This is a genomic window from Streptomyces uncialis (assembly GCF_001905345.1).
In the GTDB taxonomy this organism is placed as follows: Bacteria; Actinomycetota; Actinomycetes; order Streptomycetales; family Streptomycetaceae; genus Streptomyces; species Streptomyces uncialis.
On sequence record NZ_LFBV01000010.1, the window covers coordinates 405,895 to 636,580 of the forward strand.

The window sequence follows — 230,686 nt, forward strand, 5'->3', positions numbered from 1 at the left end:
AGGTCCACAGCCAGGACACGGGGACGACGACCAGCACCCGGAGCACCCACAGCAGTCCGACCCCGGCACCGTCCGCCGCGCGGGCGAGGCCGCGCCCGAGCGGGGTGAGCACGGCCGCGTACAGCCACTTCGCCGGAACGGCGACCAGGACGCGCAGCAGCCAGGCGCATCCCGCCCACAGCCCCTTCAGCGTCCACAGCGTGCCCCGGCCCAGCGGTACGAGGATCCACCGCACGCACCAGTTCAGCGGGGTCACGACCAGGACCCGCCCCAGCACGGCGAGACCCCGGCCGACCGGCCGCAGCACGGCCCGGTTCAGCAGCGCGCCCCCCGCGACCAGCACGTCCCACAGCAGCCGTACCGGCACGACGAGCACCAGGACCACGATGCGCACAGGCAGCCGGACCGCGACGGCGAGCCGCCCCTCGGCCTCCCGCGCGGGCCCCTGCCGCGCCCGCTCGCTCATTTGTTTGTTCAGGTCCATGCCCCCAGGAGACACGGACCGGCCCCGGATCGTTTCCCCGGGGTCGGCTCTGTGCCCAAGGTGTTACGCGATGTACCGTCACTCCCCCTTTGCCCGGGGGCACCCGGCGAGTGCCAGGGACCCGCCGGCTGTCAGATACGGGGCTGTCGGGAGGGGCAGGGCAGGTCGGGAGAGGCGCGGTTCGGGGAGCAGGTGACCAGGGCCACCGAGTGGAAGACCGCGCCCTTCAGATAGTGGCCGAGGGAGACGTCCCCTCCCCATGTCAGCCGCTCGACGGCAGTCTTCACCAGGAGGACGAGCCTGATCGCCTCCCGGTCCTGCCCAGAGGCGAACCGAGGAGCGAACTCGGCGAGTTGGAGGCCCAGCCATACGCCGGCTTCCTTGGGTTCGGCCCATGTCCCCCGGATCATGGAGGGCGGTTTCATAAGCCAGTGCGCGGTCTGGACCGGCGGCACGTCAGAGGTCGGGAACACGCTCACGGCTTCGCGGTACCGGTCGCGCACCTCCGTCTCACTGGTCGCCGTCGGGGCCTGACCAGGGGGTCTGCGGATGCTCTCCTTGTCGAACGTCTTCTTCTCCCCGAGCCATGCGTAGCCGTGGTGGTGCACTGCCGCTCCGTTCCAAGGGACGGCGACGGCCCCGCCCGCCGGTGCGGGACGGGGCCCTCGGTTCAGGTGTGGCCGCGTTCAGGCGGGGCCGCGCTTCGGACCGGGCCGCGCTTCAGGCCGGGCCCGCGCTTCAGGCGGGGAGGCCGAACCACACGGGGTCGATACCCGCCGCGGCCAGCTCCTCCGTGGTGAAGCGCAGCGGTTCGGCGTCCGGCCGTTTGCTGTCACCCACGGCCCAGGCACCCGGCGCGATCCTCGCGAGCGTCACGCACGACTCACCGTCCGGGTGCGTGTTGCCACCGCATGCCTTCGAGAACGCGACTCCGTGGAGGGGGAGCCCGTACAGATCGGTCGCCATCGCGTCGCCTTTCGCCTTCATCCGAATGCGTCGGGACCAATCATGTCCGGGCAGCGGGCCGGTTCCTAGACGGTTTCCTGTTCACGAAAAAGCTCGTCCCGAATGGCCGCGATCAGGGTGCGCATATCGTCGCCGGAAACAGCGACACCACTGAACCGTTCGAATTTGGCAACATACAGCGCGATGTCCCTAGGATCTGTCATCACTGTTTCCGCATGGATCATCTCGACGGTCACCGTACGCTCGTCCTTGATGGAGAACGAGTGGCCCGGAAATTCCGTCTGCGCGGCCGACAGCCCGACGATCCCGATGTCCACGCCGGGCAGCCGGGACACGGAGATCAGCCGGTCGAGCTGTCCCGCCATGACCAGTGGTGGAACGATGCGCCACCGGAGGACGGATTCCGTGATGATGAAACGGAACGCCTTCTCTTCCGAGTACAGGATGCTTTGCCGAGCCAGCCTCACACCGACGGTTCGCTCCAGCTGCGCTTCGGTGAGACCTTTCCCGGCGAAGACCGCTCTCACGTATTCGGGGGTCTGGAGCAGACCAGGGACGAGCGAGTGCTGGAACAGGCGGAGCAGGGTTGTCTGTGATTCAAGTGCCTTTACCTGCTCCTGCTTCCGGCTGTACCCCAGCCGCCGCACGAGGCGCCACGCCGTGACCTCCGTGGTGGCCTCTCCGACCGCCGCCATGTACTCGCCCTTGACTTCGTCCGAGACACCGATGGCGGTGAGAATACAGTCGACGTCCGTGACGCTCGGAGCTGTCTTCCCGTTCTCGATCTTGGACAGCTTGGAACGGGACATGACAGCGCTACGGGCGACCGCTTTGGCCTCCAGTCCGGAGGACTCCCGCAGTTCCCGCAGCGCTGGCCCGAGGCCGGACTTCTTCACCCGCCGTACTCTGTCCACCATTCGGAGAACGGCACAGCCCGGTCCATGGCCGTGTCCCGGTAGGCCAAGAACCTGGAGAGCTGTTCCTCCCCATGGAAATCAGTACCCAGGTACCGGCCGTCCCCGTCGTACTTCATGGCTCCGACGGTCCGCTCGTCGAACAGCCAGAAGTCCGGCGCCTGAGGAATCGGGTTCTCCTGGTGCGTCGTGTCCAGGATGAAGAACTCTTCCCCGGCCGCCATGTTCCGACGGTATCCCCAGGAGAGCTCGAACCGGAGATAGTCCGTCAGCGGACGGGCCAGGACATGGACACGGTAGATCCGCTTTCCCGACCGGACCGCATCCCCGACCGTCTTCACCCACGCGGCCGTCTTGTACTCTTCCGGCTGCGGCTCACCTGCGAGAAACGCCCGGTACGCGTCGGCACCGCCCGACTTGCTGTAGTCGTCCAGGGTCTCCAGCCGGAACGCCTCCCGGTCGAATTCCTTGAAGCAATCCCCCAGCGTCCTAGATGAGATCGTCACGAACGGCCTTTCGGATGAGCTCCACGGGGATCTCCACCAGGGTTTCGTGGGCGGGGATCTCCAGTCCGTGTTCGGTGATCCTGGCCCCTTGGACAGCGAGCGTGCCCCGGTTCGTGAGGTAGAGGGCAGGACACTCGCCCTCTTCGCACTCGCCCACCAGCCGCGTCAGCTTCACATGTTCCCCCTGCTCTTCGGGTGTCCCGACAGATGCTCGCGGTCCCGGCCGGGGAGAGACAAGGGGTTCGGGTTTCCACTACTGGAAACCGGCCGGGCTCCCGCAACGGGGACAGAAATGAGGCGGCAGGACATCGCTGTCCTGCCGCCTCTCACCTTGGCGGGTGTCCCGGTCGGCCCGGCGCGCGCTGCTACTTCACGACCGTCAGCGGCAGCAGCTTCTTGCCCGTGGGGCCGATCTGGATGGCGGGTCCGTCCCGAAGGCCGTGTGTCTCCGCCAGGCGCTCAGACGTCGCCGTCCCGGGCCAGCGTGACCAATCCGGCGAACGCGCCAGAGGTGAATATGAGGACCGGCCCATCAGACAGCTTGCTGTCCCGAACGGGAACCGTACCGGTAGCGGACGCGTACGCAGGAGCCCACTCGACGCACTCGCCGCCGTTGCTCTGGCTGTAGCTCGAACTCGTCCAGTCCTGCTCAGGAATGTCGGTACGGGTCATGAGTAACAGTCCTTCGAAATGGAGTCGATCAACTGTGCCGACTCATCCAACGGCGCACCGTGGACATCGGTGTACACCAACTCATCCTGGACACGCCCTTGTACTTCGCGCTCTGCGAAGCTCACAACGGGGGACGGTACAAGCATCACACCCCGCTGATCGAGCGTCGCCGTGACGGAGTCGTGGCGCGCACTGCCGAACTCATCCGCGGCAACGGCTTCGCCGTCGATGACGAGCTGTGGGAGGTCGACGCGTCCGACTGCTCGCCGTGTGACAACAAGGTGCCCGACAGTCACTGACGCGGCGCTACAGTTCCAGCCCCTGCCCTGCCTCCAAGGGGTCTCCAAGGGCGGGGGCACCGAAACTGCCCGTACCCATCCGACGAAGGACGCTCCGTTGCCGGCACGCCACGACATCGACGCCGAACGCGAACTCTGGAACGCCTACGCGACGAGCACACGGAAGGACGTGTACGAGTCGGAGCCGGTCTTTCGCTGGACGCAGTACGCCGGGCATGGTCCGGGCCCCGAACTTCTCGGGTCCCCGGAATCCGTCCTTGAGATCGGATGCGGGACGGGGCGCGCGCTCGCCTATCTGGCACAGCGAGGAGTGAAGGCCACGGGCGTGGACCTGTCCCCCGTGATGGTGGAGCACACGACGGAGCGATGGGGTCCCATGGGGGCACGGTTCGTCTGTGCGGAAGTCCTCGGCCACCTCGCCGACACGGGCGAGAAGTACGACGCGGTCTATTCGATGTTCGGCGCGGTCTGGTTCACCGATCCGACCAGGCTCTTCCCGCTGATCCCACCCCGGCTGAACCCAGGTGGGGTCCTGGTCTTCTCCCAGCCCCCCGCGATTCCGGGAGCCTACGGGCCGCAGGGAATGTACAAGGGCGGGTTCGCCGGTCCGGCCATGTTCACCTACCGGTACAGCTATACGCCCCGCAAGTGGGAGAGCCTGCTGCTCAAAGCGGGGTTCCTTGAGGCTGAGGCGCGGGTGATCGAAGCCCCGACGCCCGGCCACATCGGAACCCTGATCGTCCGGGCCCGCATGGCTGAGACGTTCTGAGAACAAAAGAGGCGGCAGGACATCGCTGTCCTGCCGCCTCTTACTTCGGCGGGTGTCCCGGTCAGGCCGGTGCGCCGCTACTTCACGACCGTCAGCGGCAGCAGCTTCTTGCCCGTGGGGCCGATCTGGATGGACGTGTCCAACTGCGGGCACACCCCGCAGTCGAAGCACGGGGTCCAGCGGCAGTCGTCGACCTCGGTCTCGTCGAGGGCGTCCTGCCAGTCCTCCCAGAGCCAGTCCTTGTCGAGGCCGGAGTCGAGGTGGTCCCAGGGCAGGACCTCCTCGTAGGTGCGCTCGCGGGTGGTGTACCAGTCGACGTCGAGACCGACCGCGGGCAGTTCCTTCGCCGCGCAGGCCATCCAGCGGTCGTACGAGAAGTACTCACGCCAGCCGTCGAACCGGCCGCCGTCCTCGTAGACGGCGCGGATGACCGGGCCGAGGCGGCGGTCGCCGCGGGACAGCAGGCCCTCGACGATGCCGGGCTTGCCGTCGTGGTAGCGGAAGCCGATGGAGCGGCCGTACTTCTTGTCGCCGCGGATACGGTCCCGCAGCTTGCCGAGCCGGGCGTCCGTCTCCTCGGCGGAGAGCTGGGGCGCCCACTGGAAGGGGGTGTGCGGCTTGGGCACGAACCCGCCGATGGACACCGTGCAGCGGATGTCGTTGGCGCCGGAGACCTCACGGCCCTTCTGGATGACGTTCATCGCCATGTCGGCGATCTGGAGGACGTCCTCGTCGGTCTCGGTGGGCAGACCGCACATGAAGTACAGCTTCACCTGGCGCCAGCCGTTGCCGTAGGCGGTGGCGACCGTGCGGATCAGGTCCTCCTCGGAGACCATCTTGTTGATGACCTTGCGCAGCCGCTCCGAGCCGCCCTCGGGGGCGAAGGTCAGCCCGGACCTGCGGCCGTTGCGGGTCAGCTCGTTCGCCAGGTCGACGTTGAAGGCGTCCACCCGGGTCGACGGGAGGGACAGTCCGATCTTGTCCTTCTCGTACCGGTCCGCGAGGCCCTTCGCCACGTCCGCGATCTCGGTGTGGTCGGCGCTGGACAGCGACAGCAGACCGACCTCCTCGAAGCCGGTCGCCTTGAGGCCCTTCTCGACCATCTCACCGATACCGGTGATGCTGCGCTCACGGACCGGACGGGTGATCATGCCCGCCTGGCAGAAGCGGCAGCCCCGGGTGCAGCCGCGGAAGATCTCCACGGACATCCGCTCGTGGACGGTCTCCGCGAGGGGGACGAGGGGCTGCTTGGGGTAGGGCCACTCGTCGAGGTCCATGACGGTGTGCTTGGACACCCGCCACGGCACGCCCGAGCGGTTGGGCACGACCCGGCCGATCCGGCCGTCCGGCAGGTACTCGACGTCGTAGAACCGGGGGACGTACACCCCGCCGGTGCGCGCGAGCCGGAACAGCACTTCCTCGCGCCCGCCGGGACGGCCCTCTGCCTTCCAGGCGCGGACGATGTCGGTGATCTCCAGGACGGCCTGCTCGCCGTCGCCGATGACCGCGCAGTCGATGAAGTCCGCGACCGGCTCCGGGTTGAACGCCGCGTGACCGCCCGCGAGGACGATCGGGTCGTCGATGTCCCGGTCCTTGGACTCCAGCGGGATACCCGCGAGGTCCAGGGCGGTGAGCATGTTGGTGTAGCCCAGCTCCGTGGAGAAGCTCAGCCCGAACACGTCGAACGCCTTGACCGGGCGGTGCCCGTCGACCGTGAACTGGGGCACGTCGTGCTCGCGCATCAGCGCTTCGAGGTCCGGCCACACGCTGTAGGTGCGCTCGGCGAGGACGCCCTCGCGTTCGTTCAGTACCTCGTAGAGGATCATGACGCCCTGGTTGGGCAGCCCCACCTCGTAGGCGTCCGGGTACATGAGCGCCCAGCGGACATCACAGGCGTCCCACGGCTTCACCGTGGAGTTGAGTTCCCCACCGACGTACTGGATGGGCTTCTGGACGTGCGGGAGAAGCGCTTCCAGGCGTGGGAAGACCGACTCGACAGGCATCGTGGTGTCTCTCGTGAGCTGAACGGGGGACATCCCGCGAAAGAGGCGGGTGACCCTCAAGCCTAGCGCGTTCCGCGGATCTCCCGGGTCCGCCGCTGGGCCTCCTCCCACGCCTCGGGCAGCGCGTCCTCGTACCCGGCCGCCAGGTGCTCCTCGCGGCCGTACACCAGACCGTAGGTGAAGGAGCTCTCGCGGGCGCCCTGGGCCTGGGCGGCGATGTCCCGCAGGGCGCCCCGGGTCATCACGCTGTCCTGGTGCTCGCCGAGCAGCCCTTGCAGGGCCTTCGCCCCGCGTACGGCGTCCTTGGCGGGCACGCCGAGGGTGTCCAGGGCGGCCTCGGCGGCGTAGCGCAGCCGCTTGGCCTTCTTGCGGGCGTCGTGCATGGCGAGGTCGCGTTCGGGGCCGCGCGGCCGGGCGAGGGCGTCCTCGACCAAGGCGGAGAGCTTGCCGAAGTCCTTGGCGGCGGCCTTGTGGATCACCTTGGCGGGGTCCCGGTGCGCGGCGGGCAGCAGCGGCGGGGCGGCGAGCAGGGCGTCGATCCGGTTCAGCAGGGTGAGGTACCGCTTGCCGTCCAGTACGGCGATCAGCCGCCGGCGGGAGCCGCCGCGCCGGGCGTGCGCCCAGGTGCGCAGCCGGGTGCGGACGGGTCCGGCGGTGAGGGTGCGGGGCAGTCCGGTGAGATGGCCGGTGAGCCGCTCGGTCAGCACCTCGGCGTCCCGGTCGACACCGAGCTCCCCGGCGAGCCACTTCAGCTCGTCGGCGATGGGGTCGGTGACGGTGCGGTCGAGGACCTTGCCGTAGGAGCGGAAGGTGCTGCGCATCCGGCGGGTGGCGACCCGCATCCGGTGCACCGAGTCGTGCTCGTCGCGGCGGACGGCGGGGTCGAGGGTGACGAGGGCGTCCCGCTGCACGGTGAGATAGGCGAGGACGGGGGCGGCGGCGGTGTGGGGCGGCACGACGGGATCAGGTCCGGCCCCGGGCGCGGAGACGGGCGCGGGCGCGGAGACGGCCCCGGGCGCGGAGACGGGCACGGCCCCGGGTGCGGCCACGGCGTCGGGCGCGGGTCCGGCTTCCGTCCCGGTCCCGGGCCCGGACACCGCTTCGGACACGGGTCCGGCTTCGGCTTCGGCTTCGGCTTCGGCTTCGGCGGACACGGCACCGGACCCCGGTACGGCCTCGGCGGCGGGCTCAGGCGCGGCTACGGGCACGGGTGCGGGTGCGGTCTCCGCGAGGGCGCGGGCCAGTTTGGAGGCGGACTTCGAACGGCGCAGTCCGCCCTTCTTCAGCTTCTTCTCGACCTTGTCGAGGAACGCGGGCTCCTGGTCGTCCGCCAGCTCGACCTCGATCTCGGTCCAGCCGGTGCTGCCGTCGCCGCCGGAGAGCCGGTCGGCGGTGACCACGTCGACGCTGAGTTCGGCGAGCAGCGCCCCGTCGGAGTCGACGAGGTGGTGGATGTCGCGCAGGGAGCGCAGCCGGACCACGGGCAGCAGCGGGGCGTCCCGGATACGGGAGCGCACGAGTCCGACGAGGACCCGGGGCACCCCGGCGGACAGGGGGGCGCGGATCTCGTCGCGCACGCCGTCGGCGACCGGGAGCTTCAGATGCCATCCGGCGTCGTCGCCGCCGGTGCGGCGGCGCAGGGTGATCGACGCGGCGGCGAGCCGCTGGTCGGCGGTGTCGTAGTAGACGGCGTCCAGCTCGGTGACCCCGCGGTGGACGAGGGCCGAGACACCGCCGACCGCGGTCAGATCCGGCAGCGACGTCGCGTCGGTGTCCCGGCCCCTGGCTTCGTACTTACGCTCGATCTCACGCTTTGTGTCCGCCATGCACCGAATGTAGACGGATTTATCCGTCCGGGGCAGCCCTCGCGTCGGGTGCGCGGCCGGTCGTCGTGCGGAATTGGCCGGTGGACCACCCTCGCGGAGCCCGGTGGCCGGGCTGCCGCACGCGTGAACTCCCCCTGGCGCATGCGTGGGCCTGCTGCCGCACGGGGGGCCGTCCCCGCCGCGCGCCCGCGCACGCCGTTACCGGCCAGGCACCCTGTACCGGCCAGGCGGCCCGTACCGGCCAGGCGGCCCGTACCGGTCAGGCGGACAGGGGCCGTTGCACCCGGATCGACTGGAGGAGTCCGACGGCGACCCAGACCGCGAACATCGCGGACCCTCCGTAGGAGACGAACGGCAGGGGCAGGCCCGCGACGGGCATGATGCCGAGGGTCATCCCGATGTTCTCGAACGACTGGAAGGCGAACCAGGCGATGATCCCGGCGGCGACGATCGTGCCGTACAGCTCGGTGGTCTCGCGGGCGATCCGGCAGGCGCGCCACAGCAGGACGCCGAGCAGGACGAGGATCAGTCCGGCGCCGACGAAGCCCAGTTCCTCACCGGCGACGGTGAAGACGAAGTCGGTCTGCTGCTCGGGGACGAACTGGCCCGTGGTCTGGGAACCCTTGAACAGGCCCATCCCGCTGAGTCCGCCGGAGCCGATGGCGATCCGGGCCTGGTTGGTGTTGTAGCCGACGCCCGCCGGGTCGAGCTCCGGGTTGGCGAAGGCGGCGAAGCGGTTGATCTGGTACTCGTCGAGGACGTTGAGCTGCCAGACCGCGATGGCGCCGAGCGCGCCGGTGCCGAGCAGCCCGAAGACCCAGCGGTTGGAGGCGCCGGAGGCGAGCAGCACCCCGAGCACGATCATCGCCATCACCATGACCGACCCGAGGTCGGGCATCAGCAGGACGATCACTATCGGGATGACGGCGAGACCGAGGGCCTGGACGACGGTCCGGTGGCCGGGGTGGGCCCGGTCACCGGCGTCGACCCGGGCGGCGAGCAGCATCGCCATCCCCAGGATGATCGTGACCTTCACGAACTCGGAGGGCTGGAGGGTGAAGCCGCCGCCGATGACGATCCAGGCGTGGGCGCCGTTGATGGTGGCGCCGAGCGGGGTGAGCACCAGCAGGACGAGGAAGACGGAGACGCCGTAGAGGATCGGCACGGCGGTGCGCAGATTGCGGTGGCCGAGCCAGATGGTGCCGATCATCAGGACGATGCCGATACCGGTGTTGAGCAGATGGCGGAAGAGGAAGTTGTAGGGGTCGCCGCCGGTGAGCTCGGTGCGGTTGCGGGTCGCGGAGTAGACGAGGACGGCGCCGATCAGCGAGAGCGCGAGGGCCGACAGCAGTATCGGCCAGTCGAGGCGGCGCAGCAGGCCGTCCCGGGCGGTGACCCGGGACAGCCAGGAGCGTTCGGGGCCGTAGCCGGAGACGGAGAAGCCGTGGGAGCCGCTCATCAGTCGCGCCTGCCGGTCGTCGCGGGCGGTCCGGCGAGCGCCTGGGTGCTCGGGGACGGCTCGGGCTGGGGGTCGTAGGGCCTGATCCTCGGGGAGTCGATGGCGCCGTCGCGGCCGATCCTCGGCAGGCTCTTCTGCGGCTGGGGCAGCAGGGCCTTCCTGGGGTCGATCTTGCCTTCGGGGCTGACTCCGTAGAGCGCGTTGAAGACGTTGCGGACGGCGGGCGCGGAGGCGCCGGAGCCGGTGCCGCCCTGGGCGATGGTCATGACGATGGCGTACTCGTCGGTGTAGGTCGCGAACCAGGAGGTGGTCTGCTTGCCGTGGACCTCGGCGGTGCCGGTCTTGGCGTGCATCGGGATCTTGTCCTGGGGCCAGCCGCCGAAGCGCCAGGCGGCGGTGCCGCGGGTGGCGACCCCTTCGAGGGCACCGTCTATCTCGTCGCGGGTCTTGCGGGTCATGGGGAGCTTGGCGCCCGCGCGGGGCGCGATCTCGCGGACCTGCTTGCCGTCGGGGCTGATGACCGCCTTGCCGACGCTGGGGTGGTAGAGGGTGCCGCCGTTGGAGATGGCGCCGTAGATGGCGGCCATCTGGATCGGGGTCACCAGGGTGTCGCCCTGGCCGATGCTGTAGTTGACGGAGTCACCGGCGCGCATCAGGTTGCCTTCGAGGCAGTTCTCGTAGGAGAGCTGCTGGATGAAGTCGCCGCCCTTCTTGCCCGCCTTGCACCAGGCGTCCTTGTTGGCCTTCCAGAAGTCCTTCTTCCACTGCCGGTCGGGGATTCGGCCGGTGACCTCGTTGGGGAGGTCGATGCCGGTCTCCTTGCCGAGGCCGAACTGGTGGGCGGTCTTGTAGAACCAGTCGTTGGTCTTGTTCTTGGGCTTGATGCCCCCGTCGCGCTTCCACTCCTCGTGGGAGAGGCGGTAGAAGACGGTGTCGCAGGAGACCTCCAGGGCCTGCCCGAGGTCGATCGAGCCGTATCCCTTGGACTCGAAGTTGTTGAAGACCTGGCCGCCGATGGCGTACGAGCTGGAGCACTCGTAGTTGTCGTCGAAGCCGTATCCGGCGTTGACGGCGGCGGCGACGGGGACGACCTTGAAGATGGAGCCGGGGGCGGCCTGGCCCTGGATGGCCCGGTTGAGCAGCGGGTAGTTGGAGTTCTTGCCGGTGAGGCGGGCGTAGTCCTTGCCGGAGATACCGCCGACCCAGGCGTTGGGGTCGTAGGTGGGGTTGGACGCCATGGCGACGACCCGGCCGGTCTTGGCCTCCATCACGACGATGGCGCCGGAGTCGGCCTTGTAGTTCATGCTGGTGTTGTCGTCGTAGACCTTGCGGGCCTCTTTGAGCGCCGCTTGCAGCTCGTACTCGGCGACCCGCTGGACGCGGGCGTCGATGCTGGTGACGACGTTGGCGCCGGGTTCCGCCTTGTCGCTCTTGGCCTCGCCGATGACCCGGCCGAGGTTGTCGACCTCGTAGCGGGTGATGCCGGCCTTGCCGCGCAGTTCCTTGTCGTACTGCCGTTCCAGTCCGCTGCGGCCGACCTGGTCGGAGCGCAGGTACGGCGAGTCGCTGTCCTTGGCCTTCTCGATCTCCGCGTCGGTGACGGGGGAGAGATAGCCGAGCACCTGGGCGGTGTTGGCGTCGCCGGGCGCGGCGTAGCGGCGGACGGCGGTGGGTTCGGCGGTGATGCCGGGGAAGTCCTCGGAGCGTTCCCGGATCTGGAGCGCCTGCTTCGGGGTGGCCTCGTCGGTGATCGGGATCGGCTGGTAGGGGGAGCCGTTCCAGCAGGGCTGCTTGGTCTCGGCGTCGCAGAGGCGGACCTTGTCGGTGACCTCCTTGGGCTTCATCCCGAGGACCTCGGCGAGCCGGGTGAGGGCCGCCTTGCCGTCGTCCGGCATCTTCATCAGGTCGGTGCGGGACGCGGAGACCACGAGCCGGGTCTCGTTGTCGGCGAGGGGCACTCCGCGCGCGTCGAGGACGGAGCCGCGCACGGCGGGCTGCACGACCTGCTGGACGTGGTTGCCGGAGGCTTCCTCGGCGTACTCCTCGCCGTTGCGGATCTGGAGGTACCAGAGGCGTCCGCCGAGGGTGAGCAGCAGCGACACCACCAGTACCTGGATGACGACGAGCCGGACCTGGACCCGGGGTGTGCGTCCGGTCTCCGGAATGTTCGTCACAGTCGCTTGGCCCCCTTGACCTTGATACGTCCCGCGCGTGCCACCCGGGCCCGCGCCGCCTTCACCCGCAGTCCGCCGCGCTGGTTGCCGATCCGCAGGCCCGTGCCGGAGGACAGCCAGCCCGCCGAGACATCGCTCTTGGCGGCGGCGTTGGTCTCCGCGAGCGGGTCGTTGTCGGCACGTCTGGCGAGGGCCATGATGAACGGCACCGTGAACGGCGCGAGCAGCAGATCGTAGAGCGCGGCGGTGAACAGCAGGCTGGTGAGTCCCACATGGCGGGCGGCGGTGTCACCGACGAGGGCGCCGACGCCCGCGTACAGCAGGGTGGAGCCGATGGCGGAGCCGACGACGACGAACATGGGTCCGACGGCGGACATCAGCCGGCCGTTCTCCGGCTTGGCGAGTCCCGCGAGGTAGCCGATCACGCACAGGACCAGCGCGTACCGCCCAACCGCGTGGTCGGCGGGCGGGGCGAGGTCGGCGAGGAGTCCCGCGCCGAAGCCGATCAGGGCGCCGCTGACATGGCCGTAGACCAGGGCGAGGCCGAGGACGGTGAGCAGCAGCAGGTCGGGGACGGCGCCGGGCAGTTGCAGCCGGGCGAGGACGCTCACCTGGAGGACCAGGGCGACCACCACCAGGGTGGCGGAGAGCAGCATCCGGTTGAAGCGCATGGTCCAGCTCCTACTGCTCTTGCGGCTGACCGGACTGCGCGAGCTCGCCGGGTGCCTGCGGGGACGGGGTGACGGTGACGGTCACGGTGGGCGTGGGGGTCGGCTTGGCGGCGGGCGGCAGCACGGTGTCACGCGGGTCCTCGCGCGGTGCCTCGACGACGACGCCGACGATGTCCAGCTTGGTGAAGCCGGTGTAGGGCTTCACGTAGACGGTGCGGGTGAGGTCGCCGCCGGAGGGGTCGACGCGGGTGACCACGCCGACGGGGACCCCGGGGACGAACGGCTTGTCGGCCTCCGAGCCGAAGGTGACGAGCCGGTCGCCCTTCTTGACCTTGGACTTGCCGTTGAGGAGCTGGACGCGCAGCGGGCCGTCACCGCCGCCGGAGGCGAAGCCGAGTTCGTCGGTCTTCTCCATCCGGGTGCCGACGGTGAAGTCGGGGTCGTTGGCGAGCAGGACCGTGGCGGTGGAGGGGCCGACGGTGGTGACCCGGCCGACGAGGCCGTCGCCGTTGAGGACGGTCATGTCGCGCCGGAGGCCGTCCTTGGCGCCCGCGTCGATGGTGACGGTCCAGGAGAAGCCCTGCGCTGCTCCTATCCCGATGACCTCGGCCGCCTTGATGCCGTACTGTCCGGCGCCCGCCGTCTTCAGCATCGCGTCGAGCTGGCGGACCCGGCTGCGGTTGCGGTCGTCGCTGCCGAGCCGGGCCTTGAGCCCGGCGTTCTCCCGTTCCAGTACGGCGATCCGGTCGTGGCGTTCCCCGGAGTCGCGGACGGCGCCGATGGCGTTGCCGATGGGGTCCACCGCCGAGGAGACGCCGTTCTCCACCGGTCCGAGTACCGCTGCGGCGGCTCTGCGGGCGCCGTCGACCGGTGAGTCCTCGCCGCCCCTGATGTCGACCGTGATCAACGCGAACGCGATGACGATCAGCAGCACCAGGAGCAGTCGGCTCTCTCGTGTGTCCCTCACGTGCGGCGGCCGTGCCTTCCTCGTCGGAATGTCTGTGGGGAATGTCTGTGGAGCTATGGAGCCATGTGGCTATGTGGCTATGTGTGTCTGCGGGCTGCGGGCTGTGGGTGTGGGCCGGGCCGGGGATCGGGGCCGGGGCTGTGGGGGATGTCGGTGGGTGTCGTTGCGCCTGCGCCTGCGTTCCGGTGCCTGTACCGGTGCCGGTGCCGGTGCCGGTGCCGGTACTGATCCTGGCCCCGATTCCGAATACCGGTCCCGTTTCCGTTGCCGGTCCCGTTTCCGTTGCCGGTCCCGTTTCCGTTGCCGGTCCCGTTTCCGTTGCCGGTCCGCTGACGTTCCCGGTCCCGCCGGACGGGCCGTACGGTCGGCACCCGCCCGGTGCCGATACCCGATATCCGCTGCCCGGCGGCCGGCCGGGTGCCACGGTGGCCGGGAGCCGCCGCGTGGACGCCGGGCCGGGGGCCGGGGCCCCCGGGGGTGGTCACGGGCGGGGCGTCCGCCGGGGTATCGGGGCCGGGGCCCGGGGTCCACGGCGGAACCCGGGCGTCATCGGCGCGGCTGGGCGTCCAGCACCTGCTGGAGCGCCTCGAACTCCTCGACGCACTTCCCGGAGCCGAGGGCGACGGAGTCGAGCGGGTTCTCGGCGATATGGATCGGCATGCCCGTCTCGCGGCGCAGCCGCTCGTCGAGGCCGCGCAGCAGGGCGCCGCCGCCGGTCAGCACGATGCCCCGGTCCATGACGTCGCCGGACAGCTCCGGCGGGCACTTGTCGAGGGTCGTCTTGACGGCGTCGACGATCGCGTTGACGGGTTCCTCGATGGCCTTGCGGACCTCGGTGGCCGAGATGACCACGGTCTTCGGCAGGCCGGAGACCAGGTCGCGGCCGCGGATCTCGGTGTGCTCGTCGTTGTCGAGGTCGTACGCGGAGCCGATCGTGATCTTGATCTGTTCGGCGGTGCGCTCGCCCAGCAGAAGGCTGTACTCCTTCTTGATGTGCTGGATGATCGCGTTGTCCAGCTCGTCGCCCGCGACCCGGATCGACTGCGCCGTGACGATTCCGCCCAGCGAGATGACCGCGACCTCGGTCGTGCCGCCGCCGATGTCCACGACCATGTTGCCGGTGGCCTCGTGGACGGGGAGCCCGGAGCCGATGGCGGCCGCCATGGGCTCCTCGATGATGTGCACCTGGCGGGCACCGGCCTGCGACGACGCCTCGATGACGGCGCGGCGCTCCACTCCTGTGATGCCCGAGGGGACGCAGACGACGACCCGGGGGCGCGCGAGATAGCGCCGCTTGTGGATCTTGAGGATGAAGTAGCGGAGCATCCGCTCGGTGATCTCGAAGTCGGCGATCACGCCGTCCTTCAGGGGACGCACGGCCACGATGTTGCCGGGGGTGCGTCCGATCATCTTCTTCGCTTCGGAACCGACCGCGAGGATGCCACCGGTGTTGGTGTTGATCGCGACGACGGACGGCTCGTTGAGCACGATCCCCTTGCCTCTGACGTACACCAGCGTGTTGGCGGTCCCGAGGTCGACAGCCATGTCACGGCCGATGAACGACATGTGGTTCCCCATGAGGATGCGTCTGGCCTTCCCAAGTGGAGCGTGTTGAGTGCTTTTCAGGTCGGCATGTGGGTGCTGTGTGGCGTGAAGGCTTCCATCGTAGTCTCGCCCGCACGGACACGGCGCTAAGGTCCTCGCCATTGTCAGCAGATGAAGCACTGCCCCGCTATTGGGGACGTGCGGATGGAGCCATGCGTTCCCCCGATCGGCGCGCATATGTCCATGGTCCAGCTGATTTTTTCGCGGGGAATCCTGTTCGGAATGCGGACCCCGATGACGTCCCGTCAGGAAATTCTCTACGTGAACATGTCGTCGGCGGGTCCTGCGCGACCGGGTGGACACCACCGGACGGGACCCGCCGGGCGTGTCCCGGACGGCGCACCCCGCACCCGGGAGCTGGACACGGGGACGGGGTGGCGGCGGACGCGCGGCGCGGGGGGCCGGTCAGGCCAGGTTCGGGAAGAAGATCTTCAGCTCGCGGTTCGCGGACTCCTCGGAGTCGGACGCGTGGATCAGGTTCTCGCGGGTGATGGTGCCGAGGTCGCCGCGGATGGAACCGGGGGCCGCCGTGATCGGGTCGGTGGGACCGGCCAGCACCCGGATGCCCTCGATGACCCGCTCGCCCTCGACGACCAGCGCCACGACCGGGCCGGAGGACATGAACGTGACGAGCGGCTCGTAGAAGACCTTGCCGACATGCTCGGCGTAGTGCTGCTCCAGGGTCTCCCGGTCCAGCGTCCGCAATTCCAGCGCGGTGATCCGCCAGTCGGCCTTGCGTTCGATACGGCCGACGATCTCGCCCACCAGACCCCGCCGCACGGCATCGGGCTTGAGGAGGACGAGGCTGCGCTGGGTCATGGTGTGCGGCTCCTTCGGTCACCTGGTGTACGGGTCCTCAGAGGTTACAGGCACCGCACACCCCTCCGTCACGCAGCGTCAGGCCCTGGCCCGGCCGTCGCCGTCCCCTCCTGCGCGGCGGCCCAGCGGGCCTTCACCTCGTCCACCTTGCGGCCGTAGTGCAGGGACGCCCACCACAGCGCGCCGAAGCACAGCCCGAGCACGAACATCATCGGCACGACGAAGCCGCTGAGGACCAGCAGCCCCTGGAGCGCCCAGCCCAGCTGGACGCCCAGCGGCCGGGTGACGAAGCCGCAGAGCAGCAGGCTCAGCGCCATCAGGGCCCCGCACACCCCCCATACCGCGCCCAGCGAGAGATCGGGGTCCTTCATGGCGACGAGACCGGCGAAACCGATCACGAAGAACTCACCGAGCAGTGTGGACGAACAGAGAACCCGCACAGTCAGCCCCTCCCGAGGAGCAGTCGGGCATCCCCGACGGTGAAGACGGAACCGGTGACGAGCACTCCCCCGCCGGAGAACTGGCCGTCCTCCTCGGCGAGCGTGATCGCCGCCTCGATGGCGTCGTCGATCCGGGGCTCGACCTGGACGCGCTCCTCCCCGAACACCTCCACGGCGATCGCGGCGAGCGTGTCCACGTCCATCGCGCGATGGGTGGTGTGCTGGGTGACGACGACCTCGGTGAAGACCGGCTCAAACGCTTCGAGCAGCCCCCGGACGTCCTTCTCCGCGCTGGCCCCGACGACACCGATCAGTCTGCTGAAGCCGAACGCCTCGTCCAGCGAACCGGCGACGGCACGCGCGCCCGCCGGATTGTGCGCCGCGTCCAGCACGACGGTCGGCGAACGGCGCACGACCTCCAGCCGGCCGGGGGAGGTGACGGACGCGAACGCCTTGCGGACGGTGTCCATGGCGAGCGGCTCCGAGCGCTGGGCGCCCACCCCGAAGAACGCCTCGACGGCGGCGAGCGCGACGGCCGCGTTGTGCGCCTGGTGGACGCCGTGCAGCGGGAGGAAGACCTCCTCGTACTCGCCGCCGAGACCGCGCAGGGTCAGCAGCTGACCGCCGACGGCCACCTGCCGGGCCACCACGCCGAACTCCAGGCCCTCCCGGGCCACCGTGGCGTCGACCTCGACGGCCTTCTTCAGCAGCACCTGCGCCGCGTCCACGGGCTGCTGGGCGAGGATGACCGTGGCGTCCTGCTTGATGATCCCGGCCTTCTCCCCCGCGATCTCGCCGGGTGTCGAGCCGAGCCGGTCGGTGTGGTCCAGGTCGATCGGGGTGACCACGGCGACCGAGGCGTCGATGACGTTGGTGGCGTCCCAGGTGCCGCCCATGCCGACCTCGACCACGGCGACATCGACCGGGGCGTCGGCGAACGCCGCGTACGCCATCGCGGTCAGCACCTCGAAGAACGACAGCCGGTACTCCTGCTGGGCGTCGACCATCTCGATGTACGGCTTGATGTCGCGGTACGTCTCCACGAACCGCTCGGGGTCGATCGGGGCGCCGTCCAGACTGATCCGCTCGGTGATCGACTGGACGTGCGGCGAGCTGTACCGGCCGGGGCGCAGATCGAAGGCGGCGAGCAGGGCCTCGATCATGCGGGCCGTGGACGTCTTGCCGTTGGTGCCGGTGATGTGGATCGACGGATAGGTGCGCTGGGGGTCGCCGAGGATGTCCAGCAGGGAGGCGATCCGGGTGACGGACGGCTCCAGCTTGGTCTCGCCCCAGCGGCTCGACAGCTCCGTCTCGACCTCGCGCAGCGCGCGGTCCACCTCGGGGTCCTCGGGGCGGCCGGGCAGATCCGGCGAGGGGGCACCGCCCTGGGTGCGCAGGGTGCGGCTCCCTGCCTCGATCGCGGCGAGATCGGGGTCGCGACCGGTCTCGGCCTCGACGATCTCGTCGAACTGGTCCAGAGGGTCACGGTCCGGGTCACGCGGGGGGTACTGGCTCACGCGCCCAGTCTACGGAGGCCCACCGACAGCGGCTCACCCGCCGCCGCCGTCCCACCGGCCGGACGGGCCGGGAACCCGTCCGGGGCGGCGGGTCCGGGGCGGTTACGCGCCCCGCCCTCCCCGGGACGGGCCGGGGAGGGCGGGGTGCGGTGGCCCCTCGCGGGGCCGGGTGGATCAGGCGGCGGGCAGGGCGTCGAGCTGCGCCTGGATACGGGCGATGTCCTCGTCCGCCTTGGTGAGCCGGCCCCGGATCTTGTCCACGACCTGGTCGGGCGCCTTCGCCAGGAACGCCTCGTTGCCGAGCTTGGCGGTGGCCTGGGCCTTCTCCTTCTCCGCCGCGCCGAGGTCCTTGGCCAGCCGCTTGCGTTCGGCGGCGATGTCGATCGTCCCGGACAGGTCCAGGGCGACCTCGACCCCGGAGACCGGCAGTGTCGCCGTGGCGGCGAAGCTCCCGCCCTCCGGCTGGAGCCGCAGCAGCTGCCGGATGGCCGCCTCGTGCGGGGCGAGCGGCGAACCGTCGAGACCGAGCCGGGCGGGCACCCGCTGACCGGGCTGGAGGCCCTGGTCGGCACGGAAGCGGCGGACCTCGGTGATCAGCTGCTGGACGGTGCCGATCTCCCGCTCGGCGGCGGTGTCCCGGAAGCCGCTGTCCTTCGGCCAGTCCGCGATCACCAGGGACTCGCCCCCGGTGAGGGTGGTCCACAGGGTCTCGGTGACGAACGGCACGATCGGGTGCAGCATCCGCAGGGTGACGTCGAGCACCTCGCCGAGGACCCGGCCGGAGACCTTCGCCGCCTCGCCGCCGCCCATGAACGTGGTCTTGGACAGCTCGACGTACCAGTCGAAGACCTCGTCCCACGCGAAGTGGAACAGCGCGTCGGAGAGCTTCGCGAACTGGTAGTCGTCGTAGAGGGCGTCGACCTCCGCGACGGTCGCGTTCAGCCGGGACAGGATCCACCGGTCGGTCGCCGACATCTCCTCGGCGGACGGCAGCTCGCCCTCGACGGTCGCCCCGTTCATCAGGGCGAACCGGGTGGCGTTCCAGATCTTGTTGGCGAAGTTGCGCGAGCCCTGGACCCAGTCCTCGCCGATCGGCACGTCGACGCCCGGGTTGGCGCCGCGCGCCAGGGTGAAACGCAGGGCGTCGGAGCCGTACTTGTCCATCCAGTCGAGCGGGTTGACCGCGTTGCCGAAGGACTTCGACATCTTCTTGCCGAACTGGTCACGGACCATGCCGTGCAGGACGATCGTGCGGAACGGGGGCGTGCCGTCCATCGCGTACAGACCGAACATCATCATCCGGGCGACCCAGAAGAACAGGATGTCGTAGCCGGTGACGAGGACGGAGTTCGGATAGAACTTCGCGAGGCTGTCGGTCCGCTCCGGCCAGCCGAGCGTGGAGAACGGCCACAGGCCCGACGAGAACCAGGTGTCGAGGACGTCGGTGTCCTGGTGCCAGCCCGCACCGGACGGCGGCTGCTCGTCGGGGCCGACGCAGACGACCTCGCCGTTCGGGCCGTACCAGACGGGGATGCGGTGGCCCCACCACAGCTGGCGGGAGATCGTCCAGTCGTGCAGGTTGTCGACCCAGTCGAAGTACCGCTTCTCCATCTCCCGCGGGTGGATGTCGACCCGGCCGTCGCGGACCGCGTCACCGGCGGCCTTGGCGAGGGTCCCGACCTTGACCCACCACTGGAGGGACAGCCGCGGCTCGATGGTGGTGCGGCAGCGCGAGCAGTGGCCGACGGAGTGCGTGTACGGGCGCTTCTCGGCCACGATCCGGCCCTCCGCGCGCAGCGCGGCGACGATCGCGGAACGGGCCTCCATCCGGTCCAGGTCCTGGAAGGGCCCGGGGACGGTGATGATCGCGCGCTCGTCGAGGACCTTGATGGACGGCAGACCGTGCCGCCGGCCGATCTCGAAGTCGTTCGGGTCGTGGGCGGGCGTCACCTTGACCGCGCCGGTGCCGAACTCGGGGTCGACGTGCTCGTCGGCGACGACGGGGATCCGCCGGTCGGTGAGCGGCAGGGCGATCGTCCGGCCGACGAGGTGGCGGTAGCGCTCGTCGTCGGGGTGCACGGCGACGGCGGTGTCACCGAGCATGGTCTCCGCGCGGGTCGTCGCGACGACCAGGGAGTCCTCGCCCTCGCCGTAGCGGATGGAGACCAGCTCACCGTCGTCGTCCTGGTACTCGACCTCGATGTCGGAGATCGCGGTGAGACAGCGCGGACACCAGTTGATGATGCGCTCGGCGCGGTAGATCAGCTCGTCGTCGAAGAGCCGCTTGAAGATCGTCTGGACGGACCGGGAAAGGCCCTCGTCCATGGTGAAGCGCTCACGGTCCCAGTCGACACCGTCACCGAGACGGCGCATCTGCCCGGAGATCTGCCCGCCGGACTCGTCCTTCCACTGCCACACCCGCTCGACGAACGCCTCCCGGCCGAGGTCGTGCCGGGACTTGCCCTCCTTGCCCAGCTCACGCTCGACGACGTTCTGGGTGGCGATGCCCGCGTGGTCCATACCGGGCTGCCACAGCGTCTCGAAGCCCTGCATACGCTTGCGGCGGGTCAGCGCGTCGATCAGCGTGTGCTCGAAGGCGTGCCCGAGATGCAGGCTGCCGGTGACGTTGGGCGGCGGGATGACGACGGTGAACGGCGGCTTGTCGCTCGCCGCGTCGGCGGCGAAGTAACCACGCTCCACCCAGCGCTCGTACAGCTCCCCCTCTACCTCGGCCGGCGCGTACTGGGTCGGCAGTTCGGAGGTGGGCGCTGGATTCTGCTGCTGAGAGTTCTCGGTCACGGGGTCAGTTTAGAGGCGTCACGGTCCCGCACTGAAACCCGTTGTTTTGGTAACGGTGCGGCCCCCGCCGGTCACTTCGCCGGTCCGTTGCGTCAGGATGTCGGGAACACGTAAACATCGGGGAGGGAACGTCCGCATGAGTTACAACCAGCCGGGCCCGTACGACGGGCAGCAGCAGCCGCAGCAGCCCGGGCCGTACGGTCAGCCGGGGCCTTACGGCCAGCAGCCGCAGGCTCCGCAGCCCGGCTACGGCTATCCGCAGCAGCCGCCTCCTCAGCCGGGGTACGGCTACCCGCAAGCGCAGCCCCCGCAGCCGGGCTACGGCTACCCGCAGGCGGGCCAGCCCGGTCAGCCGCAGGCACCGGGCCAGGACCCCGGCTACGGCTACGCGCAGCCCCCGGCACCGGGCGGCGGCAAGAAGAAGACGGGCCTGATCATCGGTGCCGTCGCGGTCGTCGCGGCGATCGGCGTCGGTGTGTACCTCGTCGTCGGCGGCTCGGGCGGGAGCTCCGCCCTGTCGGACGACGGGCCGCACAAGCTGACCACGCCGGCCGACATCCTGGACGGCGAGTACAAGCGGATGACGCCGGACAACCCGCCGGAGGACGCCTCGACGTCCGACAGCGCCAAGGAGCTCGCGAAGAGCGGGGTCACCGACGCCAAGGCCGTCACCGGCATCTACTCGACGTTCGACATGAGCGGCGGCACCCAGCCGACCCCGGAGGAGATCGCCGGCTCCAAGGCCGTCACCTTCGTCGGCCTGTACGGCAAGGTGAAGGACCCGGAGGCCGCCCTGGACTCCGCGTTCACCGGGATGGCCAAGGAGAAGGGCGAGGCCCTCAAGGTCCTCGGTGCCCCCGAGAAGGTGACCCCGGACGGACTCGACGGCGCCGTCATGAAGTGCCAGAAGGCCCAGGCCAAGGACGAGACGGGCAAGCTCGACACCCAGTACCTGTGCATGTGGGCCGACTACAGCACCCTGGCCCTGGTGATCCCGGCCGAGAGCGGCACCGGCGTCTCGCTGAACGTCTCCGCCCAGGTCACCGCGGATGTCCGCAAGGACGTACGCGTGAAGAACTGACCCATGACCCGCGCCGAGCAGGTGCGGGATCGCGGGAGGGGCCCCGGACGACATGTCGTCCGGGGCCCCTCCTGTACGTATCCGTCCGGCCGGTGGCCGTGCGCCGCCTCACACGGTCACGGTCACGGTCACGCCGTCTTCTGCTCGCCCGGCCCGCGGCCCCGGGCGTCCCGGGGGATCAGGGTCGGGTTGACGTTCGACTTGACGACCTCGGCGGTGATGACGACCCGGGCGACGTCCTTGCGGGACGGCACCTCGTACATCACCGACATCAGGACCTCCTCCATGATGGCGCGCAGACCGCGCGCGCCGGTCTGGCGGAGGATCGCCTGGTCCGCGATGGCTTCCAGGGCGCCGCGCTCGAAGTCCAGCTCCACACCGTCGATCTCGAAGAGGCGCTGGTACTGCTTCATGAGCGCGTTGCGCGGCTCGACCAGGATCTGGAGCAGGGCCTCGCGGTCCAGGTTGTGGACCGAGGTGATCACCGGGAGACGGCCGATGAACTCGGGGATCATCCCGAACTTCACCAGGTCCTCCGGCATGACCTCCTCGAACTGGTCCTTCGACTCCAGCTCCCGCTTGGAGCGGATGGTCGCCCCGAAACCGATGCCCTTGGCGCCCGCCCGGGACTCGATGATCTTCTCCAGCCCCGCGAAGGCGCCACCCACGATGAACAGCACGTTCGTGGTGTCGATCTGGATGAACTCCTGGTGCGGGTGCTTGCGTCCGCCCTGCGGCGGTACGGAGGCGGTGGTGCCCTCCAGGATCTTCAGCAGGGCCTGCTGGACGCCCTCGCCCGACACATCGCGGGTGATCGACGGGTTCTCGCTCTTGCGGGCGACCTTGTCGATCTCGTCGATGTAGATGATGCCGGTCTCGGCCTTCTTGACGTCGTAGTCAGCGGCCTGGATCAGCTTCAGCAGGATGTTCTCGACGTCCTCGCCGACATAACCCGCCTCCGTCAGCGCCGTCGCGTCCGCGATGGCGAACGGGACGTTCAGCATCCGGGCGAGCGTCTGCGCGAGCAGCGTCTTGCCGGAACCGGTGGGTCCGAGCAGCAGGATGTTGGACTTGCCCAACTCGATGATGTCGTCGCGTCCTTGGGACCCGCCGCTCTCACCTGCCTGGACCCTCTTGTAGTGGTTGTAGACCGCGACCGAGAGGGACTTCTTCGCGGCCTCCTGGCCGACGACATATCCCTCAAGGAACTCGTAGATCTCGCGGGGCTTGGGCAGTTCCTCCCAGCGCACCTCGCTCGTCTCCGCGAGTTCCTCCTCGATGATCTCGTTGCAGAGGTCGATGCACTCGTCGCAGATGTACACACCGGGGCCTGCGATGAGCTTCTTGACCTGCTTCTGGCTCTTGCCACAGAACGAGCACTTGAGCAGATCGCCGCCGTCACCGATGCGTGCCACGAGGTGCTTCCCCTTCGCCTGGGAGACGCCGCGTAAGCGACTCCTGGTGCCTCATATCCGACGGTACCTTGCCGGGCCCCCCGTTCGGGCCCCTCTTGGCGCGGTTCACTTCGACGTGGACCACGCCAAGAGGCAGCAAATCATGCCGTGATGGGTCAGACGACCGAGGTGTTGTTCATCTTCCGGGTGGAGATGACCTGGTCGATCAGCCCGTAGGCCAGCGCGTCCTCGGCCGTGAGGATCTTGTCGCGCTCGATGTCCTCGCGGATCTTCTCGATCGGCGTGGTGGAGTGCTTGGCCAGCATGTCCTCCAGCTGGGCGCGCATCCGCAGGATCTCGTTCGCGGCGATCTCCAGGTCGGAGACCTGTCCGCGGCCGGTCTCGCTGTACGGCTGGTGGATCAGCACCCGCGCGTTGGGCAGGGCCATGCGCTTGCCGGGCGTGCCGGCGGCGAGCAGGATCGCGGCGGCGGAGGCTGCCTGGCCCATGCAGACCGTCTGCACCTCCGGCTTCACGAACTGCATCGTGTCGTAGATCGCCGTGAGCGCGGTGAACGAGCCACCGGGGCTGTTGATGTACAGCGAGATGTCACGGTCGGGGTCCATCGACTCCAGGCACAGCAGCTGCGCCATGACGTCGTTGGCGGAGGCGTCGTCGACCTGGACACCCAGGAAGATGATCCGCTCCTCGAAGAGCTTCGCGTACGGGTCGTACTCGCGCACACCCTGCGAGGTGCGCTCGACGAAGCGGGGGATGATGTAGCGGGACTCGGCTCGGGGGCCGGCGTACTCAGCCTGCGTACGGGCGTAGAGGCCGCTGCCGGGGAAATCGTTCACTGTCTCTCCTGATAGGCGCTGTGGCGGTCGGCTGGGGGCGCTGAGGGGGTCGTGCGGCCCGGGCGGGGGCGGGGCACCGGGCTTCCTCGCCCCGGCCCCTTGCCCGCACCGGCCGTCCGGACTCAGGCCGCCCCGGTGCCTCCGCCGCCCGGCATACCGGCCGCGGTGGGCATGATGTCGTCGATCAGGCCGTACTGCTTGGCCTCGATCGGGTCGAACCAGCGGTCACGGTCCGAGTCACGGGTGATCTGCTCGACGGTCTGACCGGTGTGGAACGAGGTCAGCTCCGCCATCCGCTTCTTGGTGTGCAGCAGCCGCTCGGCGTGGATCTTGATGTCCGAGGCCGAGCCCGCGAGACCCGCGGACGGCTGGTGGATCAGGATCTCGGCGTTCGGCAGGGCGAACCGCTTGCCCGGGGTACCCGCGGACAGCAGGAACTGGCCCATGGAGGCCGCCATGCCCATGGCGATCGTCACCACATCGTTCTTGATGTACTGCATGGTGTCGTAGATCGCCATACCCGCGGTGATCGAGCCGCCGGGGCTGTTGATGTAGAGGAAGATGTCCTTGTCCGGGTCGGAGGCAAGGAGCAGCAGCTGTGCGGTGATCTTGTTGGCGATGTCGTCGTCGACCGGCTGGCCGAGGAAGATGATCCGCTCGTTGAGCAGCCGGTTGTAGACCTGGTCGCCGAGGCCACCACCGATGGAAGGCTCACCGGCGGCGGAGGGCATCAGATTCGTCACGTATCCACCTGCTCGTCTTACGACGGCGCCGGGCCGTCTCACGTCTTCTGCTGGGGCATGGGGCCCTCGCTGCGCCGCGTCGCGGCGGTCCGGGGGCTCCCCTGCCCTCGTATTCATGGACCCTAACGCGATGGGGGCCGGGGGCCATCCCGCATAAGGAACTGTTCGCTGTCAGCGCAGGTCGTCGGCACCGGGCCCGGCGAGCGGCCGGGTGGGACCCGTCCCCCTTGTCCCCCTTGGGCACGGGTGTACGAGGACGGGGGCGCGGGGCGGCGCCGGCCGGTACCGGGGAGGGGGTCCGGCGGGGGCCGGGGGACGGGTCCGGCGGGGACCCGCGGGTGGCCTGTACGGGGTGCGGGAACGGCCGAGGGGCCCGGGAAGCGTGACGCTTTCCGGGCCCCTCGGGGTGCCGCTGTGTACCGCGTGGATCAGGACTGGTCGGACGCGTCCGACTTCGCCTCGGCGGACTCGGACGGCTCGGCGGCGGCCTCGGTGACCGTCTCCTCCTCGTCCTCGTCGTCCAGGTCGACGACCTCGCCGTTGGTGTCCTTGACGGTGGCCGACTCGACGACGACGGCGAGCGCCTTGCCGCGGGCGACCTCGCCCACCAGCATCGGCACCTGGCCGCCCTCGACCACGGCCTGGGCGAACTGGTCGGGGGACATACCGGAGGACGCCGCACGCCGCATGAGGTGCTCGGTGAGCTCCTCCTGGTTGACGTTCAGCTTCTCCTTGCTGACCAGCTCGTCGAGGACGAACTGGGTCTTGATGCCCTTGAGCGCGGCGTCCTTGGTCTCGCTGTCGAACTCCTCGGCGGTCTTGCCCTGGATCTCCAGGTACTTGTCGAGGGTCAGACCCATCTGGCCGAGCTGGTGGTGCTCAAGGTTGTGCTTGCGGGTGTTGATCTCGTCCTCGAGCAGCTTGTCCGGGACGGGCACCTCGACCAGTTCGAGCAGCTTCTCCAGGACCCGCTCCTGGGCCTGGGTGGCCTGGTCGTACTGCTTCATGTTCGCCAGCCGCTTGCGGCTGTCGTCCTTGAGCTCGTCGAGGGTGTCGAACTCCGACGCGAGCTGCGCGAAGTCGTCGTCCAGCTCCGGCAGCTCACGGGAGGCGACCTGGCTGACCTTGACGGTCACCTCGGCCTCCTTGCCCGCGGCGGAGCCGCCCTTGAGCTCGGAGGTGAAGGTGGCCTCAGCCCCGGCCTCCAGGCCCTTCACGGCCTCGTCGATGCCTTCCAGCAGCTCACCCGAGCCGATGGTGTAGGACACGGCGCTGGCGACGCCGTCCTCCAGCACCTCGCCGTCGACCTTGGCTTCCAGGTCGAGGGTGAGGACGTCACCGTCCTGGGCGGCGCGCTCGACCGGCGAGGTGGACGCGAAGCGCTCGCGCAGCTCCTCGACGGCCTTGGCGATGTCCTCGTCGGTGACCTCGATGGCGTCGACCTCGACCTCGATACCCGAGTAGTCGGGAATCTCGATCGCCGGACGGATGTCGACCTCGGCGGTGAAGTTCAGCGTCTCGCCGTCCTTCAGCTCCGTGATGTCGACCTCGGGCTGTCCGAGGACATTCAGCTCGGCCTCGTTCACGGCCTCGGTGTAGAACTTCGGAAGCGCGTCGTTGACGGCCTCCTCCAGCACGGCACCACGGCCGAAGCGCTGGTCGATGACCCGGGCCGGGATCTTGCCCTTCCGGAAACCCTTCACCGTGACCTGCTGGTTGATCTTCTTGTACGCCGCGTCGAGGCTGGGCTTGAGCTCCTCGAAGGGCACCTCAACAGTGAGCCGAACCCGAGTCGGGTTCAGGGTCTCCACGGCGCTCTTCACGGTTCGGTCTCCTTGTGGCTGACTGCTTGGGTTGCTACCTGGCCGCACCCGGGAACGGGGAGCCTCGGCGGAGTCGCGGCCCCGAGAGACGTACGTGTGCGTGTCACAGACCCGCCGAACCTGATTCTCGGTGTGGCGGTGCTGTGTACTGAACGTGCGGACACACGGGCGCGCAACCTGCATAGTAACCGCAGGCGATACGCGCCCCAAAGGTGATCTTCATGTGGTCGGGGTGGCGGGATTTGAACCCACGGCCTTCCGCTCCCAAAGCGGACGCGCTACCAAGCTGCGCCACACCCCGTCGGTGCGACACAGAGGGTACATGGCCGCAGGCTGCGGGGCTCCCGCATTTCGCGGGCGGCGTGGCTCCTGGACACGGGTGTGCGACGAGGGGCCGCGACCCGCTAGGATGCTGCCCGTGCCGCGGTCCTTGACCTGCGGCGCGACCGTGCGGGCGTAGCTCAATGGTAGAGCCCTAGTCTTCCAAACTAGCTACGCGGGTTCGATTCCCGTCGCCCGCTCCAGGCCGTACCGGGGCCGGGTCGGAGGATGTCCCTGAGGGGGCGCCCGCCGACCCGGCCCCGCGGCGTTCCCGGCCCTGCGGCTCCGCCCGGCGACCTTGCCCGGCGCCGCGGTTCTTCCGGCCCCCGGCTTTTCCGGCCCTGCCGCGCGCACGCCTCGCTCGGGGACGTGGCACGCCTCGGCCATTCCCGCTCCGCCGCAGGGGACAGCTTCATCCTTAGACTTCGCGCACGGGCGCGGACCGTGGGCGCGCGCGAAGAGGCCCGTGGCCCGGCGTGCGGCCACGGGTCGGTGACGGGACCGTCGGTCCGGGCCGGTCAGGGGTCGATCGAGCCGATCGAGTTGCCCACGGCGTCCAGGAAGTTCTCGATGTCGTCGGCCATCCCCGTGGAAGCCAGGAAGAAGCCGAAGAGTATGGCGACGACGGCGGGTCCCGCCTTGAGCGATCCTCCCCTGATCAGCACCACGAGGATGATCGCCAACAGCAGTACCACTGACAGCGAAATGGCCACTCTCATCACACACCCTCGGTCGGTTCAGGCTCCCCGGCCGGGGGTGCGACCCCGCACGCCCCGCCAGAACCATCGTGCCACCAACCGGCCCGGACCATGCGGCCGGTGACAGATCGTCGGGATACGGGTTGACGGCGGACCTCGCGCGAAGGGCCGCGCGGGAGGGGCGGGAGCCCTGGCCGGAGCCCCGGGCACGCGGAGGGCGGGGCGGACCCCGGACGGGGAAGCCGGGAATTCCCGTATGTCCCGCCGGTTGAATTCAAGCCGATCGTTTCGAGGTTCACACAGTTTGTTCGCAGGTATTTCGAATGCGCCGTGCCGCTATCCCGGAAGACATGACCGCCGGCATCGCGGCCGGATCGTCCGTTCGGCCGGGGGTGTCCCCCGAATGGGCGATGGGCGAACATTCCGCCGGTGACACCCGTGCACGTTATGCACCGTTTAAGCCGGAAGAAAGCGTACGTAACGGTCAACTCTGTTGCTGCACAAGCCACCTTCAGGGCTCTGACCAGGGACGCGCAACCCGCAGGTGCACTTCTCCGAATACGGGGTAGGCGCATCGCATGGGTCGATTTCCGCGAGATACGGAGCGAGAAACCTCGGGGCGCGTTTCACCAAATGCCGCCCCCGACGCTAGGGTTCCTCAAATGTTTCCCACTGCCCTGCCCCACGCACGCGCGGTGAGGTCACGGATCGTTTCCCCCAGCTCCTGGTGGGAGGGCCTGTGATCAACTCGCTACGACCGTCCGGCCGTCATTCCGCACCAACCCCGTCGGCCACCGGACCGGACCGCACCACCACGCCGACCGACCACAGCGAACCCGCCGACGGCGTGCCGACCCCCCGCACCCGCCGCGGCGGTCCCCCGGCGACGTCGACCCCCTCCGGGGACGCGGGCAAGCCCGCCGCGCAGCGCGACCCGTTCTTCGACAACGCCAAGTACCTGGCCATCGTGCTGGTCGCCATGGGACACGCGTGGGAGCCGCTGACCGATCAGAGCCGCACCGCGAACGCGCTCTATCTGACCGTGTACGCCTTCCATATGCCGGCCTTCATCCTGATCTCGGGCTACTTCTCGCGGAACTTCGACATGAGTCCCGCCCGGGTCCGCAAGCTGCTGACCACGGTCGTCGCGCCGTACATCGCCTTCGAGATCGCGTACACCGTCTTCAAGCGCTGGGCCGACGACGATCCCGGGCACCAGCTCAGCCTGCTCGATCCGTGGTACCTGACCTGGTTCCTGATCGCCCTCTTCGTCTGGCGGGTGTCCACCCCGCTGTGGAGGGTGGTGCGCTGGCCGGTGCCCGTCTCCCTGGGGATCGCCGCGCTCGCCTCCGTCTCGCCGAACATCGGCGACGACTTCGACCTCCAGCGGGTCCTCCAGTTCCTCCCCTTCTTCGTCATCGGTCTGCGCGCGCGGCCCGAGCACTTCCAGCTGATGCGGCGCCGTGAGGTGCGGCTGCTGTCGCTGCCGGTGTTCGCCGCCGCGCTGGTCGTCGCCTGGTGGGCGGTGCCCCGGATGGAGACGGGCTGGCTCTACCACAGCAGCAGCGCGCAGGAGTTGGGCGCGCCCTGGTGGACCGGGCCGGTGATGACGTTCGCGCTGTTCGGGTGCTCGATGGCGCTCACCGTGGGGTTCCTGTCCTGGGTGCCGCGGCGCCGGACCTGGTTCACGGTGCTGGGCGCGGGCACGTTGTGCGGGTACCTGCTGCACGGGTTCCTCGCGAAGGGGTCCCGCTTCTGGGGCTGGTACGACGCGCCCTGGGTGCATGAGCCCTACGGGCAGGTGGTCGTGACGCTGGTCGCGGGGGGCGCGGTGACTCTTATGTGTACGCCGCCTGTGCGGCGGGCGTTGGGGTTCGCGTTGGAGCCGAGGCTGGCGTGGGCCATGCGGAAGGATGCGGCGGAGGTCGCGCGCGAACGGGTTCACTCTCCCGGGTGACCCCGTGACCCTGTCGCCCCGCGCCCCGTCGCTCGCGCCCCTGGGTCTGTCCGGCTGGGCGTACTTCGTTGCTGTGCCGTCGCTCGGTGGTTTTGCGCAGTTCCCCGCGCCCCTTTGGGGCGCCCCCGGTCTGTTCTTCGGGTCGGTGCCGGTCGGGATTCTCCGTCCTCGCTCCAACGCGCTCGGTCGGACATCCCCCTTACCCGACTGAAGAGCATCGGAGTCTGCGGGCAGAAATTCCCGCCCACCCCCTCCCGTGAGTCCTGCGACTGCACGAGGAGGATGGCGAAAAGCAACAGCAAGGGGCTGAGGCGCCCCCAAAGGGGCGCGGGGAACTGCGCAAAAGACGAGGGCCGACCCGCACCCGAACAGCGACCGCAACGGGGCAGCATCCAGGGGCGCGGGGAACTGCGCACCCACGAACGACCCGCACAGGGAACAAGTACGCCCAGCACAGGGAACCTCGGGGGCGCGAGCGAAGGCGACCTGCGGGGAACTGCGCACCCACGTCCGACCCGCACAGGGACAAGTACGTTCAGCACAGGGAACCCCGGAGGGCTACGTGCGGGGGGTGCGGAGGATGGCTCGGGCCGGGAGGGCTGTGGTGGCGAGGCCCAGGATTATCGCGGCGGCGACGAACGCCCCGTACAGGAGGGGCGGGACGTACGGTGCCCCGCCGGTGAGGCCCCGCACCATGGGGACCAGCGTCGCCAGCGCTATCGCGCTGCCGATGACCACTCCCGCGACAGCCACCAGCAGCGCCTCCCAGCGGATCATCCGCAGCACCTGACGCCGCGTGGAACCGATCAGCCGCAGCATGCCCAGCTCCCGGCGCCGGTCGAGGACCGTCATGACCAAGGTGTTGCCCGCCGCGACCGCGGCGAAGCCGCCGAGGACGGCCGCCATCAGTGTGTTGGCCCAGGCGTTCAGCTCACGTTCCACCGAGGCCGCCGTGTGGTAGCCGTCCCGGTCCAGCACCGTGCCGTACGCGGCCAGGTCCCCGGCGGAGCCGCCCTTGGCCCACAGCTCGCTGTCGAAGGCGTCGGTGACATGACGGGCGAGGTCACCCCGGGCCATGGTGACCTGGGAGAGGCCCAGTCCGTGCTCATAGGTGGCGACGACCTTCGGGGAGGACTTCGTACCGTCGGGCAGCCGCAGGGTGATCCGGTCGCCGACCCGGACATCGGCGCCCGCCGCGACGCGGGTGTCGAGGGCCACCCGGCCGGGTGCGAGGTCGAGCGCGCCCGTACGGACGTCGAGGTCCTGGACGGCGCCCAGGTGCTGGGTGGAGCCGCTGACGCCCTGGGTCGAGGCCGCTTGCAGCATGGCGCTCGCGCCCGAGCCCGACTCGAAGAGCACCGTGGTCCTCAGCAGCCCCACCGCCGCGGTGACACCGGGACGCCCGGCCGCCTCGGCGACCGCACCGGGGTCCAGCCCGCCCGACGGGGGCCGCACGATGTGGTCCGCGGTGATCCCGGCGCTCTGCTGACGGGCCGTGGCCCGGTCCTGGCTGGTGTGCATGAACACGAGGGTCGAGGCGAACGCGACGGCGAGCACGATCGGGGTGATGGCGGAGGCCAGCCGCCGGGCGTTGCTGCGGGAGTTGGCCGCCGCGAGCGAGCCGGAGGGCCCGGCGCCGCGCAGTGGCAGTCCCACGAGGGCGGCGCAGGCGCGTGCCACGAGCGGTCCGAGCAGGGCGACCGCGATCATGAAGAGCATGACGACACCGAGTGCGGCGTTCGCCGCGTCGTCCCCGGACATGTTCTGCGCGAGTCCGGCGAAGGTGAGACCGCCGGCCGTCGCGGCGACGCCCAGGCCGATCCGTATCCAGCCGGGCCGGGTCCGCTCGACGGCCGCCTCGGCCAGTGCCTGGCCCGGCCGGACGCGGGAGGGCCGGCGCGCCGCCGCCCAGCCCGCGGCGAGTCCGGTGAGGACCACGGCACCGACCGCGACCAGCGGGGGCAGCGGGGACACCGCCAGGTCCACCGCGCGGGGGACCGCGCCCTTGTCCTGGAGCTGACCGAACCACCAGGAGGCCAGCGCGATCCCGGGCAGACAGCCGAGCGCTCCCGCGATGGGGGCGACCAGCAGGGATTCCGTGGCGATGGTGCGCCGGATCTGGCGGGGTGTGGTGCCGATCGCGCGCAGCAGCGCGTACTCACGGGCGCGCTGACCCACCGAGAGGGCGACCGTACCGGCGGCGGTGAAGACGGCGACCATGGTGGCGACGCCGCCGAAGGAGGCGCCGATCCCGACCAGGAGTTCCTCGGCGTCGTCGACGCGGGTCTCCTCGACGCTGCCCCGGCTGTCACCGGTGTGGACCATGGCGTGCTTGCCGAGCGCGGCGCCGACCTGGGCCTTCAGCTCGGACGCGGAGACCCCGTCCTTCGGCAGGACGGCGATGGCGTCGACCCGGCCGGGGTGGCCGGAGAGCCGGACGGCCTCCCGGTCGTCGAACCAGACGGTGGGTGTGGTGGCCGCGACGAGCGCGGAGACCCGGAGGTCGCGCGGGCCGTCGGCCGTGGTGAGGGTGACCCGGTCCCCGACCGCGGGGACTCCGCCGTCGGCGGTGCGTACCGGGGTGTCCTGGGTGAGGGCGACCTCACCGCTGCCCGGGGCCCGCCCCTTCGACGGCTGTTCCCCGGTGAAGGCGGTCGCGCCCCAGCCGTGCGCGGTGAGCGTATGGCCACCCGCGCGGACGGGGTAGGTGACGTCCGGGACGGCGGCACGGGCCCCGTCGACAGCGGCGGCCCGGGCCACGAGGGCGTGGTCGAGCCTGGCGCGGTCGGGGACGGGCGCGCCGTTGTCCGTGCGTTCCTCGCCGGTGCCGGTGATGAAGTGGGCGCGCTGGGCGGCCGCGGCGACGACCGGCGCGGACGCGTAGCGGGTGGGCGGGACGGAGGCGCGCAGGCCCGTCTCCAGCAGGACACCGCAGGCGGTGACGACCATCGCGGCCATGAAGAGGGCGACGAAGGTGCCCATGAAGGCGGCGGGTTTGAAGCGGACCGCCGCGCGGGCGAGGCCGTTGGTCCGGGGCATCAGGCGACCGCTCCGGCGGTGCGGCGGTGGCGCGTGGTGAGGTCGGTCATCCGGGCGGCGATCGTCTGCGCGGACGCGTGGTCGAGCTGGTCGGCGAGCGAGCCGTCGGCCAGGAACAGGACCCGGTCGGCCCAGGCCGCGGCGGCCGGGTCATGGGTCACCATCACGACGGTGGCGCCGAGTCCGTCGACCGCGGTGCGCATCAGGCCCAGTATCTCGGTGGCCGTGGTGGTGTCCAGGGCGCCGGTCGGTTCGTCCGCGAAGATCACGTCGGGGCGGGTGACCAGGGCGCGGGCGACGGCCACGCGCTGCTGCTGGCCGCCGGAGAGCTCGGACGGCCGGCGGTGGCCCTTGTCGCCCAGGCCGACCTGGCCGAGGACCTCCGCCGCGCGGTGGCGGTCGGGGCGGCGGCCCGCGAGGCGCATCGGGAGGAGGACGTTCTGCTCGACCGTCAGGGACGGGAGCAGGTTGAACGCCTGGAAGACGAAGCCGAGACGGGCCCGGCGCAGCTCCGTGAGCTTGTTCTCGTTCATGGTGGTGATGTCCGTGCCGCCGAGGCGGACCGTCCCGTCGCTCGGGCGGTCGAGACCGGCGGCGCACTGGAGGAAGGTCGACTTGCCGGACCCGGAGGGACCCATCACGGCGGTGAAGCTGCCGTGCGGGAGGGCGAGGTCGATGCCGCGGAGCGCGTGGACGGTGGCCCTGCCCTTGCCGTAGCGCCGCTGGACGGCACGCAGTTCCACCGCCCAGGAGGTGTGGGGTGCGGATGCCTGCACGGGGCGCTTCGGGTCACGGGTCCTGCGCAAGCGCATGGCCTCCGCCTCTCTTGATTCATCTTCGTCGTGTGGTGCCGCCTTCGAAGTTACGGAGCCGGGGACCGGCGCACCATGAGGTGCGCCGCCGAAGGGGGGTGGGGTTCTCCCCACCCCCCGACCTGGGGTTTCTTTCCCCCGGGGGGTGGAGGGGACGGCCGCCGGGGGAGATTGCGGCCCCTTGTCCGGGGAAGGGAGGGAGGCCGGGCCCGGTACGGCGGACGGCGGTGCGGATGCGGTGCGACGGGCAACCCGGTGCGACGGCGGGTGCGATGGCCGGTGCGGGCCGGGGTGATCGCCGGTGCGGGCCGGGGTGATGGCGGGTGCGAACGGTGTGCGGCCGGTGTGGCTGTGGGGCGGGTCCGGGGGGCGGGGTGCCGGGGTCCGTATGGGGGTCAGCACTCATCTCCGGTCGCGGCGATACTTTCTATATCAATCGTTCGGTAAGCTAAGTATTGACGTTCTCTTGACGCCCCCTTTGCCCAATCGCACGGAGGAGGAAGCCCATCGGACACGCGGACACACTGATCGCCATGGGCGGCGCGTTTCTCGCCGCCGCGGTCCTGGCACGGCTCGGCGGCCGTATCGGACTGCCCACCATCCCGCTCTTCATCCTGGCCGGGATACTCCTCGGCCCCCACACACCCGGCTTCGTGCTGGTCGCCGACCCGCACGACCTGGAGATGCTCTCCGCGCTCGGCCTGGTGCTGCTGCTCTTCTACCTCGGTCTCGAATTCCATCTGGACGACCTCAAGGCGGGCGGCCGCCGGATGGCGCTCGCCGGGACGGTCTATCTCGTGCTGAACGTCGGCGCGGGCCTCGGCTTCGGGTTCGCCCTCGGCTGGGGGACCTCGGAGGCGCTGGTCCTGGCCGGTGTGCTGGGGATCTCGTCGTCCGCGATCGTCACCAAGGTGCTCGTCGACACCAGGCGTCTCGGGAACCCGGAGACCAAGCCGATCCTCGGGATCATCGTGGTCGAGGACATCTTCCTCGCCCTGTATCTCGCGGCGCTCCAGCCCATCCTGTCCGGCGCCGACAGTTTTTCCGCCGCCGCCGCCGACGGCGGGAAGGCCTTCGGGTTCCTGCTGCTGCTCGCGCTGGCCGCCCGGTTCGGCACGAACGTGGTGGGACGGCTCTTCGCCACCAAAGATGACGAGCTGCTCGTCATCTCCTTCCTGGGGGCCGCCGTACTGGTCGCCGGGGTGTCCGAGTGGTTCGGGGTCGCCGACGCCATCGGCGCGTTCATGGTCGGTCTGATGCTCGGCAGCACCACGTCCGGCGAGCGCATCCGGCAGCTGGTGCATCCGCTGCGGGACGCCTTCGGCGCGATCTTCTTCTTCGCGTTCGGACTGTCCATCGCCCCCGGTGACCTGCCGGTGGTGCTGTGGCCCGTCCTCGCGGCCGTCGTGCTGACGCTCCTCATGAACGTCCTCGCCGGAGTGGGCGCCGCCCGGCTCTACGGGTTCGGTCCCGGACCCGCCGCGAACATCTCCACGACGCTCCTCGCGCGCGGGGAGTTCGCGCTGATCCTGGCGACCATGGCCGCGGGCGCCGGACTGGACGACCGGCTGTCGCCGTTCATCGCGGGATACGTGCTGCTGCTCGCCGTCCTCGGGCCGATGGCCGCCGGACGCTCCCACTGGCTCGCGCGGGTACTGCCCGGCGGACGCTCCGGACCGGACGGACCCGGCGGACCGGACACCGCCCAGGACACGAGGGAGGGAAGCCCGGCCGGTGCCGCCGTGTAGCGGCCCGGCCGTCCCACCCCCTAGCGCGGCGGATACACCGTGGTGGGGACGGAGTTCTGCGCCGGTACGCGCTCACCGGCCCCCATCCGCAGCAGCAGATCCACGGCGATGTCCGCGATCCGCTCGGTGTCCTGGACGATCGTCGCCCGGAAGGGGGTACCGGACTTGATGGCCGCGAGCGCGTCCGGTGTCCCGTCCACCCCCACCACCATCAGGCCGTCGTGGTGGTTGCCGCGCGCCTCGTGCTCCCGGAGCGCGTCGAGCGCGCCCAGCGCCATCTCGTCGTTGGTGCAGTAGATCGCGTCCAGCCCCTGTGCGCGTCTGAGCAGATGGCGCAGATGCTGGTCGACGATGTCCCGGCCGCTCTCCCGGGTGAACCGCCCCTCCTCGCTGACGTCCAGCCGCACGGGCGACACGAGCTCACGTATCCGCTCCGTGAAGCGTTCCTGCCGGCCCGTCTGGGCGTCACCGCCGACCACCAGCAGGGACGGCCGTTCCTTGCCCGCTTCGAGCAGTTCACGGCCCAGCCAGCTCGCCGCGCGCTCCCCTATCTCGTCGGGGTCGCACCCCACGAACGCGGTCCGCTCGGGCTGGTCCTCGGCCCGGGGGAAGGGCCGGACGTCCACGAACACCACGGGCAGCCCGAGCCCGGCGCAGAACTCCAGCAGCTCACGCCGCATCCGCTCGGGCTGACGGGGCACCACCAGGCCCCCGATGAACCGGTCCTTCCTGGCCCGCAGGGCGTCCATCTGGAGGATCTGGCTGCGCCCGTTGAAGTCGTACGGGGGCAGCTTGACCAGGAGGTCGACGCCGTGCCGGTCGAGCGAGCGCACGGTGTGGTCGAGCAGCAGGGAGAGATAGCGGGTCCGGGTGAAGGACGACACCAGGAGGAACGCCTGGGTCGCGTCACGGGGCAGCAGCCGCGCGCACAGGAACCCGGCCAGCATGGACACCGAGGCGATCGCGGCGAACACCCACAAGGGGACCCTGCTGTCCGACAGCACGCCCGTGAGTGCCGCCAGCGCGTTCCCGGCCAGGGCCAGCACGGCCCCGCTCACCACGGAGATCAGGATCTCGGGGACCAGCACACCGCGCAGCCGCCGCACTCGGTCCAAGGCCACTCCCCCACCAGCGCGCCGGATTCCGCGCCGAGCGTAGCAAGGGGGGCACGCTCCGCGAGGGCGAAGTACGGGTCAGGTGTCGCGGCAGATGAGGAGCAGCGCGCGGTCGTCGTTGACGTCCTTGGCGACGGCTTCGATGAGGTGCCAGGCCGCGCCGCGGAAACCGCCGGCCACATAGCGGTCGGCCTCGCCGGTCAGCCGTCCGATGCCCTCTTCGAGGTCGCGTTCGGAGGTCTCCACGAGGCCGTCCGTGAACAGCATCAGGACGTCCCCGGGGCGCAGCGAGCCCTTGAGGGGGTCGAACTGCGCGCCGTCGTAGACCCCCAGCAGCGGGCCTTCGGCGGCCTTCTCCTCCCAGCGGCCGGAACCGGCGCTGAGCTGGATGCCCGGTGGGTGGCCCGCCGAGTAGAGCTCGTAGTCGCCGGACTCCAGGTCGAGCACCAGATGGATGGAGGTCGCGAAGCCCTCGTCCCAGTCCTGGCGCAGCAGATAGCCGTTGGCGGCGGGCAGGAAGTCGTGCGGGGGGAGCGAGCCGAGCAGTCCGCCGAATGCGCCGGAGAGCAGCAGGGCGCGGGACGCGGCGTCCATGCCCTTGCCGGACACATCGGTGAGGACGACCTCCAGGCTGCGTCCGCCGCCGGTGCGGGCGGCGACGACGAAGTCGCCGGAGAAGGACTGGCCGCCGGCGGGTCTCAGGGCCATCTCGCGGTGCCAGCCGCGTGGCAGGGAGGGCAGTTTGCTCTGGACGCGGATGCGTTCGCGCAGGTCGAACAGCATCGTGCCGCCGCGTCGCCAGGGCACGCCGACCCGGCTGCGGAACTGGGCTATGAGCAGGCCGAAGAAGCCGCACGCGGCGACGACGAGGACCACTCCGGGGGTGACCCTGGCCGGGCCCTCGGCATAGGGGCCGAGCCGGACGGACTCCACGATGAGGGCGGTCGCGGCGGCCGCGTACAGCGCGAGGAGGCTCGCGGGGCGCAGCAGCAGGCCGCCCGCGACGATGGGCAGGACCAAGGCGGCCGGGGAGAACCACACCGAGTTGACGAGGGTGCCCGCGGCGATCAGCGGGACGGTGAGCATCAGACCGGCCAGCGCGATCCAGTCGGAACCGTCGCCCCGGAAGTAGTCGACCCCTGATTTGCGCACGCCGACGCGGACCCGGTGGAGCTGCTTCCTCATCCGGGCCGGGAACGTCTCTGCTTCCGCTCGTCGTCGTGCCATCGCACCCGGACCCTATCCAGCGGGTGGGCTCGGGCGCACGGGAGGTCCCTCCCGGCGGCACGACGGGACCAGGAAAAGCACAGGTGAACCCCCCTTTCGCACAGGCCGTCGGCAGACCTGTGGAGCGTCGGCGCAGGCCCGGTCCCGGCGGACCGGAATCCGTTCGCTCATCCTGCTTCGCCCTGATAGGCATGTCTACATGACGACAGAGCTGCGGGTATTGCACCCGGACGACTGGGATGTGTGGTTCGCCACACTGGAACGGGCTTTCGGTGGCGCGGCCGAAGCGCCTGAGGAGCGTGCGCTGTGGAAGGCGCTCACCGAGGCGGAACGTTCCCTCGGGGTATGGGACGGCGACACGTGTGTGGGGACGACGGGGGCGTTCAGTTTCCGGCTGACCGTGCCCGGTGGCGCGCTGGTGCCGGCCGCGGGCGTGACCATGGTGACGGTGGCGGCGACGCACCGGCGCCGGGGGGTGCTGTCGTCGATGATGCGGCGGCAGTTGGACGACGTCCGGGCGCTGGGTGAGCCGCTGGCCGTGCTGACGGCGTCGGAGCCGGCGATCTACGGCCGGTTCGGGTACGGGATCGGCAGTCATCAGCTGACCGCGAGCATCGACACCGCGCGCGTGACGCTGTCCGTGCCGCCGGAGGCCGACGGGGTGCGGCTGCGGTTCGCGGTACCCGCGGACGTCCAGGAGGAGTGCGAGGCGGTGTACGCGCGGCAGGTCGCCGGGCGGCCGGGGATGCTGGCGCGCGGCGCGGGCTGGGAGCGGCTGCCGCTGCTGGACCCGGAGTCGGGGCGCGGTGGCGGTTCGCCACTGAACTGCGTGGTCGCGGAGCGGGACGGCCGGATCGTCGGGTACGCGCGCTTCCACACCAAGCCGGAGTGGGCGGACGCCGGGCCCGAGGGGGTCGTCACCCTGCGGGACCTGGAGGCGCTGGACCCGGGGTCGTACGCGGCGCTGTGGCGGTTCCTGTTCAACATCGACCTGATGTCGACCCTGGTGGTGCGCAACCGTCCGGTGGACGACGCCTGGCAGCATCTGGTGTCGGACATCCGGCGCTGCCGGCTCGGGGTGCGGGACGTGCTGCATGTGCGGCTGGTCGACGTGGGCGCGGCGCTGGAGGCGCGGACGTACCGGACGCCGGTGGACGTGGTGTTCGAGGTGACGGACGACTTCTGCCCCTGGAACGCGGGGCGTTGGCGGCTGACCGGCGACCACAAGGGCGCGACCTGCGAGCGGACCGGGGACGCCGCCGATCTGGAGCTGTCGGTGGCCGAGTTGGGCGCCGCCTATCTGGGCGGTACCGGTCTCACGGCGCTCGGCGCGGCGGGCCGGGTGCGGGAACTGCGTGAGGGTGCCCTGGCCGAGGCGGACACGGCCTTCGGTTCGTCCGTGGCGCCCTGGCTGCCGCACGGCTTCTAGCGGACGCCCTCACGGCCCCAGGGGCCGGAGGGCCGCCGGAAAGGCCCCGGAAAGCCCCTCAGCGGTCTTCTGGGGCCTTTCCGGCCGTCGGCTGACAGGTGGGACACCAGAAGAGATTACGGGCGGCGAGACCGGCGGTGCGGATCTCGCCGCCACAGATGTGGCAGGGCTGGTTCGCCCTGCGGTAGACGTACACCTCGCCGCCGTGGTCGTCGACGCGCGGCGGACGGCCCATGGCCTCCGGGAGGTGTTCGGGGCGCACGGTGTCGATGCGGTTGTTGCGGACGCCCTCACGCATCAGGTCCACCAGGTCGGCCCAGACGGCGTCCCATTCGGCGCGGTCCAGGTCCCGGCCGGTGCGGTAGGGGTCGATGCCGTGCCGGAAGAGGACCTCGGCGCGGTAGACGTTCCCGACGCCCGCGACGATCTTCTGGTCCATCAGCAGCGCGGCGACGGTCACCCGGCTGCGGGAGATCCGCGTCCAGGCCGGACCGGGGTCGTCGTCGCGCAGCGGGTCGGGGCCCAGCCGGTCGTGTATCGCGCGCTTCTCGCCGTCGGTGATCAGGGCGCAGGTGGTGGGCCCGCGCAGATCGGCGTAGGCGTCGGCGGTGGCGAGCCGGAGCCGGACGGTGGCGGTGGGCGGCGGGACGGGGGCCGTGCCGAAGTCGAGCCTGCCGAAGAGCCCGAGGTGGATGTGGACCCAGCGGCTCTCACCCGCCCCGGGGAAGCCGAGGAACAGATGCTTGCCGTGCGCCTCGGCTCCGCTCAGGGGGCTGCCGTCCAGCAGGGCGGCGCCGTCGGCGAACCTGCCCTGGGGGCTGCTGACCCGGAGCGCCCGGTCCAGGAAGCGTTCCCGGTGGTCGCGGGCGAGTCGGTGGATCGTGTGCCCTTCCGGCACGAGCACGGCTCCTCGGGTCCTCGGGGACGTGGGACAGGACGGGCGGGGCGGCGGGGCGTGGGATCTCCGCCCGGCACCCGACGGGTACCGGTGCGCGCCCGTGAAGGGGCGCCCGCCGCGCGAGGGGGCGGGCGCCGCCGGGTGTTACGGCTGCGGGTGGTGGGCGGGGACCGGCGGGAGGTCGCCGGTGGTCTCGTACGCCGAGAGCATGTCGATACGGCGCTGGTGGCGGGCCTCGGCGGAGAACGGGGTGCCCAGGAAGATCTCCACGAACTTCGTGGCCTCCTCCGTGCTGTGCATCCGGGCGCCGACGGCGACGACGTTCGCGTCGTTGTGCTCGCGGCCGAGGGCGGCGGTCTGCTCGCTCCAGGCCAGCGCGGCGCGTACACCGGCGACCTTGTTCGCGGCGATCTGCTCGCCGTTGCCGGAGCCGCCGATGACGATGCCCAGGGAGCCCTCGTCGGCCGCGGTCCGCTGGGCGGCCCGCAGACAGAACGGCGGGTAGTCGTCCAGGGCGTCGTAGACGTGGGGCCCGCAGTCGACGGGCTCGTGGCCATGGGCCGTGAGCCACTCGACGAGGTGGTTCTTCAGTTCGTAGCCGGCATGATCCGAGCCGAGGTACACGCGCATGGCCCCGAGTGTGGCATGCCGCCGGGTGGGCAGACGCGCATGGGTCGGGATGCAGGTCCCGCGCTCCCCGGCGCGGCTCCTGTCCCGTGCTCGTCCCGCGCCCGGCGCGCGGGTCCGTGAACCGAGACAAGGATCGTCCATGGCATCGCAGCACCACCTCGCGAAGGCAGACGAGAACGACGAGAACAGCAGAGCCCGCGGCGACGGCGGTCACGGCGGCGCGGCGGCCGGCACCGGAGCCGGAAGCGGAACGGGAGCCGGGGCGGGGACGGCCGCGCCGGACGCGGCGCGCGGCGGGCCCGGCGCGCCAGGGAACGCGCCCCCGGGCTCCGGCACACCCCGAAGCGCCCCCTCCCCCGGCGGCCCCGGAGGTCCCGGCGGCGGACCGGCGGCGGGCGGGGAGCTGAAGGCCGGGCTCAAGAACCGGCATCTGTCGATGATCGCCATCGGCGGGGTCATCGGCGCGGGGCTGTTCGTCGGCTCCAGCGCCGGGATCGCCGCCGCCGGGCCCGCGATCCTGGTGTCGTACGCCCTGGTCGGCACGATGGTCGTGCTGGTGATGCGGATGCTCGGCGAAATGGCCGCCGCGCGCCCCGCGTCCGGGTCGTTCTCCGAGTACGCGGACCAGGCGCTCGGCCGCTGGGCGGGGTTCTCCATCGGCTGGCTGTACTGGTTCTTCTGGGTCGTGGTGCTGGCCGTGGAGGCCACCGCCGGGGCCGTGATCCTGAACGGCTGGATGCCCGCGGTACCGCAATGGGCCTGGGCGCTCGCGGTGATGGTGGTGCTCACCGCGACCAATCTGGTGTCCGTCGGCTCCTACGGCGAGTTCGAGTTCTGGTTCGCCGGGATCAAGGTCGTCGCGATCGGCGGGTTCATCGTCGTCGGACTGCTGGCCGTGTTCGGGCTGCTGCCCGGCTCCGACAACCCGGGCGCCGGATTCGCCCATCTCACCGACACCGGGGGCTTCCTGCCGAACGGCTGGGGGTCGATCCTGACGGGCATCCTGATGGTGGTGTTCTCGTTCATGGGCAGCGAGATCGTGACGCTCGCGGCCGGTGAGTCCCAGGACCCGCAGCGGGCCGTCTCCAAGGCCACCAACAGCGTGATCTGGCGGATCGGGTTCTTCTACCTGGGCTCCGTCCTCGTGGTGCTGACGCTGCTGCCGTGGAACGACCCGTCGATCACCGACGAGGGCTCCTACGTGGCCGCGCTGAACTCGATCGGCATCCCGCACGCCGGTGAGGTCATGAACGTGATCGTGCTGACCGCCGTGCTGTCGTGCCTGAACTCCGGCCTCTACACGGCGTCCAGGATGGCGTTCTCGCTGGGCCGCCGCGGGGACGCCCCGGCCTCGTTCGCCACCACCACCACGAGCGGGGTGCCGCGTCCGGCGATCCTCGGCTCGGTCGTGTTCGGGTTCGTCGCGGTGTTCTTCAACTACCTGTGGCCGGACACCGTGTTCGCGTTCCTGCTGAACTCCTCCGGCGCGGTGGCGCTGTTCGTCTGGCTGGTCATCTGCTGCACCCAGCTGCGGATGCGCCGGGTGATCGAACAGGAGACCCCGGAGAAGCTCGTCGTCCGTATGTGGCTGTTCCCGTATCTGACCTGGGCGACGATCGGCATGATCGTCTTCGTGCTCGTCTACATGCTGTTCGACGACGTCGGGCGCGAGCAGGTGCTGCTGTCGCTGCTGGTGGCCGCCGTGGTCGTGGCGATCGCCGTCGTCCGGGAGCTGCGCGGCCGGCGCACCGCCGGACACGCGGACCGCGAATCCCACGACCTGTCCGGGAAAACCTGACGGGATCTGTCAGGTTGGGACGGGAGCGTCTCCTCGTCAGCGCGGGGCACCACACAGCCGGTGCCCCGCCGGTAACCACGGAGGGCCTTGTCGTGACCTTGCGGAACGTCGGCACGAACGGTGTCGTGCTCGGAGCGCGGGACAGCGCGTACGCGCGGGAGACCAGCGGATTCCAGACCGGATTCACCCAGCGGCCGGAACAGGTGCGCCCGGTGGCGTCCGTGGCGGAGGTGGTCGGCGCCATCACCCACGCGCGCGAGGCGGGCCTGCCCGTGCGGGTACGGGCCACCGGGCACGGCACACCCGGGAACAGCGAGGGCGGGATGCTGATCAGCACCCGGCGGCTGGACGAGGTACGGATCGACCCGCACGCGCGCGTGGCGCGGATCGGGGCGGGCGCGCGGTGGAGCCAGGTCATCGAGGCCGCCGCCCCGCACGGCCTGGCCCCGCTGAGCGGGTCGTCACCCGGGGTGGGCGCCGTCTCGTACACCCTCGGCGGCGGACTCGGGCTCCTCGGGCGCTCCTGGGGCTACGCCGCCGACCATGTCCGGTCCGTCGACCTCGTCACCGCCGGGGGCGAGCGGCTGCGGGTCACCGCGGACAGCGAACCGGAGCTGTTCTGGGGGCTGCGCGGCGCCGGGCACGGCTTCGGCGTCGTCACGGCCCTGGAGACGGGCCTGGTGCCCGTCACCCATGTGTACGGGGGCGGGCTGTCCTTCGACGGACGGGAGACCGACCCGGGCGCGCTGCTGCGGGCCTGGACGGGATGGACGGCCGGTCTGCCGGACGCCATGTCGTCGACGTTCGCCGCGCTGCCCTTTCCCGACGCGCCGATGCTCCCGCCCGCGCTGCGGGGCCGCTACACGATCACGGTGCGCGTCGCGTACACGGGTGACCCGGAGGAGGGCGCCCGGCTGATGGCGCCGCTGCGCGCGGTGGGCCCGGTCACCGAGGACACCCTGCGCACGATCCCCTACACCGGGAGCGGCCACATCCACGACGAGCCCGACACCCCGCACGCGTACTACGGCGACAACGCCGTGGTGCGGGACCTCGACCCGGCGGCCGGCGCGGAACTGCTGGCGCTCACCGGACCCGACGCGCCCGGGATGACGATCACGCAGATCACCCATCTGGGCGGCGCCCTCGGCCGGGAGCCCGCCGTGCCCAACGCGGTGCCCTACCGGGAGGGCCGGTTCCTGGTGCGGCTGCTGTCGATGCTCCAGGGCACCGACCCGGCGGCCGTCCGCGCGCACTACGCGCGCGTGCTGCCGCTGCTCGCCCCGTCGGCCCTGGGCCGCTCGCTGAACTTCGCGTTCGGGGACGCGGACGGCGACGGCCACGAGGAACGCGCGCGGGCCCTGTACGGGGCGCACGCGCGCGGGAGGCTCGCCGGGCTGAAGAAGACGTACGACCCGACGGGCCTCTTCGTGGGAAGCCGTCACCTGGACGGCTGAACGGGAGTGGTCCGACGGTCCGGGGCTGCGGTCCAGGTCGGCGGTCCGGCCCCGCGTCCCGGGGTGGCGGTCCCGGTCAGCGATGTCCCGGGAAGCACCGACCCCGGGGCACTGCTCGGGATCGGTGCTCGCTCGGGATCGGTGCTCGGGTCAGCGCTTGGCGAGGCGCCAGGCGGTGGGCAGCGCGCCCATCGCCAGGGCCGCCTTGAGGGCGTCACCGATCAGGAAGGGTGTCAGGCCCGCGGCGACCGCGCCGGTCAGCGACAGCGGAGTGCTCGCGGCCAGGTACGGGACTCCGACGGCGTAGATGATGGCCGAGCCGATCACCATCGTGCCCGCCGTGCGCAGCACCGAGCGGTCGCCGCCGCGGCGGGCGAGGGCGCCCACGACGGTCGCGGCGAGCAGCATGCCCAGCACATAGCCGAACGTCGCGCCGCCCGCGCCGGAGGTGCCGTTCGCGAACCAGGGCATGCCCGCCATGCCGACGAGCGCGTACAGGGCCAGCGCGAGGAAGCCGCGGCCCGCGCCGAGCGAGGTGCCGACGAGGAGCGCCGCGAAGGTCTGGCCCGTCACGGCCACCGGCGAGCCGGGGACCGGGACGACGAGCTGGGCGGCGATCCCGGTGAGCGCGGCGCCGCCGACCACGAGGACGGCGTCCCGGACCCGGGCCCGGGCCACCGAGGAGGCGGGGAGGAGGTCGGCGAGGACCTCGCCGGGGCGGACGGAGATGGGTGCGGTGCTCAACGGGGCTCCCCGGTGCTGGCGACGGTTCGGAACACGGCGACGCTATCCCAGGGGTCGCGCGGCGATCACCGTCAGCGGCCGACAAGGGCGTCACCGGGCGTTGGTGCGGTCTCCACAAAGCCCCTGCGGGAATCCCGGGGTCAAGGTGACACTGGTCACTGCGGTGCTGTGGAGTCCCACCAAAGCGCCCCCGGAGGACGGCCGTCCGGGACGCGCCCCGGCCGCGGGCCCGGCCCCCGTCGGCCCCCGGGCCGGGTCCGCGCGACCGGGCCCGGTCCGGCTCCCGTTCGGCTCCCGTCCTCCTACCCACCGTCCCCGTCCGCGCTCCCATCGGCCCGCGGGCGGAGGCCGGTTCCCGCCGCCGCCGGGACTCCACCGGCTCCCGTCCGCCCCCCGGTCGGCCATCGGGCCGCACCCGCCCCACGCGCGCTTCGCGGGGATCTCCGCACGCCCCCCGCACGCGTGTGCGGGCCCTCCACACCCTTCACGCTCCCCCCTCACCCCGGTTCCGCCGACGCCTTGGGCGCGCCACGCTTGTACGTCACACTGATGGCTCCCCCACCACCCCCACCTCACGGAAGTCCCTCACACCATGGCTCGAACAGGCGCCGACGCGCGCGTGGAATCAGGTCCGGATCCGGCCGAGGGCGCCGGTGCGGCGGGCCCCGGGAAGGCGCCGGACGGGGCGCTGGGGCACGGCCTCAAGCAGCGCCATCTGTCGATGATCGCCCTCGGCGGGGTGATCGGCGCGGGTCTCTTCGTGGGCTCCGGGGCCGGGATCGCCGCGGCGGGTCCGTCGATCGTGGTGGCGTACGCGAGCTCCGGGCTGCTGGTGATGCTCGTGATGCGGATGCTGGGCGAGATGTCGGCGGCGTATCCGTCGTCCGGGTCGTTCTCGGCGCACGCGGAGCGCGCCATCGGCCCCTGGGCGGGCTTCACCGCCGGATGGGCCTACTGGGTGCTGCTGTGCACGGCCGTCGGCCTGGAGGCCATCGGGGCCGCCTCGATCGTCACCGGGTGGCTGCCCGGCACCCCGCAGTGGGCGTGGGTCGCGCTGTTCATGGCGGTGTTCTGTCTGTCGAACCTGGCGGCGGTGCGCAACTTCGGTGAGTTCGAGTTCTGGTTCGCCGCGCTCAAGGTCGGCGCGATCGCCCTCTTCCTGATCCTGGGCGCCCTGGCCATCGCCGGACTGCTGCCCGGGACGGACGCCCCCGGCACCTCCCATCTGACCGGCGACGGCGGATTCCTGCCGAACGGCACCGAGGGACTGGTGATCGGACTGCTGGCGTCGGTGTTCGCGTACGGCGGGCTGGAGACGGTGACCATCGCGGCGGCCGAGTCCGAGGACCCGGTGCGGGGTGTCGCGACGGCGGTGCGGACCGCGATGTGGCGTATCGCGCTGTTCTACATCGGGTCGATGGCCGTGATCGTCACCCTGGTGCCGTGGGACGACAAGAACATCGTCGACAAGGGCCCCTATGTGGCCACCCTCGACACCCTGGGCATCAGCGGCGCCGGACAGATCATGAACGTCGTCGTCCTGGTGGCCCTGCTGTCCGCGATGAACGCCAACATCTACGGCGCCTCCCGGATCGCGTACTCGCTCGTCGCGCGCGGGCAGGGGCCGAAGGTGCTGGGCCGGGTGACGGGGCAGGTGCCCCGGGTCGCGGTGCTGGCGTCGTCGGTGTTCGGGTTCCTGTGCGTGCTGCTGAGCTACTGGCGGCCCGACGACATCTTCAGCTGGCTGCTCAACATGATCGGGGCGGTGATCCTGGTCGTCTGGATCTTCATCGCCGTCTCGCAGCTGATGCTGCGGCGGCGGATCGAGCGGGAGGAGCCGGAGCGGCTGACCGTGCGCATGTGGGCGTACCCGGGGCTGACCTGGGTCTCGCTGGCGGCGATGGCGGGCATCTTCGTCCTGATGGCCCGCCAGCCGGGCACCCGGGTACAGCTGTACTCCACCGGGGCGATGGTGCTGGCGCTCGCGCTGGGCGGGTACCTGTGGCAGCGGCTGCGCTCCCGCGCGGGGCGCGAGGAGTGATCCGGCAGGCCGGTCGTTCCTGAAGTGAAGGGGGTCCCCATGGGGCCCCCTTCGGCTTTGCCGTGCGGTCCGCGCGATGCGCCTACGGCGCCGTCGCACAGAGTCCCGCCGTGCTCCGTTCGCCGGACGGGGGTGGCCCTGCGTCCGCGTTTTACTGCTGGTAGCGTGCAGATGCAAGTACATTGCAATAAGAGGTCAGAGGGGACCGCGATGGCCGTCTACACACTTCCCGAACTGCCGTACGACTACTCCGCGCTCGCGCCGGTGATCAGCCCCGAGATCATCGAGTTGCACCACGACAAGCACCACGCCGCGTACGTGAAGGGCGCCAACGACACCCTGGAGCAGCTGGAGGAGGCCCGGGACAAGGACCAGTGGGGCTCCATCAACGGCCTCCAGAAGAACCTGGCCTTCCATCTGTCGGGCCACATCCTGCACTCCATCTACTGGCACAACATGACCGGTGACGGCGGTGGCGAGCCCCTGTCCGCCGACGGCGTGGGCGACCTCGCCGACGCGATCGCCGACTCGTTCGGCTCGTACGCCAACTTCAAGGCGCAGCTGACCAAGGCGTCGGCGACGACGCAGGGCTCCGGCTGGGGCGTCCTCGCCTACGAGCCGGTGAGCGGGAAGCTGATCGTGGAGCAGGTGTACGACCACCAGGGCAACGTCGGCCAGGGCTCGACGCCGATCCTCGTGTTCGACGCCTGGGAGCACGCGTTCTACCTCCAGTACCGCAACCAGAAGGTCGACTTCATCGACGCCATGTGGGCGGTCGTCAACTGGCAGGACGTGGCCAAGCGCTACGCCTCGGCCAAGCAGCGCGTGGACAACCTCATCCTGGCGCCCTGACGGCACGTCCGCAGCGCGGCGCGCGCCGCACCCCGGGTCAGGGCCGCTTCCGGGGCAGGCGCACCCAAGATCCTGCTCGTGATCGTCTTCTCACCGATCCACCGGGCAGGTGAAGTAACGGAAGGTCCCGCGAGGACATGACTCGCGGGGCCTTCCGCGTTTCCGGTGAGCGATGCCGGGGCGTTCCCTGGTGAGCGGGACCGGTCGGTGATCCGGTCGGCGATCCGGTCGGTGATCCCGGTGAGCGTTCCCGGGGCGCGTTCCCGGGGCGCGTTCCCGGGACGCGTTCCCGGGGTGCGGGGAAGCGGCAGGTCAGGGCCGGTTGTCAGACCCCGGTGGCACGCTTGGGGGCATGGACAAGACGGAGTTCTGGGACCTGGTGGGGCGGGCCCGCGCCGATGTGGCCGCGCGGGCGGTACCGGCAACGGGTGGCGGGTCGGCGCCGGGCAGCGGGTCGCGGCCGGGTGACGGGTCAGGGGCCGGCAGCGGGTCGGGGGCTCGGGCGGACGGGGAGGGTGGTGGAGCCGGGCGGCCGGACACCCGTGCGGTGGCCGACCGCGTCGCCGAACTGCTGGCCGAGCGGCCCGCCGAGCACATCAGCGCCGCCCAGCAGGTCCTGTGGGACCTGATGGCCGAGTCGTACCGGGCCCCGCTGTGGGCCGCCGCGTACACGGTCAACGGCGGCTGCTCGGACGACGGCTTCGACTACTTCCGGGCCTGGCTGATAGGCCAGGGCCGTGAGGTGTTCGAGCGGGTGGTGGCCGACCCGGACGCGCTGGCCGGGCTGGACGCGGTACGCGAGGTGGCCGGCAGCTGGGCCGACCTGGAGTGCGAGCGTGTGCTCGGCGTCGCGTGGGACGCGCACCACGCGGCCACCGGCGAGCAGCTGCCCGCGACATGGAGCGTCAGCTACGCGCCCCTCGACCCCGACTGGTCCTTCGACTTCGACGACGAGCGGGAGATCGCCCGCCGACTCCCGGCGCTCGCCGCGCTGTTCTTCAAGGACGGGACCGATGAGGCCGATGGAACCGCCGAGGGCGACGCGACCGGGAGGACCGACGACCGTGACGGCACCGGCGCGGCGCCGGAGGAGGACGGAGGCGCGCGGTGACGGGAGCGGGGCGGTGACCGGCGGGGGGCGTCGGTACGGAGTGCGGTGCCGCCGCGTGAGCCACGGGGTGCGGCGCCGGTTCGAGGTACGGCGCCGAGGGGAGGCGGCGGGCCCCGGACCGGGGTGCGGGGCCCGCCGCCTCAGAGGTGTCAGTCGAAGACCGGGCCCTGGGTGCGGGTCCGCTTGATCTCGTAGAAGCCGGGAATGGACGCGACCAGCAAGGTCCCGTCCCACAGCTTCGCGGCGTCCTCGCCCTTGGGCGACGGGGTGACCACGGGACCGAAGAAGGCGACCTGCTCACCGTCCGCGCCGGGGACGGCGATGACAGGGGTGCCCACCTCCTGGCCGACCAGGTCGATGCCCTCCTTGTGGGAGGCGCGCAGCTCCGCGTCGAACTCGTCGGACTCCGCGTAGTCGGCGAGCGACTCCGGCAGCCCGGCGTCGGCCAGCGCGCCGAGGACCGCCTCACGGTTCGGGCCCTCGCCCCGGTTGTGGAAACGGGTGCCCAGCGCGGTGTACAGCCGGCCGACGACCTCGTCGCCGTGCTTCTGCTGGGCGGCGATCACGACACGCACCGGGCCCCACGCCTGCCGGATTCCCTCGCGGTACTGCTCGGGGAGCTCGTCGAGCTTGTCCTCGTTGAGCACGGAGAGGCTCATCACATGCCAGCGCACCTCGACATCCCGCACCTTCTCGACCTCCAGCATCCAGCGGGAGGTCATCCAGGCCCAGGGGCATATGGGATCGAACCAGAAGTCGACGGGAGTCTTCTGCGACGTCTCAGCCATGTCTCTCCTCAGCGCCCGAAGGCGCGCACACGTGGGTAGGGACTGCACTCATCTGTGAAGAACACCACAGGTCACCCAGGGCATTCCCGGTCGGCGGACCCTGGTGGGGCGCCCCCTCCGGGCACGGGCGCCCATGGCAGGATCGACCACCGGGTGCCGGGACCAGCGCGTACCGGGACCAGCGAGTGACCAGCACGTACTCAGACCAAGCGAGCCACAAGGGAGTGCCGCCCGTGCCCGGTGAGAATCTGTCCCGTGACGAGGCCCAGGAGCGGGCCGCGCTGCTGTCCGTCGACGGTTACGAGGTCGCCCTCGACCTGCGCTCCGCGATCGGGGACGCGGAGGACGGGCCGCGCACGTTCCGGTCCGTGACCACGATCCGGTTCCGCTGCGCCGAGCCCGGCGCCACGAGCTTCGCGGACCTCGTCGCGCCCCAGGTCACGTCGGTGTCCCTCAACGGCAAGGACCTCGACCCGGGCGCCGTCTTCGACGGTTCGCGGATCGCGCTGGAGGATCTCGCCGAGGAGAACGAACTGGTGGTTGACGCGCGTTGCGCGTACAGCCGCACCGGTGAGGGCATGCACCGCTTCGTCGACCCGGAGGACGGCGAGGTCTATCTGTACACGCAGTACGAGCCCGCCGACGCGCGCCGGGTGTTCACCACCTTCGAGCAGCCCGACCTGAAGGCCCCGTTCCGCTTCGAGGTACGGGCCCCGGAGGGCTGGACGGTGTGGGGCAACGGCGCCGGGGAGCAGGTGGACGGGGTCTGGCGGTTCGCGGAGACCAAGCCGATCTCCACGTACATCACGGCCGTCGTGGCCGGGCCTTACCACTACGTGACGGACAGCTACAGCCGGACGTTCGCGGACGGGACGACGCTGGAGATCCCGCTGGGCGCGCTGTGCCGCAAGGGCCTCGCCAGGCACTTCGACGCGGACGACGTGTTCCTGGTGGCGAAGCAGGGCCTGGACTTCTTCCACGACCACTTCGACTACCCGTACCCGTTCGGCAAGTACGACCAGGCGTTCGTCCCCGAGTACAACCTCGGCGCGATGGAGAACCCGGGCTGTGTGACCTTCCGGGAGGAGTACATCTTCCGGGGCAAGGTGACCCGGGCGGCGTACGAGGCGCGGGCGAACGTCATCCTGCACGAGATGGCGCACATGTGGTTCGGCGACCTGGTGACCATGCGGTGGTGGGACGACCTGTGGCTGAAGGAGTCGTTCGCCGACTTCATGGGCGCGTTCTCGATGGTCGGGGCCACCCGGTTCACCGACGGCTGGATCACCTTCGCCAACAACCGCAAGGCCTGGGCGTACCGCGCGGACCAGCTGCCGTCCACCCATCCGATCACGGCCGACATCCGTGATCTGGAGGCCGCCAAGCTGAACTTCGACGGGATCACGTACGCCAAGGGCGCCTCCGTCCTCAAGCAGCTCGTGGCGTACGTCGGTCAGGACGCGTTCCTGGAGGGCGCCCGCCGCTACTTCAAGCGGCACGCGTACGGCAACACCGAGCTGAGCGATCTGCTGACCGTGCTGGAGGAGACCTCCGGCCGGGACATGACCGCTTGGTCGCGCGCCTGGCTCCAGACCGCCGGGCTGAACGCGCTGACCCCGCAGGTGCTGCTGACCGCCGAGGGGCGGATCAGTGAGCTGGCGGTGCTCCAGGAGGCCCCGGAGGCGTATCCGCAGCTGCGTCCGCACCGGATCGCGGTGGGGCTGTACGCGCGCGAGGACGTGAGCGGGGAGCTGGTGCGCTACGCGCGCGCCGAGGTCGATGTCGACGGGCCCCGGACCCTGGTTCCGGAGCTGGTCGGCGAGCGCGCCCCCGAGCTGGTGCTGGTCAACGACGACGACCTCACGTACTGCAAGATCCGTTTCGACGAGAACTCCCTGGAGACCCTGCGGGAGCGGCTCGGTGACCTGACCGACCCGCTGGCGCGGGCGCTCGTGTGGTCCGCCCTGTGGAACCTCACCCGGGACGCGCTGATGCCCACCCGCGACTTCGTCGACCTGGTGCTGCGGTTCGCCGGGCGGGAGACCGACATCGGGGTGCTCCAGATGCTGCACACCTGGGTGCGCTCGGCGGTCACCCACTACGCGGCGCCCGAGTGGCGTGCGGAGGGCGGCGCCGCGCTGGCGCAGGGGGCCGTGCGGGAGCTGCGTATCGCCGAGCCGGGCAGTCAGCACCAGCTCGTCTGGGCGCGTTTCCTCGCCGCGACGGCCTGCGCCGACACCGAACTCGGGCTGCTGGCGGGACTCCTGGACGGCACCGCGCGCATCGACGGCCTCGACGTCGACCAGGAACTGCGCTGGGCGTTCCTGGAGCCGCTGGCCACGTACGGGGCGGTCGGTGAGGACGCGATCGCGGCGGAACTGGCCCGGGACGACACGGCGTCCGGGCGGCGCCACCAGGTGCGGTGTCTGGCCGCGCGACCCCTCGCGGAGGTCAAGGCACGTGCCTGGGCCGACGTGGTGGAGTCCGACACGCTGTCCAACGCGCTGGTCGAGGCGACCATCGCCGGGTTCGCCCGCCCGTCGCAGCGGGAGCTGATCGCGCCGTACACGCCGAAGTACTTCGCCGCGATCGAGCGGGTGTGGGCCGAGCGGTCCATCCAGATCGGTATGGACGTGGTGCGGGGCCTGTTCCCGGGTGTGCAGGGGGACAAGGCGACGCTGGACGCGGCCGACGCGTGGCTCTCCGAGCGGGCCGACGCGGCTCCCGCGCTGCGGCGGCTGGTGCTGGAGGCGCGGGACGACCTCGCGCGGGCACTGCGGGCGCAGGTGTGCGACGCGGGGGGTGTGGGCGCGGGTCTGTGACCTTGTGACCTCGGGGGTGCGGGCGCAGCTCTGTGACGGGGGTCGCCCGTTCACCGGGTGCCGGTCTTCCCCGTCCCCGGGTCGGTCACGGGTGGCCCCCGGGTGGTCGCGGGCGGCGGGTGGTTGTTCGGGGGGCCGTCCCGCGCCCGGGGCGGGTGCCCCCGTGCGCCCGCCTTTCGGGTGCGGGTCGCCCGGGGGATCGCACGGCGGCCGGGGACTCCGCGCCGGGACCCTGTCCACCGCCGCCCACCGGCCCGCCGCCGGGCGTGCGCGGGGGTGTTCGCGCCGGGACCCGGCGGTCCGGGTGTCAGGCTTTCGGGGGGCGGGGGTTTCGGCGGGGATCGGACGGGCCCGAGGGTGGTCTTGTCCTGAAATGCCGACAGATACGTAACAGGGGTTCAAGGGGTGGTCGATGGTGGGGAGATTGCGGCCATGAACCACAACGCCCCGCTCTCGCCCCGCGCCCCTCAGCTCCCCCACCTCCGCGGTGCCGGTGATGTCCGGCTCCGCGTCCTGAGCGCCGCGCAGTTGCGGGTGCGCGGGGTGAGCGCCGCGGAGACCAACGCGCGGTGCCGTCCGGGCGGGGTCTGGCAGCAGTACCTCCCCGGTGTGTACCTGCTGCACCAGGGCCCGCCCACCAGCGAGGAGCGGCTGCACGCGGCCCTGCTGTACGCGGGCCGTCCGGTGGCCCGGAGCGGGGTGCCCGTGCCGGTGGCCCGGGGCGGGGTCCCCGTCCAGCCCGCCGCGCAGGAGCCGCCGGAGCAGTCCGAGCGCGGGGAGCGCGGCGGGGACGCGCCGCCGTACGGGGAACCGGCGCCGTACCGGGACGCGTTGGTGACCGGCGCGGCGGCTCTCGCGCTGTACGGGTTCCGTGGCGTGGCCGCGCTGCCGGCGCTCGACCGGTTCGACGTGCTGGTGCCCCGGACCCGCAGGCTGCGGTCGACGCCGTCGGTGCGGCTGGTGCGGACGGCGGCGCTCCCGACGGCACGGACGGTGGACGGGGTTCCCTTGGCCCCCGTGGCCCGGGCGGTCGCCGACGCCGTCGCGCAGCTCACCGACGGGGGCACGGTCCGGACCCTGCTCACCGAGGCGGTCCGGGACGGGCACTGCGAACCGGCCTCCCTGGTGCGGGAGCTGACCCAGGCGCGGTTGCTGTCGCGTCCGTACGTGGTGGACGCGGTGGACGCGCTCCTCGCGGAGGGGCGGTCGGTGGCGGAGGACCGGCTGTACCGGATGGTGGCGGAGTACGGGCTGCCCGAGCCGGTGTGGAACGTGGATCTGCGGATTCCGGACGGTCCGTATCTGGGCGCGGTCGACGCGTTCTGGCCGGAGCACGCGGTCGCCGTGGAGCTGGACACCCGGGCGCCGCGGCCCGGGGGGCGTCAGGACGGGGCGGCGGAGCAGGCGGAGTGGGCCGAGTACGCGCGGCGGCGGGACCACCTGGAGCGGCTCGGGATCACGGTGGTGCATGTGACGCCCCGCAAGTTGCGGGACGGGTTGGAGCAGCAGGCCACGGTGGTGCGGGCCGCTCTGGCCGCGGCGGGGGACCGGGAACCTGCGGCTTACGTCGCGGTTCTCCCCCGTTGAGTGCCTTGGCCGGCGCCCCTGGGTTTCTTGTGCGGGGCGGACTTCGTTCCTGTGCCGTCGCTCGGCTTCGTAGGTCTGTCCGGCGGGGCGTACTTCGTTCCTGTGCCGTCGTTCGTGGGGTGCGCAGTTCCCCGCGCCCCTTTGGGGCGCCTTCTGCCGGTTGTTCGGGTCGGTGCCGGTCGGGATTCTCCGTCCTCGATCCGACACGCTCGGTACGACGTCCAGCGGAGCTACTGAAGAGCATCGGAGTCTGCGGGCAGAGATTCCCGCCCACCCCCTCCCGCAGCCATGCGACTGCGCGAAGAGGATGGTCCAACCCCGCCCCCGCAGACGGAGAACAGCCCCAGGAGGGCGCCCCCAAAGGGGCGCGGGGAACTGCGCGAAAACGAGGACCGACCCGCACCCGAAGCGCGACCGCAATGGGGCAGCACCTCAGGGGCGCGGGGAACTGCGCACCCCACGAACGACGGTACGGGGACGAGTGCGCCCACCCGGACAGACCTCGGGGGCGCGAGCGAAGGCGACCTGCGCACCCACGAACGACCTGTGCGGGACAAGTACGACCAGCACAAGGAACCTCGGCGGCTCAGGAACCGCTTTCGCAGAACTCCGCTTCCTCGATCGTTCCGGCGGCCTCCGTCCAGTCGCCGTTGAGGTTGTACGCCAGGACCCTGCGGCCGTCGCGTGTGCTCACGGCCTGGGAGAGGGAGCCGGGCATCCCGCCCCCGTGGCCCCAGAGCTGGACCCCGCAGCTCGTCGTGCGGCTGACGATGCCGAGCCCGTACCCCGCCCCCGGGTGCCGCGGGGACTCCACCGTGGTCGTCATCGCGGCGAGCTGCTCCGGCGGAAGCAGCCGGCCGCCCAGCAGCGCCGAGTAGAAGCGGGTGAGGTCGGCCGAGGTGGAGATGATCTCGCCGGCCGCGTGGGCGAGGGTCGGGCTGAAGTGTGTGACGTCGTGGACCCGGGTGGCGGACGGGTCCGCGGAGAGCTTGGAGTAGGCGCGGCCGCCGGGGCGCGGCATCCGGGGGTCGGTGCCCGGGACGGTGGTGGAGCTCAGTCCGAGCGGGCGGATGACACGGTCCCGGACGGTCTCGCCGTAGGGGCGGCCGGTGATCCGCTCGATGATCATCCCGGCGAGGACGTAGTTGGTGTTCGAGTAGTTCCAGGAGGTGCCGGGCGGGAAGTCCGCGGGATGCCGCAGGGCGATGCGTACCAGGTCCCCCGGAGCGACGGTGTGGTAGGGGTGCTCGTAGAACCCGGGGGCGCGGAAGTACTCGCGGTCGAAGTCCTCGTCGGCGGTGTAGTTGCGGATACCGCTGGTGTGGTTGAGGAGCTGGCGGACGGTGATCCGGCGGCCGTCGTGGCCGTGGCCCCGGACGAGTCCGGGCAGCCAGCGGTCGACGGTGTCGTCCAGGTCGAGTTGTCCGTCGGCCTCCAGTCGGAGCAGGGCGGCGGCGACGAAGGTCTTGGTGATGCTGCCGACGCGGTAGTGGTCGCCGGTGCCGCGCGGGGTACCGGCGCGCAGGTCACCCGTTCCGGCGGCGGAGCGCCAGACGCCCGCGCGGTCCCGGACCTGGGCGGTCACCCCGGGGACCCCCGCCCGGACCAGGTCCTCCAGGGCGCGCGCGGTCGGTCCGTGGTCGTCGCGCAGTGGCCGGACGGGGGCGACAGGGCGGAGGGGGCCGAACAGTGCGCGCGGTACGGCGGCGCGGGGCCCCGGGTCCCGTACGGCGTCCGGTACGAGGGGCAGCGGGGTCGCGGCGACATCGCTGAGGATGCCGTACGGGACCGCGGGGACCGGGCCGGGCGGCGGGGCCACGGCGGACGGGATACGTACGGTCCCCCCGGGACCCGCCGCGTGGGCCGGGACGGTGAACGCGGTGACGGCGACCGCCGCCGCCATCCCCACGAGCGCGGTGCGCGCGCGTCCTGCTGCCATGTCTGCCCCTGCTCCTTCGGTCGTCACGGTCGGGCCGTCACGGACCGCCGGTCCGGTGGTGCGGACCGCGGCGCGCGAGAGCTCCTCCAGCAGGACACCCCGGATGGCGGGAGCGGTTGCCTCTTTCCCCGTGATCGGCCGTGAATCAGCCCCGATCAGGTGAACCGTCGTACCGGTTCGCGGTCTGTTCGTCCTGCGGGCGCGGTGGCACGCCGAACCGTCCGGCCGGTGGGCGTTCGCGCCACAGCCGCAGCCCGTGGTCCACGAGATCGACCCGGACGAGTCCGGGGACCTCGGCGAGCGGATGCCAGGCCGCCCGGTCGGTCGAGCCGTCCTTCTCGTCGCGCAGCGAACCGCCGGTCACCCGGGCCTCGTAGACGAGCCGCAGCGCGTGGACCTCGGCGGAGCGGCGCAGCGGGCGGGGTTCGCGGGGGCGCATCAGGGTGTCGGCGCCGAGCAGGGTGTGGGGTTCGACGCGGTAGCCGGTCTCCTCGGCGACCTCGCGGACACAGGTGTCGTACGGGTCCTCGCCGTGGTCCATGCCGCCGCCGGGCAGGGTCCAGCGGCGGGCGCCGTCGCGGGCGACCCATCGGGCGAGGAGGATCTGTCCGTCGTCCACGCAGACGGCGTAGGCAGCGACTCTCAGTACGTTCCGCATGCGCGCACGTTACGACGCGGCCCTCCGGACGGCGGGGACAAATGCGGCTTTCGCCCGCCATGCGGCCCATGGCGTATGGCGGAAGTGCGCCATGGGCACGACATGCCCCGGCCAACTCTCCCCAAACATCGACCTCGTACGTAAAGCTGAGCGGTCATCCGGCCCCGAAATCCGGAACAACGACGGACACGGTCGGTCACCACGACGACCGTCCCGGGCTCGGGCCCGGCGCGCGGCCGGACGGTCCGTCCGGCGGCGCGGCACCGGAAACGGTGTGGTGGACGCGCGTTGACCCGGGGCCGGGGAGACCCGAACCGTCCGCTCCTACACGTACAGGGATGCAGATGACCCCCAACCCCCAGCGGGCACCCCGCTCCGGTGCGAGACGCGCGGCACGCATAGCCGTGGCCGCGGGCCTGGTCGCCGCGCTCTCCGCCGCCGGCCCCCTGCCCTCGGCCTTCTCCGCGGACAGCGAGCCTGTCCCGGCCGACGCCGCCGTCAAGTCGGCCGACGAGAAGCTCGGTTCCGCCGACGCGGACCTCCTCGTCGCCGCCAAGGCCAGTGGCGCGAAGAACGTCACGATGATGATCGCCACCGCGCCCGGCGCGACCGAGCAGGTCAAGGACCAGCTCGACGCCGTCCAGGGCGGCTCGGTGGCCCGCACGCACGACAAGCTCGGCTATGTCCGCGCGACCGTCCCGACGGCGAAGGCCGAAGCGGCCATCGCGGCGGCCGGGAAGCTGCGGTCGGTGCACGGCATCGACCTGCGCCACGAGATCGAGCTGGACGACCCCTCCCCCTCCGGCGGCGCCAAGGGCACGTCCGGCAAGCGCTCCCCGGCCCCCGGCTCGTACCCGGCGCCGGGCCGTGACACCCCCGCGAAGAACCCGTACAACCCGTCCTTCGAGACGGGCGCGGTCGACTTCGTGCAGCAGAACCCGAAGGCCGACGGCCGCGGTGTCACCATCGGGGTCATCGACTCCGGTGTCGACCTCGGGCACCCGTCGCTCCAGAAGACGACGACCGGCGAGCGCAAGATCGTGGACTGGGTCACCGCGACCGACCCGATCCTCGACTCGGACGGCACCTGGCGGCGGATGACCAACCCGGTCACCGGACCCGACTTCACCTGGTCGAACACCACCTGGACCGCCCCTGCGGGCAGCTACCAGATCAGCACCTTCCGCGAGAGCGTCACCGCCAACGGCGACGCCAAGGGCGACCTGAACCGCGACGGCGACACCACCGACGTATGGGCGCTGCTGTACGACCCGGCCGCCGGGACCGTACGCGTCGACCTGAACAACAACCAGAACTTCACCGACGACTCGGCCCTGAAGCCCTACAAGGACGGCTTCCAGGTCGGGTACTTCGGTACGGACGACCCGGCGACGGCGATCGCCGAGCGGGTGCCGTTCGTGATCGAGATCCGCAAGGACGTGCCGACCGACCCGTACGGCGGTGACTGGGTCGGCAAGAAGGCCGACTTCGTCAACATCGGCATCATCGAGGGCGACCACGGCACCCATGTCGCCGGTATCGCCGCGGCCAACAGCCTGTTCGGCGGGAAGATGAACGGTGCCGCGCCCGGCGCCAAGGTCGTCTCCTCGCGCGCCTGTTCCTGGAGCGGCGGCTGCACCAACATCGCGCTGACCGAGGGCATGATCGACCTCGTCGTCAACCGCGGTGTGGACATCGTCAACATGTCCATCGGCGGGCTCCCCGCGCTGAACGACGGCAACAACGCGCGTGCCGAGCTCTACACGCGTCTCATCGACACCTACGGTGTGCAGCTGGTCATCGCGGCCGGCAACGACGGTCCCGGTGTGAACACCATCGGTGACCCGGGCCTCGCGAGCAAGGTCGTCTCGGTCGGCGCGACGATCTCCAAGGAGACCTGGGCCGCCAACTACGGCTCCGGCGTCCGCAAGTCGTACGCGATGATCCCGTTCTCGTCGCGCGGACCGCGTGAGGACGGCGGCTTCGCCCCGGTCATCTCCGCGCCCGGCGCGGCCATCAACACCACGCAGACCTGGACCGCGGGCGGTCCGGTCGCCGAGGCCGGCTACCAGCTGCCGCCCGGCTACTCGATGCTCCAGGGCACCTCGATGGCGTCCCCGCAGGCGGCGGGCGCCTCGGCGCTGCTGCTGTCGGCGGCGAAGCAGCGGGGCATCGACCTCACCCCGGCGAAGCTGCGCACCGCGCTGACCTCCACCACCAAGGAGGTCCGGGGCGAGCAGGCGCACGCGCAGGGCACCGGTCTGCTCGACGTGGTCGGCGCCTGGAAGTCGATCCGGCGCGGCGCGACCGCCCATGAGTACTCGGTCAAGGCCCCCGTCGACACCAACATCGACTGGGCGCTGAAGGACCCGGGCTTCGGCACCGGTCTCTACGACCGTGAGGGCGGCCTGAAGAAGGGCGAGCGCAAGACGTACGACGTGGTCGTCACGCGTACCTCCGGCCCCGACCGCCCGGTCCGCCATGAGCTGGACCTGGAGAAAAACCACGAGAACACGTTCCGCATCGTCGGTGACGACGAGGTGCTGCTGCCGCTGAACAAGCCGGTGACCGTCAAGGTCCAGGCGCGTCCGGTCTCGGGCGGCGTGCACAGCGCGATCCTGGAGGTGGACGACGAGCGCACCGAGGGCGTCGACCACCAGATCATGTCGACGGTCGTGGTCTCCACGCCGATCGCCAAGCCGTCGTCGGTGTTCTCGGCGTCCGGTGTCTCGACGCGCAACAGCCACCAGTCGTACTTCGTGACGGTCCCCGAGGGCGCGAAGAGCCTTGAGGTCAAGATGAGCGGCCTGGCCGCCAAGAGCCAGACCCGGTTCATCACGCTGCACCCGTACGGCGTGCAGATGGAGGACTCCAGCACCATCTTCTGCTACCCGAACTACGAGCACCCGCTGAACCAGTGCCGCCCCGACGTGCGCTCGTACCTCAACCCGACGCCGGGCGTCTGGGAGATCGAGGTCGAGTCGCGCCGTACGTCGCCGCTGCTGGACAACCCGTTCAAGCTGGACGCGACGGTGCTGGGCGCCTCCTTCGACCCGGCGACCCAGTCGCTCCCCGAGGCGAAGGTCGGCGTCCCGGCCCCCGTCTCCTGGAAGGTCACGAACAACTTCGCGAAGCTGGAGGGCGCGCTGAAGGGCGGTCCGCTCGGCTCCACGAAGGCGGCGCGGCCCACGATCGCGCACCACGACTCGCAGGAGTACCGGATCGTCGTGCCCGCGGGCGCCGCACGGCTCGACGCCTCGGTCGGCAATGTCTCGGACGCGGCGGCCGACCTGGACCTCGCCCTGTACAACCAGGCCGGGACGCTGGTGGCGAGTGCCGCCGACGGCGACTCGGAGGAGGCCGTGTCGGTGCGCAACCCCGCTCCCGGTGAGTACCGGGTGGTGATCGACGGTTACTCGGTTCCCGCAGGGAGCACCGCGTACGACTACCTCGACCTGTTCGTCGCGCCCTCGCTGGGCTCGATCACGGTCGACGAGACGAAGCGGTTCCCGCTGGGCCTCGGCAGCTCGGTGCAGGTCCCGGCCGAGGTCGTCGCGAACTCCTCGGTCGCCGCCGACCGTCAGCTCCAGGGCGATGTGCAGCTCGTCAACGAGCGCGGTTCGGTCACGGGTGTCGGCAGCGTGAGGGTCGACAAGGTCGTTCCGTAGTACCGCGTACCGGGTCCGGGGCCACACGGCCCCGGTGATCCGCCGGTACGCGCCAGGGGCGGGCTCCTTCGGGAGTCCGCCCCTTTCCCGTGTCCCGAGCCTCGCGGGTGGCGGTCAGCCGCGTGGTCCGGCGCCGTCGCACTCGATCGCCTTCGCGCCGGGCAGCGCCCCTACGACCAGCTCACGCAGTTCCGCCATGTCCTCGCCGGTGGCCCAGTTGTCGGGGTGGTCCTCGCCCTTCGGGACGCTGATGAGGGTGCGCTGACCGGGCGTCAGCCGGGGGTCGACGTCGTGGTCCATGGTGACGGTGATGCGCCCTGGTCCCTTGTCCGGCTTGTAGTGCCGTTCGACGTCCAGGGTGATCCGGTCGCGCGGGGCGCCCGGGACGGGTTCCACCCGGGTGACCGTCCCCTCGAAGATGAGCCGCGAGCAGGCGACGTAGCCCTCCGGGCCGAGCGAGGCGTTGTCGCCCTTGCGGTCCGCGTCCGACGGGAGCGGTCGCGTGGCCGGCTCCCCGGCGGCCTTGGCGCTCTCGGAGCTCGCGCCGAGACCGCCCGTCGCGTTCAGCCAGCTCACCCCGGCCGCCAGCGCGGCGACACAGGTCAGCGCCGAGACGCCGACCGCGAACCGCCGGGCGATCCGGCGACCGTCCCGCCGGCCGGGCGGGCGACGCGACGCGGGGCGGGGGGCTCTGGACGCGGCGGGGGCGGGAGTGGGGACGGGGGGCGCCTCCGGGTCCGGGGTCGGGGCCGTGCCGGAGGACGGGTCGGGGGGCGGGCCGGAGGGACCGGCGGCACCGGAAGGGTCCGAGGCCGGGTCGGGGGACGGGTCGCGGGCGAGGGTGTCGCCCAGGAGCCGCAGTCCGGCGCGGAGTTCGGCGAGGTCGGCGACGGCCGCGCGATGGGCGGCGGCGGTCGCCGGATCGGCGGACCGTCCGGGGGGCAGGGGCTCGTCCAGGATCGCCGACATCAGTACGTCGTCGTGGGGCAGCTCCTCGGTCATCTCACACCACCTCGTCCTCGTGCAGCCGCGCGCGCAGGGCCCGTACCGCCGTGTACAGCCTGCTCTTGACCGTGCCCTCCGGGACGCCGAGCCGGTCCGCGATCTCCCGTACCGGCAGGTCGGCGTAGAAGCGCAGCACGATCACCTGGCGCTGGCTGTCCGGGAGGCCGTCCAGCCCCTGGGCGAGGGCGACCGACAGGACCCGGGTGTCCTCGCCGCCGCCCGGCTGCTCGGCGGGCAGCGAGGCGAGACGTTCACCGACGCGTTCCTGACGGCGTCTGGAGCGGTGCCAGTCCATCGCGAGGTTGGAGGCGACCACGGCGGCCCACGCCGCCACGTCACGGGGTGCCTCCTGCCCCTTCGCCGCGCGCTCCAGCAGCCGCAGCCGGACCTGCTGCACCCCGTCCGGCAGGTCCGACCGCGGCACTCCCCCGAGCGCCAGGACCGCGCGTACCCGGTCCTCCTGTGCCTCGTCCAGCGGGTCCGCGTCCCGGACGGTCTCCCGGGACGGCTCCCGGACCGTGTCCCGGACTCGTCGCCACAGCAATGGCCGCTCCTCCCCTCGCCCCGCGCTCCGGGGTCCCCCGGGCCCTGTGTCGCTCCTATGACGCCGGAGGACACGGAAACGTTCGAACGGGTTCTCCGCCCGGTCCGCGCGCACGGAAGGTGGGACCCGGGCGCTGCGGAGTGACCGGGCGTCCCACTTCCCGGGAAGAGGGACGCTGGATTGGACACACGGGACGTGGACAGACGCATCATGGAACCGTTCGGCCGTCCTCGTACGTCAGCAGAGGTGTACGTACGGGGACGAAACACCTCAGAATCCCCGTACAGCGCGGTACGGACGCCGTAGTACACCCGGGCGGGCAGCCGACGCCCCGGGGCACAGCACCCAGAAGGAGTCACCGTGAGGATCGGAATCGTCGGAGCCACCGGTCAGGTGGGCACGGTCATGCGCAAGGTGCTCGCCGAGCGGGACTTCCCGGTCGGCGTGCTGCGCCTGTTCGCCTCGGCCCGGTCCGCCGGTTCCACGATCGACTGGAAGGGCACCGCGGTCACCGTCGAGGACGCCGCCACCGCCGACTACAGCGATCTGGACATCGTGCTGTTCTCCGCGGGCGGCGCGACCTCCCGCGCGCTCGCGGAGAAGGTCGCCGCGCAGGGCGCCGTCGTGATCGACAACTCCTCCGCGTGGCGGCGGGACCCCGAGGTGCCCCTGGTGGTGTCCGAGGTGAACCCGCACGCGATCGCCGACCGGCCCAAGGGGATCATCGCCAACCCGAACTGCACCACGATGGCGGCGATGCCCGTACTGCGTCCGCTGCACGAGGAGGCCGGGCTCGAAGCGGTGGTCGTGGCGACGTACCAGGCGGTGTCCGGGTCCGGGGTCGCCGGGGTCGCCGAGCTGCACGGACAGGTGCAGAAGGTCGTGGCCGACGCGGACAAGCTCACGCACGACGGGGACGCCGTGGACTTCCCCGAGCCCGCGGTCTACCAGCGGCCCATCGCGTTCAACGTCGTGCCCCTCGCCGGGAGCGTCGTGGACGACGGTTCCTTCGAGACCGACGAGGAGCAGAAGCTGCGGCACGAGTCCCGCAAGATCCTGGAGATCCCGGAGCTGAAGGTGTCCGGGACCTGTGTGCGGGTGCCGGTCTTCTCGGGGCACTCGCTCCAGATCAACGCGAGGTTCGCGCGGCCGATCAGTGTGGAGCGCGCGTACGAGCTGCTGGGCGGGGCGCCCGGGGTGGTGCTGTCCGAGATCCCCACGCCGCTTCAGGCCGCGGGGCGGGACGCGTCGTACGTGGGGCGTATCCGGGACGACGAGACCGTCGCGCACGGGCTGGCGCTGTTCGTCTCCAACGACAACCTCCGCAAGGGCGCTGCGCTGAACGCTGTGCAGATCGCGGAGCTGGTTGCCGCCAGCCTTTCGTCGTAGCGGGGCCCGTGCGGGGGCCCGTAGCTGTTCCGGGTCCCCGTGGTCGGTCCGGTGCCCGTGTCTGTGGGTTCCACCCGTGGGTGGTTCCGTCGCTGCGCGGGTTCCGGTCGGCTTCGCGCGGTTCCCCGCGCGCCTGGGGTTCCCCGGCTGATCGTGCTTGTTCCTGTGCGGTACTCGGTGGTCTGCGCAGTTCCCCGCGCCCCTTTGGGGCCACCCGTGGATGGTTCCGTCGCTGCGCGGGTACCGGTCCGTTTTGCGCAGTTCCCCGCGCCCCTGGGGTTCCCCGGCTCGTCGTGCTTGTTCCTGTGCGGTACTCGGTGGTTTCGCGCAGTTCCCCGCGCCCCTTTGGGGCCACCCGTGGGTGCTTCCGTCGCTGTGCGGGTCCCGGTCGGCTTCGCGCGGTTCCCCGCGCGCCTGGGGTTCCCCGGCTGATCGTGCTTGTTCCTGTGCGGTACTCGGTGGTCTGCGCAGTTCCCCGCGCCCCTTTGGGGCCACCCGTGGGTGGTTCCGTCGCTGCGCGGGTCCCGGTCCGTTTTGCGCGGTTCCCCGCGCCCCTGGGGTTCCCCGGCTGATCGTGCTTGTTCCTGTGCGGTACTCGGTGGTCTGCGCAGTTCCCCGCGCCCCTTTGGGGCCACCCGTGGATGGTTCCGTCGCTGTGCGGGTTCCGGTCGGCTTCGCGCGGTTCCCCGCGCGCCTGGGGTTGACCGGGCGCGGGGAAGTGGGCGGGGGCGGGTCAGGGGTGGGGGCGGTGGATGGTGAAGAGCAGGCAGCCGTGTTCCGCTGCTCTCAGCTGGACCAGGGCCACCGCCGGGTCCGCGAACGCCTCGTCCAGTGCCTCGTCGAGAGCGGGGGTCGGCTCCTGGGGGATCTCCATGAACCGCCCTCCGGCGATCCGCCCGTCCGCGTCGTAGCGCCGCAGCACCCGCAGCGCCCCGGGCCGGGCGAACGGATACCCGGCCGCACCGGCCACGGGCCCCCCGCAGTCCTCCGCGTGGATGAAGACGGGCCCCTGCTCGTCGTACGCCCCGGGACGGGCCCAGCGCTCGGCGGCCCAGCGCCGCAGCGGCGCGTACGACACGAGCGCGACGGACTCACCGGGGCGGCTGCGCCGCAGACAGCACCGCAGCGGCGCCCCGCCCTCCTCGTCGGTGTACGCCTCGCACGCGTGCCCGGCGTCATCAGCGGCCCTCAGCTGCGCCAGGGTGGCCGGGTCGATGGGGTGGGCGGGGTGGCGCGGGCGCGAAGTGGTCGTGGTCATGCCCTCAGCGTGCCGTCCCCACCAGCGGGTTTCCGGCGGAATCCGGACCTCGTGCCCGACGCGCGCGGACGGCCCGATATCCCAGGGCGATCGCCCGGCGGCGCATGGAAGGATGACGGGAAACGTCACGAATACGTCATGCGACCTAGGAGATGACCGCGTGCCTGGCACGAACCTGACCCGCGAAGAGGCGCAGCGCCGCGCCGCGCTGCTCACCGTGGACTCGTACGGGATCGATCTCGATCTCGGCGGCGCCCAGGAGGGCGGGACGTACCGGTCGGTGACGACGGTCCGTTTCGACTCCGCCGAGGCGGACGCGGAGACCTTCATCGACCTGGTCGCCCCCGAGGTCCACGAGGTGGTGCTGAACGGCACCGCGCTCGACCCGGCGGCCGTCTTCGCCGACTCGCGGATCACCCTGCCGGGGCTGCTGGCGGGGCGCAACGAGCTGCGTGTGGTCGCGGACTGCGCGTACACGAACACCGGTGAGGGTCTGCACCGCTTCGTGGACCCGGTGGACCAGCAGGCGTATCTGTACACGCAGTTCGAGGTGCCGGACGCGCGGCGGGTGTTCGCGTCGTTCGAGCAGCCGGACCTGAAGGCCGCGTTCCAGTTCACCGTGAAGGCGCCCGCCGGGTGGACGGTGATCTCCAACTCGCCGACTCCGGAGCCCAAGGACGACGTGTGGGTCTTCGAGCCGACCCCGCGTATCTCGACGTACATCACGGCGCTGATCGTGGGCCCGTACCACGCGGTGCACAGTGTGTACGAGAAGGACGGGCAGTCCGTGCCGCTCGGCATCTACTGCCGTCCGTCGCTCGCGGAGTTCCTGGACGCGGACGCGATCTTCGACGTGACCCGTCAGGGCTTCGAGTGGTTCCAGGAGAAGTTCGACTACGCGTACCCGTTCGCGAAGTACGACCAGCTCTTCGTGCCGGAGTTCAACGCGGGCGCGATGGAGAACGCGGGCGCGGTGACCATCCGCGACCAGTACGTGTTCCGCTCGAAGGTGACGGACGCGGCGTACGAGGTCCGCGCGGAGACGATCCTCCACGAGCTGGCGCACATGTGGTTCGGTGACCTGGTCACCATGGAGTGGTGGAACGACCTGTGGCTGAACGAGTCGTTCGCCACCTACACGTCGATCGCCTGCCAGGCGTACGCGCCGGGTTCGCGCTGGCCGCACTCGTGGACGACGTTCGCGAACTCGATGAAGACATGGGCGTACCGGCAGGACCAGCTGCCGTCGACGCATCCGATCATGGCGGAGATCAGCGATCTGGACGATGTCATCGTCAACTTCGACGGCATCACGTACGCGAAGGGCGCCTCCGTCCTCAAGCAGCTCGTCGCCTATGTCGGCATGGACGAGTTCTTCAAGGGCGTGCAGAAGTACTTCAAGGCGCACGCGTACGGCAACACCCGGCTGTCGGATCTGCTGGGCGCGCTGGAGGAGACCTCCGGCCGTGATCTGAAGAATTGGTCCAAGCTGTGGCTGGAGACCGCCGGGATCAACATCCTGCGGCCCGAGATCGAGACCGGCGCGGACGGGGTGATCACCTCCTTCGCGGTCCGTCAGGAGGCGCCCGCGCTGCCCGCCGGGGCTAAGGGCGAGCCGACGCTGCGCCCGCACCGGATCGCGGTCGGTTTCTACGACCTGGACGGCGCGGGCAAGCTGGTGCGCGGCGAGCGGGTCGAGCTGGACGTGGACGGCGAGCTGACCGACGTACCGCAGCTGGTCGGCAAGGCGCGGCCGGCGGTCGTGCTGCTCAACGACGACGACCTGTCGTACGCGAAGGTCCGGCTCGACGAGGCGTCGCTGGCGTTCGTCACCGAGCACCTGGGCGACTTCGCCGAGTCGCTGCCCCGGGCGCTGTCCTGGGCGTCGGCGTGGGACATGACGCGGGACGCGGAGCTGCCGGCGCGCGAGTATCTGGAGCTGGTGCTCTCGGGGATCGCGAAGGAGTCCGACATCGGGGTCGTCCAGTCGCTCCAGCGGCAGGTCAAGCTCGCGCTGGACCTGTACGCGGCGCCGTCCTGGCGGGAGGCGGGGCTGACCCGCTGGACCGACGCGACGCTGGCGCATCTGCGGGCCGCCGAGGCGGGCGGCGACCATCAGCTGGCGTGGGCGCGGGCCTTCGCGGCGACCGCCCGTACGCCCGAGCAGCTCGATCTGCTGGAGGCGCTGCTGGACGGTACGCGGACCATCGAGGGGCTGGCCGTCGACACCGAGCTGCGGTGGGCGCTGGTGCAGCGGCTCGCGGCGGTGGGCCGGTTCGACGAGGCGGAGATCTCCGCGGAGTACGAGCGGGACCGGACGGCCGCGGGTGAGCGGCACGCGGCTGCCGCGCGGGCCGCGCGGCCCACGGCGGAGGCGAAGGCCGAGGCGTGGGCGTCCGTCGTGGAGTCGGACCAGCTGCCCAACGCGGTGCAGGAAGCGGTGATCGCGGGCTTCGTGCAGACGGATCAGCGTGAGCTGCTGGCTCCCTACACGGAGAAGTACTTCGCCGCGGTGAAGGGCGTCTGGGAGTCCCGTTCGCACGAGATGGCCCAGCAGGTGGTGGTGGGGCTGTACCCCGTGCTCCAGGTGTCTTCGGGGACCGTTGAGGCCACCGACGCGTGGGTCGCTGCCGCTGGGCCCGGGGCGTCGTTGCTCCGCCTCGTTTCCGAGGCGAAGTCGGGGGTCGAGCGGGCCCTGCGGGCGCAGTCCGCCGACGCATCGGCGTAACCCCGCCCTCCCCGCGGGCCGGTCACCCCTCCGGTGCCCGGCCCCGGGGTTCCGCGTCCGGGGGTTCCGCGTCCCCCGTCCCCCGGGTTTCCTGTGCGGGTCGCCTTCGCTCGCGCTTGTGAGGTCCGTCCGGGTGGGCCCACTTGTCCCTGTTCGGGTCGTACGTGGGTGCGCAGTTCCCCGCGCCCCAGGATGCTGCCCCATTACGGTCGCTCTTCGGGCGCGGGCCGGTCCTCGTTTTCGCGCAGTTCCCCGCGCCCCTGGATGCTGCCCCATTACGGTCGCTCTTCGGGTGCGGGTCCGCCCTCGTCCTTTGCGCAGTTCCCCGCGCCCCTTAGGTTGCGCCCCTTACGGTTTCCGTTCGGGTGCGGATGGTCCTTGGTTGCTCGCGCAGTTCCCCGCGCCCCTGGGGTTCCATACCTGGGCGCACCTGTTCCCGTGCGGGTCGGACGGGGGTGCGCAGTTCCCCGCGCCCCTGGATGCTGCCCCGTTGCGGTCGCTGTTCGGGTGCGGGTCCGCCCTCGTTCTTTGCGCAGTTCCCCGCGCCCCTGAGGTTGCGCCCCTTACGGTTCCCGTTCGGGTGCGGGTGGTCCCTGGTTGCTCGCGCAGTTCCCCGCGCCCCTGGGGTTCCCCACCTGGGCTTACTTGTTCCCGTGCGGGTACTCCGTGGGTGCGCAGTTCCCCGCGCCCCTGAAGGGGCCCTCAGCCCCTTGCTGTTGCTTGTCACCCCCCTCCTCGCGCAGTCGCATGGCTGCGGGAGGGGGTGGGCGGGAATCTCTGCCCGCAGACTCCGATGCTCTTCAGTCGGGTACGGGGGATGTCCGACCGAGCGCGTTGGAGCGAGGACGGAGAATCCCGACCGGCACCGACCCGAAGAACCGACCGGGGGCGCCCCAAAGGGGCGCGGGGAACTGCGCAAACCCACCGAGCGACGGCACAGGAACGAAGTACGCCCAGCCGGACAGACCTGAGAAGCGCAAGCGAAGGCGACCCGCACAGGTACCTAGGGCGCGACCCGCAGGTCAGACCGCTCCGGGACGGCCGGAACCTCGGCGCCCGGGGCAGCGACCGACGGGGTACGGGTCGAACGAGGGCGGACGGTCACTTGACCGGCAACCGTCGCGGCGAACGCGACCCCCATCCCCACCACCTGAAGCGGCGTCAGCGCCTCCCCCAGCGCGACCCACCCGATCACCGCCGCGGTGAGCGGCGACAGCGGTCCGAGGAACGTCACCTGCGTGGCGGACAGCGTCCCGATCCCCCGGAACCACAGCCAGTACGCGATCGCCGTGTTCGCGACCGCCAGATACAGGTATCCGGCGACGGCCCGCCCGTCGAGCGCGGGCGGCGCCCCCTCGACCGCGAGGGCGAGCGGAGCCATCAGCAGCCCGCCCCAGGCCAGCTGCCATCCGGTGAGCGCCAGCGGCCCCACCCCCGCGGGCCGCCCCCACCGCTTCGTGAGCACGACCCCCGCCGACATCGAAAGGCTGGAGCCGACAGCCGCGGCGACCCCGATCGTGTCGAAGGACCCGGTCGCCCTGAGCACCACGAGACTCACCCCGAGCGCCGCCGCGATCCCGGTGAGCAGCGTCCGGGTGGTGGGCCGCTCGGAGAGCAACAGCGCGGCGAACCCGGCGACGAACAGCGGTCCGAGCGACCCGACGACCGCGGCCATCCCCCCGGGCAGCCGGTACGCGGAGAGGAACAGCAGGGGGAAGAAGACCCCGATGTTGAGCGCGCCGAGCACCGCGGACTTCCACCACCAAGCCCCGGTGGGCAGCAGCCGGGTGATCGCGAGGAGGGCGAGTCCGGCGGGCAGGGCCCGCATCAGCCCGGTGAACAGGGGGCGGTCGGGTGGGAGGAACTCCGTGGTCACCGCGTAGGTGGAGCCCCAGGAGACGGGGGCGAGCGCTGTGAGGGCGATGGTGGCGGTGCGGTTCATGGCGTCCCCCCGGGGAGCGTGGCCGGTCGGCCCGTACGAGCGACGGTCGCTCGCACATAAGTAGATTAGCCGTAAGCTACTTCCAGTCAAGCCTCTCGCCGCTAATTCACTTTTCGGGAAGCAGCTCGTTTACAAGCAAGCGACCGCTCGTCGATAATTCCCCCATGAACCAGCTCCCCCCGGCGCCCCCGCCGGACCCCGTCGACGCGATCATCGGCCAGTGGGCCAGGACGCGGCCCGAACTCGACACCCGGGCCATGGAGGTGTTCGGCCGGGTCTTCCGGCTGTCCCGTGCCGTGACCGACAAGATGGAGAAGGCGTACGAGCGCTACGGCATCAGCCGCGGCGAGTTCGACGTCCTGGGCACCCTGCGCAGATCAGGGGAGCCGTACACGCTCTCCCCCCGGCAGCTCTCCGCGACGCTGATGCTGACGACCGGGGGCATGACGGGGCGGCTGGACAAGCTGGAGCGGGCCGGACTGCTGCGCCGCGCACCCGATCCGCACGACCGGCGGGGGCTGCGGGTGAGCCTGACGGAGGAAGGGCTCGCGCTGGTGGACCGGGCGGTCGTCGCCGGGCTCGACATCCAGCGCGCGCATCTGTCCGTCCTCGACGACAGCCAGGCGGAGGAACTGGCCGCGCTGCTGCGTCCACTGCTCGCGCGGGCCGAGGAGCCGGGCGGCGCGGACTCGGACAAGGACACGGGGGCGGGGGCGGGGGCGGACACAGGCCGGGAGAAGGGCTGAGCCGGGCCTCACGCCCAGCCGTCCCATGCCCGGCCCCACGCTGGGACTCGCACCCGGGCCCGCGCCAGTCCCGCACCTGGGCCCCGTACCCGGGCCCACGCAGCACGAGGGCGGCGACCGCGCCGGAACGCGGTCGCCGCCCTCGTGGCGGAGTCGGCGGAGGTCAGCCCTGCTTCGGCTGCTTGGCGGGCCGGTCGGCCACCATCACCAGACCGGCGATCACCAGGAACAGCACGATCGGGGTGACCACGAAGAGCCCCAGCGTCTCCACGACGCTCAGGCGGGGAGCCGGGTCGTCACCGTCGTCGCGGGTCAGCGCGAGCGCGGGGGACGACATGAGCAGCATCATCAGCGTCGTGCCGGAGGCCAGGGCGCCGGCGCGCAGGGCGTTCTTCTTCACGGTGCCAACGTAGCGAACGCCCGGACGCCACGCGCGCCCGGGGTCCCGTACACGCCGGAGCGGCCTCGTCAGTCACCCGTCACCGGGGGTCCCGCGCAGCACATCGGCCAGCGCGCGCAGCCGGGGCGAGGCCGCCAGGTCCTCCAGGGTGACCGGGCGTCCGTCCGCGCCTGCCAGCGGCAACCGCCAGTTCGGGTACTCGGCCCAGGTACCGGGGAGGTTCTGCGGACGGCGGTCCCCGACCGTGTCCGGCAGCCAGACACCCACGAGCCGGGCCGGGGTCCGCAGCAGGAACCGGTGCACCGCGCGGACCCGCTCCTGTTCGTCCCCGTCCCCGTACGAGTCGCCGCCCCCGTCCCCGCCGGGATCGGCGCCACCCCCGTCCGGTGCCAGCAGACCGAGCCGGGCGAAGAGCTCCAGCCATTCGGCCAGCTCCCCCTCGGCCGCGGCGCGTTCCTCGGCGAGCGGGCGGGCCAGCAGCCCCAGCGAGTGCCGCAGTCCGGTGTCGGCACCGGTGAGCCGGGCGGCGGTGGACGGCAGGTCGTGGGTGGTGGCGGTGGCCAGGCAGTCGGCGCGCCACGCGTCCGGCGGCAGCGGCCGGCCGGTGCCCGCCCAGTCGCGTTCGAACCACAGCACCGACGTGCCCAGCACCCCGCGTTCCCGCAGCGTCTCGCGGACGCCCGGCTCCACCGTGCCGAGGTCCTCCCCGATGACGAGGGCCCCGGCCCGGTCGGCCTCCAGGGCCAGCACGGCGAGCATCGCGTGGGCGTCGTAGCGGACGTACGTACCGTCGGCCGGGGGGCTGCCCTCGGGGACCCACCACAGCCGGAACAGGCCCATCACATGGTCGATGCGCAGGGCGCCCGCGTGCCGGAACAGCGCGCGCAGCAGCATCCGGTAGGACGCGTAGCCCTCGGCGGCGAGCCGGTCGGGGCGCCAGGGCGGCAGGCCCCAGTCCTGGCCCCGTTCGTTGAACGCGTCGGGGGGCGCGCCGACGGACATCCCGGCGGCGAAGCCGTCCGGCCGGGCCCAGGTGTCGGAGCCGTCGGGGTGGACGCCGACGGCGAGGTCGTGGACCAGGCCCACCGGCATGCCCGCGTCCCGCGCGGCCCGCTGCGCGGCGGCGAGCTGGCAGTCGGTCAGCCAGGCCGCCCGGCGGTGGAAGTCGTAGCGGTCCCGCAGTTCGCCACGGGCCCGCGCGGTCCCTGGTGAGCGGGGGTCGTCCAGCCCGGCGGGCCAGCCGGTCCGGTCGGGTCCGTACCGCTCCACCAGGGCGCACCACGTGGCGTGGTCCTCCAGCGCCCGCCCCTCACGTGCCAGGAACTCCCGGTACGCGGCGAGCCGTCCGGGGCCGAGCGGTACGTCCAGGACCAGTTCGAGCGCCGCGCGCTTGAGCTCCCATACGGCGTCCCGGTCGATCCGGGCGCCCCCGTCGAGCACCCCGGCGCGCAGCTTCGCGGCACGGGCGGCGAGTTCATCGGCGCGGCGGCGGGCGGCGGGGTCCAGGTACGCGTACTCGGGGACGTCCTCGATCCGCAGATGGACGGGGTCGGGGAACCGCCGGGACGCGGGCCGGTAGGGGGACGGGTCGGTGGGGGTACCGGGCACGGCCGCGTGCAGCGGGTTCACCTGGACGAATCCGGCGCCGAGCGAGCGGCCCGCCCAGGCGGCGAGTTCCCCGAGGTCGCCCAGGTCGCCCATGCCCCAGGAGCGCCGCGACAGCAGCGAGTAGAGCTGGACGAGGAACCCGTACGCGCGGGGGCCGGGGGCGGGGGCCCGCGCGGGGGCGAGGACGAGGTGCGCCCGCGCGGTGCGGCCGTCGGGGGTGGTCGCGGTCAGCGGGTGCACCCCGTACGGCAGTCCGGGGAGCGGCTCCGGGGCGGGGGCGCCCGCGGGAATCGTCCAGCTGATCGGGGCGTGGCCGCCGGGCGGCGGGGCGGGCGTGTGCGGTCCGCGTGGGGCGGCGTCCGCGTCCGGTTCCGGGACGACGTCCACCCGGGTGCCGGGCGGGAGGGCGGCCAGCGCCTCGGGGACACGGCCCGGCCACCAGACGAGCGTGGGCGGCAGCAGCCGCTCCCGCAGTTCCGTCTCGCGCCGGGCGAGGGCGTGCGCGACGGCGCCGGGGCCGTCGGCGTCCACCCCGAGCGCGGCGAGGGCCGCGCGGACCGCGCTCTCCGCCACGGTGACCGTACGGCCGGGGGACGGGGAGTACGAGGTGTCGACCGAGTACAGGGCGGCGAGCCGGGCAAGGGTCATCCGGTGCCTTTCGTTCGGATCGGGATGGATCTGGCGAGATCTCACCGAATGCGAACGAAATTACCTTGATCATGTCCGATCAGCGCGGAACGGACCCGAGCGCGCCGGGGGACCCGGTACCAGAACGCCTGATACCGGAACAGCCGGTCGGCCCCGCGGGTGCGGGGAACACAAGTGGATCAGGTCGTAGCCACCGCGCGCAGCCGGACCACCCCCGCACCTGCGGGGAACACCCGACTGAGGAGGACGGCGTGAACGCCGACGAGGGACCACCCCCGCGCCTGCGGGGAACACCCGCACGCGGTACCGGTTCAGTTGGGCATTCACGGACCACCCCCGCGCCTGCGGGGACCACCACCGCGCTCGGGATATCTGCGCCGCCCAGTGAGGACCACCCCCGCGCCTGCGGGGAACACCCACCGTCCGGTGACGTCCTGGCGCACGGCGGTGGGACCACCCCCGCGCCTGCGGGGACCACCTTCCCGACCTGGGGGTCTTTCAGGAAGTCGGGCCGTTTTCCTTCGGTCGCATCACACTCCCACACCGCTTGCGGCAACGGAACCTGGCCGAGCGACGGGGGGGGTACGGACGGGCGGGCGGCCCCGCTACGCCACCGAGGGGTCCTGGCCGTAGGCCGTCGTGGGGGTCGAGGGCTCGCTGGTGAGCGGGAGGGTTCCGGTGTAGGGGGACTCGCTGGTCAGGGGGACCGTGTCGGCGAGCGGGGGTTCGCTGGTCAGGGGCGCGGGCGCCGGGTACGGGGACAGGCCCTCGGGGGCCGCCGCACGGGCGGGACGGCGGCCGTCCCGCGTCACCCGCGCCCCGGTATCCCGGCTGTCGTCGTCGGGCGCGGGAGTCTGCCCCGGCAGCGCCGGGACGACCCGCAGCACCGGCTTGGAGCGGGCCTCGGTGGCCACGGCCGTGGGATCCGGCGTGCGCGGCCCGGACGGGCCCCCGCGGCCCGCGCGGGCTTCGGGGCGGGGGGCCAGGGCGGAAAGCAGAAGATGGGCCGATGCTGCCATGACGGTCTCCTTCGCGTACGTCGTGGGCCCGCCCGGTCCGCGCCGGTCGCCGCAGCACGAGGAGCCGTGATCCCGGCACACCTACCCAGAGCGAGCCGGTACAGACGTGGCCGATGAGGACCGTGTTCCCGGTCACATCGGGACACCGTCCGGGCGGCCGTCGAACAAACACGCTCCCGCCGACGTATGAGACCCCGGGCCGATGTGCCGTCAGCGCGCGCCGGACACCTCACAGTCCGGGCAATCGGGGCACAACGGCCAAGGACGTTGACACCTCCCCCGCCGAGTGGTGTGGTCGGTGACGCTTCGGGCGGCCGGGTCCCCTCGTCGCGACCGGCGCCGCCGACCGGCGGGCACGCCGTCGCGCCGACAGGGTGTGCGGCCCGGTGGCCTCGGGAAAGGGCGGACGCGGTGAGACTCAGGACAAAGGCGGGGGCCCTGGCCGTGGCCGTCATGGCGGGCGCCCTCGGCGGCGGCCCCAGCGCCTTCGGCCCGGTGGCGTCGAACGGTCCGACCGCCGCCGGACCCGCCGAGCAGTCCGGCGCGCCCGTCGGCGCCACGCCCGGCGGCGTCCCGCAGCAGACCGGCAACGCCCCCGGTGCGAGCGGCGCGACGGCCCCCGCGCCCGTACCCGGGGTCTCCGGCGCCTCCGCGCTGACGCCCGGCGAACGGGTGAAGGCCGGGCCGGTGCCCGACGTATGGCCGCGCCCGCAGTATCTGCGCCCCGGCAAGGCGTCCGCCCGGATCGGGGACGACGTGGTCCTCGTGACCGGTGACGGCACCGACGAGCGGGCCGTGGACACGCTGACCGGGATGCTCACCGACGCGGGCGCCCGGCGGGTGACCCGGACCGCCGCGGACGACCCACTGCCCGCCGCGCCCGCCTTGGTGGTGCGCCTCGGGCAGGACACCGGGGTCGGTCCGCTGGGCGGCGGCAGCTTCGAGGCGCGGCTGGACGCCACGCTGCGCGCTCTCGGCACGCCCGCGCGCGGCGACATGCCGTCCGGCGGCTACCGGCTCGCGGTCGGCCGGGACGGCGGCCGGGACACCGTGGTGCTCGCGGGGACCGGCGAGGACGGCCTGTTCCACGCCGCGCAGACACTGCGTCAGCTCGTCGAGGGACGCCGTATCGCCTCCGTCGCGGTCCGGGACTGGCCCGGTTCGGCCGTGCGCGGGATGACCGAGGGCTTCTACGGCACCCCGTGGACCCGGGAACAGCGTCTCGACCAGGTCGACTTCCTCAGCCGCACCAAGCAGAACCGCTATCTGTACGCGTCCGGGGACGACCTCTACCGTCAGGCGCGCTGGCGGGAGCCGTACCCGGCGGAGCAGCGCGCCATGTTCCGCGAGCTGGCCGACCGGGCGGAGCGCGGGCATGTCACCCTCGGCTGGGCGGTGGCTCCCGGGCAGGGCATGTGTCTGTCGTCCGACGCCGACGTCAAGGCGCTCACCCGCAAGATGGACGCCATGTGGGCGCTGGGCTTCCGCGCCTTCCAGCTCCAGTTCCAGGACGTCAGCTACAGCGAGTGGCACTGCGCCCGGGACGCCCGCGCGTTCGGCTCCGGGCCCGAGGCGGCGGCGCAGGCCCATGCCCGGGTCGCCAACACGGTCGCCGGGTACCTCGCCGACCGCTACCCCGGCTCGGCGCCGCTGTCGCTGATGCCGACGGAGTACTACCAGGACGGCGCGACCCCCTACCGCCGCGCGCTCGCCGCCGAACTGGACCGCTCCGCGCGGCCCGGCGGCAAGGTGGAGATCGTATGGACCGGGGTCGGGGTGGTGCCCCGCACCATCACGGGCCGGGAACTCTCCGGGGCGCGGGCCGCGTTCGGGCACCCGCTGGTCACCATGGACAACTACCCGGTGAACGACTTCGCCCGGGACCGGGTCTTCCTCGGCCCCTATCTGGGCCGGGAGCCGGCCGTCGCGGGCGGTTCGGCGGCGCTGCTCGGCAACGCGATGCAGCAGCCGGTGGCGTCCCGCATCCCGCTGTTCACGGCCGCCGACTTCGCGTGGAACCCCCGCGCGTATCGGCCGGGCGAGTCCTGGCGGGCGGCGATCGCGGCGGTCGCCGAGGGCGGTACGGAACGGACCCGGGCGGCCGTCACCGCGCTCGCCGCGCACGACGCGTCATCGGTGCTGGGGGCGGAGGAGTCCGCGTATCTGCGTCCGGTCATCGACGCGTACTGGCGGAGCCGGCCGGCCCCCGGCAAGGAACGCGACAAGGCCGAACGCGCCCTGCGTGACGCGTTCACGGAGCTGGCCCGGGTGCCCCGTGACCTCGCGGGCACCGAGCTGTACGGGGAGGTGCGGCCGTGGGCCGACCAGCTCGCCCGGTACGGCACCGCCGGGCTCACCGCGCTGGATCTGCTGGCCGCGCAGGACCGGGGCGACGGTCCGGCGGCCTGGGCGCTGGCCCGGGACCTCGACCGCGCGGCGGCGACCCGGAAGGCCGCGACGGTGACCGTCGGGGCGGGTGTCCTGGAGCCCTTCCTGAAGCGGGCCCGTACCTCCTTCGACCACTGGTCGGGGGTGGCCCGTGAGCCGGACCCGACGGGCTCCGGCGACGGCCGGACGGTGCCCTTCGACCGTCCGCGCGAGCTGCTGGCCGTGACCGTGCTCACCGAACCGGGCGTCTCCGGGACCGTCGAGGCGCTGGTGCCCGGGGCGGGCTGGCGGCGGCTGGGCGAGCTCGGTGGCGGTGGCTGGACGGAGCTGCGTGCGGATGCCCTCCGGGCCGAGGCGCTGCGGGTCTCCGGGCCGCAGCCGTCCCGGGTGCGGCATCTGGTCCCCTGGTACGCCGACACCCGCGCCACCGCGTTCGCGCTGGCCCGCGAGGAGGCCGATGTGGCGATCGGCGGTGATCCGGCGCGGGTCGCCGTGCGGCTCACCTCGCAGCGGCCCGCCGCGGTGCGCGGCAAAATCACCGTGCGGGCGCCCGAGGGCATCGAGGTCCGGGTGCCCAAGGAGACGACCGTTCCCCGCGGTACCCGGCTGGACGTGCCGCTGAGCGTGTCCGCGGCGAAGGACACCCCCTCCGGCACGTACGACGTGGCCGTGTCCTTCGGCGGCGAGACCCGGGTGCTGACCGTCCGGGCCTTCCCCCGTACGGCCGGTCCGGATCTCGCGGCCGGGGCGCGGGCCGGTTCCTCCGGGGACGAGACCCCGGACTTCCCGGCCGCCGCGGTGGTGGACGGGGACCCCGCGACGCGGTGGTCCTCGCCCGTGGAGGACGACGCGTGGTGGCAGATGGAGCTGGCCGAGCCGGTGCGGCTCGGGATGGTCTCGCTGCGGTGGGAGGTGCACGCGTCCCGGTACCGGGTGCAGGTGTCGTCCGACGGTCGTACGTGGCGTACCGCCGCGACCGTCGCGGACGGGCGGGGCGGGACGGAGTCCGTCCGGATGGACGCGCGGGATGTCCGGCACATCCGTGTCCAGATGGACCGCCGCGGGACGCGCTTCGGGTACTCCCTCTGGTCGGTCACGGCCCACGCGGTTCGTCCTTGAGGGTCACGGCGTCTGTCCGGCTGGGCGCACTTGTTCCCTGTGCGGGTCGCCTTCGCTTGCGCTTGTGAGGTCTGTCCGGCTGGGCGCGGTTGTTCCTGTGCCGTCGCTCGGTGGTTTTGCGCAGTTCCCCGCGCCCCTTTGGGGCGCGTTCTGTCGGTTCTTCGAGTCGGTGCCGGTCGGGATTCTCCGTCCTCGCTCCAACGCGCTCGGTACGGGCGTTCAGTGGCTGTAGTGGGGGCGTCGGAGTCTGCGGGCAGAGATTCCCGCCCACCCCCTCCCGCAGCCGAGCGACTGCACGAGGAGAGGAGTGCCCCCAAAGGGGCGCGGGGAACTGCGCGAGCAACCACGGGCCATCCGCAGCCGGAGGGGAACCGGAAGGGGCGCGGGGAACTGCGCAGCCACGAACGGCCTGGGCGGGAACAAGTACTCCCGGCACGGGAAACCTGGAAAGCGCAAGCGAAGGCGTCACGCCGAGACGCCGTCGATGCGGGCCATCACCGCGTCCGCGCCGTACGGCTGGAGGTAAGGGAGCCACCGCGGATCACGATGCCCCGTACCGATGATCCGCCACGCGAGCCCGCTCGGCGGCGCCGGCTGATGCCGCAGCCGCCACCCGATCTCCACCAGATGCCGGTCCGCCTTGACGTGATTGCAGCGACGGCACGACGCGACGACGTTGTCCCACGCATGCTGCCCCCCACGGCTGCGGGGGATCACATGGTCGACGCTGGTCGCGACCCCACCGCAGTACATGCACCGGCCGCCGTCCCGCGCGAAGAGGGCCCGCCGGGTCAAAGGAACGGGCCCCCGATAGGGGACCCGGACGAACCGCTTGAGGCGGACCACACTGGGCGCTGGCACCGTCACCGTCGCACTGTGCATGAAGGCGCCGGATTCCTCCAGGCAGACCGCCTTGTTCTCCAGGACGAGGACGAGCGCGCGGCGCAGCGGTACGACGCCCAGCGGCTCGTACGACGCGTTGAGGACCAGGACATGCGGCACGGATGCCTCCTTGTACGCCGGCGGCGCGTGGCTCGCGCCGGGACGATCTGATTCAGTCTCCCCTCTTGCCTGGTCGAAGCGCCACCACCTCCCGGTAACGGGGTGAGGGAGTTTTGCCCCGTACCCCCGCACCCGTCGCCCGAGCCGTCCGTTCCCGTGTGGCCGCACCCCTCGCCACCTGCCCGGGGTCCGGTCCCCGCGCGGCCCCGTGGCGGGCGCGCCGCCCGGTGTGGGGTCGGCCACAGCGGGGCCGGGGCCAGGGCTCGCTCCCGCCCAGGTGAAGCCTGCGGGCCACCCCCACCAAAGGCGCGATACGTGACGAAGCGGACATAGATCGGCCCGCACTGCCCCGTTAGTGTGGTGGGTCTGCCCGTTCCGTGCGCCTCGCGCTCGGCCCCGAGACGGGCGGGCCGCTACGCCTGGAGGTACCTGCCGTGTTCTTGTCCGTCCTGTCGGCCGCCGACACCGACCCGGGTCCCGTCACCCTGGAGGACGCGTCGGAGACGGCGACCAACGCGGCGAGCTGGGTCGAGCAGAACTGGTCCACCTGGCTGAGCATCGGCCTGCGGGTACTGCTGATCATCCTGATCGCGGTCGTCCTGCGGGTGGTCATCCGGCGCACGATCACCAAGCTGATAGACCGTATGAACCGCACCGTGCAGGCCGTGGACGGCACCGCGCTGGGCGGACTCCTCGTCAATGTGGAACGCCGCCGCCAGCGCTCGCAGGCGATCGGTTCGGTGCTCCGCTCGGTGGCGTCGTTCGTGATACTCGGCACCGGCGCGCTGATGATCCTCTCCACGTTCCAGATCAATCTGGCCCCGCTGCTGGCGTCGGCCGGTGTCGCGGGTGTCGCGATCGGCTTCGGCGCGCGCAACCTCGTCACGGACTTCCTGTCCGGTGTCTTCATGATCCTGGAAGACCAGTACGGGGTGGGGGACAGCATCGACGCGGGGGTGGCCTCCGGCGAGGTCATCGAGGTCGGGCTGCGGGTGACGAAGCTGCGCGGCGACAACGGCGAGATCTGGTACGTCCGCAACGGCGAGGTCAAGCGGGTGGGCAACCTCTCGCAGGGCTGGTCCACGGCCGGTGTCGACGTGACCGTACGGCCCAGCGAGGACCTGGACCGGGTCCGCGAGAAGCTCGCCGAGGTCGGTGCGCGGATGGCCAAGGACGAGCCGTGGAACGAGCAGTTGTGGGGCCCCATCGAGATCCTCGGCCTGGACAGCGTGCTGCTGGACCAAATGGTGATCCGTGTCACCGCGAAGGCGATGCCGGGCAAGTCGCTCGGGGTGGAGCGGGAGCTGCGCTGGCGGATCAAGCGGGCATTCGACGAGGCGGGCATCCGTATCGTCGGCGGGCTGCCCGTACCGCAGGAAGGCGAGGCCCCCGCCGACCCGACCGCGGGGGTCGCCGCCCCGTCCGCCTACGCGAACGCCGCCTCGCCGCAGTCGATGGCCGCCTCCCCGATACCGCCGCAGAACCTCACCAAGTGACCCGGGCGCTCAGCCGAGCGCGCCGATCACCCGCCCCAGGGCCTCCTGTTCGTCCTGGGGCAGCCACCGGCCCGCGTGCACCAGACCCAGCGCGGTGACCAGCCGGGCCCGGTCGTCCCGCGACCCGAGGTCCCCGAGGTGGGCGGGCAGGATCATCCCCAGCGCCTTGAGGTCCGCCCGCGCGCACAGCCGCGCCAGCAGTTCCCCGAGCCCGCTGTCCGTGTCCCGCGGCAAAGCCCCGCCGGTGGCCCGCAGCCCCTCCGCGACCGCGAACCGCATCCCCGTCGCGTACTCCCCCGGCGGCAGACCGTCCAGCCGCGCGGCGGCGCGTACGAACTGCTCACGCGCGAGGTCCGTCCGCCCCAGCTCCCGGTGGGCGCTGCCCAGGTTCAGATGCAGCGACGGATAGAAGCCCGTGACCCGTTCGTCGCCCACCCGGTCGGCCCGGTCGAGGCACTCCTGGTTCCAGCGGAGTACCCCTTCGGGGCTCGTCTGATGGCGGGCCAGGTAATGCGCGGCGACACATGCCTCGTAGTCGTCGGCCGCGAGGTCCCACGCCCGTTCGAACAGTTCCCTGGCGTCGTCGGCGCGCCCCTCGGTCTCGGCGCGCATCCCGTCGGCGCACAGCCGCACAGCCGCACCACCGCGTTCCCCGGGTTCATGACCCGTCCCCTTCCGAGGTCTCACGGACGGGCATCACCAGGGTCGTGAAACTGCCCTGGTCGGCGGAGCGGACCGCCACAGGGCCGGTCGCGGAGCGGATCTCCAGCAGGACGTCCGGCCCGACCCCCGCGTCGACCGCCGCCAGCAGCACCTCCGGATCGAACGAGATCCGCAGCGGCGGCCCGTCGCACAGCGCACGCGGTACGGGCCCGCCCGGCCCCGCGAGTCCCCCGTCACCGGCCGACAGGGTGACGACCGGCCCCGACGCCCCGGCGAGGGCGCTGCGCAGTTCCGTCCGGTCCACGACGACCCGGTTCCGCACCGCCCCCAGCCCGTCCAGCACCACCCGCCAGTCCGGGTACTCCCCCGGGTGAACGGTCACGGTCCGGACCCCGTCCGGGCCCCGCAACAGCACCCCGTCCGGCCCCGCCTCGACCCGTACCTCCGGCCACCGCACCGCCCACCGCGCCAGTTCCCCTGCGTGCTCCGCCCCGACCAGGAACCCGCGCGGGCCGCCCGTATCCGCGTCCGCCCGCAGCGTCCTGACCGCCAGCCGGTACCGGTCCGTCGCCACCAGCCGCACCTCCGGCCCGTCCACCTCCACAAGGACGCACCCCAGTACGGGGAACTCCTCCCGCACGGCCCCGCTCGCCGTGGCGGACACCACCTGCCGTACGGCGCTCGCGAACTCCGCCCCGCCGACACGCGCGGTGGCGACGCCCTCCGGCAGCTCCCGCAGCAACTCTCCCACGGCCTCACGAGCCGCCTCGGCCGTCTCCCGCATCCGCCGGGCATGCGCCTCCAGCAGCGCGCGGGCACCCGCCGGGTCCCCGTCGAGCACGGCCGTCACCTCGGCCAACGGCACCCCGGCCGCCCGCAACCGACGCACCCGTACGGCACGCTCCACCTGTCCCTCCGCGTAGAAGCGGTACCCCGTGTCCCCGTCCACCCGCGCGGGCCGCAGCACCCCGCAGTCGTCGTAGAACCGCAAGGCTCCCGCACTGAGCCCCACACGCCGCCCGAACACCCCGATACTCATCAGCTCATCCACACCCCCACAGTCCCCCTTCCACCAACCCGAAGGTCAACCCACACCAACGAAAGAAGGACCCACCCCGGCGGGCGAGCCCTTCTCCGATCACAGAACAAGACGCGGCGACGCCTCAGACATCAGCCCGCCGCGCAAGCCCGACCAACCCGGCCCACCCCTCGACGCCCACCATGAGCACGGGCCCGGCGGCCACCTTGCTGTCCCGAACAGGCACGACCCCGTGCACGGCCGCGTGGCCGGGGGCCCATTCCACGCACTGGCCACCTTCACCACTGCTGTAGCTGGACCTGACCCAACGTATGGCTGGAACCTGATGACTCATCTTGCGTACTCCTTAGCCCTGTCCCGTAGCAAGCTACGGGTCTTTTCCGGCGACAGTGCGTCTGCGCGAAGCCGCTCGAACCAAGCCGCCCCGCAAGCCACGACGGACGGGGAGTCGACCACGCGGCCCAGCCCCATCGCCTCCGTGTAGACAACGGGGCTCGACCCGTCCTGATCGAACACGAGCAACGTGAACGCGTCTGCGGCAGGTGGCGCACCAGAATCGAACGGCAGGACCTGAAGCGTCACATTGGCGTCTTCCGAATCCTTGACGAGGTGTTCAAGCTGCTGGTGCATCACTTCGCGTCCCCCGACCTCCCGCCACAAGCAAGCCTCGTCCAACACGACCCACAGTAGAGGCGGATCAGGCCGCTCCAACACCGCTCTGCGGGCCAACCGAGCGCCTACCTTCTCCCGGATCTGCGCATCCCCCGCACGGGGATGCGCAGCGCGAAACAGAGCCTCCGCGTACTCCGGTGTCTGAAGGGGACCCATCACCAGGATCGGCGAGAAGTCCTGCACTTGAGTGGCCTTCTCCTCAAGACGCACGTACGGGATGAACCACTCCGGATGCCCCTGTTCACCCACCCGGACGAGAAGGCGGGTGAACCATCCCGACGTGTTGAAGTAGGCATCGCACCGCTCCGCGAACAGCGGGGACGGGAGCTGTCTGCCGTTCTTCACCTTGGACACATACGGCTCCTTGTATCCGACGAACGACGCCAGCTGCCGCTGCGTGGCCCCCTTGTGCCGCAATGCTTCCGCTACCTCGCGCCCGAACCACTCAAGGCCGTTCGCAGGAGCTTCCATCCCTTCGCTCATGCGTTCAACTCCCTTGTTTTCCACATGGTTTGGAAACCGTTTTCCCCTTCCTAAGGGTACGCCGATCCGGTCACTCTGGGTGTCGATCCGAACACCGAAGAAGTCCCGCAAAGGCCATCACCATGCATCCGTTCACCCACGGCCATGAAGACTCAGCCACGACCGACAACGCGAATCCCCAGGTACGGAGCACCGCCTTCGAGGGTGCCGACCCGCCGGCGAGTCACGCGCTCACATGGCCGCCCTGCCGGTGCGGGCACACCAAGTGCCCCGACCGGCAGCCAGAAGAGTCCACCGACAGTCCCGCCCTTCACGAACTCCGCGCGCGGGTACGCGAGATCAACGGCCGGCGTCATGGGGCCGAACCCGGGCGGCCATGGTGAACACACGCCCCGAACCGGACCCGTTCGCCAGGACCCCGTACGAGAACAGCCCGACAGGGTGGTGGACGGAGTACGGGGGCGCGCAGGACCCCGAAACCGGGGTGGTGTACCTCCCACGCGGCGCGGACCCCCCGAAGTGCCCCTTCCTCTGCGACCTCTGCGACCGGCGAGAGGGCGACGGATGAAGGGCGCCCGCCGACTCCGTGGAAGGCACCCCCGTTGCCTTGAGCCTCTGGTCATCACCGAGGACATCCGGTGCCACGCGGAACACCTCGACCGCTATCACTCCCGGCTGGAGGAGGAAGTAACGAGCTGCGAACTGGCCGCACACCCACGCGGCGTCCCGTGTGCGGCGTACCTCCTGCACCAGGAGGACTCGCATGTCCAGGTATGGGCCCGATGGAACCCTGCGGGTGGCGCCGTCAGGGTGGAGAGGGCAGGCGCCTGCCCGTCCGAGCACGACGACGAACCATGCCTCCTGTTCGGTGCGCACCCGGGACCGTGCTCCTGGGCCGTCGAGAGCCCGTTCGATCTCAAGTTCTAGCCCACAGCCGCGCGGCAGCAGAGAGTGCCACGCTATCCGCCCGCAGCACCCCACGCGATCAGCACGTTCGCGCCTCACACAAAGATGAAGGGCACCGCGATGAGCACCCGTACGGGCCTGGACCTACGAGGCAACGACCTCTCCCAGCTCCGCGGCCTCAGCTCACTCCGCCAAGTGATCATCGACCGGGCCCAGACCCTCCAACTGGCCGAGGCCCTTACCGCAGAGCTGGACATCACCTACGGCGAAGAGCACGAAAGCACATGACCGTCCCCCGTCCCAGGCAGACAGCAAAGGGGCCCACCCCGGGGAGTGAGCCCCTTCTCCGATCACCGAACGGGACGCGGCAACGACTCAGACCCGCCGCGCAAGACAGACCAACCCGGCCCACCCCTCAATACTCACCATGAGCACGGGCCCGGCGGCCACCTTGCTGTCCCGAACAGGCACGACCCCGTGCACGGCCGCGTGGCCGGGGGCCCACTGGACGCAGTTGCCCCCGTTGGTGCTGTAGCTGGAGGCCATCCAGCCCGTAGGAGACGAGCTCGCAGCAGTCATCGCTTCAGTCCCTTCCTTTCCAAAGCTGTTTTCCTGATGGAGCGGGTCGTCAAGATCGCCGTCTGCCATCCAATGACAACGCCGCGCCGAAGATTTGCACCAAGCGGTGCACAGCGACCGGACGTTCCCTTGCGCAAGCGAGGGAACCGACCACCCTTCGCCGGTGAACTCGGCCTCCCAACGCCTCCACCGGCGCTCGGTGCCGTGGACGCGCACGGACCACACACTCAGCGCGACCGACACGATGCCCGGGGACAAACGCTCCCGTTCAAGGACACGGACGGCGGCATTCGCCGCTCCCGACAGACCTGGGACATCGCGATACCGCACCCAGGGTCCTCCCCAGCCACGCTCCCGTGCCCGAAGTGAAGCTGGTGCTCTACGAGGCACAGCCCCTTCGCATGCGAATCACGCGCGGCATCCTCCCACAGCCCAATGACCGCCCGACAGACCCTGACCCGCCACACCAGCCTCCCTCTTCGGGCACTCGCCCGGCTACGGGAGGGGGTGGGCGGGAATCTCTGCCCGCAGACTCCGACGCCACCAGTACAGCCACTGAACGTCCGTACCGAGCGCGTTGGAGCGAGGACGGAGAATCCCGACCGGCCCCGACCCGAAGAACAAGCAGATGGCGCCCCAAAGGGGCGCGGGGAACTGCGCAAAAGACGAGAACAGCCCCGCACCCGAAGAGCGACCGTAAGAGGGCAGCACCTCAGGGGCGCGAGGAACTGCGCACCCACCGAGCGACGGCACAGGCAACAAGTACGTCCAGCCGGACAGACCTACGAAGCGCAAGCGAAGGCGCACCGTAATGGCCAACGCGGGCCGAACCCTTGACGGCCCGGGGGCGCACGCCCTACTTTCCTGCATCAGACAGGAAAGTTTCCTAACAGTGGCCGCCCCCGACAGGGAAAGGCAGGTGAGAGTCCGCCATGACGACGGGTCCGACCGGCACCCCGGGCACCCCCCGCGTCCTCCGCGCGATGAACGACCGCGCGGCCCTGGACCTCCTCCTGGCCGAAGGCCCCCTGTCCCGTACCAGGATCGGGAAGCTCACCGGCCTCTCCAAGCCGACCGCGTCCCAGCTGCTGGCCCGCCTGGAGACGGCGGGACTGGTCCGCGCCACCGGCACCACGGAAGGCCGGCCGGGCCCCAACGCCCAGCTCTACGCGGTCGACCCGACCGCGGCCCACGCGGCGGGCCTGGACGTCAGGCCCGAGGGCATCCGCGCCGCCGTCGCGGACATCACCGGCCGCGTGGTCGGTGAGTCCACCCTGCGCACCCCGGGCCGCCACGCCACCCGACCCGTGGTGGACCTGGTCACGGAGGCGCTGGACGGCGCGCTGACGGCCGCCGGACTCGTCCGCGCGGACCTCCACCGCCTGGTGATCGGCACCCCGGGCGCGTTCGACCCGAACACCGGCCGGCTGCGCTACGCCTCGCATCTGCCGGGCTGGCACTCCCCCACCCTGCTCGACGACCTCGCCGCGGCCCTGCCGCTGCCGGTCGGGTACGAGAACGACGTGAACCTCGCGGCCGTCGCCGAACAGCGGCTCGGCGCGGCCCGCGGCCACGACGACTTCGTCCTGCTGTGGAACGAGGACGGGCTCGGCGCCGCCCTGGTCCTCGGCGGACGGCTGCACCGGGGCTGGACCGGCGGCGCGGGCGAGGTCGGGTTCCTGCCCGTGCCCGGCACCCCGCTGATGCGCCAGGTCACCCGGGTCAACAGCGGCGGCTACCAGGAACTCGCGGGCGCCCAGGTCGTCGGCAGACTTGCCCGGTCCCTCGGGATCACCCCGGTGCCCCAGGGCCCCCACCCCGAGGTCGCCGCGGCCCTGATCCGGCGCGCCGCCGAACACCTCGCGGACCCCGAGGTCTCCCGGCACACCGGCGGGCAGGGCGGTCCGTACCAGGAGCTGCTGCGTACGTACGCCACCGGGCTCGCGACCGGGCTGGCCTCGCTCGTCTCGGTGCTCGACCCCGAACTCATCGTGCTCAGCGGCACGGTGCTCGCGGCGGGCGGTGAGCCCCTGCGCGCACTGGTCCAGGCCGAGCTCGACGATCTGGCCGCGTCCCGGCCGAAGCTGGTCCTCGGCGAGGTCACCGGACACCCCGTACTGCGCGGCGCCCTGGAGAGCGCGCTCGCGGCCACCCGCGACGAGGTCTTCGACACCTCCCGCGCCCCCTAGACCAACCCGCACCACAAAGCAGTACTCGCACCGCCGTCCCACCGCACGACCACCCCCAGCACAACCCGCACAAGCCGCACAACCCGTACAACCCGCAAGGCCCAGCAAGGTTCAGCTCGACCCAGCTCAGCCCAGCAAGGCCGACCCCGCCCGGCCGGCAACCGCACCACAACACCCCCGCAAGGTCGGCCGGGCACCGGCACCGCCGTACGGAACGCGCACGCACCGCACCGCCCCGCACCGCCCGCACCACCCGTCCCGTACGGCGCACGCACCTCGTCCCGTTCGTCCCGACCCGCGCAAGGGAGACACCGTCATGCCCGGACTCCGCCGGAAGACAGCGACCGCGCTCGCCGTGACCACCTCGATAGCCCTGTTCGCCACGGCCTGTACGGGCCAGTCCGACACGGGCGCCGACGACGACGCGTCCCAGGACACCAGCATCACCTTCTGGCACGGCTGGACCGCGCCGTCCGAGGTGAAGGCGATCAAGGAGAACATCGGCCGCTTCGAGGACGCCCACCCGAACATCAAGGTGAAGGTCGTCGGCGGGATCAACGACGACAAGCTGAACCAGGCTTTGCGCGCGGGCGGTTCCAAGGGGCCCGATGTGGTGTCCTCGTTCACCACCGCGAACATCGGCAAGTTCTGCTCGTCGGGGGCCTTCACGGATCTCGCGCCGTTCATCGAGAAGGACAAGGTCGACCTGGAGAAGACCTTCTCGAAGGTGCTCCTGGAGTACACGCAGTTCGAGGGCAAGCGCTGCGCGCTGCCGCTGCTCTCGGACGCGTACGGCCTCTACTACAACAAGGACGAGTTCAAGAAGGCCGGGATCAAGGCGCCGCCCAGGACCTGGAGCGAGTTCCTCGCTGTCGCCAAGAAGCTGACGAAGACCAAGGGCGACAGTTACGAGACCCTGGGATTCATGCCGAACTACCACGGCTACGAGACGGTCGTCTCGCACTACATGTCGCAGTGGGACCACGCGTACTTCGACGCGAACGGCAAGTCCAACATCGCCAAGGACCCGTCTTTCGCCGAGATGTACACGTTCCAGAAGAAGATGGTCGACGAACTCGGCGGCTTCAAGAAGCTGGAGAAGTACCGCACCACCTTCGGCGACGAATGGGCGGCGGAGCACCCGTTCCATCTGGGCCAGGTCTCCATGCAGCTCGACGGTGAGTGGCGGCTCGGGATGGCCGAGGCGACCGATCCCGGCTTCGAGATCGGGGTGGCGCCGCTGCCCGTCGCGGACGACGAGGCGGCCGACTACGGCAAGGGCTATCTGTCGGGCACGATCATGGGCATCGCGCCGCAGAGCAAGAAGAAGAACGCGGCCTGGAAGCTGATGAAGTACATGACGACCGACACGGACGCGGTCGTGCAGTTCGCGAACGGGATCAAGAACGTCCCGTCCACCCTGGCCGCCCTGGACTCCCCGGATCTGAAGCTGGACCCGCGGTTCAAGACGTTCCTGGACATCGCCAAGCACCCCAAGTCGAACACCTCGCCCGGCGCGGTCGACGGGATCGGCTATCAGAACACGCTCCAGGACTTCGGCTACCAGTTCGAGGCCGGCAAGGTGAAGGACCTGAAGGCCGGTCTGGAGAAGACCGCGCGGCAGATCGACACGGACCTCGCGAAGGTCACCCGGTAACCGTGGCCACCCAGTACACGCTGCGTGCGAAGCGCCGGAAATCGGCGCTTCGTACGCTGGCCTTCCTCTCGCCCTGGCTGATCGGGTTCGCGGTCTTCTTCGCGTACCCGCTCGTGTCGACCGTCTATTTCTCGTTCATGCAGTACGACGGCTTCACGCCGCCGACCTGGAACGGGTTCGACAACTGGTCGTACCTCTTCAACGACTTCCCGAAGTTCTGGCCCGCGATGCAGAACACCTTGTGGCTGGTCCTGGTGATGGTCACCTGCCGGGTCACCTTCGGGCTGGCCATCGGCATGCTGATCACCAAGATCAAGTCGGGTACGGGGGTCTTCCGGACCCTGTTCTACCTGCCCTACCTCGCCCCGCCGGTCGCGGCGACGCTGGCGTTCGTGTTCCTGCTCAACCCGGGGACCGGCCCCGTCAACTCCGTCCTGGAGTCGGTGGGGATCTCCGCGCCCAGCTGGTTCAACGACGCGGACTGGTCCAAGCCCGCGCTGACCGTGCTGGCCGTGTGGGGCATCGGCGACCTCATGGTCATCTTCATGGCCGCCCTGCTCGACGTGCCGAAGGAGCAGTACGAGGCGGCCGAACTGGACGGCGCCTCCCGCTTCCAGCGGTTCCGGTTCGTCACACTGCCGAACATCTCCCCGATCATCCTGTTCGCGGTGGTGACCGGTGTGATCGCGGCGATGCAGTACTACACCCAGCCGATCGTCGCCGCCAAGGTCGCCTCCGGGCGCATGGGCGGGTCCGGCCAGCCGTTCGAGCCCGGCTATCCGGAGGCGTCGACGCTCACCCTGCCCCAGCTCGTCTACAACGTCGGCTTCCAGCGCTTCGACTACGGCACCGCCTGTGCGGGGGCGCTCGTCCTGTTCGTCCTCGCCATGGCGTTCACCGCACTGCTCATGCGGCGCCGCGGCGGCCTCATCGGGACAGGTGACTGAACCATGGCCCAGCCGACTGAGAAGAAGAACCCGGCCGTGCCCACCGCACGGCCCGCGTCCCGGCCCGTCACACCCGCCCAGCGCACCGCCCGCCGCAAGGCCCTGCTGCACTGGATAGCCGTGCACTCGCTCGGCGTGGCGGCGGCCCTGTTCTTCCTGCTGCCGTTCGTATTCGTGCTGCTGACCTCGCTGATGAGCGACCAGCAGGCACTCACCCGCGATCTGTGGCCGCGGGACTGGAAGTTCGACAACTACCTCACCGTGTGGGAGACCCCCGGCTTCCTCACCTGGTGGCGCAACACACTGCTCTACGCGGGCCTCGGGACCGTGCTGTCGGTGGTGTCCTCGATCCCGGTGGCGTACGCGCTCGCCAAGTTCCGCTTCCGGGGCCGCAGGCTGTCTCTCATGCTGGTCATCTCGATGATGATGCTGCCACCGCAGGTCATCATCATCCCGATGTACCTGTTCTGGGCGAAGCAGATGGACATGTCGGGATCGCTCTGGCCGCTGATCATCCCGATGGCCTTCGGCGACGCGTTCTCGATCTTCCTGCTGCGCCAGTTCCTGCTGACGATCCCGGACGAGTACCTGGACGCGGCACGGGTCGACGGCTGCGGGGAGCTGCGGACCCTGCTGCGGGTCGTCCTGCCGATGGCCAAGCCGGGCATCGCCGCGGTCGCCCTGTTCCAGTTCTTCTACGCCTGGAACGACTACTTCGGACCACAGATCTACGCGTCCGACAACCCCGCCGCCTGGACCCTCAGTTACGGACTGGAGTCCTTCAAGGGCGCGCACCACACCAACTGGAATCTGACCATGGCCGCGACCGTGCTGGTCATGGCACCGGTCATCCTCGTCTTCTTCTTCGCCCAGAAGGCGTTCGTCGAGGGTGTCACGCTCACTGGAGTGAAGGGCTAGAACAACTGATGAAGCTCACCGTGGTCGGCGGAGGATCGACCTACACCCCGGAACTCATCGACGGGTTCGCGCGCTTGCGGGACACCCTCCCCATCGAGGAACTCGTCCTCGTCGACCCGGCCGCCGACCGGCTGGAGCTGGTCGGCGGACTCGCCCGGCGGATCTTCGCCAAGCAGGACCACCCCGGCGTCATCACCACGACCGGTGATCTCGACGCGGGCGTCGAGGGCGCCGACGCGGTCCTGCTGCAACTGCGGGTCGGCGGCCAGGCCGCCCGCAACGACGATGAGACATGGCCGCTGACCTGCGGCTGCGTCGGCCAGGAGACCACCGGGGCGGGCGGCCTCGCCAAGGCGCTGCGGACCGTGCCGGTGGTCCTCGACATCGCCGAGCGCGTCCGGCGCACCAACCCGGACGCCTGGATCATCGACTTCACCAACCCGGTCGGCATCGTGACCCGGGCTCTGCTGAGCGCCGGGCACAAGGCCGTCGGGCTGTGCAACGTCGCCATCGGCTTCCAGCGCCGCTTCGCCGCGATGCTGGACGTCACCCCCGGCCAGGTCCACCTCGACCATGTGGGGCTCAACCACCTCACCTGGGAGACCGGGGTACGCCTCGGCGGACCCCAGGGCGAGGACGTGCTGCCCCGGCTGATCGCGGACCACGGCGACGCCATCGCCTCCTCGCTCAGCCTGCCCCGCCCGCTCCTCGACCGGCTCGGCGTGGTGCCCTCGTACTACCTGCGCTACTTCTACGCGCACGACGAGGTCGTCCGGGAACTGGGCACCAAGCCGTCCCGGGCCGCCGAGGTCGCCGCGATGGAGAAGGAACTCCTCGCGATGTACGGGGACCCCGCGCTGGACGAGAAGCCCGCGCTGCTCGCCAAGCGGGGCGGCGCCTTCTACTCGGAGGCCGCCGTGGACCTCGCCGCCGCGCTGCTCGCCGGCGGCGGCAGCCCGTACCAGGTGGTCAACACCCTCAACCGCGGCACCCTGCCGTTCCTCCCGGACGACGCGGTGATCGAGGTGCAGGCGTCCGTCGGCCGGGACGGCGCGAGCCCGCTGCCGGTGCCGAAGCTGGACCCGCTGTACGCGGGGCTGATCGCGAACGTCACCACGTACGAGGACCTGGCACTGGACGCCGCGCTGCGCGGGGGCCGTGACCGGGTGTTCAAGGCGCTGCTGTCCCATCCGCTGATCGGCCAGTACGAGTACGCGGAAGCCCTCACCGACGAACTGATCAGCCACAACCGGGAGCACCTCACGTGGGCATGACCGGCTCCGTGCCCGGACCGCCGCCCCCCGCCGGGGCCGCGGTGCTCGCGATCGACGCGGGCAACAGCAAGACCGACGTCGCGGTGGTCCTGGCGGACGGCACCGTCGCCGGGACCGGCCGCGGCGGCGGGTTCCAGCCGCCGAAGGTCGGGGTGGAGGCGGCGGTCGACGTCCTCGCCGTGGCGGTACGGGCCGCGCTCGCCGAGGCCGGGACCGACTCCGTCGGCCATGTGTCGGCGTGCCTCGCCAACGCGGACCTCCCCGTCGAGGAGGCCCAGCTCGCCGAGGCGCTGCGCCGCCGGGGCTGGAGCGAGCGGGGCAGTGTGGACGTCCGCAACGACACGTTCGCCATCCTGCGGGCCGGGGTCACCGAACCCCTCGGGGTGGCCGTGGTCTGCGGCGCGGGCATCAACTGCGTGGGAATGCGGCCCGACGGGCGGACCGCGCGGTTCCCCGCGATCGGCAAGATCTCCGGGGACTGGGGCGGCGGCTTCGGGCTCGCGGAGGAGTCGCTGTGGCACGCGGCGCGCGCCGAGGACGGGCGGGGCGCGCCGAGCGCGCTGGCCCGTACGGTGCCGGCGCACTTCGGGCTGGACTCGATGCCCGCGCTGATCGAGGCGCTGCACCTCGGGCACATCCCCTTCGCGCGGTGGCACGAGTTGACGCCCGTGCTGTTCGCGACGGCGCTGGAGGGGGACGCGGTGGCCCGGTCCCTGGTGGACCGGCTCGCCGACGAGGTGGTGAGCATGGCCGTGGTGGCGCTGGGGCGGCTGGAGCTGCTGGACGAGGTGGTGCCCGTGGTGCTCGGGGGCGGGGTGCTGGCCGCGCGGCATCCGCAGTTGGACGAGGGGGTGCGGGAGCGGCTCGCGGCGCGGGCGCCGAAGGCGGTCGCGCAGGTGGTCTCCGCGCGGCCCGTGCTGGGCGCTGCGCTGCTGGGGCTGGACCATGTCCGGGCGGAGGCGGAGGCGTTCACACGTGTCCGCCAGCACTTCACGCCTGGGGCGCCCTGACCGGTCCCTGGGCTGGACGCACTTGTCCCCGCACAGGTCGCTCGTGGGGTGCGCAGTTCCCCGCGGGTCGCCTTCGCTCGCGCCGCTGGGTCTCCTGTGCTGGACGCACTTGTTCCTGTGCGGGTCGCTCGTGGGGTGCGCAGTTCCCCGCGGGTCGCCTTCGCTCGCGCCGCTGGGTCTCCTGTGCTGGACGCACTTGTTCCCGCACAGGTCGCTCGGGGGGTGCGCAGTTCCTCGCGCCCCTGGGGTCGCGCCCCTTACGGTTCCCGTTCGGGTGCGGGTGGTCCCTGGTTGCTCGCGCAGTTCCCCGCGCCCCTGGGGTTCCACACCTGGGCGTACCTGTTCCCGTGCAGGTACGTCCGGGGGTGCGCAGTTCCTCGCGCCCCTGGGGTCGCGCCCCTTACGGTTCCCGTTCAGGTGCGGATGGCCCCTGGTTGCTCGCGCAGTTCCCCGCGCCCCTGGATGCTGCCCTCTTACGGTCGCTCTTCGGGTGCGGGGCCGTCCTCGTCTTCGCGCAGTTCCCCGCGCCCCTGGGGTTCCACACCTGGGCGTACCTGTTCCCGTGCAGGTACGTCCGGGGGTGCGCAGTTCCCCGCGCCCCTGAGGTCGCGCCCCTTACGGTTCCCGTTCAGGTGCGGATGGCCCCTGGTTGCTCGCGCAGTTCCCCGCGCCCCTGGATGCTGCCCCCTTGCGGTCGCTCTTCGGGTGCGGGTCGGCGCCCACCTGGGGCTGCCGTCAGGGTGCGGGCCGGCATCAGCCCGGGGCCGGGGTTCAACCCCCCTCCTCGCGGACTCGCCCGGCTACGGGAGGGGGTGGGCGGGAATCTCTGCTCGCAGACTCCGATGCTCTTCAGTCCGGCAAGGACACGTCGTACCGAGCGTGTCGGATCGAGGACGGAGAATCCCGACCGGCCCCGACCCGAAGAACAAGCAGGGGGCGCCCCAAAGGGGCGCGGGGAACTGCGCGAAACCACCGAGCGACGGCACAGGAACGAAGTTCGCCCAGCCGGACAGGCCCGGGACGACCCGCACAGGGACAAGTGCGTCCCGCCGGACGGACCTGAAAGGCGCAAGCGAAGGCGACCTCGTGGAACCGATGGGGGCTGGGGGACGTATTCACCAAGGGGGGCACAAGATCGAGTCAATGCCGGTGCGCGGCACCGCTCGCACCGCGATACTTGCCGCACCGCACACGCGAGGAAACGCACACGGATGACCACGGGGGAGGTCGCATTGACGCAGACGCCGAGCCGAGGCGCGCAGCCGAACGGCACCGTACAGCCCGGCGCCCAGCCGCCCGTACCGACGACGCAGCCACCCCCGCCCGGCGCCCCGCCGCCCCCGCCGCCCCGCACGGCGTGGGCCGAAGGCGTGGACCGGCTGCGCGCTGCGGCGACGACGGAGCCCGGCAGGCTCAGGATCATCGGCGCCGTGCTCGCGGCGCTCGTACTCGCGTTCGGCGGGGTCACGGCCTGGCAGATGACGGACCGCGCGACCGCCGCGGACCACGTGCTGAAGCGCAGCCAGCCCCTCACCCGGGACGCGGCGGCGGTGTACCGCTCGCTGGCGGACGCCAACACCGCGGCGTCCAGCGGTTTCCTCGCGGGCGGCCAGGAGCCGCAGGAGGTGACCCGGCGCTACCGGCAGGACATCGAGACGGCGTCGGAGAAGCTGGCCACGGCGGCGACCAGCGCGGAGCCCGGCTCCGCGTCGGCCGCGGCGATCGCCGAGCTGAACCGGCTGCTCCCGCAGTACACGGGTCTGGTGGAGCGCGCCCGTGCGAGCAACCGCCAGGGCCTTCCCCTCGGGGGCGCCTATCTGCGGTACGCCAACGAGAAGATGCAGACGGAGATGCTTCCGGCGGCGGAGAAGCTGTACAAGGGCGAGAACACGCGCCTGCGGACGGACTACGACAGCGCGACGCCCTATCCGTGGGTGGCGCTGGCCCTCGGTGTGGTGGCGCTCGGCGCGCTGGGCTGGGCGCAGCGCCGCAACTACCGGCGCACGAACCGGGTGTTCAACCACGGGCTGCTCGGGGCGACCGCGGCGTCCACGGTGGTGGTGCTGTGGCTGGCCGTCGGCCACACCGTGGCGCGCTCGGGGCTCAACGACTCCTACGAGCACGGCGTACGCTCGCTGAACGTGCTGAACGACGCCCGTATCGCGTCGTTGAAGGCGCGGGGCAACGAGAACCTGACGCTGGTGAGCCGGGGCGCGGAGACGGTGAAGGTCGGCGACGACCAGGTCGACAAGTTCGATGTGGCGTTCGACGAGCAGATGGGTTTGCTCGCCGGTTCCGCGGGCACACCGGGTCTGCTGGCGCAGGCGTCGGAGCTCGCGGACGACACGGACGGCAGTACCCCGGTGTCGGACGCGACGGACGCGATGAAGGAATGGCAGAAGCGTCATGACGTGGCCCGTGAGCGGGACGACGCGGGGGACTACCAGGGCGCGTTGAACAAGATCATCGGCACGGGGGACGACAAGTCCACGGGCGAGTGCTTCGACGCGGTCGACGCCGCGCTGGACAAGGCGCTCACGCACGAGCGGGGCGAGTTCGAGAAGGCGGCCGAGAGCGGCCGGGGCGCGATGACGGGCCTGGCGCCGGGTTCGGCCGCGGGCGCGGTGCTGGCCGCCGCCGGCGCGCTGCTGGGTATCGGCCGCAGGCTTTCGGAGTACCGGTGAGAGGGGACGCGACGATGCGTGCGCGACGCGTGAGCCTGCGGGGCTGGGGCGGGGTCGCCGCGATGGCGGTGGCCTGTGTGCTGACGGCGCTCTTCGTCCTGCTGCCGGTGACCCGCGGCGGCGGGAGCGGTGCCCCCGCGCTGGGCGGCACGGGGGTGGCCGACGTCATCCGGACGAAGGCGGCGGACTGCAAGCCGGAGGCGTCGAGCCTGCGGCCCTCGACGTCGAACGCCGGGCCCACGGTGTCCGAGATCCGCGAGCGGGGCCGGCTGGTGATCGGCGTGGACCAGAACAGCTACCGCTGGGGCTACCGCGACCCGAACAAGGAGAGCGGCAGCCTTGAGGGGTTCGACATCGATCTGGCGCGGGCGATAGCCGACGCGATACTCCCCGAGGGCGGTACGGTCCAGTACCGGGCCATTCCGACGAACCAGCGGATACCCGCGCTCAAGGACGGGCATGTCGACATGATCGTGCGGACGATGACGATCACCTGCGAGCGCCTCAAGGAAGTCGACTTCTCGACGGCCTACTTCAAGACGGGGGTGCAGGTCTTCGCTCCGCGTACCTCGCCGATCACCGGTTTCAACGGCACGCTGGCCGGCAAGCGGGTCTGCTCGGCGACGGGCTCCACGGCCGAGACGGAACTCAAGAAGCGGAGCTTCGGCGCGGACATCTCGGTGACGGTGCCCAACCAGCTGGACTGCCTGGTGCGGCTCCAGCTCGGTGAGGTCGACGCGGTGGTGACCGACAGCGCGCTGGCGGCGGGTCAGGCGGCGCAGGACCCGACCGTCGAGCTGAAGGGCAAGCCGTACAACACCGAGTACTACGGCGTCGCGATGAAGAAGGGCGCGGACGATCTGGTCCGCCGGGTCAACCAGGTGCTGGTGGACTACCGGCGGGGCGACTGGCAGGAGTCGTACGACGACTGGCTGGCGGAGGACCTCGGCAAGGGCGGGAAGCCGCCCGAGCCGCAGTACCGCGACTGAGCGGGGGCACCGGCCCGCCGGACACCGACCGCACGGCCGGACAGGGGCGGCAGGGCCCGGCACCACGAGGGCTGAGCACCACGACGGCCGGGCACGACAGGGCACCGCAGGGCAGAGCACCGCAGGGCAGGACGGCGGCGGACCGGACCCGGTCCCCGGAGCGGCACGGAGAACGGCGAGGTGATCGATGGGCGGCACGGGTCCCGCTGGTCCGGTGATGGACCGGGACGAGGTGGACCGTGCGCTGGCGCGGCTCGGCGCGGAGCACGAGGCGATCGAGACCTCGCTCCTCGCGCTCCAGGACCATGCGGGCCGCAGGCTCCTCGAAGGCGCCCGGCTGACCGGTGTCACCCAGGAGCGGTGGGCCGTGACGGACGGCGCGATCACCCTGCTGTGGACGTACTTCGACCGCTACACGGAGGTGCTGCGGTCGGCGCGCGAGCTGCGGGCCCGCAGGCGCTGGTCGAACCAGGAGGATCTGACGCGGCTCACGGAGCTGCTGCGCGGGGAGAGCGTCACCGTGCCCGGCGGGCAGCCCGTCCCGGGCGGGCAGCCGATGCCGGCGATCACGGGCCCGGCGAAGCTGAGCAGCAGTTTCACCCTGGAGGACCTGGTCTCCCGGATGAACGACCTGTACGCGGCCTCGCTGGACGTGGTGGTCGCGGCGGACGCGGTGTGGTCGGCGCTGCCCGCGCGGATCGATCTGCTGGCGGCGGAGCTCCAGCGCACCCGCGGGCTCGCCCACTCGGTGGGGGTGCGCCCCGGTGAGCATCCCTCGGGCGACGATCTGGAGCGCATCACCCGCACGCTGACGGCCCTGCGGGAGCAGGTCGTGTCGGACCCGCTGGAGTTCTGGCGCCCCGCGCGCGGGAGTTCGGCGCCCGGCGGCGGCCGTCCGGACACCGAGCGGTACGACCGGGAGGCGCGCGCGCTGGACGAGGTGCGGCGCGAGATCGACGCGGTGCTGACGGTCCGTCAGGACGCGGAGTCACGGCTGATGCGGCTGCGGGACATCCTGTCCCGCGCGGACCGTACGCTCGCGGAGGCCCGTTCCGCGCGCGGGGAGGTGCTGGCGAAGATCGCGGCTTCGGAGGTCCCGGCCGTGTCGGGTCCCTCCACGGCCCTCCAGGAGCAGGTGTCGACGGCGGCGGAGTACCGTCGCCATGGGCAGTGGCACCGGCTGTCGCCGCTGCTGGAGGCGCTGGAGCGGCGCGCGGAGGACGAGTTGCTGCGGGCCCGTGAGTCGCTCACGGCGGTGACGGCCCCGCTCGCGGTCCGCGCGGAGCTGCGGGGCAGGCTGGACGCGTACAAGGCGAAGGTGGCACGGCACGGCATGGCGGAGGACCCGCTGCTCATCGAGCGGTACGACGTGGCGCGCCGGATGCTGTGGAGCGCGCCGTGCGATCTGCGGGCGGCGGAGTCGGCGGTGCTGCGTTATCAGCGGGCGGCGGCCGAGGTGCTGGTGCCCGCGGTGCCCGAGCAGAGCGGTCCCATGGACCGGAGGGGGGAGCGATGACCGAGACGACATGCCAGCGGCCCGAATGCGAGGGCCTGTACGAGGACATGGGCGGCGGTGAGCTGTACTGCGGCACCTGCGGTCTGGCCCCGGTGGTCGCGCCGGGCGGGTCCGGCAGCCGGGGCACGGGCGGCACCCGGGGTTCGCGCAGTACGTCGACCCGTGGTTCCCGGGCGTCGTCCCGTACCTCGTCGCGGTCGTCGGCGTCGCGCCGTTCGGTGTCCGGGCGGCTGTCGCGGTCGGTGTCGGGGCGGTTGACGGCCCGGTCGGTGTCGGTGCGCAGTTCCGGCGCGGCGGCGTCGGCGACGAGCCGGGGGCGGCTCGGCGCGGGCCTGGTCGAGGTGCCGGGGGTGCCGCGTCCCGATCCGCGTGTGATGGTGCTGGACAACCCGGAGGTCCCGGAGCGCAAGCGGTTCTGCTCGCGTTCGGACTGCGGGGCGCCGGTGGGCCGTTCGCGCGGCGAGCGGGAGGGACGTACGGAGGGGTTCTGCACCAAGTGCGGCCATCCGTACTCGTTCGTGCCGAAGCTGCGCGGCGGGGACATCGTGCGCGGGCAGTACGAGGTGATGGGCTGTCTGGCGCACGGCGGGCTCGGCTGGATCTATCTGGCGATAGACCGCGCGGTGGCGGACCGCTGGGTGGTGCTGAAGGGTCTGCTGGACACGGGTGACCAGGACGCGATGGCGGCGGCGATATCGGAGCGCAGGTTCCTCGCCGAGATCGAGCACGCGAACATCGTCCGGATCTACAACTTCGTCGAGCATCTCGACCAGCGCACCGGCTCGCTGGACGGGTACATCGTCATGGAGTACGTCGGCGGCAAGTCGCTGAAGGAGATCGCCAACGAGCGGCGGACCCCCACCGGCAAGCGCGACCCGCTGCCGGTGGAGCAGGCGTGCGCGTACGGCATCGAGGCGCTGGAGGCGCTCGGGCATCTGCACAGCCGCAATCTGCTGTACTGCGACTTCAAGGTCGACAACGCCATCCAGACCGAGGACCAGCTGAAGCTGATCGACATGGGCGCGGTACGGCGTACCGACGACGAGGAGTCGGCCATCTTCGGGACGGTGGGGTACCAGGCCCCGGAGGTCGCGGACGTGGGTCCGTCGGTGGCGTCGGACCTGTACACGGTGGCGCGGACGCTCGCGGTGCTGACGTTCGACTTCCAGGGCTACACGAATGTGTTCGTGGACTCCCTGCCCGATCCGGAGAACATCGAGGTCTTCCGGACGTACGAGTCGTTCTACCGGTTGCTGGTACGGGCCACCGACCCGGACCCGGCGCGCCGGTTCGCGTCCGCGCAGGAGATGGCGGAGCAGCTGACGGGTGTGCTGCGGGAGGTCGTCGCCGTCCAGACGGGTCGTCCCAAGCCCGCGCTGTCGACGCTGTTCGGCCCGGAGCTGAAGGTCACGGACACCGTGCTGTTCGGGACGGCCGGGGTGGAGGTGTCGCTGCTGGGCGAGCGGACCTCGGGCGGAGCGCGCGGCCGGACGGCCGTCCCCGGCACACCCGGCGGTACGGCGCTGCCCGGCGGCCCGTTGCCCGGCGGTACGGCGCTGCCCGGCGCACCCGTGCCCGCCGCCCTGGCCGCCCCCGTACCGTCGAGCGGCGGACCCGGCGCCACGGGAGCCGTCCCGGTCGCCGGTACCCCCGGCGCGGCCACCGTCCCGCATCAGGGCGGGGCGCCCGGGACCGGCGGCGGGCCGTCCTCCTCCGCCGCCCTCGCCCCGGCGCGAACCGGCACGCCGGTTCTTCCGCTGGGGGCGACCGCGGCGGCGCTGGCGCTGCCCGTGCCGCATGTCGACCCGCACGACCCCAACGCCGGTTTCCTCGCCGGTCTGATGGCGACCTCGGCGCCCGCCGAGCTGATCGGCGCGCTGCGATCCGCGCCGGGGACATCGCTGGAGCTGCGGCTGCGGGAGCTGCGGGCCCTGCTGGAGATGGGCGAGGCGGGGGCCGGGCGGGCGCTGGCCGCGCTGGAGCGGGACCACGCCGACGACTGGCGGGTCGTCTGGTACCGGGGTATCGGCTCGCTCGCGGCGGGCGACCACGAGACGGCGGCGCTGTCCTTCGACGCGGTGTACGACGCGTTCCCCGGCGAGCCCGCGCCCAAGCTGGCGCTCGGGGTGTGCGCGGAGGTGCTGGGTCAGCTGGACAACGCCGCCGAGTACTACCGGCTGGTGTGGACGACCGACCCGAGCTATGTCTCGGCGGCGTTCGGGCTGGCCCGGGTGCGGCTCGCGGCGGGTGACCGGCGGGGCGCCGTCCGGGTGCTGGAGTCGGTGCCGGAGTCCTCGATCCACTACACGGCGGCCCGGGTGGCGGCGGTCCGCGCCCGGCTGCGGGGGCGCCCCGGCGCGGGTCCGGACGAGCCGCTGCTGGACGATCTGACGGCCGCGGCGGGCCAGGTGGAGGCGCTGGAGGGCTTCGGTCTCGACGCGGTACGCCGGGAGCGGCTGTCGGCCGAGGTACTGGGCACGGCGCTGGACTGGGTACTCTCCGGTGGCCGGGGGTCCGCCCCCGCGGGCGCCGCGGGTGGCCGTACCGCGCTGCTCGGCAGTGAGCTCGACGAGCGCGGGCTGCGGTTCGGGCTCGAACGGTCGTACCGCACGCTGGCGCGGCTCGCGCGGGGCGGCGAGGAGAGGATCGAACTGGTGGAACGTGCCAACCGTTTCCGCCCCCGGACATGGGTGTGATTGATGTCGTCGGAGCAGCCCGAGTCGGCAGCCGGTTCCCGGTGCCCCAGGTGTGCGGAGCCGTTGGAGCCGGGTGACCGGTTCTGCGGGTTCTGCGGTCGCGGTGTGTCACCGGACGGGACCGGCCAGGAGGACCATCCGACCATCGCGATGCAGAGCCCCGGGGCCGTGGGCGCCGTCCCGGGTGCCCCGGCGGGCGCGGTGCGGTGGCCCACCGCGCCGGAGGTGGACAGCGCGGACACCCCCGCGCCGGTGCATCTGGCGACCGATCTCCCGGGCACCACGTCCGGCGGCGGCGAACTCCCCCCGGGGGAGCCCGCGTCCGACGGCACCGGCCCGCGCTACCGCACGGACGACCCGTCCGAAAGCCCCACCGGCACCGGCGACTACCCGCTGCCCGCCCCCGACCCCCGGGCCCGTCCCGCCGGCGAGGCCCCCGAGGCACCGGAAGCGGGGACGCCCACCGGTGAGGACCCGGGGCACGAGCCCGCCGCGCAGCCGCCCGCGGGGGCCGGCGCGAGCCCCCGCACCTGTGTCTTCTGCGGGGTGGGCCGAGTGGCCCTGGACGACTACTGCGAGCACTGCGGCAAGGCCCAGCCGAGGGAACGCGACCATATGGAGACGTCGTTGGACACCCTCGCGGCGGTCAGCGACCGGGGGCTGCGCCATCACCGCAACGAGGACGCGTACGCCGTGTCCCCCGCCACGCTGCCCGACGGCTCCCCGGCCGTGGTGGCGATCGTGTGCGACGGGGTGTCGTCGGCGAGCCGTCCCGACGAGGCGTCACTCGCGGCGTCCCGCGCGGCGAGCGCCCGCGTCCTCGATCTGCTGGCCCTCGGGACGCATCCGCAGGCGGCCATGCACGAGGCGATCCTGGCCGCGTCCGAGGCCGTCAACGCGCTGGCCGGGGACGGCGGCACGGACCAGGAGCACGCCGCCCACCAGAACGCGCCCGCGTGCACCCTGGTGGGCGCGATCGTCGCCAAGGACCTGCTGATCATCGGCTGGGTCGGCGACAGCCGCGCCTACTGGGTGCCGATCGACCGCGAGGGCCCGTCGGCGCGGCTCACCGAGGACGACTCCTGGGCGGCGCAGATGGTCGCGGCGGGCCTGATGAGCGAGGCCGAGGCGTACGCCGACGAGCGCGCCCACGCCATCACGGGCTGGCTCGGCGCCGACGCGTACGAACTGGAGCCCCACACCGTGTCGTTCAAACCGGACCGGCCCGGGATCGTCGTGGTGTGCACCGACGGTCTGTGGAACTACGCCGAGTCGGCGGACGAGATGGCCTCGGTGCTGCCGGTGGACGCGGCGGACCGGCCGCTCCAGGCGGCCCGGACGATGGTCGGACACGCCCTGGACGGCGGGGGCCACGACAACGTAACAGTGGCCCTGGTTCCGTTCCCGGTCCCCGGGCAAGGGGCAGGATCGGCCTGGGGCGGGGCGGCGGAGCGGACGGCCACCGGCGGTCCGTGACCGGGGAGTCCACCGTCACCGGAGTCGATGACAGCAGCACGCCCACGCGTCGTGGGACCACGAGGGGGAGCGGAGACCATGGCCAATTTCTCGAAACCGTCCGTACCACGGTTCTCGGTGGAGGTGTACCAGAACGAATACCTGCCGGAGGGCGGGCGTGAGGTCAACGCGATCGTGACGGTCACCGCGACCGGTGGCGGCACGGTCGGTCAGGTGGCCGGCGGGTCCCCGTCGTACCGGCCCGGGCAGGTCCCCGACGCGGCCGTGGTGATCATGGTCGACTGTTCGGGGTCGATGGACTACCCGGCGACGAAGATGCGCGGCGCCCGGGACGCGACGGCCGCCGCGATCGACACCCTGCGGGACGGGGTGCGGTTCGCGGTGGTCGCCGGGACGCATGTCGCCAAGGAGGTCTACCCGGGCGGGCAGGGCCTCGCGGTGGCGAGTGCGACGACCCGGGGGCAGGCCAAGGAGGCGCTGCGCCAGCTGACGTCCGGGGGCGGCACCGCGATCGGCACCTGGCTGCGGCTGGCCGACCATCTGCTGGATTCGGCGGACGTCGCGATCCGGCACGGCATCCTGCTCACCGACGGCCGCAACGAGCACGAGACGCCCGAGGCGCTGCGGTCCGCCCTCGACGCGTGCGCGGGCCGCTTCACCTGTGACGCCCGCGGTGTCGGTACGGACTGGGAAGTGAAAGAGGTCACAGCGATAGCCTCCGCGCTGCTCGGCACCGCGGACATCGTCGCCGATCCGTCCGGGCTCGCCGCCGACTTCACCGGGATGATGGAGGCGGCGATGGGCAAGGAGATCGCCGATGTGGGGCTGCGGCTGTGGACCCCGATGGGCGCCGAGGTCAAGTTCGTGAAGCAGGTGGCGCCGAAGGTCGAGGAGCTGACCGGGCGGCGCACCGAGGCGGGTCCCCGGGCGGGCGACTACCCCACCGGTTCATGGGGCGACGAGTCCCGTGACTACCACGTATGCGTCGAGGTGCCCGCCGCCTCCATCGGTCAGGAGATGCTCGCGGCGCGGGTGTCCCTGGTGATCGGGGAGCCCGACGGGACGACGCGGACCCTCTCCCAGGACCTGGTGCGGGCGGTGTGGACGGACGACATGGCGGCGTCCACGTCGATCAATCCGCAGGTCGCGCACTACACCGGACAGGCCGAACTGGCACGCGTCATCCAGCAGGGACTGGACGCCCGCAAATCGGGCGATGTGGACGGGGCGACGGCGAAACTGGGCCGCGCGGTCCAGCTCGCGAGCGCCTCCGGGAACGCGGACACCGCCAAACTGCTCGCCAAGGTGGTGGACGTGGTCGACGCGGCTGCGGGTACTGTGCGACTGAAGGCGAAGGTCGAAGTGGCCGACGAGATGACTCTCGAAACACGGTCCACCAAGACCGTCCGCGTGAAGAAGTGAGCAGACGGTAACGGCCTCACCGCCGTTGCCCGTCCGGCCCCCGGCCGGGCGGACCGACATCCGGCCCAGGCCGGAAGAGGAGAGGGGGAGGCGCCGACATGCCGACCTGCCCGAACGGACACCAATCGGGTTCGGACGACTGGTGCGAGGTCTGCGGTCACCGCATGGCCGGTGCCGTGCCGCCGCCACCGCCGCCGTCCGCCCAGGGGTACGGCTACCCGCCGCCCGTGCACGGCGGGCAGTCGTCGGGGAGCGCGGTACAGGACCCCATACAGCCCGAGTACTGCCCGCAGTGCCACACCCCCCGGGAGAGCGGGGCGCCGTTCTGCGAGGAGTGCCGGTGGAACTTCCTCACCAACACGGCCACGTCGTACACCCCGGCCGCGCCGCGTCCGCCGGGCGGCGGTCCCGGGCCCGGCCCCGCGCCGTCGCATTTCCCGCCGCCCGCGGGAGGACCCCCTGGCGGGCCCCCGCAGGCTTCGGGGCACGACCCGTTCGGGTACCAGGGGTCCCGTCCCTCGCAGGTGAACCGGCCCGCCGAGCCGATCCCGCCGTTCGGCGGCCCCCCCGGGGGACCGCCGCCCCCGCCGCAGGGCGGTCCCGGCGCGCCGAGCGCCTTCCAGCAGCAGTCCGGTCCCCCCGCGCCGCCCGCGTACCCCGGCTCCTTCCCGGACGCCGGACCGCGTCAGGGACCGCCGCCTCCCCCGCCCCCCGGGCAGGGCTTCGGCAACGGCAACGGTGACGACTGGGTGATCCCGCCGCCCTCGGGCTCCCAGCACGGCCAGCACGGCCCGGGGAGTCAGCACGGCCACGGCGGTCAGCACGGTCAGGGCGGACCGGGCGGCCAGGGCCCCGGTGGCGGCGATCATCTGCCGTACACCCAGCCCGGCCCCGGGAGCTATCAGCAGCCCGCGAACTGGTCGGCGACGATCGGTCCGGACCGTGACTACTTCCTGGCGATGATGCAGCGTTCCGGGCCGGAGGCGGCCGGGCTGAACCTGCCCGCGTACTCGCCGGAGCAGCAGCGTCCGCTGATCGGGAACCAGATCACCATCGGCCGGCGGCGGCACTCCACGGGCGAGGTCCCGGACATCGACCTGTCCGTGCCGCCGGAGGACCCGGGTGTCTCGCACCAGCACGCGAAGCTGGTGCAGCAGCCGGACGGCGGCTGGGCGATCGTGGACCAGAACTCCACCAACGGCACCACCGTGAACGGCTCCGACGAGCCGATCCAGCCGTTCGCCCCCGTACCGCTCCAGGACGGCGACCGGGTGCATGTCGGGGCGTGGACGACGATCACGATCCACCGCGGCTAGCTTCTTCTTCCGTCCGGGAACGGCTGCCGGGGCACGCGGGATCCCGCGTGCCCCGACAGCCGTTCCCGTCGATGCCCCCGCCGCTCCCGGACCCGTTCGTTCGGTGCCGGGTCAGTGCGGGAGGGGCCAGGCGTACGGGCCGTCGGGGTCGTCGAGCCAGGCCCAGGAGTGCTCGCCGCGGACGGTGACCCCGTAGCGTTCCCGGGCCGGACGGCCCTCCCGCTGCCACAGGGTGAGGGCGTCGTGCGGGTCCAGGGTCCCGGCGGTCAGCGCCAGCAGGAACTGGAACAGTTCGCTGTGCAGGGCGCGGCGCGGGAGCCCGCCCGAGTAGCCGGGTTCCGGCAGATGGCGGGCCGCGCCGCGCAGCGGCACGAAGTACGCCGAGGTGTGCAGGAAGCGGCCCTCGGCCTGGTCGGGGCCGCGCACGGTGAGACGGATCAGTCCCGTGGCGAGCGGCGCGAGCACCAGCGCGTCCGGCGCGCACTGCGCGAGCCAGGCCCGGGGTACGGACGGCAGGGTGCAGGTCGCCATGATCCGGTCGAAGGGGGCCCGGCCCGGCCAGCCCCGGGCGCCGTCGCCGGTGACGACGGTGGGGGTGTGTCCGGCGGCCCGCAGATGGGTGCGCGCGGACTCCGTGATCTCCGTGTCGAGGTCGACGGTGGTGACCCGGGCGTCGGTGACCCGGTGGGCGAGGAGCGCCGCGTTGTAGCCGGTGCCCGCGCCGATCTCCAGGACCCGGGAGTCGGGCCGTACCCGCAGTTCGGCCAGCATCCGGGCCATCAGCGAGGGCTGGCTGGACGACGACAGCAGCTCACCGTCGCGCAGCCGGGTCGCGAGCGGGGCGTCCGCGTAGGCGCCGCGTACCCAGCGCACCCGCCGGGCCGGGTCCGGGTCCTCGCGCCACAGCCGCTCATGGCCGCCGGCCGTGCCGATCCAGTAGTAGGGCACGAAGAGATGACGCGGCACCTCCTCGAACGCGGTCCGCCAGCCGGGGTCGGCCTCGAAGGCGCCGCTCGCGGCGATCGCGCGGACCAGTCCCGCGCGGGCCTCGGCGGCGATCCGTTCCAGGTCGTCACCGGGGGCGGCGGGGTCGTCGGGCGCGGGATGCGGGGCCATGCCTCCACTGTGCTGTGCCGCGGCGGGCTGCGCGAGGGCTCCGGGGCCCCGTATCCGGGTCCTAGGACCCGGGTCCTCCGTCATCCCGTCTGAGACCATGGACGGTGTGAACGAGATCCGGCGAGGCACGCTTCAGGAGCAGACCTTCTACGAGCAGGTCGGTGGTGAGGAGACCTTCCGCCGTCTGGTGCACAGGTTCTACCAGGGGGTCGCGGAAGACCCCCTGCTGCGTCCGATGTATCCGGAGGAGGACCTCGGGCCCGCCGAGGAGCGTTTCACGCTGTTCCTCATCCAGTACTGGGGCGGTCCGCGGACGTACAGCGACACCCGCGGGCATCCCCGGCTCCGGATGCGGCACGCCCCGTTCCAGGTGGACCGCGCCGCGCACGACGCGTGGCTGCGGCACATGCGGGACGCGGTGGACGAGCTGGGGCTGGCCGAGGAGCACGAGGAGCAGCTGTGGCGGTACATGACGTACGCCGCCGCTTCCATGATCAACACTGAGGGCTGACGCCCGGCTCCCCTCTCCTCCGACGACCCGGGGTCCGCCGCCCCGCTGTCCGGCGCCCTGGTGGCTTGGTGCCCCGAGGTCCGGCGCCCCGAGGTCCGGCGCCCCGCTGTCCGGCGCCCCGCTGTCCGGCGCCCCGCTGTCCGGCGCCCCGCTGTCCGGCGCCCCGGTGGCTTGGTGCCCCGGTGGCTTGGTGCCCCGGTGTCCGATGTCACGGGTTTCGGCAGCCCGGTTCTCAGCAGCCGGTTCCCGGTGTCCCCGGTCCGGTGCCCGGGGGCGGCTTCGCCATGCCCGTTCCCGGACGCTCCGGGGCGCCGGAACCGTCCCCGACCTCCCGATAGTCGGATTCCGGTCGTCATTTTCCGGTCCATCCCCTTTCCCCGGCCGGGGAACCTCTGAAAACATCCAGGGGACCTTCGTCGAACACGCGTGGCCCACCGGTCTGTCCGGTCCCGGTGCCCCCGTACGACACGGACGGCACGACAGGCGCGGGCGACGACCGGCGCCGCGGCGGCGGACCGCGCGACAGCGGTACGGCCCGCACAGCGACGAATGAGGCATCCGCGGCGCGGACGCACGGGGACACGGGGGCGGAACAGCAGTGACGGGGTTCGTACTGGCGCGCGTCCGTGCGCACCGCCTGCTGCTCGCCGCCGCGCTGATCGCCGTGGTGCTGACCACCACGGTCCTCTCCACGCTGGCGGCCTTCTCCGGGGGCATCGGGGACGCCGCGCTGCGGCACTCCCTGCGCACCCGGGACACCGCCGAGACCGCGCTGCTCGCCAGGGCGGAGGTCGGCACCCCGGAGCGGAAGACGGCCGAGAGCGCCGTACGAGACGCCGCCAGGACCGCGTTCGACGGGCTCCCCGTCACCGTGACCGATCTGGTGCGCTCGGGCCCCTACTCGCTCCCCCGGTCCCTCCAGCCGCCCGCGGCCCGCGCCGGGAACCCGTATCTGACCCAGTTCGCCGCCCTCGACCCGGCGCAGGTCCGGGTCACCGACGGCCGGCTGCCGCGTCCCTCGGCGCGCGGCCGGGTGGAGGTGGCCCTGCCGGAGACGGCCGCCGCCGAGCTGGGGGTGCGCCCCGGGGCGCGGAACTCCGCCCTCACCCTGGGCGACCGGCGCGACGGCCCCGCCGTGCGGATACGGATCGTCGGTGTGTACCGGCCCGTCGCCACCGGCGCCGCGTACTGGCAGCTCGACCCGCTGCGCGGGCGCGGCGCGCAGAAGGTGTCCTTCGCGACGTACGGGCCGCTGCTCACCGACCGTTCGGTGCTCACCGCCGAGGGGCGGGTCAGCAGGGGCGAGACGGCGTGGCTGGCGACCGGGGACTTCTCCGCGATGACCACCGAACGGATCGGGGCGCTGCGCGACGCCGCGCGGGAGGGCACCGCAGCGCTGCGCGGGTCCGCCGCGCTCGCCGGGAGCGACGAGGTGTCGACCGGGCTGCCCGGGGTCCTCGACCGGGCCGAACGCGCGATGCTGGTGTCCCGTTCGACGCTGCTGATCGTGGCGCTCCAGCTCTGTCTGCTCGCCGGGTACACCCTGCTGCTGGTCGCCCGGCTGCTGAGCTCCGAACGCGCCGGGGAGACCGGGCTGATGCGGGCGCGTGGCGCGTCGCGCGGCCGGATCGCCTCGCTCGCCGCCCTGGAGGCCCTGCTTCTCGCGGTGCCCGCCGCCCTGCTCGCCCCGCTGCTCGCGGGCCCGCTCACCGGACTGCTGACCGGGCAGGGCGCGCTGTCCCGGATCGGGCTGCGCGTCGACGCGGAGGCGTCGGGCACGGTGTGGCTGGTCGCGGCGACCGTCGCACTGGGCTGCGCGCTGGCGGTGACGCTGCCCGCGCTCGGTTCGGCGACCCCCGCGGGGCCGCCGCGCGCCCGCGCGCTGCCCGGTCCGCTGCGGGCCGGGGCGGACCTGGCGCTGCTGGTCGTCGCGGGCGTCGCCTACTGGCAGCTCGACCAGCAGACCTCCGGTTCCGGCGCGCTGAGCGGTGACCGGACCGGCCGGCTGGGCATCGACCCGCTGCTCGTGACCGCGCCCGCGCTGGCGCTGCTCGCCGGTACGGTGCTCACCCTGCGGCTGCTGCCGCCGGTCGCCCGGCTCGCGGAACGCCGGGCGGCGAGCGGGCGGGGACTGACCTCGGCCCTCGCGGGCTGGCAGTTCAGCCGCCGTCCGCTGCGGGGCGCGGGGCCGGTGCTGCTGCTCGTCCTGTCGGTGGCGATGGGCATGCTGGCGATCGGTCAGGGCGCCTCGTGGGACCGCTCGCAGGACGACCAGGCGGACTTCCGGGCGGGGGCCCCGATCCGGGTGCTCACCTCGGGGGCGGCCCAGCTCGGGCAGGCGGGACGGTACGAGGACACCCCGGGGATCGAGGGGGCGGCGCCCGCGCTGCGCACCTCGATGCAGCTGTCCGGCGGGCGCGAGGCGACGGTCCTCGCACTCGACATGGCGCGCGGCGCCGGGAGCACCCTGATACGTGAGGACCTGGGGAACCTCACCAAGGATCTGAAGCGGGACACGGGTGCCGGGCCCCAGGGGACACCTCTCCCCGAGGGCACCGGCGAACTGGCCCTGGACATGCGGCTGCGGTCGGTCCCCGGCCCGGGGGAGGTGCCCGAGGGCGGCGAGCCCGACGGCCCGCCCAAGGTGTCGGTGGTCCTGGAGGACCGGTACGGCGTCACCTACCGGCTGCCCGGCGGGAACCTGCCCGCCGACGGCGACCGGCACCGGATCGCACTGGACCTCACGGGCGCCGCCGGGGCGTCCGACGGCCGGGCCGCCGAGCCGCTCACGCTGGTCGGGCTGGAAGTCGGTGTCCAGCAGCCGGTGGGCCGCGAGGAACAGCACACCCTCACCCTGGAGGGCCTGCGGGCCACCGCCGCCGAGGGCCGGGACGGGCCGCGGGACATCGCGCTCGGCGCCGACTGGCTGGGGGCGAAGGAGACCGCCGGGGAGGAGACGGTGTCCGGCCCCGAGCAGCGTGCCGGCACCCCCCTGGACAAGAAGCCGGGCGGCGGGCTCGCGATGACCTACACCACCGGTCAGACCCATGTCGAGGCCGACGGCTGGTTCCCCATGCCCGCCGAGATCACCGTACGGCTGATCGCGGACCGGCCCGCACCGACCGAGTTCACGGCCATCGCCACCGACCGCTTCCTGGAGGTCCTGGGCGCGCGCACCGGTGACCGGGTGGAGGTCCCGGTGAACGGCGTCAACCTGCCCGTACGGATCACCGGCAGTGTCCGGGCGCTGCCGACGACGGCACCGGACACCCGGAGCGCGGCCCTGACGGACATCGACGGGTCCGTCACCGAGGCGGGGGCCTCCTCCGTGGCCGAACGGGACGGCGGTGCGCTGCTGATGGACCTGGCGGCCGTCAACCGGATGTTCGTCCAGAAGACCGGTGCGGGTCCCGCGCCCAACGAGTGGTGGCTGACGACCGGTCCCGGCCGGTCCGCCGAGGCCGCTTCGGCGCTGCGGTCCCGTTCCGACGCGGACCCCGCGTCGGTGATCGTGCGCGACGAGATCGCCGACGCTCTGCGGGACGACCCGCTGGGCGCGGGCCCCGGTTCCGCGCTCACCGCGGTGGCCCTGACGGCGGCGGCCCTCGCCGCGGTGGGCTTCGGGGTGAGCACCGCCGGGGCGCTGCGGGAACGCGCCGCCGAGTTCGCCGTGCTCCGGGCGCTCGGCACCCCCAGACGACGGCTCGCCCGGCTCGTCGCCGCCGAACAGGGCATCCTCGTGACGGTGGCCCTGCTCGTCGGTGTGGCACTGGGGACGGTCCTCACCCGGGCGGTGGTACCCCTGATCGTCCTCACCCCCGGCGCCACCCAGCCCGTGCCCCAGGTCCTCGTGGAACTGCCGCCCGGCCAGGTCGCCCTGCTGCTGGCCCTGGTCGCGCTCGGCCCGCTGCTGATCACCGCCGCCCTGCCGCTGCGCGGACCGACCCGGCTGGCGAGCGCGCTCGGGGAGGTCGTCGAACGATGACGGAACGGGACGACGGGCCTGAGCGGGACGGGCCGCGGGGGCGAGGGCGGGGGCGGGACCCGGGTTCGGGGGCGGGCTCGGGCGCGGGTCCGGGTTCGGGTTCGGGCGCGGGTTCGGGCCAGGACTCGGGCACGGGTTCGGGTTCGGGTTCGGGTTCCGGCCGGGGTCAGAACCGGGAACGGGACCTGGGCCGGGAACCTGACCTGAGCCGGGACGATCTGCCGGAGCGACACGAGCCACCAGCGCCGGGCCCGGACCGGGACGGGACGGCGGCCCCGGTCCGACACCATCGGCCGACGGCCCCCGACCGGGACGGGTCCCCGGACCGGGACCGGGACGACGGCGACGGCGACAGCGATGGCGGCAGCGTGGACCGTCCACCGTCACCGGACGGCCAGGCCACGCACCCCACCCCACGAACCCCCACGGCGAGCCGGAGGTCGACCGACCGGCGGACGGACGAGCGGACAGTGAACGAACAGGCGGCGAACAGCCCCACGGAGGAACCCGACGAACCCGCACGGGAACGGCGGGCTTCCCGGCCCGCGCCCCCACCCCCGGAGGGCGGCGGCGCGGCGGAGGACCGGCGGGTCGGACGGCACACCGTGCCCTGGGTCCGTACCCGGCTGCGCAGCGCCCCGGGCACGGCCTTCGCACTCGCGCTGCTCGTCCTGCTGACCGCGGCCCTCGCCGCCGCGTTCCCGCTCGCCATGGACAGCAGCCGGGACAAGGCACTGCGCCAGGCCGTCGCCGAGACGACGCCCCACCGCACCACGATCCAGTTCAACGCCCCCCAGCCCGGTCTGGAGCACTCCCCGGAGGAACGCGAGGCGGCCCTCGGCGCGGACAAGATCCGCGCTGAGTACGAGGGGGTGATCGACGCGCTGCGGGCCCCGATCGTCGCCGACCGCGACCAGTCCTCGTTCGGGGTGCGTACCTCCGAGCCGCCCGAGTCATGGGAGAAGTGGCTGCCCCGCCCCCGGGGGCTGCACCCGCGTTTCGTGCTCTCCACCCAGCAGGACCTCGCCTCGCACGCCCGGGTCCGCGAGGGCCGGATGCCCCGTACCGACGGCACCGTCACGTCCCGCAGCCCCGAGGTCGAGGCCGTCGTCACCGAGGAGACCGCCGCCCGGCTGAACATCAAGACGGGTGCGCTGATCCGTATCCCGGGTGAGCTGCGCGGTCCGCTGGGCATCCGGATCACCGGCATCGTCACCCCGGAGAACCCCCGGGGCGCCTACTGGTCCACCCATGACGTGCTGCGCACCCCGAGCCTCGTGCGGGTCCCGAGCCGCGTCCCCGACCCGCCCACGTACTGGCTGGCCGGACTGCTGCTGCCGCCGGACGCCGCCCCCGCGCTGCTCGACATCCCGGGCCAACCCGAGCGGTACTGGAACATCGCCCCGGACACCGGGAGCCTCGACGGCGGCGAACTGTCCGCGCTCCAGGCTGCGGTGACGGCGACCGTCGACGGCGGCGGGCTGCTGGAGGTCCGCCGGGCCACCGACGTCAACACCGCCGCGCGCACCGAGCTGGACGACGTCCTCATCGCGCACCAGAAGCTGAGTGCCGGCATCACCCCGCTGATCACGGTCGCCGCGACCGGCACGGCCACCGTCGCGCTGGTGGTGCTGCTGATGTCCGGCGGACTCGCGGCGGGCCGCCGGCACGCCGAGTTCACCGTGCTGCGGGCGCGGGGCGCTTCGCTGCGCGCGCTCGGCGGACGGCTGTTCGCGGAAACGGCCGTCGTGGCCGTGCCCGCCGGGGCACTGGGATTCCTGGCGGCGCTGCTCCTCGTGGGGGAGGGACGCCCATGGCTCGCGGCGGGTGCCGCGGGTGCGGTGACCCTCGTGGCCTGCGTGGCTTTGCCGGTGCGCGCGATGGCCACGCACCGGCCCGTACGGGTCTCCCAGGACCGGGAGGATCTGACGAGCGCCCGCCCCTCACGGCACCGTACGGTCGCCGAACTGACCGCGCTGGCGGTGGCCGTGAGCGCCGTCGTGGCGCTTCGGCGCCGGGGCACCTCCGGCGGCGAGGGCCTGGTGGCCCTGGCCCCGGTGCTGGTCGGGGTGATCGCCGCGCTGCTGCTCGTCCGGCTGCATCCGCTGCCGCTGCGGGCGCTGGCCCGCCCGGTCGGCCGCCTGCGCGGACTGACCGGGAAGCTGGCGCTGGCCCGCGCGGCCCGCGGCTCGGCCTCGGCGGTGCTGCCGCTGCTGGCCCTGCTGACCGCCCTGACCACGGCGGCGTTCGGCGGTTCGGTACTGGCCGGGGTCGCGGACACCCGGGAGCGGGCCGCCCTCCTCGCCACGGGCGCGGACGCCCGCGTCGACGCGCGGTACCTGCTCGGCGCGGGTGCGGCGAAGCGGGTCGCCTCGGTGGACGGGGTGGACGGCGTCACCGAGGCGGCCGTCGACTACACCGCCATGGCGGAGGGCCTGGGCGGCGACCCCGCGACGGACACCGGCACGGCTTCCGGGTCCGGGTCCGGGTCCGCGTCCGGTACGTCGTCCGCGGGCACGGCCGACGGGGCGGACGGGGCCGGCGCGACCGGTCCTGACCTGCGGGTGCCGCTGGCCGTGGTCGACGCGAAGGCGTACGCGCGGCTGTCGGAGCGGGTCGGCGTCGGGGCGTTCCCGCCCTCGGTCCTGACCGACGGAGGCGGCGACGGTTCCGGTGGTTCCGGCGAGGGCGGCGACGGTTCCGGTGGTTCCGGCAATGCCCAGGGTTCCGGCGACGGCGACGGCCGTGTGGTGCCCGCGTTGGCGGCCCCGGCCACCGCCGCCCGCCTCGGCGACAAGCCCGTCACCCTCCTCGTCGACGGGGAACGCGTCAAGGTCCGGGTGGCCGCCGTCCGCGCCTCGACACCGGCGGTCCAGGCCGCCGGATTCCTCGTCGTGGACGCCCGCGCCCTGGGCGGACCGCTCCGGCCGACCACCCTTCTGCTGACCGGTGACCGGCTCGACCGGGAACCACTGGCCAAGGCCGCGGGCGACGAGACGGTCGTCCATCTGCGCACCGAGGAGCGCGCCCGCTACGCCGACTCGCCCCTCCAGTCTGGCGCCGAGCGGATCTATCTGGCCGCCGTCGCCGCGGGCGCCGGATACGCGGCCCTGGCACTGCTGCTGTCGCTCGCCCGCGCGGCTCCCGAGCGGGCCGCGTTGCTGGCGCGGCTGCGCACCATGGGGCTGACCCGCCGCGACGGTCGCAGGCTGCTCGTCCTGGAATCGCTCCCACAGGCGCTGCTCGCGTCGGCCGGTGGCGCGGTGGCGGGGTGGGCGGCGATCCGGCTGCTCGCGCCCGGTACCGACCTCACGGCCGTCGCGCTCGCCGCGGCGGCCGGTGGGACGACGGCCCCGATCGCCGGGCTGCGGGCCGATCCGGTGTCGCTGCTGGTGCCCTCCCTCGCCGTCGTCGTGCTGACGGTCGGTGTCGCCGCCCTCCAGGCGTGGTGGACCGGCCGCCGCGACTCCGTCCAGGAGCTGAGGATCGGCGACCGATGACCACGAGCCCGACGACGACCACGACCCACCACGACGTGTCCCGTACACCGACGGCCCCACCCCGGGAGCACCTCTCATGACGACCACCTCGACCACCGGCCCCAGCACCTCCTCCCCCGCCGGGAAGGGTCAGGCCACCTCGCTCGCGGAGCTGGAACGCCGCGCCGCCGACCGGCGCACCCGGCCCGCGTTCGGGCACGACGCGCTGATCAGCTGTGACCGGCTGGTGCGGATCTTCTCCACGGACGGGGTCGAGGTGCAGGCGCTCCAGGGCCTGGACCTGCTGGTCCGGGAGGGCGAACTGATGGCGCTGGTGGGCGCGTCGGGCAGCGGCAAGTCCACGCTGATGAACATCCTCGCGGGACTGGACGAGCCGACGGCGGGTGCCGCGAGCGTCGCGGGCCGCGATCTGCTCACCATGGGCGCGAAGGAGCGGCTGGCGTACCGCCGCGAGGTCGTCGGGTTCGTATGGCAGCAGACCGCCCGGAACCTGCTGCCCTATCTGACGGCCGCGCAGAACGTCACCCTGCCGATGCAGTTGCGGGGCGCGCCGGGTCCGGACGGACCGCGCTCACGCCGGGCGCGGTCGGAGCGGGCCGTGGAACTGCTGGGGATGCTGGAGGTCGCGGACTGCCGTGACCGCCGTCCGCACCAGATGTCCGGCGGACAGCAGCAGCGCGCCGCGATCGCCGTGGCCCTCGCCAACAACCCGTCGGTGCTGCTGGCCGACGAGCCGACCGGGGAACTCGACTCGCACACCGCCGAGCAGATCTTCGCCGCGTTCCGCACGGCGAACGAGCAGCTCGGCACCACGGTCGTCATCGTCACCCACGACCAGGCGGTCGCCGGGGAGGTCCGCCGCACGGTCGCGATCCGCGACGGCCGTACCTCCACGGAGGTGCTGCGCCGTACGGAGGTCGACGCGACGACGGGCGAGGAGTCCCTGGTCGCGCGGGAGTACGCGATGCTGGACCGCGCGGGACGGCTCCAGCTGCCCGCCGAGTACACCGAGAGCCTCGGGATGCGGGACCGGGTCCTGCTGGAACGCGAGGAGGACCACATCGGCGTATGGCCCGCGGACCACTCCCCCACCCCTCACCCGGAGTGACCCACCGGACCTGGGCACCGGGCCGGGTACGCCAGGATGTGGCGCCCCGAAGGGGCGCGGGGAACCGCGCCCCACGTCGGACCCGCACAGGAACAAGTGCGCCCAGGGGCGCGGGAAACCGCGCGAGCAACCAAGGGCCGTCCGCAGCCGAACGGGGAGCGCAAGGGGCGCGGCCTCAGGGGCGCGAGGAACCGCGTGCCCACGGGCGACCGCACGGGAAAAGGTGACGCCGGGGTGTGGGACCTCAGACAGGGCTGACGTTCAACGCCCCCGTGCCCGCACGCCGCACCGCCACCGACCCGTACGGAGTCCGCAGCCGCAGCCACGCACCACTGGCCAACAACGTCAGCGGCACACCGGAAGCCCGCCCGGACCCACCACCGGACCCCGCCCCACCCGGCGCAGAGCCATGCCCATGACCGGGACGGGGACCCGCACCGGCATCGGCGCCCGCACCAGCATCCGCACCGGTGTCGGCACCGGGAAGGAACCCCAGCGCGTGGGCGGCATGCGCGGCCCGCACGGGCAGATCGCTGTCACCGAGCGGCCGGGACCAGATCTCCCGCCCGATACGGTCCAGCGCGGCCCTGCCCCGCTCGGCCTCCGGAAGCCCCTCGGTCCGGCTCCGGAACTCGGCCACGGCCTGGGCGATCATCGCCCGTACCGCCCCGGGGGACGGCAGCCCCGGCTCCGGATGCCAGCCGCCCCGCGGCGGCAGCACCCCGGCCCAAGGCGGCCCGGTCACCGCGTCGGGCACCCGCGCCGTCCCGTCGTTGTCATCGATCGACTCCAGCAGCTCACCGGCCGACACCGTGATGTCCAGCGTGTCCTCGATGCCGTGCTCGTACGGCTTGGCCAGCCGCGCCGTACGGATCGCCAGCACCTCGAACGACGGGGGGCGGCCGAAGACCGCGAGGGTGGTGCCCGCCGCCTGGAGGCGGACCGCCGCACCCCGGTCGTAGTGGAGCAGCCGGCCGAGGAAACCGGCGAGGTCCGCCGCCTCCCCGGCGTCGGCGAGATCCACGATCCGGGTCATGCCGCCACGGCCTCCTGCGCGTCGGCGCCCTCGGCGCCGTCGGCGGCCGGGGGAACGTACCGCTGGAGGAACTCCCGCTCCTCCGCGGTGATCCGCCGGGGCCGCTGCGCCTCCAGGTCGAACGGCACGACGACGGTGGAGGCCCTGACGTACACCTCGTCCGCGCCCTCGTGGTCCTTGACCTCGTAGGCGATCGTCAGCGAGGCCGCGCGGATCGAGGTGACCCAGGACTCGATGACGACCGGCTCGTGGCGGTGCACCAGCGGCCGGACGTAGTCGATCTCATGACGGGCCACGACGGACCCGCCCGAGAACGACGGCGACCCGTCACCGGGCGCCAGCCGGAACATGAAGTCGATCCGCGCCTCCTCCAGATAGCGGAGGAAGACCACGTTGTTCACATGGCCGAACGCGTCCATGTCCGACCAGCGCAGCGGGCAGCTGTAGAGGTGACGGGTCATGGCCGGTCAGCCCCGGGTGAGCTTCTTGTACGTGGCACGGTGCGGACGGGCCGCGTCCGCGCCGAGCCGCTCGATCTTGTTCTTCTCGTACGAGTCGAAGTTGCCCTCGAACCAGAACCACCGGGACTCGCCCTCGTACGCCAGGATGTGCGTGGCGACGCGGTCCAGGAACCAGCGATCGTGGGAGACGACCACCGCGCAGCCCGGGAAGTCGAGCAGCGCGTTCTCCAGCGACGACAGGGTCTCGACGTCGAGGTCGTTGGTCGGTTCGTCGAGGAGCAGCAGGTTGCCGCCCTGCTTGAGGGTGAGCGCGAGGTTCAGCCGGTTGCGCTCACCGCCGGAGAGGATGCCGGCCGGCTTCTGCTGGTCCGGGCCCTTGAAGCCGAACGCGCTGACGTACGCGCGCGACGGCATCTCGACCTGGCCGACCTTGATGTAGTCCAGCTCGTCCGAGACGACGGCCCACAGGCTCTTCTTCGGGTCGATGTTCTCGCGGCTCTGGTCCACGTACGAGATCTTCACGGTCTCGCCGACCTTGATCGAACCGCCGTCCGGGTCCTCAAGGCCCTGGATCATCTTGAACAGCGTGGTCTTGCCGGCGCCGTTGGGGCCGATCACGCCGACGATGCCGTTGCGCGGGAGCGTGAAGGCGAGGTCCTCGATCAGCAGCTTCTCGCCGAAGCCCTTGGAGAGGTTGTCGACCTCCACGACGATGCTGCCGAGCCGGGGGCCCGGCGGGATCTGGATCTCCTCGAAGTCCAGCTTCCGCATCTTGTCCGCCTCGGCGGCCATCTCCTCGTAGCGGGCCAGACGCGCCTTCGACTTGGCCTGCCGGCCCTTGGCGTTGGAGCGCACCCACTCCAGCTCCTCCTTGAGCCGCTTGGCGCGCTTGACGTCCTTCTGGCCCTCGACCTTGAGCCGGGTCTGCTTGGTCTCCAGGTAAGTGGAGTAGTTGCCCTCGTACGGGTAGGCACGGCCCCGGTCGAGTTCGAGGATCCACTCGGCCACGTTGTCCAGGAAGTACCTGTCGTGGGTGATCGCCACGACGGTGCCGGCGTACTTGGCGAGGTGCTGCTCCAGCCAGTTCACCGACTCGGCGTCGAGGTGGTTGGTGGGCTCGTCGAGGAGCAGCAGGTCGGGCTGTTCGAGCAGCAGCTTGCAGAGCGCGACGCGGCGCTTCTCACCACCGGAGAGGTTGGTGACGGGCGAGTCGCCGGGGGGGCAGCCGAGGGCGTCCATGGCCTGTTCGAGCTGGGCGTCGAGGTCCCAGGCGTTCGCGTGGTCCAGCTCCTCCTGGAGCTTGCCCATCTCCTCCAGCAGCGCGTCGGAGTAGTCCGTCGCCATCTGCTCGGCGATCGCGTTGAAGCGGTCGAGCTTGCCCTTGACCTCCGAGACGCCGTCCTGCACGTTCTCCAGGACCGTCTTCGTCTCGTCGAGCGGCGGTTCCTGGAGGAGGATGCCGACGCTGAAGCCCGGCGCGAGGAACGCGTCACCGTTGGACGGCTGCTCCAGGCCCGCCATGATCTTCAGGACGGTCGACTTTCCGGCGCCGTTCGGTCCGACGACACCGATCTTCGCGCCAGGCAGGAAGTTCAGGTTGACGTCGTCGAGGATCACCTTGTCGCCGTGCGCTTTACGCGCCTTGCGCATGGTGTAGATGTACTCAGCCAAGGGAAACCGTCCGGCAGCTTGAAACGTGAAGTGTCAACATGTGACTCCGCATGTTGCTCCGCCGCGTGAGGGCAGACCTGTCCATCTTGCCGTACAGGGGGGTTGCGGACGAAACCCGTTCTCCCCGCGAACCCTCCGCCGGTCCCCGCGTACCGGGCGTCACCTGCCCGTTCCTCCGTTCAAGGCCGGACCGGACCGCCGGTATCCGTACCCCCGCCGAAGCGGGGGAAGGGCTCCCGGAGGGTGACGGACCGGTGACACGGCCCTACGCGAGGGTCGTCCCGCGCCGCACACCCTCCCGCCGGAGTGACTCAGCTCACACCGGAATGCCGTGGTCCGCGCCTCATCGCGCCGCTTACTCGTCCCGGCCGGAGGGCTTGCGGCGCAGGATCAGCATCGCCGCTCCGCCGATCACGACCAGCGCCACGGCGACGCCTCCGATCACGAAGGTCGCCCTGGAACTGCCCGTCGCGGCGAGGTCCGCCGTGCTGCCGCTGTCACCGCCGAGCACCCCCGCGGACGCCGGGCTCGGCGCCGACATCGGGCGGGGGCCTTCCGTGTCACCGCTGCGGGTACGGCAGTCCAGGATGCCGTCGACCCGCTTCTCGTAGCCGTACGGTCCCCTGATCGTGAAGTCGTAGCTCTGGTCCTCCTTGAGCGGCACGGTCACCGTGCCGGTGCGCCCCGCGGCGACCCGGTGGCGGGTGCCCATCAGCTCGAAGGCGAACACCTCGTCGCCGGCGTTGCCGACGGTGAGGTCGAGGCCGCCATCGGCGCAGTTCCGTTCGCCGGACAGCGCGGGTATCGGACCGGCGCCCGCCCAGTTCACGGTCGCCGTCGCGGAGACCGTCGACACACTGGACCCGGCGAGTACCTGGGTCTGGCTGCGGCTCCCGGAGGTCAGGGCCCGGCCGACGGGCACCGTGGTCGAGGTCTGCACGGTCAGCGCCGCCGAACCGGGCGCTGCGCCCTCGGGTATCGCGAAGTACAGCTCGCCGCCGTCCCGTACGGTCGTGACCGGCCGGCCCTTGGCGTCGACGATCCGCACCCCGGCCGCCAGGGCCCGCGCGTCCGGCTGAACGATCGCCTGCCGGGCGTTGGACCGCACCTTCACCGGGCCGACCCGGCCGTCGTCCCGCGCGGCGGGCGGGGTCCGGGCGGACAGCGCGGAGTCGTCCAGGAGCAGCGATGCCTCGGGTTCGGGGAGGCTGCGGGCCTTGCGCTCCAGATGGTCCGCGAGCTTCTCCGCCTGCGGGTCGACCGCCGTGATCCGGGGGATCTCGCGCGCGGTCCGCTCCGTGCCGCTGCGCGCCCCGGCGCCGTCCGAGTGGCGCCAGATCGCGATCTGGGTGCCGGTCGCCGCGTCCTGCTCGGTGAGACCGGGCGCGCCGGCGCGGCGGGCGAGCTCCGCGAGATCGTTGACCTGCGGATACGAGTTCCGCAGAATCCAGCGCACCTTCCCGGCGGCGGCGTTGGTCCCGAGCGAGGTGCCCGCCCAGGGGGTTTCCTGATATCTGGCGTCCCGCTGGGTCGCGGCGTCGAGGTCGACGCCATAGGTCCGCAGCATGCCGCCGTTGTCCACGGCCATCTCGAACAGACCGGCCTGGACGTGTCGTTCCTCGCCGTTCACCCGGACGATCGCCGCACCGGACAGTTCCAGACCGGCGAGGGTGGCGGTGGCTCCGCCCTGATCCTGCGTGCCCTCACCGGCGGCGGCGAGCGGGGCACCGGTCACCATGGCCGTGACGAACAGGCCGGACGCCAGGGCCACGACGGCCGTACGACAGATGCTCCTCCTCGGGGGAGAGCTGACTGAATACACAGAATTCCCTTTCGGGTGAGGCCCGTTGGCGTGGGGGGTGGTCCTCACCAGCAGAACGAGATGCTCCATGAGCTGTCCCGGCATCCTAAGAAGTCCGGCACACCGGTCGCCCCACACATACCGTCGGATAACCGTTCCGACTCGGAATCGTTATCGCTTTTCACGCTTCCGACCTGGGCTTATCGACAAATCCACGCATTCGTACGGGGGTGGCCGTGGCGGTTGCGGTGACCCTCACGGCCTCAGGAACGTCGCGGTCTCGGTGACAGCGGCGGCGACGGTCGCGACACGGTACGGACCGGCGTGCGGGTTCGGACCCGGGCCCGGACCCACCCCACACCCGCCCCGCCCGCGCGCACGGGCTCGTACCGGCTCCCGTACCCGCCTCGTTCAAACGACCGGCGTCGGACGCCTGCGCGCCGGGGCGGGTGGGACTGGTGGTGCCAGTGGGGCCGATGAGGTCGGTGGTGCCGGTGGGCCCACCGCGCCGTCGGGCACCGCTCCCGTGTCCCACAATCCGTCGTCCGGCCCCGGCGGAGCGGGCGCCTGCCCGCCGACCGCCGCGCCGGGAGTACCGGGAGTACCGGGAGTACCGGGAGTACCGGGCTTGCCAGGGGCGGGGGCGGGGGTCCCGCTGCCGCCGCCCTCCGTCGTACCGTCGGCGCGCGAGCGCGGGCCGGGCCTGTCACGGCGGAACGCCGTGGTGCCCCGGGCGAGGTCGTGGCCGATGGAGCTCGCCTCGATGTCCGCGCTGAACCACTGCTGGCCGTTGCCCCGATCCTCCTGCCGCACCTTCAACCGGCCCCGCACGATCACCGGTTCGCCGACGGACAGGGACGCCGCCGCGTTCTCCCCGAGCGTCCGCCACGCGTACACCGTGAAGAAGTTGGTGTGGCCGTCGATCCAGGAATCCCGCCCCCGGTCCCGGTAGCGCGATGTCGCCGCGATCCGGAACCTCACCACCGCGCCCGTCGGCAACTCCCGGAAGACCGGTGCCGTCGCGACGTTGCCCACCACTGTCACCAGCGTGTCGTTCATTGCCTACCCCCTACGGACCCGCGCGGGCACTCCCCGCACGACCGGGTTCCGCGATCCCCCGTGGATTCGCGGACACCGGTGGACGGCACGACGACACAAGGCCGCCGGCCCCACCGGCTCCCGGGCCACGCGAGGTGCACCGCGCTTTCCCGGGCCGGATTCCAGAGTGCCCGGCCGGGCCCGATCCCGCTGAGCCCTGTGTGTGGCGCGACGGTTGTGGAAAACCCCGCCACCCGAACGGATGACGCCATCCGCCCACGCCGGCCGGGCCCACCCCGGACGGGGCCGCTCCGGGCCGCCCCGGCAGCAGCAGCGGGTGGGGGTAGCGCGGCCGCTCGCCGCCGATCCGCCGGCGCTGCTGCCCACTCCCTCCGACGGGGCCGCCCGCCCCGGTACCCGTGTGACCCGCGACCCGCTATCCGCCCGCGCCGAGCGGCACCGGAACCACTCCCGTGACCCGCAGATACTGCTCACGGACCTCCCGGTACCGCAGCAGCTCCGCCGCCACCGGATCGAGCACCTTGGCCCGTCCGCACCCGGCCGCGGCCTCCCGCAGCCGCCGTTCCGCCTCGGTCCCGTACCGCCGGGCCGGACCCCGGGCGGCCAGTCGGCACAGCCACTCGACCAAGGGGCCGCCGACGATGCCGACCACCATCAGCAGGACCGGCACCCCCAGGTTGGGCGACATCATCCCGACGATCTGGCCGACCAGCCACAGCGCCCCGACGAGTTGAAGAACCGTCATCGACGCCTGGGCGAGCACGGCGAACGGCCACCATCCGGGCCGGGGCGGCCGTCCGGACGCCCCCGCGGCGATCGCGAGACGGTCCAGGGCCTCGGGCAGCCCCGACGCGCCCCGTACCGCGGCCTCGCGCACGGCCTGGGCCCATGGGGTCGGCAGTCCCGACGCCGCCTGGTCGGCCACGGTGCGCACGGCCTGCTCGACACGCTGACGGGCCGTGGACTCCTCGTCCACCGGAGCGGGGGGCTGCGGGAACACCGACGCCGGGTCGCGTCGGGACTCGTACCAGCGCCACAACCGCAGCCAGGGGGTCCCGCAGGCGGTACCGGCGTGGCGGCGCCAGGCGCGTTCGGCGGCGTCACCGGCGGCGCTCGCGCCGACCGCCTCGGCGAGACGGTCCGAGAACTCGTCACGGGCCCGTTCCGTCAGCCCCGGCCGGCGGGCGGCGGCGTACACCGGCCGCAGACGGCTCGCGGCGGCGTCCACATCGGCCGCGATCCGGCGGGCCGGTGCGGCGCGTTCGGCGAGGAACTGGTCCAGTGCCTCCCTGAGCTGGTCCATTCCCTCGCCGGTCAGCGCGGACAGCGCGAGGACGGTGGCACCGGGCTCGTCGTACTCGCCGAGGGCGACCCCGTCCTCGTCCAGGAGCCGCCGCAGATCGTCCAGCACCTGGTCTGCGGCGTCCCCGGGCAGCCGGTCGATCTGGTTGAGGACGACGAACATCACCTCGGCGTGCCCGGCCAGGGGCCGCAGATACCGCTCGTGGAGCACGGCGTCGGCGTACTTCTCCGGATCCACCACCCAGATGACGGCGTCCACCAGCGCGAGGACCCGGTCGACCTGCTCCCGGTGGACCACGGACGCCGAGTCGTGGTCGGGGAGGTCGATGAGGACGAGTCCGTCGAGCTGAACCTCGCCTCCCGCGTGGGGCACGGGCCTGCGCCGCAGCCGTCCCGGCACACCGAGCCGGTCGAGGAGCCCGGCGGCGCCGTCCGTCCAGGTGCAGGCGATCGGTGAGGAGGTGGTGGGGCGGCGGACCCCGGTGTCGGAGATGTTGACCCCGGCGAGCGCGTTGAACAGTGTCGACTTGCCGCTGCCGGTGGCGCCCGCGACGGCGACGACCGTGTGCCGGTCGGAGAGCCGTCGCCGCGCGGTGGCCTCGTCCAGCACCCGCCCGGCCTCCGCGAGCGTGGCCCTGTCGAGCCGCGCCCGGGAGAGCCCCACGAGCTCACGCAGGGCGTCGAGCCGCCCCCGCAGCTCCGTGTCGTACCCGGCCGCGGCGGTGTCCGTCTGCGGCGCGGCGGCGTGCGGGGCGGTGTGGTCCACCACGCCCGCGGCGGCCACATCGGCGTCGGTGACCCGTCGGGCGATCAGTCCGTCGTCCCAGACCCGCCCGCTGTCCGCACCCTGTTCGCGACGGGCACGCGCACGCGTGAAGGGCGCTTCGGCGGCGGTCCGGAAGCGTGTCCCCAGGGAGGTATGGGAGGGGGCGGCGGCATCCGGGACGGGGGACGTACCCGCGGACGTACCGGGGGACACGGAGGAGTCGCGTTCCGCGCTTCCCGCGCGCGCGCCCTCGTCCTCGTCCGGGTCGACGGCCCCGTTCCCGTCGCGACCGCCGTTTCCGGGCGCCGCAGTCCCGGCACCAGCACCAGCCCGGGTGTCATCGGAACCGACAGCCGCCCGGTCGGTGTCCTCGGCGCCGCCGCCCCGCGCGCCACCGGTGCCCCGAGGGTCCTCCACGGACCCGGTGGGCTCCCCGTGACCCGCGGAATGGTCCCGGTGACCGGGGTGACCTGAGCGACCGTCATGACGCCCCACCGAGCCCGCAGACCCGACCGATCCCACCGGCCCCACCGGCTCGGTGCGCCGCAGCTCATCCGGCTCCCCCGACTCCTCCGACTCCTCCGACTGCCCCGACCGCCCCGGCTCCTCCACATCGTCCGACACCTCCGCGCGCTCCGGGCCGTCCGCCCGGCCGCCGCTCTCGGTGTCCCGCGGCTGGTCCGCGTGCTCCCCCTGCTCGGCGGTGTCCCCGGCCCCCCGCTCGCCCTGTTCGGCCTTCCCCGCTTCCCCGGCCTCCCCGGCGCGCTCGCCGTGCGCCGCGTGCGGTGCGTGCGTCGTCATGCCGTCCGCGCCATCGGCACGGTCGGTGTGGTCGGTCACGGCGGTCACCGCGGTCACCTCTCCCTCGGATCACTCTGACGGCTGTGTCCCTCTTGCGCCTTCCGGCCCTGCGGGGCGTCGTCGCTCGCGGGCGCATCCTGGGGCTCCCCCTGCCGCCGCTGCTCACGCTGGAGGACGGACAGGGCGGCGATGAGCTCGGACTGGGGCTCGGGACGGATGTCCAGGGCGTCCAGCGGGGCGAGACGGCGTTCCCGTTCGGCGTAGAGCACCTTCTCGACGTAGTCGGAGACCAGCCGGCCGCCCCTCTCGCGCAGTCTGAGCGCGCTCTGCGCGCCGATGCGGTCGGCGAGGCTCTCCCCGGCCGCGCGACCGCGCGGACCGCCCAGGAGGGCCACCGCGAGCATCGCGGCGACGGCCTCCGGATCGGGCGCGGTGCTCCGGTCGACGTCGCGCACCTCGTCCTCGCAGTACTCCTCCAGCTCGCGCCGCCAGCGCCGTACGGCCATCCCGACACGGTGCTCGGCGCTCTCCAGGTCGGGGTCACGGGCGGTCAGGCCGTGCGCCGCGCAGCCGGGTTCGCGGCGCCAGCGTTCGTCGATCTGTTCGTCGGCGGCGGTGGCGCAGCACAGCAGGAGGGCGCCGAGGTTCTCGACGAGGGTGTCGAGGAGCTCTCCGGGGCCGCAGTCGAGGGGGTAGCTGCGCCATCGCTTCAGGGCGTCCCCGGAGAGCACCGCTCCGGCCTGGAGACGGCCCCTCACGCGCGCGTGCTCGCTTTCGTACACGTCCTCCACGACGGCGGTGAGCCGGACGGCGGCGGCGTGCTGTGCGGCCACGGCCCCGGCGAGTTCCGGCATCCGGGAGCGCAGCGAGTGGAGCATGCCGCCGGCGGTCCGGATGATGGTGTGCCCGCGCGTGGTGGGTTCCTGGGCGCGCTGGGTGAGCCAGGCGCGCAGCGGGGCGACGGCGGTGGACGGGAGGAGTCCGCCGCCGCCGGTGGACTCGGGGAGTTCCGGGACGGTGAACCGGGGTACGTCCCCCAGTCCGGCCTTGGTGAGCAGGGCCGCGTACTGGCGGGACACCTCGCCGACGACCTGGTGCGGCACCCGGTCGAGAACGCTGACCAGGGTGGCGTCGTACTCCTTGGCGGTCCGCAGCAGATGCCAGGGGACGGCGTCGGCGTAGCGGGCGGGGGTGGTGACCATGACCCAGATGTCGGCGGCGCAGATGAGCTGGGCGGCGAGGAGGCGGTTCTGGGCGACGAGGGAGTCGATGTCGGGGGCGTCGAGGAGGGCGAGTCCGCGGGGCAGGGCGGTCGCCGTCTCGATGCGCAGCTGCCGTTCGTCCGGGCCGTCGCCGTCCCGGTGTCCGCCGCCTCGGCCGTGGCTGTGGCCGTGGCCGGGCAGCAGGTCGTGGGCGTCGCCGCCGAAGGCGTCCTGCGGGGGTACCCAGACCCGGGTGAGGCCGGGGAGGACCCGCAGGCCGCTGAACCAGTGGTGGTCCTCCGGGTGGCAGACGAGCACGGGGACCCGGGTGGTCGGGCGCAGTACGCCCGCCTCGCTGACCTGGCGGCCCACGAGGGAGTTGACCAGGGTCGACTTCCCGGCGCCGGTGGAGCCCCCGATGACGGCCAGCAGCGGTGCGTCGGGGGCTCCGAGCCGTGGCACCAGGTAGTCGTCGAGCTGGGCGAGCAGCTCGTCGCGGTTGGCACGCGCGCGTGGCGCCCCCGGGAGAGGGAGCGGAAAGCGGGCGGCGGCGACCCGCTCACGCAGTGCGGAGAGAGCGTCGAGCAGTTGAGGCCGTACGTCCAAGGTCACCACATGCGAAGAATGCCCAACTTTGGCGACTTTCTGAAGCATATGGGTATCCTGCGCGCCGACGACCCGGCAGGAAACGGCCGAACGGACACCTGGGACGGAAGGCGTGAGTGGGGCGCAGGCATAACGAGTGCACAACACCCGGGGCGCGAGACGCGAAAAGCGATGCACGATTCGCACCTGCCTGCGATTATCAGGACCGCTTCACCGAACCTCCACATCGAGCCACGGAGGCGAAGCGCCGGGTACTAGGAATCAGGAGCCCTATCCTTGTCCCGGACACGGTCCCCGGACCACCCCCCGGGCACCAGGCCACCCGGCCGTCACCCGGCCCCCGTAGCTCAGTGGATAGAGCAGGCGCCTTCTAAGCGCTTGGCCGCAGGTTCGAGTCCTGCCGGGGGCGCAAACCCAGCCTCACCAGCGGAAACGCCGGTGAGGCTTCTTCATGTCCGTATGCACATCGCTGATAGGACAAGCGCCTTGCCTCCCGGCGAAGGCTCCGGGGCGGGTGCCTGGAGCGTTCCGGGGGAGGTGCGGGAGCGTGCCGGGGCGGGTTCCTGGAGAGCTCCGGGCGGTTCGGGGCGGGAGGTGCGGGAGATACCGCCGTGGGGGCTACGCGGGGCCGGGGCGGGCCGGGGCGTGGGGTTCGGTGAGGAGGTAGGGGGCGACGAAGCCCTGGTAGGCGTTCCTGCGGTCGGCGGGCAAGTCCTTCCAGCCGGTGATCCGGCCACGGCACAGGGCCGACCCGCAGCGGCAGCGGGCGGGGAAGTGGTCGACGGTGTGGTTGCGCATCGCGTAGTCGAAGGTGATCTCCTCGCCGGAGGTGATCGGCAGCCGGGCGAAGAGGTCATGGGCGCCGGAGGCGTTCAGCCTGATCCCGCACGACGGATCGCAGGAGTGGTTCACGCTCGGCATCATGCCCTCGTGCCGCACGAAGCGGTCCAGCGCGACCTGCGAGGCGTGCGCGTCGTTGCGGTCCAGCTCCGCCCCGATGGCTCCGGCCAGGACCAGCTCGCCCGTCCGGAACCGCCGCACGGCGAACACGCCGGCTCCCTTGTCGCCGGACTCCCGCAGTTCGACTCCCTGCTCCCGACCGGGGAGAACGACCGTCCTCGACGGATCGGCAGACTCCTGAACACTCATCGATGAGCCCTTCGGTCATCGCCCGGCGCGCGCACGCTCGTCTCAGCCGCAGGTCGGGCACCCGGCGAGATCAGAACGCGGACGCCCCCACACAACCGCACAACCGGGTCGGGCACCAGACCCTTACCGGCCCCGTCGCACGGCCCCGCCCCGGACCGGCGGCCGGGCCGGGGGTGCCGTCTCAGCGGGTTCAGCGGGTGAAACGCTTTTCGAGGTAGGCCAGGACGGCGAGGACCCTGCGGTGGCCGGTGTCGGTCGGGGGAAGGCCGAGCTTCAGGAAGACGTTGCCGATGTGCTTGCTGACGGCGCGTTCGGTGATGACGAGGGTGGTCGCGATGGTGGCGTTGTCATGGCCCTCGGCCATCAGATGCAGCACCTCGCGCTCGCGGGGTGTGAGGGTCCCCAGGGGGTCGTCCCGGCGCTGGGACATCAGCTCGGTGACGACCTCCGGGTCCAGAGCCGTACCGCCCGCGGCGACGCGTTCCAGCGCGTCGAGGAACTCGTCCACCCGGCCGACGCGGTCCTTGAGGAGATATCCGACGCCGCCCGCGCCGCCGCCGAGCAGTTCGGCGGCGTAGGTCTCCTCCACGTACTGGGACAGCACGAGGACCGGCAGGCCCGGGATCTCCCGGCGCGCGGCGAGCGCGGCGCGCAGACCCTCGTCACGGAAGCCGGGCGGCATCCGGACATCGAGGACCGCGACGTCCGGGCGGTGGGCCACGAGGGCGGGCAGCACCTCGGGGCCGGTGCCCACACTCGCGACCACCTCATGTCCCGCGGTCGTGACCAGCAGCGTCAGGCCCTCCCTGAGCAGGGCGTTGTCCTCGGCGATCACCAGGCGCACGGCAGCTCCACATCGATCACGGTCGGCCCCCCGACGGGGCTGGTCAGCCGGACGGTGCCGTCGAGCGCGGCCACCCGGCGCCGCATGCCGAGCAGCCCGCTGCCGCCCGACTCGTCCGCCCCGCCCCGCCCGTCGTCCCGTACCGTGATCTGCAACGCGCGACCCGCCCTGCGGAGTTCCACCCCGGCGTGTTCGCCGCCGCCGTGTTTCGCCGCGTTGGTCAGGGCCTCCGCGACGACGAAGTACGCGGCGGCCTCGATCCCCGCGGGGGCGCGGGCCCCGGCGGCCTCCACCCCGTCGTCGGTCACCTCCACGGCCAGCCCGCTGCCCGCCGCCAGCGCCCGGACCGCGCCCAGCAGGCCCCGGTCGGTGAGGATCGGCGGATGGATGCCCCGTACGACGTGGCGCAGTTCGGTGAGGGCCTCCTCGGCCTGGTCCTGTGCCTCGGCGAGAAGCCGGCGGGCCAGGTCCGGATCGCGTTCGTACGCGCGCTTGGCGAGCCCCACCCGCATGGACAGGGCGACGAGATGGGCCTGGGCGCCGTCGTGCAGGTCGCGTTCGATACGGCGCAGCTCCGCGCCGTGCGCCGCGACCGCGCCCTCGCGGGTCACCGTCAGCTCGGCGACCCGCTCGGCGAGGCGGGCGTTGTCGCGGGCCTCGGGGGACGGTTCGAGCAGGGTGCGGGACCAGTCCGCGTCGAGTTCCGCGAGCCGCCCGATCAGCGGCAGGACGGCCGGGCGGCGTCCTGCCATGCCGTGCCAGACGAAGTCCACGATGAGGCCCACCACCCACAGGGCGGGGGTCGCGCACGCCAGCAGCAGCCCGTACACGTAGTGCGCGCCGAGCCAGCGCAGGTCGCGGTAGGTACCCGGGTCGCCGAGCGCCGCTCTGACACGCTCCACGAGCGTGCCTTCGAGCGGCGTGTACGCCTCCGGGACGGGGGTCCCGGTCCACTCCCCCACGAGCTTCCGCTTGGCCCCGGCGACCCGGCGCAGCAGCAGTGTGGTCTCCGGGAGCGTTCCCGCGCCGATGACGATGACGCTGCCGACGGCCGTGAACGCGAGGACGGGCATGAAGAAGTACGACACGACGGTGAAGCCCGCGGATATACCGAGACGGCGTGTCGCCCGCGCCGCCTCCCGTATCGGTCTCTCCATGCCGGTCAGGCTAAACGACCTGGTGGGCGCCGCTCAGGTGGGTGGTCCCCCCGGTCCGTGGTGGAGCCTGCTCCACCACCGACACGGCAGCCGGCCCCCTTACCGGACCGTTCCGTCGGCGGCGATCCTTGAGGGGTACGCGCTTGCGCCGCACTCGCTCCGGCGGCGCCCACTTCAGCTGCGCGCGCTCCCCGTGGGGCGCGCCTCGCCTCGAAAGGATCATCCGACCGTGCGGCCCTTCCTGTGGTTCCTGTTCGTGACCGCTCTCGCCCTCAACGCCCTGTCGAGCTTCGTCCTGTCGGAGGGGACGCATCTGGCCGTCAGTCTCCCCACGGGCGCGGTCGCCATCGGCAGCGCGATCGCGATCTACCGGACGCGCAGAGCGGAGTCCTGAGCCGGTGAGACGGTCAGGGGCGGGCGCGTCCGTCGGCTCCCACCGACCACCCCCCTTGCGACCTGGCGCCGTGACGGGTGACCGGCGGGAGCCGGTGGTGCCCTACGAGACGATGTCCTTGCGGGTGAAGCCGCGGAAGGCCAGGGCGAACAGGATGATCGCGTAGGTGAGCGAGACGGCCGCGCCCTGGATCATGCCGCTCCACTCCAGCCGGGGCTGTACGGCGTCCGCCCAGGCGAACTGCCAGTGGGCGGGCAGGTAGTTCCGCCAGTCGCCGAGTGCGGTGACCGCGTCGAGGACGTTACCGACGATCGTCAGCCCGACCGCGCCGCCGACCGCGCCGAGCGGGGCGTCGGTGCGGGTGGACAGCCAGAACGCGAGGCCCGCCGTGACGAGTTGCGAGATGAAGATGTACGCGATGACGATCACGAGCCGCTGTGCGGCCGTCGCCGCGTCGAGCGTGCCGCCCGTGGGGATGGCGAGCGGGCCCCAGCCGTACAGCACCGATCCCACGGCGAGCCCGACGAGAGGCAGCAGCACCATCGCCGCGAGACTCATACCGAGGGCGACGACGAGCTTCGACCACAGCAGCCGGGCCCGGGGCACGGGCGCGGCCAGGAGGTAGCGCAGCGACGACCAGCTGGCCTCGGAGGCGACGGTGTCCCCGCAGAACAACGCGACGGGGACCACCAGCAGGAACCCGGCCGACACGAACAGACAGGTGGCGGCGAAGTTCGCCCCCGAGGCGGTGGCGGTGTCCATGAGCGAGATCCGCTCACCCGGGCCACCGCGTTCGTCGGGGCTGCCCCCGATGGCGAACGCGACGGCGAGGACGAACGGCAGCAGTCCGAGGATGGCGCCCATCACGAGCGTCCGCCGCCGCCCCAGCTGGCGCACCAGCTCCACCCTGATGGGCAGGGTGCCGCGGGCCCGGTAGCCCGGCGCGCTCTGCACGGCCACCGCGCCGTCACGGAGCGGGTGCCCTTCGCCGTCCGGGGGTCCTTCGCCGTCCGGGCGGACGCCCACAGGTCCGGTGGTGGTCACTGGGGTCCTCCGATCAGGGTCAGGAACGCGTCCTCCAGCGTGCGGTGGGGGCCCATCGACTCGACGGGCACCTCCAGCCGTACGAGCTCCACCAGGAGCTCTCTGGACGCCTCGGGGCCGGCCTCGGCGAGACGGACGAGCAGTCCGCCTTCCGAGCGGACCGCCGACGCCACTCCCGGCAGTACGGCGATCTTCTCGACCAGCGGGTCGGACACCTCGCCCGCGAGTCCCACGTGCAGCGCGTCCCCGGAGCCCACGATCTGCGCGACGGGTCCGGCCTGGACGAGCCGTCCGCGGTCCATGACCACGAGATGGGTGCAGGACTGCTCGACCTCGGACAGCAGATGGCTGGAGACGATCACGGTCCGTCCGTCGCGCGCGTAGCGGATCATGACCTCGCGCATCTCGCGGATCTGCGGCGGGTCGAGGCCGTTGGTGGGTTCGTCGAGGATGAGCAGGTCGGGCAGCCCGAGCATGGCCTGGGCGAGCGCGAGACGCTGCCGCATGCCCTGGGAGTACGTGCGCACCGCGCGCTGAAGGGCCTCGCCGAGCCCGGCGATCTCCAGGGCCTCCGTCATCCGGGCGTCCTCGGTGGGGCGTCCGGTGGCCCGCCAGTACAGGTCCAGGTTCTCGCGGCCGGTCAGGTGCGGGAGGAATCCGGCACCCTCCACGAACGCGCCGACCCGGGACAGCACCGGGGCGCCGGGACGGATCGCGTGGCCGAACACCCGGATCTCGCCCTGGTCGGGCCGGATCAGACCCATCAGCATCCGCAGGGTGGTGGTCTTGCCCGCGCCGTTGGGTCCGAGCAGTCCGAGCACCTGGCCCCGCTCGACGCGGAACGACAGTTCCCGTACCGCGTAGCGGTCGGCGGACTTGGCGTACCGCTTGCTGAGGTCCGTGATCTGGAGGGGGACGTCCGCGAGCGCCGGGTCGGGCGCGGGCGCGGCCGTCCGGCGGCGGGCGGTCAGCAGCAGGGCCGCGCCGATGACCACGGCGGCCAGGGGCAGCGCCCACACCCAGGCGGGCAGCGGCGCGGCCGCGGTGGTCACCCCGGGCGCGGTGGGCACCGACAGCTCGCCCTGGACGGACACGGTGTACCGCGCGGGGGCGAGCGGCGAGGCGTAGCCGAGGTCGGTGGAGGACACGGCGAGCCGCAGCTTGTGGCCGCGCTCCACCTCATGGTCGATGGCGGGCAGCGTCAGTGTGACGTCCTTGCCGTCCTTCGCGTCGGCCACGCGCACGGGGGCGACGAGCTGGGCCGGCAGCACCTGCCGTTCGCCGTCCGGCGCCACGTCGTACAGCTTGGCGAAGAGCACGGCGTCGTCACTGGTGGACGTGACCCGGACGCGGACACTGGGGGTGCCGGTGATCCGCCGGTCCTCGGTCAGCGGCGCGGAGTCGAAACGGGCGTACTGGCCGGGGAAGTCCAGGGAGAGGCCGACGCCGAGCGCGGAGAGCTGGGACAGCCCGCCGCCGCCCCCGCCCGCGCCGCCGAACCCGGGCAGCCCGGAGACGGCGGGCGGACTGGCGCCCGCCGGGTTGTCGAACGTCTGCTCACGCCCCTCCAGCGCGATGTCGCGCGGGTCGCCGCGCAGCCCCGGGTAGGAGTCGCCGCTCGCGCCGCGCAGCAGGGCCGCGCCGTTGGTGGAGTCGACCCCACCGGTGCGGGTGACCCGGAACGCGGGGCCGGTGCCCACACTGTCGTCACCCTTGAGGTGCCGGTCGAACCACGCGCCGATCCGGTCGTGCGTACGGTCGCGCTCCATGTCGCCGCCGTCATGGCCGCCGGAGATCCAGTCCATGTCCACGGGTGCGCCGTTGGCGCGGATCGCGCGGGCCATCGCGTCGGCCTGGTCCAGCGGGAAGAGGGAGTCCGACTGCCCCTGGACGACAAGGGTGGGGACCTTGATCCGGTCACCGACGGCGACCGGGGAACGGGCCTCCAGCAGCGCGCGGGCCCGGTCGTCGGGCACCCCGCTCTCGGCCACCCGCTCGTACATCCGGCACAGTTCGGCGGTGAAGCGGTCGCAGCCGCCGCCGCTGTTGATGAACAGTCCGGCCCAGGTCTTCTTGAAGACGCCGCCGGGGAACAGGGCGTCGGCGAGGTTCCAGTACGTGATCTGCGGGGCGAGTGCGTCGACCCGGCCGTCGTGTCCGGCGGCGAGGAGCGAGACCGCGCCGCCGTAGGAGGCGCCCGTCATGCCCACGCGCGGGTCGCCCGCCTTGTCGAGTTCGACCTCGGGGCGGTCGGCCAGCCAGTCGATCAGACGGGAGACGTCCGCGACCTCGGTCCGCGGGTCGTTGAGGCCGATCCGGCCGCCGGAGTCACCGAAGCCGCGGGCGGACCAGGTGAGCACGGCGTAGCCCTCGCGGGCCAGGTCCTCGGCCTGCTCCCTGACGTCGTCCTTGCTGCCGCCGAAGCCGTGGCCGAGGAGGACCGCGGGGCGTTTGCCGGCGCCGGGGGTGGTGAAGTACGAGGTGTCGATCCGGGTGCCGCCCGAGTCCAGTGCGCGGTCCGCTCTGCGGACGGACGGGGCGTCGTCGGACGCGGCGGCCGTCCAGGTACCGGCCCCGGCGAGCAGGGCGACACCGGCCACGGCGGCCAGCAGGCGCCTTGGCCGGCGGGGCCTTGGTGGGGTGGGCAGTCGCAGGTCCATGCGACAACCGTAAGCGGAGGGGGTGGCCGGTCACCTTGTGGGTGCCCAGGAGTGCTTGCGGGGGGTGCCCCCGCGCCCCCTGGATGCTGCCTGCTGCTGTTGTCCCTCGGGTGCGGGGCGGTTCTCGTTCTGCGCGGTTCCTCGCGCCCCCGGGTGCTGCCCCTGTTCGTTGTCCGTCGGGTGCGGGCCGGTTCTCGTCTTTTGCGCAGTTCCCCGCGCCCCTTTGGGGCGCGTCCTGTCGGTTCTCCGGGGCGGGGCCGGTCGGGATTCTCCGTCCTCGCTCCAACGCGCTCGGGAAGACGTTCACTGGTCCTACTGAAGAGCGTCGGAGTCTGCGGGCAGAGATTCCCGCCCACCCCCTCCCGCAGCCGGGCGGGTGCGCGGGGAGGATGGTTCCGCAGACGACGGACAACATGATGGGGCGCCCCCAAAGGGGCGCGGGGAACTGCGCAAGAACGAGGGCAGACCCGCACCCGAAGAGCGACCGCAAGAGGGCAGCATCCAGGGGCGCGGGGAACTGCGCACCCCCGGACGACCCGCACAGGAACAAGTACGTCCAGGTGTGGAACCCCAGGGGCGCGGGGAACTGCGCGAGCAACCGAGGGCTATCCGCAGCCGAACGGGAACCGGAAGGGGCGCGACCTGAGGGGCGCGGGGAACTGCGCACCGACGGACGCCCCGCACGGGGACAAGTGGGCCAGGCACGGGGAACCCTGGAGCGGGTCCACGTCCGACCCGAGGTGGACGTGACCGCGGGACTCCCCGTGACGGGGACTAGTGGTTGCGGGGGAAGCCGAGGTCGACCCCGGTGGGGGCCTCGGAGGGGTCGGGCCAGCGGGTCGTGACGACCTTCCCGCGTGTGTAGAAGTGCGTTCCGTCGTTGCCGTAGATGTGGTGGTCCCCGAAGAGGGAGTCCTTCCAGCCACCGAAGGAGTGGTACCCCACCGGCACGGGGATCGGCACGTTCACGCCGACCATGCCCGCCTCGACCTCCAGCTGGAAACGCCGCGCGGCACCCCCGTCGCGCGTGAAGACCGCGGTCCCGTTCCCGAACGGCGACGCGTTGATCAGCGCGATGCCCTCGTCGTAGGAGTCGACGCGCAGCACGCACAGCACGGGGCCGAAGATCTCGTCCCGGTAGGCGTCGGACGTGGTCGGAACGTGGTCGAGCAGCGAGAGCCCGATCCAGTGGCCGTCCTCGTGGCCCTCGACGGTGTACCCGGTGCCGTCGAGGACGACCTGGGAGCCCTGGGCCGCCGCACCGGTGACGTAGGAGGCGACCTTGTCGCGGTGGGCGGCGGTGATCAGCGGCCCCATCTCGGACGCGGGGTCGTTGCCGGGGCCGATCTTGATCTTCTCGGCGCGCTCCTTGATGCGGGCGACGAGTTCGTCACCGACGGCGCCGACGGCGACCACCGCGGAGATGGCCATGCAGCGCTCCCCGGCGGAGCCGTACGCGGCGGAGACGGCGGCGTCGGCCGCCGCGTCGAGGTCGGCGTCCGGGAGGACCAGCATGTGGTTCTTGGCGCCGCCGAGCGCCTGTACGCGCTTGCCGTGGGCGGACGCGGTGGTGTGGATGTACCGGGCGATCGGGGTGGAGCCGACGAACGACACGGCGGCCACGTCCGGGTGGGTCAGGAGCCGGTCGACGGCGACCTTGTCCCCGTGCACGACGTTGAAGACCCCGTCCGGCAGACCCGCCTCGGCGAGCAGCTCGGCGAGCTTCATCGCGGCGGAGGGGTCCTTCTCGGAGGGCTTGAGGACGAAGGTGTTGCCGCACGCGATGGCGAGCGGGAACATCCACATCGGGACCATCGCCGGGAAGTTGAACGGCGTGATGCCGGCGACGACCCCGAGCGGCTGGCGGATCGAGGCGACGTCGACACGGCTCGCGACCTCCGTCGACAGTTCGCCCTTGAGCTGTACGGCGATCCCGCACGCGAGGTCGACGACCTCCAGACCGCGCGCGACCTCCCCGAGCGCGTCCGAGTGGACCTTGCCGTGCTCGGCGGTGATCAGTTCGGCGATGGCGTCCCGGTTGGCGTCGAGGAGCGCGCGGAACGCGAACAGCACCGAGGTGCGCTTGGCCAGCGACGAGGTGCCCCAGGTGGCGAACGCCTCGCGCGCGGCGGCGACCGCCGCGTCCACCTCGTCGGCGTCCGCGAACGCGACCCGGGTGGTGACCTGGCCGGTCGCCGGGTCGGTGACCGGGCCGTAGGTACCCGAGGCGCCCTCGACGGTCGTCCCGCCGATCCAGTGGTGGACGGTCTTCGTCATGACAAGTTCCCTACTCTCGAAGCGGGCGTCGGGGGGCGCCGTATCCCTCGGGGCGCGCGGGACGGGCGCGCCGTTCACAGGGAGCGGCGGCGGGCCGTCACCTGCCGGTCGTACTCCTCGCGGGCCTCGACGGCGGCCGCGCGGGTCGCCGTTTCGGCCACGGGCACATCCCACCACGCCTGTGCCGGGGGCGCGCCCGACACTGTGTCTGGCGTTTCGGTCTCCGTGTAGACACATGTGGGTACGTCCGAGGCGCGGGCGACGGCGAGTGCTTCACGCAGGTCACCGACCGTCCGCGCGCGCAGCACGCGCATACCGAGGCTGGCGGCGTTCGCGGCGAGGTCGACGGGCAGCGGGGCGCCGGTGAAGGTGCCGTCGTCGGCGCGGTGGCGGTAGGCCGTACCGAAGCGTTCCGCGCCGACCGACGCGGACAGTCCGCCGATGGACGCGTAGCCGTGGTTCTGGAGGATCACCACCTTGATCGGTACGCCTTCCTGGACGGCGGTGACGATCTCGGTGGGCATCATCAGATAGGTGCCGTCGCCGACCAGCGCCCAGACGGGCCGGCCGGGTGCGGCGAGCCGTACCCCGATGGCGGCGGGGATCTCGTAGCCCATGCAGGAGTAGCCGTACTCCAGGTGGTACTGGTCACGGGACCGGGCGCGCCAGAGCTTGTGCAGGTCGCCGGGGAGGGAGCCGGCCGCGTTGACGACGATGTCGTCGGCGGTGACCAGGGCGTCGAGGGCGCCGAGCACCTGGGTCTGGGTGGGGCGGACGGTGGGGTCGGGCGCGGCGTAGGCGGTGTCGACGCGGGTCTCCCAGTGGGCCTTCGCCCGGGTGTACTCGGCGCGGTACGCGGGGTCGGGCGGGTACGGGTCCGGTCCGGTGAGCGCGCGGGTGAGCGCGTCGAGGCCCGCGCGGGCGTCGGCGATCAGCGGCAGGCCCGCCATCTTGTGGCCGTCGTAGGGGGTGATGTTCAGATTGAGGAAGCGGGTGCCGGGGGCGAAGAGGGTGCCGGACGCGGTGGTGAAGTCGGTCCAGCGGGTGCCGACGCCGAGGACGAGGTCGGCGGTCCGGGCGAGCGCGTCGGCGGTGGCCGTACCGGTGTGGCCGATTCCGCCGACATCGGCCGGGTCGTCCCAGGGGAGGGCCCCCTTGCCGGCCTGGGTGGACGCGACGGGGGCGCCGGTCGCCGCCGTGAAGGCCCGTAGCGCGTCCTCGGCGGCGCTGTGCCGGACTCCGCCGCCCGCGACGACCAGTGGGCGCCGGGCGGCCCGTACGGCCGCGACGGCGGCCGTCAGCTCGTCCGGGTCGGGCGGTGGCCGGCGGACCGTCCAGATCCGTTCCGCGAAGAACTCCGGTGGCCAGTCGTACGCTTCGGCCTGCACGTCCTGCGGCAGCGCGAGGGTGACGGCCCCGGTGGCGGCCGGGTCGGTGAGCGTGCGCATCGCCTGGAGGGCCGCCGGGATCAGCGCCTCGGGGCGGGTGATCCGGTCGAAGTAGCGGGACACGGGCCGCAGGCAGTTGTTGACGGACACATCGCCCGCGTACGGCACTTCGAGCTGCTGGAGGACGGGGTCGGCGGGCCGGGTGGCGAAGGTGTCGCCGGGCAGCAGCAGGACGGGCAGATGGTTGACGGTCGCGAGCGCGGCGCCGGTGACGAGGTTGGTCGCGCCGGGGCCGATGGACGTGGTGACGGCGTGGGTGGACAGCCGTCCGCTCTGGCGGGCGTATCCCACGGCCGCGTGGACCATGGCCTGTTCGTTGCGGCCCTGGTGGAACGGCATGTCGGCGGCGCTCTCCAGGAGCGCCTGGCCGATACCGGCGACGTTGCCGTGGCCGAAGATGCCCCAGGTGGCGCCGATGAGCCGATGGCGTTCCCCGTCGCGTTCGGTGAACTGGACGGTGAGGAAGCGGACGAGCGCCTGGGCGACGGTGAGCCTGATCGGCGCGGTCATCGGTGCCTCCTGGTCTGCGGTGCCCCCGTCGCCCTGTCCGCCGGGCGGCTGTCCCCCGGGCGGCTGCCGTGCGTGCGGCTGCCGTCGGCGGATCTGGTGGCCCTGGTGCGTCGGTGGTCGTCGTTCATCGGTAGCCCTCGCCGTGGTCGGGGTGGAAGCTGATCCGCCACTCCCGTCCGGGACCCGGTCCCGCCATCACGTTGAGGTAGTACATACGGTGGCCGGGCGCGGCGATCGACGGACCGTGCCAGCCGTCGGGCACCAGGACGGCGTCCCCCGAGCGCACCTCCGCGAGCACGTCGGCGCCGCCCGCGCGCGAGGGGGACACCCGCTGGTAGCCGAAGCCCGGGCGGCCGCCCTCGGCGGGCTCGCACTCGAAGTAGTAGATCTCCTCCAGCACGGACTCCTGCCCCGGGCGGTGCTCGTCGTGCTTGTGCGGCGGGTAGGAGGACCAGTTGCCGCCAGGGGTGACCACTTCGACGGCGATGAGCCGGTCGCACTCGAAGGCGTCCGCGGACGCGAAGTTGCGCACCTGCCGGGCGCTGACCCCGCTGCCGCGGGCCTCGACGGGAACCTCCGGCGCGGGGCCGTAGCGGGCGGGGAGTCGGCGCTCGCACTTCGCTCCTGCCAGGGCGAAGCGGCCTCCCGCACCGGAGGCGATCTGGGCGTGGGTGTCGCGCGGGAGGTAGGCGAAGTCGCTGACTTGCCCGAACACGTCCTCCCTGCCCACCAGTTCGATGATGCCGCCCTCCACCCCGATCGTGCAGCCACCTGAGAGAGGCAGCACGATCCACTCACTCTCCCCGGTGTCCAGGGTGTGCGACGCACCGGGGTCCAGCGTGAGGACCCGCAGGCTGGTGAAGGACCAGCCGGGCCGTCCCGGCGACCCGGGACCGACGCCGATGTCGTAGGGGCCGTCCACGGCCGAGCCCCGGGGCAGGTACAGGTTGTCGTCGCTCACGGTGTTCCCCTACCCGTCGCACGGGCATGTGGTGCCTCGCGGTGGCCCGGACGGGTGCCGGTGGCAGGACGCACCGCGCGCGTGGAGCGCGTTCGCGGTGCGCCGGGCAGGGGCCCGCCCCCGGCGTTCACAGCAGTGCCACGGCCGTGTCGACCGCCGCCGTGACATCACCGTCGGACGGGTACAACAGCGAACGGCCCACCACCAGGCCCCGTACGGTCGGCAGCCGCAGGGCGTCGCGCCACCTCCCGTAGGCGGCGTCCTGGTCGTCGCCCACATCGCCGCCGAGCAGCACGGCGGGAAGCGTGGAGGTCTCCATGACCCGGGCCATGTCGTCGGGGTCGTCGGTGACAGGCACCTTGAGCCAGGTGTACGCGGAACTGCCGCCGAGTCCGGAGGCGATGGCGATCGACCGGGTGACCGCGTCGGCGCCGAGGTCCGTCCGGAGCGTCCCGTCCGCGCGGCGGCACAGGAACGGTTCGACGAACACCGGCAGCCGCAGGCCCGCCATCTCGTCCACGGCGCGCGCGGCGGTGTGCAGGGTGGTGAGCGAGCCGGGGTCGTCGTAGTCGATCCGCAGCAGCAGCTTGCCCGCGTCGAAGCCGAGCCGGGCCAGGTCGGACGGCCGGTGCCCGGTGAAGCGGTCGTCCAGCTCGAAGGCGGAACCGGCGAGTCCGCCCCGGTTCATGGAGCCCATGACGACCTTGCCGTCGAGGGCGCCGAGCAGCAGCAGATCGTCCAGGACGTCGGCGGTCGCCAGCACTCCGTCGACCCCGGGGCGGGACAGCGCCTCGCAGAGCCGTTCGAGCAGATCGGCGCGGTTGGCCATGGCGAAGGGCCGGTCACCGACGGCGAGGGACCCGCGCGCGGGGTGGTCGGCGGCGACGATCATCAGCCGTCCGGAGTCACCCAGCAGGGGCCTTCGCACCCGGCGCGCGGCGGCCTCCGCGACGGCTTCGGGGTGGCGCGCGCGGGTGCGCGCCAGCGCGCCCGGGTCGACATGGGGGCGGGCGGTGGCACCGGTGCGCCCGGACAGCGGTGTGCGGGGGCTCATCGGACCTCCCCCGCGGCGAGGGCGGCCTCGATCTCGGCGGGTACGGGCATCGCGGACGAGCACTCCAGTCGGGACGCGACGATCGCGCCCGCCGCGTTCGCGTACCGCATGGTGTGTTCCAGGTCCCAGCCGGCCAGCAGACCGTGGCACAGCGAACCGCCGAACGCGTCGCCCGCGCCGAGGCCGTTGAGGACGGTCACCGGCAGCGGCGGCACCTCGGCGCTCTCCCCGTCGGCGGAGAGCGCGAGGACGCCCTTGGGGCCCTGCTTGACCACGGCGAGCCGTACACCCGCGGCGAGGAGCGCGCGGGCCGCCGCGTGCGGCTCGCGTTCCCCGGTGGCGATCTCCACCTCGTCGAGGTTGCCGACGGCCACGGTGGCGTGGCGCAGGGCACGCGCGTAGTGGGGGCGGGCGCTCTCGGGGTCCTGCCAGAACATGGGCCGCCAGTCCAGGTCGAACACGGTGGCTCCCGGCCCGGCGGCCCCGGCGCGGTGCGCGAGGGCGGCGAGGGTCGCCGTACGGCTCGGTTCCTCGCTGAGGCCGGTGCCGGTCATCCAGAACACCCGGGCGGCGGCGATGGCGGGCAGGTCCAGTTCCGCGGGGTGGATGACCAGGTCGGGTGCCTTGGGGCGGCGGTAGAAGTACAGCGGGAAGTCGTCCGGCGGGAACACCTCGCAGAACGTGACGGGGGTCTGGGTGCCCTCGACCGGGGTGACCCAGCGGTCGTCCACACCGAAGTCCCGCAGCGCTTGGTGCAGATAGTCGCCGAACCGGTCGGGCCCGGTGCGGGTGATGACCGCCGTACGCCCGCCGAGCCGGGCCGCCGCGACCGCGACATTGGTCGCGGAGCCGCCGAGGAACTTCCCGAACGTGGTGACGTCGGCGAGGGGTACCCCGGTCTGGAGCGGGTAGAGGTCGACACCGATCCGGCCCATCACGATGACGTCGTACGGGGTACCGGGACCGCCGTCCTCGCGGTTCTCGTCCTGCGGGCCGGTCACCTGCACGTCCCTTCCTCGGCCTGCGCGCCGGTGTCCTGTATCGGCGCCGCGCCCGGCCGTCTTCGCGACGGCGGTCAGCGACCGCCGTCGGGCATCCGGCGGACCGGGACACACACCGGTGCCCCGCTCCGGTCCGGCCGTCCCGCCCGGGGCCGTTCCGGTCCTGCTGTCGTGTCAGGTCTAATGCCGGTCGCCGAGCCCTGTCAACATTTTGTCCGGACATTCGGACCAGTCCTTGACACCCTTCTCGGACGGCCGGAAGTCTGAGCCGTATGACCACTCCGGCCGGGAACCCGTCCTCCCCGCTCTCCCGAATCCGTATCGGCTCGGCGCCCGATTCCTGGGGTGTGTGGTTCCCCGACGATCCGCGGCAGGTGCCGTGGCGGCGCTTCCTGGACGAGGTCTCCGCCTCGGGGTACGAGTGGATCGAGCTCGGCCCCTACGGCTATCTGCCCACCGATCCCGCCGTCCTTGCCGAGGAGACCGCCCGCCGGGGCCTGCGGGTGTCCGCCGGAACCGTCTTCACCGGACTGCACCGGGGCTCCGCCGTATGGGACAGCACATGGGCCCATGTGGCCGAGGTCGCCGCCCTCACCCAGGCGATGGGCGCCGGACATCTGGTCGTCATCCCTTCGTTCTGGCGGGACGACAGGACCGGCGAGGTGCTGGAGGACCGCACCCTCACCGCCGCCCAGTGGCGGGCGCTGACCTCGCAGACGGAACGGCTGGGACGCGAGGTGAGGGAACGATTCGGCCTGCGGATCGTCGTCCATCCGCACGCCGACACCCATGTCGACACCGAGGAGAACGTCACCCGCTTCCTCGACGGCACCGACCCGGACCTGGTGTCGCTGTGCCTCGACACCGGGCACTACGCCTACTGCGGCGGTGACAGCGTCAAACTCGTCGAGACCTACGGGGAGCGCGTCGGATACCTCCACCTCAAGCAGGTCGACCCGGCGGTGCTCGCCGAAGTGCGCGCCCAGGAAACGCCCTTCGGCCCGGCCGTGGCCCGGGGCGTCATGTGCGAGCCGCCGACCGGAGTGCCCGCGCTCGAACCCGTCCTCGCCGCGGCCCAGGGGCTCGGGGTGGAGCTGTTCGCCATCGTGGAGCAGGACATGTACCCCTGCGAGCCGGACAAGCCGCTCCCCATCGCCCGCCGCACCCGCGCCTATCTCCGCTCCTGCGGGGCCTGACGGTGCCTCGGCGCACCCTGCCGGACGGACCGGCGGGCTTCCAGCCCAGGAGGCTCAAGAAGGGCCCTGTGCGACCGTCTGGCACCCGCAGGGGCCCGGGCGGCAGGGAAACCGGGGCGGACGAGCGGTGAGCCCTCCATGGCGACCCGTGCGCCCGTCCGCGAGGTCGCGACCGCGCGGACACGGCGAGGGCCCGGACGCGTGATTTCGCAGAAACGTTCAGGCTGAACGTTCCCGCGCTGTGCGCGGATTGCCGGGCGCACCGCCAGCGGAACCGCCCGACCGCTTGCATCACTCACGTCACAAAGATTCGCTTTCTGTCACACATGTCCCGAGTACGCGGGACTTGCGTCACGCGTCCCCGACAGTCCCTCTTGTCCCCTCTCCCCGGATCGGCCCCTGGGCACAGGCTGAGTGATCACCAACGCGGTGCCCAGCTCACCGGCGGCCCCCCTGCCGCCCCTGTGGCACTCGTGGGGAGGTACCGCTGTGACCGACAAGAGGCTCTGGTCGTACAAGGACATCGCCGCTCACATCCGCGTACAGCCGGACACCGTCCGCTCGTACCGCAAGCACGGCCTGATGCCCCCGCCGGACGTGGTCGAGAGCGGCAAGTCCTATTGGTACGCGGACACCATCCGGACCTGGGTGGCCTCAAGGCCGGGATACCGCTACCGCAGGAGCGGCCGCCAGGAGCAGGGCTGACCCGCCACGCGGGCGGGACGGGCCTGGGGCGCCCGAGGCCGCGGGGCGCTCCGGGCCCGTTGGGCGCGTTGGGCGCGACGGACCCGGGGCACCCGGAGCCGCAAGCCGCCTGCCGCCTACCACCTGCCGCCTGCCGCCCGCCTCCGGACAGCGGACATCCGCATCCGGCACCGCCGCACCCTCCGCAACGGCCCCACCAGGAGTAGCCTCACGCACCGATGGGCCACCTCGGACGCGCACGGCCCCCGCGGCACCGCCGCGCCCGGCCGGCCGCCGTATGCGGACCGGCCACAGGGTCGCCCCGCACTCGCTCCACACCTTCTGGCTTTATACCCCCTAGGGGTATAGTCTGATGAGTGTCGGGAGGAACCCGCGACACAGGAACCCCCGGCACGCCGTGCGGCGCGGGCACCACCCGCACCGCCACCCGACCCGACCGACCCATCCGAGGAGCAACGACATGAGCGCCCAGACCCAGGACTCCGTGACCACGGTCTACCAGGTGACCGGGATGACCTGCGGCCACTGCGAAGGCGCCGTCACCACCGAGGTCTCCGCGCTGCCCGGAGTGAGCTCGGTGAAGGCGGTCGCCGCCACCGGCCAGGTCACCGTGATCTCCGCCGCCCCGCTCGACGAGGAGGCCGTACGGGCCGCCGTCGACGAGGCCGGCTACGAGCTGACCGGCCGCGCCTGATCCACCCCGCCGGCGTCCCCGCCCCGCGCACCCCGCCCGATGAACCGGGTCGGTGCGCGGGGCCGACGCCGTCACCCCGCGCGCGTACCGCGCGCCCCGGCCGCACCGCCCCACCTTGAGCAGCGCCTTCAGCAGCACGCCTTCCGCAACACCCCTTCACCATCAACCCTGAGCAGCGACCTCAGGGCCGCATCCGCCCGGCGCGCCACACGCCCGCGGCACGGTCCGTTTCCGGGAGTCGGACATGAGCAGCACCGCACCAGAGGCACCCTCCGGGACGCCCGGCACCTCCGGGGCGCCCCCGGCGTCCGCGACCACCGCGACCAGCTCCCCGGACACCCCGCTGTCCCAGGTCGAGCTGGTCATCGGCGGCATGACGTGTTCCTCATGCGCCGCACGCGTCGAGAAGAAGCTCAACCGTCTCGACGGAGTCACCGCCACCGTCAACTACGCCACCGAGAAGGCCAGGGTGACCTACCCGGCGGCCGTCGAGGTGGCCGACCTGATCGCCACGGTCGAGCGGACCGGGTACACCGCCGAGGTCCCCCAGCCGCCCACGCCCGAGCCCGGCACCGCCCCGGACGGCACGGGCGACGCGGACACCGGCACGAGGGCGGGCGGCGACGAGCTCGCCGCCCTGCGCCAGCGCCTGCTGGTGTCCACGGCACTGTCGGTGCCCGTGGTCCTGATGGCGATGGTCCCGGCGCTCCAGTTCGACAACTGGCAGTGGCTCTCGCTGACGCTCGCCGCCCCTGTCGTCGTCTGGGGCGGCCTGCCGTTCCACCGCGCGGCGTTCACCAACGCCCGGCACGGCGCGGCCACCATGGACACCCTGGTGTCGGTCGGCACCCTGGCCGCGTTCGGCTGGTCGCTGTGGGCGCTGTTCTTCGGGCACGCCGGGATGCCCGGTATGCGGCACGGCTTCGACCTCACCGTCTCGCGCACGGACGGCTCCTCCGCGATCTATCTGGAGGTCGCGGCGGGCGTCATCACGTTCATCCTGCTCGGCCGCTATCTGGAGGCCCGTTCCAAGCGCCGCGCGGGTGCCGCGCTGCGCGCCCTGATGGAGCTCGGCGCCAAGGACGTGGCCGTGCTGCGGGACGGCGCCGAGGTACGGCTCCCGGTGGGTGAACTCACCGTGGGCGACCGTTTCGTCGTCCGGCCCGGCGAGAAGATCGCCACCGACGGTGTCGTGGTGGAGGGCGTGTCCGCGGTGGACGCGTCGATGCTGACCGGGGAGTCCGTCCCGGTCGACGTGCGCGAGGGCGATCCCGTCACCGGCGCCACCGTGAACGCCGGGGGCCGGCTCGTGGTGGAGGCCACCCGGATCGGCGCCGACACCCAGCTGGCGCGGATGGCACGGCTGGTGGAGGACGCCCAGAACGGCAAGGCCGAGGTGCAGCGCCTCGCCGACCGGATCTCGGGGATCTTCGTCCCCGTCGTCATGGTCATCGCGCTCGGCACCCTGGGCGGCTGGCTCGCGGTCACGGGTGACACCGCCTCGGCGTTCACCGCGGCCGTCGCGGTCCTGATCATCGCGTGCCCCTGCGCGCTGGGGCTCGCGACGCCCACCGCGCTCATGGTCGGCACCGGGCGGGGCGCCCAGCTCGGCATCCTGATCAAGGGACCGGAGGTCCTGGAGTCGACACGGCGCGTGGACACGGTGGTCCTCGACAAGACCGGCACGGTCACCACGGGCCGGATGACACTGCGGGACGTCATCGTCGCGCCGCGACCGGAGGCCACCGGCACCCCCGAGGAGGCCGCTCAGCGGCTCCTGAGGCTCGCCGGAGCCCTGGAACACGCCTCGGAGCACCCCATCGCCCAGGCGATCGCCACAGGGGCCGCGGAGCGCGCCGGGGCGCTGCCCGTACCCACCGCCTTCGAGAACGTCGCCGGGCTCGGCGTCCGGGGCGAGGTCGAGGGCCACCAGGTGCTGGTGGGCCGGACCCGGCTGCTCACGGAAGCGGGCGTCGAACTGCCCGAGGCGCTGTCCCGGGACCTCGCCACCGCCCAGGCCGAGGGCCGTACGGCGGTCGCCGTCGCCTGGGACGGGACCGCGCGCGGGGTGCTCACCGTCGCCGACGCGGTCAAGGACACCAGCGAGCAGGCCGTACGCGAACTGCGCGCCCTCGGTCTGACGCCGGTCCTGCTGACGGGCGACAACCAGGCCGTGGCCGCGTCCGTCGCCCGCGCGGTCGGTATCGACGAGGTGATCGCGGAGGTCATGCCGGAGGACAAGGTCGAGGTCGTACGGCGACTTCAGGCCGAGGGCCGGACGGTGGCCATGGTCGGTGACGGGGTGAACGACGCCGCCGCCCTCGCCACCGCCGACCTCGGGCTCGCCATGGGCACCGGCACGGACGCGGCGATCGAGGCGAGCGATCTGACCCTGGTCCGGGGCGATCTGCGGGCCGCCGCCGACGCGATCCGGCTCTCCCGGAAGACGTTGTCCACCATCAAGGGGAACCTTTTCTGGGCCTTCGGCTATAACGTTGCTGCACTGCCTCTCGCGGCGGCGGGACTGCTCAATCCGATGATCGCGGGGGCGGCCATGGCTTTCTCATCGGTTTTCGTGGTCACGAACAGCCTGCGACTGAGGACATTCCGGTAACTATCCCCGGGGCCCTTCACAGACCCCACGCAACATCCTTACGCTTGAGCCCCGATCGCCATAACGGGGCTCTTGCGCAGGTAGATGGACATATGCAGGAGACATAGATCACAGCTCTCTCGACGTAACCATCGAGGATGCTGGTGAGTCTAAGAAGGCGATGCCAGAAACGTCTTGGGGGGCGTTTCTGACATCGGGGATGTCTTGGGGGACATCCCCGAAGTGCGTTGCCGGGGCACGTGCACCGGGGAGCTTTGAGCGGCCCTCCCGTGCGTACGGGTCCCGGCAGGCCGCAGTGGCACATACCCCAGCAGCAAGCGCTGCCCAAGAACGCCCGGCCGGATCCCGTGGGGGGAATCCGCACCGGGACAAAGGAAGGCGCCCCGACTGTCAGCCCGTGGGGGGACTGGCAGGGGGGCGCCTTCCGCCTGTTCGGGGTGGAGCGAGGACGCCCGGGACGCTACGCGGCGCGGCATGGCCCCCTCGCGGATTCCCCGGCCCCTTCCGGCCCTTACCGGCTCCCGAGCCTTCCTCCCTGGCCTCGCGACGGCCACGGGGCCGCGTACGGGCCTCTGACGGGCTCGCGGGAGTGGCACGCGGGAGCGGGGGCGCCCTTGGACCCTGCGACGGTCCCACGACCGGGGTTCCGAAGTACCCGACTGCCCGACCGCACCGCACGCCTGACTGCCCGACGCCTGACGCGGCACCGGCACCGGCACCGGCACCGGCACCGGCATCAGGCATCAGGCATCAGGCATCAGGCATCAGGCATCAGGCACAACGAAGATCGGGCACCGCGTAGGCGGTGCCCGATGAGTACGGTTCCCGGCGGGTCCGCCGGACGGAGGTGGCGGCCTTCGGGAACGACGGCGCCCGTGCGGCGCCGGAAGAGCCGGGCCCGACGTGTGCGCGTCGGGCTCACGGCTCCGGTACTGCCGGCGGGTGGCCCACCGGCGGAACGGCACCCGGGGTGGAGTGGGGGTTCACCGCCCCCGGACCGGGCGGTACCCCTTCCTCCACACCGCGTACCGGTGGTTCGGCACCGGCCCGCGGCTCAGCTGGGGCCGGTACCGGTCGCGCGGCCGTGTCTTCCCGCGTCGGCCGTGCGTTCCGGTACGAGCGGGTTCAGCGCTGCTCGACCGGCACGAAGTCGCGCTCGACGACACCCGTGTAGATCTGGCGCGGGCGACCGATACGGGAACCCGGCTCCTTGATCATCTCGTGCCACTGGGCGATCCAGCCGGGCAGTCGGCCGAGCGCGAAGAGCACGGTGAACATCTCGGTCGGGAAGCCCATGGCCCGGTAGATCAGGCCGGTGTAGAAGTCGACGTTCGGGTAGAGCTTGCGCTCGACGAAGTAATCGTCGGCCAGCGCGTGCTCCTCCAGCTTGAGCGCGATGTCGAGCAGCTCGTCGGACTTGCCGAGCGCCGACAGGACATCGTGCGCCGCCGCCTTGATGATCTTCGCCCGGGGGTCGAAGTTCTTGTAGACGCGGTGCCCGAAGCCCATGAGCTTCACGCCGTCTTCCTTGTTCTTCACCTTGCGGATGAAGGAGTCGACGTCGCCACCGCTCGCCTGGATGCCCTCCAGCATCTCCAGCACGCTCTGGTTGGCGCCGCCGTGCAGCGGGCCCCAGAGGGCGGAGATCCCGGCGGAGATCGACGCGAACATGTTCGCCTGCGACGAGCCGACCAGACGCACCGTGGACGTCGAACAGTTCTGCTCGTGGTCCGCGTGCAGGATGAGCAGCTTGTCCAGCGCGTTGACGACCACCGGGTCGAGGTCGTACTCCTGCGCGGGGACCGAGAAGGTCATACGCAGGAAGTTCTCGACGTACCCGAGGTCGTTGCGCGGATAGACGAACGGGTGACCGATCGACTTCTTGTACGCGTACGCCGCGATCGTGGGCAGCTTGGCGAGCAGCCGGATCGTGGAGAGGTGACGCTGCTTCTCGTCGAACGGGTTATGGCTGTCCTGGTAGAACGTGGACAGCGCGCTGACGACCGACGACAGCATCGCCATCGGGTGGGCGTCGCGCGGGAAGCCGTCGAAGAACCGCTTGACGTCCTCGTGCAGCAGGGTGTGCTGGGTGATCTCGTTGCGGAAGACCGAGAGCTCGTCGACCGTGGGGAGTTCACCGTTGATCAGCAGATAGGCCACCTCCGGGAAGGAGGAGCTCTCCGCAAGCTGTTCGATGGGGTATCCCCGGTACCGGAGGATGCCCTCCTCACCGTCGAGATAGGTGATGGCCGACTTGTAGGCGGCTGTGTTCCCGTAGCCGCTGTCCAGTGTGACCAGACCCGTCTGGGAGCGCAGCTTCCCGATGTCGAAGCCCGCATCGCCGACGGTGCTGTCGATCACCGGATAGGTGTACTCGCCGTCGCCGTACCGCAGTACTACAGCGTTGTCGCGTTTCTCGCTCACGTCTTCCCTCACCGACGTAGTGCCTCATCTTCGAGGTGCCCTGACTGTCTCTACCATCCCCCATTTGGCGCAGGAGAGTGCACTCGGGGTCGACCATTGGGCCAGTTGGCGGCACTCAGTGCCGCCAGCCTGCCCATCCTGCCCCCTTCGCCCTGGTTCCGGAAGCCTCGTGTGACCTTTCCGACTCGTTTGATCGATCAAACCGCCCGATGGGTGTCGGAACGGTCGGATCACTCCTACGGGCCGGACCGGACGGACAGCCGGAAGTCCAGCGCGGTGCATCGGCGCCCCGCCGACACCGTGCGCACCGCTTGGCCCAGAGCCTTGCGGGAACCCACGAGGACGACAATCTTCTTGGCGCGCGTCACAGCCGTGTAGAGCAAATTCCGTTGCAGCATCATCCAGGCACCCGTGGTGACCGGGATCACTACGGCCGGATATTCGCTCCCCTGCGAACGGTGAATGGTGACGGCGTAGGCATGGGCCAGTTCGTCCAGTTCGTCGAAGTCGTACGGCACCTCCTCGTCCTCGTCGGTGAGCACCGTCAGCCGCTGTTCGTCCAGGTCCATCGAGGTGACGACACCGACGGTGCCGTTGAAGACACCCGCGACGCCCTTCTCGTAGTTGTTGCGGATCTGCGTGACCTTGTCGCCGACGCGGAAGACCCGGCCGCCGAACCGCTTTTCCGGCAGGTCGGGGCGGCCCGGGGTGATCGACTGCTGGAGCAGGCCGTTGAGGTTTCCCGCCCCGGCGGGCCCCCGGTGCATGGGCGCGAGCACCTGCACATCGCGCCGGGGATCGAGCCCGAATTTGGCCGGAATCCGCCGCGCGGCGACATCGACAGTGAGCTTCCCGGCCTCCTCGGTGTCCTCCTCGACGAAGAGGAAGAAGTCCTTCATGCCCTCGGTGACGGGCGGCAGACCGGAGTTGACGCGGTGCGCGTTGATCACCACACCCGACTCCTGGGCCTGCCGGAAGATCCGGGTCAGCCGCACCGCGGGCACGGGGCCGCCCTCCGCGAGGAGGTCCCTCAGCACCTCGCCCGCGCCGACGCTGGGCAGCTGGTCCACATCACCGACGAACAGCAGATGCGCTCCCGGCGGCACCGCCTTGACCAGCTTGTTCGCCAGCAGCAGATCCAGCATCGACGCCTCGTCCACGACCACCAGATCGGCGTCCAGCGGACGCTCCCGGTCGTACGAGGCGTCGCCGCCGGGCCTGAGTTCGAGCAGCCGGTGCACGGTCGACGCCTCGGTGCCGGTCAGTTCGGCGAGGCGCTTCGCGGCGCGCCCGGTGGGGGCCGCGAGCAGGACCTTCGCGCGCTTGGCGCGGGCCAGCTCCACGATGGACCGGACCGTGAACGACTTGCCGCACCCCGGGCCGCCCGTCAGTACGGCCACCTTGCGGGTCAGCGCCAGCCTGACGGCCTCCCGCTGCTCCGGCGCGAGCTCGGTCCCCGTACGGTCCGCCAGCCAGGCCAGGGCCTTGTCCCACGCGACGTCCTGGAACGCCGGCATCCGGTCCTCGCCGGTGCCGAGCAGCCGCAGCAGCTGTGCCGACAGGGAGAGTTCCGCCCGGTGGAACGGCACCAGGTACACCGCCGTCACCGGATCGCCCTCCGGGCCGGGCACCCGCTCGCGGACGACGCCCTCGTCCTGCGCGGCGAGCTGGTCCAGACACTCGATGACGAGCCCGGTGTCGACCTGGAGGAGCTTCACCGCGTCGGCGATCAGCCGTTCCTCGGGGAGGAAGCAGTGCCCCTGGTCGGTGGACTGGGACAGCGCGTACTGGAGGCCCGCCTTCACCCGCTCCGGGCTGTCGTGCGGGATGCCCACGGACTGTGCGATGCGGTCGGCGGTGAGGAACCCGATGCCCCACACATCGGCGGCCAGCCGGTAGGGCTCGTCACGGACGACGGTGATCGACCCGTCGCCGTACTTCTTGTAGATGCGGACGGCGATGGACGTGGACACCTCGACGCTCTGGAGGAACAGCATCACCTCCTTGATCGCCTTCTGCTCCTCCCACGCGGCGGCGATCTTGCCGGTGCGCTTGGGTCCGAGGCCCGGGACCTCGATGAGGCGCTTCGGCTCCTCCTCGATGATCCGCAGGGTGTCGACCCCGAAGTGCTGGGTGATGCGGTCGGCGAAGACCGGGCCGATGCCCTTCACGAGGCCGGAGCCGAGGTAGCGGCGGATGCCCTGCACGGTGGCGGGCAGCACGGTCGAGTAGTCGTCCACATGGAACTGCTTGCCGTACTGCTGGTGGGAGCCCCAGCGGCCGCGCATCCGCAGCGACTCCCCCACCTGGGCACCGAGCAACGCCCCCACCACGGTGAGCAGATCGCCGCCGCGGCCGGTGTCCACCCGCGCGACGGTGTAGCCGGTCTCCTCGTTGGCATACGTGATCCGTTCGAGGACCCCTTCCAACTCCGCCGGATTCGCCATGCCAAGACGCTACCTCCCGCCGCTGACACCCCCGGCCGCGCCGCATGTCCACGCATGCCACGACACGCGCCCCGGCCTGCTTCGGCCCTGCCGCGCGGGAGGGCGCACGCGGGAGGGCAGCCGGAGGGCACACACTCGGCGGAGGCCACCTGACGAGGGCCACCGTGACAAGGGAGAGAAGACGGATGGACGACACGTACACGTACGACCTGCTGGTCGTGGGGTCCGCCAACGCCGATCTGGTGATCGGGGTGGAACGCCGTCCCCACGCGGGAGAGACGGTGCTCGGCTCCGACCTGGCCGTCCATCCCGGCGGCAAGGGCGCCAACCAGGCGGTCGCCGCCGCCCGTCTGGGCGCCCGGACCGCGCTCCTCGCGCGCGTGGGCGACGACGACCACGGACGCCTGCTCCTCGACAGTCTGCGAACGGCGGACGTCGATGTCTCCGAGGTACGGACGGGCGGTGCGCCGACCGGGGTCGCCCTGATCACCGTGGACCCGTCCGGCGACAACAGCATCGTGGTGTCGCCCGGCGCCAACGCCCGGCTGACGCCCGCCGATGTCCGTGACGCGCTGCCGGCGCTGCGCTCCGCGCGGGTGGTCTCCGCGCAGTTGGAGATCCCGCTCGACACGGTCGGCGAGGTGGTGCGGCTGCTCGGCCCCGGCACCCGGTTCGCGCTCAACCCGTCACCGCCCGCGCCCCTGCCGCCCGAGGTCCTCGCGGCGTGCGACCCGCTGATCGTGAACGAGCACGAGGCCCGTGTCGTCCTCGGGGACACGGGTGACGGGGCGGCGGCCGGTGAGCGGTCGGAGGACTGGGCCCGGGGACTGCTGGCCCTGGGGCCGCGCTCCGTCGTGATCACCCTGGGCGCGGAGGGCGCCCTGGTCGCCGACGCACGCGGGACGGCACGGGTGCCGGCGGTGCCCGTGTCGGCGGTCGACACCACGGGGGCGGGGGACGCGTTCACCGCCGCACTCGTCCGACGGCTCGGCGCCGGGGACGACCTGCCGACCGCGGCGGCCTACGGGGCGCGGGTCGGGGCCGTCGCGGTGACCCGGCGGGGTGCGCAGGCGTCGTTCCCGACGGCGGACGAGGTCGCGCGCGCCACCGCCGGGTGACGGGACGCCTGAACGGGGGTGCCGGGGTGCCGGGGTGCCGGGGTGCCGGGGTGCCGGGGTGCCGGGGTGCCGGGGTGCCGGGGTGCCGATCGGGAGGCTACGGCGGGCCGGTCGCGTGCCGCAGATAGCGGTCGACGGTCTCCGTCAGGACCTCACGGCCGTCCCTCGCCCACAGCGAGTCGCTGAACAGCTCCACCTCGACGGGCCCCGAGTATCCGGCGGCGTCCACCCGCGCGTGCCACTCGCGCAGGTCGATGACACCGTCCCCGAGCTGACCGCGTCCGTTGAGGACACCTTCGGGCAGCGGGGTGACCCAGTCCGCGAGCTGGAAGGCGAACACCCGGCCCGACTCCCCCGCGCGCGTGAGCTGCGCGGGGGCCCGGTCGTCCCACCACAGGTGGTACGTGTCCACGCATACGCCGACCTGCCGGGCGGGAAAGCGTTCGGCGAGGTCCAAGGCCTGCTCCAGGGTGGACACCACGCAGCGATCGGAGGCGAACATCGGGTGCAGCGGCTCGATCGCGAGCCGTACGCCACGGTCGGCGGCGTACGGGGCGAGCGTGTGCAGGGCGGCGGCGACCCGTTCCCGGGCGGCCCCCAGGTCGCGCGCACCGGGCGGCAGCCCTCCGGAGACCAGGACGAGCGTGTCGGTACCGAGCGCGGCGGCCTCGTCGACGGCGGCGCGGTTGTCGGCGAGGGCGTCGGCCCGCACCGAGGGGTCGGTCGCCGTGAGGAAGCCGCCCCGGCACAGCGTGCTCACCGTGAGGCCCGCGTCCCGCACCAGCCGGGCCGCGGCCTCGACCCCATGGGCCCGTACCGGCTCGCGCCACAGACCGACCGAGCCGACCCCCGACGCCACGCAGGCGTCGACCAGTTCGGGCAAGGACAGCCCGCGGACGGTCATCTGATTGAGGCTGAACCGGGCCAGGGCAGCGGTGTCGGAACGGCGCCGGGAAGGGCCCTGGGCGCCCGTGTGCGGCTCCGGCGCCCCGGCTCCGGGGTGGGAGGCCGGTCGGGCGGTCATCGCTCGACCCCGTGCAGGGTCAGGAGGGTCCGCATCCGGTGCTCGGCGAGACCCGGGTCCGGGAACAGGCCCAGACCGTCCGCCAGTTCGTAGACCCGGGCGAGGTGGGGCAGGGACCGTGCGGACTGGAGGCCGCCGACCATCGTGAAGTGCGACTGATGTCCGGCGAGCCAGGCGAGGAACACCACGCCGGTCTTGTAGTACCGGGTCGGCTCCCGGAACAGCTGACGGGCCAGCGTCACGGTCGGGTCGAGCACCTCACGGAACCCGGCCGTGTCACCGTCGTCCAGCAGCCGGAGCGCGATGGCCGCCACGGGCGCCAGCGGATCGAGCACCCCCAGCAGCGCGTCACTGGTGTGCGTCCCGTCGCCCGCGATGAGCTCCGGGTAGTGGAAGTCGTCGCCGGTGTAGCAGCGCACCCCGTCGGGCAGTCCGCGGCGCAGCTCCCGTTCACGTCCGGCGTCCAGCAGCGAGACCTTGACGCCGTCGACCTTCCCGGGGTGCGCGGCCACCACGTCCAGCAGGACGTCCGTCGCCGCGTCGGGATCGGGCGAGCCCCAGTAGCCCGCCAGCGCCGGGTCGAACATCGGTCCCAGCCAGTGCAGGACCACCGGCCGCGTCACCTGGCGGAGCAGTTCCCCGTAGAGCGCGCGGTAGTCGTCGGGGGTCCGCGCGGCGGCGGCCAGCGCGCGGGACGCCATCAGGACCGCGCCCGCACCGGCCCCTTCGACCACCGCGAGCTGTTCCTCGTAGGCGGCGCGTACCGCCGCGAGGTCGGCGGGGCCGGTGAGCTGGTCAGTACCCGCGCCGCAGACGATCCGGCCGCCGACCGCACCGGCCTCGGCGGCGGACCGCCGGATCAGTTCGGCGGCGCCCGACCAGTCGAGGCCCATGCCCCGCTGCGCGGTGTCCATGGCCTCGGCCACGCCGAGGCCGTGCGACCACAGATGGCGGCGGAAGGCGAGGGTGGCGTCCCAGTCGATCGCGGCGGGATCGTCAGGTCCACGGTCCGCGAGCGGGTCGGCCACCACATGGGCCGCCGCGAACACCACACGCGAGGTGAACGGTTCGGCGGACGTGGACGGGGACGGGGACGGGGATAGTGGCGGCGACGAGGGCGGGGACTGGGAGCGCGGTGAGGTTCGGGGCGGGTACGCGCGCGTGGCGGGCGAGGTGTAGGGACGCAGGACACCGTCGGCTCCGGGCAGCGACAGGGTCACAGGGTCAGCTCCGGGACCTGGACGCGGCGGCCCTCGGCGGCGGACCGCAGACCCAGTTCGGCGAGCTGCACACCGCGTGCCGCCGCGAAGAGGTCCCATGTGTACGGGGTGTCGGCGCACACATGCCGCAGGAACAGCTCCCATTGAGCCTTGAAGCCGTTGTCGAAGCCGGCGTTGTCGGGGACCTCCTGCCAGTCCTCGCGGAACGCGTGGGTGACGGGTACATCGGGGTCCCAGACGGGCTTGGGGGTCACCGCGCGGTGCTGCACCCGGCAGCCGCGCAGCCCGGCGACGGCGGAGCCCTCCGTGCCGTCGACCTGGAACTCCACCAGTTCGTCCCGGTTCACCCGCACCGTCCACGAGGAGTTGAGCTGCGCGACCGCTCCGCCGTCCAGCTCGAAGATCCCGTACACGGCGTCGTCGGCCGTCGCGGTGTAGGGCTCGCCCTGTTCGTCCCAGCGGCGCGGGACGTGGGTGACGGCGAGTGCCTGTACGGAGCGGACCCGGCCGAACAGTTCGTGCAGGACGTACTCCCAGTGCGGGAACATGTCCAGGGTGATGCCGCCGCCGTCGCGCGCGCGGTAGTTCCACGACGGACGCTGGGCCTGCTGTTGATCGCCCTCGAACACCCAGTATCCGAACTCGCCACGCACCGACAGGATTCGGCCGAAGAAGCCGCTCTCCACAAGCCGTGCCAGCTTGCGCAGGCCGGGCAGAAAGAGCTTGTCCTGGACCACCCCGTGCTTGACGCCCGCCACGCGCGCGAGACGGGCCAGCTCCAGGGCGTCGTCGAGGCCGGTCGCGGACGGCTTCTCCGCATAGACGTGCTTCCCGGCCGCGATGGCCTTCTTGAGGGCGTCCACGCGCGCGGAGGTGACCTGCGCGTCGAAGTAGACGTCGATCGAGTCGTCCGCGAGGACGGCGTCCAGGTCCGTCGAGGTGTTCCCGGGGTCCAGTCCGTGTTCCCTGGCCAGGGCGTGGAGCGCCGCCTCGCGGCGGCCGACGAGCACGGGTTCCGGCCACACGGTGGTGCCGTCACCGAGATCGACCCCGCCTTGCTCGCGGATCGCGAGGATCGACCGGACCAGGTGCTGACGGTGGCCCATACGGCCGGTCACACCGTTCATCGCGATCCGTAGTGTTCTGACGCTCATCGGCATCCCTCCGTACCGCCGCAGGCCGGACCGGCTTGCCCGCGAACATGGACAGCAAGCGCTTTCTAAACCCGGGACACTAGCCCGCGCGGGGAGCACGTCACAAGGGCCCGCGCCCCGCCGATGCCCTGTGGTGCGTTTCGGTACCGCGCGGGGGACCGGTTCCGGTCCGGCGGAACGGACGGCCGCCCACCCGGCTAAGGTCCGGACACGGATGTGCCCACAGGGGAGTTGCCCCGACCAGGCCGGGCATGGCTCCTGATGGACCGGAGGGCAACTGGATGACGGTGACACTGGCTGACGTGGCGGCCCGGGCGAAGGTCTCCCCCGCCACCGTCTCGCGGGTGCTGAACGGCAACTATCCCGTCGCCGCGAGCACCCGCGCGCGGGTGCTGCGGGCGGTGGAGGAGCTGGACTACGTCCTCAACGGCCCGGCGAGCTCCCTCGCCGCCGCCACGTCCGACCTCGTCGGCATCCTCGTCAACGACATCGCCGACCCGTTCTTCGGGATCATGGCCGGGGCCGTGCAGTCGGAGATCGTCGGGCCCGGCGGCCGGGCCGGGGGCGAGCGGCTCGCCGTCGTCTGCAACACCGGAGGGTCGCCCGAGCGCGAACTCACCTATCTGACCCTGCTCCAGCGGCAGCGGGCCGCCGCCGTGGTCCTCACCGGCGGCGCCGTCGACAGCGCCGAGCACAACGCCGCCATGACCGCCAAGCTCCGACGCCTCACGGACGCGGGCACCCGGGTGGTCCTGTGCGGACGGCCCCCCGTCCCGGGAACCGGCGCGGTGGCCCTGGCGTTCGACAACCACGGTGGCGGACAACGGCTGACGGAGCATCTGGCGTCCCTCGGCCACCGCCGGATCGGGTACATCGCGGGACCCCCTTCCCGGACCACCACCAGGGAGCGGCTGGCGGGCCACCGGGCGGGGCTGGGCCTCGGCGAGGGGGAGGGACCCGACGAGCTCGTCGTGCACGGCTCGTACGACCGGCAGGCCGGGTACGACGCGACGATCGAACTGCTGCGGCGCGATCCGGGGCTGACGGCGGTGCTCGCGGCCAACGACACCGTGGCACTGGGCGCCTGCGCCGCGCTGCGCGACCAAGGGCTGCGTATCCCGCAGGACGTGTCGGTGGCGGGCTTCGACGACCTGCCGTTCAGCGTGGACGCGATGCCCGCGCTGACGACCGTACGGCTACCTCTCTTCGAAGCGGGCGCGCGGGCCGGACGGATCGCGATGGGCCGGGAGGAGCCGCCGCCGGGCGGGATCGCCAAGGTGCGGGGCGAGTTGATGGTCCGGGGATCGACCGGCGCACCCCGGCGGGACGGCGCGGCGTCCCGGTGAGGTGACGTGCGGAATCGGTGGATCGTGGCGCCCTCTCACCCCGACGGGTGAGGGGGCGCCGCGTTGTTCGCGAGTTGTCCACAGGCCTTTGTCCACAGGGCTTGCCGGTGCCGGAGAGGGAGGGATACTTGACTCAGTCAATGAATTGATCGGAGCAGGAAATGCCGAGCGAATCAGCCCAGCCGACCCCGACGACCTCCCAGCCGCCCGCTTCATCCCCCACCCTCGCCCCGGCCCCTACCCCCGGCCCGGCTTCCCGGTCCGCCGTGGCCGACTTGTCCGCCTCGGCCGCCAGGTCCGCTTCGCCTGCTCCGCCAGCTTCATCAGCTTCGTCCAGCGCATCCGGCACATCCGGCTCACCCGGCTCACCCGTTCATGAAATGCGGGCGTTCAACCGCTTCTACACCAACCTGATCGGCGCCCTCGACTACAGCCGGCACCTGCACGCCCCGTACACCCTCACCGAGTCGCGAGTGCTGTACGAGCTGGCGCACTCGCCGCGTACGGACGCCGCCGATCTACGCACGGAGCTGTCCTTGGACGCCGGGTATCTGAGCCGTCTGCTGGGCAAGTTCGAGAAGGACGGACTGGTCGACCGATCCCCCTCGGAGCGGGATTCCCGGCGCAGGCGCGTCACCCTCACCGCACGCGGGCGGGACGCCGCCGATCTGCTCGACGAACGCTCACGGGAGATGGTCGGTTCCCTCCTCGCGTCGGTTCCGGCCGGAGACCGACCGAGGCTGACGGAAGCCATGCGTGTCATCCAGGGTGTACTCACCCCCGGAGCCGAGCGGCCCGGCCGGGAGGACGTGGTGCTGCGTCCACCTGCCCCTGGGGACCTCGGCTGGATCATCCAGCGCAACGCGGAGATCTACGCGGCGGAGTACGGCTGGAACACGGAGTACGAGAGCCTGGTCGCGCGGATCATCGCCGACTTCGCGGGTGACCACGATCCGGACGCTGAGCGGGTGTGGGTGGCCGAGTTGGCGGGCCGCCGCGTGGGCAGCGTGATGTGTGTACGGGACGCGGCACCGGCGACTGCGCGCCTTCGGCTGCTGTTGGTCGAGCCGGACGCGCGCGGGCTGGGAATCGGGGATCGCCTGGTGGGTGCCTGTGCCGACTTCGCCCGGGAGACCGGCTATCGCGACCTGGTCCTGTGGACGAACGATGTCCTGAAGGCCGCGCGCTCGATCTACCAGCGCCACGGTTTCACCCTGGTCGCGGAGAAGCCTCACCACTCCTTCGGCGCGGACCTCATAGGCCAGGACTGGCGGCTCGCGTTGCACGACGCGAGACCGGAGCGGTGAGGCGGGGGTGGGTGCGCCGCCCGGGGGATTCGGGTGCTGGTGGGTGCTGGCCGACGTCGGCGGGCAGTCGGTGGGCAGCCGGTGGGTGGGGTCGCGGTGGATAGGGTCGCGGGCATGAAACTGGCCTTCTCCACGCTCGGTGTGCCGGGCCTCCCACTCCCTCAGGTCATCGCGCTGGCGACCGCCAACGGCTACCACGGGGTCGAGTTGCGCGCCCATCCCGAGGAGCCGGTGCACCTCGACATGACCAAGCGTCGGCGGGCCGAGGTCGTGCGGGAGTTCGCGGACGGAGGTGTGGAGATCGTCGGCCTGGCGGGATACGCACAGGTGGCGGCGCCCGGTACCGACGGGCCGGTACTGGACGAGCTGCGGCGCTTGCTGGAGCTGGCCGGGGAGCTGGGAGCGCCCTTCGTACGGGTCTTCCCCGGAGCGGGTCCCGAGCAGCGGGGCGAGGAGGCGGACGCGACGGCGGCCCGACGGCTCGCCGCAGCAGCGGAGCAGGCCGCCACGCTGGGTGTACGCATCCTCCTGGAGACCCACGACTCGCATCGCGCGGGCGTGGCTGCGGCGCGGGTCGTGGCGCGGGTGGGGCGGCCGGAGGTGGGTGTGCTGTGGGACGTGCTGCACACCTGGCTGGCCGGGGAGGCGCCCACGGTGACGCACGCGGCGCTCGCCCCGCACCTGGGCTATGTCCAGGTGAAGGACGTGGCCTCGGCCGCCGACACCACTCCGCTCGCGCTCGGCGCGGGGGTGCTGCCGCTGGCCGGGTGTCTGGACACGCTCAGTCGGGCGGGCTGGGACGGCTGGCTGTGCTGGGAGTACGAGAAGAGGTGGTACGAGGAAGCGGCTCCGCTGCCGGGGCTGTTGGGCGAGGGGCGGACGTATCTGGAGGAGTTGTCGGAGGAGTCGCTGGACGCGGCTGGGTGACCCCTTCGTCCGAGGCCGCAGCCGGGGAGGGGGCGAGGGCGACGGTCCCGACCGTGGCTACGGCAACCCCGGGTGAGGGCGGGTCGGCCGGGAGCGGGTCGGTTCGGAGTGAGCCGGGCGGGAGCGGGCCGGGCAGGGGTGAGCCCGGCGGGGGTGAGCTGGGCGGGGGTGAGCCGGCGGCCACCGGGGTCGGGGTGGTGGGGGTGCGGCTCGGGGCGAACGAGGTGGCGGCGACTCCCACGACCAGCAGGGCGGCGGCGCACCAGCGCAGGGTGCTGATCGACTCGTCGAGGAACAGCGCGGCGGAGGTCATGCCGAAGACGGGGACGAGGAGGGTGAACGGGGCCACGGTCGAGGCGGGGTGGTGACGCAGCAGCCAGCCCCAGGCGCCGAAACCGAGGTTGGTGGAGATCCAGGCGACGAAGACGATGGCGCCCACAGCGGTCCAGTCGAGGGAACGCATGGCGGCGAGGCCGGTGGACGGGCCCTCGAAGAGCAGGGAGAGGAGGAGGAGCGGAAGCACGGGGACGGCGCTGACCCAGACGATGAAGTTGAAGGCGTCGGGTGGCGCGGCCTTGCGGGTGAGGACGTTCGAGACACCCCAGCCGGCGGCGGCGGCCACGACCAGGGCGAAGCCGAACAGGGGGCCGGAGGTGCCTTCGTCGATCGCGGCGACGATGACACCGAGGAGGGCGATACCCATACCGACGGTCCGCAGCGGCCCGGGACGCTCACGCAGCACGACAGCGGCGAAGATCGCCGTGAACACGGCCTGGACCTGGAGGACCAGTGAGGCGAGTCCGGCGGGCATGCCCTGATCCATGCCGAGGAAGACCAGTCCGAACTTCCCGACGCCCAGGACCAGCCCGACGGCGATGATCCACTTCCAGGCGACCGAAGGTCTGCCCACGAGGAAGATCGCGGGCACCGCGGCGACGAGGAAGCGGAGCGCGGCGAACAGCAACGGGGGGAAGTGGGAGAGGCCGATGTCGATGACGACGAAGTTGACGCCCCATATGGCGGCGCAGAGAACGGCGAGACTGATGTGCGCGGGTCGCATGGATCGAGCATCACCGGCGGCGACTGTGAAGCACTAGCGATGATTACTGCATGGTTGGATGAAGAACTGCTAAATCCAGCTGGGCAGGTCGAGTCGGGGGCGGGCCGGCCGGAGACATGGGCGGGTGCGAGACAAGGAGTCCAGGTGCTTGATCTTCAGCGATTGCGCGCTCTGTACGCGGTATCGGTGCACGGCACGGTCGGGGCGGCGGCGGTGTCTCTCGGGTACACACCGTCGGCGGTGTCACAGCAGATCGCCAAGTTGGAACGGGAGACCCGGACGGTGCTGCTGGAGCGGCAGGGCCGTGGGATACGGCTCACCGATGAGGCGCAGGTGCTGGTGGCGGCGGCGAAGGAGCTGTTGTCGATAGTCGAGCAGGCCGAGACGGAGCTGGAGGAGCGCAGAGGGGAGCCGACCGGACGGCTGACGATCGCGGCGTTCGCCTCGGCGGCGCGTGGGCTGATGCCCGGGGTGCTGGCGGATCTCGCGGTGCGGCATCCGACGCTGGACACACGGCTGACGGAGGTCGACCCGCACGAGTCGGTGGACCTGGTGGCGAAGGGGGCGCTCGACATGGCGGTGGCCCATGACTGGGACATCGCGCCGCTGCCCGCGCCACCCGGGGTCGAGCAGGCCCGGATCGGGGACGACACCTGCGACCTGCTGGTGCCGAGGGGCCACCGGCTGTCGGAGCGTGGTTCGGTGCGGAGGGAGGAGTTCGGGGGTGAGAAATGGGTCTGCCAGCCACCGGGACGGGTGTGCCACGACTGGCTGATGGGGACCTTGCGGGCTGCGGGGATCGAGCCGGAGATCACGCATCTGGCGGACGAGAACCCGACATTGGTCGCCCTTGTAGAGGCGGGGCTGGGTATCGCCCTGATACCCAGGCTGGGCAGGGGCGCGTTGCCCGACGGGGTGGTGGCGATACCGCTGGACCCGATTCCCGTACGGCATCTGTACGCGCTGTGGCGCACCGGGGCGGCTCGGCGTCCGGCCATCGCCGAGATGGTGCGGACGTTGCAGGAGCACTGGCCGCGGGCGGCACGCGGCTCGGCGTGAGCGCCCCGGCCCGCCGACCTCGGCCCTACCTTGGCCCTGCTCCGGACCTACTCCGGACCTGCTCCGGACCTGCCTTGGCCCTGCTTCGGCCCGGCCTTGGCCCTGCTTCGGCCCGGCCTTGGCCCTGGCTCCGGCCCGGCCTTGGCCCTGGCTCCGGCCCGGCCTTGGCCCGGCTTGGACCTGCCTTGGACCCGGTCGGCCTGTCGCGGTCCCCGGCCGGCTGGTGGGTCGCGGGCCCGGTCCGACCGGTCGGCTCACGCCCGGGTCAGGAGTTCGGGGTGAAGAGGGCTGTGAGGCGGGGGAGGTGGTGGCGGTTGGCTTCGTCGTCCTCGGGGTCCCAGGTCGGGCCGGTCGGGGTGCGGGGGTGGGGTATGCGGTCGGCGGCGGCTTCGAGCGCCGCGTCGTACGAGTCGGCTTCGCCGGTGGCGCGCTGGTAGGCGTCCCGGATCAGGCCGCTGAGGGACTCGTAGCCGATCCAGCCCTTGTTGTCGCGGCTCATCCGCAGCACGACGGGCAGGTCGGCGAGGGTGTCGGGGTCCTCGACGGCGCGGGTGAAGGTGTCGCGGCCGAGCAGGATGAGGCCGTCGCGGAAGTCCATGAACCCGTCGTCGCCGCAGCCTCCCTCGACGATGTACGCGGCGTACCACAGGGGGTGGTGGTAGGCCGAGGCGCGGACCTCGCCGTGCCGCAGGCCGAACTCGACGATCTCCGTCGGCTTGAGCGCGGCGAGGAGGTCGGTCAGGGCGTCGGGGAGCGGGTCGTCCGCCGGATCGCGGTCGTCGGCGCGGTCGCCCACTGTTGTACGCGCGGTGGCGAGGATCCCCCACCAGGTGTCCAGGTCCATGCCTGCGGCTGTGCTCATGCGGGTGATCCTATGCAGGCGGGGAGCGGCCGTACCGGTCACCCGGGGGCCCGGAGCGCGGTGGCACGGGGCGTTCGCGACACGTGTTGCCTCCCGCTCGGGGGCTTGACCGGAAGTTACTGTCTGGATATCCGTAAAGCCTAGGAACGTTTCCTTCAATGGCCGGAGGTTGCGCTGATGGTGGCCCGCCGCCCTACCGGTGGCCCGGGTCCCGTGTCCGGCGCGGTCTCGGAAGGAGCTCGCGTGACCGCCCCCCACTCCCCCGTTCCCGCTCCGGAATCATCCGTCCCGGACCTGTCCGTCCCGGAACCGTCTGTCCCGGGCCTGTCCGTCCCGGGCCCGTACGCCGAGGACTTGCACGTCGAGGACTTGCACGTCGAGGACCTGTACGGCGAGGGCCCGTACGGCGAGGGCTTGTCCGGCCCGGGGTCTGCGCCGTGGCCCGTAGCCCCCGCCTCCCCCGGTGGCCCGCCCCGGTCCACCGCCGACGCCCCCGGCCCGTCCACAGCCACCCCCACCGAGTCCGTCGACCCCGCCCCGTCCACCACCACTCCCACCACTCCCACCGCTTCCGCCGACCCCACCGACCCCGCCCCCCATCGCCGTACCGTGCTCGCGGTGACCGCCGTGACCGCTGCCGGGCTGGCCTCGGGGCTCGTCGGTGGGGCGGGGCGGGCCCAGGCCGCGCACCCCGTACGCAGAGTGGCCACCACCCCCGCGGGCAGCGCGGACGCGTCGGGGAGTCGCAGCCGGGTGAACGGGGCGGAGGGGTTGCCCGGGCGGTTGCTGGCCCGGATGTCGCTGGAGGAGAAGGTCGGGCAGCTCTTCGTGATGCGGGTGTACGGGCATTCGGCGACGGCGCCCGCGCAGGAGGACATCGACGCGAATCTGCGGGAGATCGGGGTGCGGACGGCGGCGGAGCTGGTCGCGCGCTACCACGTCGGCGGGATCGTCTACTTCGCGTGGGCACACAACACACGCGACCCGCAGCAGATCGCGGCACTGTCGAACGGCATCCAGCGGGCCGCGCTCGCGAAGGACAACCCCGTACCGGTGCTGATCGCGACCGATCAGGAACACGGGATCGTGTGCCGGGTGGGGTATCCGGCGACGCTGTTCCCGGGGGCGATGGCGATCGGGGCGGGCGGATCGGTCACGGACGCCCGGGAGCTGGGGCGGATCGCGGGGGCCGAGCTGGCCGCGCTGGGCATCCGGCAGAACTACTCCCCCGTCGCCGATGTGAACGTCGATCCGGCGAACCCGGTGATCGGGGTGCGGTCGTTCGGGTCGGACCCCGACCAGGTGGCGCGGCTGGTGGCCGCCGAGGTGAAGGGGTACCAGCGCAGCGCCGGGATCTCGGCCACCGCGAAGCACTTCCCCGGGCACGGGGACACCCGGGTCGACAGTCATACCGGGCTGCCGGAGATCGACCACACGCGGGAGGAGTGGGAGCGGCTGGACGCGCCGCCGTTCCGGGCGGCGATCAGGGCGGGGGTCGACTCGGTCATGACGGCGCACATCCTGTTCCCGGCGCTGGACCCGTCCGGTGACCCGGCGACGCTGTCGCACCCGATCATGACCGGCATCCTCCGTGAGGAGCTGGGCTTCGAGGGGGTGATCGTCACGGACGCGCTGGGGATGCAGGGGGTGCGGGACAAGTACGGGGACGACCGGGTGCCGGTGCTGGCGCTGAGGGCGGGGGTGGACCAGTTGCTGAACCCGCCGAGTCTGAAGGTCGCCTTCGACGCGGTGCTGGCGGCGGTGCGCGGCGGCGAGCTGACGGAGGCGCGGCTGGACGAGTCGGTGCTGCGGGTGCTGCGGCTGAAGGAGCGGCGCGGGTTGCTGCGTCGGCCGTATGTGTCGGCGCGGGGAGTGACCCGTACGGTCGGGACGCGGGCGCACCGGGCCGCCGCCGACCGGATCGCCGGACGGACGACGACCTTGCTGGTCGACGGGGAGCGGTTGCTGCCGCTGTCCCGGCGGACCCACCGTGAGGTGCTCGTCGTCGGCGCGGACCCGGCGTCGCCGTCGGGGACGACGGGCCCGCCCACCACCGTGCTGGCCGGGGCGTTCACTGAGCTGGGGTACTCGGCGACCGCCGTGCCGACCGGGACGGCGCCGTCCCCGGAGCGGATCGCGGCGGCGGTGTCGGCGGCGCGCGGCAAGGACGTGGTGGTGGTCGGCACGTACAACGTGACGGCGGGCAGCACGCAGCGCGCGTTGGTGGAGGCGCTGGCCGCGACGGGGGTACCGGTGGTCGTGGTGGCGCTGCGCAATCCGTACGACGTGGCGTGGCTGCCGTGGGCGGACGCGGTGGTCGCGGCGTACGCGTGGACGGATGTGGAGCTGCGGGCGGCGGTGCGGGTGCTGACGGGGCATGAGCGCCCGACGGGGCGGCTCCCGGTACCGGTGCCCCGCGCGGACGACCCGTCCCGGGTGCTCCTCCCGTTGGGCCACGGGTTGTCATACCCCTGACCCCGACACTCCGGCTCCCTGGCACCCCTCCCACCCCGGCACCCCGGCTCCCTGGCACCCCTCCCACCCCGGCACCCCTCCCACCCCTTCACCCATCCGCTCCTCCCCCCGTCCGCTCATCCGCCCCTCCATCCGTCCGCCCCTCCATCCGTCCGCCCCTCCACCCGTCCGTCCTCCGGAGCACACCACCGTCAGCCCGCGCAAAGCCCCCTGTGCGCCTGTCACGCACCCGTTCCTGAGGGTCAGGCTGGAGCGGCTGAGGCGGGGATACCCGGGGACGGGTGCCGCGCGAGGGATGCCAGGGGGGCGGACCGGTATGGAGCCCGAAAAGCGGTACGGGCACGGGTGCGGGTACGGGTACGGGCTCGACCGCGCGGGCAGGCGGCGGTATCCGTCGTGGGCGGGCGGCCCGTTGCCGTCGGGCGCGTTGCCACCGGGGCGGGTCCTGCCGGGGCGGAACCCGCCGGTGTGGGCGCTGCCGGGGCGGGTCCTACCGGTGCGGGCGCTGACCTGCGTACTGACCTGCTTGCTGACCTGGGTGCTGACCTGGGTGCTGACCGGCTGTCAGGGCATGTCGTCGTATCCCGGTGAACCGGTCGTCGTACCCGCCCCCGCCACGGCGACCCTCGCGCCAGGCCCGGTGTTCCTAGCCGAGGGCGAGTGCAGTTCGCGGGTGGGCCGTTCGTTCGACGAGGTGTCGTGCGGAAGCGAACGGGCGGCGGCGAAGGTGGTGCGGCGGCAGTGGCGTCCGGCGGGGCGGTCGGGACCGGTGTGCCCCGGGCGTTCGGACTTCGTGCTGCACCTCAGCGAGAGCCGTCCGGCGGCGGACGAGGACGGTGACGGGCAGGTGCCCGAGGGGTACGCCTGTATGCGGAACCTGGAGCCTCCGCACCAGGGCGACCCCGGCGGGGGCGGGGGTCCGCGCACGATCGTGGGCGACTGCCTGTACGACACCGCCGTGCGGAAGGTCCGGGAGACGGCGTGCGACGGATCGGCGGACCGGGCACCGCGCTACCGGGTCGGGGCGGCGGTGGCGGAGCGTGCGGCGTGCCCGCCGTCGACGGTGCTGTACGTGTCGCTGGGCGGCGCCCGCCCGGTCGGCTGCGCGGTCCGCGTCTGAACGCGCCTGAACGAACCATCGGGTACGGAGCGTCCGAACGGAGGCGACGCGTCCGGACGGAGGCGGTAGCGCGGACCGGCCGACCCGGGCGGGTTGCCCCGGATCGGCCGGCCGGGGTCGCTACGGCCGCAGGGTCGGCTGCTGGAGCGTGCCGGAGCGGTCGAGCTTCCTGTCGTACGGCGCGAGCGGTACGACCTTGCTGTCCGGGGCCGCCGCGGCGGCCGCGGCCTGCGGGGCCAGACCGGCCCAGCTCAGGATGCGCTCGGTGGCCTTCGCGCGCTCGTCCTCGACGAGTCCCGCGACATTGGCCCCGTGGTTGGCGCCGGGCGCGGTGTAGATGTACGAGTCCTTGGCGTGCCTGCCGAGCCGGAACGCCTCAGCGGTCCAGGGGTCGTTCTCCCCGTAGACGTAGAGCATCCGGGTGGCGTTGCGCTGGACCCAGTGGTCGATGTCGCGCATCGCGTCACGGTCGAAGCTCATGGGGATCGACCGGGGGACGAAGTTGCGCGGCGGCTGGTAGCCGTAGCGGGACAGCCCGCCGAGCCAGGGCTGACGGACCGTCGGGCCGCCGAGCTCGGTGCCCGCCTGGTAGTAGTACGGGGTGTAGGGCGTGAGGCCCTGGTCGGTGTAGGCGGACCAGCCGACGATGGAGTCGATGTAGTCGAAGAGCTCCTGGTCGGTGGCGGTGGCCGCGGCGGGCACCGTCGCGCAGTCGGCCGCGAGCTGGTACTGCCAGAAGCCCCACACCAGGTCGAGGACGACGGCCTCGAAGGCCTTGTCCAGGGTGCCGGTGGTGGTGAAGGTGCCGCCCTCGGCCTCGGCGCGGGCCGCGTACAGCGCCGTCAGGGCCTCACGGCGGACGAGCGCCTCACGCTGGACGGCGCCGAGCGCGGTACGGCACTCCTTGGTGCCGACGCCCGCGAGGAACCGGTCGTAGCGCGAGTCCTCGCGGTTGTCGACGTCGTTGGGGGCCACGTAGGCCACGACGCCGTCCATGTCGCGCGGGTAGAACCGCTCGTAGTACGTCGCGGTCATACCGCCCTTGGAGCCGCCGGTGGCGAGCCAGTTCTCGTTGTAGATCGGCTTGAGCGCCTTGAAGATCCGGTGCTGGTCGCTGGCGGCCTGCCAGATGTTCAGCTTGGACCAGTCGGCGGGCGCGGGGCGCGACGGGGTGAAGAAGCGGTACTCCATGGAGACCTGGTTGCCGTCGACGATCCGGGTGGGTTCGCTGCGCCCGGGGTTGACGGACACGTTGTAGCCGCTCGTCGCGAAGACGGTGGGGCGGCTGGTGTCCTTGTGCAGCACGGTGACGCGCTGCTCGAACGTCCCCCTGGAGGGGCGTTTGTGGTCGACCGGCTGGGTGTAGGTCAGGACGAAGTACCGGTAGCCGGTGACCGGCTTCTCCTGTACGAGGGTCATACCGGGAATGCTCAGGAGCCGGTCCTTGATGTCGGACGGTTCCGTGCTGGTCGCGGCGGTGGCCGCCCCTGCCGTGCTCACGGTGCCTATGAGCACCACGAGCGACAGCAACCATCTGAGCGCCTTGCTCATGCGTTGTCTCCCCTGGGTCTGAGATGCCTGCGCGAACCTAGCGGAGCATCTCGGGGCGCACTAGTACCTCTTGAGTACGACTGTGCACTGCTGTGATGCGAGGGGATGCCAACTCGGCCCATACCGCCATGTGTCGACCCCGGACATGACCCTTACGGCTCCCCGGCGCGGTCGGCCGCATGATCCGGCGGCCACGAGGTCAGCACACGTTCCGACCGCCGCACAGCCGGCACGCGACCCACCTGTCGTATGCCCAGCACGCGATCCAGCCGCTGCGCAGCCAGCACGTGACCCACCCGCCGCGCGCCCAGCACACGATCCAGCCGACGCACGCGCAGCGCATGTTCCACCCGCCGCACGGCCAGCACACGATCCACCCGCCGCACGCTCAGCACATGATCCAGCCGCTGCGCACCGAGCGGCCGCCGACGCTGCCCGACACCCGGACGCAGCGGTTCCCCGCGTGGACGACGACGGGTCCGGCGTGACTGCGGTACCGGCCGCGGTCGAGGACCTCGCGGTTGCCGCGGGCCTGGACGCCCACCGACATGGCCCGGCGCGGGCCGGAGCGCCGGGCGACCGTGGCGGCGCACACGTACCCGGCCTTCTTGTGGACGACGACCTCTCCCCCGCTGAACGGCACGGTCCGGACCACCCGGCCGGAGCAGTAGGAAGCGGCCTCGGCGGTGACGGCCGGGCCCGCGAGGGCGAGCAGGGAGGCGATGGCGAGAGCCGTACCGAGGAAGGCCCCGTACCGGGTCAGCCGGGCGCTGATGCCGCCTCTGCGGCCACCGCCCCCATCCGCACCGTCGTCCATGGTCGTCTCCCCTCGCACCGGCGTCACGCGTCCAGGTCTTGGTGTAGTGACGTGCGAGGGGCCCCGACGGTTGTGCCCGAGCGGCACGCGCGCTCACCCGGGGGCGCGCCCGAGCCATGGCTGACGTACCGTCATATCACCTACGGGCGCGCCGCGTTGACATCCGCCGTCGCGTCCTCGCTGTCGCCGTCGGGGTCCGCGCCGACGAAGGTGCGCCACAGCCGGGCGTACCGTCCGTCGAGGGCGAGGAGTTCGGCGTGGGTGCCGTCCTCGGCGACCCGGCCGTTGTCCATCACCACGACCCGGTCGGCGCGGGCGGCGGTGGTGAGCCGGTGGGCGACGACAAGGGTGGTACGGCGTCCGGCGAGGCGGTCGGTGGCGTGGTTGACCTGGGCCTCCGTGGCGAGGTCGAGGGCGGCGGTGGCCTCGTCGAGCAGCAGGATGTCCGGGTCGACGAGTTCGGCGCGGGCGAGGGCCATGAGCTGGCGCTGTCCGGCGGAGAGGTTGCGCCCGCGTTCGGAGACCTCGTGCAGATAGCCGCCGTCCAGGGTCGCGATCATCTCGTGGGCGCCGACGGCCCGCGCGGCGGCCTCGACCTCGGCGTCGGTGGCGTCCGGCCGCCCGTAGGCGATGGCGTCGCGGACGGTCCCGGCGAAGAGGTACGCCTCCTGGGGGACGACCCCGAGGCGGTGCCGGTACGAGGTGAGGTCGAGGGAGCGCAGATCGGTGCCGTCCACGGTGACGCGTCCGGCGGTGGGGTCGTAGAAGCGGGCGACGAGTTTGACCAGGGTGGACTTCCCGGCACCGGTCTCACCGACGAACGCGACGGTCTGACCGGCGGGTATCCGCAGCTCGACGTCCTCCAGCGCGGCCTCCCCGGAGCCGGGGCCGAACGCGGCACCGGAGCCGGAGCCGGAACTCGACGCGGACCCGGACGCGGAACCCGACGCGGCGCCGGACCCGGACTCGGAACCGGCCCCCTTGTCCAGGGTCACCGCGCCCCCGGCCCCCCGGCCCCCGGCCCCCCGCAGATCCGTGTTCGCGGCGGTCGGGATCACCGAAGGGCCGCTCCGCCCGTCCGGCCCACCGTTCTCCTCCGCGAGGGACGGCCGATCGCCGTCGCCCGCGTACGCGAACCGCACGCCCTCGAAGGCGATCTCCCCGCGCAGGGACATGACCTCCAGGGGTTCACGGACGCTGCTGGTCGACGTCGGCTCGCGCAGCAGTTCCTGGATGCGGCCGAGCGACACGGACGCCTGCTGATAGCCGTCGAACACCTGCGAGAGCTGCTGGACGGGCGCGAAGAACAGCTCGATGTAGAGGAGGTACGCGACCAGCGCGCCGACCGTGAGGGTCGTCGCCTCCACCCGCCCCGCGCCCACGATCAGCACGGACACCGCCGCGCCGGACGACAGGAACTGCACGAACGGGAAGTACACCGAGATCAGCCACTGGCCCCGGATACGGGCGGCCCGGTAGTCGGCGCTGCGCCGCGCGTACCGCTCCCGCCCGGCGCCCTCGCGCTGGAACGCCTGGACGATCCGCAGTCCGGCGACGGTCTCCTGGAGGTCGGAGTTGACGACGGAGACGCGTTCACGGGCGAGTTCGTACGCCTTCACGCTCGCCTTGCGGAAGAAGTACGTACCGATGATCAGCAGGGGCAGGGTCGCGAAGACGACCAGGGCGAGCTGCACATCGAGGACGATCAGCGCGACCATGATGCCGAAGAAGGTGACGACGGAGACGAACGCGGTGACCAGTCCGGTCTGGAGGAACGTCGACAGCGCGTCCACGTCGGTGGTCATCCGGGTCATGATCCGCCCGGTCAGCTCGCGCTCGTAGTAGTCGAGGCCGAGCCGCTGGAGCTGCGCGAAGATCTTCAGCCGCAGCGAGTAGAGGATGCGTTCACCGGTGCGCCCGGTCATCCGCGTCTCGGCGATCTGCGCGGCCCACTGCGCGAGGACGGCGAACAGCGCGAACAGCGACGCCACCCACACCGCGCCCACGGCGGCCTGGCCGACACCCGAGTCGATGCCGTGCCGGATCAGGACGGGCAGCAGCAGACCCATGCCCGCGTCGACGGCGACCAGGCCGAGGGCGATCGCGAGCGGCGCCCGGAAACCGCGCAGCAGCCTGCGCAGTCCGTAGGAGTCCTCGGGCAGCACCGCGCGGCCCTCGTCGACAGCGGGGCGGTCGGTGGCCGGGGGCAGTGCGTCGACCTGGGCGAGGAGTTCGGGGGTGGCGGGGGTCCCGGCGAGATCGGCGGCGTCCTTCGGCGCGCGGTCACCGCTCCACAGCCGGGGGGTGATACCGCGTTCGGCGTCGTACTCCGCGTCGAGTTCGGCGCGCAGGGTGGTGGCGGCCGGGTCGTCGTCGGGGCCGGTGGTGGCGGCGGGGTGGCCCGGCGAGACCGCGCCGAGCTCGTCGGGGTCGGTGAGCAGCCGCCGGTACAGGGCGGAGCGTTCGGTGAGTTCGTCGTGGGTGCCGAGGTCGGCGAGACGGCCGTGGTCGAGGACGGCGATCCGGTCGGCGAGGTTGAGGGTGGAGCGGCGGTGGGCGATGAGCAGGGTGGTGCGTCCCGCCATCACCTCGCGCAGCGCCTCGTGGATCTCGTGCTCGACGCGGGCGTCGACGGCGGAGGTCGCGTCGTCGAGGACGAGGAGGCGCGGGTCGGTGAGCAGCGCGCGGGCGAGGGCGAGTCGCTGGCGCTGGCCGCCGGAGAGGGTGAGGCCCTGTTCGCCGACCTTGGTGGTGTATCCGTCGGGGAGTGCCGAGATGAAGCCGTGGGCGTGGGCGGCGCGGGCGGCGGCCTCGATCTCGTCGTCGGTGGCGCCCGGGCGTCCGTAGGCGATGTTGGCGCGGACGGTGTCGGAGAAGAGGAAGCTGTCCTCGGGGACGAGGCCGATGGCGGAGCGCAGCGAGGCGAGGGTGAGCTCACGGACGTCGTGGCCGCCGATGAGGACGGCACCCCGGTCCACGTCGTAGAAACGCGGCAGCAGCAGGGAGACGGTCGACTTGCCGGACCCGGAGGCGCCGACGACGGCGAGGGTCTCCCCGGCGCGGATCTCGAAGCTGAGGCCGTCGAGCACGGGACGGTTGTCGTGGTAGCCGAAGCCGACGGCGTCGAACTCGACGGTGGCGGGGGCGTCGGCGGGCAGTTCGCGGGTGCCGTCGGTGAGGGTGGGTTCGGTGTCGACGAGTTCGAGGACGCGTTCGGCTCCGGCGCGGGCCTGCTGGCCGACGGTGAGGACGACGGCGAGCATCCGGACCGGTCCGACGAGCTGCGCGAGATAGGCGGAGAACGCGACGAACGTACCGAGGGTGATGTGCCCCTGGACGGCGAGCCAGCCGCCGGCGGCGAGCATCGCGACCTGGCCGAGCGCGGGGACGGCCTGGAGCGCGGGGGTGTATACCGAGTTGAGGCGGATGGTCCGCAGCCGTCCCGCGAAGAGCTTGCGCCCGACCTCGCGCAGCTTGCCGGTCTCCTGCTCCTCCTGGCCGAACCCCTTCACGACCCGGACCCCGGTGACGGCCCCTTCCACGACCCCGGCGACGGCGGCGGCCTGGGCCTGGGCGTACCAGGTGGCGGGGTGGAGCTTGGTGCGGCTGCGTTTGGCGATGAACCACAGGGCGGGGCCGACGGCGAGCGCGATGAGGGTGAGCGGCGGCGACAGCCAGGCCATGATGCCGAGCGACATCAGGAACAGCAGGATGTTCCCGATGGTCATCGGCAGCATGAACAGCAGCCCTTGGATGAGCTGGAGGTCACTGGTGGCCCGGCCGATGACCTGGCCGGTCGAGAGCTCGTCCTGCCGCCGTCCGTCGAGCCGGGTGATCGTGCCGTACATATCGGTACGGAGGTCGTGCTGGACGTCGAGGGCGAGCCGTCCGCCGTAGTAGCGGCGGATGAAGGTGAGGATGTACACGGCGACGGCGGCGCCGAGCAGGACTCCGGCCCAGACGGCCATGGAGCGGGTGCGGTCGGTGACGACGTCGTCGATGATCACCTTGGTGATCAGCGGGACGACCGCCATGACGGCCATCCCGGCGAGGGACGCGCCGAGCGCGAGGACGACGTCCTTGGGGTGCCGCCAGGCATAGGCGGTGAGCCGCCGCGCCCAGGAGGCGGGCGGGGGCACGGGGGCGCTGCCCGGGGCGGTGTCCGGGGTGGCGTCCGCAGCGGTGCTGGGGGCGGTGTCCGGGGTGGCGTCCGCAGCGGTGCTGGGGGCGGTGTCCGGGGCTGTGTTCGGGGCTGTGCCCGAAGCGGGATCCGCCCCGTCGCGCCCCGGCTCCGCGCCTTTTCCGGACCCGCCCTTGTCCACCGACACCCGGTTCCTCCCGCTTCCGACCGCCGCACTGTCGCACCGGTCCGCCGGATGATGTGAACACCGGATGATCCGGATTTCATCCCTCCGCAACAATCGCCGAAGGGGCCGACGGAGGCACGGGAGCACGTACGGGCACACAGGGCGCCCGCACGGTCACGGGTCGTACGCGGGCGGGGCGGGTGGGCGTACGGGGGGTGCGGGGGGGGCGGGTGCGGTCCGGCGCTCGGGGGTCCGGTGCCCGAGGGCGATCGTGCCCGGGTGTACAGGTGCCGGGGCGTACAGGTACTGAGGCATACGGGTGCTGGGGCGTACGTGGCGGGGGTGCTGGTGCCCCTGGGCGGGGGCGATCCGTGCCCGGACGTACGGATGCCCGGGCGTACGGGTGCACGGGGTGCGCGTACGCCCGGGCGGTACGGCCGTCCGGGTGATCCGGCTGTCGAGGGAAGTCCAGCTGTCCGGGAGGTCCGGATGGCCCGGCTGTCCAGGGAGACCCAGGCAGCCGGATGGTCCGGGTATCAAGGTGCTCAGGCGCTCAGGTGCCCGGACGTTCTGGGGTCACCCCTCCGGGACGGCGGGTATCACCCCGCGAGGGGTGCTGGTGGGCTGGTACCGCTGGCTGGCGCGGGTGCTGGGCGCGAGGTCCTTGTGCACGGCCTTCGCGACGGCCTGGATGGTGGCGACGCCGTAGTTCATGTTGCTGTTCCCATGGGTCAGCACCGTCAGGTAGTAGTCACGGCCGCCGCCCTGGAACGCGCCGAGGCTGTGCACCCGCCATCCGAGCGTGGCACGGGGCAGCCAGCCGTTCTTGACATGGATCCTGGTGGACGAGGGCGCACCGGCCGGGGCGCCCCAGCGCTGCGAGGGCACGACCTCGTTCATCAGCTTGAGGATGTACGCGCGTGAGTTGTCGCTGAGCACCGAGTTCTTCGCGGTGATCAGGGCCAGCAGCCGCTGTTCGTCCTTGATGTTGACCCGGGTGAGCCCCCAGTAACCACCGGAGCCCGGCACGGTCTTGGTCATCTTGGCCGCCGCGAGGAACTTCTTGACCTTGGTGGGTCCGAGCTGCCGCCAGAAGGTGGTGGTGGCGGCGTTGTCGGACTGGGTGATCATCGCCTTGGCGAGCTTGGTCTCACGGCTGGTGAGCCGGCGGTCGGTCTTCTTGTAGTCCCACAGCAGCGCGGCGAGGACGGTGACCTTCACTATGCTCGCCGAGTCGTACGAGGTGCCGCCGCGCAGCTCGCACGTCGTCTTCGTCTTCCGGTCGTGCAGTCCGATCGCGACGGTGCCCTTGCGGTTCTTGAGCGCGGCCCCGATGTCCTTCTTCAGCTTGGCGGCGAGCCCCGCCTTGGCGGACGTGCAGACCACCTGAGGCGTGGCGGCGGCGGAAGCCGTCCCCGCGCCGCTCAGCCCCACGACCGGCACCAGCGCCCCGACGGCGACCCCCACGACGGCACGCCGAACTCCGCTACCCCACATATGAAATTCCCCCCACAGATTCCCCGTTGTTCCCCGAAACCACGCATCTCCCGTGCTGGTACGAGGACTTGTGCGGGGTTGGACCCGGGACCCGACGGGATGGTTGTGCACCTCATGGAAATGTTTTCTACGGGGTCGAGTGGGGTTGTTGTTGCCGTCTCCGGTTCCCGCGCGGGTGCGGGGTCGGGCGAGGTGCGGGGCGAGCGCGCGGGGTGCACGGGCCGTGCGGGGTGCGGGCGCGGAGGGGGTGTGCGGAGGCCCTTCAAGCCCACCGGTACCGCGATGGACATCCCGCCCCAGCAATAAATCCCGTCCCCCCAACGCATTCCACCCCTGCGATCTCGACGGGAACCGTTCGCCGAAACGGGCGCGGAAATACATCCGTTATGACTAATTGCCGTTCCGGTCAACGAGCGCCCGCCGCAGGACATTCTTTGCCGCTTCATTGCCATCGGCACGCTTTCGTCTGACGCTGAAAGAAAGGCGGACCCGGTCCGTCCTGTTCACGGCCTGAACGGTCCGCGCGAGGCCCAAGCGCGCCCTGGGCGTGGCCCGTGAGGCCGACCCGAAACGCCACGGCAGAAGGAGTACCGGAATGATCCGTCTTCCCAGGAATCCGTCCTCAGGCTGGTTCGCGGCGATAGGGGCCATCGCGCTCATCGGCGTGCTGATGCCCGCGTCGGTGGCGCACGCCGCGTCGCTCACCTGCGGTCAGTCGGTCACGACCAGCTTCGTCCTGGACTCCGACCTGCTCAACTGCCCCGGAGACGGCCTGGTCGTCGGCAGCGGCGGCATCACCATCGACCTCGCCGGACACACCCTGGACGGCGTCGGTCTGGGCGCCGGTATCCGTAACAACGGGTACGACAACGTCACCCTCACCAACACCGGCACCCCCGCCCGTGTGCAGGAATTCGACCACGGCATAAGACTCGCCCCTGGCACCTCAGGGAACACCGTCGAATCCCTGACCCTCCAGAACAACGAATTCACCGGAGTCGAACTCGACAACGCCGACAACAACAACCGCGTACGCGGCAATCTCATCGACCGGCAGAGCAAAAGAGGAATCGCGATCATCGGCGGATCGAGCGGCAATACGATCACCGACAACACGGTCAGCGACAATCAGGGCGAGGGTGTCTTCGTCCAGAACTCGGCCGACAACCGTCTGGAAGGCAATCGGATCACCGGCAGCGGGGACGCGGGTCTGATCCTGGAGGGCGCCGGCGGCAACACCCTGCTGACCAACACCGTCGGCAACAGCAGCGACGCCGCGATCACCCTGCGGCTCGGCTCGAACGACAACCTCGTCCAGGGCAACTCGACCACCCAGAACTCGGACGCCGCGCTGATCGTCTCCGACTCCACCGGCAACCGTCTCCTGTCCAACACCCTCCAGGGCGGCGGCGACAGCGGCATCGTCCTCCAGTCGTCCCACGGCACCACGGTCACCGGCAACGATGTCAGCCGGAACACCGGCGGCATCGAGTTGAGCGGGTCCGACAACAACCTGGTCCGCTCCAACACCGCGAACGACACCACGGGCGACGGCATCAGCCTGACCCAGTCGTCCGGCAACCGACTGGACCTCAACGAGGCCAACCGAAACGGCTCCCGGGGCATCCACGTCGACGGAGAGGCGCCGACCGGGCAGGGCAACCGGCTGACCGGCAACACCACCAACGCCAACAACGGCGACGGCATCGCCGTCCCGAAGACCGTCCACACCCTCCAGGACAACACCGCACGCGACAACGGCGGTTGGGGCATCATCACCGACATGGGCAACGTGGACGGCGGAGGCAACCGCGCGGGCGGCAACAGCGAAGCCGCCCAGTGCACGGGAGTCACCTGCACCCCCTGAGCCCCGCCCCGACGCACACGCGACGCGCCCTTCACCGACCGAACGGCCACGGGTCGCGGGTCACGGCTCGGCGGGGGGACGTGAGCCCGGGCTGACGGAAACCGGACCACGCTCCGGGCAGGCCTCCTGGACCGTCCCCCATGCGCGGGGTCGGTCCCGGCGGATGCCGCCGAGGCAGGGTGATGATTCGCCGTAGCCCGACGCATCTGTCCGGCTTCCGCCATCCTGTACCTATGAGTGATGAGTCATGCGCGGGCTGTGGCGGGGATCGCGTGACCGAGCACGAACAGCACACAGTCGAGACGGACGAGAGCGGCGCCCAACGGCCGGTCGTCCGCAGATGGACCGGCCCGTGCGGCCGGTGTGGCGGGTCCGGCCAGCCGTAGGAGGCGTCGTGCGTACGTGGTTCGTGTGTCTGGGGTGTGCGGCCCTGTACCTGCCCCCGGAAGGATCGACCCGACCGGACTGCACGGGGACTCCGGCCAGCCCGGTGGACTGCTCCGAACCGGACTGCCGGGAGGAGGCGTCGACGGCCGTGGACGCCGCGGGGGTACCGGCGGAGGTACTCGCCCGCTGGGCCCGACGGGCAGCGGGCCTGGACGGCCCGAGACGGGTCTCCCGCTCCTACCGCCCCACCCGAGGCCAGAGATCGACCCCGGCACCTCGATCGACCCGCACGAGGCTGCTCTGACGCGAACCGAGGGGTACGGGGTGGGGCGCGCGGGCCTCGGGCCTCGGTGCCAGGCTGCCCGGTCCGGCCCGCCGCGCTGGAGCAGCCGGTACCAACTGATGCCCTTCGCCAGCCCGGTTGGAGCCCGGCCCTGGGCTGTACCCTTCGCGGAAGCCGACCGGACGCAGCGGTACGGGGCTCCCGTACGGGGGTACGGGAGGAGACGGTGGAGGACGCGATGCGACTAAAGGAAAACGGCCCGATCCGCTGAAAGACCCCCAGGTCAGGAAGTGTCGGCCCCGCACACGCGGGGGTGGTCCGCGGCTCCGGCCAAGGGCAAGGACGCGTCTAAGGTCGGCCCCGCACACGCGGGGGTGGTCCAGTTCACGCAGGAGCCGTTCGAGGCCCCGGCCAAGTCGGCCCCGCACACGCGGGGGTGGTCCGGCGACGGAGGAGATCGACCACGTCCGGTGGCTGTCGGCCCCGCACACGCGGGGGTGGTCCTTCCCATACCTGCTGCCACGTCAGCCCGGTCCGGTCGGCCCCGCACACGCGGGGGTGGTCCCGGGACTGCTACGTGTACGTGGCGAACACGACGGTCGGCCCCGCACACGCGGGGGTGGTCCGCTGTCGACGACGTTCAAGCGAGTCGAACAGGGGTCGGCCCCGCACACGCGGGGGTGGTCCCAGGGCTTCCGACATGGTGCGTACGGCGGTGGAGTCGGCCCCGCACACGCGGGGGTGGTCCTTGGGCCGCCAGCTGAGCCGGGAGGACGGTTCCGTCGGCCCCGCACACGCGGGGGTGGTCCCCCTGACGATTCGGCGCGCGTGGTGCTGTGCTGGTCGGCCCCGCACACGCGGGGGTGGTCCCCCGCCCCTGGGGGGTGAGGGTGGCGACCCGCCGTCGGCCCCGCACACGCGGGGGTGGTCCCGGCCAGGATCAGAGCATGGATCTCACCGGGCTGTCGGCCCCGCACACGCGGGGGTGGTCCCTGGACGGCGGCGGGGCCGGCCCGCCCGGAACTGTCGGCCCCGCACACGCGGGGGTGGTTCCCCGGCGAGCTCGGCCGGGGCGGCCGCGTCGTCGTCGGCCCCGCACACGCGGGGGTGGTCCGGCAGGTCAGGTGGGCACCGTTCCTGCCCCGCCGTCGGCCCCGCACACGCGGGGGTGGTCCCTCTCCTGGTCCATGGGCGCCGGCCCTGCCGGAGTCGTCCCCGCACGCGCGGGGGTGGTCCCTCCTCCCGGATCCGGGCCCGCGCCATCGAGGCGTCGTCCCCGCACGCGCGGGGGTGGTCCTGCATGATCGCGGGCATCACCACTGGATGTTCCGTCGTCCCCGCACACGCGGGGACTCCCCAACCCCAGCCGAGATCGTTCGGAACTCAAGCAGAACCCAGCTCCTGGGGGCTCCAGACATCAGGCCCCCCGCCCCGCCACTCGATCATCGTGCTCGTCGCTACCTCCGCCGGGTCCAGGTCCAACCCCGCGCGCCGCAGGAACTCCGAGAGGTCGCGGAGGTTGTACGCGAGGCCGAGGATCTGGTCGCCCGCGCGTACTCGTCGCCCGCCGGTGGGGCTCGGCGGGTGGACGACGACGGGGACGGCCATGTCTCCAGCCTCCGCCGCGCCCACGTCCACCGCACCCCGGGGACCACCGACCCGACACCGAACGTCACCGGCCGGGACAGGCACGACACCAGGTCCCCGCACCGCGCCCCGATACGCAGCACCACCCGATTCACGCGGACGGCCACAGCGCGTAACGGCGCCCCACCCTGCGGCGGCTCACACGGGAACCGTGCCCCTCGCCCCAGAACGCGACGCACGCCGGACCCCACCACCCCCAACCCCGCACGCACAGGGACACCGACGCGCGAACCACCGCAACCGCAGTCCTCGGCGGCCCAGCTTCAGTCGTGTCACCCCATGGCAGCCGTGGTCATCGCCCGCCAAGCCCACCACCCGGGCCCGTACGCACGCCGCGCACGGGACCGTGGGCCGCCTCACCACGACTCCCGTGCCGCCGTCCGCCACGTCCTCCGCAGCACGCGGCCGGCCTCGCAGGACCAGGGATCGGCGCCGTTGCACTGCCCGCAGGCACCGACGTGGGTGAGGAACCTGCCCCACGCCAACGCGTGGGCCGGGGACATCGGCGGCAGGCCGCTCCAGTCCCCGGCCCCGTACCACTGCGGACCGCCCGCCTGACCTCGTACGGGGACCGTCCGTGGCTCGTCGGCACACCGCTCGTGGCGGTGCATCGTGATCCCCGGCCCGGACATCGAGTCACGGAACAGCCGCTGGTGCAGCTCGCCGGACCCGATGGACTGATCACAACGGCAGCAGATCATCACCGTCGCGACCGGCACCCCACCGCGACCGAATCCGCCCCCGCCAACCGGGCCAGCGCCCGCAGCACGATCCCGAGCCGCCGGTCCCCCAGTACTTCCACCTTCCAGAGCGGCACCAGCCTCGGGAACGCCTCGTTCTCCACGACCAGCAGATCCCGGACGTCCCCACGCGCGAGAACGTCGCCCTCCTCGATCAACGCGGCGACAGCGGCCCGCTCCCCCGATATCGCGGTCACGGACCCACTCGATGAGCCGGTCGGACAAGAGGGGTGGCCCCCCGTCGAGATCCCATGTCTGTGTTTCGCGCGCGTTCATCGCAGTCCCTCTCCACGGTCGGTGAAGGCACCGTAGAAGTGGCCGCGAGGCATCAGGGGTGCGAAGTGCACCCCTTTGTCTAGGCGGCCAGCATGCCGAGGGTCACCGCCAACGCCGACGCGCGTCGGCGGCGCGCCGGGACCTTCGACGCGGTCTCCTCCAGCACGATCCGCTTGGCATAGCCGTTGTACTTGATCGTCTCGGGCGCGCTCCGGTGGGCCTTCTCCAGCGTCGCCAACGCCACGTCGGGCTGGCCGTCCAGCTGATAGCCGCGCGCTTCCTCGATACGGTGGCGGGCGCGGCGCGGCCGTGACGGGATCTCCAGGAGGTCCGCCGCGGCAGCCTGGCGCACCGACTCGCCGCCCGAACGGAGTTCGACCGCGATCGTGACGGCGTGGGCGCCCATGACCGTACGGGAGAAGCTCGTCACCGGGTGGTAGTAGTCGGCCGGCAGCCGTTCGGCCATGGGCCGTGCCTGGTCCCAGTAGCGCCAGGCGGTGCCCGTCTCGCCGCGCCGGGCAGCGGTGTACCCGGCCTCGAAGGTGAGCGCGCCCGCGATGGCGAGCACGTCGGGCGAAGCGTCGGGCAGGAACGGTTCGAGGTAGGCGAGCGTCTCCAGGTTCACGGCGTCGGCGGCGTCGAAGTGGGCAGGTCCCAGGTCGCGGTGGGCCTGCGCGGCCAGCCACGCGGCGACACCGATGACGTGCGGGTCCTCGGACTCCTGCGCGGCGATCAGCCCGCGCTCGACCACCCGCCATAACAGTGCCGTGTCCGGCTGGTACGCGATGAAGAACTGCGCGAGCGAGTAGACCTCGGCGAGCACGGCCTGGGCCGCGCGCCGTTCCGCCGCCCGGTCGGACTGCCGTACGGAGAGCTGCGCGTCACGCAAGAGCTCCGGTAGCAACGCGCCGATCACGTCGCGGTGATGGGGCGATGAGTGCCTCGCGGCCCACGCACGGGCCACCCGTGCGGCGAGGTGCGCGACCGGCGGCGCCTCGCGCCGGGTCACCAGCGGAAAGGCGTCCACCGCCGCCTTGACCTCACCGAGCCGCGCATGACCAGGTCCGGTGAAGAGGTCCACGCCCGCGCACCGCTCCCCCATGAGATCCGCGAGGTTCGCCACCCGCAGCACCTCGGCGAGCCGCAGCATCACCGAAAGACGCGGCACCTTACGACGGCCGGTCTCCAGGTCCTTGACCCACTGCGCCGAATACCCGACGAGACCACCGAGATGTTCGCGGGTCAGTCCACGCCTGGTACGCAGGATGCGGAGTCTCTGCCCGAACGCGACCGGGTCCGCGTACGGGTCCGGGCGGGGAACGTCGAAGGACACGGTATGACCCCTCTCTGTACAGTTCGTCGCTGCCAGCGTAAGGGCGTGTGCCGCTCCACGGCCCACGAGCCACCTTCACGAACTACCTTGCCGTCGAAGGCTGTACGAGACTTGTGGAACTCTCCGAGCGATACGAGGCGATGGCTGTATGCCGGTAGACCTGCTGACCACCGAGTACTTCACAGTCGACCGCCTGCCGGAGATCCGGAACGTCATCCTCGACGTGTACTCCGAGGTGTACGCGCAGGACATCGCCACCGACCCGTTCTTCTCGCTGGAGCGCTTCGAAGAACGGCTTGAGGGCCATACGTCCGCTCCCGGCTGGGGCTGCGTCATCGCGAAGGTGAGCGGCGAACACGCGGGGTTCACCTACGGCTTCACGGCACGCGACGGCACGACCTTCACCCTTTGCGAGAACATGCTCCGCACCGGCAATCGGGGGCGTGGCATCTCCCAGGTGATGCACGACGAGCTGATGAGTCACCGAAGCGAAGACCGGACCCAACTGCTCGTACGCCGTTCCCGCCCCTTCTCGACGTGATCGCAGGGATCTGGGCGGAAAGTCACCCCGAGTTCGGCGGTGATCCCGGCGCCGAGGCGGCCGGGCTGTCGGTGGACGCTCTGCGCCGTCAGGTCACCGGGCATCTGAAGCACCCCGGGTTCGCACTCGCCGTCGCCCACTCGGGCGGCACGGCGGTCAGGTTCGGGTACGCCTTCCTCCGCTCGGCCGACTACTGGTTCGGACCGGAACTGGTGGACCGGGTCCCCGAAGGTGCCCGTACCGAACAGCTCATGGGGCTGTGCGAACTCGCGGTCCAGCCGGACTGGCAAGGCCACGGCATCGGCTCCCTGCCGCACGCCGACCTGATCACGTCCACCGCCCTGCTCCCCACGCTCTCCGGAGCAAGGCCCGAACTCGGCGCGCCCACTGCGCCGTACAGCGGACGGGACCAGGCCGGGTGCCGGTTGCACCGGTTGTACCCTTCCCGGGACGGATCAGGTGTACGGGTACAGGTGCCTTGCACGGAGGACCGCCAAAGGCGAACGCAGGGGTGCGATGCGACTAAAGAAAAACGGCCCGATCCGCTGAGAAACCCGCAGGTCAGGAAGTGTGTTCCCCGCACGTGCGGGGGTGGTCCCTGTGCGGCTGCGTCCGGACGGAGCGGCGGATGGTGTTCCCCGCACGTGCGGGGGTGGTCCCCGCCGGCCATCGGCTTCGGGAGCGGGTGGTCCGTGTTCCCCGCACGTGCGGGGGTGGTCCGCGGGTTGACGGGATGCTACGGCCGGGGGCAGCGTGTTCCCCGCACGTGCGGGGGTGGTCCCTACAACAACACGGCGAACGCGTCCAGCGGCCTGTGTTCCCCGCACGTGCGGGGGTGGTCCTGTCACCAAGGGCATGGCGGGCATGCTTGAGGCGTGTTCCCCGCACGTGCGGGGGTGGTCCCTGACTCCGCCGGAGCATCGGACGCATCCCCTGGTGGTCCCCGCACGCGCGGGGGTGGTCCGTGCTCACCGCCGGGGGAGCGCCAGACATCGGAGTGGTCCCCGCACCCGCGGGGGTGGCCCTCTGCTGGATCATCGTGCTCGTGGCGACCCCCGCAGGGTCGAGGTCCAACCCCGCTCGACGCAAGTACTCCTAGGTCGCGGAGGCTGTAGGCGAGGCCGAGGATCTAATCGCCCGCGCGTACCCGTCGCGCGCCCATGGGACTGGGCGGATGGACGACGACGGGGACACTCATGTTTCCCGCGTCGGCCGGAGCAGCACCCACCGCACCGGGAGGACCACCGGCCGGACACCGATCGTGAGCGGCGGCCAGGACGGACCCAGCACCCCGTACCTGCGAACCGGGGCCACCGCACCCTCGCACCAGGCAGACCGTGACCGCACGGAACGCAAGGAACCCGGGCCCCTCGCCCGATCACCCTCGGCCCGACCGCCCCGTCCCCGCACCCAGCGCCGACCCGGGCCCCGAAGCGAGACCAGCACCCCCGCACGTACACGGACAGCGACGCGCGAACCATCGCAACCGCAGCTGCCGACGACGACCCAGCTTCAACCGTGTCACCCCATGACAGCCATGCCGACTCCCGGGCACGCCCACCACCCGGGCCCGTACGCACGCCGCGCACGGCACCGCGGGCCGCCTCACCACGACTCCCGTGCCGCCGTCCGCCACACCCTCCGCAGCACACGGCCGGCCTCGCAGGACCACGGGTCGTCGCCGTTGCACTGCCCGCAGGCACCGACGTGGGTGAGGAACCTGCCCCACGCCAACGCGTGGGCCGGGGACATCGGCGGCAGGCCGCTCCAGTCGTCGGCGCGGTACGACTGCGGACCGCCCGCCTGATCCGGGGCAGGAACCACCCCCGGCTCGTCGGCGCACCGCTCGTGGCGGTGCATCGTGACCCCCGGCCCCGACATCGAGTCACGGAACAGCCGCTCGTGCAACTCACCGGACCTGATGGGCTGATCACAACGGCAGCAGATCATCACCGTCACGACCGGCACCCCACCGCGACCGAATCCGACCCCGCCAACCGGGCCAGCGCCCGTAGCACGATCACCAGCCGCCGGTCCCCCAGTACCTCCACCTTCCAGAGCGGCACCAGCCTCGGGAACGCCGTCGCGAGGACGAGCGTCAGGAACGCGTCCTCACCCTCGTCCAGCACCAGCACACACCGGTACTGGGCCTCGAACCGCGGCCAGTCGCAGAACACGACGGCCTCGTTCTCCACGACCAGCAAGTCCCGCACATCCGCGCGCGCGAGTACGTCACCCTCCTCGATCAACGCGGCTACCGCCGCCCGTTCACCGATGTCACGGCCACGGACCCACTCGGTCAGGCGGTCACTCAGCAGGGATGGCTCTTCAGCACAGGCCAGACTCAAGCTGGCGGTCTCGTCCATGGGGCAAGACTGGTGTCACGCTCAGTGGTTGTACGATCCCTCAACGGTGATCTCACCGTGAGATCCAAAGTAATCTCCATCGGGAAGGAGACTCGCTGTGTCCATCGACGTTGGACCAGTGGGCCTGCCCACCTGGGCGTGGGAGCGAGCTGACGTGCGTCAGGCGCTGAGGGAACGAGACATCGGAGCCGTCTTCCGGTACGTACAGCGGTACTCCGGAGCCAGCCAAGGCCGCATCGCCACCGCTGTCGGCATGGCTCAGGGGCGTGTCAACGAGATCATCAATGGTCGCCGGGAAGTCAGCAGACTGGACGTCTACGAGCGGATCGCTGATGGGCTGAGCATGCCCGGCGACGCTCGACATCTACTGGGGCTTGCCGCCAGCCGTGCGCAGCACGTAGGTGGACCGGCCTTCGACCTGGCCGCGTTCCCCGAAGTGGTTCGGGTCTACGCGGCACAGCGTTCCGCTGCCGAAGAGATCCAGCAGATGGCACGCGAGGCGGCAGAATTGGATGTCCTCGCGGTTCGGGGTCTCGGACTGATCGGGCTGAACGACTCGCTCCTACGCTCGTGCCTGCCTCGGCAGCCCGGCAGTGAGGGCAAGCGCGTACGCGTTCTGCTTCTGGACCCGGACTCGACCGCGTTGGTCCAACGGGCTGCGGAGATCGGTGAGTCCACCGAGTCGCTGGCAGGTGGTGTGAAGCTGGCAGAATCCCGGCTCCGGGAGTTGGCGAGCGTGTGCGACATCAAGGTGTACCGGTACAAGACGCTCCCCACCTGGCGGGTCATCCGCGTCGATTCAACGATGTTCGTCAGCGTTTTCGATAGCGGCTGGGAAGGCCACGAATCCGCGATGTACAAGGTGGTGGAGACTCCGCACGGCCCCTTGTTCCGGGGTTTCCGACGCACGTTCGAAGTCATCATCGAGGGTGCTGAACGCACCGTTTGACAGAAGGAGAAAGAGTGATCGAGGCCGAACTCAAAGCGCGGGTGCACACGCCCGAGGCGGTGACGCAAGCTCTCGACGATCGAGCCGACGCACGTGTCGAGGTGTACAAGGACAGCTACTACGACCAGCCCGATGGGGAACTCAGCCGTGCAGGCAAGGAACTGCGGGTGCGCACCGTGCACGGCGCGCACGGCGCCCACACCTTCCTAACCTTCAAAGGCGCTTCCGTTGACGAGACATCGGGTTCAAAACCCGAGTACGAGACCCGGGTCGAAGACGCTGCGGCGGCCCACGCCATCGTGCGCGGACTCGGCCATGTACTGGTCATCGCCTTCGAAAAGCGGTGCCGCAACTACGCCTTCGAGGCGTGCGGACGTCACATGCTCGCAACTCTCGTCCGTGTGCCCGAGGTCGACGGCACGTTCCTGGAGATCGAGACGCTGGTGGAGGAACATGACGTATCGGCGGCCCTGGACGACATCCGCTCTGTTCTCGGCGATCTGGACATCGGTCCAGAGGATCTGACCCGGGACACCTACACGGACGCCGTCAGTGCTCAGCGTGCGACCTGACGTCTTCAACGTCACAGCGGCTCGGCTACGTCTGCGGGCCCGTACCGCAACGCACCCGGCGGCCCCCGGTTCGACCTGCTCCTCCTTCACCTCGACCGCCCCACCGGATAGCGGGAGCGACCACCCGCCACTCCCCAACTAGCCTACGAACAAAGGCAGTACAAGGCGTACAACCCTCACGCGCCCTGGGCAGTCCTCCCAGTACACCCCCCTCCTCGTCCACCGCCGTGTGCACCGGACGGCGCCTTACGTACCTGGGAGTCCACACCCCATGCGCAAGTCCCTTCGTCTCAGCCTCGCGACGGCCGCGGCCGTCGCGCTCAGCGGCGGGCTGCTGGCCATTCCGGCGGGTGCCGCTGGAGCGGCTCCGCAGGCCACGTTCCCCGACGACTTCAACGGTGACGGGTTCCGCGACTACGCCTCCGCCTCCACCAGCAGCCCCGGCGGCACGGTCCGCGTCGTCTTCGGTACGTCACGAGGAATCGGGGGCGCGTCCCAGCTCATCCACCAGGACAGCCCCGGTGTCCCCGGCGCCGACGAGGCGGGCGACCTGTTCGGCGAGGTCCGCACCGCCGCCGACTTCGACCGCGACGGGTACGGCGACCTCGCCGTCTCCGCCACCGGCGAGGACATCGGCGGCCGCGACCAGCGCGGTGCCGTCACCATCCTGTGGGGCTCCCCCTCCGGCCTCTCCGGCGGCACCTCCGTACCGTCCGCCGGGTACCAGGCGTGGAACCTGTTCGGCAGCGACCTCGCCACCGGTGACTTCGACGGGGACGGCGACACCGAACTCGCCGCCGTCGAGTCCTCCGACGCGTTCGTCTTCCAGGGCTCGTACTCCCGCGCCGCCATCGCCGTACGTCCCGTCCACGTCGACACCGGCCGCTACTACGCGGCCAACCTGATCGCGGGCAAGGTCACCAAGGACCGCGCCACCGACCTGGTGATCCTCGGCTCCATACCCGCGAACAGCCGGTTGACCGGACACGCCCGCTTCTACCGGGGCGGCGCCACGGGACTCGTCCAGGGCCGGACCATCCCGATCGACGTGGTCCAGGACGACATGGGCGAGGGGGTCGTCACGGACTTCGACAAGGACGGCTACGGCGACATCGCCATCGGCACGCCCGACACGAACGGCGAGAAGGGCTACGTCACCCTGTGGAGCGGAACGGGCAAGGGCGCGGGCTCCTACAAGCGGATCACGCAGGCCACGTCCGGTGTCGCCGGGTCCCCCGAGGCGGGTGACCACTTCGGCTCGTCCGTCGCGGTGGGCGACGTGAACGGGGACGGGAACCCGGACCTCGCGATCGGTGCCGGCGGCGAGAAGCTGAACGGCCGCGCCGACGCGGGCGCGGTGCACGTCCTGCGCGGGAGCAAGCTGGGGCTGTCCGGCAAGAACTCCCAGTACTTCAGCCGCGCGACGGCCGGAGTGCCCGGCTCGGTCACCCAGAACGAGGAGTTCGGCAAAGTGGTGCGGCTCCGGGACGTCAACGGCGACAGTCGCGCCGATCTGCATGTCACCGCCAACCAGGGCTCCTTGCGCCTGCTCGGCAGCCGCACGGGCGTCACGACCTCCGGCATCAGGGGGATCGCCACGTACGAGGTCACCGGCATCCTCCACTGACCGGGCCCCGCACCGACCCGTACCTGTGGCTCCACCCCGCCCCGCTCGCTCCCTGGGCGGGGCCTAACTCGTTGCGCCCACTACGACTCGCAACGGACGGGACCAGGTCGAGGGCCGGTTGTACCCTTCCCCCGGGACGGATCGGGTGTTCGGGTACGTGCCTTGTACGGAGGGGGTGCCAAGGGCGAACGCGGGGGTGCGATGCGACTAAAGGAAAACGGGCCGATCCGCTGAGAAACCCGCAGGTCAGGAAGTGTAGTCCCCGCACGCGCGGGGGTGGTCCCTCCTTCCGGAGGTCCACCCCGAACTGCTTCCAGTAGTCCCCGCACGCGCGGGGGTGGTCCCCCCTGGCAGCAGTGGCCGATGACGGCCGGTGGGTAGTCCCCGCACGCGCGGGGGTGGTCCCGATCACGAAGACGGAACGGGATGTACGTTCGTGTAGTCCCCGCACGCGCGGGGGTGGTCCCCTGGACAAGCGCGTCGACACCCGCGTGCGCGGGTAGTCCCCGCACGCGCGGGGGTGGTCCCGTCCACGTGATCTCTCCAAGGTGATCGTGGATGTAGTCCCCGCACGCGCGGGGGTGGTCCGTACACGTCCGCCGAGTGCGCCCGGATCTACGGGTAGTCCCCGCACGCGCGGGGGTGGTCCGCCGATGGCGACGCTCAAGAGCATCGACATCATGTAGTCCCCGCACGCGCGGGGGTGGTCCTGTGAGTGGCTGGGGGCCGCTGTTGCCGGACACGTAGTCCCCGCACGCGCGGGGGTGGTCCCTTCTGGGAGCGAGGGCGACGCACGTCCATCTAGTAGTCCCCGCACGCGCGGGGGTGGTCCCATGATCTCGCAGCCCGGGGCGGTAGGGGTGTGGTAGTCCCCGCACGCGCGGGGGTGGTCCCGGCGACTGCGGTCACCACGCCGACGGCATCACGTAGTCCCCGCACACGCGGGGATGTCCCAGTCCGCCAGTGGCTCAACAACCTCCGCAAACCGTGGTCCCCGCACCCACAGGGACAGCCCCAGGCGCACCGCCCCGCGAACGTTCACCATGGGGTGGGGAGCCGTGGGGAGCCGCACCCACAACGCCCCACCCCCCAACCCCCGCCCCCTACAAATGCGTAGGCGCGAACATCCTCAGTACCGCCGGGAGGACCACCACCGAAGGGCCGCTCTCCGCGAACGACTTCGTCAAGGTGGCGCCCAGGGTGTCCGGGGTCGCCAGGGTCGCGGGGACTCCGAAGGACTCCGCGAGGGCGACGAAGTCCGGGCGGGACAGTTCCGTGCCCGTGGCCTCGCCGAACGTGTCGGTCATGTACTCGCGGAGGATGCCGTAGCCGCCGTCGTCCACGATCAGCCACGTGACGTTCAGGTCGTACTGGCGGGCCGTCGCCAGCTCGGCGATCGAGTACATCGCGCCGCCGTCGCCGGACACCGCGAGGACCGGGCGGGACGGGTCCGCCGCCGCCGCGCCCAGCGCGGCGGGGAAACCGTAACCGAGGCCCCCGGCCCCCTGCGCGGAGTGCATCGTGTTGGGCCGCCGCGCGTCGAACGCGGACCACGCCCAGTACGCCAGGATCGTCATGTCCCAGAAGGACGGTGACGAGTCGGGCAGCGCCGCGCGGATCGTCGTCAGCAGCGACTGCTCCAGGTCGAGTTCCTGTCCGGCGATCCGCTCCCGTACCGCGCCGAGGACACCCCGTACCCGCTCGGCCGCGCCGGTGTCGCCCCGCTCCCGTACCGTCTCCAGCAGCGCGCCCAGCGCCAGGCGGGCGTCCGCGTGGATGCCCAGCGCGGGGTGGTTGGACTCCAGTTTGCCGAGGTCGGCCTCGATCTGGACGACCCGGCCCCGGGGGCGGAACGTGTGGTAGTTGGACGACAGTTCGCCGAGGCCGGAGCCGACGACCAGCAGGACGTCCGCGTCCTCCAGGAAGTCCGTGGTGTGACGGTCCTCCAGCCAGGACTGGAGCGACAGTTCATGGTCCCAGGGGAACGCGCCCTTGCCGCCGAACGTCGTCACGACCGGCGCGTCCAGCTTCTCCGCCAGCGCCCGCAGCTTGCCGGACGCGTCCGAGCGGACCACCCCGCCGCCCGCGATGATCACCGGGCGTTCGGCGCGCGACAGCAGATCGGCCGCCACCGCCGTCAGCTCGGGGCGCGGGAACACCTCGTCCGGGGTCGCGTCGAGGCCCGTCACCACGGGGATCGGCGTCTCGGCCAGCAGGACGTCCTGCGGGATCTCCACCCACACCGGACCGTGCGGCGCGGTCAGCGCCGACTGCCACGCCCGCGCGATCGCCGACGGGATCTGCGACGCGGTGCGTACCGTGTGGACGGACTTCACCACGTCCCGGAACGCGGCCTTCTGGTCGCGCAGCTCGTGCAGATAGCCGTGCCGGCCGCCGCCGAGGCCCGCCACCGGGATCTGGCTGGAGATCGCCAGCACGGGCGCCGACGCCGCCGCCGCCTCCTGGAGCGCGGCGAGCGAGGTGAGCGCGCCCGGCCCCGTCGACAGCAGCAGCGGGGCCGCCTCGCCGGTGACCCGGCCGTAGGCGTCCGCCGCGAAGCCCGCGTTGTTCTCCACGCGCAGGCCCACGTACCGCAGGTCGCTGCGGCGCAGCGCGTCGAACATGCCGAGCGCGTGCTGGCCCGGCAGCCCGAAGACGGTGGTCGCGCCGAGGCTCTGGAGCGTCTCCACGACGAGGTCGCCGCCGTTGCGTCCGGGCGGCGGGTTCAGCGCCGCCTCGGTCTGCGCGGCCGTCGGCAGCAGTTCGGGCCCGTGGTGGTCGTGCGTCACTTCAGCCGCTCCCTGGTCGTGGGGTGGGGGGTGAGGGGGGTGGAGGTGCGGCCCCTCGCGGAGGGGCCGCCTGGTGCGGGCCCGGTGTCGGGTACGCCGGGCCGGTGTGCGACAGGCCGGTGCGGACTGGCCGGTGCGGACTGGCCGGTGTGCGACTGGCCGGTATGCGACGGGTCAGCCCGTCGTGCGGCTCGCCGCGATCTGCCGCGCCATGATCGTCGTCAGCTCGTACGCCGTGTGGGACGCGGCGACCGCCGTGATCTCGGCGTGGTCGTACGCCGGGGCGACCTCGACCACGTCGGCCGAGACGAGGTTGCAGGAGGCCAGGCCGCGCAGGATCTCCAGGAGCTCGCGGGAGGTCATGCCGCCCGCCTCGGGGGTGCCGGTGCCGGGGGCGTGGGCCGGGTCGAGGCAGTCGATGTCGATGGAGATGTACAGCGGGCGGTCCCCGATGCGCTGGCGCAGCTGGTCCGCGACCTCGTCGGCGCCCCGGCGGTAGACGTCCGCCGAGGTGACGATGCCGAAGCCCATCTTCTCGTCGTCGGTGAGGTCCTGCTTGCCGTACAGCGGGCCGCGGATGCCGACGTGGGAGAGGGCGGAGGTGTCCAGGATGCCCTCCTCGACGGCCCGCCGGAACGGGGTGCCGTGCGTGTACTCGGCGCCGAAGTAGGTGTCCCAGGTGTCGAGGTGCGCGTCGAAGTGCAGCAGCGCTACCGGGCCGTGCTTCTTGGCGACGGAGCGCAGCAGCGGCAGCGCGATGGTGTGGTCGCCGCCGAGGGTCATCATCCGGGCGCCGCTGCCGAGCAGGTCGTCCGCGGCGGCCTCGATGGTCTCGACGGCCTCGTGGATGTTGAACGGGTTGGCCGCGATGTCACCGGCGTCCGCGACCTGTGCGAGGGCGAAGGGCGACGCGTCCTGCGCCGGGTTGTACGGGCGCAGCAGCCGGGACGCCTCACGGATCGCGTTGCCGCCGAAGCGGGCGCCGGGGCGGTAGGACACCCCGGTGTCGAAGGGGACGCCGACGACGGCCACGTCGGTGGTGCCCACCTGGTCGAGGCGGGGCAGCCGCGCGAAGGTGGCGGGGCCCGCGTACCGGGGGACGCGGGAGGAGTCCACGGGGCCGACGGGGCCGGCCGGGGTGCCCTGGGTGCCTGCGGCGGCGGGGGTGCCCTCGGCCGGGTTCTCGGTGGTGCTCATCGTCGGACTCCTCCTGGTGCGGTTCTGGCGGGCCGGCGGCTGCCGGGGTACGTCCGGGGTTTCCTCGCGTACGGGCACCCGCCGGGTGCTTGTGGCTTCAGTTGTCGCCGGGCGGCGGCGGGCGGACCGGGTGCCGTGCCGGGTGTACCCGGGCGGGGTACCGGTCCGCCCCCTGGTGCCGGGGTGTGCGGTGCGCCGGCCTGCGGGGACGGGCGCTCGGATGGTGCCGGTCGCTCGTGCTACCCGCTCGTGCTTCCAGTGTGGCCCACCGCGGACCGCTGCCCCTCCGCGGGCCCGGGAACCGCTGCGGGCCCGGGAACCACTGCGGCGCCCGGCTCGGGTGCGGCGCCCGGCTCGGGTGCGCGGCCCGCGACGCGCTCCCGCCAGGCGGCCAGCGTTTCCGGGTCGGTGGGCGGGGTCGCCAGCGAGACGGTGACGTAGACGGCGAGGGAGGCGAGCAGTCCGTACATGACGGGTTCGTTGGCGAGGATGCCGTAGTGCCACATCAGGCCGATGACGGCGGTCCCGCCGACGGCGACGGCGGCGAGGGCTCCGGATGCGGTGCCGCGCTTCCACAGGAGTCCGCCGAGGATGGGTACGAGCAGCCCGCCGACGAGGAGGTTGTAGGCGACGGTCAGCGCCTGCACGACGTCGTTCAGCGCGATGGCTATCGCGATCACGCCGACGCCCATGACGAGGATGAACAGCCGGTTCCCCTTGACCTCGTCGATCTCGTCGTCCCCTTGGGCGGACCCGTCCGGGCCGGGCGCGGGGCGGCCGACCGCTCCGCGCAGCCGCGACCAGATGTCGTTGTTGGCGACGGTCGCGCAGGCGATCAGCGCACCGGACGACGTGGACATCACAGCGGCGAGCGCGGCGGCCAGCACCAGCCCGCGCACGCCCATCGGCAGCTCCTCCTTGACGATGGTGGCGAAGGCGTCGTCGGCGGCGAGCTTCGGGTACAGCACCTTGGCGGCGGTGCCGATGACGGCTCCGGCGACGGCGTAGACGAGGCAGTACGTACCGGCGGCCATCCCGCCCCAGCGGGCCGTGGTGTCGCTGCGGGCGGTGAAGACGCGCTGCCAGATGTCCTGCCCGATGAGCATGCCGAAGGTGTAGATCAGCACATAGGTGAAGATCGTCTCGCCGCCGATGCCGAGCGGGTCGAAGTACTCGGTCGGCAGCTGGGCCTTCATCTCGCTGAAGCCGCCCGCCTTGATCACCGCGATCGGCAGGAGCAGCAGCAGGATGCCGACGGTCTTCACCACGAACTGGACCATGTCGGTGAGCGTGATCGACCACATCCCGCCGAGCGTGGAGTACGCGACGACGATGGAACCGCCGAGGATGATCGAGAGGGTGCGGTTCAGGTCGAACATGACGTCGAAGATGGTGGCGTAGGCGATGGTCGAGGTCACCGCGAGCATCAGGGTGTACGCCCACATGACGACCCCGGAGATCACCCCGGCCCGGCCGCCGTAGCGCAGGTCCAGCATCTCGGAGACGGTGTACACCTTCAGCCGGGCGATCCGCGCCGAGAAGAACACCGACAGGGCGAGCAGCCCGAGGCCGATGGTGAGGACCATCCAGGCGCCGGAGAGCCCGTACTGGTAGCCGAGGCCCACGCCGCCGATGGTGGAGGCGCCGCCGAGGACGATCGCGGCGATGGTGCCGGAGTACATGACGGGGCCGAGGCGGCGGCCCGCGACCAGGAAATCGCTCTTGGACTTGGCGCGGCGCATGCCCCACCAGCCCATGGCCAGCATGCCTGCCAGATAGACGGCGATCACTGCGTAGTCGACGGCCATACGGGGCCTCCTTCGCGCCTCGGCGGCGGTGCTGCGGGGGGACGGTGAGCGGGGTGCGGCGGTGAGCGGGTGCGGGGTGCGGCGGGGTGCGGCGGTGAGCGGGGTGCGGGTCGGGTCCGGTCGGGTCGGGCTCGCACGTCGCGGGGCGGGTCGGGGGGTGCGCGGGCGGGCCGCCGGTGACCGCGTCGCGAGGGACGGTGTCCGCCCCGGCCAGGGGCCGTCCGGACGCTGTCCGCCGTGACGCGGTCACCGGCAGGGACGACGATAGGTGGCCGGAAAGCAACGCTGAAGTGTACGTTTCATCCACTTCTCGCGACTTCGATGGAGGGAACGTCCACCCCGTGCCGCCCGACGAGCCGACCCCACGCCCTCCAGCCCCGCCGACCCAGTCCACTGCGCCGGCTCCCCCGCTCCCGTCGGACCCCGTGCCCGCCGCCGTCCCGCCCACCCCGCCCGTCCCGCTCACCGCACTGCTGGCGCGGGACGATCTGGGGCTGCGGCAGCTCGCCGGGCCCCGGGACGCGGCGACCGTGATCCTGTGGGCGCACACCTCCGAGATGTCCGACCCGTACCCGTATCTGCTGGGCGGCGAGCTGCTGCTCACGGCCGGGGCGCACACGGCGGAGGCGACGGACGGGGCGCGGAGCGGGCCGTACTGGGACGCCTATGTGTCCCGGGTCGTCGCGGCGGGCGGCGCGGCGGTCGGCTTCGGGCTCGCCCCGGTCCACGACACCGTCCCGTACGCNCGCGGCGGGCGGCGCGGCGGTCGGCTTCGGGCTCGCCCCGGTCCACGACACCGTCCCGTACGCGCTGATCGCGGCGTGCGACCGGTACGGGCTGCCGCTGATCGAGGTGCCGCCGCGCACCACGTTCTCCGGGGTGGCCCGCGCGGTGTTCGCGATCATGACGCGCATCCGGCACGCGGAGCTGCGCCGGGTGACGCGTGACCAGCAGGCCCTCGCCGCCGCGGCGGCCCGCCCCGACCCCGTACCGGCGGTCCTCGGGCAGCTCGCCCGGCGGCTCGGCGGCGGCTGGGCCGCGCTCGTGGGCCCGGACGGCGCGGTCGTCCGGGAGGCCGGTCCGGTACCGGGCGCGGGGGCGGCGGTCCGGGCGGCGGTCCGGGACGGGGTGCTGGAGCTGGCGGGCCGGGTGGGCGGCGGTCCGGCGGAGCCCGCGTCGGCGACGGACACCGTCGGCGGGGTGCCGCTCGCCGCGTACGCGCTGGGCGGCGGCCAGGGGTTCGCGCTCGGGGTGGCCGGGGAACGGCGGGAGCCCGGCGACCATACGGTCACCGGGGTCGCGGTGGTCCTGCTGTCGCTGCTGACCGGGGAGCACCAGGGCACCGCGCAGGCCGCCCGGTCGGCGGCGCTCGTACGGCTGCTGCTGGGCGCGGCGCCGGAGGAGGCGCTGGGACTGCTCGGGGGTGAGCGGTGGACCGTGGTCCACGCGCGGCCCGCGTCCGGACCGGCCGATCCGGTCGCCGCGGCGGCGTTCGGGGCGGCCCTCGGTTCGGCGCTGGTCGATCCGGGACGGGACACCGTACGGGTCCTGCTCCCCGACGCCCCGGAGGTGCCGCCGCAGCCGGGGTGGACGCTCGGGCTGAGCGCGCCGGGCGGCGACCTCGGCGCGGCCGACGCACAGGCGGCGCGTGCGCTGTCCCGCGCGCTGGCGGTCCGCGCGCCGCTGGTCCGGCACCGGGGTGACGGGGGCGGGCTGGCGTCCCTGGTCCCGGCCGCCGACGCCGACCGCCACGCACGGGCCCTGCTCGCCCCACTCCTTACGGCGCCCAACGGACCCGCGCTGACGGAGACCCTGCGCACCTGGCTCTCCCTGCACGGCGGCTGGGACCGTACGGCGGTGGCCCTCGACGTGCACCGCAACACGGTCCGCCAGCGCGTGGCCCGCTGCGCGGACCTCCTGGGCACGGACCTCGACGACCCGGACGTACGGATGGAGCTCTGGTTCGCGCTGAGCCGTGGGGGGCGGTCGGGCGGGGAGTGAGTTCGGGGGGAGGGCGGGGTGAGTGCGGGGTGGGGTGGGGGCAGCGGGGGGGGCGGGGGATCGGGTGCCGGGCGGGGGGCCGGAGGCCTCGGGTGCCGGGCGGGGGTGGGTGCGGAGCGCGAAGGCGGGCGCGGAGCTCGGGGGCGGGTGCAGCGCGTAGGGGCGGGCGCGGCGCGTGGGGGCGGGCGCGGCGCGTGGGGGCGGGCGCCGGGCACAGCCGGGCTCCGGGCATGGGGGCGGGGGGTGTGCGGCCATACTGGGCGGGCGGTGGGTGACCGGCCGCGCGGGAGGATCGGAGAGGCGCGGATGACGGGCGGCAAGGCGAAGGCGGTTCCCCGGCGGGACGCGGTACGCAACCGGGACACGCTGCTCGGCGCGGCCCGTTCGCTCTTCGCCGAGCAGGGGCTCGACGTACCGTTCGACGACATCGCCCGCCGGGCGGGGCTCGGCAACGCCACGCTGTACCGGCACTTCCCGAACCGCGCGGCGCTGATCGGGGCCGCGTTCGCGGGACTGCTCGACGCGACGGCGAAGGCGGCGCGGCGGGCGCGGCGCGAGGAGGACGCCTGGGGCGCCCTGCTCGGGTATCTGACCTCCGTCTACGCGGAACTGGCCGCCGACCGTGGCACCAACGACCTGATGACCACCGCGATCCCGGGCATCGAGGCGCTGGACGCGCTGCACGTGGAGCACCGCCGGACGGTCGCCTCGCTGATGGCGCGGGCGCAGGAACAGGGCGCGATGCGGACGGATGTGNCGCCGGACGGTCGCCTCGCTGATGGCGCGGGCGCAGGAACAGGGCGCGATGCGGACGGATGTGACGGTCGAGGATCTGCTGCTGTCCCTCGCCGCGCTGGGGCGTACGGTGCCCGCGCTGGCCCCGGTGCCGGGGGCGTGGCGGCGGCAACTGACGCTGTTCCTGGACGCGTTGCGGGCGCCGGGCGCGGGGGCGCTGCCCGGTCGGGCGCTCACCGAGCGGGAGCTGGTCGACGTGCTGCACGCGCTCGGCCCGCACCGCGCCCGCTGACCCGTCCGCCCTGCCCCGTCCCGCCCTTCACCCCGCTGTCCATTCACCCTTCCCTTCCCGGGGTCCCTTCCCGGGGTCCCTCCCCGGGCGGGACGGTGCGCCCGGTGGGCCGCTACGATCAGGATGACGAAGTGGGGAGCAGTCCCCACTTCACCTCGCTCCGCTGCCCTGCCGCTCTGTCGTTCTGCCGTCTGGAGGGAACCGCATGTCCGCAGCCGTCCCCCGCACCGCGCCCACCCTCGGGGAGCTCGCCCCCGCCGGGGTCGATCCCGTCCGCGACCCCGACGCCGTCCTCGCGCATCTGCGCCGTCTCGGCCCGGTCCACCGCGTCCATGTCCCAGGATCCGGTGACGCCTGGCTCGTCGTCGGCCGTGACGAGGCGCGTGCCGCGCTCACCGACCCCGCGCTCCGCAACGACATCCGGCACTCCGCGACGTGGTCCCACGACGGGGGCAACGCGCTGGGCCGCAACATGCTCCAGACCGATCCGCCCGACCACACCCGGCTGCGCTCGCTGGTGTCCCGGCACTTCACCCCGGCCCGGATCGCGGCACTGGAACCCCGCGTCCGCGAGATCGCCGAGGAGCTCGCCGCGGCGCTGCCCCGGCGCGGGACCGCCGACCTGGTGGCCGACTACGCGCTGCCGCTGCCGGTGGCCGTCATCGGTGAACTCCTCGGAGTGCCCGGGGAGGACCGCGCGGCGCTGCGGGACTGGTCGTACCAGTTGCTCACCCCCGACTCGGCGGAGGCCGCCGGGGCGGCCATGGGCGCGATGGGTACGTACTTCGCGGAGCTGCTGGCGCGGAAGCGGGAGCGGCCCGGGGACGATCTGCTCAGCGCGCTCGCCGCACCCGGCGGGGCGGCCGGGCCCGGGGACGCGTCCGGGGGTGGGGACGCGTTGACGGCCGACGAACTGCTCGGGATGTGCTTCCTGCTGCTGGTGGCCGGTCATGAGACGACCGTGCATCTGATCTCCGGGGCGCTGTACGCGCTGCTGTGCCGGCCCGGGGACCTCGCGGCGCTGCGGGCGGAGCCGTCCTCGGTGGGCCGGGTCGTCGAGGAGACGCTGCGGCTGCACGCGCCGGTCACCACCACGGCGTTCCGGTTCGCGGCGGAGGCCACGCGGATCGGGGGGACGGTGGTGGGGGCGGGGGACTCCGTGCTCGTGTCGCTCGCGGCGGTGGGGCGCGATCCGGGGCGGTTCGCGGAACCCGGGCGGTTCGATCCCGGGCGGTTCGGTCCCGGAGGGCCCGGGCGGGGGCATCTCGCGTTCGGGCACGGGGTGCATCACTGTCTGGGGGCGCCGCTGGCCCGGATGGAGGCGGGGGTCGCGCTCACGGTGCTCGCGGCTCGCCGCCCGACGGTTCGCCTTGCGGCGGGCCCCGGGACGCTGCGGTGGCGCGCGTCCGCGCTGACTCGCGGCCTTGCGGCGTTGCCGGTTCACGTGGGGTGACGTAACGGGGTCGAGCCCCCGTTACCCCGGGGTCTGTCCGGGTGGGCGCACTTGTTCCTGTGCCGTCGCTCGTGGATGCGCAGTTCCCCGCGGGTCGCCTTCGCTTGCGCTTCCCAGGTCCGTCCGGCTGGGCGCACCTTTCCCGTGCGGGTCGTTCGTGGGTGCGCAGTTCCCCGCGGGTCGCCTTCGCTTGCGCTTCCCAGGTCCGCCCGGCGGGGCGCACCTTTCCCGTGCAGGTCACTCGTGGGTGCGCAGTTCCCCGCGCCCCTGGGTACTCGGTACGTGGCCCACTTGTTCCTGTGCCGTCGCTCGGTGGTTTCGCGCAGTTCCCCGCGGGTCGCCTTCGCTTGCGCTTCCCAGGTCCGTCCGGCGGGACGCACTCCGTTCCTGTGCCGTCGCCCGGGGGTTTTGCGCAGTTCCCCGCGCCCCTTTGGGGCGCACCCTGTCGGTTCTTCGGGTCGGGGCCGGTCGGGATTCTCCGTCCTCGCTCCAACGCGCTCGGTCGGACATCCCCCTCGTCCCACTGAAGAGCATCGGAGTCTGCGGGCAGAGATTCCCGCCCACCCCCTCCCGCAGCCATGCGACTGCGGGAGGAGAGGAGTGCCCCTTCAGGGGCGCGGGGAACTGCGCAAAAGACGAGGGCGGACCCGCACCCGACGAACGACCGCAAGGGGGCAGCATCCAGGGGCGCGGGGAACTGCGCACAACCCACGAACGACGGCACAGGAACGAAGTGCGCCCAGCCGGACAGACCTCGGAAGCGCAAGCGAAGGCGGCCTGCGGGGAACTGCGCACCCACCGAACGACCTGTGCGGGAACAAGTACGCCCAGCACAGGAAACCCCGGGGGACGGGGAGTTCGGGGCGCCGGGAGGGTCAACTCGGGGTGAGGCCCGCCGCGTCGAGGAGGTATGCCGTCAGCGGGTCGTAGAACCGGGGGCTACGGACATGGTCGTCCAACGGCACCGTGACCTGCACCGTCCCCTCCGCCTCCGCAAGGAACAACGCCGGGTCGTTGCAGTCGGCGAACCCGACGGAGTCGACCCCCCGCTGCCCCGCACGGCCCGCCCACCCATGGTCCGCGACCACGAGATCGGGCGCCGCCAGCCCCGCCCGCTCCAGCCCGTCCAGCACCGCGTTCATCGGCTCGGGCGAATGCGTGTGCCACAGTGTCGCGCCCCGTTCCAGCATCGCCACGTCCGCGAACTGGAAGACGACACCCTCGTCGGCGTACAGCGCGTCCGGGACGACGACGATGTCGCACCCCGCGTCCCGCAACGCCCCCGCGGTGGCCCGGTGCACATCGAGCAGCCCCCCGGGATGCCCGGTCGCGAACAGCACCCGCTCCTTGCCGGCCGCGGCCTTCCGCAGCCGCGCCGCCATCCGCTCCAGCCCGGCGACGGTCAGCTCCGGGTCGATGGTGTCCTGCCCGAACCGGTGCTCCGGGTCGTCGTTCACCCCGCACCGCTCGGCCATCACCGCGAGCACGTCCTGCTCGTCGGTCCACCGGTCCCCCAGCTCCAGGCCCAGCCAGTAGTGCCGGTCGCCGTTGGCGAGCTTGCGGTAGTGGTCGAGATTGTTCTCGCGGGGGGTCGCCACGTCACCCGCGATGTGGGTGCGGATCAGATGGTCGACGAGCTCGGCGCGACTGGGTGTCCCGGATATCGGCATGCCCTCCATTCTGCCGTCGCCTCCCGCCCCCGCGGGCGGAGTACCGCCCGGTGGGACGCCCGTCACGATCACCCCGGCCCCCCGCCGGACGCCCCGAGCCGCACCCGGGCACGAAGTGCGACTTGAGACTTCCGGGGACAGGGACCCTGTGATTCCGGGCCTGTCCCCGCGCGAAGTCCCCAAAAGGAGTTGCATGAAACGATTGAAGGCACGCAAGGGGACCACCTTTGCTCGTGGCCGACCGTAGAAGGGGTGCAGCACATGAAGTTCGTCCTGGAAGTGGACATCCCCAGCTCAGGACCGTCCGAGACCACCGTCCGTGAACTGTCCCGCGTATTGCGCTACTGGGGCGGCAACCTGCACCACTACACCCTGGCGCCGGGCGTCGGCGAGACCGTGTACGACTCGGCGTACCAGCAGGTCGGACGCTGGACGATCACGGAGACACCGCCCGCCCCCTGAGAGCCGAACGGGCGCCGGATCAGCGCACCCGGATCAGCGGGGCACCGGATCAGCGGGGCACCCGTACCACGCCCTCCTGGATGACGGTGATCGCCAGCCGGCCGTCCTGGGTCCAGATCCGGGCCTGGCCCAGGCCACGGCCGCCCGCCGACGACGGGGACTCCTGGTCGTAGAGGAGCCATTCGTCCGCCCGGAACGGACGGTGGAACCACATCGCGTGGTCCAGCGAGGCACCCACGACATCACCGACGGCCCACCCGCCCCGGCCGTGCGCGAGGAGCACCGAGTCGAGGAGCGTCATGTCGGAGACGTAGGTGGCGAGGCAGACATGCAACAGGGGGTCGTCGGCGAGCTTGCCGTTGGTGCGGAACCAGACCTGGGAGCGCGGCTCGCGGGGCTCACCGAGCGTCGCGAACGGCGGCGCGTCGGCATAGCGGAGGTCGACGGCCCGGCGCGCCTCCGACATCCGGTCCGGGACCCCGGGCAGCAGCACACCGGCGTGCCGGGCGAGGGTCTCCTCCGCCGTCGGCAGGGTCTCCGGATCGGGTGCCGGCGGCATCACCGTCTGGTGTTCCAGGCCCTCCTCGTGGACCTGGAACGACGCCGAGAGATGGAAGATCGGCTGCCCGTGCTGCACGGCGACGACCCGCCGGGTGGTGAAGGAACGGCCGTCCCGGATGCGGTCGACGGTGTACACGATCGGCGCGCCCGGGTCCCCGGGCCGCAGGAAGTAGGAGTGCAGCGAGTGCGCGGTCCGGTCGGCGGGCACGGTGCGTCCCGCGGCGACCAGCGACTGGGCCGCGACCTGCCCGCCGAACACCCGCGGCACCACGGAGGAATGGGAATGCCCGCGGAAGATGTTCTCCTCGATCTTCTCCAGGTCCAGCAGATCGAGAAGGGAGGTAAGTGGTTGATCCATACAGTGAGTTTGGCAGAGAAATACCGTCACGCACCGGTTTTCCTGGCCCCGGCGACAGCGGTCGCATTCCCCGCATTCCCGCAATTCGCTCGACGGGAGAGGACGGGGCGGCACAAGGAAATAGAACCTCCGGCGGTTCATTTCCCGGGCATTCCCCAGGTGTCCGGAACTCACCTGGGGAGCAAGGGCCCGTCCGCCGCCGTCCGTCCGGGATCACCGATCGCCCGGACGGACACCGGCGGACGGCGGACCGTACCGGAGGGGGTTACAGCCCCATAGGGGGTTACAGCCCCATGTCCTTCGCGATGATCATCTTCATGACCTCGCTCGTGCCGCCGTAGATGCGGTTGACGCGGTTGTCCGCGTACAGGCGGGCGATCGGGTACTCGTTCATGAAGCCGTAGCCGCCGTGCAGCTGGAGGCAGCGGTCGATCACCCGGTGCGCCACCTCGGTGCAGAACAGCTTCGCGGACGCGGCCTCCGCGGCGGTCAGCTCACCCGCGTCGAGCGCCTCGATCGCCCGGTCCACGACGGCCTCGGCCGCGTCGACCTCGGCCTTGCACGCGGCCAGTTCGAACTTGGTGTTCTGGAAGGACGCGACCGTCTTGCCGAAGACCGTGCGCTCCTCGACGTAGTTCTGGGCGAAGCGGATGGCGGCCTTGGACTGCGCGTACGCGCCGACCGCGATACCGAGCCGCTCCTGGGGGAGGTTCTGCCCGAGGTACGAGAAGCCCTTGTTCTCCTCGCCGAGCAGGTCCTCCACGGGCACCTTGACGTCCGTGAAGGACAGTTCCGCGGTGTCGGAGACCTTCAGGCCCAGCTTGTCGAGCTTGCGGCCGACCGCGTACCCCTCGGACTTCGTGTCGACCACGAAGAGGGATATGCCGTGGCGGCGGTCCTCGGGGGTGGACGACGCGGTACGGGCGCAGACGATGACCCGGTCGGCGTGCACACCGCCGGTGATGAAGGTCTTGGCGCCGTTGAGGACGTAGTGCGTGCCGTCCTCGGAGAGCTTCGCGGTGGTCTGCATCCCCGCGAGGTCGGAGCCGGTGCCCGGCTCGGTCATGGCGATCGCGTACATGGTCCGGCCGGTGGCGAAGTCCGGCAGCCAGCGCTTCTTCTGGTCCTCGGTGCCGTACGCCTTGAGGTACGGCAGACACAGCAGGACATGGACACCGCTGCCGCCGAACGAGACCCCCGCGCGGGCGGTCTCCTCGGCCATGACGGCCTCGAACTTGAACGTCGACAGCCCGGCGCCGCCGTATTCCTCCGGCACCTCGATCCCGAAGACGCCCAGCTCACCGAGCTTGTCGTAGAACTCGCGCGGGGGCTGGCCGGCGGCGTACCACTCGTCGTAGACGGGGACGACCTCGGCCTCGATGAAGGCCCGGACGGTGTCCCGGAACGCCTCGTGGTCCTCGTTGTAGATGGTGCGGCGCACGGGTCTCCTTCGTCTGCGGCGAACGGCCCGGCCGCGGGCACGACACCGGCTGCGGGCACGACAATGGACTAAGCGCTTGCTCAGGTCTACATTACCCGCCGGTCACCTGGACCGTCCAGAGCGGCGGCGGCGCTGCGACCCATCCCACAGGGCCGCCCCGGCCGACGGGAGGCCCCGTCCCACAGGACCCGCCTCGACGCCAGAACCCACCTCGACCGGCAGGACGACCCCGTTCCGCAGGACCGCCCCGACCGACAGGACCGCCCCGACCGACAGGACGCCTTCATCCCAGGGCAGTCTCATCCCGGGGCAGCCTCATCCCCCAGGACGCGGACACGGCCCCGGAGGATGCGTCCCGGGGCGGAGGAGTCGGGGCAGGGCGGTCCGGGGCGCGTCCGGAACGGCGGCCCTCCGCGATACTCGGTCCCACCACGTCCAACAGAACCACCGGAGGCCCCCGTTGTCCGCGATTCACGACTTCGCCACCTGGGAACCCGTGGTACGGCTCCTGCGGGCCGGCGACACCAGGGGCTTCGCCGCCCCGGGCGGCCATATCGCCGGACGCGTCAGCCGGGGGAGCTGGAGCCTGCCCCTGAACCGGCGGCAGCCGCCGCCCGGGAGGGCGTACCAGATCGAGGACATGCGGGACGAGACGGACGCGGTGGAGCGGGTGCAGGGCGCGCTCAGGGACGCCGGATTCGACGACATCGCGTTCGTGGCGGAGATCGCGCCGTCCGGGCGGACGCTGCTGCGTCTCTTCGGGCCCGCTCCGGCCGCGGAGCCCGGTTTCGGCGGGGCGCACCCGGGTGCGCTCCTCCTGGTCGACGGTTCCGTCCCCGAGCCCTGGCGCCGCCTCCCGGACCCGGCGCCCGGGGCGACCGTGGCCCCGACGGCGGACCCCGCGCTGCTGGAGCGGACGCTGCGCGAGCGGATTCCCGGGGCCACCGGCGCGTCCGAGGCGGAGCTCGCCGCGGCGGAGGCGCGGCTCGGCGTCACACTGCCCGACGAGCTCCGCGCGCTCTACCGGGTGACGCGGGCCCGCTGGGAGGACTACGGCGACGACCACGAGGCGGCGGAGCGGGAGTCCGAGGCGGTCGGCTGCGAACTGCTCCCGCTCACGGAGGCGTACGTCGCCGACGCGGCGTCCCGTCACTTCGACTGGCCGACCGGGGCCATGGAGGCGGCCGTCACCCCGCCCGACGCCGCGGTGCAGGGGCTGGCCGGCTCACCCGGCTGGATCGTGTTCGGCGACAACGGCGGGGGCGACCGGATCGCCGTCGACCTGACACCCGGCCCCCAGGGACACACCGGGCAGATCATCATGATCAGCCATGAGGAGGACATGGGCGCCGGACTGCTCGCCGACTCCCTCACCGACCTGGTGCTGAAGGGGTACGGCGAGGGCCACCGCGGTCTCCGGGAGGACGGGCCGCCGGTCGTGGCCCGGGTCAACACCGGGGCACTGAAGAGCGTCGAGGCCGCGGCCCACCCCGGCCTGGAGGTGCTGTCCATCGGCGTATGGGAGGGCGAACCCCTCAGCCTCGCCCCGGTCGTCGGGCTCCCCCGGCTGCGGACCCTCACCGCCTACCCCGGTACGCTCGCCGACCCGCTGGAGATCGCCGGGCTGACCGGACTGGAGTTCCTGGAGCTGGGACCGGACGACTGGCGGGCCCTCCTCGACGCCGGCGCCGTTCCCCGTGGTCTGTCCGCCGCCGCGATCGAGGTACGCAACAGCGAGCACCCGTTCCCGGTCGTGACCCTCGCCAACGAACTCCTCGCCCTCTGGAACCGCCCCCTGATCACCGTCACCACCCTCGAAGCCGACCTCGGCCCCGCGTGACGGCGGTGACCGGGGTGGCCGCGGCGACGGGGGTCACCCCGGTCACCGGGATGGCCTACGGCACGGCGGGGCAGCGGGTGCCCCGGGGCGGCACCATCAGATCGGTCAGATAGCGGTCCACGGCGTCCCGCATGCACGGGCCACGGGTGACGCTGCCGTGCCCGTGGCCCTCGTAGGTGAGAAGCACACCGCCGCGGCCGAGCTGCCGGGCCACCGAGACCGCCCACGGGTAGCCGGTGGCCGGGTCGTGCCGCGCGTGGGACAGCAGGATCGGCGGAGCGGCGCGTACGTCGAGGCGGCGCTGCGGGTCGGCGGTCGGCGCGCCCAGGCACGCCGCCACCATATGGATCGGCAGCAGATGGGGCAGGTCGGGCGCCGTCCTGTTCATCATGGCGACGAGCGAGGCGTACTCCCGGTGGTCGCGCACGGGCAGGTGCCAGTCCGAGCAGAAGACGGGGGTCGCCGGATGCAGCGACGCCACCGAGGTGGGTGAGGCGGGCAGCGGCTCGCTCGCGTCCATCTTCGCGACCGCCGTGGCCAGGCCCGCGTGGTCGGCCCCGTAGAACTTCCGGAACGCGGTCCTGTTGACCAGGTCCGAGGGCGACACCGGGCTGCCCGGCCTCGCCGGGTCCTCCAGCTCACCGCGCCCGGCCCGGGCCAGCAGGTCCCGCCAGACGGCGCGGACATCGCGGCCGTGCAGCGCGCAGTCCGCGTTGCCGCCGCACCACTTCACGAACTCCCGGAACGAATCCTCCGCCGCGACCGCCTGGGCCCGCAGGAACTCGCGGGCGGTCGGGACGCTGTGGTCCATGACGCTCTCCAGCACCGTCGCGCGCACCCGGCGCGGATAGGTCTCGGCGTACCGCGCCCCGAGCAGCGTGCCGTAGGAGCTGCCGTGGAAGGTCAGTTTCCGCTCACCGAGGGCGGCCCGCAGAGCGTCCAGGTCCCGTACCGTCTGCGCGGTGCCGAGATGCCCGAACACCGGACCGGTACGGGCCCGGCAGTCGGCACGGAGCCGTTCGTTGTACGCCACGGTGGCCTCGAAGTCCGCCTGGCTGGTCAGCTCCGGTGACGGCCGCGCGGCGAGCAGGTCGCCGGAGCAGGTCACCGCACCGCTGGCGCCCACACCGCGCGGGTCGAAGCTGACGATGTCGAACCTGCGCCGGACCTCGGGGCTGAACCGGCCGATACGGCCGGCCACCATCTCCACACCCGAGTCGCCCGGCCCCCCGGGCCCGAACACCATCGAGCCGACGCGTGCGCCGGGGTCGGTGGCCTGGCGGCGGGCCACGGCCAGATCGAGCCGCGGCCCGTCCGGGCGGGCCCAGTCGACCGGCACCGGGAGAGTGGCGCACTCGGCTCCCGGCTTCGCCGGATCGCCGCACGGCGCCCATAGCAGGGCCCCGGCGGCGGGCGGAGACGCGTGGACAGCGGGAACGGCGGCGAGCCCGGCGACGAGGACGATGGCGACTCCCCCGGCCACGGCCGTGCCCCGCGCGGCGATACGCCGCGGTAATGATCTGCCGCTTAACGGCATGGCTGATCCTCCTCCTGAGGAGAGCGGTGGTGTGGTCAGACGTGCGGGCCCGGCCGGGGCGCGTCGTCACGTTAGGCGCGCCGCCGCCCCTGCGGCGCCCGTGTCGGGAGCATCTCCGGGTCCGGTCAGGGACGGCTCAGGGTCTACCCGGGGGCGCGGGGCGGGGACCGAAGAGCGGGGCGCGGGGCGAAGGCGGGTCAGGGGCGGGTCAGGTCGGATCGAGACACGCAGGGGGGTTCTGCCGTGCTCGCGGTCGGCGCGCCTAGCAGGAGTCGTCCAGGTACTCGCGGGCGAGCGTGGACGCGCGGGTGAGCCAGTCGGCCAGTACGGCGATCTCGTCCGGGGTGTAGTCGGCGAACAGCGACGCGAGGCGCGCCTGATAGGGGTCGTAGACCGCCCGCACACGCTCGGCGGCGGCCGGGACGGCCTCGACGCGCACCCGGCGCCGGTCGTCGGGGTCCGGACTCCGGGTCACGAATCCGCCGCGCTCCAGGCGGTTGAGGATGCCGGTCACCGCCCCCGTGGTGACGTTCGCCCGGCCGGCCAGGTCGCCGGCGGTGACCGGGGTGTCCCCCGCCTCCAGGACATACGCGAAGCAGGTCAGGTCCGTGATGCTCAGGCCCAGGTTCCGGGCGAACTCCTGATTGCCCACGATGTTCGTCGCGACGAGGCCGTCCAGCGCGACGAGCACGTCCGAGGCGGAGGCTGCGGGGCGGGGCTTGCCCTCCATTGAACTTTCCTTAGTACGTAAGATAAATTTCTCACTTGCTAAGCCATCATAGATCGGCGCAGGTGGCGTGGCCGCGGCATGCCGTGGGCGCGGTCCGGCGCGCCCGGAAGGCGGACACATGAGCGGACATACCTACGACCATGGCCACACCCTCGCGGGCTGGGTGGGCGTCGCCGTCGCCACGGTCGGAGGCACGGTCACCGGACTGGGCGTCATCTCCTGGCGGCCGGGGATCTGGCTCGGCCTCGCGGTCACGGCGGCGGCCGTCCTGACCACCTGGGCCATGCATCTCACGGGCTGGGGCAAACCCCCCGGCCTGCGGCCCGTCGCGGAGCGGGGTTTACGGGTCCGCGACCGCGCGGCCCGCGCGGGGCACCCGGACTGCCTCGGATGCGCACTGGCCGGACGGCGCGTCACCCCGGTACGCCCCGCGCCCCGGGTCCCCGCAGCGCGTACGGATTCCCCGGCCGACCGTACGGGGTCCCCGGCCGACCTGGCCTCCTGACGGGCCCCGCCCGAGCCGCCCCGCGACCGGGTCCGGGGCGGACACCGAGGGGCTTCCCGGGCGGGGGCGCGGCTCCGTGACGGCAGGTCAGCCGGACTTGACGCCGGCCCCGGGTGCGGCGGGTGCGGCGGGTACGCCGGGTACGTGATGCGCGCTGTGTACGTGATGTGCGCTGCGTACGCCGGGCGCACCGCGTACATCGGGGGGTACGTCGGGTGCAGCGGGTACCTCGTGGGCGCCGCGTACGTCGGACGGCTCCCGGCGGGTGAGCTCGCAGCGGCCGTCCGCGCACGAACGCCGCAGCCTGCCCCTCGACACGGTCTGCACCAGCCCGATCGTCCAGCACATCGGGCACCCCCGCAGCGCGAGCAGTCCCAGCGGGGCCAGCACCAGACTGAACGGTCCCACGGCCGGGATCAGCAGCACGGACCCGGCCAGCGCGCCGAACCCGGCCCCGCCCCGCAGCAGGTGCCGGGGCAACGAGGCACTGGCGAAGTTCCCCGGGGCCGTCGATGCCGTCGTCACGGCCTGCCGGTGTACGTGATCCGCCGTGGACGTGCCGCCCTTCCGGTCAGTCATGGCCGCCTCCCCACGCCGGATCGAGGGGCGAGCGCCGCAACGTCTCGCGGACCGTGGCGCGGGCGCGGTGCAGCCGGGACTTCATCGCGGCGGTGCTGAGGCCGAGGGTGTCGGCGGTCGTCCGCCCGCTGTACCCCTGGATGTCCCGCATGATCATCACCCGCCGCTGGTCGGCGGGCAGCGCGGCGATCGCCTCAGCCACCCGGTCCGCCTCCAGCCGCCGCAGCACGTCGTCCTCGAACGACGGGACGACGGTGTCGGGGAGCGGGCCGTGTCCGCGCAGCAGCGACTTCGAGCGTCGCAGGCACTCGTTGCGGACGATCCGGAACATCCACGAGGCCAGCGCCCCGGTGGCCCGCAGCATCCCGATCTTGCGGTACAGGATGATCAGCGCCTCCTGCGCGGCGTCCTCGGCGTCCTGGGGCGAGGCGCACAGCGAGTACGCGAACCGCTGGACGTGCGGATGCGAGCCCGACACCAGGGCGGCGGTGGCCTCGGCGTCCCCTTCCCGTGCGGCGGCGATCAGCCGCTCCCCGGGCCACTGGACGTCAGCCACGCGAACGCCCCCGCCGGCGCAGCACGTAGACCACACACGCGCAGACGGCCACTGCCGCCACGACCCCACCGATGACCATGTCCATGGTTTCCTCCGTTCCCGTGCCGACGCCGTTCGCCCGCACAGGTATGAGAGGCACCCCGGCCGCCAAAGGATTCACGTCCCGGGGATTCTTCCCCGGACGGGGTCCGATGCGAGGCGCGGGGAGCGCGGGATCGGACGCGCGGGGGCCAGCGCGCCACCGTGCGATCTGGCGCCCTCATCCGTGACGGAGGTCGTCCACCTAGCCTGGACGGTGGGACCAAGGCGACGAGGACGAGAACCGGGGCGCGCCATAGTCCGGCGGCGGAGGAGGAAGGGGGGCCGCCGCAGGCGTTCGGCCCCGGCCAGGGGCAGCGGCGCGGGCTGTCCGGTACCGCCGCCTGATCGTTCTCAGGCGGATCGGCCGACGTCCAGCCGTTCGGGCGACGGCTCGAATCCAGCCGCCCTGTAGGTGGCGACGGCGGCGGCGTTCGAGCTCGGGGCGGCGACGAGTGCGCTTGACGCACCCAGTTCACGCAGCGCCGCCGCGGCGGCGACGCTCATCGCCGTCCCGTAGCCGCGACCGCGATGGTCGGCGTGCACGCCCACCGGCTCCAGCGGGCCGGGCTTGCCGTGCCCGGCCGACCAGACCGTCGCCGCGGCCACCGCGTTGTCCTGGTCGTCGTAGCCGATCAGGCAGCGCGCGTCGGCGTAGACCGGCCCGGCCGCGAGGACGTGCCAGACCTCCTCGGTGAACGCCGGGCTGCCGAACGCAGAGCGGTGCACCGCGGTCCGCACCCCTGCCGTGTCCGGACCGGCCACCTCGATCCGCAGGCCGGAGTCCTTCACCGGCCCGGTGAGGTCGTGACGCAGCGGCGTCCACGGCTCGTCCGGATGCCAGCCCGCCTCCAGGAGGACCTCGCGGAGCAGGGCGCCGTCGGGGATTTCGAGTGCGGCCTTCCCGGGCGGCAGGACCCCGCGCTCCGGATCACCGAGGTCCGCCAGCAGTCGGCGCGCCAGATCACCGTCCTGTCGCAGGTCCGGCGCGGTCGTCAGGCGCAGCAGATCAGGGGCGTCCAGGTATCCGACGGCGATGATCCGTCCGCCCACGCTCCAGGTGCGGACGGCCGCGGCCAGCCTCTCCGCACCCAGCGCCCAGCGCCCAGCCGAGGTCTCCCGGATGGAGTTGCAGCGGCGTGCGGTCGTCCTGCCATGCGCGGAGGGCGTCCACGGCCCCGGTCAGCCCGTCGACGCCGGGCTCGTTTAGAACGATCGTCATGTCCCGGATCTCACACCAGCCCGGCGCCCGGCCGCACCTGGTTTTCCTCAGCCGACCGGACCGCCAGGACACGCCCTGGGCCCGGGTCTCGGCCACGGCGTCCGCTCACGAATCCAGGTCCTCGGCCACCGTGAACCCCGAGGAGTCGCCCTGCTCAAGCCGCTCGAACGTCGCCCGGTCCGCGTCCCGGATATCAGGACGGCACTCCAGCGCCCAGTGCCCGATGAAGCGGGCCAGCTCGCCCTCGAACTCCTCCCGCCTTCCGGCGGGGAGCGCCGCACGGATGTCGTCCACGGTGCTGGGCAACTCCACCTGATTCCCCCGGAAGAACGTCGCCAAGGGCCTGAGCCCGGCAGACTCATGCATGGAAAGCCTCCACATGCGGATCTCGAACGGGCTGTGATGTCAGGGACGGACAGCGGCCCATTCGTGGTCGAGGATCGAGTGGACGACGGAGTCCCGCCACCGGCCGTCCTTGTGGATGTGTTCGCGGATGACGCCCTCCTCCACCATGCCTGCCCTGGCCCTTGGCGAGCCCGACCAACGCCGTCCACCCCTCCGGCGACACCATCAGCACCGGCCCTCCGGCGACCTTGCTGTCACGAACAGGCACCATGCCGTGCGCGGACGCGTAGGACGGCGACCACTCGACACACTCACCGCCGTTGTTCTGGCTGTATGTGGATGACTGCCAAGCGTCCAGGGGTACATGCGGGTTAGACATGAGTACCAGCCCTTCACAGAGGAATCTGTCGACCCTTGCGGACTCGCCGCATATGAATGTGCAGGACGATGGGCCTATTCGGCCTCGCGACGTGCGACCGAATTCACCAGCGCCGTCCACTGCTCGGGCGCCAGCATCAGCACCGCTCCGTCAGCGACCTTGCTGTCACGAACAGGCACGACGCCATGAACGGCCGCATGAGCAGGCGCCCATTCCACACACTCGCCACCGTTCGCACCGCTGTGCGAGGAAGCCTGCCAGGCGTGCTCGGGTATGCGTGTGCAGGTCATGGATAGCAGCCCTTCGCTGAGGAGAGCGGTCGGCGGACCCGTCCTTAGGCGCGGTGTGCGGATACGGGCAGGTCAAAGACCTCGGCCGACTGCGAGACCGACCAATCCGGCCCATCCCTCCGGCGATACCATCAGCACCGGCCCACCGGCGACCTTGCTGTCACGAACAGGCACCATGCCGTGCGCGACGGCATGGGCGGGGGCCCATTCCACGCACTCGCCACCGTTGTTACCGCTGTACGTGGACTTTTCCCAGAGGTGCTCAGGTATGCAGGCGTGACTCATGAGTAGTGGTCCTTCGCAATGGAATCGATCAGGTCTGCCGACTCATCAGGTGAGCAAGCCATGGCCGTCAGAAGATCATAGGCTTCCGACGCCTTGGCCACATCGTCCGGTTCGGCCAGAAGGAAGCCCCTCGGAAAGCCGTCCACATGCACCACATCGGCGCCCTCGAGGATCGCGCGTGCGTAGTCCGGGGTCTGCACCAGTCCGGGGAGCAGCTGCGGGTGGAACATCCGGACGACCGTCGCCTTCCATTCGAGTTCGGCGTACCGGCGGAACCACGGCGGGAACGCCAAGCGCAGCGCAAGCGGCCAGAGCCGCTCGAAACGGCCGTTGGCGTGCGGGAACACCCGGTCGCACGTCCTCGCGAAGTCCAGCCCCGGCACCCGTTCGCCCGACTCGATCTTGGCGACGAGGGAGTACCCGCAATGGGCCTCCTTGCCGAGTTCCTTCCGCGTCCAGCCCAGCCGCTCCCGCTCCAGCCTGACCTCGCTGCCGAAGTACTTGAGCGGTGACGCAGCCGGTCGCCGTCTCGGTCGCCGCACTGAGTTTCGACACTCATACAAACTCCCGGAATTTGCTGGACAGTTGAGGATGTCCAGCGTCCGCACCTGTTCAGCGTGCGCGCGGAGCGCAACGCTTTCGACACAGGGAGTACACGACCCGAGAGCACTCGCGCAAGAAGGACGTCCGACAGCGATGACCGACAACAGTCCCCCGGCACCCACTCGTCACCAAGTCGCACCGGGTGTCCACGTCCTGCGGCCGACCGGACACCCGCATCAGGCAGCCGGTCCGGTGTGGCACAGCAAGTGGGCCGCCTACCCACCCGGATCGCACCGGGGGCCCTTTCACCGGCCGACCACGGAACTTCTCCGGCGGGTGGACGCGGGCCTCCGGCGGGAGCTGGACCGGTGACGGGCGGGCGGGCGCCGGGCCGTGAGCCGACAGCGGCGCCCAGATGCCGGGGCTGCGGAGCGGACCCGCGTGGCGAGGGAGGACGCGCGGTGAACGACGGCCCGCTCCTCGACAATCCCCTCGACTTCGGCCCGTGCCGGTGCCCCGACCCGGGCTGCGTCCTGAAGAAGAACGCGTCAGGCGGCCCCGTGACCGTCACACCCTGCGCACCCTTCCCGCCCCTGGACCGGGCGACCCCCACCGACGGCACACCGAGGACAAGGCCCCCGCGATGCTCTCGTACCAGGAGCTGATCGTCCCCCGGGACGGTCCGGTGAACCCGGACACCTGCCCGCAGTGCGCGTCGCTCCGCAACGCCATGCGGTCCACGCTCGACCGGAGCGACACGGGCGCCCTCATGGTCGTCGTGGAGATGATGGACCTGCACAGGAAGCGGGGCCATCCGCGGGGCACGGTCCACTGATCCCCGCGGATATGTCCCGCTGGGCGCCCCGCCGCTCCGAAGGAAGAGGATCGGCGGGGCCCGGGATGCGCGGTTCTACTTGACGGACCGGGCGAGAGCGATCAGCCCGGCGAACGCGTCGGCGGAGACCATCAGGACCGGGCCAGTCGGCCGCTTGCTGTCCCGGACCGGGACGATGCCGGTCGTGGTGGCGTTCGACGGGGCCCACTCGATGCAGTTGCCACCGTTGTCACTGTACGAAGATGCGACCCAATGTTTCGGTTCGATTATGGTCGTCACGGGTGCCCTTCCCTTCCTCATTCACCATGTCGCCGGACGGGGCTATCTCGGGCTCCCGTGGTCGCTGACCAGGACTTACGCTCAGCACGGTCAGTCAAGAGCGTTCGCGTCTGCGGGGGTGTCCCGTACCTGGTGGCGGAGCCCATCACCCAGCGATGGTGGTCCCCGTACAAACGGGCCGGTCCGACCCGGCGAAGCGCCAGGGCCGGGCGCCACGACCCGGGGCCCGGCACCCCCGTCAATCGTCATCCCCCGCCAGCCCCGCGAACGCCACGTCGATCGCCTCGCAGGTGCGGTCCAGCTCGTCGGGGGTGACCGCCGAGGAGACGAACCAGCAGGCCAGGCCGTACGCGTTGGTGTGTACGCCCTGGAGCAGCAGGTGGTGGCGGAACGCGTCGTAGCGGTGGCGGTCGAGGCGGAACGTGTCGCGGTACGCGCGGGTCGGGGTGCCGTCCGGGGTGAAGACCACCTGGAACATCGCGCCGACGCCCTGGACCGCGCACGGCACCCCGTGGTCCTTCGCGGCCCGGCGGATCGCCTCCATGATCCGCTGCCCGGTCGCTTCGATACGTCCCGTGACCGCCGGGTCCGCGAGCCGGGCCAGGGTGAGGGACGCGGCGGTGGCGCACAGGGGTGAGGAGTTGTACGTACCGCCGTGCTTGACGTACCCGGTCGCCAGCGGTTCCATCAGCTCCCGTACGCCCGCGAACGCCGCGATCGGCAGGCCGCCGCCCAGCGCCTTGGAGAAGACGGCGAGATCCGGCCGCACCCCGAACAGCGTCTGCGCCCCGCCGGGCCCCGTACGGAAGCCGGTGCAGACCTCGTCGAAGACCAGCGCGGTCCCGTGGGCCGTGCACAGGTCGCGCAGCAGGTCCAGGAAGCCGGGATCGGGCATCGTACAGGCGTTGTTGGCGACGATCGGTTCGCAGATCGCGGCGGCGAACTCGGCGGGGTGGGCGGCGAAGACCGCGCGCAGGGACTCGGGGTCGTTCCACGGGCAGACCACCACATCGGCCACCACCCCGGTCGGGATACCGGGCGAGTGCGGCACGGAGTGCGGCGCGTCGTGCGGTCCGGTCTCCTCCGGCGCGGGGCGGTTGGAGATCGCGAGGGTGTCGGTCCAGCCGTGGTAGTGCCCCTCGAACTTCAGGACACGGGACCGGCCGGTGACGCCCCGGGCCGTCCGGATCGCGCCCTGGACGGCCTCGGAGCCGGAGTTCGCGAACCGGACCAGCTCCGCGCACGGCACCATCTCCTGTATCCGCTCGGCCAGTTCGACCTCGGGGACGTTGCACGTACCGAACATGGTCCCGGTGGCCAGTACCTTCGTGAGCTCCCCGGTCAGTTCAGGGGGCGCGTGGCCGAGCACGGCGCTGCCGTACGACAGCAGATAGTCCAGGTACTCGTTGCCGTCGACATCCCGGATACGCGCGCCCGAACCGCTCCGCATGTACAGCGGATAGGGGTCGGGCCCGGTCGAGGTGAGCCGGGAGGAGGAGCTGATCCCGCCCGCGAGGGACCTCTTGGCCCGTTCGAACCAGGAAGCGCTGAGTTCCGTCGATCCGAGGGAAGAAGCCGCTGCCCCGGCGGTGTGGTCCGCGGAGTTTCCGATGCCCATCTGTCTCTCCTGTCGCTTACCGCTGTCCTGGTGGCCGGAATGCGCGGCCTTGACGGGTCCGGAGGTATTGCCGAAAACTCGGTGCGGCTCCGCCGGGGGGGATCACCGGAGCTGATTTCCGGAGAATTCAGGCCGGGCGGGCCGATGGCATATGACGAAGGGAATTCCTGTATGGCAGCCGGGAGAATTTCTGTGGTCACGGGTGCGGGCAGCGGCATCGGGCGGGCCTGCGCGCTCGGTCTGCTGGCCGCCGGCTGGACGGTGGTGCTGACCGGCCGCCGCGAGGCGCCGCTGAAGGAGACCGCACGGCTGGCCGGGGCGGCCGGGGACCGGGCCGTGCCGGTGACCTCGGACGTGACCGACCCGGACGCGGTCGACGACCTGTTCGCCGAGATCGACGCCCGGTTCGGGCGGCTCGACCTCCTGTTCAACAACGCGGCCGACGTCATGCCGTACACCCCGACGGAGGAGGTGTCCGCCGCCGACTGGCACCGGGTCATGGACTCCGTCGCCACCGGTACGTTCCTCTGTTCGCGTGCCGCGTTCCGGCTGATGAAACGGCAGTCGCCACGCGGCGGACGGATCATCAACAACGGGGCTCCCTCCGCCCAGGTGCCCCGGCCGGACTCGATCGCGTTCACCGCGGCGAAGCACGCGGTCGCCGGGCTGACGCGCTCGCTGTCGCTGGACGGCCGCCGCCACGACATCTCCGCCGGCCAGATCGACATCGGCAATGTGACGCCCGAGGACCGCGGGCAGCCCGCCGTGCGCCAGGCCGACGGTTCACTGCGCGTGGAGCCCACCATGGACATCCGGCATGTCGTCGACATGGTGTGCGCCATGGCTGATCTTCCGGTCGGGGTCAACATCCAGTCCGTGACGGTGATGCCCAGCTCCATGCCGTACGTCGGGCGCGGCTGAGGGCGGCCGGGCACCGGCGTCCAGGGCCGGCGCCCAGGCGGCGTCGGCCGCGACGAACGCCTCGATCAGCGGGACCTCGGGGAGGCGGCCCGCCCGCTCCCAGGACAGGACGCGGTGCAGCCCGTCCAGATGTATCAGCCCCTCCCCCGCCGTCATACGTTCGTAGTCGGCGCCGGGGACCGGGCGGGAGCTGAGGTAGAGCGGGCGCGGCGGCGCGGCGCTCTGCCGGTCGAGCTTGTGCGCGCACAGCGGATTGCCCGAGGCGTACTCCGCGCCCAGGGCGCGCAGCCGGACGGCCGCCGCGGCGACCGTCATACCGGTGGGCGGGACGAGTTCGACCGCGCCGCCCTCGCCGAGATGCCAGGGCAGCACGATGCCGAGGACGTCGCGGCGGTCGAGCAGGACACGGTGCCAATGGCCCAGCGCGGCGTCGGCGCTGTGCAGATGCTCCTCCGCCTCGTCGTTCGAGTTGGCCTCGTCACCGGGCGCGTAGGGGTGCTCGTCCGCGAGGTCGCGCAGCACACGGCCGAACGGGACGGAGGCGATCACTCTCATACAGGGTGCTGCCTTTCGGGGACGGGCTCGGGACGGGCTCGGGACGGGCGGGAGCGGGAGGTGACGACGCGCGCGCCGGGCGGCTCAGCGCGGCTGTCCCCCGTACCCGGTGGACCCGTACCCGGTGGACCCGTACTCGGTGAAGTGGGCTTCGTTGAACAGCTCCGGCCACTCGCCCCGGTCCAGGCCCAGCCGCCGCGCGGTGGCCAGCACATGCCGCCAGTACGGTTTGACCGGCGGCCACTTCACGCCGGTCCGGCAGTAGGAGCCGTCGATCATGTAGCGGAACCCACCGGCGGGTTCGGGGGCGGCGCGCCGGGCGTGGAAGAGCGCGGAGTGCAGCAGGACGGTCGAACCGGGCGGCAGGTCGTCGATCACCACCTCGCCGGGCAGCTCACCGGTGCCCAGATGCGCGCGGGCGGTCTTGCCGACGACCTCCCGGTGGGAGCCGGGCAGTACGGCGAGGGGGTCCATCGAGGGGTCGAGTCCGCCGATGTAGTGCAGGGCGTGGGCCATGGGCAGGCGCCGGTCCCGCTGCGGATGCTGCTCGTAGTCGTGGTGCCAGGCCTTGCCGGGCGCGGCGGCGCCCCTGCGGTCGCTGTGCAGATGGTGGAAGACGAAGTCCGGGCCGATCAGATGGCACAGGACCCGCAGCAGCGGCGGATGGGCGGCCAGTTCGCCGTGGGCGGGGAGCTCTATCTCCACGAAGGGCGGGAGGCCGCCAGGGACCGGACCGGGGTACCGGCAGGCGTCGATGGAGCGGCGGCGGAGTCCGCTGTCCACCCAGTGGTCGACCTCCGGCCGGAGCCGGGCGAGGAGATCCGGGGGAAGGAAGCCCGGGAGTACGACGTATCCGTCGGTACGGAATTTCTCCAGAAGATCGTTCTCCAGGTCCATGGAAATCTGCGCGCGCATGGAAAATCCCTCCCGCATCCCATTGCCTTTCGGAGAACCGTCATCCGGCACGTCCCCGAACATGACTGACGGCCACGACGGACAGCTGTCGTGGCAATTTCCGTGGAACAGGAGGGAAAGTTATCCGATTGTCTCCCCCGGTATGCGCGGCGGACGGACAATGGCCGGTGTGGACCGGTATGACTCAAACAGGATCGGCCCCCTCGCCACCGGCCACCGTTCCCCCGTTTCCCTGTGGGCACTCCGGCATCGGGCCGTGCGGCAAGCGGGCGCGCCCCGTGCGATGTTCAGCCGTGCCGCGTCGCGTCCAGCAGTGCTTCGGTCATCTCCGCGAGCCGTTCCGCGTCGGCGGGGTCCAGGGTCCTCAGGGTGAGCGGGACGGGCTTGCCGCGGTCGATCGCGGTCCGTCAGCGCGGCGGGCGGGAGGTCCCGCCGGGGTGGCCGTTCCAGCCTGAGGGCAGTGTGTAGGTCCAGCCCGGCTGCCAGGTGAACGGGACTTCGAGCGCGTCCTCGGGCGAAGCCCCGGCGAGCAGACAGTCCAGCGCCCACTGGTTGGCCGTATGGGCGATCAGGAGGACGCGCCGGCCGTCCCAGTCCCGGGCCAGGTCCTGGAGGAGGGAGTCGGTGGCGGCCAGGACCTGGCGGTAGCTCCGGCCCCCGGGGAAGGGGACGTCGAGGTGCCGGGTGCGCCGGGCGGCGACGAGCCGGGACGGGCGGCCGTTGAACTCGCCGTAGTCGCACTCCCGCAGCCGGGCGTCCTCGTGGATCGGGGGCCGGCCGTCGGGGAAGGCGATCCGGGCGGTGTCGACGGAGCGGCGCAGATCGGAGCTGAACACGGCCGCGATGTCCTGACCGCGGCGCCGTTCGCCGAGTTCACGGGCCTCGCGGCGGCCCTGCGCCGAGAGAAGGCCCGGGAGCCCGCCGGTGGAGATACCGGCCTCGTTGTCCGTCGTGGTGGAGTGCGCCTCGTAGATGATCTCCACGGTCATGCCGGGGCTCCGATCCCGGCGCCCGCGAGCGACCGGGTGCCCCTTCCGGCCACCGGTCCGGCCACCAGCGCCTCCTCTCGCCGTGGACACCGTGGTGTCCGGCATCCTGACGCACGAGGGTACGGGGACCGCGGCGGTGGTGACGGTGACTTTGACTTGACGGTCACGGGAGGGGACCGCGCAGCGAGCCCACCGGACGGCCGCGCAGCGGGCCCACCGGACGGCCGCGCAGCGGACGGACCCGCACCCCGGACCACCGCACCGCACCGCGTCCCGTCACCCCGAGGCCGCGGCGAACGCCCCCCGCGCGAGCCGGTGCAGCAGGTCCGCCGTGGCCGCCCGCGAGGGCAACGCCCCGGGCCGGCTCAGCCGCGGGGTGGAGTTGAGCAGCCCGAACACGGCGTGGACGGTGGCCCGTGCCTCCGTCTCGGTCAGCGCCGTGTACTGCGCGCGTACGGCGTCGACCCACAGTTCGACGTACTGCCGCTGGAGCTGGCGTACCAGCTTGCGGTCGCTCTCCCGGAGCCGGTCCAGTTCCCGGTCGTGGAGGGTGATCAGCGGCCGGTCGTCGAGGGCGAAGTCGATATGGCCCTCGATGAGGGAGTCGAGGAGGGCGGCCGGGTCGTCGTCGGCGGCGGACTCCTCGACGCGCCGTCTGCCGCCGGTGAGCAGCTGTCCGCTGATCCCGACGAGCAGCTCGGCCAGCATCGCGTCCTTGCCCGCGAAGTGGCGGTAGAGCCCGGGACCGCTGATGCCGACGGCGGCCCCTATCTCGTCCACCCCCACCCCGTGGAACCCGCGCTCGGCGAAGAGCCGCGCGGCTTCCTTGAGGATCTGCTCGCGGCGGGTCAGGGCATCGGTTCTGGTGACCATGCCGTCGATTCTAGACAGGGGCGTTAGCGGTCGTTAACCTGAAGAGCGGACGTTAACGCTCACTAACAACGCTGGACGGCCGGACAGGGCGCCGTACGGCCGAGGGGGCTCGACACGATGCAAGAGGCACCGGTGCTGGAGAGCGCGGCCGATCCCGCCTCCACCGCGTTCCGGACCAACGAGGCGGCGCACCAGGCCCTCGGCGAGGAGCTGCGTACCCGGCTCGCCCGGGTCCGCCTCGGCGGCGGCGAACGCGCCCGTGCCCGGCACACCGCGCGCGGCAAGCTGCTGCCCCGGGACCGGGTGGACACCCTGCTGGACCCGGGCTCCCCGTTCCTGGAGCTGGCCCCGCTCGCGGCCGAGGGCCTGTACGGCGGGGACGCCCCGGCGGCCGGGGTGATCGCGGGGGTGGGCCGGGTCTCGGGCCGTGAGTGCGTGATCGTCGCCAACGACGCCACGGTCAAGGGCGGCACCTACTACCCGATGACGGTGAAGAAGCACCTCCGGGCCCAGGAGGTGGCCCTGGAGAACCGGCTGCCGTGTCTGTACCTGGTGGACTCGGGCGGCGCGTTCCTGCCGATGCAGGACGAGGTCTTCCCCGACCGGGACCACTTCGGGCGGATCTTCTTCAACCAGGCCCGGATGTCCGGCGCGGGCATCCCGCAGATCGCGGCGGTGCTCGGCTCCTGCACGGCGGGCGGCGCGTACGTCCCGGCGATGAGCGACGAAGCGGTGATCGTCCGCGGTCAGGGCACGATCTTCCTGGGCGGCCCGCCGCTGGTGAAGGCGGCGACGGGCGAGGTCGTCACCGCCGAGGAGCTGGGCGGCGGCGAGGTCCACTCCCGGACCTCGGGCGTCACCGACCATCTCGCGGAGGACGACGCGCACGCCCTGCGGATCGTCCGCACCATCGTCTCGACGCTCCCCGCGCGCGGCGCCCCGCCCTGGACGGTGACCCCGGTCGAGGAGCCGAAGGCCGACCCGTACGGGCTGTACGGCGCGGTCCCGGTCGACTCCCGCACCCCGTACGACGTGCGTGAGGTCATCGCGCGGGTGGTGGACGGCTCCCGGTTCGCGGAGTTCAAGGCGGAGTTCGGGCAGACCCTGGTGACGGGCTTCGCCCGGGTCCACGGCCACCCGGTGGGCATCGTCGCGAACAACGGCATCCTCTTCTCGGAGTCGGCGCAGAAGGGCGCCCACTTCATCGAGCTGTGCGACCAGCGCGGCATCCCGCTGCTGTTCCTCCAGAACATCTCCGGTTTCATGGTCGGCCGCGCGTACGAGGCGGGCGGTATCGCCAAGCACGGCGCGAAGATGGTGACGGCCGTCGCCTGCGCCCGGGTCCCGAAGCTGACCGTCGTGATCGGCGGGTCGTACGGCGCGGGCAACTACTCGATGTGCGGCCGGGCGTACTCGCCGCGCTTCCTGTGGATGTGGCCCGGCGCGAAGATCTCCGTGATGGGCGGCGAGCAGGCCGCGTCCGTGCTCGCCACCGTCAAGCGCGACCAGCTCGCGGCGCGCGGCGAGGAGTGGCCCGCCGGGGACGAGGAGGCGTTCAAGGACCCGATCCGCGCCCAGTACGACACCCAGGGCAGCGCGTACTACGCCACCGCCCGGCTCTGGGACGACGGGGTCATCGACCCGCTGGAGACCCGCCAGGTCCTCGGCCTCGCCCTGACCGCCTGTGCCAACGCCCCGCTGCCGCCCCGGGGCGACGGCTTCGGCGTCTTCCGGATGTGAGGGCCACGCCATGACAGACACCACGACCGACGCCGGCACCAGCACCAGCACCAGCACCAGCACCAGCACCAGCACGATCGGCACCGGCCCGGCCGGGGCCGTCCCGGCCGCCGCCCCCCGGATGTTCGACACCGTCCTCGTCGCCAACCGCGGCGAGATCGCCGTCCGGGTGATCCGTACCCTGCGCGCCCTCGGCGTCCGCTCGGTCGCCGTGTTCAGCGACGCGGACGCCGACGCCCGCCATGTACGGGAGGCGGACACCGCTGTACGTCTCGGCCCGGCGCCGTCCGCCGAGAGCTATCTCGCCGTGGACCGCATCCTGGACGCGGCCCGCCGCTCGGGCGCCCAGGCGGTCCACCCCGGGTACGGCTTCCTCGCGGAGAACGCCGGATTCGCCCGTGCCTGCGCCGACGCCGGACTCGCCTTCATCGGCCCGTCCGCCGAGGCCATCGCCCTCATGGGCGACAAGATCCGCGCCAAGGAGACGGTCCGCGCGGCCGGGGTCCCGGTGGTCCCCGGCTCGTCGGGATCGGCCCTGGACGACTCCGCGCTCACCGCCGCCGCCCACGCGATCGGTATGCCCGTACTGCTGAAGCCCTCGGCGGGCGGCGGCGGCAAGGGCATGCGGCTGGTCCGGGACGCGGACACGCTCGGTGACGAGATCGCCGCCGCCCGGCGCGAGGCCCGCGCCTCCTTCGGTGACGACACCCTTCTGGTGGAGCGCTGGATCGAGCGGCCCCGCCATATCGAGATCCAGGTCCTCGCGGACGCCCATGGCGGGGTCGTCCATCTCGGGGAGCGCGAGTGCTCGCTCCAGCGCCGCCACCAGAAGGTCATCGAGGAGGCGCCGAGCGTCCTGCTGGACCCGGCGACCCGGGCCGCGATGGGCGAGGCGGCCGTGCAGGCGGCCCGCTCCTGCGGCTACCGGGGCGCGGGCACCGTCGAGTTCATCGTCCCCGGCGCGGACCCGTCCCGGTTCTCGTTCATGGAGATGAACACCCGTCTCCAGGTCGAGCACCCCGTCACCGAACTGGCCGTGTCCGTCGCCGGACGTCCCGGGATCGACCTCGTCGAATGGCAGCTGCGGATCGCCGCCGGTGAACCGCTGCCGTTCGGCCAGGACGACATCGCGCTGACCGGGCACGCCGTGGAGGCCCGGATCTGCGCCGAGACCGTCTCCGTCAAGGAGGGCGCCCGGGGCTTTCTGCCCTCCGGCGGCACGGTCCTCCTGCTGCGCGAACCGGACGGTGACGGGGTCCGCACCGACTCGGGGCTCAGCGCCGGGACGGAGGTCGGCAGCCTCTACGACCCGATGCTGTCCAAGGTCATCGCGTACGGGCCCGACCGGCCGACCGCCCTGCGCCAGCTGCGGGCCGCGCTCTCGGACACGGTCACCCTCGGCGTCCCCACCAACGCGGGCTTCCTGCGCCGCCTCCTCGCCCACCCGGCGGTGGTCGCGGGCGAGCTGGACACCGGGCTGGTCGAGCGGGAGGCCGACGGACTGGTCCCCCGCGAGGTGCCGGAGGAGGTGTACGAGGCCGCCGCCGCGGTCCGGCTCGCGGCACTCGCCCCCGCCCCCCGGGCGGACGGCTGGAGCGACCCGTTCGACGCGCCGACCGGCTGGCGCCTGGGCGGGACCCCGGCCCCCGTCGCGTTCCCGCTGCGTGTCCCGGGCCTGGACCCCGTCACCCATGTCCCGCGCGGCACGGCGACGGTCACCGCCGACCGGGTCACCGTCACCCTCGACGGCGTCCGGCACACCTTCGACCGGGCCGCCGACTGGCTCGGCCGGGACGGCGACTCCTGGCAGGTCCGGGACCACGACCCGGTGGCCGCGTCCCTCACCGGCGGCGCGGGCGCGGGCGCCGGGTCCCTCACCGCCCCGATGCCCGGCACGGTCACGGTCGTCAAGGTCGCCGTCGGTGACCAGGTCACCGCCGGGCAGAGCCTGCTGGTGGTCGAGGCGATGAAGATGGAGCACGTGGTGTCCGCCCCGCACGCCGGTACGGTCACCGAGCTGGACGTACGCCCCGGGACCACCGTCGCGATGGACCAGGTCCTCGCGGTCGTCGAACCCGCGACCGCCCCGGACACCGGCGGCGGGAACGGCGGCGACAAGGACGGCAGCGGGGGCGGCACCGGCGCGGAGGGTGTCTCATGACCGCCGCCGGACTGCCGATGCCCGTGCCCGCGCCGGGACTCCCGCCCCGGGTCCGTATCCACGAGGTGGGCGCCCGCGACGGACTCCAGAACGAGAAGACGGTCGTCCCCACCGAGGTGAAGGCCGAGTTCGTCCACCGGCTGGCCGACGCGGGCCTCACCACCGTCGAGGCCACCAGCTTCGTCCACCCCAAGTGGGTGCCGCAGCTCGCCGACGCGGAGCGGCTGTACCCGCTGGTGCGCGAGCTGGGCGAGCGGGGTGTGGCCCTGCCCGTACTGGTGCCCAACGCCCGCGGTCTGGACCGCGCCCTCGCGCTGGGCGCCCGGAGCGTCGCCGTCTTCGCCAGCGCCACGGAGTCGTTCGCCAAGGCCAATCTGAACCGCACGGTCGACGAGTCCCTCGCGATGTTCGAGCCGGTCGTCACCCGCGCCAAGGGCGGTGAGCACGGCGGGGTCCGGGTCCGCGGCTATCTGTCGATGTGCTTCGGCGACCCGTGGGAGGGTCCCGTGCCCCTCGCCCAGGTCGTCCGGGTCGCCCGGGCCCTGCTGGACATGGGCTGCGACGAACTGAGCCTCGGCGACACCATCGGCGTCGCCACCCCCGGCCATGTCCTCGCGCTGCTCACCGCGCTGAACGCGGAGGGTGTCCCCACCGACCGGATCGGGGTGCACTTCCACGACACCTACGGGCAGGCGCTCGCGAACACCCTCGCGGCCCTCCAGCACGGTGTCACCACGGTCGACGCGTCCGCGGGCGGACTGGGCGGCTGCCCGTTCGCGAAGTCCGCCACCGGCAACCTCGCCACCGAGGACCTCGTCTGGATGCTGACCGGTCTCGGTGTCGAGACCGGTGTCGACCTCGGCCGTCTCACCGCCACGAGCGGGTGGATGGCCGGCCGGCTGGGCCGCCCCAGCCCGTCCCGTACCGTCCGCGCCCTGACCGGGGCCACCGCGGACCAGTCCCCCGAGGAGCAGCAGTCATGACGCTCGACCACCGCCTCTCCCCCGAGCACGAAGAACTGCGGCGTACCGTCGAGGCGTTCGCGCACGACGTGGTCGCGCCGAAGATCGGCGAGCTCTACGAGCGTCATGAGTTCCCGTACGAGATCGTCCGGGAGATGGGCCGGATGGGCCTGTTCGGGCTGCCGTTCCCGGAGGAGTACGGCGGGATGGGCGGCGACTACCTCGCGCTCGGGATCGCGCTGGAGGAACTGGCGCGGGTCGACTCGTCGGTGGCGATCACCCTGGAGGCGGGGGTGTCGCTGGGCGCGATGCCGCTGCATCTGTTCGGCACGGAGGAGCAGAAGCGGACGTGGCTGCCCGCGCTGTGCGCGGGCGAGACCCTCGGCGCGTTCGGGCTGACCGAGCCGGACGGCGGTTCCGACGCGGGTGCCACCCGGACGACCGCCCGGCTGGACGAGGCGACCGGCGAGTGGGTCATCAACGGCACGAAGTGCTTCATCACCAACTCCGGTACGGACATCACCGGGCTGGTCACCGTCACCGCGGTCACCGGCCGCAAGCCGGACGGCGGTCCGCTGATCTCCTCGATCATCGTCCCGTCGGGCACGCCCGGGTTCACCGTCGCCGCCCCCTACTCCAAGGTCGGCTGGAACGCCTCCGACACCCGGGAGCTGTCCTTCGTGGACGTACGGGTCCCGGCGGCGAACCTCCTCGGGGAGCTGGGACGCGGGTACGCGCAGTTCCTGCGCATCCTGGACGAGGGCCGGATCGCCATCGCGGCGCTGGCCACGGGGCTCGCGCAGGGGTGTGTCGACGAATCGGTGAAGTACGCGAAGGAACGGCACGCGTTCGGGCGGAACATCGGGTCGTACCAGGCGATCCAGTTCAAGATCGCGGACATGGAGATGAAGGCGTACACCTCGCGGTTGGCGTGGCGGGACGCGGCGAGCCGGCTGGTCGCCGGTGAGCCCTTCAAGAAGGAGGCCGCGCTGGCGAAGCTGTACTCGTCGACGATCGCGGTGGACAACGCGCGGGAGGCCACGCAGGTGCATGGGGGGTACGGGTTCATGAACGAGTACCCCGTGGCGCGGATGTGGCGGGACTCCAAGATCCTGGAGATCGGGGAGGGGACGAGCGAGGTCCAGCGCATGCTGATCGCTCGCGAGCTTGGCCTTACGGGGTAACGGGGTTTCCCCTGCGGGTCGCCTTCGCTTGCGCTTCCCAGGTCTGTCCGGCGGGACGTACTCCGTTCCTGTGCCGTCGCTCGGTGGGTGCGCAGTTCCCCGCGGGTCGCCTTCGCTTGCGCTTCCCAGGTCTGTCCGGCGGGACGTACTCCGTTCCTGTGCCGTCGCTCGGTGGTGTTGCGCAGTTCCCCGCGCCCCTGGATGCTGCCCCCTTGCGGTCGCTCCTCGGGTGCGGGGCGGTTCTCGTCTTTTGCGCAGTTCCCCGCGCCCCTTTGGGGCGCGTCCGGCCGGTTCTTCGGGTCGGTGCCGGTCGGGATTCTCCGTCCTCGATCCGACACGCTCGGTACGACGTCCAGCGGATCTACTGAAGAGCATCGGAGTCTGCGGGCAGAGATTCCCGCCCACCCCCTCCCGCAGCAGCGCGAGTCCGCGAGGAGGGGGGTTCCGCACTCGAAGGACGACCTCAAGGGGCGCCCCCAAAGGGGCGCGGGGAACTGCGCAAAAACGAGGGCGACCCGCACCCGGCGAACGACCGCAAAGGGGCAGCACCCAGGGGCGCGGGGAACTGCGCGAGCAACCAAGAGCCATCCGCACCCGAACGGGAACCGCAGGGGGCGCGACCGAAGGGGCGCGGGGAACTGCGCACCCACGGACGGCCCGCGCAGGGACAAGTACGGCCAGGTGGGGAACCCTGGAGGCGCAAGCGAAGGCGACCCGCGCAGGGACAAGTACGTCCCGCCGGACAGACCTCGGAAGCGCAAGCGAAGGCGACCCGCGGAGGCGGCCCGCCCGGACACCGGCGGAGACATTAGGTTAGGCTTACCTAAATTCAACGCCGGCATCCCCCACGCCACCGCCCCGTCCGGGAGGACCCATGCGTTCGCACCTGCTCCATGACACGACCACGGAGCGGTACCGCCGCTCCGTGACCGAGGGAATCGAGCGGGTGGCGACAAGAGCCGCCACCACCGGACGGCAGTCCCCCGCCCGGACCCCCGAACCCCCCGCCCCGCGCCTCGCCGCGATCGACCTCGACCGCCCTCTGGGCGACACGGGTCTCGCCCTCGACGAGCTGGACGGGATCTACCTGCGCGACACCCTCTCCTTCCGCCGCCCCCGCTACCTCGCGCATCTGCACTGCCCCGTCGTCATCCCCGCGGCCGTCGGCGAAGCCGTGCTCGCCGCCGTCGACTCCCCGCTCGCCACGCGAGATCCGTCGGCCGGCGGCGCCCTGATCGAGCGCCGGCTCATCGACTGGACCGCCGGCCGCCTCGGCCTCGGCCCCGCCGCCGACGGTGTCTTCACCGGCGGCGGCACCCGCTCCACCGTCCAGGCGCTGACGCTCGCGCTGGCCAGGACCGGGGACAGCGACCCGGCGCGGCTGCGCGTCCTCGCCTCGGAAGCCGGTCACTTCGGCGTCCGGACGGCCGCCGGACAGCTCGGCCTCGGACCGGACGCCGTCATCACCGTGCCCGGCGACCCGGACGGGCGGACGCGGGTGCTCGCCCTCGCCCGGGAACTCGCCCGCTGCGAGCGCGCCGGACTGCTCCCCATGGCGGTCGTCGCCACCGCCGGAAGTACCGACTTCGGCTCCATCGACCCGCTGCCGGAGATCGCCGCACTGTGCGCGCGGTACGGCGTGTGGCTGCACGTCGACGCCTCGTACAGCTGCGGACTGCTCGCCTCCCGCCGCAACCGCCACCGCCTCGCGGGCATCGAGCACGCCGACTCCGTCACCGTCGACTACCACAAGTCCTTCTTCCAGCCGGTGGGTTCGAGGGCGGTCCTGGTCCGGGACGGCTCGGTCCTGCGCCCCGCACCACGCGGCGCGGGACGGGAGGCGCGGACGGCCCGCCGTTTCGACGCGCTCACCCTGTGGATGACCCTGCGGGTGATGGGTGCCGACGCGGTCGGGGACCTGTTCGACGAGGTGTGCGACCTGGCCACCGAGGGCTGGCGGCTCCTCGACGCCGACCCCCGCTTCGAGGTCCTGATGGAACCGGCGCTGTCCACCCTGGTGTTCCGCTACCTGCCGCCGGTCGTGACCGGCCCCGCGGACATCGACCGCGCCAACCTCCACGCCAGGAAAGCCCTGTTCGACTCGGGCGACGCCGTGCTCGCGGACACCAAGGTGGGCGCCCGCCGCTACCTCAAGCTGACCCTGCTCGACCCCGCGACGACACCCGCCGACCTCGGTGCCGTACTGGACCTGATCTCCCGGCACGCCGAGCGGTATCTCGCGGAGCGCCTGGGCCCCATCGGCTGACTACCCGTCACGGGAGAGGCGGTCGACCGCCGTCCGGACAGACCCGGGGACGGGCCGGGCCGGGGCCGTCGCCCGCTTCCCCCGGCTCCGGCCCGCCGCCGGGTCAGTCCTTCGGCCAGGGCACCTGCGGGGAGCGGTGGTAGCGGATGCCCAGCGCGTCCCAGCGGGGCGCCTGTGCCACCAGCCGATGCTTGTAGGTGTCCCAGTCATGGGTGGCCCGCGGCGACCAGCCCAGCTCCGCGATCCCGGGCAGCCGGGGGAACGCCATGACGTCCAGTTCCTCCGTCGTCCCGAGCGTCTCCGTCCACAGCGGCGCCTCGACCCCGAGCACCGCGTCCTCGGGCAGCCCCTCCAGATACGCGGCCGGGTCCCAGTCGTAGGAGCGCCGTACCTCCACCAGGCCCGCCCACTTGAGACCCAGCTCGGTCTCCTCGGTGTACTTCATGTCCAGGTACGACCGGTCGGCCGGGGACAGCACCACCTTCGCGCCCGCGCGGGCCGCGTCGGCCACGCCCTCGCGTTCGGCGTCCTTCGTCTTGTCGTACCCCCAGTACTGGATGATCGCGCCGTCCACCGGACGGGCCCCGGCGAGCTGGTGCCAGGCCATGACCCGCTTGCCGTACTTGCCGACGACGGCCTGCGCCCGGTCCATGAAGGCGGCGTACTCGTCGTGCGGCGTCACATGCGCCTCGTCGCCGCCGATGTGGATGACCGGGCCGGGCGTCAGCTCCGCCAGCTCCCGGATCACATCGTCCACGAAGTCGTACGTGACCTCCTTCGGCACGCACAGCGAGGTCAGCCCGACCTCGATGCCGGTGTACGGGTCGAGCGCCTTGCCGTCGCAGTTCAGCTTCGCGTACGCGCTGAGGGCGGCACCGGTGTGGCCCGGCATGTCGATCTCGGGCACCACCTCCAGATGCCGCGAGGCCGCGTACTCCACCAGCTCCCGGTACTGCGCCTTGGTCCAGAAGCCGCCTTCGCCGCCGCCGACCTCGATGGCGCCGCCGACGCCGGTGAGCCTCGGCCAGGAGTCGACGGCGAGCCGCCAGCCCTGGTCGTCGGTGAGATGCAGATGCAGCTTGTTCAGCTTGTACAGGGCCAGCTGGTCGATGTACCGCTTCACCTCCTCGACGGTGAAGAAGTGCCGCGCCACGTCCAGCATCGCGCCCCGGTAGGCGTACCGGGGGGTGTCCTCGACCGTGCCGCCCGGCACCGTCCAGGGCCCGCGCTGCTCGCTGTCGCGCTCGACGGCGGCGGGCAGCAGCTGGCGCAGCGTCTGCACGCCGTGGAAGAGTCCGGCGGCCTTCCGGGCGGTGATCGTCACCGCCCGTTCCGTGCTCTCCAGCCGGTAGCCCTCGGCGCCGAGCTCCCGCTCCCCGTCGCTGAGCAGCAGCCGGATGCCGTCGTCCCCGGCGTCCCCGGTGACGGGCAGCCGGTAGCCGGTCGAGGGCCGCAGCACCCCGGCGAGGTATCCGGCGACGTCCTGCGCCGCGCGGGAGCCGTCGACCCGCAGCGGGGTCGCGGCCGTGAGCCGGAACGCGGACCCGCCGGGCTCGACGGAGGCGGGCGCGGGGATCACCCGGCCGAGCGCGGGCACGGCGGCGGCCGGTGAGCCGCTCTTGCCCCCGTCCTCGGCGGTGCCCGCGCAGGAGATGGCGGTGGTGGCGAGGAGCAGCAGCGAGCCGACCAGCCGGGGCGTTCTGTGACGCGGGTTCACCGGCGTTCCTTCCGGGGTTCGTTGGGGGTCCAGCAGAGGATCCGGCAGGGGGTTCGTCGTGGGCGGCGGACGGGAGCCGGGGACCCCTGGCGCCGGCGGTCCGCGGGCGTGCCTCGTACGCGCCCCCGCGGTCCATGGACCCAGCATCCACCCTGGCCGGGGATGGGAGAATCCCCGTATGGCGGAAATCATCCAGCGCGACGGAACCTGGACCTTCGACGGTGGGACCCTGCGGCTCGTACCGGGCCGGGACAAGGCGGTGAGTCTGCTCCGCAGGACCCTGGGTGAACTGACCGTGCCGCTCACGGCGGTCGCGGGTGTCTCCTTCGAGCAGGGCCGCAAGGCCGGGCGGCTGCGGCTGCGGCTGCGGGAGGGGGCCGATCCACTGCTCCAGGCCGCGGGCGGGCATCTGACGGACGGCACGGACCCGTACCAGCTGTCGGTGGAGCCGGACCGGGGCGGGGTCGCGGAGTACTTCGTGGACGAGGTCCGCAACGCCCTGCTGCTGGACGAGGTGCCGTCCGGCCCGGCCGACCGCTATCTGATGGCGGGCCCCTCGGTGCCGTTGTCGGTGCAGGCGGGCGACGGGACGGCGAGCTTCGACGGGGAGCACGTACGGCTGGAGTGGAACTGGAAGACGGAGGAGGCGAAGGCCGCCGCCGGGACCCGGTCGCTGGCCGTCGACTCCCTCCAGGGCGTCGAGTGGCAGCCGTCGGCGGGGCTGGAGAACGGCTTCATCCGTTTCACCGTGCGCAATGTCCCGCCGACGAAGGCACCGCCGAAGTACGACCCGCACGCGGTGGTCCTGTGGGGGTTCCGCAAGGACCCGCTGATGGCGTTGATCGCCGCGGCCGTGCAGGCCCGGCTGCCGCACCCGGCCGCGCTCACCCGAGACACCCCGCCGAAGGCGCTCACCGCGGCCCCCGCCGCGCCCCCGGCCCCCGCGCCCGCGCCTCTCGCGGACGATCACGACGCGCTGCTGCGGAGGCTGCGGGAGCTGGGCGAGCTGCGGGAGGCGGGGGTGCTCACCCAGGAGGAGTTCACCGCGGCCAAGCAGGCGGTCCTCAGCCGGATGTGACCCGGGAGGTGCGGTTCGGGCGCATTCTTACCCTTCGCACATCATTGGCACACCATTCGAGCCTTATGTAACCTCACACGGCTTTTCTGAACGTCCCTCACTTCACCCTGGGCGGCCCCCGACCCGCAATCGGGGGCCGCTCTGCCCGAAATCGGGCAGGATTCTTGCGTAAGCGCCTCGGTTGTCCCAGGATCAACGGGTGCACGACGACCTTGTCGATCATCTGACGCGCAGTACGCCGCTGAGCCGCGGCGAGGCCCTGCGGGTGGTCCAGGACGTCCTCGCGTACTTCGACGAGACGACGGAGGACTTCGTCCGTCGCCGCCACCGCGAACTCCAGGGTCAGGGCCTGGTGAACGCGGAGATCTTCGAACGGATCGAGGCGGAACTGAGCTACCGCGCGGTCGCGCCGCCGACCCTCTCACTGAGGCAGCTGCGCCGCATCGTCTACGGCTAGCGACGGCATCCGGGAGACCCCCGGGCCCCGGGGGCGACCCGGGGAGCCGTCACGGCCGTCCGAGAACACAGAAACAGAGGACACGTTCCATGTGCGGAATCGTCGGATACATCGGCAGGCGCGATGTGGCCCCGCTGCTCCTGGAAGGGCTCCAGCGGCTGGAGTACCGCGGCTACGACTCGGCCGGTGTGGTGATCACGGGCCCCAAGGCCACCGGACTGAAGATGGTCAAGGCCAAGGGCCGGGTCCGTGACCTGGAGGCCAAGGTCCCCGCCCGCTTCACCGGCACCACCGGGATCGCCCACACCCGCTGGGCCACCCACGGCGCCCCCTCCGACGAGAACGCGCACCCGCACCTGGACGGCTCCGGCCGGGTCGCCGTCGTCCACAACGGCATCATCGACAACGCCTCCGACCTGCGGACCAAGCTCACCGCCGAGGGCATCGAGTTCCGCTCCGAGACGGACACCGAGGTACTGACCCACCTCATCGCCCGCTCGGACGCCCCGACCCTGGAGGAGAAGGTCCGCGCGGTCCTGCGGATGGTCGAGGGCACCTACGGCATCGCCGTGCTGCACGCCGACTTCGCGGACCGGATCGTCGTCGCCCGCAACGGCTCCCCCGTCGTCCTCGGCATCGGTGAGAAGGAGATGTTCGTCGCCTCCGACGTCGCCGCGCTGGTCACCCACACCCGTCAGGTCGTCACCCTCGACGACGGCGAGATGGCGACCCTGAAGGCCGACGACTTCCGCACCTACACCACCGAGGGCACCCGTACGACGGCCTCCCCGACCACCGTGGAGTGGGCGGCCGAGTCGTACGACATGGGCGGCCACGACACGTACATGCACAAGGAGATCCACGAGCAGGCCGAGGCCGTGGACCGGGTGCTGCGCGGCCGGATCGACGACCGGTTCTCCACGGTCCGCCTCGGCGGGCTGAACCTCGACGCCCGGGAGGCGCGCGCGGTGCGCCGGGTGAAGATCCTCGGCTGCGGCACCTCGTACCACGCGGGCATGATCGGCGCCCAGATGATCGAGGAGCTGGCCCGGGTCCCCGCCGACGCCGAGCCCGCGTCCGAGTTCCGCTACCGCAACCCGGTGGTGGACCCGGACACCCTCTACATCGCGGTCTCGCAGTCCGGTGAGACGTACGACGTGCTGGCCGCCGTGCAGGAGCTGAAGCGCAAGGGCGCCCGGGTGCTCGGGGTGGTCAACGTCGTCGGCTCGGCGATCGCCCGGGAGGCCGACGGCGGGGTGTACGTGCACGCCGGTCCCGAGGTGTGCGTCGTCTCCACCAAGTGCTTCACCAACACCACCGTCGCCTTCGCGCTGCTCGCCCTGCACCTGGGCCGCACCCGCGATCTGTCGGTGGCCGACGGCAAGCGGATGATCGAGGGCCTGCGCAAGCTGCCCGGCCAGATCGACGAGATCCTCAAGCAGGAGGACGACATCAAGGCGCTGGCCCGTGAGTACGCGGACGCCCGCTCGATGATGTTCATCGGCCGGGTGCGCGGTTACCCGGTGGCCCGTGAGGCGTCGCTTAAGCTCAAGGAGGTCTCGTACATCCACGCCGAGGCGTATCCCGCCTCGGAGCTGAAGCACGGTCCGCTCGCGCTGATCGAGCCCGCGCTGCCGACGGTCGCGATCGTGCCCGACGACGATCTGCTGGAGAAGAACCGGGCGGCGCTGGAGGAGATCAAGGCCCGCAGCGGACGCATCCTCGCGGTGGCCCACCAGGAGCAGGAGAAGGCCGACCGGACGATCGTCGTCCCGAAGAACGAGGACGAGCTGGACCCGATCCTCATGGGCATCCCGCTGCAACTGCTCGCCTACCACACCGCGTTGGCGCTGGGCCGGGACATCGACAAGCCCCGCAACCTCGCGAAGTCCGTGACCGTGGAGTAGTCACCCGGCCGGGCCTCGGACGGACCCGCCCGACCCGGGACGCGAGTGATCCCTGTGCGAGCCACGACGGCGCACAGGGATCACTCCTTGGGTGCGCCGGGGCCGCCCGAGCCCCGGCGCGGGCTGCCTCAGCCGGTGGCCGTCACTCCACGGCCGGCAGCGCGTTTGGGGAGGGCGGTCGGCCAGTGGGCGAGGGCCGCGGTGGCCGCGTACCACGCGGCGAGACCTCCGGCGGCGGCGAACCAGCCACCGGCCTTGGCGAGCCCGCCCGATTCCCCGAACTGCCCCAGGGCGAGCAGCAGCAGGGAGAGGGACAGCAGACCGTAGGAGACCCGGACGAGCGGCACCGTTCCCGCGGAGGCCAGGGTCAGACTGAGCGCGAGCAGCGCGAACAGCAGCAGGAACAGCCCTGCCGCGTTGGCCGAGACCTGACTGCCGGCGCCGGCGCCCCAGATGAACCAGAGGGCTCCCAGTCCGGCGAACGCCGTGCCGTTGAGGGCGTCATGGTCGCGCAGTGCCAGCAGCCCGGCGAGGAACAGCGCTATCCCGCCGAGATAGGTGGCCACGGAGACGGCGTCGGCCGCCGTCACCCCGTCGATGACCTGGGTATGGCCGATACCGAAGGCCAGCAGGGTGAGGCCGAGGGCGAGATGGCCGAGGGTGGAGGTGCTGCTTCCCGCAGAGACTTCGCTGTCCACGGCGGGCTCCCTTCAAATGCGGTCGTGCCGCGTGGTGTCGGCCGCTGGATTGCGGCCCGCGACCGCTATGTACCCGGCGCGCGGGCCGGATTCACCCCTACGCATGAGTAGATTTGTCGACCCGTTGACGCCGTCGGCCCACCCATCGGGCCCCGGCCCGGGGGCTGTTGCCCGCACGGTCGTGGGGGTGGGGTGGTGGGGCGCGCGCGGGGCGCGGAGCGGGGGCGGGGTCGCGCCGGGCCGGGCCGGGCCGGGTCGGGTCGCGTCGGGTCGGGTCGGGTCGGGTCGCGCCGGGTCGGGTCGGGTCGGGCTCAGAGGTACCGGCCGACGGGTGGGCGCCGGGCCGGAGGTCTGATACCGGCCGACGGGGCGGGCGCCGGGCCGGGGGACGGGGCCTCACCAAGGGACGGGACCGGGCCGGGGGGCGGACGTCAGCCGGTGGGACAGGGCGGCCCGGGGCGGGTCGTCAGGGGATGACGACGACGGGGCGCTGGGCGCGGCGGGCGAGCCGTCCGGCGACGGAGCCGAAGATGCGGCCGACGATCCCGTGCGTCGAGCCCACGACGATGGCGTCGGCCTCGTACTCCCGGCCGACCTCCTCCAGCTCATGGCAGATGTCGCCGCCGCGTTCGACCAGGATCCAGGGGACCTCGGCGAGGTATTCCGCGCAGGCGAGTTCGAGCCCGAGGACCTCGGTGCGGTGGTCGGGGACGTCGACGAAGACGGGGGGTTCGCAGCCCGCCCAGACGGTCGTGGGCAGCCGGTTGGCGACATGCACGATGATCAGACCGGCGCTGGAGCGGTGGGCCATGCCGATGGCGTAGGCGAGGGCCCGCTCGCTGGACATGGACCCGTCGAAACCGACGACGACTCCGTGCTTGAAGGCGGGATCGCAGGGGTGGCGTGCTTCTTCGGCCGCCAGCGGGTCGGCCGTCGGATCGGCGACCTGACGCTTGCGGTCCGCGGGTTCGAAGGATTCGTGACCGGCCATGGGTGTCTCGGCGAAGAAGATCCTCTGAGGAGGGGCGGCTGGAGGGCCCGAGCGGGGCTGCGGGCTGCGGAGCTGTCGGAGGATGCGGCTGTC

At 72.2% G+C, this 230,686-nt stretch carries 173 protein-coding genes, 3 tRNA genes, 6 pseudogenes and 3 CRISPR repeat arrays (1 of these 185 cut by a window edge); of the genes and pseudogenes, 74 read left to right on the plus strand and 108 right to left on the minus strand.

The genetic code is table 11. The features are described from left to right. From AB852_RS32030 to AB852_RS32060, 7 genes are all read right to left on the minus strand, one after another. Nucleotides 1–484: the 5' end (the start) of a hypothetical protein gene (locus AB852_RS32030; protein ID WP_178391168.1), read on the minus strand. The gene continues 767 nt to the left of window position 1, outside the view; the window shows 484 of its 1,251 coding nt (coding positions 1–484); its start codon is at nt 482–484; the stop codon falls past the left edge of the window. A gap of 131 nt (nt 485–615) precedes the next feature. Then, nucleotides 616–1,092 (minus strand): hypothetical protein, encoded by a 477-nt coding sequence (locus AB852_RS32035; RefSeq protein WP_073793703.1) that lies wholly within the window; start codon nt 1,090–1,092, stop codon nt 616–618. Nucleotides 1,093–1,222: 130 nt separating this feature from the next. Then, a complete protein-coding gene (locus tag AB852_RS32040) occupies nt 1,223–1,450 on the minus strand; it encodes a DUF397 domain-containing protein (protein WP_073794306.1) in 228 nt (75 codons plus the stop codon). Nucleotides 1,451–1,515: 65 nt separating this feature from the next. Next, a complete protein-coding gene (locus AB852_RS32045; protein ID WP_073793704.1) occupies nt 1,516–2,346 on the minus strand; it encodes a helix-turn-helix domain-containing protein in 831 nt (276 codons plus the stop codon). Next, a complete protein-coding gene (locus AB852_RS32050) occupies nt 2,343–2,870 on the minus strand; it encodes a DUF6879 family protein (RefSeq protein WP_073793705.1) in 528 nt (175 codons plus the stop codon). Before AB852_RS32050 ends, AB852_RS32045 begins: the two co-directional genes overlap by 4 nt. Continuing rightward, nucleotides 2,854–3,045: a hypothetical protein gene (locus tag AB852_RS32055; RefSeq protein WP_073793706.1), complete on the minus strand. Its 192-nt coding sequence runs from the start codon at nt 3,043–3,045 to the stop codon at nt 2,854–2,856. The genes AB852_RS32050 and AB852_RS32055 overlap by 17 nt, the downstream gene beginning before the upstream one ends. A 284-nt stretch (nt 3,046–3,329) precedes the next feature. Further along, nucleotides 3,330–3,542, minus strand: coding sequence for a DUF397 domain-containing protein (locus AB852_RS32060; RefSeq protein WP_073793707.1), 213 nt, complete (start codon nt 3,540–3,542; stop codon nt 3,330–3,332). Between the two features lie 56 nt (nt 3,543–3,598). Here AB852_RS32060 and AB852_RS32065 point away from each other — a divergent pair. Beyond that, nucleotides 3,599–3,841 (plus strand): annotated as a pseudogene (locus AB852_RS32065) (hypothetical protein); the annotation flags it as partial. Nucleotides 3,842–3,938: 97 nt separating this feature from the next. After that, nucleotides 3,939–4,610, plus strand: coding sequence for a class I SAM-dependent methyltransferase (locus tag AB852_RS32070; protein ID WP_073793708.1), 672 nt, complete (start codon nt 3,939–3,941; stop codon nt 4,608–4,610). Between the two features lie 77 nt (nt 4,611–4,687). Here AB852_RS32070 and AB852_RS32075 read toward each other — a convergent pair whose 3' ends face one another. The 11 genes from AB852_RS32075 to AB852_RS32130 form a co-directional block, all read right to left on the minus strand. Then, on the minus strand, nt 4,688–6,613 hold the full coding sequence (locus AB852_RS32075) for a TIGR03960 family B12-binding radical SAM protein (protein WP_073793709.1): 1,926 nt from the start codon (nt 6,611–6,613) through the stop codon (nt 4,688–4,690). A gap of 62 nt (nt 6,614–6,675) precedes the next feature. Next, on the minus strand, nt 6,676–8,439 hold the full coding sequence (locus tag AB852_RS32080; protein ID WP_073793710.1) for a CHAD domain-containing protein: 1,764 nt from the start codon (nt 8,437–8,439) through the stop codon (nt 6,676–6,678). A gap of 259 nt (nt 8,440–8,698) precedes the next feature. After that, nucleotides 8,699–9,898 carry a rod shape-determining protein RodA gene (gene rodA, locus AB852_RS32085; RefSeq protein ID WP_073793711.1) on the minus strand — a complete coding sequence of 400 codons (1,200 nt, stop codon included), beginning with the start codon at nt 9,896–9,898 and terminating at the stop codon, nt 8,699–8,701. Further along, nucleotides 9,898–12,072 (minus strand): penicillin-binding protein 2, encoded by a 2,175-nt coding sequence (gene mrdA / locus AB852_RS32090; protein WP_073793712.1) that lies wholly within the window; start codon nt 12,070–12,072, stop codon nt 9,898–9,900. Before mrdA ends, rodA begins: the two co-directional genes overlap by 1 nt. Beyond that, nucleotides 12,069–12,743 (minus strand): rod shape-determining protein MreD, encoded by a 675-nt coding sequence (gene mreD, locus AB852_RS32095; protein WP_073793713.1) that lies wholly within the window; start codon nt 12,741–12,743, stop codon nt 12,069–12,071. Before mreD ends, mrdA begins: the two co-directional genes overlap by 4 nt. Nucleotides 12,744–12,753: 10 nt before the next feature. Next, nucleotides 12,754–13,710, minus strand: a complete 957-nt coding sequence (gene mreC / locus AB852_RS32100) for a rod shape-determining protein MreC (protein WP_073793714.1) — start codon at nt 13,708–13,710, stop codon at nt 12,754–12,756. 546 nt (nt 13,711–14,256) lie between these two features. Next, on the minus strand, nt 14,257–15,276 hold the full coding sequence (locus tag AB852_RS32110; RefSeq protein WP_073793716.1) for a rod shape-determining protein: 1,020 nt from the start codon (nt 15,274–15,276) through the stop codon (nt 14,257–14,259). 444 nt (nt 15,277–15,720) lie between these two features. Next, nucleotides 15,721–16,134, minus strand: a complete 414-nt coding sequence (ndk, locus tag AB852_RS32115) for a nucleoside-diphosphate kinase (protein ID WP_073793717.1) — start codon at nt 16,132–16,134, stop codon at nt 15,721–15,723. 68 nt (nt 16,135–16,202) lie between these two features. Continuing rightward, the gene (locus AB852_RS32120; RefSeq protein WP_073793718.1) at nt 16,203–16,574 is read right to left on the minus strand and encodes a DUF4233 domain-containing protein; all 372 of its coding nucleotides are present in this window, start codon (nt 16,572–16,574) and stop codon (nt 16,203–16,205) included. A 2-nt stretch (nt 16,575–16,576) separates the two neighbouring features. Beyond that, nucleotides 16,577–18,091, minus strand: a complete 1,515-nt coding sequence (gene folC, locus AB852_RS32125; RefSeq protein WP_073793719.1) for a bifunctional tetrahydrofolate synthase/dihydrofolate synthase — start codon at nt 18,089–18,091, stop codon at nt 16,577–16,579. Between the two features lie 174 nt (nt 18,092–18,265). Continuing rightward, nucleotides 18,266–20,890 (minus strand): valine--tRNA ligase, encoded by a 2,625-nt coding sequence (locus AB852_RS32130; RefSeq protein WP_073793720.1) that lies wholly within the window; start codon nt 20,888–20,890, stop codon nt 18,266–18,268. Nucleotides 20,891–21,026: 136 nt separating this feature from the next. Here AB852_RS32130 and AB852_RS32135 point away from each other — a divergent pair, with 136 nt between their 5' ends. Then, nucleotides 21,027–21,971, plus strand: a complete 945-nt coding sequence (locus AB852_RS32135; RefSeq protein ID WP_073793721.1) for a hypothetical protein — start codon at nt 21,027–21,029, stop codon at nt 21,969–21,971. A 128-nt stretch (nt 21,972–22,099) separates the two neighbouring features. Here AB852_RS32135 and clpX read toward each other — a convergent pair whose 3' ends face one another. The 5 genes from clpX to AB852_RS32160 all read right to left on the minus strand — a co-directional run bounded on the left by clpX (nt 22,100) and on the right by AB852_RS32160 (nt 27,089). Beyond that, nucleotides 22,100–23,386 (minus strand): ATP-dependent Clp protease ATP-binding subunit ClpX, encoded by a 1,287-nt coding sequence (gene clpX / locus AB852_RS32140; RefSeq protein ID WP_073793722.1) that lies wholly within the window; start codon nt 23,384–23,386, stop codon nt 22,100–22,102. A gap of 155 nt (nt 23,387–23,541) precedes the next feature. Then, on the minus strand, nt 23,542–24,222 hold the full coding sequence (locus AB852_RS32145) for an ATP-dependent Clp protease proteolytic subunit (protein ID WP_073793723.1): 681 nt from the start codon (nt 24,220–24,222) through the stop codon (nt 23,542–23,544). A gap of 122 nt (nt 24,223–24,344) precedes the next feature. After that, nucleotides 24,345–24,953, minus strand: coding sequence for an ATP-dependent Clp protease proteolytic subunit (locus AB852_RS32150; protein WP_073794309.1), 609 nt, complete (start codon nt 24,951–24,953; stop codon nt 24,345–24,347). A gap of 440 nt (nt 24,954–25,393) precedes the next feature. After that, nucleotides 25,394–26,788 (minus strand): trigger factor, encoded by a 1,395-nt coding sequence (gene tig / locus AB852_RS32155; protein ID WP_073793724.1) that lies wholly within the window; start codon nt 26,786–26,788, stop codon nt 25,394–25,396. Nucleotides 26,789–27,012: 224 nt separating this feature from the next. Then, a tRNA-Pro gene (locus tag AB852_RS32160) sits at nt 27,013–27,089 on the minus strand. Nucleotides 27,090–27,238: 149 nt separating this feature from the next. Here AB852_RS32160 and AB852_RS32165 point away from each other — a divergent pair. Then, a tRNA-Gly gene (locus AB852_RS32165) sits at nt 27,239–27,312 on the plus strand. Between the two features lie 315 nt (nt 27,313–27,627). Here AB852_RS32165 and AB852_RS32170 read toward each other — a convergent pair. Continuing rightward, a complete protein-coding gene (locus tag AB852_RS32170; RefSeq protein WP_073793725.1) occupies nt 27,628–27,822 on the minus strand; it encodes a hypothetical protein in 195 nt (64 codons plus the stop codon). A gap of 724 nt (nt 27,823–28,546) precedes the next feature. On the opposite strand from AB852_RS32170, the gene AB852_RS32175 reads away from it, so the two are divergent. Further along, nucleotides 28,547–29,764: an acyltransferase family protein gene (locus AB852_RS32175; RefSeq protein WP_073793726.1), complete on the plus strand. Its 1,218-nt coding sequence runs from the start codon at nt 28,547–28,549 to the stop codon at nt 29,762–29,764. Nucleotides 29,765–30,322: 558 nt separating this feature from the next. On the opposite strand, the gene AB852_RS32180 is transcribed toward AB852_RS32175, so the two are convergent. Both AB852_RS32180 and AB852_RS32185 read right to left on the minus strand, forming a co-directional pair. Beyond that, a complete protein-coding gene (locus AB852_RS32180) occupies nt 30,323–32,803 on the minus strand; it encodes an FtsX-like permease family protein (protein ID WP_073793727.1) in 2,481 nt (826 codons plus the stop codon). Beyond that, nucleotides 32,803–33,615: an ABC transporter ATP-binding protein gene (locus tag AB852_RS32185; RefSeq protein ID WP_079185069.1), complete on the minus strand. Its 813-nt coding sequence runs from the start codon at nt 33,613–33,615 to the stop codon at nt 32,803–32,805. The genes AB852_RS32180 and AB852_RS32185 overlap by 1 nt, the downstream gene beginning before the upstream one ends. A gap of 533 nt (nt 33,616–34,148) precedes the next feature. Between AB852_RS32185 and AB852_RS32190 the strand changes: the two genes are divergently transcribed. After that, on the plus strand, nt 34,149–35,363 hold the full coding sequence (locus AB852_RS32190) for a cation:proton antiporter (protein WP_073793728.1): 1,215 nt from the start codon (nt 34,149–34,151) through the stop codon (nt 35,361–35,363). 20 nt (nt 35,364–35,383) lie between these two features. On the opposite strand, the gene AB852_RS32195 is transcribed toward AB852_RS32190, so the two are convergent. After that, nucleotides 35,384–36,469, minus strand: coding sequence for a sugar ABC transporter substrate-binding protein (locus AB852_RS32195; protein ID WP_073793729.1), 1,086 nt, complete (start codon nt 36,467–36,469; stop codon nt 35,384–35,386). Between the two features lie 87 nt (nt 36,470–36,556). Next, nucleotides 36,557–37,705, minus strand: a complete 1,149-nt coding sequence (locus tag AB852_RS32200) for a PP2C family protein-serine/threonine phosphatase (RefSeq protein ID WP_073793730.1) — start codon at nt 37,703–37,705, stop codon at nt 36,557–36,559. A gap of 199 nt (nt 37,706–37,904) precedes the next feature. Here AB852_RS32200 and AB852_RS32205 point away from each other — a divergent pair, with 199 nt between their 5' ends. Next, a complete protein-coding gene (locus AB852_RS32205) occupies nt 37,905–39,134 on the plus strand; it encodes a GNAT family N-acetyltransferase (RefSeq protein ID WP_073793731.1) in 1,230 nt (409 codons plus the stop codon). A gap of 58 nt (nt 39,135–39,192) precedes the next feature. On the opposite strand, the gene AB852_RS32210 is transcribed toward AB852_RS32205, so the two are convergent. Together AB852_RS32210 and AB852_RS32215 are read right to left on the minus strand one after the other, a co-directional pair. Further along, on the minus strand, nt 39,193–40,032 hold the full coding sequence (locus tag AB852_RS32210; protein ID WP_073794315.1) for an Fpg/Nei family DNA glycosylase: 840 nt from the start codon (nt 40,030–40,032) through the stop codon (nt 39,193–39,195). A gap of 144 nt (nt 40,033–40,176) precedes the next feature. Then, nucleotides 40,177–40,662: a ribose-5-phosphate isomerase gene (locus AB852_RS32215; protein ID WP_073793732.1), complete on the minus strand. Its 486-nt coding sequence runs from the start codon at nt 40,660–40,662 to the stop codon at nt 40,177–40,179. Nucleotides 40,663–40,801: 139 nt separating this feature from the next. Here AB852_RS32215 and AB852_RS32220 point away from each other — a divergent pair, with 139 nt between their 5' ends. Both AB852_RS32220 and AB852_RS32225 read left to right on the plus strand, forming a co-directional pair. Beyond that, a complete protein-coding gene (locus AB852_RS32220; RefSeq protein ID WP_245876995.1) occupies nt 40,802–42,460 on the plus strand; it encodes an amino acid permease in 1,659 nt (552 codons plus the stop codon). Between the two features lie 92 nt (nt 42,461–42,552). After that, complete coding sequence (locus AB852_RS32225) at nt 42,553–43,917, plus strand: FAD-binding oxidoreductase (protein ID WP_342748513.1); 1,365 nt, start codon at nt 42,553–42,555, stop codon at nt 43,915–43,917. A 150-nt stretch (nt 43,918–44,067) separates the two neighbouring features. On the opposite strand, the gene AB852_RS32230 is transcribed toward AB852_RS32225, so the two are convergent. Beyond that, entirely contained in the window at nt 44,068–44,661 is a 594-nt protein-coding gene (locus AB852_RS32230) for a biotin transporter BioY (protein WP_073793733.1), read from the minus strand. A 592-nt stretch (nt 44,662–45,253) separates the two neighbouring features. Here AB852_RS32230 and AB852_RS32235 point away from each other — a divergent pair. From AB852_RS32235 to AB852_RS41530, 3 genes are all read left to right on the plus strand, one after another. Further along, nucleotides 45,254–46,702, plus strand: coding sequence for an amino acid permease (locus AB852_RS32235; RefSeq protein WP_079185072.1), 1,449 nt, complete (start codon nt 45,254–45,256; stop codon nt 46,700–46,702). Nucleotides 46,703–46,912: 210 nt separating this feature from the next. After that, a complete protein-coding gene (locus AB852_RS32240; RefSeq protein WP_073793734.1) occupies nt 46,913–47,554 on the plus strand; it encodes a superoxide dismutase in 642 nt (213 codons plus the stop codon). 352 nt (nt 47,555–47,906) lie between these two features. Further along, nucleotides 47,907–48,665, plus strand: a complete 759-nt coding sequence (locus AB852_RS41530) for a DUF4240 domain-containing protein (protein WP_079185073.1) — start codon at nt 47,907–47,909, stop codon at nt 48,663–48,665. Nucleotides 48,666–48,814: 149 nt separating this feature from the next. Here AB852_RS41530 and AB852_RS32250 read toward each other — a convergent pair whose 3' ends face one another. Then, on the minus strand, nt 48,815–49,453 hold the full coding sequence (locus AB852_RS32250; protein ID WP_073793736.1) for a DsbA family oxidoreductase: 639 nt from the start codon (nt 49,451–49,453) through the stop codon (nt 48,815–48,817). A 233-nt stretch (nt 49,454–49,686) separates the two neighbouring features. Between AB852_RS32250 and pepN (AB852_RS32255) the strand changes: the two genes are divergently transcribed. Beyond that, the gene (pepN, locus tag AB852_RS32255) at nt 49,687–52,275 is read left to right on the plus strand and encodes an aminopeptidase N (RefSeq protein ID WP_073793737.1); all 2,589 of its coding nucleotides are present in this window, start codon (nt 49,687–49,689) and stop codon (nt 52,273–52,275) included. A gap of 432 nt (nt 52,276–52,707) precedes the next feature. Then, nucleotides 52,708–53,862 carry a hypothetical protein gene (locus AB852_RS32260; protein WP_073793738.1) on the plus strand — a complete coding sequence of 385 codons (1,155 nt, stop codon included), beginning with the start codon at nt 52,708–52,710 and terminating at the stop codon, nt 53,860–53,862. Between the two features lie 586 nt (nt 53,863–54,448). On the opposite strand, the gene AB852_RS32265 is transcribed toward AB852_RS32260, so the two are convergent. Further along, entirely contained in the window at nt 54,449–55,801 is a 1,353-nt protein-coding gene (locus tag AB852_RS32265) for a serine hydrolase domain-containing protein (RefSeq protein WP_245876996.1), read from the minus strand. A gap of 145 nt (nt 55,802–55,946) precedes the next feature. After that, on the minus strand, nt 55,947–56,459 hold the full coding sequence (locus tag AB852_RS32270) for an NUDIX hydrolase (protein ID WP_073793739.1): 513 nt from the start codon (nt 56,457–56,459) through the stop codon (nt 55,947–55,949). 344 nt (nt 56,460–56,803) lie between these two features. On the opposite strand from AB852_RS32270, the gene AB852_RS32275 reads away from it, so the two are divergent. Then, entirely contained in the window at nt 56,804–60,127 is a 3,324-nt protein-coding gene (locus tag AB852_RS32275) for a S8 family serine peptidase (RefSeq protein WP_073794330.1), read from the plus strand. Between the two features lie 114 nt (nt 60,128–60,241). On the opposite strand, the gene AB852_RS32280 is transcribed toward AB852_RS32275, so the two are convergent. Beyond that, nucleotides 60,242–61,129 (minus strand): hypothetical protein, encoded by an 888-nt coding sequence (locus tag AB852_RS32280; protein WP_073793740.1) that lies wholly within the window; start codon nt 61,127–61,129, stop codon nt 60,242–60,244. Between the two features lies 1 nt (nt 61,130). After that, a complete protein-coding gene (locus tag AB852_RS32285; RefSeq protein ID WP_079185074.1) occupies nt 61,131–61,676 on the minus strand; it encodes a sigma-70 family RNA polymerase sigma factor in 546 nt (181 codons plus the stop codon). A gap of 360 nt (nt 61,677–62,036) precedes the next feature. Between AB852_RS32285 and AB852_RS32290 the strand changes: the two genes are divergently transcribed. Further along, on the plus strand, nt 62,037–63,065 hold the full coding sequence (locus AB852_RS32290; RefSeq protein WP_073793741.1) for an aspartate-semialdehyde dehydrogenase: 1,029 nt from the start codon (nt 62,037–62,039) through the stop codon (nt 63,063–63,065). A gap of 733 nt (nt 63,066–63,798) precedes the next feature. On the opposite strand, the gene AB852_RS32295 is transcribed toward AB852_RS32290, so the two are convergent. Continuing rightward, nucleotides 63,799–64,323 (minus strand): DUF1203 domain-containing protein, encoded by a 525-nt coding sequence (locus tag AB852_RS32295; RefSeq protein WP_073793742.1) that lies wholly within the window; start codon nt 64,321–64,323, stop codon nt 63,799–63,801. 160 nt (nt 64,324–64,483) lie between these two features. Between AB852_RS32295 and pepN (AB852_RS32300) the strand changes: the two genes are divergently transcribed. Further along, the gene (gene pepN / locus AB852_RS32300) at nt 64,484–67,051 is read left to right on the plus strand and encodes an aminopeptidase N (RefSeq protein ID WP_073793743.1); all 2,568 of its coding nucleotides are present in this window, start codon (nt 64,484–64,486) and stop codon (nt 67,049–67,051) included. A 1,003-nt stretch (nt 67,052–68,054) separates the two neighbouring features. Here the strand turns inward: pepN (AB852_RS32300) and AB852_RS32305 are convergent. Continuing rightward, nucleotides 68,055–68,993 (minus strand): EamA family transporter, encoded by a 939-nt coding sequence (locus AB852_RS32305; protein WP_073793744.1) that lies wholly within the window; start codon nt 68,991–68,993, stop codon nt 68,055–68,057. 164 nt (nt 68,994–69,157) lie between these two features. On the opposite strand from AB852_RS32305, the gene AB852_RS32310 reads away from it, so the two are divergent. After that, nucleotides 69,158–69,739: a MarR family winged helix-turn-helix transcriptional regulator gene (locus AB852_RS32310; protein WP_079185075.1), complete on the plus strand. Its 582-nt coding sequence runs from the start codon at nt 69,158–69,160 to the stop codon at nt 69,737–69,739. A 163-nt stretch (nt 69,740–69,902) separates the two neighbouring features. Here the strand turns inward: AB852_RS32310 and AB852_RS32315 are convergent, their stop codons facing one another. The 3 genes from AB852_RS32315 to AB852_RS32325 form a co-directional block, all read right to left on the minus strand. Further along, nucleotides 69,903–70,088 carry a hypothetical protein gene (locus tag AB852_RS32315; RefSeq protein ID WP_073794336.1) on the minus strand — a complete coding sequence of 62 codons (186 nt, stop codon included), beginning with the start codon at nt 70,086–70,088 and terminating at the stop codon, nt 69,903–69,905. Nucleotides 70,089–70,211: 123 nt separating this feature from the next. Next, complete coding sequence (gene malQ, locus AB852_RS32320; protein ID WP_073793745.1) at nt 70,212–72,395, minus strand: 4-alpha-glucanotransferase; 2,184 nt, start codon at nt 72,393–72,395, stop codon at nt 70,212–70,214. Nucleotides 72,396–73,000: 605 nt separating this feature from the next. After that, a complete protein-coding gene (locus tag AB852_RS32325; RefSeq protein WP_073793746.1) occupies nt 73,001–73,414 on the minus strand; it encodes a hypothetical protein in 414 nt (137 codons plus the stop codon). A gap of 453 nt (nt 73,415–73,867) precedes the next feature. Between AB852_RS32325 and AB852_RS32330 the strand changes: the two genes are divergently transcribed. Then, nucleotides 73,868–76,921 (plus strand): glycoside hydrolase family 84 protein, encoded by a 3,054-nt coding sequence (locus AB852_RS32330; protein WP_079185114.1) that lies wholly within the window; start codon nt 73,868–73,870, stop codon nt 76,919–76,921. A gap of 465 nt (nt 76,922–77,386) precedes the next feature. Here the strand turns inward: AB852_RS32330 and AB852_RS32335 are convergent, their stop codons facing one another. Beyond that, nucleotides 77,387–77,923 (minus strand): HNH endonuclease, encoded by a 537-nt coding sequence (locus AB852_RS32335; protein ID WP_073793747.1) that lies wholly within the window; start codon nt 77,921–77,923, stop codon nt 77,387–77,389. Between the two features lie 434 nt (nt 77,924–78,357). Here AB852_RS32335 and AB852_RS32340 point away from each other — a divergent pair, with 434 nt between their 5' ends. Continuing rightward, nucleotides 78,358–79,419, plus strand: coding sequence for a mechanosensitive ion channel family protein (locus AB852_RS32340; protein ID WP_073793748.1), 1,062 nt, complete (start codon nt 78,358–78,360; stop codon nt 79,417–79,419). A 9-nt stretch (nt 79,420–79,428) separates the two neighbouring features. Here the strand turns inward: AB852_RS32340 and AB852_RS32345 are convergent, their stop codons facing one another. From AB852_RS32345 to AB852_RS32360, 4 genes are all read right to left on the minus strand, one after another. Continuing rightward, complete coding sequence (locus AB852_RS32345) at nt 79,429–80,031, minus strand: hypothetical protein (RefSeq protein ID WP_073794342.1); 603 nt, start codon at nt 80,029–80,031, stop codon at nt 79,429–79,431. 46 nt (nt 80,032–80,077) lie between these two features. After that, the gene (locus AB852_RS32350; RefSeq protein ID WP_178391169.1) at nt 80,078–81,121 is read right to left on the minus strand and encodes a DNA polymerase III subunit beta family protein; all 1,044 of its coding nucleotides are present in this window, start codon (nt 81,119–81,121) and stop codon (nt 80,078–80,080) included. A gap of 124 nt (nt 81,122–81,245) precedes the next feature. After that, nucleotides 81,246–81,455 carry a DUF397 domain-containing protein gene (locus AB852_RS32355; protein WP_073793749.1) on the minus strand — a complete coding sequence of 70 codons (210 nt, stop codon included), beginning with the start codon at nt 81,453–81,455 and terminating at the stop codon, nt 81,246–81,248. Beyond that, nucleotides 81,452–82,276, minus strand: a complete 825-nt coding sequence (locus AB852_RS32360) for a helix-turn-helix domain-containing protein (protein ID WP_073793750.1) — start codon at nt 82,274–82,276, stop codon at nt 81,452–81,454. Before AB852_RS32360 ends, AB852_RS32355 begins: the two co-directional genes overlap by 4 nt. A 1,026-nt stretch (nt 82,277–83,302) precedes the next feature. Here AB852_RS32360 and AB852_RS40085 point away from each other — a divergent pair. Further along, nucleotides 83,303–83,470, plus strand: coding sequence for a hypothetical protein (locus AB852_RS40085; protein ID WP_178391170.1), 168 nt, complete (start codon nt 83,303–83,305; stop codon nt 83,468–83,470). 87 nt (nt 83,471–83,557) lie between these two features. Here AB852_RS40085 and AB852_RS32370 read toward each other — a convergent pair whose 3' ends face one another. Further along, nucleotides 83,558–83,761, minus strand: a complete 204-nt coding sequence (locus AB852_RS32370; RefSeq protein ID WP_073793752.1) for a DUF397 domain-containing protein — start codon at nt 83,759–83,761, stop codon at nt 83,558–83,560. A 932-nt stretch (nt 83,762–84,693) separates the two neighbouring features. On the opposite strand from AB852_RS32370, the gene AB852_RS32375 reads away from it, so the two are divergent. The 13 genes from AB852_RS32375 to AB852_RS32435 all read left to right on the plus strand — a co-directional run bounded on the left by AB852_RS32375 (nt 84,694) and on the right by AB852_RS32435 (nt 103,855). After that, nucleotides 84,694–85,950 (plus strand): ROK family transcriptional regulator, encoded by a 1,257-nt coding sequence (locus AB852_RS32375; RefSeq protein ID WP_073793753.1) that lies wholly within the window; start codon nt 84,694–84,696, stop codon nt 85,948–85,950. 316 nt (nt 85,951–86,266) lie between these two features. After that, a complete protein-coding gene (locus AB852_RS32380) occupies nt 86,267–87,607 on the plus strand; it encodes an ABC transporter substrate-binding protein (protein ID WP_073793754.1) in 1,341 nt (446 codons plus the stop codon). Between the two features lie 2 nt (nt 87,608–87,609). After that, complete coding sequence (locus AB852_RS32385) at nt 87,610–88,554, plus strand: carbohydrate ABC transporter permease (protein WP_073793755.1); 945 nt, start codon at nt 87,610–87,612, stop codon at nt 88,552–88,554. 3 nt (nt 88,555–88,557) lie between these two features. Beyond that, nucleotides 88,558–89,472, plus strand: coding sequence for a carbohydrate ABC transporter permease (locus AB852_RS32390; RefSeq protein ID WP_073793756.1), 915 nt, complete (start codon nt 88,558–88,560; stop codon nt 89,470–89,472). 8 nt (nt 89,473–89,480) lie between these two features. Next, nucleotides 89,481–90,746: a 6-phospho-beta-glucosidase gene (locus AB852_RS32395; protein WP_073793757.1), complete on the plus strand. Its 1,266-nt coding sequence runs from the start codon at nt 89,481–89,483 to the stop codon at nt 90,744–90,746. After that, complete coding sequence (locus AB852_RS32400; RefSeq protein WP_073794348.1) at nt 90,743–91,756, plus strand: N-acetylglucosamine kinase; 1,014 nt, start codon at nt 90,743–90,745, stop codon at nt 91,754–91,756. Before AB852_RS32395 ends, AB852_RS32400 begins: the two co-directional genes overlap by 4 nt. Before the next feature lie 1,211 nt (nt 91,757–92,967). Beyond that, on the plus strand, nt 92,968–94,440 hold the full coding sequence (locus AB852_RS32405; RefSeq protein WP_073793758.1) for a hypothetical protein: 1,473 nt from the start codon (nt 92,968–92,970) through the stop codon (nt 94,438–94,440). 14 nt (nt 94,441–94,454) lie between these two features. After that, nucleotides 94,455–95,429, plus strand: coding sequence for a glutamate ABC transporter substrate-binding protein (locus tag AB852_RS32410; RefSeq protein ID WP_073793759.1), 975 nt, complete (start codon nt 94,455–94,457; stop codon nt 95,427–95,429). Between the two features lie 187 nt (nt 95,430–95,616). Continuing rightward, nucleotides 95,617–96,945: a hypothetical protein gene (locus AB852_RS32415; RefSeq protein WP_073793760.1), complete on the plus strand. Its 1,329-nt coding sequence runs from the start codon at nt 95,617–95,619 to the stop codon at nt 96,943–96,945. Continuing rightward, entirely contained in the window at nt 96,942–99,641 is a 2,700-nt protein-coding gene (locus AB852_RS32420) for a serine/threonine-protein kinase (protein ID WP_073793761.1), read from the plus strand. The genes AB852_RS32415 and AB852_RS32420 overlap by 4 nt, the downstream gene beginning before the upstream one ends. Nucleotides 99,642–99,644: 3 nt before the next feature. Further along, nucleotides 99,645–101,117, plus strand: a complete 1,473-nt coding sequence (locus tag AB852_RS32425) for a PP2C family protein-serine/threonine phosphatase (protein ID WP_073794350.1) — start codon at nt 99,645–99,647, stop codon at nt 101,115–101,117. Nucleotides 101,118–101,195: 78 nt separating this feature from the next. Next, entirely contained in the window at nt 101,196–102,539 is a 1,344-nt protein-coding gene (locus tag AB852_RS32430) for a vWA domain-containing protein (RefSeq protein ID WP_073793762.1), read from the plus strand. 98 nt (nt 102,540–102,637) lie between these two features. Beyond that, on the plus strand, nt 102,638–103,855 hold the full coding sequence (locus AB852_RS32435) for an FHA domain-containing protein (RefSeq protein ID WP_073793763.1): 1,218 nt from the start codon (nt 102,638–102,640) through the stop codon (nt 103,853–103,855). A gap of 111 nt (nt 103,856–103,966) precedes the next feature. On the opposite strand, the gene AB852_RS32440 is transcribed toward AB852_RS32435, so the two are convergent. After that, a complete protein-coding gene (locus AB852_RS32440) occupies nt 103,967–104,971 on the minus strand; it encodes a methyltransferase domain-containing protein (RefSeq protein WP_073793764.1) in 1,005 nt (334 codons plus the stop codon). Nucleotides 104,972–105,068: 97 nt separating this feature from the next. On the opposite strand from AB852_RS32440, the gene AB852_RS32445 reads away from it, so the two are divergent. From AB852_RS32445 to AB852_RS32460, 4 genes are all read left to right on the plus strand, one after another. Beyond that, nucleotides 105,069–105,482 (plus strand): globin, encoded by a 414-nt coding sequence (locus AB852_RS32445; protein WP_073793765.1) that lies wholly within the window; start codon nt 105,069–105,071, stop codon nt 105,480–105,482. A 598-nt stretch (nt 105,483–106,080) separates the two neighbouring features. Next, the gene (locus AB852_RS32450) at nt 106,081–109,467 is read left to right on the plus strand and encodes an ABC transporter permease (protein ID WP_073793766.1); all 3,387 of its coding nucleotides are present in this window, start codon (nt 106,081–106,083) and stop codon (nt 109,465–109,467) included. A gap of 470 nt (nt 109,468–109,937) precedes the next feature. Next, nucleotides 109,938–112,967 carry an FtsX-like permease family protein gene (locus tag AB852_RS32455; RefSeq protein ID WP_245876997.1) on the plus strand — a complete coding sequence of 1,010 codons (3,030 nt, stop codon included), beginning with the start codon at nt 109,938–109,940 and terminating at the stop codon, nt 112,965–112,967. Nucleotides 112,968–113,043: 76 nt separating this feature from the next. Next, on the plus strand, nt 113,044–114,075 hold the full coding sequence (locus tag AB852_RS32460; protein ID WP_079185077.1) for an ABC transporter ATP-binding protein: 1,032 nt from the start codon (nt 113,044–113,046) through the stop codon (nt 114,073–114,075). Nucleotides 114,076–114,319: 244 nt separating this feature from the next. On the opposite strand, the gene AB852_RS32465 is transcribed toward AB852_RS32460, so the two are convergent. The 7 genes from AB852_RS32465 to AB852_RS32495 all read right to left on the minus strand — a co-directional run bounded on the left by AB852_RS32465 (nt 114,320) and on the right by AB852_RS32495 (nt 124,828). Beyond that, a complete protein-coding gene (locus AB852_RS32465; protein WP_073793767.1) occupies nt 114,320–115,111 on the minus strand; it encodes a DUF8010 domain-containing protein in 792 nt (263 codons plus the stop codon). Then, a complete protein-coding gene (locus AB852_RS32470; RefSeq protein ID WP_073793768.1) occupies nt 115,108–115,572 on the minus strand; it encodes an acyl-CoA thioesterase in 465 nt (154 codons plus the stop codon). Before AB852_RS32470 ends, AB852_RS32465 begins: the two co-directional genes overlap by 4 nt. Before the next feature lie 6 nt (nt 115,573–115,578). Beyond that, nucleotides 115,579–117,243 (minus strand): energy-dependent translational throttle protein EttA, encoded by a 1,665-nt coding sequence (gene ettA / locus AB852_RS32475; RefSeq protein WP_073793769.1) that lies wholly within the window; start codon nt 117,241–117,243, stop codon nt 115,579–115,581. Between the two features lie 355 nt (nt 117,244–117,598). Further along, nucleotides 117,599–119,065, minus strand: a complete 1,467-nt coding sequence (locus AB852_RS32480; protein WP_425444197.1) for a TQXA domain-containing protein — start codon at nt 119,063–119,065, stop codon at nt 117,599–117,601. A gap of 390 nt (nt 119,066–119,455) precedes the next feature. Then, nucleotides 119,456–120,103, minus strand: coding sequence for a single-stranded DNA-binding protein (locus AB852_RS38135; protein ID WP_079185078.1), 648 nt, complete (start codon nt 120,101–120,103; stop codon nt 119,456–119,458). 415 nt (nt 120,104–120,518) lie between these two features. Beyond that, nucleotides 120,519–123,020, minus strand: a complete 2,502-nt coding sequence (locus AB852_RS32490; protein WP_425444198.1) for a YfjP family GTPase — start codon at nt 123,018–123,020, stop codon at nt 120,519–120,521. A 5-nt stretch (nt 123,021–123,025) separates the two neighbouring features. Further along, entirely contained in the window at nt 123,026–124,828 is a 1,803-nt protein-coding gene (locus AB852_RS32495) for a GTPase domain-containing protein (RefSeq protein WP_079185079.1), read from the minus strand. Nucleotides 124,829–125,116: 288 nt separating this feature from the next. On the opposite strand from AB852_RS32495, the gene AB852_RS32500 reads away from it, so the two are divergent. Then, nucleotides 125,117–125,189, plus strand: a tRNA-Arg gene (locus AB852_RS32500). 209 nt (nt 125,190–125,398) lie between these two features. On the opposite strand, the gene AB852_RS32505 is transcribed toward AB852_RS32500, so the two are convergent. The 3 genes from AB852_RS32505 to AB852_RS32515 form a co-directional block, all read right to left on the minus strand. After that, complete coding sequence (locus tag AB852_RS32505; protein ID WP_073793771.1) at nt 125,399–125,929, minus strand: SET domain-containing protein-lysine N-methyltransferase; 531 nt, start codon at nt 125,927–125,929, stop codon at nt 125,399–125,401. Between the two features lie 190 nt (nt 125,930–126,119). Further along, a complete protein-coding gene (locus AB852_RS32510; RefSeq protein WP_073793772.1) occupies nt 126,120–126,773 on the minus strand; it encodes a response regulator transcription factor in 654 nt (217 codons plus the stop codon). Next, on the minus strand, nt 126,761–127,930 hold the full coding sequence (locus AB852_RS32515) for a sensor histidine kinase (protein WP_073793773.1): 1,170 nt from the start codon (nt 127,928–127,930) through the stop codon (nt 126,761–126,763). Before AB852_RS32515 ends, AB852_RS32510 begins: the two co-directional genes overlap by 13 nt. Nucleotides 127,931–128,159: 229 nt before the next feature. On the opposite strand from AB852_RS32515, the gene AB852_RS40090 reads away from it, so the two are divergent. Continuing rightward, nucleotides 128,160–128,324, plus strand: coding sequence for a hypothetical protein (locus tag AB852_RS40090; RefSeq protein WP_178391171.1), 165 nt, complete (start codon nt 128,160–128,162; stop codon nt 128,322–128,324). A gap of 102 nt (nt 128,325–128,426) precedes the next feature. On the opposite strand, the gene AB852_RS32520 is transcribed toward AB852_RS40090, so the two are convergent. The 7 genes from AB852_RS32520 to iolC form a co-directional block, all read right to left on the minus strand. Next, nucleotides 128,427–129,284, minus strand: coding sequence for an ABC transporter permease (locus tag AB852_RS32520; protein WP_073794361.1), 858 nt, complete (start codon nt 129,282–129,284; stop codon nt 128,427–128,429). 80 nt (nt 129,285–129,364) lie between these two features. Then, nucleotides 129,365–132,028 (minus strand): alpha/beta fold hydrolase, encoded by a 2,664-nt coding sequence (locus AB852_RS32525; RefSeq protein ID WP_073793774.1) that lies wholly within the window; start codon nt 132,026–132,028, stop codon nt 129,365–129,367. 774 nt (nt 132,029–132,802) lie between these two features. After that, nucleotides 132,803–134,305, minus strand: a complete 1,503-nt coding sequence (gene mmsA / locus AB852_RS32530) for a CoA-acylating methylmalonate-semialdehyde dehydrogenase (protein ID WP_073793775.1) — start codon at nt 134,303–134,305, stop codon at nt 132,803–132,805. A 74-nt stretch (nt 134,306–134,379) separates the two neighbouring features. Further along, entirely contained in the window at nt 134,380–136,263 is a 1,884-nt protein-coding gene (gene iolD / locus AB852_RS32535) for a 3D-(3,5/4)-trihydroxycyclohexane-1,2-dione acylhydrolase (decyclizing) (RefSeq protein WP_073793776.1), read from the minus strand. Between the two features lie 124 nt (nt 136,264–136,387). Then, on the minus strand, nt 136,388–137,224 hold the full coding sequence (gene iolB, locus AB852_RS32540) for a 5-deoxy-glucuronate isomerase (protein WP_073793777.1): 837 nt from the start codon (nt 137,222–137,224) through the stop codon (nt 136,388–136,390). Nucleotides 137,225–137,351: 127 nt separating this feature from the next. Further along, nucleotides 137,352–138,278, minus strand: coding sequence for a Cgl0159 family (beta/alpha)8-fold protein (locus AB852_RS32545; protein WP_073793778.1), 927 nt, complete (start codon nt 138,276–138,278; stop codon nt 137,352–137,354). Beyond that, on the minus strand, nt 138,275–139,213 hold the full coding sequence (gene iolC / locus AB852_RS32550) for a 5-dehydro-2-deoxygluconokinase (RefSeq protein WP_073794364.1): 939 nt from the start codon (nt 139,211–139,213) through the stop codon (nt 138,275–138,277). The genes AB852_RS32545 and iolC overlap by 4 nt, the downstream gene beginning before the upstream one ends. A 338-nt stretch (nt 139,214–139,551) precedes the next feature. Between iolC and AB852_RS32555 the strand changes: the two genes are divergently transcribed. The 4 genes from AB852_RS32555 (at nt 139,552) to AB852_RS32570 (ending at nt 144,488) form a co-directional block, all read left to right on the plus strand. Then, nucleotides 139,552–140,475: a sugar phosphate isomerase/epimerase family protein gene (locus tag AB852_RS32555; RefSeq protein ID WP_073793779.1), complete on the plus strand. Its 924-nt coding sequence runs from the start codon at nt 139,552–139,554 to the stop codon at nt 140,473–140,475. Between the two features lie 489 nt (nt 140,476–140,964). Continuing rightward, nucleotides 140,965–141,180, plus strand: a complete 216-nt coding sequence (locus tag AB852_RS32560) for a helix-turn-helix transcriptional regulator (RefSeq protein ID WP_073793780.1) — start codon at nt 140,965–140,967, stop codon at nt 141,178–141,180. A 460-nt stretch (nt 141,181–141,640) separates the two neighbouring features. Continuing rightward, nucleotides 141,641–141,874 (plus strand): heavy-metal-associated domain-containing protein, encoded by a 234-nt coding sequence (locus AB852_RS32565; protein WP_073793781.1) that lies wholly within the window; start codon nt 141,641–141,643, stop codon nt 141,872–141,874. A 244-nt stretch (nt 141,875–142,118) separates the two neighbouring features. Next, nucleotides 142,119–144,488, plus strand: a complete 2,370-nt coding sequence (locus tag AB852_RS32570; protein WP_079185080.1) for a heavy metal translocating P-type ATPase — start codon at nt 142,119–142,121, stop codon at nt 144,486–144,488. Nucleotides 144,489–145,613: 1,125 nt separating this feature from the next. Here AB852_RS32570 and AB852_RS32575 read toward each other — a convergent pair. Beyond that, complete coding sequence (locus tag AB852_RS32575) at nt 145,614–146,924, minus strand: citrate synthase (RefSeq protein ID WP_178391172.1); 1,311 nt, start codon at nt 146,922–146,924, stop codon at nt 145,614–145,616. Between the two features lie 224 nt (nt 146,925–147,148). Beyond that, complete coding sequence (gene recD2 / locus AB852_RS32580) at nt 147,149–149,359, minus strand: SF1B family DNA helicase RecD2 (RefSeq protein WP_073793783.1); 2,211 nt, start codon at nt 149,357–149,359, stop codon at nt 147,149–147,151. A 185-nt stretch (nt 149,360–149,544) separates the two neighbouring features. Here recD2 and AB852_RS32585 point away from each other — a divergent pair, with 185 nt between their 5' ends. After that, complete coding sequence (locus AB852_RS32585) at nt 149,545–150,477, plus strand: ribokinase (RefSeq protein WP_073793784.1); 933 nt, start codon at nt 149,545–149,547, stop codon at nt 150,475–150,477. 97 nt (nt 150,478–150,574) lie between these two features. Here AB852_RS32585 and AB852_RS32590 read toward each other — a convergent pair whose 3' ends face one another. The 3 genes from AB852_RS32590 to AB852_RS32600 form a co-directional block, all read right to left on the minus strand. After that, the gene (locus tag AB852_RS32590) at nt 150,575–151,381 is read right to left on the minus strand and encodes a sugar phosphate isomerase/epimerase family protein (RefSeq protein WP_073794369.1); all 807 of its coding nucleotides are present in this window, start codon (nt 151,379–151,381) and stop codon (nt 150,575–150,577) included. 116 nt (nt 151,382–151,497) lie between these two features. Then, nucleotides 151,498–152,721 (minus strand): dihydrodipicolinate synthase family protein, encoded by a 1,224-nt coding sequence (locus AB852_RS32595; protein WP_073793785.1) that lies wholly within the window; start codon nt 152,719–152,721, stop codon nt 151,498–151,500. Next, nucleotides 152,718–153,875, minus strand: coding sequence for a Gfo/Idh/MocA family protein (locus AB852_RS32600; RefSeq protein WP_073793786.1), 1,158 nt, complete (start codon nt 153,873–153,875; stop codon nt 152,718–152,720). Before AB852_RS32600 ends, AB852_RS32595 begins: the two co-directional genes overlap by 4 nt. Nucleotides 153,876–154,156: 281 nt before the next feature. Between AB852_RS32600 and AB852_RS32605 the strand changes: the two genes are divergently transcribed. The 3 genes from AB852_RS32605 (at nt 154,157) to AB852_RS32620 (ending at nt 157,455) form a co-directional block, all read left to right on the plus strand. Further along, entirely contained in the window at nt 154,157–155,221 is a 1,065-nt protein-coding gene (locus tag AB852_RS32605) for a LacI family DNA-binding transcriptional regulator (protein ID WP_073793787.1), read from the plus strand. Between the two features lie 380 nt (nt 155,222–155,601). Beyond that, complete coding sequence (locus AB852_RS32615; protein ID WP_073793789.1) at nt 155,602–156,528, plus strand: bifunctional helix-turn-helix transcriptional regulator/GNAT family N-acetyltransferase; 927 nt, start codon at nt 155,602–155,604, stop codon at nt 156,526–156,528. Between the two features lie 114 nt (nt 156,529–156,642). Beyond that, entirely contained in the window at nt 156,643–157,455 is an 813-nt protein-coding gene (locus AB852_RS32620) for a sugar phosphate isomerase/epimerase family protein (protein WP_073793790.1), read from the plus strand. Between the two features lie 219 nt (nt 157,456–157,674). Here AB852_RS32620 and AB852_RS32625 read toward each other — a convergent pair. Then, nucleotides 157,675–158,515, minus strand: a pseudogene (locus AB852_RS32625) (EamA family transporter); the annotation flags it as partial. Nucleotides 158,516–158,659: 144 nt separating this feature from the next. Here AB852_RS32625 and AB852_RS32630 point away from each other — a divergent pair. Continuing rightward, nucleotides 158,660–159,574 carry a LysR family transcriptional regulator gene (locus AB852_RS32630; RefSeq protein ID WP_073793791.1) on the plus strand — a complete coding sequence of 305 codons (915 nt, stop codon included), beginning with the start codon at nt 158,660–158,662 and terminating at the stop codon, nt 159,572–159,574. Between the two features lie 265 nt (nt 159,575–159,839). Here AB852_RS32630 and AB852_RS32635 read toward each other — a convergent pair whose 3' ends face one another. Next, entirely contained in the window at nt 159,840–160,418 is a 579-nt protein-coding gene (locus AB852_RS32635; RefSeq protein WP_073793792.1) for a DUF4240 domain-containing protein, read from the minus strand. 627 nt (nt 160,419–161,045) lie between these two features. Between AB852_RS32635 and AB852_RS32640 the strand changes: the two genes are divergently transcribed. Further along, nucleotides 161,046–162,911: a glycoside hydrolase family 3 protein gene (locus AB852_RS32640; protein ID WP_073794372.1), complete on the plus strand. Its 1,866-nt coding sequence runs from the start codon at nt 161,046–161,048 to the stop codon at nt 162,909–162,911. Between the two features lie 571 nt (nt 162,912–163,482). Next, complete coding sequence (locus AB852_RS32645; protein WP_245877026.1) at nt 163,483–164,031, plus strand: hypothetical protein; 549 nt, start codon at nt 163,483–163,485, stop codon at nt 164,029–164,031. 120 nt (nt 164,032–164,151) lie between these two features. Here AB852_RS32645 and AB852_RS32650 read toward each other — a convergent pair whose 3' ends face one another. From AB852_RS32650 to AB852_RS32670, 5 genes are all read right to left on the minus strand, one after another. Further along, nucleotides 164,152–165,582 (minus strand): S28 family serine protease, encoded by a 1,431-nt coding sequence (locus AB852_RS32650; RefSeq protein WP_073793794.1) that lies wholly within the window; start codon nt 165,580–165,582, stop codon nt 164,152–164,154. Nucleotides 165,583–165,734: 152 nt separating this feature from the next. Further along, on the minus strand, nt 165,735–165,959 hold the full coding sequence (locus AB852_RS41115; protein ID WP_245876998.1) for a hypothetical protein: 225 nt from the start codon (nt 165,957–165,959) through the stop codon (nt 165,735–165,737). A gap of 11 nt (nt 165,960–165,970) precedes the next feature. After that, the gene (locus AB852_RS32660; RefSeq protein ID WP_245876999.1) at nt 165,971–166,399 is read right to left on the minus strand and encodes a hypothetical protein; all 429 of its coding nucleotides are present in this window, start codon (nt 166,397–166,399) and stop codon (nt 165,971–165,973) included. Nucleotides 166,400–166,539: 140 nt separating this feature from the next. After that, on the minus strand, nt 166,540–170,538 hold the full coding sequence (locus tag AB852_RS32665) for an ABC transporter ATP-binding protein (RefSeq protein ID WP_073794377.1): 3,999 nt from the start codon (nt 170,536–170,538) through the stop codon (nt 166,540–166,542). A 744-nt stretch (nt 170,539–171,282) separates the two neighbouring features. Continuing rightward, on the minus strand, nt 171,283–172,203 hold the full coding sequence (locus AB852_RS32670) for a serine hydrolase (RefSeq protein WP_073793796.1): 921 nt from the start codon (nt 172,201–172,203) through the stop codon (nt 171,283–171,285). A gap of 595 nt (nt 172,204–172,798) precedes the next feature. On the opposite strand from AB852_RS32670, the gene AB852_RS32675 reads away from it, so the two are divergent. Beyond that, on the plus strand, nt 172,799–174,070 hold the full coding sequence (locus AB852_RS32675; RefSeq protein WP_073793797.1) for a right-handed parallel beta-helix repeat-containing protein: 1,272 nt from the start codon (nt 172,799–172,801) through the stop codon (nt 174,068–174,070). A gap of 962 nt (nt 174,071–175,032) precedes the next feature. Continuing rightward, nucleotides 175,033–176,037: a CRISPR direct-repeat array (repeat unit 28 nt; unit sequence GTCGGCCCCGCACACGCGGGGGTGGTCC). Between the two features lie 86 nt (nt 176,038–176,123). Here AB852_RS32675 and AB852_RS32680 read toward each other — a convergent pair. The 4 genes from AB852_RS32680 to AB852_RS32695 form a co-directional block, all read right to left on the minus strand. Next, on the minus strand, nt 176,124–176,348 hold the full coding sequence (locus AB852_RS32680; protein WP_073793798.1) for a hypothetical protein: 225 nt from the start codon (nt 176,346–176,348) through the stop codon (nt 176,124–176,126). Nucleotides 176,349–176,743: 395 nt separating this feature from the next. Beyond that, nucleotides 176,744–177,106 (minus strand): hypothetical protein, encoded by a 363-nt coding sequence (locus tag AB852_RS32685; RefSeq protein WP_073793799.1) that lies wholly within the window; start codon nt 177,104–177,106, stop codon nt 176,744–176,746. Beyond that, entirely contained in the window at nt 177,088–177,324 is a 237-nt protein-coding gene (locus AB852_RS32690) for a hypothetical protein (RefSeq protein ID WP_073793800.1), read from the minus strand. Before AB852_RS32690 ends, AB852_RS32685 begins: the two co-directional genes overlap by 19 nt. 158 nt (nt 177,325–177,482) lie before the next feature. Continuing rightward, a complete protein-coding gene (locus AB852_RS32695) occupies nt 177,483–178,736 on the minus strand; it encodes a helix-turn-helix domain-containing protein (protein ID WP_073793801.1) in 1,254 nt (417 codons plus the stop codon). A 148-nt stretch (nt 178,737–178,884) separates the two neighbouring features. On the opposite strand from AB852_RS32695, the gene AB852_RS32700 reads away from it, so the two are divergent. Next, nucleotides 178,885–179,277, plus strand: coding sequence for a hypothetical protein (locus AB852_RS32700; protein WP_073793802.1), 393 nt, complete (start codon nt 178,885–178,887; stop codon nt 179,275–179,277). A 570-nt stretch (nt 179,278–179,847) separates the two neighbouring features. Then, nucleotides 179,848–180,302: a CRISPR direct-repeat array (repeat unit 28 nt; unit sequence GTGTTCCCCGCACGTGCGGGGGTGGTCC). 580 nt (nt 180,303–180,882) lie between these two features. Here the strand turns inward: AB852_RS32700 and AB852_RS32710 are convergent. Beyond that, the gene (locus AB852_RS32710) at nt 180,883–181,236 is read right to left on the minus strand and encodes a hypothetical protein (RefSeq protein WP_143201316.1); all 354 of its coding nucleotides are present in this window, start codon (nt 181,234–181,236) and stop codon (nt 180,883–180,885) included. Then, on the minus strand, nt 181,233–181,643 hold the full coding sequence (locus tag AB852_RS32715) for a hypothetical protein (RefSeq protein WP_073793804.1): 411 nt from the start codon (nt 181,641–181,643) through the stop codon (nt 181,233–181,235). The genes AB852_RS32710 and AB852_RS32715 overlap by 4 nt, the downstream gene beginning before the upstream one ends. Before the next feature lie 97 nt (nt 181,644–181,740). On the opposite strand from AB852_RS32715, the gene AB852_RS32720 reads away from it, so the two are divergent. From AB852_RS32720 to AB852_RS32730, 3 genes are all read left to right on the plus strand, one after another. Next, a complete protein-coding gene (locus AB852_RS32720) occupies nt 181,741–182,592 on the plus strand; it encodes a helix-turn-helix domain-containing protein (RefSeq protein WP_073793805.1) in 852 nt (283 codons plus the stop codon). Nucleotides 182,593–182,606: 14 nt separating this feature from the next. Further along, nucleotides 182,607–183,164 carry a class IV adenylate cyclase gene (cyaB, locus tag AB852_RS32725; RefSeq protein ID WP_073793806.1) on the plus strand — a complete coding sequence of 186 codons (558 nt, stop codon included), beginning with the start codon at nt 182,607–182,609 and terminating at the stop codon, nt 183,162–183,164. 271 nt (nt 183,165–183,435) lie between these two features. Beyond that, complete coding sequence (locus AB852_RS32730) at nt 183,436–184,791, plus strand: FG-GAP and VCBS repeat-containing protein (RefSeq protein WP_073793807.1); 1,356 nt, start codon at nt 183,436–183,438, stop codon at nt 184,789–184,791. Nucleotides 184,792–185,046: 255 nt separating this feature from the next. Next, a CRISPR array of direct repeats spans nt 185,047–185,746; the repeat unit is 29 nt; unit sequence GTAGTCCCCGCACGCGCGGGGGTGGTCCC. Between the two features lie 148 nt (nt 185,747–185,894). Here the strand turns inward: AB852_RS32730 and AB852_RS32735 are convergent. The 3 genes from AB852_RS32735 to AB852_RS32745 form a co-directional block, all read right to left on the minus strand. Then, a complete protein-coding gene (locus tag AB852_RS32735) occupies nt 185,895–187,580 on the minus strand; it encodes a thiamine pyrophosphate-binding protein (RefSeq protein WP_073793808.1) in 1,686 nt (561 codons plus the stop codon). Between the two features lie 174 nt (nt 187,581–187,754). Next, a complete protein-coding gene (gene speB, locus AB852_RS32740; protein WP_245877000.1) occupies nt 187,755–188,777 on the minus strand; it encodes an agmatinase in 1,023 nt (340 codons plus the stop codon). Between the two features lie 239 nt (nt 188,778–189,016). Then, nucleotides 189,017–190,585, minus strand: a complete 1,569-nt coding sequence (locus AB852_RS32745; protein WP_073793809.1) for a sodium:solute symporter family protein — start codon at nt 190,583–190,585, stop codon at nt 189,017–189,019. A gap of 425 nt (nt 190,586–191,010) precedes the next feature. Between AB852_RS32745 and AB852_RS41120 the strand changes: the two genes are divergently transcribed. From AB852_RS41120 to AB852_RS32760, 5 genes and pseudogenes are all read left to right on the plus strand, one after another. Next, a partial coding sequence (locus AB852_RS41120; RefSeq protein ID WP_425444199.1) for a PucR family transcriptional regulator ligand-binding domain-containing protein occupies nt 191,011–191,330 on the plus strand: 320 nt, incomplete at its 3' end. A 158-nt stretch (nt 191,331–191,488) separates the two neighbouring features. Further along, complete coding sequence (locus tag AB852_RS32750) at nt 191,489–192,586, plus strand: helix-turn-helix domain-containing protein (RefSeq protein ID WP_425444203.1); 1,098 nt, start codon at nt 191,489–191,491, stop codon at nt 192,584–192,586. Nucleotides 192,587–192,892: 306 nt separating this feature from the next. Then, the coding region (locus tag AB852_RS41125) for a TetR/AcrR family transcriptional regulator (protein ID WP_245877001.1) at nt 192,893–193,342 on the plus strand (450 nt) is incomplete at its 3' end. 1 nt (nt 193,343) lies between these two features. Next, nucleotides 193,344–193,613 (plus strand): annotated as a pseudogene (locus AB852_RS41130) (SbtR family transcriptional regulator); the annotation flags it as partial. Nucleotides 193,614–193,818: 205 nt separating this feature from the next. After that, complete coding sequence (locus tag AB852_RS32760; protein ID WP_073793810.1) at nt 193,819–195,066, plus strand: cytochrome P450 family protein; 1,248 nt, start codon at nt 193,819–193,821, stop codon at nt 195,064–195,066. Between the two features lie 875 nt (nt 195,067–195,941). On the opposite strand, the gene AB852_RS32765 is transcribed toward AB852_RS32760, so the two are convergent. Next, on the minus strand, nt 195,942–196,736 hold the full coding sequence (locus tag AB852_RS32765; RefSeq protein ID WP_073794381.1) for a phosphatase: 795 nt from the start codon (nt 196,734–196,736) through the stop codon (nt 195,942–195,944). Nucleotides 196,737–196,997: 261 nt separating this feature from the next. Between AB852_RS32765 and AB852_RS32770 the strand changes: the two genes are divergently transcribed. Continuing rightward, nucleotides 196,998–197,198 carry a hypothetical protein gene (locus tag AB852_RS32770; protein ID WP_073793811.1) on the plus strand — a complete coding sequence of 67 codons (201 nt, stop codon included), beginning with the start codon at nt 196,998–197,000 and terminating at the stop codon, nt 197,196–197,198. A gap of 49 nt (nt 197,199–197,247) precedes the next feature. On the opposite strand, the gene tesB is transcribed toward AB852_RS32770, so the two are convergent. Next, the gene (tesB, locus tag AB852_RS32775) at nt 197,248–198,117 is read right to left on the minus strand and encodes an acyl-CoA thioesterase II (RefSeq protein WP_073793812.1); all 870 of its coding nucleotides are present in this window, start codon (nt 198,115–198,117) and stop codon (nt 197,248–197,250) included. Between the two features lie 283 nt (nt 198,118–198,400). Beyond that, the gene (locus tag AB852_RS32780) at nt 198,401–199,558 is read right to left on the minus strand and encodes an acyl-CoA dehydrogenase family protein (protein ID WP_073793813.1); all 1,158 of its coding nucleotides are present in this window, start codon (nt 199,556–199,558) and stop codon (nt 198,401–198,403) included. Between the two features lie 460 nt (nt 199,559–200,018). On the opposite strand from AB852_RS32780, the gene AB852_RS32785 reads away from it, so the two are divergent. Beyond that, a complete protein-coding gene (locus AB852_RS32785; protein WP_073793814.1) occupies nt 200,019–201,398 on the plus strand; it encodes an SMI1/KNR4 family protein in 1,380 nt (459 codons plus the stop codon). A 55-nt stretch (nt 201,399–201,453) separates the two neighbouring features. Here AB852_RS32785 and AB852_RS32790 read toward each other — a convergent pair whose 3' ends face one another. Both AB852_RS32790 and AB852_RS32795 read right to left on the minus strand, forming a co-directional pair. Beyond that, complete coding sequence (locus tag AB852_RS32790) at nt 201,454–202,935, minus strand: alpha/beta hydrolase (RefSeq protein ID WP_073793815.1); 1,482 nt, start codon at nt 202,933–202,935, stop codon at nt 201,454–201,456. A 262-nt stretch (nt 202,936–203,197) separates the two neighbouring features. Next, nucleotides 203,198–203,665: a MarR family winged helix-turn-helix transcriptional regulator gene (locus AB852_RS32795; RefSeq protein ID WP_073793816.1), complete on the minus strand. Its 468-nt coding sequence runs from the start codon at nt 203,663–203,665 to the stop codon at nt 203,198–203,200. Nucleotides 203,666–203,783: 118 nt separating this feature from the next. Here AB852_RS32795 and AB852_RS32800 point away from each other — a divergent pair, with 118 nt between their 5' ends. Further along, a complete protein-coding gene (locus AB852_RS32800) occupies nt 203,784–204,170 on the plus strand; it encodes an HGxxPAAW family protein (protein ID WP_073793817.1) in 387 nt (128 codons plus the stop codon). 87 nt (nt 204,171–204,257) lie between these two features. On the opposite strand, the gene AB852_RS41535 is transcribed toward AB852_RS32800, so the two are convergent. From AB852_RS41535 to AB852_RS32840, 8 genes and pseudogenes are all read right to left on the minus strand, one after another. Then, nucleotides 204,258–204,749, minus strand: coding sequence for a hypothetical protein (locus AB852_RS41535; RefSeq protein ID WP_342748514.1), 492 nt, complete (start codon nt 204,747–204,749; stop codon nt 204,258–204,260). Then, a complete protein-coding gene (locus AB852_RS32810) occupies nt 204,742–205,305 on the minus strand; it encodes an RNA polymerase sigma factor (protein WP_073793818.1) in 564 nt (187 codons plus the stop codon). Before AB852_RS32810 ends, AB852_RS41535 begins: the two co-directional genes overlap by 8 nt. A 432-nt stretch (nt 205,306–205,737) precedes the next feature. After that, nucleotides 205,738–206,605, minus strand: a pseudogene (locus tag AB852_RS32815) (GNAT family N-acetyltransferase). A 105-nt stretch (nt 206,606–206,710) separates the two neighbouring features. Next, nucleotides 206,711–206,971 (minus strand): hypothetical protein, encoded by a 261-nt coding sequence (locus AB852_RS32820; RefSeq protein ID WP_073793819.1) that lies wholly within the window; start codon nt 206,969–206,971, stop codon nt 206,711–206,713. Nucleotides 206,972–207,131: 160 nt separating this feature from the next. Continuing rightward, nucleotides 207,132–207,329: pseudogene (locus AB852_RS41140) on the minus strand (DUF397 domain-containing protein); the annotation flags it as partial. A gap of 74 nt (nt 207,330–207,403) precedes the next feature. After that, entirely contained in the window at nt 207,404–207,619 is a 216-nt protein-coding gene (locus AB852_RS32830; protein WP_073793820.1) for a DUF397 domain-containing protein, read from the minus strand. A 72-nt stretch (nt 207,620–207,691) separates the two neighbouring features. Next, nucleotides 207,692–207,904: a DUF397 domain-containing protein gene (locus AB852_RS32835; protein WP_073793821.1), complete on the minus strand. Its 213-nt coding sequence runs from the start codon at nt 207,902–207,904 to the stop codon at nt 207,692–207,694. Beyond that, entirely contained in the window at nt 207,901–208,512 is a 612-nt protein-coding gene (locus tag AB852_RS32840; RefSeq protein WP_245877002.1) for a helix-turn-helix domain-containing protein, read from the minus strand. Before AB852_RS32840 ends, AB852_RS32835 begins: the two co-directional genes overlap by 4 nt. Before the next feature lie 440 nt (nt 208,513–208,952). Here AB852_RS32840 and AB852_RS39375 point away from each other — a divergent pair, with 440 nt between their 5' ends. Further along, entirely contained in the window at nt 208,953–209,282 is a 330-nt protein-coding gene (locus AB852_RS39375) for a hypothetical protein (protein ID WP_143201317.1), read from the plus strand. A gap of 75 nt (nt 209,283–209,357) precedes the next feature. On the opposite strand, the gene AB852_RS32850 is transcribed toward AB852_RS39375, so the two are convergent. Further along, complete coding sequence (locus AB852_RS32850; RefSeq protein ID WP_245877003.1) at nt 209,358–209,561, minus strand: DUF397 domain-containing protein; 204 nt, start codon at nt 209,559–209,561, stop codon at nt 209,358–209,360. A 238-nt stretch (nt 209,562–209,799) separates the two neighbouring features. Then, complete coding sequence (locus AB852_RS32855) at nt 209,800–211,179, minus strand: aspartate aminotransferase family protein (protein WP_073793825.1); 1,380 nt, start codon at nt 211,177–211,179, stop codon at nt 209,800–209,802. 171 nt (nt 211,180–211,350) lie between these two features. On the opposite strand from AB852_RS32855, the gene AB852_RS32860 reads away from it, so the two are divergent. Then, the gene (locus tag AB852_RS32860; RefSeq protein WP_073793826.1) at nt 211,351–212,100 is read left to right on the plus strand and encodes an SDR family oxidoreductase; all 750 of its coding nucleotides are present in this window, start codon (nt 211,351–211,353) and stop codon (nt 212,098–212,100) included. 48 nt (nt 212,101–212,148) lie between these two features. On the opposite strand, the pseudogene AB852_RS41145 reads toward AB852_RS32860, so the two are convergent. From AB852_RS41145 to AB852_RS32875, 4 genes and pseudogenes are all read right to left on the minus strand, one after another. Beyond that, nucleotides 212,149–212,655: pseudogene (locus tag AB852_RS41145) on the minus strand (DUF6309 family protein); the annotation flags it as partial. Nucleotides 212,656–212,739: 84 nt separating this feature from the next. Beyond that, nucleotides 212,740–213,570, minus strand: coding sequence for a phytanoyl-CoA dioxygenase family protein (locus AB852_RS32865; protein WP_073793827.1), 831 nt, complete (start codon nt 213,568–213,570; stop codon nt 212,740–212,742). Between the two features lie 407 nt (nt 213,571–213,977). Continuing rightward, the gene (locus AB852_RS32870; RefSeq protein WP_073793828.1) at nt 213,978–214,559 is read right to left on the minus strand and encodes a histidine phosphatase family protein; all 582 of its coding nucleotides are present in this window, start codon (nt 214,557–214,559) and stop codon (nt 213,978–213,980) included. Between the two features lie 276 nt (nt 214,560–214,835). Beyond that, nucleotides 214,836–215,432 carry an SACE_7040 family transcriptional regulator gene (locus tag AB852_RS32875; RefSeq protein ID WP_073793829.1) on the minus strand — a complete coding sequence of 199 codons (597 nt, stop codon included), beginning with the start codon at nt 215,430–215,432 and terminating at the stop codon, nt 214,836–214,838. Nucleotides 215,433–215,549: 117 nt separating this feature from the next. On the opposite strand from AB852_RS32875, the gene AB852_RS32880 reads away from it, so the two are divergent. The 5 genes from AB852_RS32880 to AB852_RS32900 all read left to right on the plus strand — a co-directional run bounded on the left by AB852_RS32880 (nt 215,550) and on the right by AB852_RS32900 (nt 223,745). After that, nucleotides 215,550–217,172 carry a carboxyl transferase domain-containing protein gene (locus tag AB852_RS32880; RefSeq protein WP_073793830.1) on the plus strand — a complete coding sequence of 541 codons (1,623 nt, stop codon included), beginning with the start codon at nt 215,550–215,552 and terminating at the stop codon, nt 217,170–217,172. Nucleotides 217,173–217,293: 121 nt separating this feature from the next. Next, nucleotides 217,294–219,333 carry an acetyl/propionyl/methylcrotonyl-CoA carboxylase subunit alpha gene (locus AB852_RS32885; RefSeq protein ID WP_073794384.1) on the plus strand — a complete coding sequence of 680 codons (2,040 nt, stop codon included), beginning with the start codon at nt 217,294–217,296 and terminating at the stop codon, nt 219,331–219,333. Continuing rightward, entirely contained in the window at nt 219,330–220,316 is a 987-nt protein-coding gene (locus tag AB852_RS32890) for a hydroxymethylglutaryl-CoA lyase (protein ID WP_178391173.1), read from the plus strand. Before AB852_RS32885 ends, AB852_RS32890 begins: the two co-directional genes overlap by 4 nt. Beyond that, complete coding sequence (locus AB852_RS32895; protein WP_073793831.1) at nt 220,313–221,479, plus strand: acyl-CoA dehydrogenase family protein; 1,167 nt, start codon at nt 220,313–220,315, stop codon at nt 221,477–221,479. Before AB852_RS32890 ends, AB852_RS32895 begins: the two co-directional genes overlap by 4 nt. A gap of 874 nt (nt 221,480–222,353) precedes the next feature. Next, on the plus strand, nt 222,354–223,745 hold the full coding sequence (locus tag AB852_RS32900) for a pyridoxal phosphate-dependent decarboxylase family protein (protein ID WP_073793832.1): 1,392 nt from the start codon (nt 222,354–222,356) through the stop codon (nt 223,743–223,745). A 103-nt stretch (nt 223,746–223,848) separates the two neighbouring features. On the opposite strand, the gene AB852_RS32905 is transcribed toward AB852_RS32900, so the two are convergent. Next, nucleotides 223,849–225,462, minus strand: a complete 1,614-nt coding sequence (locus AB852_RS32905; protein ID WP_073793833.1) for a beta-N-acetylhexosaminidase — start codon at nt 225,460–225,462, stop codon at nt 223,849–223,851. A 178-nt stretch (nt 225,463–225,640) separates the two neighbouring features. On the opposite strand from AB852_RS32905, the gene AB852_RS32910 reads away from it, so the two are divergent. From AB852_RS32910 to glmS, 3 genes are all read left to right on the plus strand, one after another. Continuing rightward, nucleotides 225,641–226,540, plus strand: a complete 900-nt coding sequence (locus AB852_RS32910; RefSeq protein ID WP_073793834.1) for a DUF4429 domain-containing protein — start codon at nt 225,641–225,643, stop codon at nt 226,538–226,540. Nucleotides 226,541–226,739: 199 nt separating this feature from the next. Then, nucleotides 226,740–226,997 (plus strand): hypothetical protein, encoded by a 258-nt coding sequence (locus AB852_RS32915; RefSeq protein ID WP_073793835.1) that lies wholly within the window; start codon nt 226,740–226,742, stop codon nt 226,995–226,997. 89 nt (nt 226,998–227,086) lie between these two features. Then, nucleotides 227,087–228,904: a glutamine--fructose-6-phosphate transaminase (isomerizing) gene (gene glmS, locus AB852_RS32920; protein ID WP_073793836.1), complete on the plus strand. Its 1,818-nt coding sequence runs from the start codon at nt 227,087–227,089 to the stop codon at nt 228,902–228,904. A gap of 128 nt (nt 228,905–229,032) precedes the next feature. Here the strand turns inward: glmS and AB852_RS32925 are convergent, their stop codons facing one another. Beyond that, nucleotides 229,033–229,602: a GPR1/FUN34/YaaH family transporter gene (locus AB852_RS32925; RefSeq protein ID WP_073793837.1), complete on the minus strand. Its 570-nt coding sequence runs from the start codon at nt 229,600–229,602 to the stop codon at nt 229,033–229,035. Between the two features lie 466 nt (nt 229,603–230,068). Continuing rightward, on the minus strand, nt 230,069–230,593 hold the full coding sequence (locus AB852_RS32930; RefSeq protein ID WP_073793838.1) for a universal stress protein: 525 nt from the start codon (nt 230,591–230,593) through the stop codon (nt 230,069–230,071). Nucleotides 230,594–230,686 lie beyond the last annotated feature (93 nt).

Coding starts and splice junctions, on each gene's coding strand:
- AB852_RS32040 (WP_073794306.1), bottom strand. CDS start 1,450: ATGGCGACCGATCTGTACGGGCTCCCCCTCCACGGAGTCGCGTTCTCG.
- AB852_RS32060 (WP_073793707.1), bottom strand. CDS start 3,542: ATGACCCGTACCGACATTCCTGAGCAGGACTGGACGAGTTCGAGCTAC.
- AB852_RS32075 (WP_073793709.1), bottom strand. CDS start 6,613: ATGCCTGTCGAGTCGGTCTTCCCACGCCTGGAAGCGCTTCTCCCGCAC.
- AB852_RS32080 (WP_073793710.1), bottom strand. CDS start 8,439: ATGGCGGACACAAAGCGTGAGATCGAGCGTAAGTACGAAGCCAGGGGC.
- rodA (WP_073793711.1), bottom strand. CDS start 9,898: ATGAGCGGCTCCCACGGCTTCTCCGTCTCCGGCTACGGCCCCGAACGC.
- mreD (WP_073793713.1), bottom strand. CDS start 12,743: ATGCGCTTCAACCGGATGCTGCTCTCCGCCACCCTGGTGGTGGTCGCC.
- AB852_RS32110 (WP_073793716.1), bottom strand. CDS start 15,276: ATGTCGTTCATCGGCCGTGACATGGCTGTCGACCTCGGGACCGCCAAC.
- ndk (WP_073793717.1), bottom strand. CDS start 16,134: ATGACCCAGCGCAGCCTCGTCCTCCTCAAGCCCGATGCCGTGCGGCGG.
- AB852_RS32135 (WP_073793721.1), top strand. CDS start 21,027: ATGAGTTACAACCAGCCGGGCCCGTACGACGGGCAGCAGCAGCCGCAG.
- AB852_RS32150 (WP_073794309.1), bottom strand. CDS start 24,953: ATGCCCTCCGCCGCCGGTGAGCCTTCCATCGGTGGTGGCCTCGGCGAC.
- AB852_RS32180 (WP_073793727.1), bottom strand. CDS start 32,803: ATGCCCCGGACCAACGGCCTCGCCCGCGCGGCGGTCCGCTTCAAACCC.
- AB852_RS32185 (WP_079185069.1), bottom strand. CDS start 33,615: ATGCGCTTGCGCAGGACCCGTGACCCGAAGCGCCCCGTGCAGGCATCC.
- AB852_RS32190 (WP_073793728.1), top strand. CDS start 34,149: ATGGGCGGCGCGTTTCTCGCCGCCGCGGTCCTGGCACGGCTCGGCGGC.
- AB852_RS32200 (WP_073793730.1), bottom strand. CDS start 37,705: ATGGCACGACGACGAGCGGAAGCAGAGACGTTCCCGGCCCGGATGAGG.
- AB852_RS32205 (WP_073793731.1), top strand. CDS start 37,905: ATGACGACAGAGCTGCGGGTATTGCACCCGGACGACTGGGATGTGTGG.
- AB852_RS32215 (WP_073793732.1), bottom strand. CDS start 40,662: ATGCGCGTGTACCTCGGCTCGGATCATGCCGGCTACGAACTGAAGAAC.
- AB852_RS32220 (WP_245876995.1), top strand. CDS start 40,802: ATGGCATCGCAGCACCACCTCGCGAAGGCAGACGAGAACGACGAGAAC.
- AB852_RS32235 (WP_079185072.1), top strand. CDS start 45,254: ATGGCTCGAACAGGCGCCGACGCGCGCGTGGAATCAGGTCCGGATCCG.
- AB852_RS32240 (WP_073793734.1), top strand. CDS start 46,913: ATGGCCGTCTACACACTTCCCGAACTGCCGTACGACTACTCCGCGCTC.
- AB852_RS41530 (WP_079185073.1), top strand. CDS start 47,907: ATGGACAAGACGGAGTTCTGGGACCTGGTGGGGCGGGCCCGCGCCGAT.
- AB852_RS32250 (WP_073793736.1), bottom strand. CDS start 49,453: ATGGCTGAGACGTCGCAGAAGACTCCCGTCGACTTCTGGTTCGATCCC.
- AB852_RS32260 (WP_073793738.1), top strand. CDS start 52,708: ATGAACCACAACGCCCCGCTCTCGCCCCGCGCCCCTCAGCTCCCCCAC.
- AB852_RS32265 (WP_245876996.1), bottom strand. CDS start 55,801: ATGGCAGCAGGACGCGCGCGCACCGCGCTCGTGGGGATGGCGGCGGCG.
- AB852_RS32270 (WP_073793739.1), bottom strand. CDS start 56,459: ATGCGGAACGTACTGAGAGTCGCTGCCTACGCCGTCTGCGTGGACGAC.
- AB852_RS32275 (WP_073794330.1), top strand. CDS start 56,804: ATGACCCCCAACCCCCAGCGGGCACCCCGCTCCGGTGCGAGACGCGCG.
- AB852_RS32280 (WP_073793740.1), bottom strand. CDS start 61,129: ATGACCGAGGAGCTGCCCCACGACGACGTACTGATGTCGGCGATCCTG.
- AB852_RS32295 (WP_073793742.1), bottom strand. CDS start 64,323: ATGACCACGACCACTTCGCGCCCGCGCCACCCCGCCCACCCCATCGAC.
- AB852_RS32305 (WP_073793744.1), bottom strand. CDS start 68,993: ATGAACCGCACCGCCACCATCGCCCTCACAGCGCTCGCCCCCGTCTCC.
- AB852_RS32310 (WP_079185075.1), top strand. CDS start 69,158: ATGAACCAGCTCCCCCCGGCGCCCCCGCCGGACCCCGTCGACGCGATC.
- AB852_RS32315 (WP_073794336.1), bottom strand. CDS start 70,088: ATGATGCTGCTCATGTCGTCCCCCGCGCTCGCGCTGACCCGCGACGAC.
- malQ (WP_073793745.1), bottom strand. CDS start 72,395: ATGACCCTTGCCCGGCTCGCCGCCCTGTACTCGGTCGACACCTCGTAC.
- AB852_RS32325 (WP_073793746.1), bottom strand. CDS start 73,414: ATGGCAGCATCGGCCCATCTTCTGCTTTCCGCCCTGGCCCCCCGCCCC.
- AB852_RS32330 (WP_079185114.1), top strand. CDS start 73,868: ATGGCGGGCGCCCTCGGCGGCGGCCCCAGCGCCTTCGGCCCGGTGGCG.
- AB852_RS32345 (WP_073794342.1), bottom strand. CDS start 80,031: ATGCGCGCCGAGACCGAGGGGCGCGCCGACGACGCCAGGGAACTGTTC.
- AB852_RS32350 (WP_178391169.1), bottom strand. CDS start 81,121: ATGAGTATCGGGGTGTTCGGGCGGCGTGTGGGGCTCAGTGCGGGAGCC.
- AB852_RS32355 (WP_073793749.1), bottom strand. CDS start 81,455: ATGAGTCATCAGGTTCCAGCCATACGTTGGGTCAGGTCCAGCTACAGC.
- AB852_RS32360 (WP_073793750.1), bottom strand. CDS start 82,276: ATGAGCGAAGGGATGGAAGCTCCTGCGAACGGCCTTGAGTGGTTCGGG.
- AB852_RS40085 (WP_178391170.1), top strand. CDS start 83,303: ATGAGCACCCGTACGGGCCTGGACCTACGAGGCAACGACCTCTCCCAG.
- AB852_RS32370 (WP_073793752.1), bottom strand. CDS start 83,761: ATGACTGCTGCGAGCTCGTCTCCTACGGGCTGGATGGCCTCCAGCTAC.
- AB852_RS32375 (WP_073793753.1), top strand. CDS start 84,694: ATGACGACGGGTCCGACCGGCACCCCGGGCACCCCCCGCGTCCTCCGC.
- AB852_RS32380 (WP_073793754.1), top strand. CDS start 86,267: ATGCCCGGACTCCGCCGGAAGACAGCGACCGCGCTCGCCGTGACCACC.
- AB852_RS32390 (WP_073793756.1), top strand. CDS start 88,558: ATGGCCCAGCCGACTGAGAAGAAGAACCCGGCCGTGCCCACCGCACGG.
- AB852_RS32395 (WP_073793757.1), top strand. CDS start 89,481: ATGAAGCTCACCGTGGTCGGCGGAGGATCGACCTACACCCCGGAACTC.
- AB852_RS32400 (WP_073794348.1), top strand. CDS start 90,743: ATGACCGGCTCCGTGCCCGGACCGCCGCCCCCCGCCGGGGCCGCGGTG.
- AB852_RS32405 (WP_073793758.1), top strand. CDS start 92,968: ATGACCACGGGGGAGGTCGCATTGACGCAGACGCCGAGCCGAGGCGCG.
- AB852_RS32410 (WP_073793759.1), top strand. CDS start 94,455: ATGCGTGCGCGACGCGTGAGCCTGCGGGGCTGGGGCGGGGTCGCCGCG.
- AB852_RS32415 (WP_073793760.1), top strand. CDS start 95,617: ATGGGCGGCACGGGTCCCGCTGGTCCGGTGATGGACCGGGACGAGGTG.
- AB852_RS32420 (WP_073793761.1), top strand. CDS start 96,942: ATGACCGAGACGACATGCCAGCGGCCCGAATGCGAGGGCCTGTACGAG.
- AB852_RS32425 (WP_073794350.1), top strand. CDS start 99,645: ATGTCGTCGGAGCAGCCCGAGTCGGCAGCCGGTTCCCGGTGCCCCAGG.
- AB852_RS32430 (WP_073793762.1), top strand. CDS start 101,196: ATGGCCAATTTCTCGAAACCGTCCGTACCACGGTTCTCGGTGGAGGTG.
- AB852_RS32435 (WP_073793763.1), top strand. CDS start 102,638: ATGCCGACCTGCCCGAACGGACACCAATCGGGTTCGGACGACTGGTGC.
- AB852_RS32440 (WP_073793764.1), bottom strand. CDS start 104,971: ATGGCCCCGCATCCCGCGCCCGACGACCCCGCCGCCCCCGGTGACGAC.
- AB852_RS32445 (WP_073793765.1), top strand. CDS start 105,069: ATGGACGGTGTGAACGAGATCCGGCGAGGCACGCTTCAGGAGCAGACC.
- AB852_RS32460 (WP_079185077.1), top strand. CDS start 113,044: ATGACGACCACCTCGACCACCGGCCCCAGCACCTCCTCCCCCGCCGGG.
- AB852_RS32465 (WP_073793767.1), bottom strand. CDS start 115,111: ATGACCCGGATCGTGGATCTCGCCGACGCCGGGGAGGCGGCGGACCTC.
- AB852_RS32470 (WP_073793768.1), bottom strand. CDS start 115,572: ATGACCCGTCACCTCTACAGCTGCCCGCTGCGCTGGTCGGACATGGAC.
- AB852_RS38135 (WP_079185078.1), bottom strand. CDS start 120,103: ATGAACGACACGCTGGTGACAGTGGTGGGCAACGTCGCGACGGCACCG.
- AB852_RS32495 (WP_079185079.1), bottom strand. CDS start 124,828: ATGCTTCAGAAAGTCGCCAAAGTTGGGCATTCTTCGCATGTGGTGACC.
- AB852_RS32505 (WP_073793771.1), bottom strand. CDS start 125,929: ATGAGTGTTCAGGAGTCTGCCGATCCGTCGAGGACGGTCGTTCTCCCC.
- AB852_RS32515 (WP_073793773.1), bottom strand. CDS start 127,930: ATGGAGAGACCGATACGGGAGGCGGCGCGGGCGACACGCCGTCTCGGT.
- AB852_RS32525 (WP_073793774.1), bottom strand. CDS start 132,028: ATGGACCTGCGACTGCCCACCCCACCAAGGCCCCGCCGGCCAAGGCGC.
- mmsA (WP_073793775.1), bottom strand. CDS start 134,305: ATGACGAAGACCGTCCACCACTGGATCGGCGGGACGACCGTCGAGGGC.
- iolD (WP_073793776.1), bottom strand. CDS start 136,263: ATGACCGCGCCGATCAGGCTCACCGTCGCCCAGGCGCTCGTCCGCTTC.
- AB852_RS32545 (WP_073793778.1), bottom strand. CDS start 138,278: ATGAGCCCCCGCACACCGCTGTCCGGGCGCACCGGTGCCACCGCCCGC.
- iolC (WP_073794364.1), bottom strand. CDS start 139,213: ATGGGCCGGATCGGTGTCGACCTCTACCCGCTCCAGACCGGGGTACCC.
- AB852_RS32555 (WP_073793779.1), top strand. CDS start 139,552: ATGACCACTCCGGCCGGGAACCCGTCCTCCCCGCTCTCCCGAATCCGT.
- AB852_RS32565 (WP_073793781.1), top strand. CDS start 141,641: ATGAGCGCCCAGACCCAGGACTCCGTGACCACGGTCTACCAGGTGACC.
- AB852_RS32570 (WP_079185080.1), top strand. CDS start 142,119: ATGAGCAGCACCGCACCAGAGGCACCCTCCGGGACGCCCGGCACCTCC.
- recD2 (WP_073793783.1), bottom strand. CDS start 149,359: ATGGCGAATCCGGCGGAGTTGGAAGGGGTCCTCGAACGGATCACGTAT.
- AB852_RS32585 (WP_073793784.1), top strand. CDS start 149,545: ATGGACGACACGTACACGTACGACCTGCTGGTCGTGGGGTCCGCCAAC.
- AB852_RS32590 (WP_073794369.1), bottom strand. CDS start 151,381: ATGACCGTCCGCGGGCTGTCCTTGCCCGAACTGGTCGACGCCTGCGTG.
- AB852_RS32600 (WP_073793786.1), bottom strand. CDS start 153,875: ATGAGCGTCAGAACACTACGGATCGCGATGAACGGTGTGACCGGCCGT.
- AB852_RS32605 (WP_073793787.1), top strand. CDS start 154,157: ATGACGGTGACACTGGCTGACGTGGCGGCCCGGGCGAAGGTCTCCCCC.
- AB852_RS32615 (WP_073793789.1), top strand. CDS start 155,602: ATGCGGGCGTTCAACCGCTTCTACACCAACCTGATCGGCGCCCTCGAC.
- AB852_RS32620 (WP_073793790.1), top strand. CDS start 156,643: ATGAAACTGGCCTTCTCCACGCTCGGTGTGCCGGGCCTCCCACTCCCT.
- AB852_RS32635 (WP_073793792.1), bottom strand. CDS start 160,418: ATGGACCTGGACACCTGGTGGGGGATCCTCGCCACCGCGCGTACAACA.
- AB852_RS32645 (WP_245877026.1), top strand. CDS start 163,483: ATGTCGTCGTATCCCGGTGAACCGGTCGTCGTACCCGCCCCCGCCACG.
- AB852_RS32650 (WP_073793794.1), bottom strand. CDS start 165,582: ATGAGCAAGGCGCTCAGATGGTTGCTGTCGCTCGTGGTGCTCATAGGC.
- AB852_RS32660 (WP_245876999.1), bottom strand. CDS start 166,399: ATGGACGACGGTGCGGATGGGGGCGGTGGCCGCAGAGGCGGCATCAGC.
- AB852_RS32670 (WP_073793796.1), bottom strand. CDS start 172,203: ATGTGGGGTAGCGGAGTTCGGCGTGCCGTCGTGGGGGTCGCCGTCGGG.
- AB852_RS32675 (WP_073793797.1), top strand. CDS start 172,799: ATGATCCGTCTTCCCAGGAATCCGTCCTCAGGCTGGTTCGCGGCGATA.
- AB852_RS32680 (WP_073793798.1), bottom strand. CDS start 176,348: ATGGCCGTCCCCGTCGTCGTCCACCCGCCGAGCCCCACCGGCGGGCGA.
- AB852_RS32700 (WP_073793802.1), top strand. CDS start 178,885: ATGCCGGTAGACCTGCTGACCACCGAGTACTTCACAGTCGACCGCCTG.
- AB852_RS32715 (WP_073793804.1), bottom strand. CDS start 181,643: ATGGACGAGACCGCCAGCTTGAGTCTGGCCTGTGCTGAAGAGCCATCC.
- AB852_RS32730 (WP_073793807.1), top strand. CDS start 183,436: ATGCGCAAGTCCCTTCGTCTCAGCCTCGCGACGGCCGCGGCCGTCGCG.
- speB (WP_245877000.1), bottom strand. CDS start 188,777: ATGAGCACCACCGAGAACCCGGCCGAGGGCACCCCCGCCGCCGCAGGC.
- AB852_RS32745 (WP_073793809.1), bottom strand. CDS start 190,585: ATGGCCGTCGACTACGCAGTGATCGCCGTCTATCTGGCAGGCATGCTG.
- AB852_RS32750 (WP_425444203.1), top strand. CDS start 191,489: ATGACGCGCATCCGGCACGCGGAGCTGCGCCGGGTGACGCGTGACCAG.
- AB852_RS32760 (WP_073793810.1), top strand. CDS start 193,819: ATGTCCGCAGCCGTCCCCCGCACCGCGCCCACCCTCGGGGAGCTCGCC.
- AB852_RS32765 (WP_073794381.1), bottom strand. CDS start 196,736: ATGCCGATATCCGGGACACCCAGTCGCGCCGAGCTCGTCGACCATCTG.
- AB852_RS32770 (WP_073793811.1), top strand. CDS start 196,998: ATGAAGTTCGTCCTGGAAGTGGACATCCCCAGCTCAGGACCGTCCGAG.
- tesB (WP_073793812.1), bottom strand. CDS start 198,117: ATGGATCAACCACTTACCTCCCTTCTCGATCTGCTGGACCTGGAGAAG.
- AB852_RS32790 (WP_073793815.1), bottom strand. CDS start 202,935: ATGCCGTTAAGCGGCAGATCATTACCGCGGCGTATCGCCGCGCGGGGC.
- AB852_RS32795 (WP_073793816.1), bottom strand. CDS start 203,665: ATGGAGGGCAAGCCCCGCCCCGCAGCCTCCGCCTCGGACGTGCTCGTC.
- AB852_RS32800 (WP_073793817.1), top strand. CDS start 203,784: ATGAGCGGACATACCTACGACCATGGCCACACCCTCGCGGGCTGGGTG.
- AB852_RS41535 (WP_342748514.1), bottom strand. CDS start 204,749: ATGACTGACCGGAAGGGCGGCACGTCCACGGCGGATCACGTACACCGG.
- AB852_RS32820 (WP_073793819.1), bottom strand. CDS start 206,971: ATGCATGAGTCTGCCGGGCTCAGGCCCTTGGCGACGTTCTTCCGGGGG.
- AB852_RS32830 (WP_073793820.1), bottom strand. CDS start 207,619: ATGACCTGCACACGCATACCCGAGCACGCCTGGCAGGCTTCCTCGCAC.
- AB852_RS32835 (WP_073793821.1), bottom strand. CDS start 207,904: ATGAGTCACGCCTGCATACCTGAGCACCTCTGGGAAAAGTCCACGTAC.
- AB852_RS32855 (WP_073793825.1), bottom strand. CDS start 211,179: ATGGGCATCGGAAACTCCGCGGACCACACCGCCGGGGCAGCGGCTTCT.
- AB852_RS32860 (WP_073793826.1), top strand. CDS start 211,351: ATGGCAGCCGGGAGAATTTCTGTGGTCACGGGTGCGGGCAGCGGCATC.
- AB852_RS32865 (WP_073793827.1), bottom strand. CDS start 213,570: ATGCGCGCGCAGATTTCCATGGACCTGGAGAACGATCTTCTGGAGAAA.
- AB852_RS32870 (WP_073793828.1), bottom strand. CDS start 214,559: ATGACCGTGGAGATCATCTACGAGGCGCACTCCACCACGACGGACAAC.
- AB852_RS32875 (WP_073793829.1), bottom strand. CDS start 215,432: ATGGTCACCAGAACCGATGCCCTGACCCGCCGCGAGCAGATCCTCAAG.
- AB852_RS32880 (WP_073793830.1), top strand. CDS start 215,550: ATGCAAGAGGCACCGGTGCTGGAGAGCGCGGCCGATCCCGCCTCCACC.
- AB852_RS32885 (WP_073794384.1), top strand. CDS start 217,294: ATGTTCGACACCGTCCTCGTCGCCAACCGCGGCGAGATCGCCGTCCGG.
- AB852_RS32890 (WP_178391173.1), top strand. CDS start 219,330: ATGACCGCCGCCGGACTGCCGATGCCCGTGCCCGCGCCGGGACTCCCG.
- AB852_RS32895 (WP_073793831.1), top strand. CDS start 220,313: ATGACGCTCGACCACCGCCTCTCCCCCGAGCACGAAGAACTGCGGCGT.
- AB852_RS32900 (WP_073793832.1), top strand. CDS start 222,354: ATGCGTTCGCACCTGCTCCATGACACGACCACGGAGCGGTACCGCCGC.
- AB852_RS32910 (WP_073793834.1), top strand. CDS start 225,641: ATGGCGGAAATCATCCAGCGCGACGGAACCTGGACCTTCGACGGTGGG.
- glmS (WP_073793836.1), top strand. CDS start 227,087: ATGTGCGGAATCGTCGGATACATCGGCAGGCGCGATGTGGCCCCGCTG.
- AB852_RS32930 (WP_073793838.1), bottom strand. CDS start 230,593: ATGGCCGGTCACGAATCCTTCGAACCCGCGGACCGCAAGCGTCAGGTC.